Source organism: Flavobacterium niveum (assembly GCF_055231775.1).
Map to the genome: position 1 here is coordinate 1 of NZ_JBUYSX010000008.1, position 173,115 is coordinate 173,115.

Sequence of the window (173,115 nt, forward strand, 5' to 3'; positions counted from 1 at the left end):
CGTACAAGTTACGTTGGCATCGCCTGTCTGTGCCCATACATAAACCGTACGGGTCTGCGTAAGTATATCACCCGGGAATAACTGGATGCCTAAACCGCCTGTAGCAGTGCGGTAAACCGCCCCGGTAATTGGCTCAAGTGTATAGCTGCTACACTCTGTTACATCTGCTATTTCAGGAGCTGTAGGCTGTGGGAATACGGTAACAGTAAAGCTGTCTTCGTCTGTACAGGTGTTAGGAGCCGATCCGTTTACAGCATACACATATATAGTTTGCGTAGTTGTAATAGCAGTACCTTCTGCAAGTACAGTTCCTGTTCCGCCGGGACCGGTATAATAACTACCTTCTGTAAGAGCAGGAAGGATATATGAACTATCACTACAAATATATGCATCGGCAGGGGCTGTAACTTCAGGTTGTGGTGTAACCACAATCATAAAGCTGGTAGTACCATAACAGTCTTCGTCAGCATTATTGGTAACACGCACGTAAACCATACCTCCCGGTGTAGTATAAATACTTGGGTTGTTAATCTCATTCTCATTAGCATCAGCATCAGCCGAAGTAGTATAATAAGTAACCGTAAAATCATTCGGGTCAGAAAGCGCAAGCGCCGGACCATCCTGTACGGTAAGGTCAAATGTTTCTACGTTGTTATGGTCTATATCACAGGCGTAAAAATTAGAAAGCGCCGGTGGCTGCGGTGCAGGGTTTGCATGCAGTACAAAACTTCTCCTTATTTTACATCCTGTTTCATAATCTTCAATAACAGCCCATATCTCCTGCCCGTCTACACCTTGATATGAAGCGGGAGGATATATAAAAGGGAAACCTTCAATAGCATCGGCTTCACTTTCAAAATATGTAATAGGGAATAAACTGGCATCCTGCCCGTTTAATATAATTGCATCGTTTTGGGTAAGGTCAAAAGTATAAGGTGGTGCCCCTACACCACATATGGTAATATCCTCAGGGTCTGAAGTAGGAAATTCACCAGGACCCGAAACAACAACACTGTCAGTAATAGCACTGGAGCCACAAGCAGGGTTTGTAATGCTTACCGAATATGTCCCCGGCTCACTAATGGTTAAAGAAGTGCCGTTAGCATTCGGTATAGGCGTAGGGCCATTGTACCACTGTATAGTAGTAAGGTTACCATTATACGTGCCCTGCGGGGTGAATACCGCAGTTAAGTTAGCCGTAGTATCGGGACAAAGGATAAAATCCTCACCTATTGTAAGCGGACAAAGGATAGCACAGGTAGTAGAACCTGCGCCGTTTTGGCCTGAATTGGTCTGGGTAAGGCTTATCTGCCCGGCACTACCGTTAAAGTTGGTTATAAGTACTACATAGTACATACCCGACTGGGCGTTAGGTATATTAATCTGCTCAGTAGCCGAACCCGAATAACTACAATCTACCTCTGTAGTTGAGTTAAGGTTAGTAGGGCCGAAAACAGGTGGCGGACCAACAAACGGACCCCAGCAGATAAAATCCACGTCTATAGGGTTACCATTTGTACTTACCTGGTTAAGGTTAAACACAAGGTTACCAGACACATCTATCTGCATGTAAAACCACGATGGGTTTGGCTGAGTAAATAAACAACCGTAGTTCTGGGCATCGGTTGGGTCAATAGCAGTGCCGGTAGCACTGGGAAATGTGAGTGTGGTACCTCCCGCACAAAACGGATCCATTTCCGAAGCATCACTTCCCTGGCCAAAAACATTAAATGTCAGCAGGCTAAGAAAGCATAATAAGTAGTATTTATTCATTTTCAGAGAATGATTTTTGAAACGCGAAAATTACAATAAAATGAACTTTACACAACATAAAATTCACATTTTTTATGTTAACATTTCAAATAACGTATACCCTACCCGATTTTGTGAAAAAATTCTTTTTTAACACTTTTTCATTGAAATTAAACTATACATGCAGCATTCGCCAAATTTTAAAAAAATACATAAAGAAGTGTCAGCAGCAAAAAACAGCTGTTACAAGGGTGTTTCAACAAGGCATTTAAACAGTAGGTTAACAATAAAAGTTTTCTAACTATCTTTGCACACTATTTATATACGCTAATACACTTTGTAATGACTCATAACGACGATTTTCGCGACGACCTTGGCGAGAACCATATAGCAACCAGCGCAGAAACCCCTATAAGGGAAGATGCCTTTCAACTATCTGACGAAGAAAAGATTGCACTGATAAAAAAAGACGTAGAAAGCATACTGAACACCCTGGGTATGGACCTTACAGACGACAGCCTGAAGGGTACGCCAAACCGCGTGGCAAAAATGTTTGTAAAAGAGATTTTCGGCGGGCTTAACCCGAATAAAAAACCGGGCTCTTCTACGTTTGAAAACAAATACAAATACGGCGAAATGCTGGTAGAAAAAAACATCACTGTATATTCTACCTGCGAACACCACCTTTTACCTATTGTGGGGCGTGCACATGTTGCTTATATTAGCAACGGCTCTGTAATAGGCCTTAGCAAAATGAACCGTATTGTAGATTTCTACGCCAAGCGTCCGCAGGTGCAGGAGCGCCTTACCATGCAGATAGTACAGGAAATGCAGCGCGTACTGGGCACGCAAGACGTAGCCTGCGTGATTGATGCCAAGCACCTGTGTGTAAATTCACGCGGTATACGCGATATTGAAAGCAGTACCGTAACCAGCGAATTTGGCGGTAAATTTAAAGACGAACATGTACGCAGGGAATTCCTGGATTACATAAAACTTGACACCCAGTTTTAAAAAAACTTAAATCATAAATATGCAGCTTTACCTTAACCAGCAACTAAAGATATACAACTCGCTTTCGGGCGATAAAGAGGTGTTTGCCCCTATTACAGAGGGAAATGTAGGCATGTATGTGTGCGGCCCCACTGTATACAGCAACGTGCACCTGGGCAACTGCCGCACCTTTATATCTTTTGACCTGGTGAACCGTTACCTGAAGCATCTTGGGTACAAGGTAAGGTATGTGCGTAATATTACCGACGTAGGCCACATAGAAGATGATGCCGACGAAGGTGAAGATAAAATTGCAAAAAAAGCAAGGCTGGAAAAGCTGGAGCCAATGGAAATTGTACAGCAGTATTCGGTAGATTTTCACCAGATACTTGAGTTGTTCAATAACATGCCGCCCAGCATAGAGCCTACCGCTACCGGACATATTATAGAACAGATAGAAACCATTAAGGAGATTATAGCCAATGGTTTTGCTTACGAAAGCAATGGTTCGGTGTATTTTGATGTGGTGAAGTTTAACGAAAGTCATAATTATGGCAAGCTTAGCGGACGCAACCTGGACGACATGCTGGCCAACAGCCGTGAACTTGCCGGACAGGACGAGAAGCGTAATTCTGCTGACTTCGCGCTGTGGAAACGTGCAGAGCCGGAACATATAATGCGCTGGCCTTCGCCATGGGGCGACGGTTTCCCGGGGTGGCACCTGGAATGTACTGCTATGAGCACCAAGTACCTTGGCAACCATTTTGACATTCATGGCGGTGGTATGGACCTTAAGTTCCCGCACCACGAATGTGAAATTGCACAAAATGAAGCCGCAACAGGCCACAGCCCGGTAAACTACTGGATGCATGCCAACATGCTTACGCTTAACGGCAAAAAGATGTCGAAATCTACCGGAAACAACATACTGCCGCGTGAGATATTTACCGGTAATAACCCGTTCCTGAGCAAGGCATTTTCGCCATCGGTGGCACGTTTCTTTATGCTGCAGGCGCACTACCGCAGTGTACTTGATTTTAGCGACGAGGCCATCACCGCATCCGAAAAAGGCTACAACAAGTTGATGGAAGCATTTGCCACACTGGAAGAAATAACCCCGGCTACAACTTCTACCCTTGATATAGCTGTATGGAAACAGCAGTGCTACGACGCCATGAACGACGACTTTAACAGCCCTATACTGATAGCACACCTGTTTGAAGCCGTAAAATATGCCAACCTGCTCAAAGAAAATAAAGAAACACTGACGCAAGCCGACCTTGACTGCCTGAAAAAGACACTGAGCAGCTTTACGTTTGATGTGCTTGGCCTTAAAGACGAAAAAGGACAGGACGGCAGCAACGACAAGCTGGAAGGCGTGGTAAACATGCTGATAGAGATGCGTAAGGAAGCCCGTGCCAATAAAAACTTTGCCCTTAGTGACGAAATACGCAACAAGCTGGCAAGCTTAGGCATAGAGCTCAAGGATACCCGCGAGGGCACTACCTTCAGCGTAAACTAAACCGGGCATGAAGGCAGGGCAGCTACTCACATTACCGTTCGTGTTCCTGATACGGGTATACCAAACGGTGCTTTCTCCCCTGCTGCCATCGGCATGCCGCTATACCCCTACCTGCTCACAATACACCATTGAAGCCCTGAAAACACACGGGCTGTTTTACGGCGGATGGCTGGGTATAAAACGTATAGTAAGCTGTAATCCCTGGGGCGGGCGTGGCTACGACCCTGTGCCCGAAAAAAAATGCGCGCATAAACATTAATTAACAGTTTTTACTGTAACAAATCTTACTTTTACAGGACAAACAGTTTAAAACTAAAAACACAATACAGATATACATGATACACAGCCTTAGCATTACATGGAACAGCGCCGAAGGTGTAGATATTGGGCCATTAAAACTGCGTTTTTACAGCTTAATGTTCATAGTAGCCTTTGTACTGGGCTGGTACATCATGAAAAAGATATACGACCGCGAAGGAGAATCAACCGATAAGCTGGACAAGCTGTTTATCTATACCGTAGTGGCCACGCTACTGGGTGCAAGGCTTGGGCAAGTATTTTTCTACGACTGGGATTATTTCAGGGATCATCCGGCAGAAATACTGCTTCCGTTTAAATTTGGAGGCCCGAACGGTACTGAGTTTACAGGCTTTGCAGGCCTTGCCAGTCACGGTGCCGCTATAGCCATTATACTTTCGTGTATTTGGTACAGCAAAAAAATAATCCACAGGCCGGTGCTTTGGGTACTGGACCGTGTAGTAATACCCGTAACCAGCGGCGGTATATTTGTAAGGCTTGGTAACTTTTTCAATAGTGAAATTTTGGGTGACCCTACCTCACCTACCCTGGCTACCGCGGTACGTTTTATACGTGGCGAAGATGACCTGAGGGCCGGAAAAGCAATGGAAATTACCGGTGCTAAAACACCCGATGAAGCCTACACACTTATAGCACACGACCCGCGCTTTGCCGATACGCTTGCCAAAATACCGTTTCGTCATCCGGCGCAGTTGTATGAAGCATTTTTATACATATTTGTATTTGCCCTGTTGTTCTACATGTACTGGAAAACACCTGCACGTAAGTACAGGGGGCTTCTTTTCGGCGTATTCATGGTACTGCTTTGGACAGTGCGCTTTGTGGTAGAATTTGTAAAACAGAGCCAGGGTGGCTTTGAGGGCGAAAACCCTATACTTTCTACAGGGCAGTGGCTCAGCATACCGTTTATACTGGTAGGTATCTACCTTATCTTTACCGCAAAAAACAGGACTGAAACCTTATAATATAAACCGCCCGAGTGGCGGTTTCTTTTTAGGCATTGTTATTGCATACTTTTTGGCAGCAGGCAGCGTTGTATATGCACTTGCAAAAGCTGAAAATTTAGATGATTTTGTGTAATTTTGTTCAAATTTCTATTACTTTGAAGAAAGCCTTTCTTGTTACTATACTACTCGCCTTGTGGTGCCTGCCGGGTTATGCCCAGCCGAAACCTGTACAGAAAAGCAAGGTTATCATAGAAAATGCCGATTATACCGACCGCAACCAAACCGAGATACCCGGTGCAGTGGTGCTTACCGGCCACGTAAGGCTGAAGCACGAAGGTGTAACTATACTATCTAACAAAGCCTATTACTTTGAAGCCGAAAACTACGCCAAGCTGTTTGGCGATGTGGTAATGAACCAGGGCGATACACTTTTCCTGAACAGTAAATATGCCGAATATAACGGGGAACGAAAGTTTGCCTTTGCCAGTGGCGATGTAAGCATGAAATCGCCCGATACACGTTTGGTTACCGATACCATTTACCTTGACCGAAACATCCAACAGGCATACTACCGTACTCCCGGTACCATAACCAGTGGCGAAAACGTGCTGAAAAGCAAGTCGGGGCGTTACTACATCCCTCAGAAGAAATACCAGTTCACCACTGCTGTAACGCTTACCAACCCGAAATATGTAATGAAGTCGAACCACCTGGATTATTACAGCAGTCCGGGCCATGCGTATGTGTTCGGCCCATCGACCATAACCGGGAAGGATAACTTCATCTATACCGAAAAAGGCTTTTACGACACTAAGAAAGACCGGGCCAAGTTGCTCACCAATTCCTATATAACCTACGGTACCCAGCTCATTAAGGGCGACAGTATTTATTACGACCGTAAGCGCGAGTTTTCATCGGTAACCAATAACGTTAGGGTACGCGATTCCGTAAACAATTATGTAATACGGGGCCACTATGGCGAGGTGTATAAAAACAAAGACTCACTGTTTGTAACCAAACATGCAGAAGCCGTTACCCTTGTAGAAAAAGATTCGGTATATATGCATGCCAAGCGTATGCTGGTAACCGGTAAGGAAGGCGCCCGAATAATACGCGGCTTTAACGATGCCCGTTTCTACAAAATAGATATGAGCGGCAAGTGCGATTCTATACATTCAGACGAGGCAAAGGGGCTTACACAGCTTATAAAGCGTCCGGTGGTATGGAACGGCGACAGCCAGGTTACGGGTGATATTATCCACCTTATATCTGACAATAAAACCGAGCAACTCGACAGTATTAAGGTGCTAAACAATGCCTTTATAGTACAGCTCGATACCGTATGGAGCTTTGCCCACCGCGACAAGCCCCGGTATAACCAGGTAAAGGGTGTAAACCTCTACGGACGTTTTTGCGACAACAAGCTCTACGAAATAGACCTGGTTAAGAACACCGAGAAAATCTACTATATGTACGATAGTGATAACTCGCTCATTGGTATAGATAAAGGCGTAAGCAGTAAAATACACTTGGAAATTGAAGACAACCAGATTGTTTCGGTTACCTCTATAATAAAACCCGACAGCGAGAGTTACCCTGAAGACCAGTTCCCTGAAAACGCCCGTAAGTTGCGTGGTTTCGAATGGCGGGGCGATGAACGGATACGGACAAAAGATGACATTTTCCCCGAGGAGGAAAAGAAGCTCCACGAAGAAATACTGAAGAAAACCGGAAAGCTGAAACAAAAGGAAGACAAGCCTCTGGAACCCCTTAAAGAAACCCTGAACTGGGATAAGGAGCATCCTAAACCGAAACCTGAAGGCACAGAACCGGCAACACCTGCTACTACAGCCCCGGCAAAAACTCCGGCTCCGGCAGCTAAAACCCCACCGGTAAAAGCCCCGGTTAATAAAGACAAAAAAGCAAAATCTTAATAGCACAGCATAACGATGCTCAACGATTTTTATAAATACCAGACGCAGACTACGCAGCACCCGCTTGGCCTCGCCATTTCGCACGCCAAAGGGAGCTATATATATGATGTGGACAACAAGCCCTACCTCGACTTTGTGGCGGGGGTATCGGCAGCGAGCCTGGGGCACCAGCACCCGAGGGTAACACAGGCCATTAAGGACCAGCTGGACAAGTACTCGCATGTTATGGTGTATGGCGAATATGCCCAGCACCCGGCTGTGGAGTTTTGCAGGCTATTGGCACAGCACCTGCCTGAAAAACTAAACAACACCTACCTGCTGAACAGCGGTACCGAAGCTACCGAAGGCGCACTGAAACTGGCACGCCGCGTTACAGGCCGCAGCCAGCTGATATCGTGCTTTAATGCCTACCACGGCAATACCATGGGCTCTATGAGCGTTATGGGTTTTGAAGAGCGTAAGCAGGTCTTCCGCCCACTGATACCCGATGTGGATTTTATTACCTATAATAATGAGGCCGACCTTGAGAAGATAACCACCAGGACAGCCGGAATTATACTGGAAACCATACAGGGCGGTGCCGGTTTTGTGGAACCTTATAATGATTTCCTTAAAAAAGTACGCCAACGTTGCGACGAAGTGGGCGCACTGATGATACTGGACGAAATACAGCCGGGCTTTGGCCGTACAGGCAAATTGTTCGGATTCCAGAACTACGATGTGGTACCCGATGTTATTGTGATGGGCAAAGGCATGGGTGGTGGTATGCCTGTTGGGGCTTTTACCGCATCATCTGAAATGATGGATTTACTAAGCCACGATCCCAAATTGGGTCACATAACAACCTTTGGGGGGCACCCGGTAATAGCTGCTGCCTGCCTTGCAACACTACAGGAAATCGTAGAGACTGACATTATGGCACAGGCATTGGAAAAAGAAAAATTATTCCGTAGCCTGCTGGTGCACCCACTGATTACTGAAGTGCGTGGCCAAGGCCTGATGCTCGCTGCCATGACCGAAAACGATGATATTACTAATAAAGTGATACTTCGATGCCACGACAGGGGCCTTATTTTGTTCTGGCTGCTATTTGAAGGAAAAGCCATACGCATTACTCCTCCCCTTACAATTTCGGATGATGAAATTCGCGAAGGGGTTGGCATTATTCTTGAAGTAATGGATGAAGTGATGCAAGAGTTGGATAACGGCCAATAATCGGTTGGCAATTAAATTATTCAACATTTTGTTAATTAATTTGTTTAAAAGATATTTAAAGAATTTCTGATTAGGGTGAAGATTTTGTAACTTTAAGAAGGATATTTAAACCGTAGGAGTATGAATTTGAGCCACGAGGAAGAAGATCGCAGTTTATCCTTATCAAAGTTCGAATCGATGTTGAAGACCAACAAAGTATTCTTCTTTGACTCTGAAGAGTTTGAGGACATTATCCTCCACTATCTCGACAGCGGAAAAATAAATTTAGCTAAGAAGGCCTTAAAATTAGGTCTGGAACAACATCCCAGGTCAACAGGCTTAAAATTAGTACAAGTAGAGATTTTAGTTTTTGACGATAAACTGGAGCAGGCCGAACGTTTACTTAACGAACTTTATGCCATAGAGCCTACTAACGAGGAAATCTATATCCAGAAAGCCAACATTTACAGCAAACGCGACCAGCATGATAAGGCTGTTGAATACCTGAAGATAGCCTTGCAATATACCGACGATTATGCCGATGTATATTCGCTGCTGGGCATGGAATACCTGTTTATGGACAACCTGGAACTGGCACGGGAAAACTTTATCAAGTGCCTTGAGGAAGACCTTGAAGACCATTCGGCACTATATAATGTAGTGTACTGTTTTGACTTTTTGGACCAAAACCTTGAAGCCATTGATTTCCTGAACAGTTTTATAGACAAGCAGCCGTATAGTGAGGTAGCCTGGCACCAACTTGGCCGCCAGTACTATGCCATTAAAAAATATGAAGATGCCCTTAGGGCTTTTGAATATGCCACGCTTATAGACGAGGTATTTCTGGGTGCTTTCCTTGAAAAGGCCAAGACCCTTGAAAAACTGAAGCGCTATGAAGAAGCCATAGAATGCTATAACACTACTATGGAGCTTGATGACCCTACGTCATTTGCACTGCTGCGTGTAGGCAAGTGTTACGAAAGGCTTGGCAACAAGGAAAAGGCGCTAAAGTATTACCTGAAAACGGTACACGAAGACCCGCTTCTGGACAAGGCATGGATAGCCATAACCGACTTTTACATCCGCCAGAAGAATTACCAGAAGGCGCTGTATTACGTAAACAAGGCCATTGGTATAGACAATGAAAACAAGGTATACTGGAAACGCTATGCTACCATAAACACAGCCCTTAAATTTTATGAGGAAGCTGAAGAAGGTTATCGTAAAGCTGTGGAATTTGGTGATTATCATCTTGATACCTGGTTGTTTTGGATAGATACGCTACACAGCCTTGGCGAAAACGACAGTGCCATAGAAACGCTGAACCAGGCCGCAGAGTACCATGCTGACGAGTATGAAATAGAATACCGTCTTGCCGGGTTGTACCTGCAGCAGAGCCAGACCGATAAAGGTATTTACCACCTTAACAACGGCCTGAAACTGAACTACCGCCACCACACCCTGCTGGAAGAATATTTCCCTGATGTGTTTTACTTACCGGTAGTACAGGAAGAAATGAAAAAGTACCGTAAACACTAAGTACACAAATAATTAGTATATTTACCCTGCCCTTTAAGGCAGGGTTTTTATTTGTCATGAAATATTTGTTAGCCATAGTATTATTCATCAGTTATTCTTGTTTTGCACAGCAAAGCAAGAAAAATGTGCTTCCTATGCAGCCAATAATATGCTATGCAACGCCACCAACCGACTGCCCATACCCTGTTCGCGATCTTAGCGCACCCGATGCTATATACTACCCTGCTGAAGTAAAAACTATGGCTGTAAGTAAGGGTGGCATAAAGCGCTTTATGGATTTTATGAAAACAAATATGAATGCCCAAAACTTAGGATTACCGAAAGGGAAATACAGGGTATTTTATTCTTTTATTATAGAAAAAGATGGAAGCTTAAGTTCTGTAAAAATCATAAAAACTCCACACAAAGCCTTAGGTGAGATGATAACCAGAGCAATAGCAAAAGCACCTAAATGGACTCCGGCAACAAATAAAAAGGATGAGCCTGTACGGTTATTATATTCACTACCCTATAGTTTTGAAGTAAAGTAGTAGGTGTTTTTTTGTGATATTAGTATCGTGTTATTCCTATAGCAATGTATACCAACATTAAGTTTACAAATAAATTTTATATTTACCCTGCCCTACTGAGCAGGTCTTATTATGAGGTATCTTATAGTCATATTATTTATCAGCTTTTCATGTTCTGGGCAGGATATAAAAAAAGAAACCGGCACACCCCCTGTTTGTGAATTTTCTGATTTGGCTGCCGCACCATATCAACAGGATCCGGATGGTGTATATAATCCTGCCGGGTTGCTTTTTAAGCCTGAATATCCATATGGTTATCTCCAGTTAATATATTATGTTAAGAAAAACTTTAATTACAGTAATCTTACTGACCCAAGCGCGTTTATCAAGCCACAGCGTGTATATGTAAGCTTTATAATAGAAAAAGACGGTTCATTAAGCAACCATAAATTACTACGCGATACCGGTTTGGGTATTGGCCCCGAAGTAGAACGTGTCCTAAAATTAAATACTGTAAAATGGGAACCCGGAAAACTAAGCGAAACAGTTCCTGTAAGAAGCAGCTTCTATATAGGCATAACTATAAATCCTGAAAAAAAACAGATTTCCGCTATTGATCCCAATGGCAGTAATAAGAATGAAAATAAGCCTTTAAATGCCGGAGAGCTTGAGAAAATGCCTGAATACCCGGGCGGAATAGCAAAATTTGTCAAAAAGGTAAAATCTAAAATTAATTATGACAACCTCCCTGAAAAATATGCACAAAATAGCGTAAGTATACATTGTTCTTTCGTTATAGAAAAAGATGGTGCATTAACAAACATCACCTTTGATAATCGTTATAGCATTCTGCCAACGAACATAATTAGTAAAATTGAAAGTGAAATAGAAAATGCCATTAAATCAGTTAAAAACAAATGGATTGCAGGAGAACAAAATGGCTTGCCGGTAAGGGCGGCTTATACTATCCTGATTACAACTGGCAGAAAAAAGTAAGCTTTGACCATTACTTAAGGAATAACTACCCTACAGGCTACAACACAAATATTGTTAGTATATAAAAGACAGTACATGCAAAATGAAAAAATACCCGAAACCTTAATTTAACAAATAAGTTTTATATTTACCCTGCCCTACTAAGCAGGGTTTATTTTTTAAACAGTTTCATAATCGTGAAAGAAAGAATCTTTGGCCTTGTGGGCCGTAACATCAGCTACTCCTTCTCTGCCGGATACTTTAAAAAGAAGTTTGAAAAGCTAAAGCTTGAAAGCGTTAACTACCGCAATTTTGATATTGACGAAATTGATGAATTACCTCACATTATTAAAAACACCAAGGGGCTAAAAGGGCTTAACGTTACCATTCCGTATAAGGAGGAAGTGCTGCCGTTACTGGATAAACTTTCTAAAAATGCTAAGATTATAGGTGCGGTTAATACCGTTGCCATATCTAAAAAAGGAAAGCTTAAAGGCTACAATACCGATTACTTCGGGTTTAAAAAATCACTGAAGCCGTTACTTAAAAAACACCATGAAAAAGCCCTGATACTGGGTACCGGCGGTGCTGCAAAGGCTGTCGCGTTTGCATTGCGCAAGCTGAAGATAGAATACGACTTTGTATCACGCAGCGGTAATGAGGAGCTATTTGGCTATGCCGACCTTACGAAAGATATTTTCGGCGAATACCACATTATCATTAATACCACACCTGTAGGAACTTTCCCGAATGTGGATGAATGCCCTGAACTGGACTATTCGCTGTTCACCAAGAAGCATATTGCGTATGATTTGGTCTACAACCCCGAGGAAACAAAGTTCCTGCGCCTTGCCAAAGAAAACGGTGCCAAAACCATTAACGGGTACAAAATGCTTGTATATCAGGCAGAACGCGCCTGGAAAATATGGAACCGTTAAACCACTTTAACCATTTTGTAAATATTGTTATAAAATTGGTTCATTATTCAGAAAAATTATCTGTATAAGATGTTTTTCTTTGAATTTTAAAGAGTCTTTAGTATCTTTCGGCAATAAAGCTAACCCCTTAAGCATTAAAAAAATGTTAGAAGAAAAGAATGACAACCTGCATGATGCAGATGGAACCCCGATTACAGGCGCCGGAGATACTTTTGAAAACGGCTACATTCCTGAAAATAAAGCTCTAAGTAATGAGGAACTTCCGGAAGATGCGGAAGACCTTAAAGAGCAACTTCACGAAACCGAAGGACAGCTTCCTTTTGCCCCTGCCGAAGTAACAGGAGCAGAACCGGAAGAAACAACTGAACCTGAAGCAGAAGCACCTGCGGAAACTACCGAGCCTGAACCGGCTGAAGTTACCGAGCCGGCTGCTGAAGCAGAAGAAGTTGCCACTGAAGTTACCGAGACAACTGAAGTAACTGAAGCTACTGAGGAACCTGTAAGCGCGGAAGCGGAACATCATGAAGAGGACCATGCTGAGGAGGTGCCTGATTACAGCGGGCTTTCTATGGAGCAGCTTACTGCCGAACTGGAAAAGCTTACATCAGGCGAAAGCGCTTTGTCTGTAAAAAACCGTGTGGAGGAAATCCGTCGCGAGTTTTACAACAAGTACAATCATTTTATAGAAGAAAAAAGGGAAGAGTATACCAACGATAATGGTGGTGATGCTTCAGGATTTGAATACCATTTCCCGCTAAAAAATACGTTTGACAGCCTTTATAATAAGTACAGGGATCAGAAAAATGCCCACTTTAAAAAGGTACAGAACGACCAGAAAGCCAACCTTGACAACAGGCTTGCCATTATAGAAGAACTTAAGGTATTGGCAGACAACGGCAGTAACCTGAAAGATTCTATAAAGCAGGTTAATGAGCTTAGGGAGCGCTGGAAAAATGCTGGCCCCATACCAAGGGATAAGTACAACCACGTATTTAATAACTTCCATTTCCACATAGAGCGTTTTTATGACCAGCTACACCTGGACCGTGAGGCGCGCGACCTTGACTTTAAGCACAACCTGGACCAGAAGCTTAAAATTATAGCACGTGCTGAGGAACTGGCTAATGATACCGACGTAAGCAAGGCGTTCCGTGAGTTGCAGGCACTGCACAAAATATGGAAAGAGGAAATAGGCCCGGTATCGCGTGAGCACCGTGAAGAAATATGGAACCGCTTTAGCGAACTTACCAAACAGATACACGAAAAACGCGAAGCCCTTGTAAGCCGCATCCGCGAAACGGAAAACGAAAACCTGAAACGCAAACAGGAAATTATAGCCGGTATTGAGGCGGTTGCTGCCGAAAAGGTAACAGCACACAATGCATGGCAGGGTCTTATAGACCGCGTTGAGGCACTTAGGGAAGAATTCTTTAAGGCCGGTAAGGTGCCACAAGAGGTTAATGAGGAAGTTTGGGCCGCATTTAAAGATGCCGTAAGGAACTTTAACGGCGTGAAGAACTCTTTCTATAAAGACATTAAGAAAGACCAGCAGACCAACCTGAACCGTAAACTGGCACTGGTAGAAAAAGCAAATGAGCTGAAAGAAAGCGAAGACTTTGCTACTACTACTGCGGTAATGAAACAGATTCAGGAGGAATGGAAAACCATTGGCCATGTTCCGCGTAAATACAGCGATGCTGTGTGGAAAGACTTTAAGGCCGCTTGTAACCATTATTTCGATAGGCTGCATGCACACCGCAATGAGGCTAACAAAGATGAACTGGACGCCTTTGAAAAGAAAAAGGAATACCTGGAAAACCTTAAAACCTTTGAGCTTACCGGTAGCCACAAGGAAGACCTTGATGCTATAAAACAGCACATAGAAAACTGGAAAACGCTGGGCCGTGTACCGCAGGCACGCAGGCACATTGAGGGCAAATTCAACAAGATACTTGATGCTTTGTTTGACAAGCTGAGCCTGAGCAAGAAAGAAAGCGAAATGGTTCGTTTCAGCAACAGGCTGGAACAGCTCTCTGAAGGTGACAACAACACCCGCAGGCTGGAAAACGAGCAGATTTTCATTATGCGCAAGATTGAGGAAGTACAGTCTGAAATCTTCCAGCTGGAAAACAACATACAGTTTATAAGTAATGCCAAGGCCGATAACCCTTTTGTAAAAGAAGTTTACAAGAGCATAGAACGCCATAAGGAAGAGCTTAAAACTTGGAAAGACAAGCTGAAACAAATACGCACCCTTACTTCTCAACAGCAGCAGCAAGGAGAGCAAGAATAAAAAAATAACCCCGCTATGGCGGGGTTATTTTTTTTTAAGATATATTAGGAAATCATGTTTTTAGCCAACTGGTAGAGGGATACTGTAATAGCAGCAATAACATTAGCCACTATATAAAATATAAAGCCAACAGCCATATAGGGCAACCCGCACCTTACTTCATCTTCCCCGTATTCCGGGTAGAAAAAGTTTGGGAACACGAATATGTTAGCCAATACAATTACCAGCAAAGCGATATGTTTACCAAAGGGTATTTTCTTCAGGTCGAAGCCAACACACAACAGCAGCAATAGCAGTACTTCGGCAATTATAATGGTCAGCGGTGTCAAGATTATTTATGGTCAAATGTTACAGGTACTTTTACTGATGTGATTTGCGGTTCCTTAACCGACTTTTTCTCATAACGGGGCGTTACGGTATAGTCGGTGTATTTCTCGTCCTTGTATTTAATATGTTCAATTATAGTCGAAATTTTTACATTGACATCTATGGGTTGTACAAGGTTGTCATTGGCCAGCGCCATATAATAAGTCCCTTGCAGCATTTTCGCATCAATAAAGCGCTTATAAGCCGCTATGCCTTTACCATTATCAAAAGGCTTGCACTCCTTCCCTTCCATAAACAGCTTTTTATTAGCTTCGTTTGTCAGGGCATATTCCACATCCTCGCCGTTTACAGGCAGCACCAGGTTGGTCACCGCACCGGCAGCCACACCGCCCAGCGGCGATGTAAAATACGTAGTAGCCGTTTGCACCGCGCCTACAATCATTTTACGGTTCTGCTTCCAGAACTCATTACTCTCCTCGCCTACACCTACCCAGTACGCCCAGGCAACCACTTTTTTAGTCTCGTCTTTGGAAACAGTATTTTCAGGCAACGTAAAGGCAACAAACGAACGCGTATCGCCCAGGTTAGTAGCCTTAGCCCCTACACGCTGGCTTTTGTCCAGTATCATTTCTTCATAACGGGTTTCCGATGCTATGGTACGGTGGGTTTTCTGCACACGTACCGAATCATAGCCGGTTAGCACCTCTTTTGTAACCGAAGTCCAAACCGTGTCCTGCGTTGTAGCCCATTTTATGGCCGTATTAAAATTGCGGGTATCACTACCGGCGGGTATACGGGTTATGGTAACGTTACAGGTACGTTTGCCGCGCGCGGTATTATTAAACCTAAATACATAAACCGATTTATCTATTACGGTAAATTCTTTTTTTTCTTCCTTGATGTTTTGGCCTTTGTATTTCAGCACATCGGGGTATTGCAACACGCTCACTTCCGCCAATGAAGCGCCATCAGCCTTTAGCGTAAGGATAACACGGTCGCCGGCAGCAAAGCCGTACATCACCTCTTCAGTTTTATTTCCCTCAAGCTTTATCTGGAGTTCTGCTACTGTAATCTTTTGCCCGTAACAAAGGCTGCCCACAAAAAGGCATAGTACTAATAACTTTTTCATCTATAATTACAGCTTTTTAGCTTCGTTCCAAAATACATCCATCTCCGCAAGGGTCATATCGGCAAGCGATTTACCCATTTCGGCAGCCTTGCCTTCAAGATATGTAAAACGCTTTATAAATTTTTTGTTGGTGCGTTCTAAGGCATCCTCAGGGTTTATTTTCAAAAACCGTGCATAATTTATCAGCGAGAATAAAACATCACCAAATTCGCCTTCTATTTTATCCTGGTCGCCATGTACAACTTCCTCATGGAATTCGGCAATCTCCTCCTGCACCTTTTCCCAAACCTGTCCCGGTTCTTCCCAATCGAAACCTACACCACGTGCCTTATCCTGTATGCGGCTTGCCTTAACCAATGCAGGCAGGCTCTTTGGCACACCTTCCAGCACCGATTTTTTGCCTTCTTTCAGCTTCAGCTTTTCCCAGTTTTGTTTTACTTGTTCTTCATCTTCCACTACCACATCACCATAAATATGCGGGTGGCGGTGTATCAGCTTATCGCAAATACTGTTAGCCACATCAGCAATGTCGAAATCACCGGTTTCACTGCCTATTTTAGCGTAGAAAACAATGTGCAGCAGTATATCGCCCAACTCCTTTTTTATCTCCTGAAGGTCATTGTCCAGGATAGCATCGCCCAGCTCATAGGTCTCTTCTATGGTAAGGTGGCGAAGGCTTTGCAGAGTCTGCTTTTTATCCCATGGGCATTTTTCGCGCAGGTCATCCATAATGTCGAGCAGGCGATTAAAAGCGTCAAGTTGTTGCTGGCGTGTATTCATGGCTGAAAATTTGGTGTAAAAATAAAAAAATCCTGCTGCATTTTACCGCAACAGGACTTTTGTATAAACTAAGATTGTAAATTATTCTTATTCTTCAGCTTTAACTTCCTCAGCCGTAGCTTCAGTTGTCTCAGTAGCTTCAGCAGCAGGTGCATCTTTGCTTACAAGGCCTTTAGCCTGTAGCATGTTGTACCAGTTAAGTATCTTTTTAATGTCTGAAGCATATACCCTGTCTTCATCAAACTCAGGAAGTGCTTCCCTGAAGTAAGTTTCAAGCTTGGCATTATCCTCTTTGTGAGAAAGTGCCGGGCCGTTATCCTCTTTCTCGGCAATGCTGCGGAATACCTCGCTAAGGCGGATTTCGCCGTCATAGGTATATACCGATATTTCCGAAAGCAGGCTTACGTTACTCCTAAGGCCCACCGTTACTTTTTTTCCGTCTATAAGTGATTCTGCCACAAAACCGGTACGGGTTTGCAGTTTCAGTTCATAAAGCCCCGGTTTACCCGAAATGGCCAATATTTTTTCTATACTCATTATGCAGTGTTTTTCTCAGTCTTAAAAATTTAAGGGACGCAAATATCTAATGTTTGCCCTTAAAAACAAAAATTATCTGCCTTTTTTGGCAATAAATTTCATTTTATAATCAGGCCTTGTTTTGCCCTCCATAATGTTCTGGAGCTTTTTATTTATTAAACGCTTTTTTAGCGGAGATAGTCTGTCCGTAAATAAAATTCCTTCAATATGGTCGTACTCATGCTGTATAACCCTGGCTATCAAACCATCGTAAACATCAGTATGCTTATTAAAATCCTCATCGTAATATTCTATGGTTATCCTTTCGTGGCGGTATACATCCTCGCGCACTTCGGGTATACTAAGGCAGCCTTCATTAAAGCCCCACTCCTCACCGTCTTCCTTAACGATAACCGGATTAATAAGCGCCTTTTTAAAGGTAGAAAGCTGTTGTTGTTCCTCTTTGCTCAGGTCTTCGTCTTCGCCGAAAGGGGTAGTATCAATAACAAAAAGCCTTATAGCAAGGCCTATTTGCGGTGCGGCAAGCCCTACGCCGTGTGCATTGTACATGGTTTCGAACATATCGGCTATAAGCTGCTTCAGGTTCGGGTAATCCTGTGGGATGTTTTCGCCCTTTTTGCGCAATACCGGGTCGCCGTAAGCTATAATAGGTAGTACCATAATCGTGTGTGTTAAAACCGTGCCTGCGCACAGCCTCGTTAAGCCGCAAAAATAGGAAATAATTACAATATTACCGAAGTTACTGCAAATGCTAAATTTTTGTGAGAATTCACGGCAATAATACCCCGTCGAATTTTGCATTGCGTACCTTTGCCCCCACACCGATATGATACAACGCGTACGCCTTTTTACCGAAAACGCCAATTTTACCCGGGCATTTATTGTTACGGCAGCAGCGGTATTACCGGTACTTATATTAAAACAATTTGACCTTTTTGAAGCGGGTTTTACCATAGCACTCGGGGCATTCCTCACCTACCCGTCTGATATCCCGAGCAACTGGCAGCAGCGGGTTAAAGGGCTTTTTACGGCAGCCGTAATCATATCGGGCAGCACGCTTATGGTAAACCTGCTGCACCCGTTACCGTGGCTTTTTTACCCAATAATCACGGCGCTTATCTTTTTCCTGTCCATGATTTCGGTATACGGACAAAGGGCTACAATGGTGTCGTTTTCGGGCTTGCTGGCCATTGCATTAGGCACCGGGCATATACAGACCGGTACCGAAGTTTTTATCTATGCAGGCGAAGTATTTGCCGGTTCGCTTTTCTACATAGTACTATCGCTTGCTTTTAATTACCTGAATCCGCACCGTTATAGCGAATTACAGATAGCCGACTGTCTGAAGTTTACCGCCAAGTACATGAAGCTTCGCGGCGACCTTTGGGATGCTAATGCCGACAGGGAGACCATTATCAGCAAGCAGCTGCACCTGCAGGTAGACATAAACACCACCCACGACAACCTGCGTGAAATATTGATACGCAGCCACGGCACTGCCGGTACTAACAGCAAAAACCGCCGTATGCTGATGGTTTTCATTTCGCTGATGGAAATTTTAGAGTTGGGGCTTTCTACCCCGTTTGACCACAGTAAGATGTTCGAGAAGTTTGGCAAAAGCTCTAAAGTGCTTTACATATACCAGAAACTGGCGTATGATATGGGTGCCACATTGAAGAAACTTGGCAAAAACCTGGAAAACCATAAGCAGTATGTACCCAAGCACAACCTGACACAAAACCTGGAAGCGCTGGAAAAAGCCATAGCCGAATACGAAGCTTCCGCAGGCAAGGAAGGTGATGCCGAAGGGCTATGGATGTTGCTGAACGTGCTGCACTACGCCGAAAAGCAGATTGAAAAAATAAAATTCATAGAACGGGTATTTGTACAAAACCTTTCTTTTAAGGAAATGCCTGAACACCGCAGGCGTGATTTGGAAAAATTCCTCACACCTGAAAATTACCTGCTGGGCACACTTAAAGAAAACCTTACATTCAGTAGTACTATTTTCAGGCACTCACTGCGGCTTACGCTCACCATAGCCATAGGGTTTATTATAGGCAACATCTTCCCGTTCCAGAATATTTACTGGATATTGCTTACCATAGTGGTAATTATGCGCCCCGGTTACGGCCTTACCAAACAGCGTTCGTACCAGCGTATAGCGGGCACAGTGGCAGGTGGTGTAGTGGCGTTTGCCCTACTGCATTTTATCCATAATCCGGAAATCATCGGTACGCTGTCCATCATCTGTATGCTGCTGGGCTTTACGTTTACGGCGATTAACTATAGTGTAGGAGCTACTTTTGTAACCATTTATGTAATACTATTGTATTCGCTGCTTACGCCAAATATAAACGACGTAATACAATACCGTTTTATAGATACTGCCGTGGGTGCAGTACTGGCGTTTATAGCCAATTATTTCTTTTGGCCTTCGTGGGAGTTTATAACCCTGCCGAAATATATTAAGAGCGCTATTGAAGCCAACCGCGATTACCTTACCGAAATATCACGCTACTACAACAACAAAGGCGAAGTGACCACAGGTTATCGCCTGGCGCGTAAAAATGCATTCGTTGCGCTTGGTAACCTGATGCAAAGCTACCAGCGTATGGCACAGGAGCCTAAAAGCAAACAAAAACAGCAGCAACAGGTATATAAAATTGCCGTGCTGAACCATACCATGCTGTCATCTTTGGCGTCTATGGGTACGTATATACAATCGCACCACACCACTTCGGCAAGTGAGGCTTTTAATACCGTGGTGGCTACCGTTATAAAAAACCTGGAGCATGCCATAGCCCTAATGGATATGGAAGACCGTGCCGAAGCAGCCCTGCTGCAAGACAATGAGGAACTGGCCATGCGTTTTACTGAGCTTAAAAACATACGCGCACGCGAACTGAAGGAACTCGAACTTACCGACGAGCAGGAATTCCGGCTACGTATGGAAGAAGCCCAACTGGTTATAGAGCAGTTGGTTTGGCTGAACAGCCTTAGCGAGCGTATTGTAAAAGCCGTTAAAAAGCTGGAAACGGTGAAATAGCTTACTGTTTTTTTATAATCTTGCCATAAAGCACACTACTGTTAACCTCAGCCTTTACATAATACACAGCATCAGGAAATGACGTCAGGTCAATGTTATACGTGTCGTTTTTATCCTCAAAATACATCAGTAGCTTACCGGTTGCATCAAAAATCCCAAGGCTGTTAGCCCGTTCATTGTTACTTATGGTTACAGTAGTTTTTCCCGTGGTAGGATTTGGTGCGCAGATGAGTTTAAGCCCTGTATTTACTACCCGTTGTTCTATAATATTGTTTTGCTGTAAATTATCTGACTTACAATCTGTAACCTGAGACATTTGCAGTATAACACGGAGTAGTAATTCGTTCAGTGTTTCTACTTTATATGAGTCTGTAGAAGGCTCTATATGGTTGTTGCCTATACCGCTATGGTTAGTAAGGAACAGGTAGGTACCATTTGTTTGCAACGCCATGGCACGCATTAAATATTCAGTACTCTTATCAATACCACTGGCCGCTACAGGGATTATCCTGATACCTTTTTTGGCAGCCCTTGCGGCAAGTTTCTGTAACTTTTCTATGTTATCACCTTCACTATGCGGCGGGGCATCAAGCACAACAAAAAGCAGGCGTGCGCGGGCATCATCACTCCACCCCAGCGTATCTATTGATTTTTCAAATGCCTCGGTAGCTGCTTCCGGATAATCGCCTCCTCCTCTTGCATTCTGCTGCTTTATAAATGAAACAACATCGGGTATGGCAGGTGTCAGGTCAAAAGCCTTCAATAAATATTCATCAGCCTTATCACGGTAAAAAACACTCCCCATACGTAAATCAATATTTTTAAGGGAATCTTTGCTGCGTTTCAAAACATCATAAAGTTCTGCCTGGAGATAACTGATTTCATCTCCCATAGAACCTGTAGCATCTATCATAAAGGCAATATCAATTTTGTTAGGTGTATTGCACGGCAGGTTAGTCACATAGGTATTAATTCCTTTGTGAAATTCTTTAGGGTTATTGATTATTGTAGTCCCGTTACCATCAGTAATCTGCAATTCGTCATCAACCGATTCATTCTCATAAGCATCAGGCCTGTACCATAATTCTGCCTTTCCTGTATTATCGGTCCGGGCAGACCAAAGTTTTACGCCTTCAACATTTGTCAAATTTACTTCCTTGTTTACAACCGGATAGCCATCTTTTGTAACCAGCGAAACCGAATACCTTAACGTAGGGGATATTTGCCACTCTTTACGCCATTGTGCCAACTGGTCTTTGGTAAGGTCTTCCCAATAATCCCATTTACTGAAATCATTCACCTCCCCGGCAGTAAGCTGCCCCGGCTTTATTCCTTCCTCTTTTCTTTTATAATATTTTAGGTCATCAGCTCCCATTTTAGAAGGCACAGCTACGTCTCCTGTAGCAGGTGAAGGGCTTGCCTCGGCTGATTTTGAAGTAACTATGGCAGCCGCAGTAGCCAACTTTGGCCGGGTTCTGTCCACTTCAACTCCCGATGCTACACCCCGTATGCTTACACTTTCTTTTTTCATTGTTCCATAGCCCACAACTACAACCTCACTAAGTTCAGTAGCACTTGGGTGAAGGCTAAAATTCATTACGGTGTGTGTAATTTTTATTTCCATGGTTTGATACCCTACAAACGAAGCCACCAATACATCTCCTACTTTTGCATCAATACCATAATATCCGTCAATATCTGTTATAGTTGTTTTGGTAGTACCTTTAATTGAAATCAATACACCGGGTAAGGATAAACCGTTCTCATCCAGCACCTGCCCTATCACACTATTCTTATAGTGGTTTGAACCTTTAGCATGAGCATTTTTAGTAATTTTTTCCCGTTCTTTTGCAGCAATCGTTTCCTTGGTGTCAAATGATAAATCTACATTTTTTACTTTCGAAACTGCTGCCACTATATCTAACTTCCCCTGAAAACGTACCCTGAGCCTGTTGCCTTTTTGCCCGAGTATTTCAAAACGCCCATACGCATCAGTATACGTATAAAAGCTATTACTCAGGTTAGCTACTTCGGCTTTTGCCACAGGCTTACCTTTTTCATCATGCACAGTGCCTTTTATAACCGGCACCTGTTTACCTGTAGCGGTAGAAATAAAGCTAACCAGCAATAATAACGTTACAAAAAAATTACGGAGGTTGGTATATCTGCTCATAGTTATATCTGTTTATATTACTATAGAGGAGTAAAACGATAAAAAGGTTGGGAACAATACAAAAAAAGGAGGCTAAATAGCCTCCTTCTATAATTTAAAACCAGTTACTGGTTTATTTTCAAAGCCTTATCAGACTGTTCACGCACGGTGGCTAACAGTTGCGGGTTATCGTTAAGCGACTGCCCATAAGACGGTATCATGGCTTTAAGTTTAGCCTGCCATTCCGCGCTTTTCACCTGTGGGAAACAGCGCTCCATAACATCGAGCATTACGGTAACGGCTGTACTGGCACCCGGTGAAGCACCCAATAGCACTGCAAGCGAACCATCGGCACTGTTTATAACTTCGGTACCAAACTCAAGTTTGCCACCTGCTTTTTCATCTTTTTTAATAACCTGTACACGCTGGCCTGCGATTTCCAGTTTCCAGTCTTCCATTTTCGCCTCAGGAAGGTATTCTTTAAGCGCTTCAAGCCTGTCTTCCGGGCTTTGAGTTACCTGTTGTATAAGGTATTTTGTAAGCGGAAGGTTGTGGTAGCCCGCTGCAAGCATAGGCTTTATGTTACCCAGGTTTATAGAAGTAAACAGGTCGGCATACGAACCCTGTTTCAGGAACTTGGTACTGAACCCAGCATAAGGGCCAAACAGCAGTTCCTTTTTACCATTAATCATACGGGTATCTACGTGGGGAACCGACATAGGCGGCGCCCCTACCGAAGCCTTACCGTATACTTTGGCATTATGTTTTTGTATCAGTTCTTCATTTACGCATTTCAGCCACTGCCCGCTTACCGGGAAACCGCCGTAGCCTTTGCCTTCCGGTATGTTTGCTTTTTCAAGCAGGTGTAGCGAACCACCGCCTGCGCCTATAAACACAAACTTTGTTGCAGCCGATGTTTTATTGCCTGTGGCTACATCTTTAACTTTTATCTTCCAGCCGGTGCCGTTTCGTTTAATGTCTTTTACCTGCTTGCCGTAGTAGATGTTTACGCCCTGCTGGCTGCCCAGCCATGCAAAAAGGTTACGTGTAAGTTCGCCGAAGTTTACGTCGGTACCAATTTTCATGTTGGTAGCGGCTACAACCTCATCGGCTTTACGGCCTTCCATAACCAACGGAATCCACTGCTTCAGGGTTTCGGCATCTTCGGTATACTCCATAGCACTGAACAACGGGAATTTGCTCAGGGCTTCGTGCCTTTTCTTAAGGTAGGTTACGTTTTCGGCTCCCCACACAAAACTAAGGTGCGGTATGGGCCTTATAAAATTTTCGGGATTGTTAAGCAGGCCTTTCTGTACAAGGTACGTCCAGAATTGCTTCGACTGCTCAAACCATTCGGCAATACGTACTGCCTTTATGGTTTCTATGGTTCCGTCGTTAAGTTCGGGGGTGTAGTTAAGCTCGCAAAAAGCTGAGTGGCCTGTACCTGCATTGTTCCAGGCATCGCTGCTTTCGGCGGCAGCCACATCCAGTTTTTCATAAATATTGATTGTTACTTCAGGCATTAATTCCTTTAAAAACACACCTAAAGTTGCGCTCATAATACCGGCGCCTATAAGAACCACTTCGGGTTCTTGTTGCTTATCAGTTGACATCAGCTATTTTTTGAAAACACAAATTTACTCCGAAAACATCAAAGAATTATTATAAAAGCACGGCTTATATTAAGAAAAATATATTTTTAACAAAATTCAAAAAATTACAACTATTTTTTTTGAGATAAATAATCCTGAAGCAAAATCGTTGCGGAAATTTCATCAATAAGCCCTTTATCCTGTCTTTGTTTCTTTTTCAGGCCTCCAGCAAGCATCGCATTAAATGCTAATTTGCTTGTAAAGCGTTCGTCTACCCTTACTATTTCGATTTCAGGGAACTGCCCTGCAAAACCGGTGACGAATTTCTCAATCATATCCGCACTTTCAGATGGCAGGCCGTTCATTTGCTTAGGCTCCCCTACCACTACCGTGGCTACACTCTCTTTTTTAAAGTAGTCGGTAAGGAAAGGGAACAGCTTAGGCGTTTCTACCGTGGTAAGCCCCGAAGCTATAAGCTGTAATTCGTCGGTAACGGCTATACCCGTCCTTTTTGCACCGTAATCTATGGCAAGTATGCGTGGCATGTACTATAGTTTAAAGGTGTAAAGATACGGCTTTTACCAGCCGGTAGCGTATTTCTTTAAATCCTGCTGAAGTCTTCAATGGTTTTTTTAGCGTATTCGCGCGCCGTGGCCATAACAATCCTTTTGGCGCCTGTATTTTTCTCCAGCCCGTTTTCTTTTATAAACCTTTGCGATGCCGCCTGTAAATGGTTTTGCAGTTCGCTTATAAAAGCCTCAAGCTTAGCTCCCCCGGCCGATACGTAAAGGCTTCCGCTGAATTTTTTATGAAATGACCGGTTTACTTCAGCACACGCTTTTTCAAGTTCTTGTTTTAACAGATCAATATTAAAGCTCATGTTGTAGATGGACGTTAATTTCGGAATGTCAAAATAAACACACAATACTCCGTTGAACATTACAATATTTAACAGTAAAATAATAAAATTTTTCGTACCTGCTATTTTTATAGCAGCCTGCCGTAGTCGTCGAGGCATTTTTTGGCATGGTCACGGGCTATTTTCCTGATGCGTTTTAGCGCTTCCGTATTGCCTGTCAGCTTATTCTTATCTATGAATAACTGTTCGGCTTTTTCAAAATTGGTCTTAATCATGTCCAAAAATGTTTCCAGCCTTCCTGCGCCGTTGTAGTACTCAGTTTTATAGAGCACTGAGAGCTGTGTGATAACATCCCTGCAGGCGCAATCAAAATCTTTTTCCAGTGCATTATAATCCATAACAAATTGATTTTAGTAAGAATACAGATACTAAATTATAAGTTTTTTTAGGGCAAATCTTATAAAGAAATGCTAAGGTTGTTATAACATTTGCTAAAAAAGAAAGGGCTGCCCTTACCGGACAGCCCTAATCTCTTGGGGTATATTAAGCTTTATAGCAACCGTTTAGAATATAATACGCTTACTTACTTTACCATTTACAGTATCTACCTCTACTATAAGTACCTGCTGCTCTGCAGTAAGGGTGCTTATTTTCAGTTGGGTATTGTTGATATTGTTTTGGCTGTAAAGCTTGCGGCCACGGATGTCGTAGATGGCTACATTGTTCATCGTAACATTTACGCTGTTAATACCTATTACTTTACCTTCGGTATAAACAATCACTTTGGCAGCATCTACAACAGGGTTATCTGTACCAAGCGCCTGTGTGGTGTAAATTACATCAAAACGCTCTTCAAACGTACCTGCTTCGGTAGTAAAGGTATAATCATACTGCGTAAGGTCGCGTACTATACCTTCTGCGTTATCCCTAAGGTAAATTTTCTGTCCGTCTGCAAACAGGCCGTCCACATGGTCAAGGTTTACGGTAAAGGTACCTGCATTTGGCGCTGTAAAGCCCATAGGTACTACATCGCTTACTTCAAAGCCCGGCCTTGCCTGTATGGCAAGCGGTGTTGTTTCGGCTACTGAGTAGAATGCTACAGCATTGCCGTCTGCAAAGTTCTTAGCGTCAAAACCGTAATCAAGGCTCAGGGTAGCATCTTCAAAATAACCTACCATGGTTTGGCTTGCGGTACCGTTTTCGGCAACCATGTTCAGCCAAAGGCGTGAAGCAGTGATTGGCGCCGACTTAAAGAAGCCTTGTGAAACACCTGTTGATGGTGTACGCATGCTGTTTGTAAACGTAAGCTGAGGGTTAGTTAGCCCCGCTTTTGTTTTCACAATAAAGCCCTGTCCTTGCGAAAGTATCCAATTAAGGCTGTTACCTGTATAGAAATCAGACTGTTCAGATCCGCCACCTTCGGCAGGGTTTACTACATAACCTCCAAGGTTAATGGTAGCATAAGACGAGCTAGCGCTGTTGTTACGCTTCCTCCACAGGTAGATACCCGATGCAATGTCTATAACATTGCCATTGTTTTGTGTACCCGCTGTTACAGGGTCGGTATCGCCGTTAAAGAACTCGTTGATGTTTATTGGCGACGGGTAAGGGTTACCTACAGCGGTAAACCTTCCACCTTCTGTATTTAGCGGATAAGTTATGGTACCGTTGTTTGGCTTACCGGTAAACGAACCGTTAAAAATGTAGTTGTCAGTTCCTGCAATATACTCGGCCGGTGTAGTAACAAGGTCATTAGTAGTACCGGTTACGTCAGCGCTAAGTACATTCGGCATACGGATAAGGTAACCTTTTGCTGCTGTAAATACAGTAGTCGGGGCTACCGGAGAGTAGGCATCAAGGCCATCTACATGCAGGTACTCATAGTAACGGTTACTTGCCGTGGCCGGAGAGAACTGGCCTACAGTCCATACATCTACAGGAGAAGACCACATGGTGTAATCTAACCTGTATAGCGGGTTGCTCTTTTTGTTGATTGTAATGTTACCATTGTTAGCGTTGGCTACAGTCGCTTCACCTTGCAGTAGTGCAGCATTGTCCTGTACGGTTAGTGTACCGGCTGCGTTAACACTAAGGATATTATCTACATTAAGGGTAGCGCCAGAGTTTACAGTAAGTGTAGCACTTGCAGCTACGGTAAGGTTGTGTGCATTAGCTATACCTGTTGTAATTACAGGATCGTTAGCAGCATCAACAATAGTAACATCACTGCTGCCAAACGGCACAATGTTACCACACCAGTTACCGGCTTCGTTCCAGTTTGTACTTACAGCACCTGTCCACTCAAAGCAGCCTGAAGATACAGTAATGTTACGTGTTTCGGTTACCGGATTGTAAGTAGCATCACCTGCATTTGACGCGGTAATGGTAGCTGTGCCCGGGCCTACAATGGTTATTATACCGGCAGCATCAATAGTTACTACTGATTCATCTGAACTTGACCAGTTAACCGGAAGGCCGGCTGTGTTGCTTACTTCAAACAGGAACGGAGCCTCGCCTAATACTTTAACCGGTAGCGGGTCCGGGTCGAAAGTAAGTATCTGGTCCAGTTTGTTCACAGTATACACAAGGGTTTCGGTATCGGTGCCGTAGAAGCTTGATGCCGAAAGTATAATGTTATAAGTACCTGCCGGTGTAGTACCGTCAAATGTTATAAGGCCTGTGTTATCTACCGTAGCACCTATAGGAAGTGAAGTAACAGAAAGGTTTATTTGCGGTGTACCGGTAGCGGTTATCTGGTAGGTATCTGTGGCACCTATAGATGAACTATCGGTAAGTGCACTGGTAATTACAGGAAGTGCCGGTGCAGCAGAAACTGTACCTTTTATAGCAAGGCCATAGTTACCTGTCGATGCCGAGTAATAACCCCATCCGCCGGTAGAAGTATTTCCGCTGGCATAATACCTGAAGGTTACAGTAGTACCCGCAGGTATGTTTTGCAGGGCAGCTACACCACTAACATCTACAGAAAGTGTGGCAAATTCTCCTGTAGTAGTAACTACAGGGTTTCCTATAAATGTAAAGTTAGTACCGTCTGTACTGTATGCATAACGGTGTGTAACAGAATTACCAAAAGAAGCCGTTCCCCTGAATGACGCATCTATTGATGTTAATGATGCTACGTAGTTAGGGTCTGCTGATATTTGAAACTGGAAATAATCAGTATTCGTAAGAGCTACACCATTATTCTGGAAGCCTACTGTCCTGAATGAGTTGGCTCCGGCAGAAGCAGCTGCACCTGCACCACGCGAAAGTGTAAGTGAAGAGTCAAGATTGCTGTTCTGTATTTCAGCGGTAGAAGTAGCCAACTGTGCTTCACCTGTAAAATCCCATGCAAGGATATTAGCCACAGTGGTTGAAGCCATAACGCTAAGCCAGCCATCAGTAAGTGATGTAAAGTTGTAGTTACCAGCCGAACCACCTTGTATAGTAATAGGATACACACCTATTGGCGATGCTGTAACAGCCGTAGTAGCCGTTTCAGGCGCTGTAAAGTTAAACGCTGTAGCAGCGGTTTCACCATTTACCATTCCGTTATAGGTTATGGTTAGTGACGGGTTAACCGCTCCCTGTACTTTAGAAAGGTTATTAGCCGTAGCAGTAATATCTTTTTTGTTTACAGTACCTGTCAATGGAGTTTCAGGTTGTGTAAGCGTATAGTTAGCTGCACTGGTACCGGTAAGCACTATAGTTACCGGTTTTTCAGTACCTGCATTTGCAGTATCAAAAGTACCGCTTACGGCGTTTACTGTATCACCTTCAAGCACACCGCTAAGTACGGCACCTGTTACCTGTGCAGTAGCAGTACCGTCGTATATTTTAGTAGTTACAGCTGCATTGGTTACATCAACGGTAAGCGTAGCAGCTGTAATGTTAGCCGGATACGTTTGTACAGTAATGCTGTAATTACCTGCATCGGCACCTGCTAATGTAAATGTAGCCGATACCGGTTTGTTATTAGCTACAGCAGGGTTGTTAAATGTACCGCTTACTGTAGTTTCGGCAACGGTTACGTCGTCAGGGCTGATGATGTCTGTAGTAACAACGTAAGCATTTTGTACTGTAGTAGCTATGTTACCGTCATATACTTTAGAAACTGCTTCGGCAGCTATGGTAACTGCTTTCCTTGTAATGTCTGCATTAAGGCCTGTAGGCTGGGTGATGGTATAATTAGCACTATCGGCACCACTTAGGGTAATGGCCGCAGTAACCTCTATATCGTTAGCCACATCAGGAGATGCAAAAGTACCTATACCGTTATAAGTAACAGTATCATCTGTAACTATACCGGCAAGTGTACCGGTTACAGTGGCAGCAGTTGTACCGTCATATACCTTATTTTGTGCAGCAGCACTGTTCAGGGTAAGTGTGGCAGGTGTAATGTTACCTGAAAGTGTTTCTACAGGCTGAACAAGGTTATAGTTACCTGAAGCCGTACCCGAAAGCACAAAATCAGATACTGAAATGCCTGTACCTACAGTTTCCTGTGCGAATACCGCTGATACAGCCTGTACATCAGCTTCATCGCCGGTAACAACATCGTTAAGCGCTACCCCGCTTACTACAGCAGCGGTAGTGTTGTTATATACTTTATCTGCTACAACGGCAGCAGTAATATCGGCAGTAATATCTTTTTTGGTGATAGCAGCCGTAAGGCCTGCAGGCTGTGTAAATGTATAGTTTGCCGCATCGGCTCCGCCCAATACAAGGTTAGCCGTTACAGGCTTACCAATACCTACATTATAGTCATCAAATGTACCGCCACCGGTTACGGTAACATCGTCACCGTCGGCAATACCGGTAACACCGGTAACAGTTATCTGGGCATCTGTAGTGCGGTCGTATACTTTATCTGAAGCTGTAGCTGTTACAGTAATTCCTGCAGCTGTAATATCTGCCGAAAGCCCTGTAGGCTGCGCTACGGTATAGTTAGCAGCATCGTCACCGCTTAGTATAACAGCAGCTGTAACCTCAATATTTTGGGCAACATCCGGGCTTGCAAAAGCCCCTGTGCCCACCAAAGCAACAACATCGGTACCAATTACACCATCCAAAATACCTGTAATGGCAGCAACAGTATTTGCGTTATAAACTTTATCCTGTGCTGTAGCATTATTTACAGTAAGTTGTAGCGGGGTTATAGTACCGGTGATATCTCCCGGTTGTTCCAATACATAATTAGCAGCATCGTCACCGCTTAGTGCAAATACCGTGGTAACCGTTTTGTTTACGCCTGCATTTTTGTCTTCAAATGTACCAGTACCACTTGTAGTTACCACATCTGTACCTACAATACCTGTAAGGGTACCACTAACCTGGGCAGTAGTAGTACCGTCATAGGTTTTGGTAATTGCAGCTGCATCGTTTATGGTAAGTGTTTTAGGGTTAACCACAAGCTGTTGCTGTACCGCCTGTGCAGGGTTGTACTGGCTGTTGCCTGATTGGCTTGCAGTAATGGTTACGATACCTGCACCGGTTATGGTTACAGTATCACCTGAAACTGTTGCTATACTCTCATCAGAACTTGTATAGGTTATTTCAAGGCCCGACGTAGATGATGCATTAAGTGTAAAAGGCGCATCACCATACGTTACCGCACTAAGCGGGTCAAAGGTAATAGTCTGAAATTCCAGGCCGGTATCGTTTATATTACCCGTAAGGCCTGTAGGCTGTACCACTGTATAGTTCGCAGCATCGGCGCCATCAAGGGTATAGCCCGATACAATCACCGGTATATTGGTTGAAGGGCCGGTGCCTGTAAATGCAGCTTCAGCAGCCGAACTGTTTACAGTAACCACATCACCGTCTATAATACCTACAAGGCTTGGCGTACCTCCTATCGAAGCAACCGTATTGCCGTCGAAGTTTTTGTCATTGATAAATATACCTGTAATGGTAAGTTGTTTCTGTAATATTTCGGCAGTAAGGCCTGCAGGCTCTTGTGGATATACAAGCGTATAATTTGTATTATCTACACCATAGCCGCTTATAATGCTTACTTGTTGTGTACCGGCATCGGCAGAAACAAAGGCTGCAACAGGGCCGCCTGTTATATTAACTGTATCACCATCAAGAATACCTGATAATGTTGGTGCAACAGTAACTGTTACATCAGTAGTGCCGTCGTATATTTTATCATCGGCATCACCACCGGTTAGGGTAAGTGACTTGGCCGTACGAGTATATACAAGCGTTTGTGCAGTACCAAACCCACCACCGGCATTAGAAGCGCTGATGGCAATATTATAAGTACCCGCAGCAAGGCTTTCATCTATAGTAATAAGTCCCGAAGTTGCTGTCAGTACCATACCGGCAGGTAGTGCGCCGCTATTATAGGTAGCATTATAGCTGTTAGGAGTATTTGAAGCTGTGATTTGGTAAGTGTCTGTACTTCCGTATACCGAAGTATCGGTTAATGCACTGGTAATAGCCGGTGGCGGTACAGCCACACCTGTTCCTGAAACATTCAGGGTACGGTTAGTTACCGTAGCACCATTGGTTTCTTTGCTTACTACTACCTGTCCTGAAAGTGCACCTGAAGTTGTAGGGGCAAACTTTATATAGATGGTTTTGGTAGCTGTATTGTTTGCAAATGAAATACTGCTTGTATAGGTTCCGTTTGAAGTTTCACAAACTACCCAGTTTGTAGGGGCCTGTACTTTTATATTACTGCCTGAAATAGCACTTGGCTGTAATACGAATGACGAAGCAGCACTTGTGGCTGCCACGTTAGTGTTAGGAAAGCTTAGGGAAGTTATTGTTGCGTTATTGGAATTGGTAATGTTACCAATACCGGTAATAGTACCCGTTACAGTAAGAGCATTAATAGCAGTATAACCTGTACCGGCAGGAGTATTTCCATTGTTACATGCCGCCCTTATAACATTAACTCTTGCATTACCACCACTGGCAATGGTTTGACTTGTAGATATTGAAGGTACCGTAAAGGCGCTGCCGCTACTGGCTCCGCAACTACTGGATTTTGCACCACAAACTGTATTACCGTTTACAGTAGAAGCTCCGTTAACAAGTTGCCAGTTAACCTGGTTATAACCTTGCTCACTTCTTGAAGCTGAACCGGATACACCTGCTATAGTAACAGTAAAACCTGCAAGCGGTGCATATTGAGTAAAAAATGCCGTAGAACCATTTGCTGAAGTAGAGCAGGAACTCGGGATGTTAGTCGTAACAGTAATACCTGAGGCATTAGTACTGCTTTCTCCATTAGTACCCCGCGTTACGCTAAAGGTAACCTGCCCCCACGAGACAGTAGCCGTCAAAAAAAGCGCAAGCATTACTATGCCCCGCAACTTTTGGTGTAGAGTTTTTTTCATTGAAAGGTTTAAAAAAATTAAGTTCTGATTTCTGGTATTGAGTAACATGCAAATATTACAATCGTGTGTTACCTGGATGTAGCAACGCTGTAAAAACTTAATTACCATTATGTTAACATGTAAACAAAATGAAAAACCCTCCGTGCAAATCGGAGGGTAAAATCAGGAATAACTTAACATCTATTCAGATATTAACTTTATAAAAAAGTGCAAAATCTGCTGAAGTCCTTTAAAAGCGGGGCTTTTCGCGTTAATATTATCTTAACAAAGAGAAATGCGCCCTGAATTCTTTTATACTGCCGTCTGATGAACGGTAATTTACAGTAAACCAATAATCTGTAGCAGGTAACGGGTATCCGTTAAGGGTACCGTCCCATCCTCGGCCTGTAGGGAATATCGATGTAATCAGCTTTCCATAGCGGTCAAAAATATGGATATAAGAGTTTGACTGGCCCGATAACCCCGGTATGTTCCAGGTATCGTGCTTGCCATCATTATTTGGAGAGAAGAAACGTGGGTAATCCAATGCAAAAACAGTAATGTCTATACTGCCGCAACCGTTAACATCATTCACGGTAATAATGTGTTCGCCGGAGCTTACACCCGTAAATATTGGCGATTCCTGGAATGCACCACCATCAAGGCTAAACACATAGTCACCCGACCCTCCTACTACATTAACTGTTATAATTTGGTTCCTATGGAAATCCTGGCCCACCTCAGCCGTAGCAAGCGGCATAGACGATATACCCACAACAGCCTGTGCTGTAGCCGAACATCCGCTAACAATATTAGTAGCAGTAACGGTATAGATACCCGGTTCCATAACACTGATACTTGCCGTAGTATTAGCTAATGCAGTACCGTCTTTATCCCAAACAAAAGTATAATCGGCATTGCTAAGGCCACTATCCAGCGTTTTAGGAGCCAAAATGAGGTGGTTTATCCTGTCCTCACAAAGGTAAACATCGCGCAGGCGTGGATTAGGTAACGGATATACAGTTATAGTTTTTTGTGCAAAATCTGTACAAACTGTACCTACAGTGTAGTAAACGATTACAGTACCTGCATGTACCGGAGTTACAAGGCCGGTAGCATCTACAGTAGCTATAGCAGTATTAGAAACACTCCACACTCCACCGGTTACTGTATTGGCAAGCTGCAAAGTATCGTCTATACACACACCATTATTGCCGGTAATGGTACCAGGTGCAGGTGCAGGTGTTGGCGCAGCATTAACCACAACCGGAAGCGACACATTGGTACAACCGGCATCATTCATTACGGTTACGGTATATGTCCCTTGTGCAAGGCCTGTAAACACAGGTACCGGCTGGTAAGCGCCACCCGCACTGTAGGTGTACCCTGCCCCTACCGGGCTGGTCACTACAATTTTACCCGAAGGCACATCGCAGGTAGGCTGTGTAACTGTAAGCTGTGGTACAGCAGGCGTTGCAGGTGCATTCTTGATAAAGAAAGTTGTTGATACTGAAACGCACCCATCTGCATTTCTCACTTTTATGTTATGGTAACCCGGTGTAAGGATACCGAAGTTAACCGAAGTTTGGTAAGTACCGTTATCTACGCTATACTCTAACCCTGCCCCTACAGGCGATGTAACTACTATGCTGCCCGTGGCAGTAGTACAATCAGGATGTGTGATATTGATAAGCGGTGCCGTAGGTGTAGCAGGTGCAGCATTTATGGTTACTATGGCAGATACTGCCGTACATCCTGCTGCATTCTTTACCGTTACAGTATAAGTGTTTGCAGTAAGCGAAGCGAATGTTGGCGAATTTTGGTAAGCACCGCCGTTAAGGCTGTACTGATAGCCGGAACCTATTGGTGTAGTAACGGTTATACTTCCGGTAGCTACACTACAGGTAGGCTGTGTTACTGCAAGCACAGGTACGGTCGGTGGTGTAGGTACATTATTAATAACAATACCTGCAACTGCGGTACAGCCGGCATTGTTCTTTACTGTTACGGTATGGCTTCCTGAACCTACCGGTGCAAAAACCGTCGAACTTTGGTAAGGCCCTCCGTCAAGACTGTATTGGTATGTCGAGCCGGTTGGCGAAACCACCGTTACAGTACCGTCAGCAGTTATACAGTTAGGCTGTGTGGCACTAAGCTGTGGTGTAGCAGGCCCCGCAGGTGCAGCATTTATGGTTACACTTGAAGATATTGCCGTACATCCGACTGCATTCTTTACTGTAACAGTATACGTATTAGGCGACAATGGGCTAAATACAGGTGAATTTTGGAATGGACTGTTATTAATACTGTACTGGTACCCCGCTCCCGTAGGCGAAGTTACAGTAATACTTCCCGGAGTGTTACAATCAGGTTGGACAACGCTAAGCTGTGGTACTGCCGGCGGTGTAGGTATGGCATTTACTGTTATGCTTGCGCTTGATGTACAGTTTGCAGCATTTATTACCGTAATGGTATGACTTCCCGGAGATACCGGTTCGAATAGCGCCGAAGCCTGGTAAGGGTTTCCGTCTATACTATATTGATAACCTGCTCCTGTTGGCGAAACAACTGTAATACTGCCTGTTGTAGTAGTACATCCGGGATGTACAACACTAAACTGAGGGGCAGCTGGTGTTGCCGGGGCAGCGTTAATAGTAACACTTGATGACACCTCCGTACATCCTGCCGCATTTTGTACGGTTACGGTATAGGTACCGGCAGCAACTGTAAATACAGGCGACGTTTGGTACGGCCCATTATTTACTTTATACTGGTAGCCTGTGCCTACAGGCGAAGTAACAGTTATAGTACCCGTTGCAGTGGTACAATCAGGCTGCGCAAGGCTAAGCTGTGGCACAGCAGGTGCGGTTGGCACTGCATTTATAGTAACACTTGACGAGATCGATATACATCCTGCTGCATTTTGCACGGTTACAGTATAGGTACCGGTAGCAACTGTAAACACAGGCGACGTTTGGTACGGCTCGTTATTTACTTTATACTGGTAGCCTGTGCCCGTAGGTGACGTTACAGTTATAGTGCCTGTTGCTGTGGTACAGTCAGGCTGTGTAAGGCTAAGCTGCGGCACAGCCGGAGTAGCAGGTGCAGCATTGATAGTTACGCTTGATGACACCGCTGTACAGCCGTCTGCGTTTTGCACCGTTACAGTGTACGTACCGGCAGGAACTGTAAACACAGGCGAACTTTGGTAAGGCTCGTTATTTACTTTGTACTGGTAGCCCGTGCCTACGGGCGAAGTAACAGTTATAGTACCCGTTGCTGTAGTACAATCCGGCTGTGTAAGGCTAAGCTGCGGCACGGCCGGAGTAGCAGGAGCAGCATTGATAGTTACGCTTGATGACACCGCTGTACAGCCGTCTGCGTTTTGCACCGTTACAGTGTACGTACCGGCAGGAACTGTAAACACAGGCGAACTTTGGTAAGGCTCATTATTTACTTTGTACTGGTAGCCTGTGCCTACAGGCGAAGTAACAGTTATAGTACCCGTTGCTGTGGTACAATCAGGCTGTGTAAGGGCAAGTTGCGGCACAGCCGGGGTAACAGGTGCAGCATTGATAGTTACACTTGGTGATACCGCTGTACAACCTCCATTTTGTACTGTTACTGTATACGTACCGGCAGGAAGCGTAAATACAGGCGAACTTTGGTAAGGCTCGTTATTTACTTTATATTGGTAAGCCGCACCTGTAGGAGAAGTAACAGTTATACTTCCCATTGATGTGGTACAGTCAGGCTGTACGATATTCAATACCGGTGTAGGCAGTGTTGACGTAAAAGGGTTTATGGTTATTGTAGGACCATCTGTAAAACAGCCCGAGGCATCGTGTGCAGCAATAATGTGCGTACCCGGAGAAAGCCCCGGAAATACAGGCGACGCCTGTGGGGTACCTCCGTTATCTGTATAGGTATAACCCGCACCTAACGGACTGGTTACGGTAATCGTACCTGTTGTAGCAACACAATCAGGCTGGACAACATCAACTGTTGGGGCATCAGGGCCTGCAGGTGGGCTATTCACTACAATATCCTGGCTTACAGTAGTACAGCCGTCAGCATTTTTCACAGTTATGTGGTGTATGCCTGTACCTACTCCTGTGAAAGTAAGCGTAGATACATAAGCTCCTCCATCTAAGCTATAGGTATATGCCCCTATGGGAGATACTACCGTAATTGTACCGGTAAGTACCACACAGGTAGGTTGTATTATTGTAACTACAGGTTGCGCAGGTGCATCAGTATACGGTAGTACTGTAAAGTTATAAGCTACCGTAGTACACCCTGAAGCGTTTTTGGCAATTATAGTATGGCTGCCTTCAGGAAGGCCGGTAAATGTGGTTGTGCTTACAAAAGTACCTCCGTCCATGCTATATGTTATGCCTGCGCCTATAGGGCTGGTTACTGTAAACTGCCCGTCGGCAGTACAGGTAGCATTGGTTACTGTACCCGCAGGTGCCGCAAGAGTACCGCCTACCGTAAGCATTGCAGCATCAGTAAAAATTTCACATGTAACCGAAGTTATATAACAATAGTATTGGCTGTGATTTAAAGCTGCTGTAGCATTAGTTATGGTAAGCTGTGCTGTAGTAGCACCACTAAACGTAGCATTGTTAGTAACATTTACCCATGTACCCGATGCATCAAGCGTGCGCCACTGGTAGCTGAATCCTGTGCCGGTAACGGCAGTGGTAAACACCGCATTGGCACCTTCACACACGGTTACATCCTGCGGTTGTGTAATATCAGGGATGGCGCCTGTAGACGGGTCGGCTGTGTGCATGCCCAGGTCTGTACATGACTCTGATGTAGACATGTTCCAGTCGTTGGTAGAAAATATAAGGTTTGGCGCTACAGCATTGGGCTTACGTATCATGGTATACCCTACACCCAGCGAACTCGGCACCTGTACTTCATCAATTTGTACACCAAGCTTCCATAACTTAAATTCGTCATTGGCATTTATACCCTGCCCCATGTTAGCATCAGGAGTAATATTACATGGCGGCCCGCTATTGCCGCTGCTGTTTACGAGATACGTTTCATGTGGGCCTATTGAACCCGGTAAAATTAATGTATAGCCTCCTGTGGGTGAACCGTCTCCGACAGTGCCATAGCGTTCCAGTACGTATTCATTGTTAAACGTAACTGTATTTACTGCCGAAGGGTTGTATAATTCTATTGCACCGGGGCTGCCACTTGAGGCATCATGCAGTTCGGATATATAAATTTCCTGGCTGCCGCAAACCGACAACACAGGGGTAAACGAGCCTTCAACATTGGTAGGACACCCACCGGCTGTTATTATTATTTCATCGCCTGCTGCTGCATTATCGGGTACAAAAACAATAAGGGTTGTATCATCCACTATAGTGTAAGTAGCTGTAACGCCACCAACAGTAACGCCTGTAGTAGCACTAAAGCCGGTACCTGTAAATGTAATGCCCGTATTTGCAGGGCCGCTGGTTGGCGTAAATCCGCTTATAACGGCACCGTTACAGTTTGAAGATACGCTGCCATATAGTGTAAAGTCGTCAAGGCGTATATTCCCACCACCGGCGTTAGAAACGGTTAAAACTACGGAGACAGTCCCGGTAAGGCCGGTTACAGGGGTACTTACAGGAGTATTGCCTAATGCCGCACCTGTAGTAGTTACCGAACCGCTGCCTACTGTAGTGCCATTGATTGACATGGACCAGTTTTGCGGCCCCGAACTACTACGCCTGCTCCAAAAGTCGAAAGCAGTAATTGTAGCTGCATAGCCTGAGGCGACATTAAATGTTAAGGTTAAGGTAGAACTACCCGCCGGGGTACTTACCATTATGGCCTGGCCGGTGGCTCCGGTGTTGCTTGTCCAGTTGCCTATACTGTTCGTCCAGGATGAGGTGTTAAGGTTTGCATTTAGTATGGATGGCGCCACATTATAAGGATATGCGCTTATGGTTGTGGTACCAAATTCGTGCTTGTAAATCTGCCCTTGGGATAGTGCGCAGATAAAGAAAAACAACAGGAATAAATAAGTTTTGATAGCAGTTTTTTGTCTAATGTTCATCTTTCATTTACGATCGGAGTTAGCAGGCCGAAGTTATAAGTTATTGCAATATAGCACATTTACTAAACATTAAATAATAATTTCGCATTTGTGAATATATTGTTAAAAACAAAAAGCCGGAGCCATACCCTACGTACAGCCCCGGCTTTTTTATGCTTTGTGCGGGGGTTATTTTACTTCCCTGTTTACATACACCCATCCGGTGCGTGTACCTGAGGCAGTTTCCACCATATAGAAATAAGTACCTGTAGGCAGCTCATCTCCATTATCGGTTTGGCCGTTCCACTGGTTTGTATAATTATTCCTGTGGTATACTTCAAGGCCGTAACGGTTTACTATGGTAAGTTTCCTTACATCTAAACCTGTAAGGTCGAAGTTGTCATTCATCTGGTCGTTGTTTGGCGAAATTCCCCTTGGTATATCGCAGAACACACCGTCAACAGTAAATATGTAGCTGTCTGAACAGCCTCCCGCAGTAGTTACGGTAAGTTCAAACTGTAGCGGGAATGCATCTGTATCAATATTGTTGTCGGCTACATATTCTGTTACATTGAACGTAGTATCATCACCCAATACAGCATTTTCACCCAATACTTTCCATTCATATGTAACATCAGCAGGATTAAATGAAGCATTGGCAGCAATACCTTCAAGCAGGTATTCCCTACCGTTTATAGTGGCAGTACAACCCTGCGTACCGGCAAGTTCAGGCTCGCCACCGGCAACTGTACTTATAGTGAATACCGGTGAAACCGATGTACAACCGTCGGCATTCTGAACGGTAACAGTATAATTTCCTGTAGCAAGGCCTGTAAAAATCGGGCTGACCTGGAAAGCGCCACCGTTTACACTGTACTGGTAACCTGTACCTACGGGAGCCGTAACAGTAAGTGTACCGTCTGGGTTGCTGCAACTTGGATGTATAAGCATAGCTGTAGCCGTTGCAGGAGCCACCGGCGCAGTACCTATAATAAAGGTTTGCGATAGTGAAGTACAACCAGCCGCATTTTGCACAGTGATTATATATAAATCGGCAGGAAGGCTGTCAAATAAAACACCGGTTTGGAACGGACTGCCATTAATACTGTACTGGTAACCTGCCCCTACCGGCGCAGTTACCGTTATACTACCTGTAGCTGTGAAACAATCAGGTTGCGCCACTATAGCTGTAGCGGCAGCAGGGCCGGCCGGGGCTGCGTTTATAACAAATGCAGCCGATGTTGAAGTACAACCGCCTGTTGTCTGCACAGTAACTATATAGCTATCAGCAGGAAGGTTAGCAAATACAGGGCTGCTTTGGAAAGCGCCACCATTTATGCTGTATTGATATTCAGCTCCAAGAGGCGATGTAACAGTAAGTGTACCTGAAGGAACAGTACAATCAGGCTGGGTAAGCGCAGCTATAGCGGGCGCCGGGCCTGTTGTTGCAGGGTTGATTACATAAGCCGAAGAAACCGATGTACAACCGGCTGTGTTTTGCACGGTTACTACATAGCTGTCCGGGGTAAGGTTAGTAAATATCGGGCTGCCCTGGAAAGGGCCGCCGTTTATACTGTACTGGTATTCGGTTCCAAGTGGGGCATCCACTGTAAGTGTTCCTGTAGCTGAGTTACAATCAGGTTGGGTAAGTGTAGCTGTGGCAGGATCAGGCGCGCCTGTAGCAGGATTAATAACAAAAGCTAAAGAAACAGATGTACACCCTGCCGTGTTTTGCACGGTTACTATATAACTGTCGGCAGGAAGGTTAGCAAATACCGGGCTGCTTTGGAAAGGGCCACCGTTTATGCTGTATTGATATTCTGCACCTAATGGCAAAGTCACCGTAAGCGTACCTGTAGGAGTTGTACAGTCCGGCTGGATAAGCGCAACCTCAGCAATTACCGGGGTTACAGGAGCAGGTGATATTACAAATGCCGTAGAAACCGAATTACAACCTGCTGTATTTTGGACAGTTACTACGTAGCTATCGGCAGGAAGGTTAGGGAATATAGGGCTGCTTTGGAAAGGACCGCCGTTTATGCTGTATTGGTATTCAGTTCCAAGCGGAGCAGTTACCGTAAGCGTACCTGTAGCAATAAAACAGTCGGGCTGTATAAGCGCAGCCGTGGCAGGCGCAGGTGCACCGGGAGCCGGTGATATTACAAATGCTGCAGAAACCGATTCACATCCTGCTGTGTTCTGTACAGTTACCACATAGCTGTCAGCAGGAAGGTTAGCAAATACAGGGCTGCTTTGTAGCGGGCCTCCATTAAGGCTGTATTGGTATTCTGCGCCAAGTGGGGCAGTTACTGTAAGTGTACCCGTAGCAGTAGTACAGTCAGGCTGTATAAGTGCAGCTGTAGCAATTGCCGGAGTTGTAGGAGCCGGTGATATTACAAATACTGTAGAGGTAGAAGTACATCCTGCTGTATTTTGTACTGTTACTACATAGTTACCGGCAGGCAAATCCGTGAATACAGGGTTGCTTTGCAGCGGGCCTCCATTTAGGCTATACTGGTATTCTGCACCAATTGGGGCAGTTACCGTAAGTGTACCTGTAGCAGTGGTACAGTTTGGCTGCACAAGTAATGCTGTGGCAACAGCAGGTGCTGTAGGTACAGGGGCAATAGTTACGGGTGTTAGCACCAATATACATCCCTCAGCATTCTGTACTGAAACAGTGTGGTCACCTACGGCTACACCGGTAAATGTAGCACTGGTTTGATAAGAACCTCCGTCAAGGCTGTAGGTAAGCCCCGTACCTGAAACCGGATTAATCGTGATACTTCCGGTTGGTGTGGCACAGGTAGGATTTGTAACTACAAAAGTAGCCTGTGGTACAGGATTTACAGTTAATTGTACAGCATTAGTTATTAAGGTACAATCAGGCGTTGTTATTATACAATAATATTGTGTATTGTTTACCGCTGCCGAAACAGCAACAGTAAGTGTAGCTGAAGTACCATTCGTTGCATTCACCCAGGCACCGGAAGCATTAAGGGTTTTCCACTGATATGTAGCTGCAATGTTAACACTCAGGCCGGTAGTAAATGTTACCGTACCTGCATTGGCGCATACAGTAGCGTCTACAGGCTGTAAAGATATTGTAGGAAGAACAGCTACCGGATCGGCAGTGTGGTTGCCAAGGTCAGCACAGCTTTGCGTACCGAAAAAGTTCCAGTCGTTATCGCTATAAGCTGTAGTTGGTGCCACGGCATCAGGTTTACGGATTACCGTGTAACCTGTTTCACCCGGTGCGTGTGCTATGTCTATAATGGCACCATTCTTTTTTAGTTTAAATTCGTCATCGGCATTAATCCCTGCACCAAGCTGGGCAACCGTTACAACGGTACAACCACCTGAAGAGTTGTCTCCGGTAAGTACCAGGTATGTTGATTCCGGGCCTATTGAACCCGGTAGGGTAAGCGTATAACTCGGCGTAGCATCGCCAACAGAACCATAACGCTCTAACACATATTCACCATTAAAGGTAAGGGTATTAGTAGGTGAAGGGTTGTACAGTTCTATTACACCATAGCTGCCCGGTACGTGGTCATAAAGTTCTGAAATGTACAATTCAGGCTCTGCTGATGTACAGCTTGATGCCATACCTACAAAACCTGTAGCTGTAGCCATACAACCATTGGTAATTACAGATATGCTGCCCGTAACATTTCCGTTAGGTACGGTTGCCACAATCTGCGTATCTGAAACTACGGTGTAAACGGCATCTACACCGTTAAATTTTACCGATGAAGTACCCGTACCCAGGCTAAAACCAACCCCGGTTAGGGTTACGTTTGTACCGGCGGGTCCGGTTGCAGGGTTAAAGATGTACACAAAAGTGTTAGTACAGGCAGACTGCGAATAGCCTTTTGTTGCCCATAAAACACAGAAAGCCAGAAGGCTTAGCCTACATAAGGCTGTGAATAAGCGAGACTTATTGGTCATGTTTTTACGTGATAAAAATGCCCCGCAAGGTAATAAATATTAAATAATATAACTTTTTCCCTAAGTTTATTAAATAGTTAACGCAAGAAAATATTCATAAAAATGATTTTGACCTTTATATTAGTATATAAGGCTGCATTATGGCAACAAAAAAGGCCGCCTTTTGGCAGCCTTAATTATCTTTGAAACAATACTAATTATTGCTCAAGTTGCTTTTGGGCCCTCTTCTCTTTTACCAGCTCTACGGTAGCACCGCCTACCCAGTAAAATACGAAACTTACCAGGAACATCATAAGCCAAAAACCTATGGTGGCAATGGTAAGGAAAAGAAGGAAACCTAAGTACTCTTGAAATTCAAACATGTTTTCCGGAAATTTTGAATTATGCCCCAAATATAAGCCAATAGATTTGTTAAAACAACTAAATCATTGAGAAAAGTCCACTAAAAATTAATCCCGAAATCATTTTCTTAAAGAATCTTTATTGCGTAATTTTGGCTGGCTTTTCTACCGCCTGCACAGCTTCAGGCAATTAAACGGCCATTAACCTAAATTTTATAAACAACCATAAACATTTTTAAAATGGAATACAGGATTGAAAAAGACACTATGGGCGAAGTGAAGGTGCCTGCAGACAAGTACTGGGGTGCACAAACTGAGCGTTCGCGTAACAACTTTAAGATAGGCCCTTCAGGCTCTATGCCGAAGGAAATCATTGAAGGTTTTGCCTACCTTAAAAAAGCTGCTGCTTATGCGAACCACGACCTTGGTGTACTTAGCGCAGAAAAACGCGATGCCATAGGCCAGGTTTGCGACGAAATTCTTGAAGGCAAGCTTGAAGGCGAATTTCCGCTTGTAATATGGCAAACCGGATCAGGCACTCAGAGTAACATGAACCTGAATGAGGTAATAGCCAACAGGGCACAGGTTCTTGCAGGTGGCAAAATAGGCGAAGGTGAACCGGTACTTAAAGCCAATGACGACGTAAACAAGTCGCAATCCAGCAACGATACCTACCCTACCGGCATGCATATTGCCGCATATAAAGCTGTAGTGGAAGTTACGCTTCCGGGTGTAGAAAAACTACGTGATACACTTAAAGCGAAATCTGCCGAGTACATGAATGTGGTTAAGATAGGCCGTACGCACCTTATGGATGCTACTCCCCTAACCCTTGGCCAGGAGCTTAGCGGTTACGTAGCCCAGCTTACTTATGGTATCAAAGCCGTTAAAAACACGCTTGAGCACCTTGGCGAGCTTGCCCTTGGCGGTACTGCCGTAGGTACAGGACTTAACACCCCTGAAGGTTACGACGTTAAAGTAGCCGAATACATAGCCAAATTCACAGGCCACCCGTTTGTAACGGCTCCTAACAAGTTTGAAGCTCTTGCCAGCCATGATGCCCTTGTGGAAACCCACGGCGCACTAAAACAACTTGCCGTTTCGCTTAATAAAATAGCTAACGACATCCGTATGCTGGCTTCAGGCCCACGTTCGGGTATTGGTGAAATACTTATCCCTGAAAACGAGCCGGGTTCATCTATCATGCCGGGCAAAGTTAACCCTACACAGTGTGAGGCGCTTACCATGGTGTGTGCACAGGTTATGGGTAACGACGTGGCTATTACAATAGGCGGTACACAAGGCCACTACGAACTTAACGTATTCAAGCCGCTTATGGCTGCCAACTTCCTGCAGTCAGCACGCTTATTAGGTGATGCATGTGTATCGTTTGACGAGCACTGTGCACAGGGCATTGAGCCAAACTACACCCGTATTAAGGAGCTTGTAGACAACTCACTGATGCTGGTTACGGCACTAAACACCAAAATAGGCTACTACAAAGCAGCTGAAATTGCACAAACCGCGCACAAAAACGGTACTACACTTAAAGACGAAGCTGTTCGCCTTGGTTATGTAACCCCTGAAGATTTTGATGCATGGGTGAAACCGGAAGACATGGTGGGTTCTCTTAAATAGTAAATCCTCATTTATCATACAAAAGCAGCTCTATTCGGGCTGCTTTTTTTGTTAAGGGTAATTTAAACCGTTTACAATCAAAACGTTTTATAGGTAATTTTAGGCAAATTGATTCCCCATGAAAGACATTGCCCGCCGTTTCCCTGAAAACCCGATATTGATACCTAACGATATTAAACCCAGTAATTACGGGCTTAAAGTTATCTGCCTATTAAATCCAGGAGTGTTTACGTTTGACGGAAAAACATGGCTGCTGATACGCGTTGCGGAAAACGTAGCCCCGAAAGACGGTATGATTTCATTTCCGGTATTGGATGAATCAGGAAACATAGACGTTCTCGATGTATCGGAAGATGATACAGGCCTGGACGCATCTGACCCGCGGGTGATGAATTACAAAGGGCAGGACTACCTCACTACCCTATCGCATTTACGGTTGGTATGTAGCTATGACGGTATACATTTCAATGAACCCGACAACATAAAAACCATACTCACAGGGAATGGTAAAGCAGAAAGTTTCGGCATAGAAGACTGCAGGGTTTCTAAAGTTGAGGATGCCTATTACCTCACCTACACTGCGGTATCGGCAAGTGGTGTGGGTGTTGGGCTACGTACAACCAAAGACTGGATAAATTTTGAGGCGTTCGGGATGATATTCCCACCGCATAATAAAGACTGTGCTGTTTTCGAGGAAAAAATAAACGGAAAATTTTACGCCCTGCACAGACCGAGTAGCATACAATTGGGAGGTAATTACATCTGGATTGCAGAATCACCCGATGGCATACACTGGGGTAACCATCAATGCATAGTAAAAACAAGGAAAAACCATTGGGACAGTACCCGTGTGGGTGCCGGTGCTGCCCCCATAAAAACCGACAAAGGCTGGCTGGAAATTTATCATGGTGCCAACGAAAACAACCTCTACTGCCTGGGTGCTTTCCTTATGGAATTGGACAATCCATATAAAGTGATTTCAAGGACTACCTTACCTATTATGGTTCCTACAGAAGAATATGAGTTGACCGGATTTTTCGGGCAGGTGGTATTTACAAATGGACATATTGTAAATGGCGATGAGCTTACCATTTATTACGGCGCCGCCGATGAGTTTGTTTGCGGTGCTAAGTTTTCTATAGAGGAAATTTTGGGTTTATTGGAATAGTTTTAGCCACGAATTACACAAATTTTCACCAATTTGATTTGTGCAAATTTGTGTAATTCGTGGCTATAACCGTTATATCAACAATTAATACTCAAAAGTACCGTATTCGCTTGTAATAGTTAACTTCTTAGTTTCAGAGGCTTGTACCCTACCTACAATCTGCGCATCAATATTAAACGATTTACTTATCGTAATAATATCTTCGGCTATAGCATGTGGTACATAAAGCTCCATACGGTGGCCGCTGTTAAACACCTGGTACATTTCTTTCCAGTCGGTGCCGCTTTGCTCCTGTATCAGCTTAAACAGTGGCGGAACCGGGAACAGGTTGTCTTTAATCACGTGTACGTTATCTACAAAGTGCAGCACCTTAGTCTGGGCACCACCGCTGCAATGTACCATACCGTGAATATCTTCCGGTGTATATTTCTCAAGGATTTTCTTAATCACAGGTGCATAGGTACGCGTAGGCGAAAGTACCAGCTTACCTGCATCAATAGGGCTGTCCTGCACAGCATCCGTTAACTTTACATTGCCTGAATATACCAGTTCATTTGGCACAGCAGCATCAAAGCTTTCAGGGTATTTTTCGGCAAGGTATTTATTAAACACATCATGGCGCGCCGAAGTAAGGCCATTACTGCCCATACCGCCGTTATACTCTTTTTCATAAGTAGCCTGCCCGTAAGACGCAAGGCCTACAATAACGTCGCCTGCCTGTATGTTGGCATTATCTATAACATTGCTGTGTTTTATGCGTGCCGTAACGGTACTGTCTACAATAATAGTACGTACCAGGTCGCCTACATCGGCAGTTTCACCACCGGTAGAATGTATGGTAACACCAAAGTTTTTCAGTTCCTCAATAAGCTCTTCCGTACCATTTATAATGGCAGAAATCACTTCACCCGGAACAAGGTTTTTGTTGCGTCCTATAGTTGAAGAAAGCATTATATTATCTACGGCACCTACACACAGCAGGTCGTCTATATTCATGATAAGCGCATCCTGGGCAATGCCTTTCCATACGCTGATGTCTCCGGTTTCTTTCCAGTACATGTACGCCAAAGACGATTTTGTACCAGCGCCGTCAGCATGCATAATCAGGCAGTAATCTTCATCTCCGGTAAGGTAATCGGGTACAATTTTGCAGAAAGCCTTAGGGAACAGGCCTTTGTCTATATTCTTAATTGCGTTGTGTACATCCTCTTTAGAGGCCGAAACACCACGCTGGCTGTATCGTTTGCTGGTATCAGAGCTCATTATGCGCAGTTTGTGTTGTTGGTGCAAAGATAGTTTTTAATTACACAATTTGAAAATTAGCGAATTTGAAAATTCGGCTATGTGCAATGAATTAATTAATACAATCAAAAGATTTCGGAATAGCTTAAAATGCTTAGCTTTACTTATAATCAATTAACAATCATAAGAAGCACAAATTATGCCCAAGAGCGATATGACAAGAGAATCATTATTACTGGAACTATATAAAGAGCAATGCAACATGATAAGGCATCACGAAACTCAACGCTCTTCGGTTGTAAATTTTATTTTGCTGATAGGTGGCGTTATTATAGGCTTAATAACTACAGACAAAACTCTTGATGATTCAGATTCAAACCTCGTTAATGTCTTAATTTGTATGGGGCTCTTTGGATTTTTATTTGCAATGGCGACATCATTAAGATATTACAGGAATAAAATGAGAAGTATATTTTATCTCAAAGAACTGGACAAAACCATTGTTGATGAAAATCATTCGGTAGTATCAATAAAAGAAAAAGCAGACAATGAAACAACTAATTCTCATAAGGTACTTACATTCTTTTTTGAAGACAACAGTAGCAAGCGCTTTATAATTAACGTACATTTCTTATGGCCTTTATTGCCACTTGTATTAGTAGTTATAGGAATAATGCTACATTGCAAGTAAAAAATCATAGACCCATAATATCCATCATGCAGTCCTACAACACCAAAGAGTGGTTTTCATTTATATTCCGTTTTCATAAGGGTGACACCTTCATGAAACTGTTACCGTTAATGCTGGCTATTGCAGCATACTCCGCCGGTATAGCGTGGCTGGAAACCAGCTACTGGAAACTATCAGAGACCAGCCATGTAAAAAACATTACCATAATACACAGCCTTGTAGGTTTTGTAATATCCATGCTGCTCGTGTTCCGTACTAATACTGCTTACGACCGCTGGTGGGAAGGCCGCCGTATGTGGGGTGCTTTGGTAAACAACTCGCGCAACCTTGCCATAAAAATCACCGTAATGGTACAGGGAACTGAAGACAAGGAACTATTTCGCAGGCTGATTCCGGCGTTTAGCAACGTATTGGCACAACACCTGCGCAATGAAGACATAAGCCATGAGCTATTTGACGATGCCACACTAAAAGCCGACCACTACAAGCACAAGCCAAACCAGATTGTAAAAACCATCATGGATAAAGTGAACCAACTCTATACCGAAGGTAAAATAACCGGCGACCAACTGATTGTTCTTAATGCCGAAATACAAAGCCTGCTAGATATTTGCGGTGCCTGCGAACGCATAAAAAATACACCTATCCCTTACTCGTACAGTGCGTTTATAAAGAAGTTTATCTTCTTTTATGTGATGTCACTGCCGTTTGGATATGTGTTCCAGTTGGGGTATTATGTAATCCCTGTAGTAGTGTTCGTATTTTATGTATTGGCTTCGCTAGAACTTATTGCGGAAGAAATAGAGGATCCGTTCGGTAAAGACCAAAACGACCTTCCGCTGGATCGTATGGCTGAAAATATCCGTAAAAATGTAGAAGAACTGATATATTAAAGATTATTTTTCAGGGACTTAACATCAATACTGAATTATTTTCAGTAACTTACCCGAAATGTTTTAGGATTATGGACACACAAAAGAAAATTACCGTTGCAAATGACAACATGAACAACAATGCCCACTACGACGCTAACGGAAAAATAACCCGCACAGATGACCGCGACCGCAAAAGCCCGGACAACGACTGGAATGCCGAAGGCAGCCGCACTGGCCGTAATAAATAAGCGTTATTTATTGCCCCCGTACAAGTTAGCCAGTGAATAGAACAACGGTTCCCAGTTGGCATTGCCTGTATCTTTACCCAGCCTCACTATAATCACATTATTTTTAGGCGACACGTATACAAACTGCCCTAAGATACCTGTTGCGGTATAGTTTCCGCCTTTCTCCAGCCACCACTGGTATTTGTAGTATGGCACGCCACCCTCCAGCGTATCGGGTGTTGTACATGCTTCTACCCATTCTTTGCTTATCACTTGTTTGCCATTCCAGTTGCCTTTATTCAGGAACAGCCTGCCGATTTTGGCAAAATCTCTTGCACGTGCATTCACACAGCAAAATGTTTTTTCAAGCCCGTCTTTTTTACGGTCAAGGCTCCATGTGGCATCATACTCCATACCAAGTGGCTTCCACAGCTTCTCTTCAAGGTATTCGGTAATCTTTTTACCTTTCAGTGCACGCTCAAGTATAAGTCCCAGTATCTGGGTATCGCCGCTGCTGTAGCTAAAGTTTGTACCCGGTTTATTCTGGAGTTTCCGTTTATAGATGGCTTTGCGCAAATCTCGCCCGTAATAATAGGTAGCGGCATCGCCAAAAGGGTTAATGTAACTTTCGTTAAACTCTATACCGCTTGTCATTTGCAGTACATTCTTGATACTAAGGTTATCCATACCCTTGCCCGAAAACTCTGGTATATAATTAATTACAGGCTCCTCTACCGAACGGATAAGCCCGTCGTCTATAGCACAGCCTATAAGTATTGAAGTGATGGACTTGGCCATAGAAAATGACGCTACAACCGATTCTTCCGTATAACCGTTATAATACTTTTCGCAAAGCAGGCTGTCGTTCTTTATGATAAGGAAAGCTACCGTTTTGTTCTTTTTAAGATATTCGTCAAAATCATACTGCTTATCGCCAAAGGTAATCTGTCTTGGTGCCCTTGGCTTATTAGGCGTTGTAAAGGTAAATTTTACCGAATCGTTCTTTGCTGTACGGCTCGGGAACACCTTATAATCAGTAATGTTGGCAAAATTATAATATACAAACCTGCCCAGTTTACACGATGATACAAAGCCGCAAACAGCAAGCAGCACTACTATTGAAAATACTTTAGAAAATTTCATATATTAGAAAATACAGGGAAACATGAAGCCTACAGGACAGCTCCTTATAATTAAAAGGCTAAAATAGCGTTATAATTGTATGCTTGCCGAAGTTTTTGGCAAAATTTTTGTTCCTTTGTTTTAGACAGATTTTAACCGTACCATGAAAAAAATTATTTTAAGTACATTATTGGTCGCTATCACTGCCGTAGCCTCTGCCCAAACCGATACCGGGGCAAAGGGTTCGCTGCATATACCCCGTGCTACCAATAACAATACTACGGTTAAGCCTTCTACAACTACCATGAGCCCATCTACCAGCCTTCTCGATATGAAGCCGGATGAAAAGCCCCAACATTACCCGAAATTTACCATAGGCGAAAAAAAGCCCGATTTCAGTATGTACCAGGATACGGAATTTGTAAACCGTACTAAAGAGTTTTCCGATCGTACTACTGTAAGGCCACAGGGCGACGCCACACCGGAGTTTAAGGGTAACCAGGATTTTGGCGAAGTACGCACCAAATCAGGATATGTAGATATAATGGCCGCCGATTTTGGTGCAGAAGACGGTGACCGTGTACGTGTACTGGTAAACGGGCAGGTAGCCATACCCGAGTTTACCCTGTACAACACCTACAAACCTTTACGCATACCCCTACAGGAAGGCTTTAACAACATAGAATTTGAGGCCATGAACCAGGGCACCCAGGGGCCTAACACAGCTTTATTCCTTGTATATGACAATGCTGGCACCCTGCTTATGAAAGGCGAATGGGGCCTATGCACCGGATTTAAAGGCCGTGTGATGGTTATTAAAGAATCTGACCAATAATAAAAATGCGATATAAAAAAGTAAAGCCCCTCAATGAGGGGCTTTACTTTTTTATATCGCTAATGCTTAGTCGTTCATGCTTAGCAGGAACTCGGCATTGTTGCGGGTTTTCTTAAAGCGGTCGTTAATGAAATCCATAGCCTCTACCGGGTTCATGTCGGCAAGGTACTTACGCATAATCCACATGCGTTGTATGGTTTTTTCATCAAGAAGCAGGTCATCGCGGCGTGTGCTCGATGAAGTAAGGTCGATAGCAGGGAAAATACGCCTGTTAGCAATCTTACGGTCAAGCTGAAGCTCCATGTTACCGGTACCTTTAAATTCTTCAAAGATAACCTCGTCCATTTTAGAGCCGGTATCGGTAAGCGCTGTAGCAATAATACTAAGCGAACCACCATTCTCTATATTACGCGCAGCACCGAAGAAACGTTTCGGTTTTTGTAGTGCATTGGCATCTACACCACCACTCAGTACCTTACCCGATGCAGGCTGCACCGTGTTGTAAGCCCTGGCAAGGCGGGTTATTGAGTCTAATAGTATCACCACATCGTGGCCACACTCTACAAGGCGTTTAGATTTTTCAAGGACTATATTAGCCACTTTTACGTGACGCTCTGCAGGCTCATCAAAGGTAGAGGCAATAACCTCAGCCTTAACGCTGCGTTGCATATCGGTAACCTCTTCAGGCCTTTCGTCTATAAGCAGTACTATAAGGTATACCTCAGGATGGTTAGCCGCAATAGAGTTGGCAATATCCTTAAGCAACATAGTCTTACCCGTTTTTGGCTGGGCTACAATCATACCCCTCTGCCCTTTTCCTATTGGCGAAAACAGGTCGATAATACGGGTAGATATGGTGCTTTGCCTGTCGGCAAGGTTAAATTTCTCGTTAGGGAAAAGCGGTGTAAGGTGTTCAAACGATACGCGGTCGCGTACTACCTGTGGGTCGTGTCCGTTTATTTTCAGTACACGTACCAGCGGGAAATATTTTTCACCTTCCTTAGGCGGGCGTACCACACCTTTTACAGTGTCACCGGTTTTAAGCCCGAAAAGGCGTATTTGTGAGTTTGATAAATATATATCGTCAGGCGAAGCAAGATAGTTATAGTCAGACGAACGCAGGAAACCATAGCCATCAGGCATCATTTCCAGTACTCCTTCGCTTTCTATAATACCGTCAAACTCATAATCGGCCTCGCGATAATTTGGCTCTTTCTGTATTTTTGGTTCCCTCGCTTCTTTCTGCACCGGCTCCTTAGCAGCAGCAGGCTGTATTGCAGCCCCACTTTTAACTGCTTCGCCCCCTTGCTCTGCAGCAAGCTCAGCCATGCGTTTTTTATAACTCGGGTGATTCGGGTTGTTAGCATTAGCACGTTCTATCTGTGCGCGGCGTTCTTCATCGGTCATAGGCGGGCGAACCGGCTTCTGGCCATTGTCCTTGCCGTTTTGTACCGGGCCTTTTTGCTGTAGCGGCTTATTGTTACGGTTATCCTTCTGTAAATTTTTATCAGCAGGCTTAATTAGTAAACCGGATGTTTCAGCAGTGGCAGCAGTAGTTTCTTGTGGAGTTGTTTCTTTCTCTTCTTTTGGGGCAAAAAGAGTTTCCTGGGCAGCTTCTTCTACTTTTTTAGTAATACGCGGCTTTTTAGCTTTAGGTTCCTCCTCAGCCGCAGGGGTTTCGACTACAGGAGTTTCTTCTGCTACCGGGGCAGGCGCTTCAGCAGTTTCGGCAGCATCAGCGTTTTTGCTTATGCGTGCCCTTTTTTGCTTAGGGGCAGCAGCATCTTCGGCAGCGGGCGCTGCTTCTTCAAACAGGGGCTGTACCTGTGCCGGGTTTGCTGCCTGATGGTCGAGGATCTTATAAATAAGCTCGTCCTTTTTTAACCCCCTGAATTTACTGATATTGGCTTTTTTGGCTATATCCTGTAGTTCAGGAAGCTTCATTTCTTTTAATTCAGAAATATCAAACATGTATACTTTATAGTTAATTTAGGCAATTACAAAAAATGCGGATATGTAAGTGGATTTTTTTCTGACACCCATACTTTCGCAGTATGAGCAACTTGCAGTTTAGTACTGCAATAATACAAATTAATTTTTATCATACAATAGTATTTTATAAAAAGAAAACATATTTTTGTGCTGCAATTAAATCAAGGAATGATACAACGCATACAGAGCATTTACCTAATCATAGCAATACTTGCCAGCGGTATACTGCCCATTTTTTTGCCCCTGTACACATTAAGTACAGACGAGGATCCTACTTACTTTAACAAGAATATAGCATATGTATTTTTGTTTGTGGCAAGCGCCACGCTATCGGTAGTTAGTCTCTTTAGTTATAAGAAACGTAAAAACCAGTTTGTTATTGGCAGGCTGAACATAATATTAAATTTTATTTTACTTGGTTTATTTATATACAGGTTGCTAAACTTATCCGGAGACGCCGAGGTGTCTGAGAAGGGTATTGGGATCTATCTTCCTCTTGTTTCTATCGTTTTTTTAAGCCTTGCAAATAAGGCTATAAAGAAGGACGAGGATCTTGTAAAATCTGCAGACCGTTTGAGGTAAACCTTTTAACTTAGTTTATTAGTGCGTAAAGAATCCGGGGTATCCCGGATTTTTTTATGGCCTTAAAAAAGAGAAACGCCCCGGGGATTAATCTTCTCCAACCACCTGTTTCCCCGGAGCGTTTCTGCAAAAACCAATCAAAACCAATTATGATAAAAACTTTTACTTCCTTAAACCTGTACGGGTTATTACCCGATTACAGTACAAATGTACAACGCTGAAACAGCCCGAGGGTGTTTTTTAGGCAGACGGATAGTTACTGTAGACCAATGCCGTTTATCTTTATGCAAAGTGGAAAAGCAGGTAGGACTAATACTGAATATTAAGCCATTGAACAGACAAAAAACGGCTACACAACAGCTACTCTCTCAGTTCAATTTGGTATAAAACAAAAAATGCCCTGCATTTGGGTTACAGGGCATTTTTAAAACCAATCAAAAACCAATTATGAAAAAAAACTTTTACTTCTTAAACCTTATCGGGCTGCAACCCGATTGTGATACAAATGTACAACCGCAGAACAGCTTACGGGTACTTTTTAGGTGAATACCCACTTTTGTATCGGTGAACGGAAGTTATCTTCAGGTGGTTATACTAAAACTACAGACTGCTCAGGTTCAACGCCCTGCATTAATTTATCTAGACTATTAAGCGTTACCTGTGCTATCTGCGAAAGCGCCTCATCTGTAAAAAAAGCCTGGTGTGCCGTAACCAGTACATTCGGGAAACTCATAAGCCGCTGTATATTATCGTCATCAATAATATTTTCAGACAGGTCGCGGAAAAACAGTTTCTCCTCCTGCTCGTACACATCTATACCCAGTGCACCTACCTGCCTGCTTTTAAGCGCTTCAATAATATCTGTGGTACAAATAAGCCCTCCCCTGCTCGTATTTATAATCACCACGCCTTTTTTCATTTGCGCAAGCGAATCTTTATTCACCAGGTAATGATTTTCCGGCACAAGCGGACAGTGTAATGACAGTATATCGGCCACCGGCAGTACATCCTCTAACTGTTTATATACTACACTAGCTTGTTGCAGTTCGGCATCAGGGTAAATATCATAGGCCACCACTGTACAACCAAAGCCCAGCATTATTTTACAGAATGCCTTGCCTATTTTACCCGTACCTATAACCCCTACCGTTTTGCCATACAGGTTAAAACCAAGTAGGCCATTCAGCGAAAAATTCTGCTCGCGTACGCGGTTATAGGCTTTATGGGTTTTGCGGTTAAGGGTAAGCAGCATGGCTACAGTATGCTCCGCCACAGCCTCAGGCGAATAGGCCGGTACACGGCATACCCGCATACTATGAGCCTTAGCCGCATCCAGGTCTACATTGTTAAAACCGGCACAGCGCAAGGCAATTATCTTTACCCCGCGGGCAGCAAGCGTTGCTATTACTGACGCAGTAAGCTTGTCGTTTACAAAAGCGCAAACAGCCACGGCATCTTCCACCACATTGGCTATATGCGGGCCAAGGTGGGTTTCATAATATTCTATTTCAAGGCCGGGGATGTTATTATAGCGGTCAAAAAACAGCCTGTCGTAAGGCTTTGCTGAGAAGAAAACCATTTTCATAAAGATGATTATTAATTGTTTGTATACAAATTTATACTTATTTTACGCAACCAATTATGATGTTTATCATCTAATCAACAAACCAATTACTGATATCCAAATGATTAAGAAAATCACCCTACTCTTACTAACAGCCTGCCTTGTGGTGTCTTGTGGCCTGGACTATGACGGAGACACTAAAATCCTCTACAAAGGTACAGTGACCGATGATTTAGGCACTCCGCTTTCGGGAATACCGGTATACGTAATTATGTATAACAGCAGCCTGTCTGAAACAATAGCTTATGGCTATACTGATGCTAAAGGCAACTTCCGCATTGCTGCGCCAAGGGCAAAAAACGGCATCCCGAAAATTTATATTAATAAAACTGATTACATAGTTAATGGTGTAAACACAGCATTTTCTGATGTTGAGTATCATAATATCAATCAGGAGGCACTTAATGATTACACACTTAACCTGGGTACTACCGCGCTATGCCCCAAAACCAACACTGCTAAAATAACCCTAAACTTTAGCTTTGGACAAATAGTGAAAACAAGCATGACGGGTATAGTAGCCCGAAACAGTATAGACCTTGATTTTCCTGTAAATAATTTTTACAATAATTATGACGAACTGCCTTATAGTGAGTATTACAATGACGCAAACATGATTTTCTATGTAAAAAAGAACCAGATACTTACACTGCGTTATATGAAAAACGACGAAACTATATACGAGCAGCTTGTAACAATGGGAGAACAAGACGTAACCATAACCATACCATAATGAAAAAAATTATTACCACAATAATCCTCCTATGCAGCATAACTTTAAGCGCACAGGAGGAACAGGATTCTACAAAGACATTTCTACCCCGCGAGTATTTTAAAATATACTATTGCGCCCCCGTGGGTATAGGCAATAATGTATTGGCAAAAGCCCATCATGGCGATTTTGGTTTTGGCCTTGCATTTACAATTTTACAATACCATAATTTCCAGCTGAACGGCGGCATGAGGTTTCTCCAATATAAAACTTCAGACCCGGCTTTTGCCACAACTGCAAGCAACACAAAGCTTACCGGGTTTTACGGCGAAATACTGTTTAAACAGCCCATTTCAAAAAAGTTTATCTTAAACCACCAGGTTTTTGTATCGAGCCTGGACCTGAATGTAGGTGGTTCGGCATTTTCGATTAAGAAAAGTAAGGGCCGGCAATCTGGCCATACACTGGGCGGTGGTGTAGATGTTGATTTTGTGCTGCAAGAGCACGTCAAGATATTTGTTGGCGCCACCTACAGCATGTCTTACCTGGATGCTAAAACCGCACCCGAACTGGACAAATTTTACAACCGCCTGGGGCAGCTGAATATAATGGCAGGTGTAAGGTTTTAACCTATACCCGCTTCCCTATTTCTATCACCTCAAGGTTTTGTATTTTATCGCCGTCTATTTCAAAGCGCAGCATGGTACGCACCTGGTGGAAACCGTGTGTGCCTGCCGCTCCGGGATTCATGTGGATAAGCCCCAGCTTAGGATCGGCCATTACTTTCAGTATGTGCGAGTGCCCGCAGATAAAAATCTTTGGCGGATTTAACTGTATTTCACTACGAATAGCCGGGTTATACTTACCGGGATAGCCACCTATATGGGTAATCCACACATCTACCCCCTCGCACATAAAACGGTTATGCAACGGAAATTCAAGGCGTGCCTGTGCATCGTCTATATTACCATACACCGCCCTTAGGGGCTTTTCCTTTTTTATAGTGTCAGTCACCGAGAGGTCGCCTATATCACCGGCATGCCATACCTCATCGGCCTGGCGTATGTATTTCATTATGGTAGCATCTATATGGCTGTGGGTATCAGAAAGCAAGAGTATCTTGATCAAAGCAGTTGTTTTTATCATTCAAAAGTACGCATCAAACCCTACATACCCAAATACTAAATATCACAGAAAAGCCGTACTTTTACAAATAATAACTGGCCTAAGCCAACTTATTTTACCATGCAAAAAAAACCACAATTGCGCACCGTTACCGTTACGCGCTATATAACCCCACTACGGGAAGGCGGCTCACTCCCTGCCCTTGCCGAAGCAGATGACGAATTTAAATACGTACTGAAATTTAAAGGTGCTGGCCACGGCACCAAGGCACTTATTGCTGAACTGTTGGGTGGCGAAATAGCCCGCACACTTGGCCTGCCCGTACCTGAACTGGTATTTGCCAATCTTGATGAGGCTTTTGGGCGTACTGAAGCAGACGAAGAAATACAGGACCTGCTACAATTCAGCCAGGGGCTTAACCTTGCCCTGCACTTCCTTAGCGGCGCTATTAATTATGACCCGGTTGTAACTACGGTAGACGAAAAACTGGCTTCGCAAATTGTGTGGCTGGATGCTTATATAACTAACGTAGACCGCACCTTCCGTAACACCAATATGCTGATGTGGCATAAGGAACTGTGGCTGATAGACCACGGCGCTGCGTTTTACTTCCACCATTCGTTCAGCGACCCGCAGGGCCATGCCGTAGTGCCCTTTTCATTGATAAAAGACCATGTACTGCTGCCTCAGGCTTCTAAACTGGAAGAGGTGGATGCCGAATTTAAAGCTATACTTAGCGAAGACACTTTACACGGCATTGTAAACCTGCTGCCTGATGAATGGCTGCAATGGGAAGGTAGCGACCTGTCTCCATCTGAAATTCGGGAGGTATACGCACAGTTCCTGCTGGTTCGCTTACAAAATTCTGACATATTTATAAAACAAGCTACCCATGCAAGACAGGCACTTATATGAATATGCAGTAATTCGCGTGGTACCCAGGGTAGAACGCGAAGAGTTTGTAAATGTAGGCGTAATACTGTTTAGCAAACGCAAAAAGTTTATTAAGGTACTGCACCACTTACATGCCGATAAGGTATTGGCTATGTGCAGCACATCAGACGTGGAACAGATACAGAAAAACCTGGATTCGTTTGAGCGGATAGCACACGGCAGCCGTAACGGCGGCCCTATAGCCCAAATGGAAATAGCCGAACGTTTCCGGTGGCTTACCGCAGTGCGCAGCTCGGTGATACAGACATCGCGCCCACACCCCGGCCTGTGCCCTGACCCTGAAACGAAGGTACAGCAACTTTTTGAGGAACTGGTGTTATAACCTTAGATTCGCTCAGGTAAAAATATTTACCCTGATTTATATGCAAAAAAAATACCGCTTATTCAGCGGTATTTTTTTATTTATGATTTGGCATTTGCCTTAGCACTAAGCTCCTGCGATATGGCCGAGCGTTCAAATTTTATTTTGCCCGCCATGGTTTCGATTACCATAGTGGTTTCGCTAAGTTCGGCAAGCCTGCCATGGATGCCGCTTTTTGTAACGATTTTATCGCCTACTTTAAGGGCACTGTCAAATTCTTTTTCCTGTTTAATTTTTTTCTGTTGCGGCCTTAGCATAAAGAAGTAAAAAACTACTACTACAAGCAGCAACGGTAAAAACGACTGTAATTGTCCCATTGGTTATAATATATTAATGTGCGGCAGGCACTGCGCCTATACCTTTGTTTTCTATGTTTGCTTTAAACGAAACTATTTCAGTACCTGCTTCGGTATTAAGGGTAAGGGTTACCTTTTTAGTAACTTCACCACTTTTTCCGGCAGAGTCAAACACTACGTGTACTTCTCCCGTTTTACCCGGCTCTACAGGCTCTTTGGTATAATCAGGCACAGTACAGCCACAGCTGGCCTTTGCATTGGTAATAATAAGGTCAGACGTACCTGTATTGGTATACTTAAAAGTGTGTTCTACCTTATCCCCCTGCTGGATGGTACCAAAATCGTGCTCAGGGTTTTCAAATTTTATGGTAGCAAGCTTACCGCCGTCAATATGGGCAAGCTCCGCTTTTTTTGCAGTAGCATCGTCTATGGTAAGTGCCTGGTCTTTTTTGCATGAAACCAGTGCTACAGATGCCACAGCAAGCATGGCCAGTGATTTCTTTAACATAACATATAGTGTATTAAGATGGTTTTACATCAATCCCCTGCCGGTTTTTACCATTTTGTTTGCAGCCTGGTAATCCTTAACAAGGTTATCTAAAATTCCGTTGATAAATATACTGCTTTTTGGTGTACTGTACTCCTTGGCTATTTCCAGGTATTCATTAATGGTAACTTTTACCGGTATAGACGGAAACTTCAGGAACTCGCAAATCGCCATTTTAAGTATGATAGAGTCAATTTCGGCAATACGCTCTGCATCCCAGTTTGGCGTTTTGTCCATAAACTCTTTAGCCAGCTCATTATTATTTAGCACCACCTTACGGAACAGGTCGCGTACAAAATCCTTATCATCAAGGTCTTTGTACAGTTTTGGTACATAATAGGCATCACGGCCTTGTGGCGCTATAGCCCTAAGCTGCTTGCTGATTATGGTGTTTACCACCGGTATATCATCTACCCAGGTAAGCTTATAATCTTCCAGGTATTCGTATAGCTTATCGTTTGGTGCGATTACTTCTTCAAACAGGGTAGCTATAAACTCGCGATCTTCTTCAAAATTGTTTTCACGGGTTTCCATGTACTTTTGGTACAGCGCGCTTTCCTTTACTGCATCAAGCAGTATCAGTATATAATCGTCGTTAAGCTTCCAGTTATTTATTTTACGGTCTTCAAGCGCTATACCCAGCGGATTACTTTCTTCAAGCAATTTCAAAACAGCGTTATTCACAAACTTACGGTTTGCATTACGCTCCTCGGCAGTAACAAGGTGCTTTTTGCTTATTTTTTCAAGGTAATCTTCCTCTGCATTCTTCAGTTCCACAAGTGCCGAAACCATAATGAGGTACAGGTCGCGGATGTTGTCAATGCTTTGGAACAAAAATTTCTCTTCTTTGTCCAGGCTATCTGAACCATTTTGGAGCATAGCATAAATGCTCTGCATTACTTTAACACGAATATGTCTCCTGTTTAACATCCGGATATAAGAACTTTAAATTATTACGGGGCGAAAGTTTCCTTTTCGCCCCGCAAAATTAAGAATAATATTTTTTTAAGCTAATTATTTGGCTTTTTCTTTTTTACGCTCGTCAATACGCCTTTGGGCAATGTTCATAGCCGCCTGGTGCGTAGTAATGTTATCAGCCTCAGCTTCGTGGAAAATTTCCAGTGTAGTATTGTAGATGTTCTCAGTCCTGCGAAGGGCTTCTTCTTTGCCATAACCGGCTATCTCGCCATATACATTAATAATACCACCGGCGTTTATAAGGAAATCCGGGGCGTAAGCTATACCACGCTCTTTAAGTATATTACCGTGAATGGTTTCTACCGCAAGCTGGTTGTTAGCAGCACCGGCAATCACCTTGGCATTGATTTTATTTACGGTATCGTCATTAATAGTAGCTCCCAGTGCACATGGCGCATAGATGTCTACATCGGCGCTGTAAAGGTCGGCACCTGTAAATACTACAGCACCGTATTTTGCAGCTACGGCATTAACGCGGTCTTCATTTATATCAGTTATCTGTAGCAGTGCGCCTTCTTTAGCAAGGTAGCTTATAAGCGTTTCACCTACGTGGCCTGTACCTTGTACAAGCACTTTTTTACCGGCAAGGTTATCAGTACCAAACTGGTATTTAGCGGCGGCTTTCATACCCATGTATACGCCATAAGCGGTAACAGGGCTTGGATTACCCGAACCTCCCCTGCTTTCCGAAATACCGGTAACATAAGGGGTAACATCGCGGATAAGGTCCATATCGGGGGTTGTAGAACCTACGTCTTCAGCAGTAATATACTTACCGCTAAGCGAGTGTACAAACTGGCCGAAACGGGTAATAAGCTCAGGAGTTTTATCGGCTGCGGCGTTACCTATAATAACCGCCTTACCACCACCCAGGTTTAAGCCCGAAATAGCTGATTTATACGTCATTCCCCTCGAAAGCCTTAAAACGTCATTAAGGGCTTCCCACTCGTTGGCATACTTCCACATACGGGTACCGCCCAAAGCCGGACCCAAAACCGTGTTATGTATACCAATTATTGCTTTTAAACCAGTATCTTTGTCACGGCAGAAAACTACCTGCTCATGATCATTAAAAGACTGTTGACCGAACACAGGGTCAACCTTGGTAAGCTCATTGGCCTTAACAACTTCTGCTATCATAATAATTCGTTTTAAACTTGAAATAATTTCAAAAAGCTGACACAAATTTAAACATTTTACATTAGAAAAGCGTTTTAAAGTTCATTTTTTAGGATATTTACAAAAACAATAGCTTTTTTAAACAGTTCCAAAAAATTGTTTTTGAAGATAATTTAACACACCCGTTACGGTTAATTTACCGTAGCAAAATACATCATGAAAGAATTACAATATTTAAACAAATATTTCATAAAATATAAATTTCAATTTCTTCTCGGAATTGTCATTACCATAGCAGCACAAATACTATCGCAGTTTACCCCGGTTTATGTGGGCGATGCTGTTGCCGCTGTAGAAAAGTACACAAAAGGGCAGGCTACATCCGAAACCGTACAGGCAGAACTGCTCCATGCCATACTTGTTATTGTAGGCACTACATTACTAGCAGGGTTGCTAACATTTTTTATGAGACAAACCCTAATAGTAATGTCTCGCCATATAGAGTTTGACCTGAAAAACGAGGTATTCAAACAGTACGAAAACTTGTCGCAAAGTTTCTATAAAAAGAACCGCACTGGCGACCTTATGAATCGCATTACCGAAGACGTAAATAAGGTAAGGCAGTACGTAGGCCCCGCCATAATGTATTCACTAAACACCATTATAGGGTTTATAGTAATCCTTACGCAGATGACAAGGATATCGCCGCAACTTACCTTATACACCATACTACCCCTGCCCCTATTGGCCTATAGTATATTCTGGGTAAGTCGCGAAATTAACAGGCGCAGTGCCCGTACACAGCAAAACCTTTCACAACTGGCTACCAACTCACAGGAAATATTTTCGGGTATACGGGTTATAAAAGCCTACGCACTGGAAGACCAGCGCGAAGAAAGCTTTAAAGGACTTTCACGCGAAAGCAAAAAACTAAACATGAACCTTGCATGGGTAAATGCTATGTTTGGGCCGTTGATGATACTACTTATAGGTATAAGCAACCTTGTAGTGATAATGGTAGGTGGCATGATGTACGTACGCGGCAGCATAGACAACATAGGTACCATAGCCGAATTTATACTTTACATCAACAAACTTACCTGGCCGGTAGCTTCACTCGGGTGGATATCGAGCATGATACAGGAAGCTGAGGTTTCGCAGGTACGCATTAATGAGTTCCTGAAAGTGAAGCCCGAAATTGAGAACAGTAACCGCGACCACTCCTATATTAAAGGAGATATACGTTTCGAAAACGTTAGCTTCACTTATGAAGATACCAACATACAAGCACTTAAAGACGTAAGCTTTACCCTGAACAAAGGCGAAACACTTGCCATCCTTGGGCGTACGGGTAGTGGTAAGAGTACGTTACTATCGCTCATCAGCAGGTTGTACGATGCCGATGGCGGGCATATAGCCGTAGACGGTCAGGATATAAAATCACTTAACCTCTACGACCTTAGGGATGCTATAGGCTTTGTACCACAGGATGCCTTTTTGTTTAGCGACAGTATAAAGAACAACATTAAATTTGGCAAAGAAGACGCTACCGATGCCGAAATAGAAAACGTAGCACGCAAGGCCGCAGTACACCATAATATAGAAGGCTTTACCCATAAGTATGATACCATACTGGGCGAAAGGGGGCTTACGCTTTCGGGCGGGCAAAAGCAGCGTGTATCTATAGCGCGCGCCATGATTAAGGATGCACCTATATTATTGCTTGACGATTGCCTTTCGGCGGTAGATACCGAAACCGAAGAAACCATACTGAATAACCTTAAGGATTTTTGTAAAGACAAGACCACAATTATTGTAAGCCACAGGGTTTCATCAGCTAAAAATGCTGATAAAATAATCATTTTGGAGGATGGAAAAGTAGCCGAACAAGGCACTCACAATCAATTAATAAACCACAACGGATATTACAAGGAATTGTACCTGCTGCAATTATCAGAAAAAGAATTACAATAATTGTTGCTTTATTAAGATTTTTTTTAGATTTTTGGTATCAGCATAAACCACATAAAACGGACAGAGGATTATGAGAGAACATGACATGCTGGAAAAGGAGGAGATTTTTTCAAAAGTGCTTAGAGCCGGCAGAAGGACGTATTTCTTCGATGTAAGGGCTACCAAGGCTGAAGATTACTACATCACCATTACCGAAAGCAAAAAGTTTACCGAAGAAGACGGTTCATTCCACTTCAAAAAGCACAAAATTTATCTTTATAAGGAAGATTTCGGCGCTTTTAAGGAAATCCTTGACGAGATGACTAACTTTGTACTGAACAACAAGGGCGAAGAAGTTATTTCTGAAAGGCACCAAAAAGATTTCAGGAAATTCTTTTCTGAAAGGACTGAAGAAGAAACAGAGCCAGCTTTGGTTTCTGAAAGTTTTACCGACATTAGTTTTGATGACATATAATAAATAGCCCTTTTTTTACAAAGGGCTATTTATTTTACTTCACTTTCCCCTGCCTTAGCCCATGATGATGTACACGGCTGTGCGCAGGCATATTTATCATTATACCTACTATACTTATAAGTACTAAAAGTACCATAAGCAGGAATAACAAGGCACCATTAAAGGTACCAGCACCGGGAAAAGATGTTACGGTAAAAAATGATGCCAGTAGTAACGATACCACTGATACCAAAAGGCTTAAGACTTTCACGGCTGTAATTTTTCATAATTGATTAAGTAATCCGGGTAGAGGATTGCCGAAACAGCTTCCGTAAAGGCTTGCCTTGCCTACAGGCAAAACATAATTGGGTAGAAAATTACCGGATACACATAACCGGCTCTGTATAAAGGTAATAAAAAATAATCATTCCCTTGTTAAAAGAACATCTTTTATATATTAAGAACGGTTTTTATAAACCGTAACCAGCTCAAAGACTTTAGTAAAATAATCTTCCATACACGCCAAGTCGGTCTTTGCTTCTTTGGTCTGTTTTATTTTGCCTTTTTCTACAAGATGGCTCTCGGCTAACAACTTTTTCTTGCCGTTATTAAAGCTGATTAAAGAAAGGGTTACGCGATATTTACCTTGGTATTGTTCAATCTCAAAATTGAAATTATACCCTCCCGAAAGCACTTTAGATGTACCCGGACATACCCTGCTAAGCCCCGTCCCGGTACCTTTATAAAGGTTTCCTTTTGCAGAGGTAACTTTCAGCCTGGAATTACGGGTTATAAGCGCCGCTGCATTGGGCTCTTTAGATATATAGACGTTTTCCCAAACCAACCTGTCTTTCAGCAGCGAAAAACCTGTGGCCTGGCTATAGGCAGCTACTGTTATAAATAACAGTAAAAAGGTAACTACGATTTTTTTCATAGCGTTTATTTAATTCTGGGTAATCAAAGATATAAATTAAACGGCAGCAATTAATATACCCTACTTAATTTACTTACAAATTGTGTATTAATCCTGTATCTATAAATGTATGTTTCCATATTTCAAGCTTTTGCTCAAAGCGCATGGTAGCATTTGCGCCGCTGGGCGACGGCAGTGTATAATACTGTAGGCCGGGCTTCTTCCCTACAAACTTATCATAATATTTCTCCGCATTTTTACTGGAAAACAGCACATGGCGTATCTGCGGATGAGCGGTATAAAAAGCGTCAAAATCATTTGGCACCTCATTTTTGATATTGCTATCCAGGCTGCCTTCGCGCTCACAATACGCCAGCACATCCCATAGGGCAATACCATGATTTTTTAAGAAAGAAACCTTGCCGTCATAATCGTGTGATAGTGTTTCGTTAAACACAGCGTATATCAACCTCCAGAACTGGTTACCCCTATTACCATAATATTCCTGCAACTGTAATGATTTTTCACCGGGCATGGTACCCAATATAAGTACAGTACTACCATGTGAAACTATAGGAGGAAATGCTTTTTTCATAAATAAATTTTAAGGCTTTACCCTTGCTGTAAGTATTGTATGTCACTGACAGTTAAACTATTGTTACAGCATTTTGTTTTAAGAATTTGTTGGCACACAGCCCTTTGTACAATAGCTAATTTTGATTGTATTCAACAAACAAAAATAATTTTTTACGCAATTAATCAAAAAAATAAAATTATGAAAACTGTAACAAAAGCACCTTCAAAAAGTAAAAGCACTACCGCTTCAAGGACAACAGCTGCTTCAGCTGCAAGGGGAAAAGTAAAGGCAAAATCTACCGCCGCCGACGGGCTTAAAGAACTGTTTACAGACTGCCTTAAAGACATTTACTGGGCAGAGAAAGCATTACTAAAAGCATTGCCAAAAATGGCAAAGAACGCCACCACACAGAACCTTATTAACGGCCTGGATGAACATACCGCACAAACCGAAGAACATGTAGCAAGGCTTGAACAGGTGTTTGAAATGATAGGCAAACGTGCCGTGGGCAAAAAATGTGAAGCTATGGACGGCCTTATCCGCGAAGGTCAGGACATACTGGAAAGCACCGAGCCGGGTCCGGTACGCGATGCCGGTATTATAGCTGCTTCGCAAAAAATTGAACATTACGAAATCGCCACTTACGGTACGCTATGCGCCTTTGCTAAAACACTGGGTATGGAAGATGCCGCAGCCATATTGCACCAAACTCTTGAGGAAGAAAAGCAGGCTGATATGACATTGACAGAAGCAGCATACAGCTCTATAAACTTTGACGCTGCAGATGCAGATGATAGTGAGGAGTAAGACAGCAGCGTCTGAACAGGATGGGGTTTATAATAAACCCCATTTTTTTTGGCTTAACATAACCGCTCTTTCCATAGTCCAATGATTTGACCTATCTTTATTGTTCTTTTTAAAATCATCTTGCATGATAATTGAATTTTAGCCGAGTATGTTTGTTGCATTTATAATCATAATAGTTGTTTTTACCTGCTATATAATATATAACAGGATACAGGACTTAAAACTCCTTAAAACCGTCACACAAACACACAGGGGTACAAAATCAGAAAGAAGCCTTGTGTTGGCACTATTAAAAGCAGGAATCCCGGCAGAAACTATCTACCACGATTTATATTTGAAAAAACATAACGGTACCTATTCTCAAATCGATTTGGTTATAGCAACGAAGGCTGGCTTAATTGTTTTTGAAGTAAAGGATTATGGCGGCTGGATTTTTGGAAAAGCCCACAATTCCGAATGGATGCAGATATTGGCTTACGGAAGATTGAAACATAATTTCTATAACCCTATCATGCAGAACTCCAGCCATATCCTTAATCTCCGGAAATCGTGCGAACAGTTTAAATATATACCTATTTATTCGGTTATAGTATTCTATGGCAATAGTATTTTCAAAGATATTAGCGGCATACCTAAACAAACTTATATTATTAAGCCAAAGTACATAGCCGAAGTTGTTAATGAAATTCTATATGAAAATAAACCCGCAATGTACACAAGCAAACGTGAGGTTGTAAGTGTATTAAAAAAAGCGGTGCAAAATGGTGAAAGCATCGATATTCAAATTGAGCATGTTAAAAATATCAGGGATATGCTAAACAGGCGTCAGTCATATTATTGAAAACTTTCATTAACTCCTTAATTCCGTATCTTTGTAAAAAAGCTTAGAGAATGAAATTTCAGGTAGTTTCAGAATATAAACCTATGGGCGACCAACCCGGTGCCATAAAGCAACTTGCAGAAGGCATACAAAACGGCGAGCGCTACCAGACCCTGCTTGGGGTTACAGGTTCGGGTAAGACATTTACAGTAGCCAATGTGGTGCAGGAAGTACAAAAACCCACGCTTGTACTCGCCCACAACAAAACCCTTGCAGCACAGCTGTACAGCGAGTTCAAGCAGTTTTTCCCGAACAATGCGGTGGAGTACTTTGTATCGTACTACGACTACTACCAGCCCGAAGCCTACATACCCGTAACAGGTACCTACATAGAAAAAGACCTTTCCATAAACGAGGAGCTGGAAAAAATGCGTCTCAGTACCACCTCTTCCCTGCTTTCAGGCCGTAGGGATATACTTGTAGTAGCATCGGTATCGTGCCTTTACGGTATCGGTAACCCGGTGGAGTTCCAAAAGAATGTAGTATCACTGCAAAACGGGCAGGTTATAAGCCGCACCAAACTTTTGCACCGTTTGGTTCAAAGCCTTTATGCCCGTACGGAAGCCGATTTCACCCCCGGAACCTTCCGCATTAAGGGTGATACGGTAGAGGTTTTCCCGAGCTATGGTGATGAACCGTTCCGCATACATTTCTTTGGCGATGAAATTGAAGAGATTGAAGCCTTTGATAAAGTAACCTCACGGGTTATTGAAAAATACGACAGGCTGAATATATATCCCGCCAATATGTTTGTTACCAGCCCCGATGTGCTGCAAGGTGCAATTTGGGACATACAACAGGACTTGGTGAAGCAAGTCGACTTTTTTAAAGAAACCGGCAAACACCTTGAAGCCAAACGACTTGAGGAGCGTACCAACTTCGACCTGGAAATGATACGTGAACTGGGTTACTGCTCAGGTATTGAAAACTACTCGCGCTACCTTGACCGCAGGCAACCGGGTACAAGGCCATTCTGCCTGCTGGATTATTTCCCTGAAGATTACCTTATGGTGATAGACGAAAGCCACGTTACCGTAAGCCAGGTACACGCCATGTACGGTGGCGACCGCAGCCGTAAGGAAAACCTTGTGGAATATGGTTTCCGCCTGCCTGCCGCTATGGACAACAGGCCGTTAAAGTTTGAGGAATTTGAAGCCCTGCAAAACCAGGTGGTATATGTAAGCGCCACCCCTGCCGACTACGAAATGCAGAAAAGCGGCGGTGTGTATACCGAACAGGTGATACGCCCTACCGGCCTACTTGACCCTGTTATAGAAATCCGCCCGAGCCTTAACCAGATAGACGACCTTATTGAGGAGATACAACAGCGTGTAGAGGTAGACGAACGTGTGTTGGTTACCACCCTTACCAAACGTATGGCTGAAGAACTTGCCAAATACCTGACTAAAGTTTCTATCCGTTGCCGTTATATACACAGTGAGGTAGATACGTTGGAACGCGTAGAAATTATGCAGGATTTACGTAAAGGGCTGTTTGATGTATTGATTGGCGTGAACCTGCTCCGTGAAGGTCTCGACTTACCCGAAGTGTCACTTGTAGCGATACTGGATGCCGATAAAGAAGGCTTTTTGCGCAGTACACGTTCGCTGGTGCAGACGGTGGGCCGCGCGGCGCGTAACGTTAACGGTAAAGCGATAATGTATGCAGATAAGATCACCGACAGTATGCAGCGCACTATAGACGAAACCAGTTACCGCCGTGAAAAGCAGATGAACTTCAACAAAGCGAATGGCATAACGCCGAAAGGGCTTAACAAGAAGATAGAAAGCGCATTGGTTAAAAGCCCAATTTCGTCGTTCCATTACGATAATTCGCCTAAGATTGCGGCTGAACCCGATACGGCATATATGGCTAAGGGCGATATTGAGAAACTTATCCGCGAAAAGCGTAAATCTATGGAAAAAGCCGCTAAGGAGCTTGACTTCATGCAGGCTGCCAAACTGAGGGATGAAATAAAGGTGCTTCAGGAGAGGATATAAAGCCTATGTTTCCAAAAATCTAAAAGTCTAGTAGTCTAAAAATCCAATAATCTAATAATGAAAGTAACTCCCGAACATAACGAACGCATAGCAAAAATGACCTTTGCATCGGTATATCCGCACTACATTGTAAAAGTGGAAAAGAAAGGCCGCACCAAGGAGGAACTGTTACGGGTTATTGAATGGCTGACGGGTTTTGACGAAAAAAAGCTTCAAAGCCTGATTGATGACAAAGTAACCTTTGAAACCTTTTTTGATAAGGCTACGTTAAATCCCAATGCTGGGCTTATAAAAGGTGTGATTTGCGGATACCGAATTGAGGAAATAGAAAATGAACTCACCCGCAACGTACGCTATCTGGATAAACTGGTAGACGAACTGGCTAAGGGTAAGGCAATGGAAAAAATATTGCGATAACCTCTCTTTAATATAAAAAAAGGCTTCCTATACGGAAGCCTTTTTCGATGTATTATGAATTACAACACGATGTTGCCTTTATTTCTTATAAGCATTACTTCAACTATTTTAGAAGCAGTAGCATCACTTACACTTAATGATTTTGCCACCACCTCAATAATCGTTTCCTCGTCTTTAGAAATAGAGCCGTCTGCAAGTACTAATTCTACAGCCATTGCAAATACGGTTTCTTTATCTTCGCTTTTAACAGAACTACCTGCAGCTTCAACAATACCAGCTCCACCAATTTTATTCTTTGCATCGATAATAGATCCGAAGAAATTACTCAAATTCACTCCATTAAATTTAGTCTTGAAAGCCAGCATCCTTGCCAGTGAATCAATTTCGGTATCATCCATGTCGCCATCTGCAAACATACATGCTAATAAAATAGCTACCCAAGCCTCATGTTCATTAGGCGAATACACAAAAGTAGCATCATTTTTTTTCGAAAAAAGATCGAATAGTCCCATAATTTGATTGTTTGATTATTAAAAATTTTGATGCAATATAGCCTTTATGGTGTAACCTCCAAAAGAAACGACAGAATTGTTTTCAACAGAATTTCTATTTGAAATTAATAACTCAAATAAAAAAGTTAACTTTGCGTGCTTTTAAAAAACAGAGACCAAATGCGTATATCTTACAATTGGCTGAAACAATTCATTAAACTCGACTGGACATCTGAAGAGACCTCTGCTCTCCTTACCGACCTTGGACTTGAAGTAGAAGGTGTTGACAAATACGAATCACTTAAGGGTGGCCTTGAAGGCGTGGTTATAGGCCACGTGCTTACCTGTGTGCCCCACCCTAATGCCGACCGCCTGCGTGTTACCACCGTAGACCTGGGCGAAGGCAATGCCCCCGTACAAATAGTATGTGGCGCGCCAAACGTGGCTGCCGGGCAAAAAGTGGCCGTGGCTACCATTGGCACTAACCTATATGACAAAGAAGGCAATGCCTTCCAGATAAAAAAAGGAAAAATACGCGGCGAAGAGAGCCACGGCATGATTTGCGCCGAAGATGAGCTGGGCCTTGGCGAAAGCCATGACGGCATCATGATACTGGCCGATGATATTGCTCCGGGTACTCCCGCTGCTAAGATATTCAACATAGTAACCGACGAGGTTTTTGAAATAGGCCTTACCCCTAACCGCGCCGATGCCATGAGCCACCTGGGTGTGGCACGTGACCTGAAAGCAGGTCTTTCACAAAAGAACGTACATACCGAACTGATAACACCATCAGTAAGTAACTTCAGGGTAGACAAACGTACCCTGAAAATGGACATCCGTGTGGAAGACAACAAGCGTGCACCGCGTTACTGCGGGGTTACCATTTCGGGCGTTACGGTAAAGCCGTCTCCGGCATGGCTGCAAAACAGGCTTAAGGCTATCGGCCTTACTCCTAAAAACAATATTGTAGACGTAACAAACTACGTATTGCACGAACTTGGCCAACCGTTACACGCTTTTGATGCTGCCAAAATAAAAGGCAACAAGGTGATTGTAAAAACTGCCGAAGCCGGTACAAAATTTGTCACCCTTGACGATGTAGAGCGTACACTGCATGAGGAAGACCTTATGATTTGCGATGAAAAAGGCCCTATGTGTATTGCCGGTGTTATGGGTGGAAAAGACTCAGGTGTTACCGACAGCACTTCAACCATATTCCTGGAAAGTGCCTACTTTAACCCGGTTTCTATCCGTAAGAGTGCCAAACGCCACGGTATAAGCAGCGATGCATCGTTCCGTTTTGAAAGGGGTATCGACCCGAACATTACGCAATACGCACTGAAACGCGCTGCCCTGTTAATCCAGGAAACTGCCGGTGGAGAAATCACTTCGGATATTGAAGACCAATATCCTAAAAAGATAGAAGACCATTCGGTTTTCCTGAGCTTTGATAACGTAAACCGTATCATCGGGCAGGAAATTTCGAAGGAAACCATAAAGAAAATACTGGTATCGCTGGATATAAAAATCAGTAACATGTCTGAAAAAGGGCTTGGGCTGGTTATCCCGGTGTACCGCGTGGATGTGGAACGTGAAATTGACGTTATAGAGGAAATCCTTAGGATATACGGCTATAACAATATCGGCTTTACGCAAAAGCTGAACGCATCTATATCTAACTCTTCGCGCACGGAAGACTACAAGCTGCAAAACATTGTAGCAAACCAGCTTACGTCGCTTGGATTTAATGAAATGATGGCGAACAGCCTTACCACTCCTGAGTACATTTCGCTTAGCGAAAAACTAAAGGAAGACCATAACGTAACCATGCTGAACCCACTGAGCAGCGACCTTTCTGTAATGAGGCAGTCTCTGTTGTTCAGCGCGCTTGAAGCGGTATCGTTTAACATCAACCGCCGCCGTGCCGACCTTAAGTTCTTTGAATTCGGTAAAAGTTACCACAAAGTAGCCGGCAGCTATAATGAGAACAAGCACCTTACACTTACAGTAACCGGTAACCGTTTGGCTGAAAGCTGGACACAGGCACAAAAAGGTGCTGATTTCTTCCTGTTTAAAGGATATGTTACACAGATACTTTCAAGGCTGGGGCTTAATAAGCTTCAAAGCCAGCCGCTGAGCAACGATGTATTTGCAGAAGGTATGGCGTTTTCTGTCGGGGCCGAAACTATAGTAGAATTTGGTACCATCAAAAAGAATGTACTAAAGCATTTTGATATAAAACAAGAGGTACTGTTTGCCGACTTCAACTGGGCTGCTGTTACCAAGATTGTTTCGGGTAAAATTAAGTTTACTGAAATATCGAAGTTCCCTGAAGTACGCCGCGACCTTGCCCTACTGGTAGATGCCGCTGTAAGCTTTGAGCAGATTTACAAAACGGCTGTACTTACTGAAAAGTCGTTACTGAAAGACGTAAGCCTGTTTGACGTATACGAAGGCAAGAACCTGCCTGAAGGTAAAAAATCATACGCAGTAAGCTTTGTACTCCAAGACAGCGACAAAACCCTTACTGACGAACAGATTGATAAAATTATGGGTAAAATAAGGCAAAACCTAGAAAAGGAAACCGGAGCCCAACTGCGATAAACTCCGAAAAAGAGGATAATAAAGGCCATCTGCTACTAAAGCAGGTGGTTTTTTATTTTAAGAGAATTTACTTCGGCAAAAAGGCGCTGTTGATTACCTTTGCAAAAATACCTTTTGTAACCATGACTAAATTCTTTAAAATAGTAGCCACCCTTGAGGGGCTTTCACTTTTGTTCCTTTTTTTGGTTGCCATGCCAATGAAATATATCTACCACGATTTAACCCTCCTTAAACCTGCGGGTATGACCCACGGCATACTTTTTATAGCCTACATTATATTGGCTTATATGCTTAAGGAGGAACAAAACTGGAGTTTTAAAAAATTCTTCATCGTAGCCATAGCCTCGGTTATACCTTTCGGTACTTTTTACATAGAGTGGAAATACCTGAAAGCCCCACAAAGCTAAATGAACCTGTACAACTGGGCATATCACCTGTTCCGGGAACTGCACCTGGGCCATACGACAGCGCTGTATGCTAACTTGGGCGTAAACCTGCTATGCATAGCGTTAATTTCGTTTGTGCTGTATTACATAGCGCGCCGTACATTAAAAACCATTGCGATAGTAATTGCCCGGCGCAGCAGCAGTACCTTTGATGATTTCCTGGTGCTGAACGGCGTACCCAAACACATAGCCTGGTTAGTACCGCTACTGTTGGTATACAATACTGTGCCCATAGCGCTGGAAAAATTTGTATACTGGGAGTTTATATTCGGTAAGGGGTTTACCATAGTGGCATTACTACTTACCCTGCGTATTATAGGCAGCATTATGCGGTCGGTACGCGATTACCTGAAACAACAACCCGGTTATAACGATAAGCCCATAGACAGTTACATACAGGTGGTAATGATACTGCTGTGGCTGTTTGCTTCAGTAACTATTGTACTTATTCTGTTCAATGTACGGGTAGGTGCGCTGCTGGGTACATTGGGTACCATATCGGCAGTGATTATACTGATATTCAAGGACACCCTACTGGGCTTTGTAGCCAGCATACAGATTTCGGTGAACGACATTGTACGTATAGGCGACTGGATAACCTTTGAGAAGTTTGGCGCCGACGGTTACGTTACCGAGATAAACCTTGCCACGGTACGTGTACAAAATTTTGACAATACCTTTACCACAGTACCTACATACAGCCTTATTTCCGATTCGTTTAAGAACTGGCGCGGCATGCTGAACTCGGGGGGAAGGCGCATAAAACGCCACATACTGATTAAAGCCAATAGCGTGAAGTTTCTGGGTGACGAGGAAATACTGGCATTGGAAAAAATACAACTGGTTACAGCCTACCTGGTACAGCGCAAAGCCGACATAGACCGCTACAATACCGAGAATAACGTAGACAAATCACTGGCTATAAATGGGCGTAACCTTACTAACCTGGGTGTGTTCCGAAAGTATATAAACAGTTATATAGAAAGGCATTCCGGCGTAAATAAAGACCTTACCATAATGTGCCGCCACCTGCAACCCACCGAAAAAGGTATACCACTGGAAATTTACCTGTTTACCAGCGATAAAAAGTGGCTGAACCACGAGTACATTATGGCTGATATTTTTGACCACGTAATTGCTGCCGTACCTTACTTTGGATTGGAAGTGTTTGAACTGCCCTCACAGGGTAGCCAGCCGGGCGAATATTAAACCGAAAATAGCCGTACCTTTGTACTGTTATCCCGCAATAAATGAAACTCGCTATAAAAAATATGGTTTGCCCACGCTGTATCACCGCTGTAGAAGGGGTGCTTACAGGTGTGGGATTGCAACCTGAAAATGTGCAGCTGGGTGAAGCTACAACAGGTGTTGAACCCAGTAATAAACAGTTGGCTCAACTAAAACTGAAATTACAGGAGCAGGGTTTCGAACTTCTGGAAGATAATAAGCTACAGCTGGTAGACAGGATTAAATCAATCATAATTAGCCAAATCCACCATTCTGAAGAAAACAGTGTGGTATTCTCTGAATTACTGGCTATGGAACTGCACCGTGATTATTCCGGCCTGAGTAAATTATTTTCAGCCACCGAAGGCATTACCATAGAGCAGTACATCATTTTACAAAAGACCGAAAAGGTAAAGGAACTACTGCAATACAACGAGCTTACCCTTAGCGAAATTGCCGACAGGCTGGGTTATAGTAGCGTGGCGCACCTTTCTGCTCAATTCCGTAAGACTACGGGCATTACCCCAACTGGTTTCCGTAAAGATGGCACTACCCTACGCCAGCCGCTTGATGCACTTTCCCGAAATCTGTAAACCCTTTCCAAAATCGTATAACAACGACCTTTACTTTACATCGTACTTTTGTAAAGTAAATAACACGTTATGGCTACTATCCTAAAAAAAACATACCCGGTACTTAATATGAGTTGCGCTTCGTGTGCTGCAAGCAGCCAGGATGTGCTGGCTATGCAACCCGGTGTGGTAAGCGCCAATGTGAACTATGCAAATGGAAACGGTACGATAGAATTTGATTCAAACCAAACCAATCCGCAAGCACTGAAATCGGCATTGCAAGCCGTGGGTTTCAACCTGATGATTGATGAAAGCGATACCGCAGCCGACAGCCTTGCCGAGTTACAACGCGAACATTATCAAAAACTCAAAAAAAGGACAATATGGTCGGTAGTATTATCCATTCCTTTGATATTATTGGGTATGGTACCTGCGCTTATGGAACAACCATGGGTACCTTATGTAATGTGGATTTTGGCCACGCCTGTTGTGCTGTACTTTGGGCAGCAGTTTTTTACAGGAGCCTATAAGCAGGCCAAACACCGTTCGGCCAATATGGATACGCTGGTAGCACTCAGTACCGGTGTGGCCTACCTGTTTAGTGTTTTTAATACGTTATTCCCTGAATTTTGGCACAAAAGAGGATTGCACGCCCATGTATATTTTGAGGCCGCTGCGGTTGTCATAGCATTTATCCTCTTAGGAAAACTGTTGGAAGACAGGGCTAAGGCAAAAACTTCATCTGCCATAAAAAGCCTCATGGGGCTGCAACCCAAAACCGTTACCGTAGTACACCACGACGGCCAGCAGATGGAAATGCCTGTAAGCAGCATACAACAGGGCACCGTATTACTTGTAAAACCCGGTGAAAAAATAGCCGTAGACGGCACCGTAACCACCGGCAGCAGCTATGTGGATGAAAGCATGATAAGCGGTGAACCCCTGGCCGTAGAAAAGCTGAAGGATAGCAAAGTCTTTGCCGGTACACTAAACCAAAAAGGCAGCTTCCAATTCAGGGCCGATAAGGTGGGCAGTGATACGCTTTTGGCGCAAATCATTAAAATGGTAGAAGACGCCCAGGGCAGCCGTGCCCCGGTACAAAACCTTGTAGATAAGATAGCGGGTATTTTTGTCCCCGTGGTGATAGGTATTGCTATACTTACGTTTGTTGTGTGGGTTATTTTCGGCAGCGAAAACGACTTTACGCAGGGGCTTATGGCTATGGTTACCGTACTGGTCATTGCCTGCCCATGTGCGCTGGGGCTTGCCACGCCCACTGCCATTATGGTGGGCGTAGGCCGCGGGGCATCGCTGGGTATATTGGTTAAGGATGCCGACAGCCTTGAACGTGCCGGAAAGGTAAACGCCGTAGTGCTCGACAAAACCGGTACACTGACCGAAGGAAAACCTAAGGTAACGGCTGCCAAATGGTTCACCCAGGACAAAACTGCTAAGAGCGTGTTATACAGTATTGAAAAGGCTGCATCGCATCCATTGGCGGAAGCCGTAGTACTTAATCTTGAAGGTGAAAAGTTTATTGATGGCATCACTATTGAAAATAGTGCAGGTAAGGGTATTGAAGCCATATTTGAAGGTAAAAAATATTGGGTAGGCAATAAAGTATTACTCTCTGAAAAAGGAGTAATAATGAGTGAAGATGCCGAAAACTGGACAACAGCCCAACTGGAAAAAGCCCAAACACTGGTTTTCTTCGCGAATGAAACCCAACTGCTGGCTGCCTTTGCGATAGCCGATGCGCTGAAACCAACTTCCGTTGAAGCGGTGAAACAATTACAGGCTGAAGGCATAACAGTTTATATGCTGACAGGCGATAATGAGGCTACTGCCAAAGCCATTGCACAATCCGTTGACATAAGTCATTACAAGGCAAATACACTACCACAGGATAAGCTGGCTTTTGTAAAAGAGTTACAGCAACAGGGTAAAGTAGTAGCCATGGCAGGCGACGGTATTAACGACAGTGCTGCCCTCGCCCAAGCCGATGTAAGCATTGCCATGGGACGTGGCAGTGATATAGCAATGGACGTAGCCAAGATGACGATTATCTCCGGGGATTTACTAAAGCTTCCGCAGGCGATACACCTGTCACGTAAGACTATGGCTACCGTAAAGCAAAACCTGTTTTGGGCATTTATTTATAATGTGATAGGCATACCGGTGGCTGCCGGGGTGTTATACCCGTTAAATGGCTTTCTGCTCAGCCCAATGATAGCCGGTGCTGCTATGGCACTGAGCAGTGTGAGTGTGGTAAGCAACAGTTTATTATTAAAAATCAAAAAGATATAGATATGGAAAAGCAAATGCAATTTAAGACGAGCATCAACTGTGGTGGCTGTGTAGCAAAAGTAACACCGCTACTAAACGGAACTGAGGGTATTGAAAACTGGAAAGTAGATACAGACAACCCGGATAAGGTGCTTACTGTAACCACCACCCTGCCCGAAGAAACAGTAATAGAAACTGTGAAGAAAGCAGGTTTTAAAATAGAACCGTTGGTGTAAACACTTCTCTTCTATAAAGAAGGATATAAAAAAGCCGCATCCATATACTGAATGCGGCTATATACTATCTTACAGATACTGTAAACTATTCCTCCTCTGCCGTATGCGATTTCGCATAGGTGCGCCATTTATCTATACAGTCTACCATATCCTGCGGGATTTCGCTGTCAAAACGCATAAACTCTTTAGTTACAGGATGCTCAAAACCTAGGGTTTTGGCATGCAGTGCCTGGCGTGGTAGTGTCTTAAAACAGTTGTCTATAAACTGTTTGTACTTGGTAAAAGTGGTACCCTTCAGTATAATATCACCGCCGTAGCGTGCATCATTAAACAGTGTGTGGCCTATGTATTTCATGTGTACGCGTATCTGGTGGGTGCGACCGGTTTCCAGCCTGCAGCTTACCAACGTTACATAACCCAGGCGCTCTAAAACCTTATAATGCGTCACCGCGTGCTTGCCTTGGCTTCCATCTGGATATACGGCCATTTGCATACGGTCTTTAGGGTGGCGGTCTATATTACCTTCTATTGTGCCTTCATCTTCCACAACATTACCCCAAACAAGCGCAATATATTCGCGCTCACTGGTTTTATCGGCAAACTGTTTGGTAAGGTGCGTCATAGCCTGTTCGGTTTTGGCAATCACCAAAAGGCCCGAAGTATCTTTATCTATACGGTGTACCAACCCCGGGCGCTCACTGCTGTTCATGGGCAGGTTCTCAAAATGGTAGGCCAGCGCATTAACCAGCGTACCGCTGTAATTACCATGCCCCGGATGCACCACCATGCCCGGCTCCTTATTTACAATAAGCAGCTGGTCGTCTTCATACACTATGTTCAGCGGAATGTTTTCAGGCTCCAGCAGGTATTCATACGGAGGGTGCTCCATAAGTACGCGCACCACATCGTTAGATTTTACCTTGGCATTGCTTTTCACGGCAACATCATTAATATAAATATTACCGGCTTCGGCAGCCTTCTGTATTTTGTTGCGGGTAGCATTCTCTACCAGGTTCATCAGGAACTTGTCTACCCTAAGCGGCTGCTGGCCTTTACCGGCCTCAAACCGGAAATGCTCATACAGGTCTTCATTTTCAGCGTCGATATCTGCAATCGGCTTAGTACTCATTAATCTTGCCCCCCCTCATCTTCGTTATTTTCACTTGGCGTTTCTACGGCCGTACTGTCTACATAGCTCACTTTACCGTCGCCCAGTACAAAATCAATTTTACTTGCCTTAAGCACCTTATCGCCCGGTTTTAGTTTTTTACCATTAATTTTCACTTCCAAAACCACGTCTTTGGCAATATCCGGCACGTAGGTTTTAGTACCTTCTTCAAGGCCAACGGCTTTTAGCATCGGTACGGCCTGGCGGTATGTTTTCTGTATAATATCAGGCAGGGCTATGGTACCGTAGCCACCTGCATTTACCTTAACGTATATCTTGCGGTTGTGCTTTACCCCTACCTGTGGCAGCGGATCCTGCTCGGTAATGGTATACGGCGGGAACGCCGGGTTAAAGTCAACCGTATCAAGCACTATGGCTTCAAGGTCCAGTTCGTCAAGCCTCTCCTGTGCACTTTCTACAGTAGTTTTCTTCAGGTCGGGAACCAGGATTTTTTCATCGTGATTGGTAAAAAAATCAAGCCATTGCAGCAGTAAAAATATTACAACAACTACAATAACAAGGGCTATACCCACCTGCTTAAAAAATACGGGGCTTTTCAGGAAATTCTTTAAACTCATGAATTGTTAGGTTTCTGCAAAGATATAAATAATAACGTAGCTGCCACAGTGCTGTACAAATACCATTTTTAGCGGATAACAACAAGGCTGCCGTATATTATAACCTAAACCCAATATAAATAGTATGTACAGGATATGTTATTAGGTAAATAATGATATTTTTGTGTAGGCTTAACCGTTTTCGCGGCGGCCTGAATTAACCGATTGATTAAAAAAATGAATGTAGCAGTAGTAATGGGCGGGTATTCAGATGAGTCTGTAATCTCTGTCCGCAGCGGCCAGCTTATCCTTGCCAACCTGGACCGTAATAAATATACACCTTTTGAAGTACACATTTTACCCGAAGGCTGGGATGTACTGATTGAAGGCAGCAAATACGCAATCAACAAAGCCGATTTCAGTTTTGAGAAAGACGGCACCAAAATAGCATTTGATGTAGTGATAAATACCATACACGGCACTCCGGGCGAAGACGGCCAGATGCAGGCCTACTGGCAGCTGCTGGGCATACCGTATACCGGCTGCGGGTTTTACCAGAGCGCACTTACCTTTAATAAAAGGGACACGCTGAGTGTGCTGAATAAATTTGGCATACCACGTGCCAAGAGCATTTACCTGAGCCAGGGCGATGCCGTAACCGCGCATGATATAGTGGACACCCTTGGCCTTCCGTTTATGGTAAAACCAAACCAAAGCGGCAGCAGCCTGGGCATCAGCAAAGTAAATAGTATTGATGAATTTGACAAGGCACTGGAATTTGCCTTTGCAGAAGACACCGATATACTGATTGAGAGCTTCCTGAAAGGTATGGAAGTATCGGTTGGGGTGCTTAACTACCAGGAGGAAACCACGGTTTTGGGCATTACCGAAATTGTGTCGCACAATGATTTCTTTGATTACGAAGCCAAATACCAGGGCAAAAGTGACGAAATAACCCCTGCCCGCCTTGATGAGGCAACCGAGCAAAAAGTGCGCGAAATATCCATAAAGGCTTATGAAGCACTGGGAATGAGTGGATTTACCCGTTCGGAATTTATAATCGTGGATGGCGAACCGCATTTCATTGAAATGAATACCAATCCGGGGCTATCGCCTGCCAGTATATTCCCGCAGCAGGCAGCAGTAGCCGGCGTGGCCATGGGCGACCTGTTTGATAACGAAATAAAACTGGCACTGGAACGGAAAGTGCTTTTTAAGAAATAGTTATTGGTTGTCAGTTGTTGGTTGTTGGCAGAACAGCACCAACCTGAAACCTTAAACTTTAAACAAAAAAGAAATGAAAGTAGCCGTATTTCCGGGATCGTTTGACCCTATTACACTCGGGCATTATGATATTATAAAACGTGGCAGCACACTGTTCGATAAAATCATTATTGCCATAGGGGTTAATGCCGAAAAAAAATACATGTTCCCGCTGGAGGAGCGCAAACGATTTATTGAAGAGGCATTTAAAGACGAACCTAATATAGAGGTGATTACCTACGAAGGCCTTACCATAGACCTGTGCAAAAAAGTAGGTGCCAAATTCATTTTAAGGGGATTACGCAACCCGGCCGACTTCGAGTTTGAAAAGGCCATTGCCCACACCAACCGCCAGTTGAGCAAGATAGAAACCGTATTCCTGCTTACTGCTGCAAAAACCTCATATATAAGCTCCAGCATAGTACGCGATGTACTGCGCCATGGGGGCGATTACACCAAACTGGTACCGGATTCGGTGCGCGTGAAATAAGAAAGGAACTACATTTAATGAATAAGATACTGGTATGGCTGCTGTTTCCGGCGGCCTTATTTGCTCAGAACAAGCCTATGTATACTACGCCTTACGAAAAAGGGAACGGCAACCAAACCGCTACCTACAAGGAAACTATAGCGTACTACGAAGCGCTGGATAAGGGTTTTGAAACCATACAGATACTGCCTGCCGGTGAAGACGATAACGGCCTGCCCATACATATAGTAACCTACAGCGCCGATAAAAACTTCAACCTTGCCGAAGCACGAAAAAACAAAGCGGTACTGCTTATAAACAATGGCATACACCCCGGCGAACCCGATGGTATAGATGCCACGATGATGCTGTACCGCGACCTGGCAACAGGCAAAATACAGGCGCCTGAAAATACCATAATTGTAGCCATACCGGTGTACAACGTATCGGGTATGCTGAACCGTGGCAGCTATAGCCGTGCCAACCAGAACGGCCCGGAGAGCTATGGTTTCAGGGGGAATGTGCGCAACTACGACCTGAACCGCGACTTTGTGAAATGCGACACCAAAAATGCACTGAGCTTTGCAGGGATATTCCACAAGGTAAAGCCCGATGTATTTATAGACAATCACGTGAGCAACGGCGCCGACTACCAGTACACCCTTACCTACATAGCCACGCAACACCAAAAACTGGGCGGGCCATTAGGGCAATATTTTAAAACAAACATGATGCCTGCAATACTGGATGCGCTGAAGGCAAAAAATATAGACGCTACCCCTTATGTAAACGTACACGACGAGTTGCCCGAAAAAGGCTTTACCCAGTTTATGGACTACCCTCGCTACTCTACCGGCTATGCCAGCATGTTTGACGTACCGGGTTCCATGCCCGAGACACACATGCTGAAGCCTTACGCAGACCGCGTAAGGGTAACCTACGAGTACATGCTGGAAACCCTGAACTACCTGGATAAAAACCACACTGCCATAAAAGAAATGCGCCAGGCCAACCGTGACAATTTTATGCCGGGCCAAAAGTATACACTACTTTGGCAGACCGACAGTTCAGCAGTATCGCTGCTGCCATTTAAGGGCTATGAAGGCAGCTACAAGACCAGCGAGGTTACCGGGCAGTCGAGATTGTACTACGACCGCACCAAGCCTTTCAGCAAGCTGATAAAGTACTACCGCGAATACTCACCGGTTACCGAGGTTACCATACCGAAAGCCTACATTATACCAAAAGGCTGGTGGAATGTGGCAGACCTACTAAAGCTGAACAACATACAAATACAGGAGCTGAAGCAGGACACGTTGATTGAGGTAGAAAGCTACCGCATCGTTAATTACAAAACCTCAGGACAGCCTTATGAGGGGCATTACCCGCACAGCAATACCGAAGTAGCAATAAAAACCCAGAAAATAACCTTCAAAAAAGGGGATTATTTAATCGACTCCCAGCAGGCAGGTGTAAAATACCTGTTGGAAATGCTGGAACCACAGGGGGTCGACTCATTTTTTACCTGGAATTTTTTTGACGCCATTTTGCAGCAAAAGGAGTATTATTCAGCCTATGTATTTGAAGACACCGCCGCAAAACTGCTAAAAACCAACCCTAAGCTTAAGGCGGAATTTGACACCAAAAAGCTGAACGACAAGGTTTTTGCATGGAACCCTGAAGCACAACTCGACTGGATATATACCCACAGCGAGTATTATGAGAAAACACATAACGAATACCCGGTATACAGGATTGTGAAGTAGGTTCATTTTTAGCCCTGCAATATTCTGTAAACCGGGTACGTTAAAAGCCAACAAACACACCAAATGAAAAACCTCCGACTCTATCCCCGCCTGTTTGCGTTTATTGCACTTGGGTTTGTAATTGCCACTATTGTAGGTGCCGTAAGCCATGAAATGGGGCACATTGCTGTAGCCCGAAGCCTTGGTTACTCCACTACCCTTCATTACGCTTCAATGAGCCACAATATGGAAGATAAAATGGATTCGCTTGGCACATATTACGATGAACATCATGATAAAATAATTGCGCGCGGCAATTCACCTGAAAAAACATTCTTCAAAGAAAAATACGACCATTTAGGTTTTGAAGACCACCTGATACGTTGGGGCGGGCCTTTACAAACCATGATTACCGGTACTATAGGATTGGCAGTTTTATGGTTCAGGCGAAAAAAAATTGCCGCTGTAGGCATGAAAGCAGTTGACTGGCTTTGGATTATCCTTGCTTTCTTTTGGTCAAGACAACTGGCTAACCTTTTAATTGTACTGTTTTTTTACTTAAGACGCGGTAAATATACCAGTCACGGAGATGAATCAATAATAAGCCTCTATTATCATTGGCCTTTTATCACCCTGAATGCAATAACAGGTATATTAGCAGCAGCCATACTAACGTATGTTGTATTTTACATCATTCCGAAACAACAACGCCTTACCTTTGTGGCAGCCGGTGCAGCGGGCAGTGTTTTGGGCTGGATCGTATGGATGCACTGGATAGGGCCGGTGGTGTTGCCGTGATGAGCTTAGCGGTCAGCTGTCAGCTTTCAGCGATTAGCTTTCAGCCATCAGCTCCAACAACCAATAACCATCACCCAAAAAACATTATATTTGCAGCCGCACTAACACAAACCCATGTTTAAGAAAATCCTGAGTTATTTTATTCCTGTAAACCTTCTCAGGAAAGATTCGGAAGTAAGCCAGCGCCTGGAAGTTACCCTTAACTACGGCAAACTGGTACTAGACAGCAAAAACACCAATTACTCTTACGGCAGCCTGCAACGCATATTGCGCAAAGGGCTTCACTACATCGGTTTTGAGCGTATACGCCGGTTCAGTAACGTGCTGGTGCTGGGTGTGGCAGGCGGTAGTGTTATAAAAACATTATCGGACGACATCGGTTACAAAGGGAAAATTACCGGCGTGGAAATCGACCCGAAGGTAATTGAGTTGGCCAACACCTATTTTGGGCTGGCTGATATTCCGAACTGCACTATTGTCATAGATGATGCCTTTGAATTTGTACTGAAAACCAAAGACCGCTATGACCTAATCATTATCGACATCTTTAAAGATACAGTGATGCCAAACTTCCTGTTTGAGGAGTTTTTTATTAACCGTATTAACCTGTTGCTCAATGTAAACGGCTTCATCCTGTTCAATACTATGACGCTCACGCAGAAGGATAAAGACCGTAACCTGGCGTACCGCGAAAAATTCAGTAAGGATTATTCGGTACGCATGTACCCGAAGGTAGAAGACCACAATGAGCTGTTCACCATAAAAAAGCTGAAGTGATTTTAACAAAAAATCACACTATGTTGAATCGTTCTAAAGAATAACCTCCCGTTAACCGTTACGAAACAAATTAACGGGTTTTTAACAAAAACCTTCATCTTTTAGCCACAGTGCCATAAATAATCGTTAACCGCACGCCGATAGTTTTGCAATCGGACAATTAACTAACTTAACGTTTATGACACAACTAAAGGCTGCATCATTCCTGATGCTTGCGGGGCTTGCTATATCTGTAGCTTCCTGCGGTGACGACGATTCACCAAAAGTAAACAAGTCAATCGACTTTACTTCAAAATCGGTAGAACCTGCATTGGTGTATGCCATGCCGGGCTTCGAAAGCATTGAAATTGTGCCGCTTCTAAGCAGTACAGACGTACTTACACAATCCCCAAGCTTTGTGTACGGCCCTCAGCCCGATGGTGCAGGTTTCATGAAAAACCCTGACGGCGAAGGGTACATCATGATTACCAACCACGAAATCATCCAGTCGGTATCACGTGTATACCTGGACAAAACTCTTAAACCGGTAAAAGGTGAATACATTGTAGACGCGGTAGGCGGTATGACCCGTTTGTGTTCTGCAACCCTTGCCACACCGGACATCCACGGCTTTGGCCCGATGTTCCTTACAGCAGGTGAAAGCGGCGAAGAAAGTATGGTACACGGCATAGACCCACTGGGACTTAGCAGTGACAAAAGCCGTAACGACAGGGTACTTCCTGCCCTTGGTAAAGCCAGTATGGAAAATGCAGTTCCGCTACCTAAAGGTATTTACAACGGAAAAACTGTAATTTTCATTGGCGAAGACCAGTCGTACACAACAGCACACAACAGTGCCGGCCAACTTATCATGTACATGAGCGAAACCCTTGGCGACCTTACTAACGGTAAACTGTACGCCCTGAAAAGGACAGACGGCAACCAGGTAGAGACCGATATGACCATTGGCGGTAACTACGACGTGCAGTTTGTAGAAATACCTAATGCTAAAAACATTACCGGTGCACAAATAAACACAACAGTTAACAGCCTTGGTGCTATCCGTTTTTCAAGAGTGGAAGACGTAGATTACCGTAAAGGCAGCAAGGCTAACAACAGGGAGATATTCTTTACTGCAACAGGCCAGGCCTCATCTAACCAACCTGTGGCTGGCTACACTATGTGGGGCCGTGTGTACCACCTTACCCTTAACCCGAACAACCCACTACAAGGTACTCTTGAGGTTATTGCAGAAGGCGACAGCACACCGGGCCAGGGGCTTATTAATCCGGACAACCTTTGTGTAACCGAAAACTTTGTGTACATACAGGAAGACGGTGACAGCTACTATACCGCTGCAACCCACGATTCATACATCTGGCAATATAAAATAAGCAACAAGCAGCTTAAGCCATGGCTTACCATGAACCATAAGCGTAATGATGCTAACTGGGTAGCCAAATACAACCAAACCGGCGAAACCCGTTTCGGGTGCTGGGAGTATGGCGCTATGGAAGATATATCAGACATTATAGGTGTACCGAATACGTTCCTTGTAAACATACACCCGCACACCTGGCAGAAGGATAGTTTTGGCAATGCAGACGGCAGCGGCACTACTACCAACAAAGAAGGCAGCCAGACTGTGATTATCCGCAATGTGGAGAAATAGTAGTTCAGAAATAAATTTTTTAGCAAAGCAGGCAACCCTTTTTAAGGGTTGTTTGCATTTTTATACAGCATGAAACTATATAAGATTATTTTCACAACACTACTTTCAACAATCTGTTTATCAGGATGTAAAAAAGAAACATATAAAGCTACACTTAAACAGGATATTTTAGCAGCCTGCGACAGCCTGCACGCACACGGCAATGGCTTTTTAAAAGCCACCGAAGCAGGTGAAAGCATCGCTATATTGAAAGATAAGCTCGCCAAAGAACGCCTGCTGTACAAGAAAATAGAATGGGCTGTGGAATACTTTTTACCCGAACAGGCACGCTTTATGAACGGCCCGGCCCTGCCTGAACTGGAGCTGGAAGAAAACAGGGAATTCCCGCCGCACGGTTTCCAGGTGATGGAAGAAGCCCTGTTTGGCGAATACAACCCGGATTCAAAAAAGAACCTTATCCGCGAAATTAAATCCATACAGTCCAACGCATTAGTTGCTAAAAAACACTTTGAAGCCCTGCCCTTTTCAGACGACCAGGTTATGGATGCTACCCGCCTGCAGGTGTACCGCATTTTAGCACTGGGTATTACCGGAAGCGATTGCCCGCTGGCACTGACATCAATACCTGAAGCACAGGCTTCTTTAGAAGAAACGGCGAATGTAGCCCGTTTTATTTTTAGCAATAAGCAAACGAACAACACTAAAGAGCTTCACCAGAAAATCAACGATGCGATAGGTTTTTGCAAAGTAAATTATAACTTCCAAAACTTTGACAGGTCGTATTTTATAGCACATTACCTAAACCCAATAAGTAAGTTACTTTACACCTGCCAAAAAGAGAATAACATACCGAATGTAGCACGCAATCGCGCCCTGAAAGCCGATGCCGCATACCTCTTTGCCGAAAATGCTTTTGATGTGGATGCATTCATCCCTGCACCGGAATATGCCTTTAGCAAAGACAAAGCCGAGCTTGGCAAAATGCTGTTTTACGACACGAAGCTCTCAGGTGATAACAGCCGTAGCTGTTCAAGTTGCCACAAGCCGGAACTTGCCTTTACCGACGGGCTTGCAGTAAATACTTCGCTTACCGGCAGCAACCTGAAGCGTAACACCCCTACCCTTACCTATGCAGCATTGCAGCACGGGCAGTTTTGGGACATGCGCCAGCCCGACCTGGAAAAACAAAGCACCGACGTAATGGAGAACCGCGACGAGATGCACGGCAGTATGGACAATATTATTACAGTGGCCACAACCGACGCAACGTATAAAGGTTTATTCAAAAAGGCATTTGGCACTGAAAAGCCCGAGGGCTGGCAGGTACAAAGTGCACTGGCAAGCTATGTGCGTACGTTTATTAAGTTCAACTCGCGGTTTGACCAATATATGCGTGGTAATGAAAAAGCCATGACAGCTGAAGAACTTCGTGGTATGAACCTGTTTATGGGCTCTGCGAAATGCGCTACCTGTCACTTTGTACCGTTATTTAACGGTACCGTACCGCCAAATTTCAGCAAGACCGAACACGAGGTATTAGGCACCCCACAAACAGCAGGCAGTAAAACACGCAGCGACGATACCGGCCGCTATATCCAAAACCAGATGCCGCAACTTGTAGGCGCGTTTAAAACCCCTACCCTGCGCAATGTAGCCCTTACTGCACCTTATATGCACAACGGCGTTTACAAAACGCTGGACGAGGTTATGGATTTTTACAATCGTGGCGGCGGAGTTGGCATGGGCATAAACGTCGAAAACCAGACGCTTCCCACGAAACCCCTGAACCTGAATCCGGCACAAATAAAGGCTCTGACTGCATTTATGAAGACACTTTCCGATGAATAACCAATAAAAATCAGCAAAAGGATAATTACGATTTTACAACCCTACATCGTTGTAAAATTTTGACATGAAAATTTTTTTAAACAAAAATTTGATAATTAAATAATTTTTGTTCTATATTTGATAAGTGTAAAAATAACATTTATTAAACAAACCAAACTTTTAATTTTCATGATTAAAACTTTACGCTCATCAGGGGTTGCCGCTATTGCAGTAGCAGCAGCCCTACTGGGCGCAGGTTCTGTACGGGCACAAACCTATACCTGGACAGGAGCTGCGAACAACCAGTTCTACAACACTTCAAACTGGACAAGTACAGATGGCTTTGTAGCATTTGACAACTCGTCTTTTAAAGTGGTTGTAACCAACGCTACGGGGACATCCCCGCAAGTAGACCAGTTTACCGACTGGCAACCGGGTATTTATAACAACCTGGGTGGCAGCATTACCTTTAACGCCGATTACAACGTATACTACAACGACTGGCTGAACGGTACTGTAACGGTAAACACCGGCGCTTTCTTTACCTGCCGTAACATTATACGTGTAGGCCGCGAAGGAAGCGGCACGGTAAACCTTAACGGCGGTACCATGCGCAGCCTGCACGAAACTAACTGGCAGGGTATTTTTATCGGGGTGCTTACCAATGGTAACGGCACCGTGAATGTAAACAACGGCGGCGTTATAAGCGGCGGCTACCAGGTAGAAGTTGGCACACGCGACTTTTACCCTACCGGTGTACTTAACGTAAACGAAGGCGGTACAAGCGAAGCCTACTGGACAACAGTTGTAGGCCCTAACGGCACCATCAACGTAAACGGGGGTACCGTAAACTGTGGCCAGGTACTACTGGTAGGCGACCTGTATGTAGACAATGCAGGGAATACCGGCACTGTAGGCAGTGTAGTAGGCCAGGTTTATGTAAACTCGGGTACACTTACCGTAAACCACCTAAATCTTGATGCTCCTTACATAGGAATGAATCCTAACAGCAAAGTAGTTGTAGATAACGGCACCTTCAGGGTAAGGCGCACGGGTGTTGACTTTAGCGAAACGCTAAACGGTTTTATCACCGGGGGGCAACTACAAGCCGCTGAAGGCAAAACACTGGTAGTAGCCTATGACGGTACCGAATTTACTACTGTAACCGCAACAACTAATGCTACTGTGGCTGGTGTAAACAAGAAGGAAATTACCCTGTACCCTAACCCTGCCACTGACAGGCTGAATGTAACAGGTAATGGCCTTAGCTCAAAAGCTGAAATCAGTATTGCATCGGTTACAGGAGAAACAGTGCTACATCAGGCTGTAAGCAGCATGGATAATGCGGTAGACATCAGCAGGCTTGCAACAGGCATGTACATTGCTACCATAACTGCCGACAACAGCAGCTACATTACCAAATTCATCAAAAAGTAGAATAAGTAAATTTCGTTACATATTTAGGTTAGTCAAAAAAAGAAGGGCTGTCCATAATGGACAGCCCTTTTTGTATGTATTCAAATGCTGTTAAGCAATAATTTATTAGCTAAGTGCAGCTTGTACCTGGTCTGCAGCTTCCTGGAACAGGGTAGCAGAAAGGATAGGCATACCAGAGTTATCTATAAGCTCTTTTGCAAGCTCGGCATTAGTACCTTGCAGACGCACAATGATAGGCACTTTAATATCGTCACCCATGTTTTGGTAAGCATCTACAACACCTTGTGCAACACGGTCGCAACGAACGATACCACCAAAGATGTTGATAAGGATCGCTTTTACGTTCGGGTCACGAAGAATAATACGGAAAGCAGTTTCCACACGCTTAGCATCGGCAGTACCACCTACGTCAAGGAAGTTAGCCGGCTCAAAGCCTGCATATTTAATAAGGTCCATAGTAGCCATAGCAAGACCTGCACCGTTTACCATACAGCCTACAGTACCGTCAAGGTCTACATAGTTAAGGCCTGCTTCTTTAGCTTCAACTTCGATTGGGTTCTCCTCACGAACGTCGCGCATGTCTTCATATTTCTTCTGGCGGTAAAGGGCGTTGTCATCAAGCACCACTTTAGCATCTACAGCAAGGATTTTGTTGTCTGAAGTTTTAAGTACCGGGTTGATTTCAAACATTGAAGCATCACTGTCTGTATACGCTTTGTAAAGCGCAGCAACAAACGCTACCATTTCTTTGAAAGCATTGCCGCTAAGGCCAAGGTTAAAAGCAATCCTCCTGGCCTGGAAGCCCTGTAGGCCTACAGCCGGGTCTACCTCTTCTGTAAAGATAGCATCGGGAGTGTGCTCTGCAACTTCTTCGATATCCATACCACCTTCGGTAGAATACATAATCATGTTACGTCCTTTTGCTCTGTTAAGCAGCACAGACATATAAAATTCTGAAGTTTCACTCTCACCAGGGTAGTATACATCTTCAGCAACAAGTACTTTGTGTACCTTTTTTCCGGTTGGGGGAGTTTGAGGCGTAATAAGGTCCATGCCTATTATTTGTCCTGCAATCTCTTCTACCTGCTCAAGGTTTTTAGCAAGTTTTACACCACCGCCTTTACCGCGGCCACCTGCGTGTATTTGTGCTTTAATAACGTACCAGCCTGTACCGGTCTGTGCAGTAAGCTCTTTAGCAGCAGCTACAGCCTCTGTAGCATTGTTTGCCACTATACCGCGTTGCACACGTACACCGTGGCTTGCCAGTATTTCTTTTCCCTGATATTCGTGTAAATTCATGATATATGCGTTTATCGTATTAAAAGTGCAACAAAAATAATAAATACAATCAAACTACCGAAGGTATTTTAAACTTTTTCCTGCCAAAAAGCCTTTGTAATTTTAACATTACGTTAAGCAAGCTTCAACGCAACCTTTTGACACCTTATTCATCTAATTAACAAATAACATTAACATTTAATTCGGCATTATTTAATATTTTTATAGTAAATATGCATATCAGAACCATTGTATAAACCACAAAAATTGCTTTTATGAAAAGTTTTACCAGAATCTGCTGTGCTATCATCGTTATTTTGATAGTAGGTTGCGGCAAAGACGAAGATGACAGTCCCCTGCTAATTTCAGACAAGGGATAGATTGAACTACAACTGCACCCCACCAGTTGGCAAGAAAATTAAAACAGGAAAAACTTACTATATTACAGCCCCATTAGGGGCTGTTTTTATTATAATTCACCAGGTAGTAGTAATAATGTTCTTTCAGATAATAAAATAACACCACATAAAACCATACAAGATGCAACCCACTCCCCCGCAGGAACCACTTTATTCCATACCCCTACGCTACCGCAGAATGGAAAATCTGCATATTGTTTTCTGGCTGCTTAAAGACCTGTGCTGGGTAATGCTGTGGAAACCCCTCGGCCTTATCATGATAGTGCCCACCATAGCCGCTGCACTTATCATCACCTGGCAAACCCGACATATACTGAGCGAACTACTGCATAACATTGCTGTGGCCTTTTGGATTATAGCAAACTCATACTGGATGATTACCGAGTTTTTCAGCAACGACGACAACCTACGATACTATGCCGTAATCCCATTTTCGCTGGGTATTGTGGTCATTGCATATTACTACATCGGCGTTATCTTTAACCGCATTAAAGACAGGGGCATTGCCAAACGTTAACAATTGCCCGTATCCACCCCATATTTAACACAGAAAATAAAAAATCATAAATAATTATGCGTGCATAATTTTATTATCCTAATTTTAAGGCTGAATAATTTTTTTTTCATAATTTGCAGTAGATAATACTGACAACTACAAACTTATATGAAAGCAGTAACACGCCTGTTTGACTTTCCATATTACCAACTTGAAAAATACAACCTTAGCGAAGCGCTTGTAACCAAGTACAACGATAAATGGGTAGCCACATCTACACAGGAATATATAGATAAAGCCAATGCCTTTAGCCGCGGGCTGCTGCGCATGGGCATAAAAAAAGACGATAAAATCGCTGTGATATCGCACAACAACCGCACCGAGTGGAATATAGCCGATATAGGCATACTGCAAACCGGCGCACAAAACGTACCGGTATACCCTACCATTTCTGAAGAGGACTTTGAATACATACTGAACCATTCGGGTGCGCAGTACTGTATTGTTTCGAATGAGGATTTGTTCCAAAAAATCAGTTCGGTTAAAAGCAAAGTGCCGTCGCTTAAGGAAATATATTCTTTTGAGTCTGTAAACGGATGCAAAAACTGGGAAGAAATACTGGAACTGGGTAAAGACACAGCTAACCAGGGCGAGGTAGATGCCATAAAAGATACCATTACTACCGAAGACCTGGCTACCATAATATACACTTCGGGTACTACCGGCAGGCCAAAGGGTGTAATGCTTTCGCACAAAAACATTGTAAGCAATGTACTGATGAGCGAAGAGCGCGTACCGTTTGAAAAAGGCAAAAGCCGTTCGCTGAGCTTCCTGCCTGTATGCCACATTTATGAACGTATGATACTGTACATCTACCAGTACGTAGGTGTATCCATATACTTTGCCGAAAGCATAGAAAAAGTAAGTGCCAACATAAAAGAAGCCCAACCCGATGTAATTACAGCGGTACCAAGGCTACTTGAAAAAGTATACGATGCCATTATAGCCAAAGGCAGCGAACTTACCGGCATTAAGCGCAAACTGTTCTTCTGGGCAGTAGACGTTGGCCATGAGTATGAACCGTATGGCGCTAACGGCCCTTGGTACGGGTTTAAGCTATGGCTGGCCCGCAAGCTTATTTTCAGTAAATGGAAAGCAGGGCTTGGCGGCCGCCTGGGCCTTATGGTAAGTGGTAGTGCTGCCATACAACCGAGGTTGGCACGCGTATTTGCTGCGGCGGAAATCCCTGTTATGGAGGGCTATGGCCTTACCGAGACTTCGCCGGTAATTGCCGTAAACGATATGCGTAACCGTGGCTTTAAGATAGGCACCGTAGGCAAGCCGCTGAAAGGCGTAGAGGTAAAAATAGCCGAAGATGGCGAAATCCTTACCAAAAGCGATAGCGTAATGATGGGCTACTATAACGATCCTGAAAAAACTGCCGAGGCTATAACCAATGGTTATTTCCATACGGGGGATATAGGTGAAGTGGACAAAGACGGCTTCCTGAAGATAACCGACCGTAAGAAGGAGATGTTTAAAACTTCAGGTGGTAAGTACGTAGCACCACAGATGCTGGAAAACGCCCTGAAACAAAGCCGCTTTATAGAGCAGGTTATGGTGATAGGTGAAGGCGAGAAAATGCCTGCTGCCTTTATACAGCCTGACTTTGCATTTGTAAAGCAATGGGCTTCGCGCAAAGGGCTGTCATTAAACAGCAACGAGGATATAGCCAACAGCAAGGAGGTACACGAGCGCCTGCAGGAAGAAATAGAGGGTATCAACAAAAAGTTCGGGCACTGGGAACAGGTAAAGAGGTTTGAGATTACCCCTGAGTTATGGAGCGTGGAAGGCGGTGAAATGACCCCTACCCTGAAACTGAAACGAAAGCAGATAAAAGAAAAGTACAAAGCCTTGTATGATAAGATATACGGCGGGGACAGATAGGTTCTTTAGATTGTTGGATTTTTAGACAGTCAGAATTTTAGATATTGAAACAGCCTTCGGGCTGTTTTTTTATATTTGGTTAAACAACCTATACATATGTATACCAAAATATTTACCCGGTTTAAAATATTTGTTGCTGTTTGCTGTACTATGGCTTTAGCAGGCTTTACAATAGCCCAAAGTGATATTGACAGTAACATTATCTCCTACACCGCCAACCCAAAAACCGAAAACATCAGCCTATATTACAAAAACAATTCAGGTAAGCGTATTGGCACCTTGGGTAACCTTAAAAAGCATGTTGGCACACAGGGTAAAACTTTACTTTTCGGGATGAACGGCGGTATGTTTATGGAGGATTTCACTCCCGTGGGGCTGTACGTAGAAAATGGTAAAACCATTCGGGAACTGAACACCCGCAGTGCCGGGGGCAACTTCTACATGAAGCCGAACGGGGTGTTTTATATTTCCAAAAACGGTAAGGCTGCCGTATGCAAAACAGAAGACTTCCACTCCTCGCCTGCTGCACAATACGCCACACAAAGCGGCCCAATGCTGGTTATAGATGGCGAAATACATCCTGATTTTAAGGTAGGCTCAGCCAACCTCAACATACGAAACGGCGTGGGTATATTGCCCGACGGCAAAGTGCTATTTGCTATGAGTAAAAAAGAAGTCAATTTTTATGATTTTGCACGCTTCTTTAAAGACAAAGGGTGTAAAAACGCATTGTATCTGGATGGTTTTGTATCGCGTGCTTATGCACCGTCCAAAAACTGGCAGCAAACCGACGGGAATTTCGGGGTGATGATAGGTGTAACTAAAAAATAACTACCATAAAACTAAGCCACTACTGTTTTGTTGCGTAACTTTACAGGACAACTAAACATCCACCACCATGAACCAGCAGGAAATAATACGGGCCGTAACCTGGAAAGACCTCCGCAACCTCAGCGTAAAAGAAATGCTCATAGAAAACAACCTTACCATACCATGGTTCCTTGTTTCGGTTGCACTGGCGTGGAAAGGCTATTACCTTTTGGCACTGCCATTTTCGGGGTTCTTTTTCCTTACCGGGCTAAGGCAGGTACACAACGGTTTCCACAACTCGCTTGGTACCAATAAATTCCTTACCTGGCTGTCGCTGTACCTTAACAGCATACTGATGATGGTAAGCATACACGCTGTAAAGTTTAACCACATACGCCACCACAAATATTGCCTGGGCGATGAAGACTACGAAGGAAAATCAGCCGGGATGAGTTGGTACGGCGCCATATTCTATGGCCCTGTACACATGTTCCTTATCCATAAAATCACCTGGCAGCTGGGCAATAAAAACTACAGGCGCAACATGTTTCTGGAACTGGCATCAGCAGCAATATTTGCCGGTATAGCCTTTGGTTTCCAGATACACTGGCTTATGTACCACATTATTGTAATGATAGTGGGCGAATTCCTTATGGCATTCTTTGCCGTGTGGACGGTACACCACGACACACATGACAACCCCGACTTTGCACGTACGCAGCGCGGCTGGTGGAAGAACAAACTTACGTTCAGTATGTTTTACCACCTGGAACACCACCTGTTCCCCGCTGTGCCTACCATAAAACTACCCGAACTGGCACGCCGCATAGATGAAGCCCTTCCGGAAATAGAAAAGAAAAATACGTTTTAACGTATGAAAGCATTTGGTGTTTTATCCATATTATTATTTTACTCTATTTCTGTTTTTTCACAAGAGAGTGCAGATACTAACTGGGTGTATATAGACAGCGTAAGATATGATTTAAGCAAAATGTTTATCAACCCCAAAAATGTAAAGCATATTTATGCCGAACAGCATCCTGACGATACAATCTACACAACACACAAGCCTGGCAAGCGGTATTTAGAACGTAAAAAGAAAAGCCGTATCGTTTCATTATCCTCTATGATTAATGGAGTGAGGAACAACAATAAGATTCCTGATGATGAAAGGATATCGGTTGTAGTAGACGGGGTGTTGTTGGTTAATACTGAAGACTATTATATTGAAGAAAGCTACATTAAAGGAGTAACATTTATTATTAATAATCCTGAGCAACGCGGCGACCATATGTACCGCCCGCCAAGTATTATTATCAAAACCAAAAAAAGAAAAAGACAAACTTAAGTAGCATCCTATTTACTATTGCACAGCATAATAAAAACAGTATATTAGCAGGTATAAAAACCATCTGATATGCACAAAAAACTACTTGCACTACTGCTGTTTGTAACAGCAGTTTCTTTTGCCCAAACCACCATTCAAGGCACCCTTAAAGACATTAATACCAATGAGCCGGTAGAGCTGGCCACCATTTCGGCAGACGGTACTAATATTGTTACCGTAAGCAACAGCGAAGGGGTTTTCCGTATTACCGTTCCGCAAAACGTAACCCAGGTTACCATAAGCCACCTCTCCTATCGCGACTTTATCATTAAAAAAGAACAGTTTGGCCAGGAAGATATTTTCCTGGAGCCATCGGGCATTGAGTTGGAAGAAATATTTGTTAGTAACCTCACCCCCCAGCAAATACTGAAACAGGTTATTGATAAAACCAAGAAACGCCTCGAAAAGTCAATACTACTTAATACCTACTACCGCGAGTTTATAAAAGTAGACGGTACATATACCAAGTTTTCGGATGGCTTACTGGACTTTAACGTAAAAAACAAATCAGGGAAGTCTGATGTATATGTAAAGCAAAGCCGTGCCGTACGCCTTGCCGATGCCAAAAGTAACAACCCCGAAAGCGCCAATGCTATAGACGCACTATCGTTGTTTGATGTAGACGAATCTGTATCAGACGGGTACAACCTGAAAATGGCAAAAAGGCTTTTAGGTAGTGAAGCTTACAATTTTGAGGTAAAAACACGCACCGGTAAAGATGGCAAAAGCATCAATATTATAAGGATTACCCCAAAGCCTGAATTAGCAGGCCTTTTATCTGAAGGTACTGTAATATATGACCCCGCTACCGAACTGATACTGGATGTGGATGTAAAAACAGCCGAATCGCATAAAAAATATGCCAAAGAAATAAACATCAAACTCTTCAGCCTGAAGTTTATCATATACAACCAAGAGAAGAAAACCACCTTTAAGCTCGATGGTGACAAATACATCATGACGTATAACAGGCACCTGTTTGATGTAAAAATAACGTTCCGTGATTACATAGACAACACCTTCCTGTTTATGAGCGACAACCTGATAATGGACTATAAGGAAGGCGAATTTGATTTTGACCGCAGCAAGCGCTTTAAAGAAAAAAGCCTGTTTAAGGCGGGTACACACTACACCGAAGAATTTTGGAAAACCGCGAATGCCATACCGCTGACCACAGAAGAAGAATCGGTAATTAAAAAACTGGAAACCGTAAAATAACATAAAGAATCACCCCAAGCGGGTGATTTTTCTTTTACTGACAAATCTAAAAAAATCCTTATATTTACTAAGGCATGCATAGCATTATACATAATTTTAAGCCGATAATTTTTAAGGACAGATAAAAATATTTTTAATTTAATATGCGTGCATAATATTTTTTTGTATATTTGAAACACAAGTTCTATGAAAGATAAAACTATTGACTATATACTGAGGGCTACCTGGCAGGCAGTATCGCGCATGTATAACGAAGAAGCGTCTAAGTACGGCGCTACCATGTCGGTAGGTTTTGCGCTGTTGAGCATCGACAAGGAAAACGGTATACCCAGCACCGCCCTGGGTCCGCAAATGGGCATGGAGCCTACAAGCCTCACCCGCACCCTGAAAAGCATGGAAGACAAGGGCCTGATAGTACGCAAGAAGAACCCGGTAGACGGGCGCGGCGTACTGATTCACCTTACCAAGCTGGGCAAGGAAAAACGCGACCTGAGTAAAGATGTGGTGCTTACTTTTAACGATGTGATAAAGCAGCACATACCACAGGAAAAGCTGGACGCCTTTATGGAGGTAGCCGAAAAAATAAACGAACTGATAGCCGAAAGACAGGTTTTTACCCCTGACGACAAAAAGTAGCCTGGCAACTACCACAACAATAAACTATAAACAAACTTCGAACAAATAAAGAATGAAACGCACTATTAAAAAGGCAGCCGTTATAGGCTCCGGCGTTATGGGCAGCGCCATTGCAGCCCATTTTGCCAATATAGGTGTAGAAGTACTGCTACTGGACATCCCGCCGAGAGAACTTACCGAAGCAGAACAGAAAAAAGGCCTTAGCCTTACCGATAAGGCCGTAAGGAACCGTATAGTGAACGACCATTTGGCCAATTCACTAAAGAGCAAGCCCTCTCCTATTTACCACCAGAAATTTGCCAGCCGCATCTCTACCGGAAATACCGAAGATGATATGCACAAACTTGCCGAAGTAGACTGGATCATTGAGGTAGTGGTAGAAAGGCTGGACATTAAACAAAAGGTATTTGAACAAGTAGAAAAATACCGTAAACCCGGTACCCTGATTACCTCTAATACATCGGGTATCCCTATACAATTTATGAGCGAGGGGCACAGCGAGGATTTCCAGAAACACTTCTGCGGTACGCACTTCTTTAACCCTCCGCGTTACCTTAAATTATTCGAAATCATTCCCGGCCCTAAAACCGACCTTGAGGTACTTGCGTTCCTGAACAATTACGGTGAACAGTACCTTGGTAAAACATCGGTAGTGGCAAAAGACACTCCTGCTTTCATCGGTAACCGTATAGGTATCTACGGCATCATGAGCCTGTTCCACCAGGTGAAGGAGTTGGGACTTACCATAGAGGAAGTAGACAAGCTTACCGGCCCTGTTATAGGCAGGCCGAAGTCAGCAACCTTCCGTACCGTAGACGTGGTGGGGCTTGATACCCTGGTGCACGTAGCCAACGGTTTATACGAAAATTGCCCTAACGACGAGCAGCACGAACTGTTTAAGCTACCGGGCTTCATCAATACCATGATGGAAAACAAATGGCTGGGCAGCAAAAGCGGACAGGGTTTCTACAAAAAAGTAGACAAAGACATCCTGGCACTCGATCTTGATACGCTGGAATACCGTGCGCAGAAAAAAGCATCTTTCGTAACACTTGAGCTTACCAAAACCATAGATAAGCCTATCAACCGCTTTAAAGTGCTGGTTGGCGGAAAAGACAAAGCAGGCGAGTTTTACCGTAAAAACTTCGCAGGAACGTTTGCTTATGTAAGTCACCGCGTACCTGAAATCACAGACGACCTGTATAAGATAGACGACGCCATGAAAGCCGGTTTTGGCTGGGAAAACGGCCCGTTTGAAATATGGGATGCCGTAGGTGTAGAAAAAGGCATTGAGCTTATTAAAGCCGAAGGCCTTGAAGTGGCTGCATGGGTTAATGATATGCTAGCTACCGGTATTACCAGCTTCTATACCATTAAAGAAGGCGCTACGTACTATTACGACATTGCATCTAAGTCGCACAAAAAAGTGCCGGGTCAGGATGCGTTTATCATACTGAACAACATTCGCGAAAGCAAAAAAATATGGAGCAACAGCGAGGCCATTATCCAGGATCTGGGCGATGGTATCATTAACCTGGAGTTCCAGAGCAAGATGAATACTATAGGCGGCGGGGTGCTTCAGGGCATTAACAAAGCCATAGACCTTGCCGAAAAAGAATACAACGGCCTTGTAATAGGCAATCAGGCGGCCAACTTCTCTGTGGGTGCTAACCTAGGCATGATCTTTATGATGGCCGTAGAGCAGGAATACGATGAGCTGAATATGGCAATCAAAATGTTCCAGGACACCATGATGCGCGTACGTTACTCATCTATACCCGTGGTGGTTGCCCCTCACGGCATGACCCTTGGTGGCGGTTGCGAAATGAGCATGCATGCCGATAAGGTTGTGGCTGCCGCCGAAACCTACATTGGCCTTGTGGAATTTGGCGTAGGCGTTATTCCGGGCGGTGGCGGCTCTAAAGAAATGGCGCTTCGTGCGTCTGATCTTTGGCACAAAGACGACGTAGAACTGAACGTACTGCGTGAATACTTCCTTACCATTGGTACCGCTAAAGTGTCGACTTCGGCTTACGAGGCGTTTGACCTGGGTATCCTTCAGAAAGGCAAAGACGTAGTGGTAGTTAACAAAGACCGCCAGATAGCCGAAGCCAAGAAACATGCCAAGCTAATCGCCGAAGCGGGTTACACTGCCCCTATTCGCCGTAAGGATGTAAAAGTACTGGGCAAACAGGCACTGGGTATGTTCCTTGTGGGTACAGACAGTATGGCTGCCGGTAACTACATAAGCGAGCACGACAAAAAGATTGCCAATAAACTTGCCTACGTTATGGCGGGTGGTGATTTAAGTGAGGCAACTTTGGTTACAGAGCAATACTTACTTGATATAGAGCGTGAAGCGTTCCTTTCACTTTGTGGTGAACGCAAGACTTTGGAGCGTATTCAGTTCATGCTGACTAAAGGAAAGCCGCTGAGAAATTAGTATCAAGAATTAAGTATTAAGTACAAAGACCAAACACCAACAGATGCACCAGTTTGAAAAATTGAAAATTTGGCAGAAGTCAATGGATATAGCAGAAAAGATATACAAGATTTCAGCGGAGCTCCCAAATGATAAGCGCTACAATCTGATTTCTCAGATAAAACGATGTGCTGTATCTATACCTTCAAACATAGCCGAAGGTTCAGGAAGAAATTCAAAAAAGGAATTTGCTCAGTTTCTGGGCATTGCAAACGGTTCGTCTTTTGAACTTATTACACAATTGATGCTACTAAAAAGATTAAATATCATACAAGAAGATAAGATACAGTATTTGATTAATGAACTTGTAGAAGTATGTAATATGAACTTTGCTTTACAGCGAAGCCTCATTCAATCTTCTGCCCAATCTTAATACTTAATTCTTGATACTTAATACAAAATAGAAATGAAAACAGCATATATAGTAAAAGCATACAGAACCGCCGTGGGCAAAGCGCCAAAGGGTGTGTTCCGCTTTAAAAGGCCCGACGAACTGGCCGCCGAAACCATACAGCACATTATGAAAGAGCTACCTGATTTCGACAAAAGCCGTATAGACGACGTGATTGTGGGCAATGCCATGCCCGAGGCCGAACAGGGGCTAAACTTTGGGCGTTTTATATCGCTTATAGGTTTAGATACTGTTGATGTACCGGGAGTTACTGTAAACCGTTACTGTGCTTCGGGGCTGGAAACCATAGCTATGGCTACCGCCAAAATCCAGACAGGACAGGCAGAATGCATCATAGCCGGTGGTGCCGAAAGTATGAGCTACATCCCTATGGGTGGTTACAAGCCCGTACCGGATTACAGCATTGCAAAACAAGGCCATGAAGACTACTACTGGGGTATGGGGCTCACTGCCGAAGCTGTTGCTAAACAGTTTGGCGTAAGCCGTGAAGACCAGGATATTTTCGGGTACCAGTCGCACCAAAAAGCGCTTAAAGCCCAGGCAGAAGGCAAATTTGACAAGCAGATAGTGCCCATTACCGTAGAGCAGGTTTATGTAGATGCTAACGGTAAAAAAGCAACCAAATCATATACCGTAACCAAAGACGAAGGCCCACGTGCCGATACATCTGTAGAAGCATTGGGCAAGCTAAAGCCGGTTTTTGCAGCAGATGGCAGCGTTACGGCGGGTACGTCTTCTCAAATGAGTGATGGTGCTGCCTTTGTAATGATTATGAGCGAAGACATGGTTAAAGAACTGAACCTGGAGCCTATAGCCCGCCTGGTAAGCTATGCAGCGGCCGGTGTGGAACCAAGGATAATGGGTATTGGCCCTGTAAAGGCTATTCCGAAAGCCGTAAAACTTGCCGGTCTTACCCAGAACGACATTGAACTAATCGAACTTAATGAAGCATTTGCTGCTCAATCACTTGCCGTTATCCGTGAGCTTGGACTTAACCCTGATATCATCAATGTAAACGGCGGTGCCATTGCGTTAGGTCACCCACTGGGTTGTACCGGTGCGAAACTTTCTGTCCAGTTGTTTGATGAGGCAAAACGCCGTGGTAATAAATATGGTATGGTAACCATGTGTGTGGGTACCGGGCAGGGCGCTGCGGGGGTGTTTGAAATCTTTTAAGAAAGACATTTAGATGATAGATGTAAGATAATAGACCTGCCAATGAGTGAGTTTAGACGGCATAACTTCAAGAAAATGAAGATTTGGCAGTTAGGTATGGAGATAGCAAAAACTATACTAAACCTAACAGATACGTTTCCATCACATGAGAAGTTTGGGCTTAAGAGTCAGATGGACAGATGTTCTATATCAATACCATCAAATATAGCTGAAGGTTCCAGCAGAACAAACAAATCATTCAGGCATTTTATCGACATAGCCTTAGGGTCGTCTTTTGAATTGCAAACTCAATTATTATTAGCTTGTCACAGACAATACATTTCAGAAGAAGTAACAACAGACATTGAAAATAAAATAGAAGAATTTCAACGGATGACGATGAGTTTCCAAAATACTCTTGGTACCGAGTAAGGGTCTATCATCTATCATCTATTATCTCAAAATCTATGGAAACAACAGAAAAACAACTGGCTCGCGGCGGACAGTTCCTTGTAAAGGAAACAGCTAGCGAAGATATATTTACTCCGGGGGATTTTTCGGAGGAACAATTAATGATGCGCGACTCGGTTAAGGAGTTCATAGACCGCGAAATATGGCCGAATAAAGACCGTTTCGAAAAGAAGGATTATGCCTTTACAGAAGAAACAATGCGTAAAGCCGGGGAACTTGGTTTCCTTGGTGTAGCCGTGCCTGAAGCGTATGGCGGACTGGGTATGGGCTTTGTGAGCACCATGCTTACCTGCGACTATATTAGTGGTGCAACGGGTTCATTTTCAACGGCTTTTGGCGCACACACCGGTATTGGCACCATGCCGATAACCCTGTACGGTACTGAAGAACAAAAACTTAAATACGTACCGAAACTTGCCAGTGGTGAGTGGTTTGGCTCCTACTGCCTTACCGAACCGGGTGCGGGTTCTGATGCTAACTCGGGTAAAACCAAGGCTGTACTGAGTGCCGATGGTACACATTACCTGATTACAGGCCAGAAAATGTGGATTTCAAACGCCGGTTTCTGCAATGTAATGATTGTCTTTGCCCGCATTGAAGATGATAAAAACATAACAGGCTTCATTGTAGAATATGACCCTGCAAACGGCATTGTACTGGGCGAGGAAGAACATAAACTGGGCATCCGCGCCTCCTCTACCCGACAGGTGTTCTTTAACGAAACCAAGGTTCCGGTGGAGAATATGCTGAGTGAGCGTGGCAACGGTTTTAAGATAGCCATGAACGCCCTGAACGTAGGCCGCATTAAACTTGCAGCCGCCTGCCTTGATGCACAGCGTCGTACGATTTCGGGTGCGGTTAAGTACGCTAACGAGCGTGTACAGTTTAAGACTCCGATAGCCAACTTTGGAGCCATCCGTGCCAAGATAGCTGAAATGGCAGCGAGCTGTTATGCCGGTGAAAGTGCCGCATACCGTGCCGCAAAAAACATTGAAGACCGTATTGAAGCCCGTGTAGCCAATGGCGAGAGCCACCAGGATGCCGAGCTGAAAGGCGTTGAGGAATTTGCCATAGAGTGCTCTATCCTTAAAGTAGCGGTAAGCGAAGATGTGCAGAACTGTACTGACGAAGGCATCCAGATATTTGGCGGTATGGGCTTTAGTGAAGACACCCCTATGGAAAGCGCCTGGAGGGATGCACGTATAGCCCGTATCTATGAGGGAACTAACGAAATAAACCGTATGCTTTGCGTGGGCATGCTGATTAAAAAAGCCATGAAAGGCCACGTTGATTTGCTTGGCCCCGCAATGAAAGTTGCCGAGGAACTAATGGGCATTCCGTCTTTCGATACGCCTGATTACAGCGAGCTTTTTGCCGAAGAGAAGGAAATCATTGGCAAACTGAAAAAAGCCTTTTTGATGGTAGCCGGAAGCGCTGTACAAAAGTACGGCCCTGCGCTTGACGAGCACCAGCAGCTACTTATGGCGGCTTCGGACATACTGATAGAAATTTACCTTGCGGAATCGGCCGTGCTAAGGACAGAGAAACTGGCCAAAGCCAAAGGTGCTGACAACGTTAAGGAACAGATAGCCATGGCACAACTGTACCTGTATCATGCGGTAGATCTGGTAAACACCAAAGGTAAGGAGGGCATCGCATCGTTTGCCGAAGGCGACGAACAACGCATGATGCTGATGGGACTTAAGCGTTTTACAAAATACACTAACCTGCCGAATGTGGTAGCGCTTCGTGAAACCATCGCTGCTAAAATTATAGCCGAGAACTCTTATCCATTTTAGATATATTCTGTTTTTAAGTTGATCAGAAAAGCCGTCCGGTACTATTGGGCGGCTTTTCTTTTTATGCCCGCATACTATTTAACAGGAAATTGCGTTGTAATACTATCACCTTAAGAAACCTACCACCCAATAATATAAACTATCATAACTTGGGTAAGCCGCTTCGGATTTTCCGGGCGGTTTTTTTTATATCCGGCTGATATACTATTTACTACAGTCACAACGTTTGTTAAAAAGCTAAAAACCATAAACCTTTTATACCATGAAATTAAAATCCACTTTTACTATTGTTTTCCTATTAGTTTTTGCAACCATGTTTGCCCAGCAGGAATCACCTAAAATTTCAGCAAACGGCGTAGGCACCGTAAGCGTGTTCCCTAACGCAGCACAAATAACACTCTACCTGAAATTTGTAAAACCCACCCTTAAAGAAGCTATTACCGAAAACAAGGCTGCTACCAAAAGCGCCCTTGCTGTAGTGCGCAAATATTCGCAGGACACCACCGCTATTAAGGTGAGCCTTATTGCCACCGATAAGCTGATGAGCTGGAATGAAAAGCTTAAGAAGGATGTGTTTGTAGGCTTCCAGTCGGGGCAGCGTATTATTTTTACACTGAATAACCTGGATGATATGCAGGATTTTACCGAAGCCATCATCAAGACGCGTATTTACGAGATAGAACGTGTATCGTATTTCCATACCGAAGCGGCTGCATATATAAAACAGGCACAGGAAAAAGCCGTAGCCGATGCTATGGACACTACAAAAAGGCTGGCCAAAGCCGCAGGCGTTACGACCGGCATTATACTGGAAATGAGGACTGAGAGCAGCCCGGAAAACGGCAGCCGTGTACGCAATAATTCGTCGAGGATACAAACCTTCAGCAAGGGTATAGAAGTTGCAGATGGGGTGAGTTCCAGCGGGGAACTGCTTACCTTCAGCGCTACCGTAAGCATGGAAACAGCCATAAAGTATTGAAAATAATATGCAGAATGGTATCTACTGGTAAGGCACCACAGTTGGCTTCCCTATCTGGAAATCAGGCAGTGTAATGTCGCTGTTTTGTATGGCATTGGTTTTAAAAATATTGTAGCCGCTATCCGGAATATTAGGGTAATAGGCCAATGACAGTTGAAAACTGTTGAATATCAAATAGTCATTATACAATAACACCCCAAGGCCTATCTTACTATACAATGGGCCGTCGTATAGTTTGTTGCCTTCGGTAGATATCATACCCAGCGTAACATTCATAAATGGGTTGATACGGAAGCCTCCTACATTCCATGGCGAAAAGGCCTGTGTTTGCAGGGTAAGCAGGGCTTTTTTCGTCCCTTTTAGCGTACGGCTGTTAAAACCGGCAATACCATCCCTTTCGTTTATGTTCAGCTGGTCGGTATAAATACCCATGCGGTTATCGCCCAGTACAATAACCGGACGTATAAAATGGCGCAATCGCCATGCGCCTATATTGCGGATGTTGGTAAAATACAAGGCATCTATACGCATGGTGGTTTGCTGTGTAAGATCCCGGTAAAAGAAGGAACCTAACTCTATATTGGTACTTAAAAAGCCCCAGGGATAATAGTTACCAAAGGCATAACGTGCCCCCAAATACAGGCGATGCTGGTTATTCTTATCCTGCACACCAAAGGTGGCCGAATACACCTTACCTATGGGGATATCCTCTACAATGTCGTAGTTAAATAAAAATTTATCCTGCACGTACTTACGCGAAGTAATACCCACACTGGCCATATACAACCGTTCGCTTGAGTAATAACCTACCGAATCGTACTCTATAGTGGGGACTTCGCTGTACTTACGGCGATAAAAACGTGTAGTGGCCACAAAACGGGTGGTACGGTCTTCTTCACTGTCGCCCTTAAACACCGGGGTGGCAAAACCCGCCCAATAGTCCTGTGCCCGTGATTTAAAGTTTTGCCAGTTCCACTCCTGCTGGGCATTGGGTAGGGTGTCTTGCTCAAAACGGCTTTCATAATAGGCACCGCCGGCCCACTTTGTAAAGGCACTAAAAAAGGTACGTTCTAATCCTACGCTTTTCAGCCAGTTGTCGTTCTTCCAAATCTGGTAAGCCACACTGGCATTTATGTAGCTTGTTTTTATATTGGGAACAGTGTACCTTGCCAGGTAGGCTGTTTGTCCACTGCTGAAACGCTTGTCAAAGTCGTTTTCAAACTGGTGGCCCAGCCCCAGGAAGTTACGTTCGGTAACCTGAAACGAAGTAGACGACGTAGAAGCCGAACCGTTAGGTATAAGGCTCCAGGAATCAAGCACACGGATAAAAACGTCTACCGAGTCGGTTGTCGTGGCTATGGGCTGTGGCCTTATAACAACACGGCGAATGTAGCGCTGAGAACGCAATAAACGTTCGCTATCGTTTATAAGGAGCGAATCCAGCGGTTCGTTCTTTTTAAACAGTAACAGGTTCCTTATGGCGTATTCCTTGGTTTTAAGGTGTACCCGGTTACCCAGCTTTTCAATACCGTTATCGGGCTGTCGGGTAGTGTCGTTAATAGAATACCCGAACGGGTCGAGCGTTTGTATGATGATGCGCCGTACAATTTTGCCTTCATATCGTTCAAAAGACACCTGCATTTCGGGTGCTTTTTCTCGTTCTGTGCGACGCGAACGCGATGCTTTTTTTTCTTTAACAGGCCTGAAGACAAGTTTGTGCAGTGCCTTAGTAACCTTTTTTTTCTTGCTGTATTCCTGAATCCGTTTATACATTTGGTCGTTCTTTTCTTTTACGGTATCGCGGGCAGGCGGGTTAACCTGTGCATACAGCGGAGTTGCTGCAAAAAACAGCACAACAGCCATAACCCGTAAAAAGAACTTTTTCTGCATGTATAAATTTTCTGACGCGTAAATTAAGCCAATAAAACCTAAATAAAAACCCAATATTATGTTGAGGGTTGTTAATTATGTTAGCCTTCAGCAACCAGCTTTCAGCCATCAGCCAAAATCGCTATAGTTATGCCATTTCTTAGATGGCTGATGGCTGAAAGCTAATGCCTAATTATCTGAAATACTTTGTAACAAAAACCCTGCCCGTTCGTCTAACGGGTATAAAATCAATAAAACGGACATCTTGCAAACAATACTTAGCATTAGCGGGCTGCACAAAAGGTTTGGCAAAGTGCATGCCGTAAACAACGTTTCGTTTACCATACAAAAAGGGAATGTATACGGCATACTGGGCCCTAACGGCAGCGGAAAAAGTACCACACTGGGCATAATACTGAATGTGGTAAATAAAACAGAGGGTACCTACAGCTGGTTTGGCGGCACTACCGAAACCCACGAGGCCCTGAAAAAGGTAGGCGCTATTATAGAGCGCCCTAACTTTTACCCGTATATGACGGCTTATGACAACCTGAAGTTGGTGTGTAAAATTAAGGGTATCGCCTACTCTAAAATACAGGAAAAGCTGGAACTGGTGGGGCTTTGGGAACGTAAGGACAGTAAGTTTAAAACCTTTTCTCTGGGTATGAAGCAGCGTCTAGCCATTGCCAGCGCAGTACTAAATGACCCGGAAATACTGATACTGGACGAACCTACAAATGGCCTTGACCCACAGGGTATACGCCAGATACGCGACCTGATACGTGATATTGCTGCTACAGGTACAACTATACTGCTGGCCAGCCACCTGCTGGATGAAGTGGAAAAAGTGTGCAGCCATGTAGTTGTTTTACGAAAAGGAGTGATATTGTATACCGGCACCGTACAGGGTATGGTGAGTAATGAAGGATTTTTTGAAATAGCTGCCGAAGACAATACAAAACTATTAGGACTAATACAGGGCCATCCGGCAGTAGAAAAGGCTGAATTGGCAGAAGGCAAGGTTACAGCATACCTGAGGCAACAGCTTGAAGCTGCCGAACTGAACAAATACCTGTTTACAAACGGAGTAGTACTGTGCCACCTGGTAAAACGTACGCACAGCCTTGAGGAACAATTCCTGAAACTAACCGGTAAAACAAACTAACACCATGAAACGATTACTTAGCATAGAATTACAGAAATTATGGCTGAACCGCAGCAGCCGGGTACTTATAATATCATACTTTATTATATTGTCTTTTATAGCCTGTATGGCATCTATAGAGTTTACGCTGTTCGGGCACAAAATAAGGCTTGCAGAACAGGGTATTTTTAACTTCCCGTTTATATGGCATTTTAACAGCTATGTGGCGGTATTGCTTAAAGGCTTCCTGGGTATAGTTATAGTATCTATGATGGCTAATGAATATACCTATGGCACCCTGAAACAAAACCTTATAGACGGCCTTAGTAAAAAAGAATTTATTGCGTCTAAGCTACTTACCGTATTATTATTTGCCGTAGCCTCAACTGCTTTTCTGTTTATAATGACACTTATACTGGGTTATAGCTTTTCATCATACACAGAATTATCTATAGTGTTTAGCGACCTGCAGTTTATTGTAGCGTACTTTTTTAACCTGCTTGGCTTTTTCTCATTGTGCCTTTTTGCAGGTATATTAATAAGGCGTTCGGCTTTTGCACTGGGGTTTGTAATTATGCTGTTTATAGTTGAAGTAATAGCCTTTTTACTGCTGCGTTTCCAAATTATAAAAGACGAAAAAATAGCCTCAAATATATTTAAGTTCTTCCCTATGGAATCATTCAGCAGCCTGCTGGTACACCCCGGTGAAAGGTTTAATGCCATACGCACTATCAACACCATTGCCGGAGGAAATAATACAGAAATTGATTATACCATACAGTGGTATACATATGCTATAGCCATAACATGGACAGTTATTTTCATGTACCTCTCTTACCGTACCCTTAAAAAACGGGATTTATAATCTTTTTTCAAAATATAATTCAAAGGCTCCTTTACGGGAGCTTTTCACATTTATAACCTTAACTTACAGCACAATAAAAATAATTGTATACATTTACACTTATAACCAATACACTCATGCTGCGACTATACTTTACGTTGATGGCACTGGCTTGCCTTTGTCCTGACGCCTCTGCACAGAACGATTGTACAGATGCAGTAATGCTTTGCGATGCTTCTTCCTATGGTAGGATACGTTACAATAATGGGTTTGGGATACAGGAAATAAACCCGGGAAATGTATGCAACGGAGCCGAAGCAAACAGTGTATGGTTTAAATTCATAATAAGCACAGGAGGTACGCTCCAAATTTTTGTTCACCCGCTTGATAATGAACCTGTAGATTATAACTTCTGGCTGTTTGGCCCTAACGCTACATGCAATAATCTGGGTAGCGCCATACGGTGCTCATCTACAGAGAAGCGGTCGGCAATAGCAGGCAGCGAAAATATTACCGGTACTTATCCCGGCGAAGACGATACTTCTGAAAGTACTGGTGAGGGAAACGGCTTTGTAAAACAATTAAATGTAAATGCAGGCGATTCTTATTACCTCCTTGTAGACCAGTCGCCGCAATCTGAAGGTTTTGTGTTGAGTTTTTACCCAACCACTGCAAGCTTTATCCAAGGACCTGTATTCCCAAACACCACCATAAGTGGTGGCTATGTTCAGGAACGCTGCGATGACGATGGCGTAAACGACCTCTCGGCACTGTTTGACCTTACGGTGTATGAAGCTTTAATATTTGCCGGGCAGCCTATGACTACTATAAGCTACCACAATGGGTATTCCAATGCCTTATTAGGTATCAACCCTATAAGTAATCCAACTGCTTACTACAACCCACCAATTGCTTATGACCCCATATACATGCGCCTGGAAAACACCCTGACAGGATGCATAAGTGTAGGTTCCCAGTTACTTATCATTACCAATACTGTAGTAGCCGGGCAACCTGAAAACCTTATGATGTGTGATGAAAGTGGTGATGGTATGGAGATTTTTGACCTTTCACAAAATAATGCTTTGGTACAAAATGGTACTACCCAACCCGTAAGTTACCATGCTACCGAACAGGACGCACGCGATAATATAAACCCGCTGCCCATGCTATACCAGAATACAACCCCTGCGCAAACCATATGGGCACGGCTAAGCGGCACAGAGGTATGCTATATGTATGACGTAAAACCTTTTACCATAGCACTTACCCCCATGCCACCGCTGGAATATACCCTGGATATAAACGACCTGCATCAGGGCATGGCAAGCGTTACCATCCGTGCCGAAAATATTGAAGAATTTGAGTTTTCGCTGGATGGTATTAATTATACCCATGCCCCAACACTAAGCGGGTTAGAGCAGGGTGAACACACGCTGTATATACGCCCCGCAGGTGGTTGTGACCCTGTAATTACCGATACGTTTTTTATATTGGATTTCCCTAAGTTCTTTACCCCGAATGCCGATGGTAATAACGACCTGTGGCGTATACCTTACACTACACTACGCCCAGGTGTTACCATAACAATTTTTGACCGTTTTGGTAACCTCATCGACCGTTTTGGAGGCATGTCTTCCGGGTGGGATGGCACATTGCGTGGTACTCCCCTACCTGCTACCGACTATTGGTTTGTAGCAACCCTTGAAAATGGCCGTACAGCAAAAGGACATTTTTCGCTCCTGCGCTAAACCTTTAACATATTCCCGTAGCCAAATTCGGTTTAATTCGCCGTACATTTGCCTTTACCATGAAAATAAACACATTACACACTATAATCACTGCATTTTTGCTGGCGGGCTTACCGGCTGCCGCCCAAAATATTGTTGTAGACAATACTTACACGGCGCAACAGCTTGTAGATGCCCTTACGGCCAATTCCTGTGCGCAGATAAGCAACGTATCAGTAAACGGTGCACCGGGTTCATCGCCCAGCTATGGGTATTTTAACGCAGGTCCTTCGTCATTCCCTTTTGGGGCAGGTATAGTACTCAGCTCAGGGTTTGCATCTTCTGCCGCAGGGCCTAATGACGATGACCTTAGTGATGGTGCCGATACATGGGGAGGCGATAACGACCTGGAAAACGCAATCAATACCACGAATTCATTTAATGCTACAGTATTGGAATTTGACTTTGTGCCAATAACAAACAACATTAGTTTCGATTATATTTTTGCTTCGGAAGAATACCTGCAAAACCCTCCGCCAAACTGGTGTGATTATAGTGATGGATTTGCTTTCCTTATAAAACCGGCAGGTTCTGCAGCCCCGTATCAAAACCTTGCTGTAATTCCCGGCACCGATACCCCTGTAAAAGTAACATCGGTACGTGGTGTGGGCGGATGCCCGTCTGCTAATGAAGAATATTTCGGCAGTTATAACAGTGTTACAAGCCCTGTTAACTTTAACGGGCAAACAGTAATACTTACGGCATCGTCTCAGGTAGTGGCCGGCACTACCTATCATATAAAACTTGTAATTGCCGACCAGGGCGATACCCAGTTTGACTCGGCTATTTTTCTTGGCGCAGGTACCTTTGCCGCTATTACCGACCTGGGTGCTGACAGGCTAACGGCTAACGGTAACCCTCTGTGTAACGGCGAAAGCCTTCAGCTTGATGCTACTACACCTAATGCTGTTGCCTACCAGTGGTATAAAGACGGGGTAATTTTGCCCGGGGAAACCAATGTACTATATACTGCTACCCAGCCCGGCGAATATAGTGCAGAAATTCAGCTTACCGGCACCTGCACCAGCCATGGCGAAATTACGCTGGAATATTCGGCCCCAATAAGTACAGCCCCAAATACGTACTATCAGTGCGACGATAATAGTGACGGGCTTACAGCCTACTACCTGCCGCAGGTTTCAGCAAAAATTGAGGCAGACAACACTGGGCTTAGTGTACTCTCGTACCACAGCAACCTGGCAGATGCCGATGCAAATTTAAACGCCATACCTGCTACTAACGATACTCCATTTTACAATACTGTAGCAGACCAAACCATATATGCCCGCGTAAGGAATGAATATAGCTGTATAGCCAGCATGCCTGTAGTACTTTCTATACCTGCTTTTGTAACGCTGCCGGTAGCACCCACCGGGCTTTGTGACGATGACGGAACCGACGATGGCTATACCACGTTTGACCTTAACAGCATATCGGCAACCATACGCGGCAGTTACCCCGTGGGCACCACATTGTCATTCTTTACTTCTGAAGCAGCTGCAATAGCAAACATAAGCCCGTTAGGAAGTACTTTTACCAATACCTTAAAGAACAACCAAATGCTTTACGGCCGCCTGGCTAATGCTCAGGGTTGCGGTGCTGTTGTACAGGTGCCACTGGTAGTATACAGCTTTGGGTCTGCCATATTACCGGAATCGGCTATATTGTGCGACAACCATCCGCTAACGCTCAATGCCGGTGCGGGTTATGCATCGTACAGCTGGGACACCACGCCTGCCCAAACCGGCCAAACCCTTAGCGTAACCGACCCGGGCGACTATACTGTAACTTTTATAACCACCGAGGGGTGCCAGGGCAGTAAAACCTTCACCGCAGTACAGTCGGGTGCGGCGACAGATGTTACGTATGAAGTAAACGACTTCCGGGGCAGCCGAAACAGCCTAACCATTACGGCAGGCGGCTACGGTACGTATGAATATTCGCTTGACGGTGAAAACTGGCAGGATAGTAATGTATTTGATAATCTGGAAGCCGGGCATTATACGTTTTACATACGCGATATAAACGGATGCAGCCCCGTATACCGCGAATCGCTGTATATACTGGACTACCCTAAATACTTCACCCCAAATGCAGACGGCACGCAGGACACCTGGCGTATACGCTACCTGAATACCAGGCCGGGTGTATCGGTAAATATATTTGACCGCTTTGGTAAACTGATAACCAATGTTAGCTATCGTTCCGATGGCTGGGATGGTACACTAAACGGCAGGCCGCTGCCCGCTACCGACTACTGGTTTGTAATAAGCCTTGAAAACGGCGATACGGTAAAAGGGCATTTTGCATTGATACGATAGTTATCCTACTTATCAATAAATGAGATAATACCAATCACTTTTTTGAGATTCTTCCACTCCGCTGCGCTCCGGTCAGAGTGGAAACAACAAATGATAAGTAATTGTAAGATAAACGTTAAAATAAGCGTTTTTTAGATAAAAATATAACAGGTAGGTTATCTTTGCCGCTACAATGGACAAACGTAGATTACACCACTATTTTACCGCATTAATATTACTTGTAAGCATTTCGGCTTCAGCCCAATACATACAGGTAGATGACAGCTATACAGGAACGCAGCTTATAAAGAATGTATTGGTACAAAGCCAGTGCATAACAGTAAGCAGCGTATCGGTTTCCGGTGGTTTCTTTAATGATGGTACCCACAGCTACGGCTACTTTAACAGTAACGGCAGTATTTTCCCGTTACAGGAAGGTGTAATCCTCAGTACCGGCCGTGCTATTAAGGCCATTGGCCCCAATACTACCCTGCAGGATGACGGCGGTGGCCTCAACTGGGGCGGCGATACCGATTTGCAACAATCATTAGACATAAACAACTCGGTAAATGCTACCGTGCTGGAGTTTGACTTTATTCCATTGGCAAACAACATACACTTCAGCTACCTGCTGGCCAGCGAAGAATACCATGATACAGCCCCTTGTACCTATTCAGACGGTTTTGCCTTTTTGCTAAAAGAAGCAGGCAGTACAGCACCGTACCAAAACCTGGCTGTTATTCCCGGCACTGATATTCCTGTTAAGGTAACATCGGTACACCCTGCCATACCGGGTGCCTGCCCCGCCCAAAACGCTGAGTATTTTGATGCCTTCAACGGTACAAACTACCCTACCAATTTTAACGGCCAAACCAAAGTAATGGATGCCACGGCTACCGTAGTACCCGGCACCCAATATCACATAAAACTGGTAATAGCTGATGAAGGTAACTACCGATACGACTCTGCCATATTTTTAGGCGGCGGCAGTTTTAACTCACAGGCCGATTTAGGTCCGGACAGGCTTTTTGCTACCAACAACCCTTTGTGTAATGGCGAGGCTTTTGTAATAGATGGTACTACACCAAGTGCCATAGGCTACCAGTGGTACAAAGATGGTGCTGCGCTTAGTGGAGAAACAGCGGCAACCTATACGGCTACCGCAACAGGAGACTACAAAGTAGAAATAAGCTTTACACCCAGTTGTGCCATAGACGGCGAAATACGGCTGGAATACAGTGCCCCGCTCAGCCTGGGCAGCTATACCCTGCTGCAATGCGACGACAATACCGACGGGCTTACGGCTTATAACCTGGAACAGGCAGGCCAGGTAGCGGTTAATGGCAATACCAACTATCAGGCTGTAGGGTATTTCCTTTCGCAAAATGATGCCGACAACAATACAAACCCAATAGCTAATCCTACCAGCTTTTACAATACCGTGCCGAACCAGCCGGTGTATGTACGTGTACAAGACCAATTCGGTTGCCACGGCGTAGCTGTAGTAACGCTGGATACATCTAATAATACCCTGACAGCCCCGGCCCCTATGGAAGCCTGTGATACTAATGAAGACGGTTTTTATACCTTCGACCTTACATCACAAAACAGTGCGATACTAAGTGGCTTGCCAACAGGCGTACAGCTGAAGTACTATCCGTCATATAATGATGCCCTTGTATTCAGCAATCCTATTACCACACCCGAAGCTTATACCAATACCACACCTAATACCCAAACCGTATATGCCCGCCTTACGCAGGTTAACGACTGCTACGGCATGGTACCGGTACAACTTATAGTATATACCTTTGGCAGTGCCATAGCCGATGACGAAGTAGCCCTTTGCCAGGGAAGTGATGTAACCCTGGATGCCGGAAGCGGGTTTACAGCCTACCTTTGGGACACTACCCCGGCGCAAACAACACAATCTATTACTACTGATACAGCAGGCACATATAAAGTTACCATAACCAGCATACACGGATGTGTGGGTACCAAAACGTTTTACGTAAACGAATCGGGGGCAGCAACAGCCATAAACCTTGAGGTGAATGATTTTAACGGAGGTGGCTATAACAGTATTACTGTACTGGCGCAGGGTCCCGGTGATTACCTATATTCTATAGACGGGCTGCAATGGCAAAGCAGTAATGTGTTTACCGGGCTGGAAAGTGGCGAGTATACCCTGTTTGTAAAAGACGATAACGGCTGTGGCATAAAATCAAAAACCGTTTTTGTGCTGGACTATCCTAACTACTTTACCCCTAACGGTGATAACGTACACGATACCTGGTACATCCGCCACCTGAATACCCGCCCCGGCGTAAGGGTGAAGATATTTGACCGCTACGGTAAGCTGATATATGGTTTTTTTGGCAATTCTACAGGCTGGGACGGCACACTTAACGGGCGTCCGCTACCGGCATCTGACTACTGGTTTACCATAACTTTAGAGAACGGCAGGGTTGTACGCGGGCATTTTGCATTGATGCGATAAGGCATTTCCTAATAATTTAACCCTTAGGGAGCATGAATTTAACATTTACGAAAACGTTTTTTGTTAAATTTTTAACTTTAACAATCAAAATACTGACACTTTTGTAAAATTTTGATTGTTAATGCAGTACAATTTCACACACCTAACAGGAAAAGGATTACACTATAAGAAAACCTTATAGCAATATTGTTTTTTTCAGGCTTCAGCCTCTTTACTATTATTCTTAGAGTAAGTAATTTAGCACTTACAAATGCCCCAAGAAAATGATTAAAATAGTACTCCCCCTTGCTATTGTGTGTTTGCTGTGCAGTTGTACCGCTGATGACACCACAACAACTACTGATGCTAAGATGTCTTACTACCAGTTTTCTGATGAAGACATGCTTAAACTGATCCCTTCAATTTATTACAGCCCCGGTGAAACCGTTACTTATGTTAACGAAGAATCGGACGTATTGCAATTTGAAGTAAGGCTTAATGAGGTTGTAACACGCTCTGCAGCCGAAAGCACTGATGCCCAACCCGGTATTAACTTTACGTATGACGAGCAGTATATAGAGCTGCGTTCTACCAAGTTTAGTAAAAACGAATATTTAGGCGAATCATCTTTCTTTATAAAACAGAGAAGATGGCCGAAATCATTTGTTGGCTCTAACAGGGAACCATCTGAAAGTTCTGATTTTGCCGTATCGCTAGGCTTGAAACCATTCTCAGACAAAATAGCAGAAACCACTATAGACCTTTCACGCAAGGAATACTCACTGGACGCTTTAGGTACTACCTGTAATGGTGTAATAGCTGTAGCCATACCTGATAATACCGCACAAACTACCCAAAGCGTATTACCTACGCTGAAGTATGTGTATTTTATGGAAGGTAAAGGCATTTTAGGCTTTGACGATGCCAGGGGCCATAAATGGCGCAGGCGATAAAAAACAAACAAATACAAACCATAAACAAAGCGCCTGTACAGAATATTCTGTACGGGCGCTGTTATTTTATATATGGGCCGATTACTATTTTACCGGCGCCGTATTATCAGCCGGGGTAAAATCCATAAAGATGCCACCGTTTAGCTCTATAGAAGTTATTTTCTTTTTGGCAGTAACAGTTACGTTGGCTTTAGCATTACCGCTTTCCCATACAGAAGGCGTAAAATGCGTTTTCTGTTTAGAACCGTCCTCCAGTGTCGCCACTACGTCAAACGGCACTGCAAAGCCTCCTATGTTCTCTATACTGATGGTTACACCATCGGATTTGGCCGTAGCAGCAGTAACTTTCAGGTCGATATAATTGTTGCTGAAAAACCAGTTGTTCCAAAACCAGTTAAGGTTTTTACCCGAACCGGTGTTCATACTGTAAAAGAAATCCCATGGTATAGGGTGCTTTCCGTTCCAATTGTCCATGTATTGGTGCAATGCTTTTTTAAACAGTGCATTACCCAGGTAATCTTTCAGTGCTAAGTATGCCAACGATGGCTTTACGTAGGAGTTATTTCCATATCCCATACCACTCAGCTGGCTGCTCATGGTTATTACCGGCTGGTCCTGCTCTGCGGCTGTGCTGCTTATCCAGCGCTTTACCCTGAAGTTCTGGTAAAACTTTGTCGCCTCTTCCTCTCCGTTCTCGTCAATCCCTATCAGGTATTCCAGCGTGGTAGCCCACCCCTCATCCATATACGCATAACGTGTTTCGTTTATGCCCATAAAAAACGGGAAGTATGTATGGGCTATTTCGTGGTCGGCAGTAAGGCGCGCGTCCTTCAAATCGTTCGGTATACTGCTGTCGTTAATCATCATAGGGTATTCCATATCGGCAAAGCCCTGTATGGCCGTCATTACCGGATAAGGATATTCTACACCCGGCCAGTTATCGGTATACCATTTCAGACTGTAGCGCATCCATCCCGCATATTGCTCAAAATCCTTGGCACCGTTGTTATACGCAGCCTGCACACTGGCTCGTTTTGTTTTTAATTGCACACTGGCAGCATCCCAAACGTAATGGTTGCTCATAGCAAAGCAGAAATCGGTAATATGGCTGGCTTTAAACTTCCAGGTATTCCATTCGGCCTGCTTTGTTACCTTACCCGATTTCATTTCCGCTTCGGTAGCCACATGCACAATTTTATCTTCTTTAAGCGACTTTTTAAAACGCTTCAGGTACTCGGGCTGCAACACATCTTCCGGATTCAGGAAATCGCCTGTAGCCCAAACCACATAATTTTTGCGCGCCGATATCTCGAAGTTGTAATCGTTGAAGTCGTTATAAAACTCTTGCCCGTCGGTATGCGGCAGTACATCCCAACCGTTGTAATCGTCATACACCGACACACGCGGGAACGAGTAGGCCACGTAAAACGTTTCGGGGTCTATCTGCCCTTCCCTGCCGCTTTCCTTAGATAGTGGGTATTCCCAAGATATGGTAATATCAGCAACCGACTTGGCCGCAAGTATTTTGTTCAGCCGTATACCGCCTACAGTACCCCAGCTTTCACTTTTAACTTCTACTTTCTCCCCATCAACAGATAGTGCCGTAATCTTAAGGCCACTGGTAAGGAAATCATCTCCCACATAACCGCTACGGGGCGCATTGGGCTTGTGTATGTTGTTTACAAAACGGATGATAAGCCCACGCATTTCATCGGGGCTGTTGTTTGTGTAGGCTATGGTTTCTGTACCGCTTACAATTTTGGTCTGGTCGTCTACCTGCACCTTAACGTTGTATATACCTTTGTTTTGCCAGTAGTTAGGGCCCGGTGCTCCGGTAGTACTGCGGGTGCCGCTTTCGTAAGCATCTTTAATGTTACGCGGCATGTACAGTTCCTGCGCCTGCAGCTGGAACGCCATACCGGCAAGGGCTATACCGAAAAATATTTTTTTCATAGTGATGTTGTGTTTTGGGCAAAAATAGGGGAAAACAATGATTCTGTATAACATAATTTTAGAGCCAATATTTATTAGCGGTTTACAATATCCCTTGCATCGCTCATGTAAATCGTATCAGTACCGGAACGCATTACAAGCACGGTACCATACTCTGCCGGTAGCCCTACATCTTCCGCTTGTTTCCATTCGCCTAAACCGGCAACAGTAACCCTCTCCCCTTCTTCAAGTATGCCTTCTTTATAGCGTATACTTTTATTAAAACCTAAAAAGCTTACACTTTCATGGCCGCGATCATTAAGATAAGTTTCTAACTGAGGGGTAGCGTCGTTAAAAGTACCGGAACTGTAATCCCTGTCCTGCACAATATAACTTTCAAGATTGGCATGCTTTATCAGTGCATAATGGTTGCCATCCTGTAGTACTACTGTACCGGTAATTTCTTCTTCTACAAGAGTATTCCAGCTATTGCTTTTGCCCCCCGAACTTTCTTCGATATGCACATAATAATGGCAGCATTCCCTACCGGATAAAGGTGCTTCAAGGGTTTCATCTACATAAATTATCGTGCCGGTAATCCTTCCCCGTTCTCCTTCTTTAAAATTAGCAATGCGTGTTACAGCACTTTTTTTAAGGTTACGCTTTACAACCGCTTTTTTGCTAAAATAAGAGGTAACACCAATTATAATCAGGGCAATTGCTGCAAACAGCATCGGGACAACATAATTTTCCATAACAAAGTAGTTGGTTAAAGTATGCTAAGATAAATATTTTGCCATATCATCATCGTATCCCCAAACAAAAAACTCCCGCCAATGGCGGGAGTCCTATATCTGAAAGCTGGCAGCTAATCGCTAAAAGCTTAATTAAGCAATTTTAAAACGCTTACGGTCGTTCTCGTTAAGGTAGATTTTACGCAGGCGCAGGCTCTTAGGCGTTACCTCTACGTACTCATCTTTCTGGATGTATTCCAGTGCCTCTTCAAGAGAGAATTTAATAGCAGGGATAATCCTTGCTTTATCATCTGCTCCTGACGAACGAACGTTAGTAAGTTTTTTGGTTTTGGTTACGTTAACAACCATATCATCGCCACGGCTGTTTTCACCGATAACCTGGCCTTCGTAGATATCCTCATTAGGATCTACAAAGAATTTACCACGGTCTTGTAGCTTATCTATAGAGTAAGGGATAGCCTTACCGTTTTCCATAGATATAAGCGATCCGCTAAGACGTCCCGGTATTTCACCTTTAAACGGTTGGTACTCCAGGAAGCGGTGTGCCATAATAGCCTCACCCGCAGTAGCAGTAAGCAGCTGGTTCCTAAGGCCGATGATACCGCGCGAAGGGATGTTAAACTGTATAATCATACGCTCGCCTTTTGGCTCCATGCTAAGCATTTCACCTTTACGAAGCGTTACAAATTCTACAGCACGGCCACTTAGGTTTTCAGGAAGGTCGATAGTAAGCTCTTCGATAGGCTCGCACTTAACACCGTCAATTTCCTTGATGATAACCTGCGGCTGGCCAATCTGAAGCTCGTAACCTTCACGGCGCATTGTTTCTATAAGTACAGACAAGTGTAGTACGCCACGGCCAAATACCATGAACTTATCAGCACTGTCAGTTTCGTTTACACGTAGGGCAAGGTTCTTTTCAAGCTCTTTGTTCAACCTGTCTTTAATGTGGCGAGAGGTAACAAATTTACCTTCTTTACCAAAGAAAGGAGAGTCGTTAATAGTGAAAAGCATGCTCATTGTAGGCTCATCAATAGCAATTGTAGCAAGCGCTTCAGGGTTTTCGAAGTCGGCAACAGTATCACCAATTTCAAAACCTTCAAGGCCTACAATAGCACAGATATCACCTGCCTGAACTTCTTCAGTTTTCCTGCGGCCGATGCCTTCAAAAACGTGAAGTTCTTTTATTTTAGACTTTATTATTTTACCGTCGCGTTTTACAAGGCTTATGTTCTGGCCTTCTTTAAGCGTACCGCGTTGTAGGCGGCCTATGGCGATACGGCCTGTAAAGCTGCTGAAGTCAAGAGACGTAATAAGCAACTGAGGCGTACCTTCAGATACTTTTGGCTCAGGTATGTGTGCCAGTACCATATCCAGTAGCGGCTCTATGTTTTCAGTTTTGTTTTTCCAGTCTTCACTCATCCAGTTCTGCTTAGCCGAACCGTATACTGTAGGGAAATCAAGCTGCCACTCCTCTGCACCAAGCTCAAACATAAGGTCGAATACTTTTTCGTGTACTTCTTCCGGAGTACAGTTTTCCTTATCTACCTTGTTTATAACCACACAAGGCTTAAGGCCAAGTGCAATTGCTTTTTGTAGTACAAAACGGGTTTGTGGCATTGGGCCTTCAAAAGCATCCACAAGCAGTAGTACACCGTCGGCCATGTTTAGTACACGCTCTACCTCGCCACCAAAGTCGGCGTGGCCCGGGGTATCTATAATGTTGATTTTTGTGCCCTTGTAGGTTACCGATACGTTTTTAGACGTAATGGTAATACCGCGTTCGCGCTCCAGGTCGTTGTTATCCAGGATAAGGTCGCCGGTGTTCTCGTTGTCACGGAACAGTTGGCAGTGGTACATAATTTTGTCTACCAGGGTAGTCTTACCGTGGTCAACGTGGGCAATAATTGCAATGTTTCTGATAGCAGCCATCTTCCTTTTTTTTGAAGCTGCAAAGGTACATATTATTTTGACAAAAAAAACATTAGTTATGAGTGAGTTAGCTTTGACAGCAAAAATTTTACGGCTACATAACATCCAAACAGATATATTTAACGTATATCCATATAACGAGGCCTTACTACTTCCTCCCCACAACAAAGCTTCTCACTGAAACATTTGTAAAATATTTAAGAATTGTTTAACTGATTCAACAGTTTTATTAAACTAAATTTGTTCAGCCTTTTACCCCAAAAGAATGAACAATATCAAAAACACCTTTACTATTAAAGACCTTGAAAACCTTAGTGGTATTAAGGCACACACCATACGTATGTGGGAAAAGCGCTATGAAGTACTTAAACCTATGCGAACAGACACTAACACCAGGGTATACGATGCCAAGAGCCTGCAAAAGCTTTTAAACATCAATACACTGAATACCTTTGGCTACAAGATAAGCAATATTGCAAAGCTGCCCGAGGAGCGTATACCACAAATAGTAAAGGAAATTTTAGCCGGTAAAACACTGAATAACCATGTGCTGCGTAACTTCAAGCTGGCCATGATGAATTTTGATGCCCGCCTGTTCCTGGAAACATACAACAACCTCTTAGCCACAAAAACCTTCAGGGAAATATTTTATGATTGCTTTTTGCCTCTGCTTGAAGAAATAGGCAACCTTTGGCAAACCGGCACCATAACACCCGCACACGAGCACTTTATAAGCAACCTGGTAAAACAGAAGATAATGACAAACACCGAGCCGTTGCAAATAAACATACCCAAACACACCGAACGCACATTTATACTATACTTACCGGAAGGTGAAATACACGAAATAGGCCTGATGCTTATTAACTATGAATTACTACTGAACGGGTATCATACAATTTATCTTGGCGAAAGTGTACCTATGGCCGACCTTGTCGAGATACAGCATCGTTTTGAAAATGTAACTTTTGTAACATATACTACTGTACAGCCTGTCTATGAAGAAATTCATAAATACGTTCGCGAAATGAGGGATCAGGTGCTTAGAGGGGATAATAATACATCACTTGTAATATGTGGACGTGGCGGCAGCTTTATAAATCCGGCCGAACTTAACGATAATATTAAATTATATAGGTCTGCAAAGGATTATGTTGAAACTATTCAGTAAAGTTTGAGATTAATTTAACAAGAAAACAAGAATTGTTGAACCATATAAAGGGTAACTTATACACATGCAACGAGATATAAAAATAATCGGCTCAGGCTTTTCGTCATTGGCGGCTGCCTGCTACCTTGCCAAAGCCGGGCATGCCGTTACCATTTACGAGAAAAACGCCACTGTAGGCGGCCGTGCCCGCAGGCTGGTTAAAGACGGTTTTACCTTTGATATGGGGCCTACCTGGTACTGGATGCCCGATGTATTTGAACGCTTTTTTGCAGACTTTGGCAAACAGCCATCTGATTATTATACTTTAGAAAAATTATCTCCGGCTTATAGGGTATATTTCGCAGAAAATGATTTTGTAGACATAGCGGATAATCTTAATGATATAGCCGCAACTTTTGAAACCATAGAGCCAGGCAGTGCGAAACAACTGCTGGAATTTATGGATGAAGCCCGCAGCAACTACGATATTGCCATAAAAAACCTTGTGTACCGCCCTGGCGAATCGCCGCTGGAACTGGTTACCACACAAACCATAACCCGCCTGTCGCAATTTATAGGCAACATATCCCGCGACATACGTAAGCGATTTAAGAATCCGAAGCTTGTACAGATACTGGAGTTCCCGGTATTATTCCTCGGTGCAAAACCCAGCGACACCCCCTCGTTTTACAGCTTTATGAATTTTGCCGACTTCGGGTTGGGTACGTGGCATCCTAAAAATGGTATGTACAGCGTGATTGAGGGCATTACAAAGCTGGCTACCGAGCTTGGCGTAACTATAGTTACCAATGCCCCTGTAGATAAAATAGGTGTAGAAAGCGGTGAAGCCACTTATATTAAGATAAACGGTACACAGCACACTGCCGATAACATAATATGCGGTGCGGACTACCACCACGGCGAAAGCCTGCTGGAACCGCAATACCGTAAATACAGTGAAAAATACTGGGACAGCCGCACTTTTGCCCCCTCTTCCCTACTGTTTTATGTAGGTTTCAACAAAAAGGTGGAAAATGTGCTGCACCACACACTGTTTTTTGATACGGACTTTGACATACATGCCAAAGATATATACGACAGTCCCCGCTGGCCCGATGAACCGTTGTTTTATGCTAGTTTCCCCTCTAAAACAGACGCGAGCACTGCCCCCGAAACACATGAAGCGGGGACTTTCCTTATTCCACTGGCACCGGGTATAGAAGATACACCAGAGCTAAGGCAAAAGTATTTTGACATTATCATAAACCGTCTTGAAAAGCTTACCGGGCAATATATAAAGGATAGCATCCTTTTTGCCGAAAGCTATTGCCTTAACGATTTTATAAACGACTACAATTCGTATAAAGGCAACGCCTACGGGCTGGCCAATACATTGTGGCAAACTGCATTCCTGCGTCCCAAGCTCAGGAGTCCCAAGGTAAGCAACCTGTATTTTACAGGCCAGCTTACCGTACCGGGGCCGGGTGTACCGCCTGCACTGATTTCGGGCAAGCTGGTAGCCGGACTCGTAGAAAAACAAATTACTAAACACTCAACAGAAACCTCTCCCGTATGAAAAGTATATTCGACAACGTATCATTTGCCTGTGCACGGCTTGTAACCCGGGCGTACAGCACTTCGTTTTCTACGGCGGTAAAAATGCTTGCCCCTTCCATAAGGCAGGATATATACAATATTTACGGGTTTGTGCGCCTGGCCGATGAAATTGTAGACAGCTTCCACGATTATAATAAAGAAACACTCTTTAACCGTTTTGAGCAAGACCTTGAAAATGCACTGGGTGAAGGCATAAGCCTGAACCCGGTACTGAATGGTTTTCAGCATACGGTTATCAAATATGATATACCGCGCCACCTGATTGACGCCTTTATGAAAAGCATGAAACAGGATTTGGTAAAAAAAGACTACACCTCTTTTGCCGAATACAACGAATACATATACGGCAGTGCCGATGTGGTGGGGCTAATGTGCCTGAAGGTTTTTGTAAACCGAAACGATGCCCGCTATGAGGCCTTGAAACCAAGCGCCATGAGGTTAGGTTCAGCTTTCCAAAAAGTAAACTTTCTGCGCGACCTCAAGGCCGATACCGAGGAGCTGGACAGGAGTTACTTTCCATCGCTTAACCTTAACGATATGACCGATGCTACAAAAAAGGCCATCATAGACGAAATTGAAGCTGACCTTGCAGCAGGTTATGCCGGTATAGTGCAGTTGCCCAAAGAAGCACGTTTTGGCGTCTACACAGCCTATGTATACTATAAAAAGCTGCTCACCAAGCTGAAGAATACTCCGCCTCTGGAAATAAAAAGCCGTCGCATCCGCGTACCCGACTACCAAAAAATAACGCTGCTGGCACGCTGCTACGTTAATTACAGGCTAAACATACTTTAAAACACGCTTATGGCTATCTGGATATACATACTGGTCTTTTTCCTCACCTTCGGTATTATGGAATTTATGGCGTGGTTTACCCATAAGTACGTTATGCACGGTTTTTTATGGAGCCTGCATAAAGACCACCACCACAAGGACCACGAGTCATGGTTTGAACGGAATGATACGTTTTTCATTTTCTATGCTCTGATAAGCATCGGCTTCTTCTTGCTTTGGCAAAACCATATATTAGAAATCGGCCTTGCTATTGGGTTGGGAATTTTTGCATATGGGTTTGCATACTTTATGGTACATGACATCTTCATCCACCAGCGGTTTAAAATATTCCGCAATGCCGAAAGCCGTTATGGAAAGGCGGTGCGCCGCGCCCATAAAATGCACCACAAACACCTGGGCAAAGAACATGGTGAATGTTTCGGGATGCTGTTATTCCCGTACAAATACTGGCGGGATGCCAAGGGTAAGTAAGGATAAATTTATTATCTTTGGTTAAATGAACTTCTTAGAAAATCATATAACAGGCATTACTGAACTTTGTAAAAACCACAAGGTAAAGTCGCTATATGCTTTTGGTTCTGTCCTTACCAGTGAATTTAATGATCAAAGTGATATTGATTTTGTTGTAGATTTTCAGCAACAGGATGTTTTAGATTACGGAGATAATTATTATGACTTAAAATTTTCATTAGAAGAAATTTTAAAACGCCCTATTGACCTTCTTGAAGAAATAGCAATTAAGAATCCTTATTTCAGGAAAAAACTTGAAAGCCAGCGCCAATTGATTTATGGATAACAATATAAAAACTTGGCTATTTGACATTTATAATTCGATACTTGAAACTGAAACCTATTTTACAGAAATTCCATATGATTTTAATTTTTATCAGAGGGACATACGTACAAAACGTGCAGTAGAAAGAAATCTCGAAATTATTGGCGAGGCTATGAGCCGTATCTTAAAAGAAGATAATACCATAGCAATTTCTAACACCCGAAAAATTGTAGATGTAAGGAACAGGATTATACACGGTTATGATTCCGTTTCAGACGAAACAATTTGGGGTATTTTAATGAAACAGATCCCTGTTTTAAAAGATGAAGTAAAAAAACTGCTTGAATTATAACTTCCCTCTCTTTAATTCATGACGCTTTGGTATACTATTGTTCCCGTTTAAATACTGGCGGGATGCCAAGGGTAAATAAGGATAAATTTATTATCTTTGGTTAAATTCGAATGAAGATGGATCTACAAACGCGAAAGATATTATTTGTTCAGGAATTCCTTAACATAAACAACGAGGAGACTGTTTCATTTTTTGAAACCTTGCTAAAAGAGGAAAAGAATACCGGGCACATCCACCCTATGACTGTTGAAGAGTTGCGCAGAAGGATTCAACTGTCGCGCGAAGATGCCCAAGCAGGAAGGCTTACAGAAACAAAAGATCTTTTAGCTGAAATCAAGGAATGGCGTTAAAAACATATTGGACTGACTTTGCGAAAGCCCAATTGAAAACAATTTTCGATTACCATAATTTTAATGTTTCGCTAAGCGTTGCACAAAAACTGGCAGAGGGAATTGTAAAAGAATCGGAAAAAATAGCATTAGCTCCTGACGCGTTCCAAATTGAAGATTTATTGTCTGATTTTCCGGATGAATATCGTTACAGGCTATATAAAAATTATAAAATAATTTTCTTGGTAACCGAAAAGCAAATAGAAATCCACGATGTTTTTGATACCCGCCAAAATCCGGTTAAGATAAAACGTGAAAAATAATAACGGCTGCTTTTTGGCAGCCGTTATTATTTATCCAAGCTCCACTCCCCTGTAGCTGTTTATCTTATCCAGGTGTAGTATTGTTTTGGTTTGTTCATCATTTTCAGCATACATCATTTCGAATTTTGCACCGTACACCACCTCGTCAAAAGTATAACTAGTACTAATGGCTACAGTGTTGCTGTACAGGTCGTCAAAGGCTTTAATATACACGATAAATTCCCCTTCTATCAGCTTAAAATCCTCATCAGAAAAACCGTAAAGCGGGCTGTTTTCATCTATAGGATGCACCAGTGTCCAACTTAGTGACAGCGAACTGATACGCACCATTTCCAGCGGCAGTTGGTAGAACTTGTTTACCGGTATGCCGTTTTCCTCCAGCACTATACCCAGGGTTACACGGGCTTCGGCTTCAAGCAGATTGGTGTTTTTATGCGGAGCCATGCGTATGGTGAGTGCCTTTCCTCCTTTATAGGGCGATATTAATGCATTATTAGAAAATATAAGGTGTGCCTTTGGCCTGCTGAAACGCCCGTAAAACAAGCCTGTGGCTATAGCAAAACTGAGTAGCCCCGTAAGCGCCTCTGTAGCGGCAAGTGCACTGGTAACCACCCCTGACGGACTTATGTGCCCGTACCCCACCGTGGTAAACGTCTGTGCGCTGAAAAAATAGGCCTTGCCAAACTTTACCCATTCCGAACCTGTATCGCCTATACCGTTCAGGTTTTCTACCCCAATGATGTAGTAAAGCGATGCAAATATGAAGTTGATTACCGTGTAAAACAGGAAGATTATTAGTAAAAACTTCCAGCCGCGCATACTTACCAGCGTATGGAACCAGCTTACCCTACTAAATATGGCAAGCCCGCGCTTTTCTATATTGGCTGATCCGTCTTTGTTTATAAAACGCCCGCCATAGCTGCCTGCACTGGTACCAAAACCTGTAGTGCTGCTGGCCTGGGCATTTTTATTGATGTTTTTAAATAATTCCATATAAAGTTTTTGGTGCGATAAAAATAGCGAAATAACAGCTTACAAAACAACAACCCCCACAGCATAGCTGCAGGGGTTGCATAAAGATATAAAAGATACAAGCTTTACTTGCTAAGATACATTTTACGGCGGCTGTACAGCTCGTAGAACTGGTCGTCCTTAAGGTCGTCTATAAACAGGATGCTTTCACCTGTAGATTTCATTTCAGGCCCCAGTTTTTTGTTCACCTTAGGGAACTTGTTAAATGAGAACACCGGTTGTTTTATAGCAAAACCTTTCAGTTGCGGGTTAAAGATAAAGTCTTTTATCTTCTTCTCACCCAGCATTACTTTGGTAGCGTAGTTTACATACGGCTCACCATACGCTTTCGCAATGAACGGCACAGTACGGCTCGCCCTTGGGTTGGCCTCGATAATGTAAACCGTATCGTCTTTAATGGCAAACTGTATGTTGATAAGGCCTACCGTTTTCAGCGCAAGCGCTATCTTTTTGGTATGGTCTTTTATCTGTTGCATTACAAACTCGCCCAGGTTAAACGGTGGCAGTGTAGCATTGCTATCACCACTGTGTACACCACACGGCTCTATGTGCTCCATGATACCGATGATGTAAACATCTTCACCGTCGCATATAGCATCGGCTTCCGCCTCTATGGCACCGTCAAGGTAGTGGTCAAGCAGTAGTTTGTTACCCGGTATGCTCTTAAGCAGGTCGATAACGTGCTCTTCAAGCTCCTGCTTGTTGATCACGATTTTCATACCCTGCCCGCCCAATACATAACTTGGCCTTACCAGTAGCGGAAAGTCAAGGGTTTCCGCAAGCTGGCTGGCTTCATCAGCGCTTTCTGCAATACCGAATTTAGGGAATGGTATGCCCAGGTCGGTAAGCAGGTCTGAGAAACGCCCGCGGTCTTCGGCAAGGTCCAGCGCATCAAAGCTGGTACCTATGATTTTTATGCCGTAACGGTCAAGTTTCTCCGCAAGCTTAAGAGCCGTCTGGCCACCAAGCTGTACGATTACACCTTCAGGCTTCTCGTGGCGGATGATATCGTATATATGCTCCCAGAATACCGGCTCGAAGTACAGCTTGTTAGCCGTATCAAAGTCAGTTGAAACCGTTTCAGGGTTACAGTTTATCATTATCGTTTCGTAACCGCACTCAGCAGCGGCAAGTACACCGTGCACGCAAGAGTAGTCAAATTCTATACCCTGCCCTATACGGTTTGGCCCTGAGCCAAGTACAATTACTTTCTTCTTATCGCTTACAATACTTTCGTTGTGAACGTATTTGGTACCGTCAGCTTTTTCTATCTCAGCCTCAAATGTTGAGTAGTAGTACGGGGTTTTAGCAGTAAACTCAGCCGCGCAGGTATCTACCAGCTTATACACACGTTTTACGCCAACTTCCTCACGCTTGTTGTACACATCACTTTCTTTACAGCTAAGCATGTGGGCTATCTGCCTGTCGGCAAAGCCTTTCTGTTTGGCCTCAAGAAGTAAATCTTTCGGAAGTGTTTCTATAGTATAGTTAGAAATCTCTTTTTCAAGCAGGTATAGCTCCTCATATTGCTTCAGGAACCACATGTCTATCTGCGTGATTTCGTGGATGCGGCTAAGTGGTATACCCATTTGTATCGCATCATAAATTACGAATACACGGTCCCAGCTTGCATGGGTAAGCTTATCAATAATCTGGTCGTAGTTAGTATACCCTTTACCGTCGGCGCCAAGCCCGTTACGCTTTATTTCAAGCGACTGGGTAGCTTTGTGCAGCGCTTCCTGGAATGAGCGGCCTATACCCATAACCTCACCTACTGATTTCATCTGCAGGCCAAGGGTACGGTCAGCGCCTTCAAACTTGTCAAAGTTCCAGCGCGGTATTTTCACGATTACATAGTCAAGCGTAGGCTCGAACAGCGCCGAAGTTGACTTAGTAATCTGGTTTTGAAGCTCGTCAAGGTGGTAACCCAGTGCCAGCTTAGCAGCGATTTTTGCAATCGGGTAACCGGTAGCTTTAGAGGCCAGTGCCGATGAGCGCGATACCCTCGGGTTGATTTCTATCGCTACAATATCTTCTTTCTCGTCAGGGCTTACGGCAAACTGTACGTTACATCCACCGGCAAAGTTACCGATGCTGCGCATCATAAGTATAGCCATATCCCTCATTTTCTGGAAGGTAGTATCGCTCAGCGTCATGGCCGGCGCTACAGTGATACTGTCACCTGTGTGGATACCCATTGGGTCCATGTTCTCGATAGAACAGATAATCACTACGTTATCGTTCTTATCGCGAAGCAGCTCCAGCTCGTATTCTTTCCAGCCGAAAAGCGCTTTATCTATCAGTACTTCGTGTATAGGCGAAGCCTCAAGGCCGCGCGTAAGCAGCTCATCAAAATCTTCTTTTTTGTGTACAAAAGCTGCCCCTGTACCACCCAGCGTAAACGAAGGGCGTATTACCAGCGGGAAGCCAAATTCCTGCGCAATCTCTTTACCTTTAAGGAAAGAGTTGGCCGTTTTGGCAGGTGCGGCAGGTATACCTATCCTTTCAAGCAATTGCTTAAACTGCTCGCGGTCTTCGGTAACGTTAATGGCATTTACATCAACCCCTATAAGGCGCACATTAAAATCGGCCCATATGCCCTTTTCCTCTGCTTCAAGGCACAGGTTAAGCGCTGTTTGTCCGCCCATAGTAGGCAGTACGGCATCGATATTCGGGTGTGCTTTTAAAATCTCTATGATCGACTTGGTAGTAAGCGGCTTCAGGTAGATATGATCGGCCATAGAAGGGTCGGTCATAATGGTTGCCGGGTTAGAGTTGATAAGGATAACTTCTATTCCTTCTTCCTTAAGCGAGCGCGCCGACTGCGAACCAGAGTAGTCAAACTCACAGGCCTGGCCGATGATGATAGGCCCCGAGCCGATAATCAGTACAGATTTAATGGAATTGTCTTTTGGCATTGTATTGTTGTAGTGTTGTGTTTAGTATAAGCCCTTCGGCCATGCAAAATTACGCAATAATTCAATTTAATTTTCCGGCTGACGTTACTTGTTTATCAACAGTGTTTTAAGGCTGTATAGTTTCGTCAGGGTATAAAAAAAGGCGTTACCAAAAATAAGTAACACCTTTATGTATGTTTTATACAAACATTATTTTTTGTGACGTGGGTCGCTAGAAACAGTTAGTTTATGACGGCCTTTAGCCCTTCTGCGAGCAAGCACTTTCCTACCGTTGGCAGATGCCATTCTTTCCATAAAACCGTGCTTGTTTCTTCTTTTTCTCTGTGATGGTTGAAAAGTTCTCTTACTCATTGCTTTGTATCTTTAAATCTTTATGAAATATCTTATTCTGGACTCCGGAATGCTTTTTCCAAAAACCGAGTGCAAATATACAAAGGTTTTTTTTTCTCACAAGTGCTTTTATAAAAATTATTTAATTCCAAAAATTGTTACCTTTGCCACCGCAAATTTATACTATAATATATGTTCAATAAAAACATAAAGCTGGTTATTGCCGGCCTTATCCTTGCAACAGCCGTATGGCAGTTTACCGAGAACAATATTGGCAACGGTATTTTCCTTATCCTTATAGCGGCGCTGGTTGTTGTAACCTATTTCCGCAACGAGGTAATTATTATGGCGTTCTTCAAATTAAGGAAACAGGACCTTGAGGGTGCCGACAAAATACTTGACAAAATAAAAGACCCGCACGGCGCACTGGTACGCAAGCAGGAGGGCTACTATAACTACCTTAAAGGCATTATTACCAGCCAGACCAACCTTAACACTGCCGAGAAATACCTGCGTAAGGCAATAGAACTTGGCCTTAACATGGATCAGGATCTTGCTATGGCAAAGCTGCAGCTTGCCGGTATATCGTTTACCAAAAACAAAAAGATGGAAGCCGAGAAGCTATTGGGCGAAGCTAAAAAACTGGACAAGCAGGGCATGCTGAAAGACCAGATAGCCATGATGAAGGCTAACATGAAAAAAGCCCCGGCACAGCAAATGAGGAGATATTAATTTCCATACACATACAATATTAACCGCCTTCGGGCGGTTTTTTATTAATAAAAAGTGTTTACCCAATTCTAATCTTATGAAACTATATACCATAACTTCCTTATTAATTTTTCTATTTTGCAATACTCCCGATACAGAATCAAATCAGGACAGGCCTTCAGGGCGGTTTATCTTAAAAGGTTCAGAGTGCGCGGGTTTTACTTTTGTTGATACTAAAACCGTATTGTGGACAAACGAAATGTTTTGCAACGACCCTGATACACTCCGCATACAATGGATAAACACCACAACATTTACCACAAAAAACATAAAGCCACACAATCCGGACTGCCCACCCGGTGTAAGCCTGTATGAAATAGTTTCATACAAAGGGAAAAAACTTATTCTTAAAGAAATATGGATGGGATGGGGTGACCACGCTCCTGAAATAACCGAGTTTACACAGGCAAATAATTAAAACAGAATAATATCTGTTTAGGGATAAGTTTAACAAAGCTTTCAATGATATCCTTAGTTATACACGAATCCATATTATTTAAATTTTAAATACAACCCCGTTTAACCTCAACAAATAAAGCTTTTATTTAATCATATTTTCACTACAAAATCCGCGCACAAGAAGATTTTGTAGTGAAAATTACCTTTCAAGGACATTTTGCAGCGTTAATACAACTCAGCAAACACGGCGTTTTCTTCAGCATACACTATAAAATACCACACAAACCTGACAAAATGTTAAAAACAGGTTAATGTGTTAAAATTAATTTTCTTAAACGTTTTCAACGGTTTTTAGTATGCCAACATACAAATGTTAACTTTTTGTCAGGCTTTGGCTTCAAACACCTAAAAAAGCGCAACAAACGTGTTCATTGCCAACATCTTAAAATTCGCAAAAGTGATAACACCCTCATAATCAGTGTTGGTTTTGCGTAACTTTACTATACCCCAAAGAATAAACACAAAAAAGATGAAAGGTTTAGTAAAACATATTATCCTGCTACTGCTTCCACTGATGGCCGCCGCACAGGTGGACAGCACTTATTTTTCTAATGCCGTACGCATAAAATTCAAAAAATACCAGGCCAGCGCCGAAGAAGCCTACCGTAGCGGCGATGTAAATAGAGGTGATTACCTGTTTGACTCGCTGGTGCAAAACAGGCTAAGGGCTACCACATTTGATAACTTCACCCTTAAAAAAGCAAACGGCGGCAAAATAGAGCTGTCTAAAATTAAAAAGCCTATAGTGCTTATTACCTTTTCATCAAGCATGGTTACCGGCCTTGGCGAGATTCCTGCCATAAACCGCCTGGCGCAAAAATACCGTAAAGATGTGCAATATGTGGTGCTGTTTTGGGACCGCAGGCACAACATGAAAAAGATTGCATCCAAATTTAATAGTAGTGTAATTGTGTGCTATGCGCACGAATCGTACCGTAATGACGCCTCTATTGTAGCTACAATGAAGCACAGGCTGGGTTTCATTGCATCATACTACCTCGACGAAAACCGTAAGGTGGTAGACATAAAACGCTGCTTTGTAAATGCCCCCTTAAAGAAAAACCAGTACCAGCGCGGCTACGCCATGTACTACAACAATTACCTGAAGCAGCTTCATGCATTGCTCATGAACTTCGAACTTAAAAAAGAAATGCTGGCCGTAAAATAGCTGGCATTCTTTTTGCAAATTACAGTTCAAACCTGTAACCATGAAATGCTTTACATTAGCGTTATTGTTTCTGCCTATTTTATCTTTTGGCCAAAAAGCAACTTATACCCCACCAAAACCCGGTTATAAAATTGACGGTAAAGAAGTACTGTATAATGGCTACATTATAAGCCGTACCGGGGCGAAAGCCTATACAGATAAACGGGAATATGCTGGGTTTTGCTTCGGTTTTAAAAGCTCGTTTCCTGTTGTTAATGAAACCGATAGCCTTGTCAGCGTAGCTTATGGCGATAATAACGAGGTGCTTTATTATGTAAATAAAAAGAGTATCGGTAGGGAAACTGATATTCCTTTAGATAATTACGACCTCAACGAGCGGTATGCTTATAATGAAGCATGGCGTAATGAAGACGTTTCTTCTGCCGAGGGCTGTGGTGAAAGCAACGAAACTCCGGCTGAGGAAGATGGTCTTACTACTGATGACTACCCGGATGTAGTAGTTACATTACTAACCGAAAAAGAATTCCTGAAAGCCAAAACCTCTGCTGTAACTAATTATCTTACAGTCGATAAAACAATCAAAAAAGTTGGTAAAACCATAACCATTGGCGGGCAAAAGTTTATGGATGGTTTAGGCGATGGCGGTCAACCCAACGTGTATACTTATGTAGGCGATTATAAAGCCTTAAATGCCTCATTGCTGCAATATATGTGTTCTGCCTGCGAAGAATACAGTTATGAGCTGGTTGATAAGCGTACCGGTAAGCAAATAACCTCGTTTACAAACGTACCCGTATTTTCTAAAAACTATGGATATGTAATGGATTTGGGCCAACTGTTCAGTAGCAGCCCTACCATACTTTCTTACTATAAATGGAAAGATATTAACAAAACTGAAGTACCGTCTACCTATAAAGAGTTTGGCAACTGGTCGCCCGTAGGCCAAGGTTTCTGGGGTAATGATAATTGCTTCTACACGCCTGTAGTACCTACAATAGTTATAGACAACCATAATGCTGACGAAGCAAAACGTACTGCTGCACGCTATAATTTCAGGTATGTAAAAATTACTATAAAAGGTCCTTCACAAAAACAGGAAAATTAATTGAAAATACTATGTAGATAGCATCCCTACAGAATTTTTCAATCTTTAAATTATTGAATCTTTCAATCAGAAATCACACCAGCAAATTCAGCAAATACGGCTGGTTGTTCAGGTAATCTACAAAAAAGCCACGCTCTTTCATATTGGCCATAAGCTGCTCAAATTCATGGGCGTGTTTCAGCTCTATGCCCACTACAGCAGTACCTTTCTCCTTGCTGTTCTTTTTGGTGTATTCAAAATGGGTAATGTCATCGGTAGGCCCCAGTACATTCATTACAAATTCGCGCAGGGCACCCGGCCTTTGCGGGAATTTCACCAGGAAATAATGCTTAAGCCCTGCATACAGCAGCGCACGCTCCTTTATTTCCTCCATACGGGTAATATCGTTATTGCTGCCTGATATAACACACACCACATTTTTACCCTCAATTTCTTTGGCATAATAGCCCAGCGCCGCTACCGATAAGGCTCCGGCAGGTTCTACCACTATGGCATCTTTATTATACAGGCTGAGGATAACCTGGCATATACGGCCTTCGTCTACCGTATGCATATCGTGCAGGGTTTGCCTGCAAATATCAAAGGTATACTCGCCTACGCGTTGTACCGCAGCGCCATCAACAAACTTATTGATACGTTCCAGTAAAACAGTTTCGCCTTTTTCAAGGGCTTTTTTCATGCTGGGTGCGCCTGCAGGCTCCACCCCTATTATTTTGGTTTCAGGCGAAAGCTGCTTTAAAACACTGCTCAGCCCAGAAGCCAATCCTCCCCCACCTATCGGCACAAAAACGTAATCGATTTTTTCGGGAAGCTGTTCCAAAAGTTCCAAACCAATGGTAGCCTGCCCTTCTATAATATACGGGTCATCAAACGGATGGATAAAAACAGCCCCACGCGATGCACAAAAATCGAGTGCAGCGTCTTTGGCTTCGTCAAACGTATCGCCTGCCAAAACCACATTTACATACTCCCCGCCAAACATGTGTACCTGATCGAGCTTTTGGCCCGGTGTAGGTGTCGGCATAAAAATAGTACCATGTACCTGCATTTTATTGCACGCAAAAGCCACACCCTGCGCATGGTTTCCCGCACTGGCACATACTACGCCTTTAGCCAGTTCATCAGGGCTAAGAGTAGCCATTTTGTTATAGGCCCCACGCAACTTATACGAACGCACCGGTTGTAAATCCTCACGCTTAAAGTAAATATTGGCACCGTAAATTTCGCTTGCGGTACGGTTAAGGGTAAGTGGCGTACGGCTCACTACGCCATTAAGGCGCTGTGCAGCCTGCTGTACATTTTCTATCGTTGGGAAATAAGTAGTATGGGTGTTCATGGTGTTTTGCTCCTGCCAAGTTTTAGCAACCTTGTAGGTATGGTATAAATTAAACCTACAAGGTCTTGAAGACCTTGCAGGTTGTGAATTAAGTATGCAAAAAGCTTCGCTGTCGCCGGGCGACTTAGTTGTTCTCCGGCCTTAAGCTGCGTACAGTTTTACCCGCCTGCCACATTTCGCTGTTGCGAAGTTCAGAAAGCTCCTCTTCCAGCTTCACGCGGTAATCCGGCTTACTGTTGCTTGATATAGAGTAACCTGCCTCTTTACCGGTTTCAACGCTTTCGTACAGCTCTTCAAATACCGGCTTGGTAGCATCGCGGAATTTCTTCCACCAGTCAAGCGCACCACGCTGTGCAGTTGTAGAACAGTTGGCATACATCCAGTCCATACCGTTTTCAGCTACCAGCGGCATAAGCGACTGTGTAAGTTCCTCAACGGTTTCGTTAAACGCCTCACTCGGAGTGTGGCCTTTACCGCGAAGTACTTCGTACTGTGCAGCGAAGATACCCTGAATGGCTCCCATAAGTGTACCACGCTCTCCTGTAAGGTCGCTGAATACCTCACGTTGGAAATCTGTTTCAAACAGGTAGCCCGAACCAATGGCGATACCTAATGATACCACACGCTCCCAGGCCTTGCCCGTTGCATCCTGGAAGATAGCGAAGCTACTGTTTAGTCCGCGGTTTTGCAGGAACATACGGCGTAGTGATGTACCAGAACCTTTAGGTGCTACAAGGAATACGTCCACATTTTCTGGCGGGACAATGCCAGTCTGCTCGTTAAAGGTAACACCAAAACCATGCGAGAAATACAGCGCTTTACCGGCAGTAAGGTTCTCTTTTACCTTAGGCCATACTTCTATCTGGGCGGCATCACTAAGCAGGTAGCAAATTATAGTACCTTTTTCAAGGGCTTCTTCAATATCAAAAAGGCTTTCACCCGGTACAAAGCCATCGGCAACAGCCTTATCCCATGAAGCCGAATTCTGACGTTGGCCCACAATAACGCTGATACCGTTATCGCGTAGGTTAAGCGCCTGGCCCGGGCCTTGTACGCCGTAGCCTATTACTGCTACTACTTCATCTTTTAATACCTGTTGTGCTTTTTGTAACGGGAATTCGTCGCGGGTTACCACGTTTTCTTCAACCCCGCCAAAATTTAATTTTGCCATTTTTTCTGTTTGTTTTTTATTTAAGTTTCTTAGCTACTGAGTGGCTGAGCTTCTTAGCCGGCTACACTCAGTCATAATTATTTTGATTTTTTAGATTGTTCAGTTTCAACGGCTCTTTATTTTTTAGCCATCTGAGTGGCAACTTTAAACCTGAAACCTTAAACTAAAGTTCCTACATCGTGAACACTCCATCCCTTTTATCAAGGAATTCGTTTTCAACAGCCGGTTCGCTAGGTTGTTCTGCTTCAAATTCGAGTGTCGCGTTGTGTATGCCCTCACTGGCTTTAATGATTGCTACACGTGCGCTACGAACAAACTCTATAAGCCCCCACGGTTGCAGGGCTTCCGCCAATGCATCAATCTCCTCTCGGTGACCAGTGGTTTCAAACACCGTATAGTCGTTACGTATCACTACCGTGTTGGCGCCGTATTGACGCAAAAGGCGCTCTACCTTTACCTGCTCGGCAATAACATTGGTTGGTACCTTGTACATGGCCATTTCCTGCCAAACGATTTCATCATCGGTATTGTAAAACACCTTCAGTACCTCGACCTGTTTTTCAAGCTGGCGGGCTACCTTTTGCACCACGTCTTCCGACTCTTCTATGACAATGGTAAAACGGCTTATGCCCTTTACCTCGGTCGGACCTACGTTAATGCTTTCTATATTGATTTTCCTGCGCGAAAAAACAATCGCTATGCGGGTCATAAGTCCCACATGGTTTTCGGTATAAACCGTTATGGTATACTCCTGTTTCATTGTTATTTGTTTCAGGTTTCAAGTTTAAAGTTTCAGGTTCTGAACGTTAAAAACAACCTGAAACCTTAAACCTGAAACAAAAATTTTACATTTCATCCCGTCCTAATACAATTTCGCTTACGCTTTTGCCTTGCGGTACCATAGGGAATACGTTGTTTTCCTTACCGGTCATTACCTCAAGCAGGTAGCTACCATCGTGTTGCAGCATGGTTTGGATTGCATCCTTAAGGTTTTCGCGCTGGTTAACGCTTTGCCCCGGAATGCCGTATGCCTTGGCAAGCTGTACAAAATCCGGACTTTGTATATCTACAAACGAATAACGTTTTTGGTGGAACAACTGCTGCCATTGGCGCACCATCCCTAAAAAGGCATTGTTCAGTATCAGTATTTTTACATTGGGTTGGAACTGCATAATGGTACCCAACTCCTGCAACGTCATCTGGAAACCACCATCACCAATAATAGCCACCGTAGTACGGGTAGGGTCGCCATAGGCAGCACCTATAGCCGCCGGAAGCGCAAACCCCATAGTACCAAGGCCACCGCTGGTAATGTTACTCTTGGTCTGCGTATATTCGGCATAACGGCACGCCACCATCTGGTGCTGGCCTACATCGGTAACGATAATCGCATCGCCATTTGTAAGCTCATTCAGCAGGCGGATAACCTCGCCCATGGTAAGCACCTCATCGGTTGGATGTACTTCAGGTGTTATTACTTTTTCCTGCTCACGTGCCTGGCAGTCGATAAATTTTTGATGCCAGTCGGTATGTTTACGTTCCTGTATTGCTGCGGTAAGTAATGGCAGGGTTTCTTTACAATCGCCCCATACCGGTACATCGGCTTTTACGTTTTTGTCAATTTCAGCCGGGTCAATATCCAGGTGGATTACCTTGGCCTGTTTGGCATACATATCCAGCCTGCCGGTAACACGGTCATCAAAACGCATGCCTATGGCAATGAGTACATCGCATTCGTTAGTAAGCTTGTTCGGGCCATAATTACCATGCATGCCCACCATACCCACACCCAACGGATGGTCAGTCTGGATGGCGCTCATGCCCATAATGGTCCACGCGGCGGGTATACCCGATTTTTCTATGAATGCCTTAAACTCAGCTTCGGCCTTGCCTAAGATTATCCCCTGCCCGAATACAATAAACGGACGCTCGGCCTTGTTTATCAGTTCGGCAGCCTGCTGTATATATTCTGGCCTTACAATAGGCTTCGGCCTGTAGCTGCGTATAAAATTGCATTTTTCATAGCCTTTAAAAGCTATCTTTTGCAACTGCGCATTTTTGGTAATATCTATCAATACAGGACCCGGCCTGCCCGAACCCGCTATGTAAAAGGCTTTCGCCAATACAGCCGGAAGTTCTTCGGCATCGGTCACCTGATAATTCCATTTGGTTACAGGAGTTGTTATGTTTATCACATCCGTCTCCTGGAAGGCATCGGTACCCAAAAGGTGTGCAAACACCTGCCCGGTGATGGCTACCACCGGCGTGCTGTCTATCATGGCATCGGCAAGGCCGGTAACCAGGTTGGTAGCACCAGGGCCACTGGTGGCAAATACTACCCCCGTTTTCCCCGAAGCACGTGCAAACCCCTGCGCGGCGTGTATACCGCCCTGCTCATGGCGCACCAGTATGTGTTTCAGCTTATCGGCGTAGTCATACAACTCGTCATAAATGGGCATTATGGCCCCACCGGGATAACCGAAAATGGTGGTTACCCCCTCGGCAAGTAATGCTTCCAGCACCACCTGCCCCCCGCTGTGGGTTTTGGGTTCGTCTGCTACTGCGGGTGCAGCGGCAGTTTTTTCTATGATTTTTTCCATAACCGTTTATTTCTCCTAAAACCCGGATTAATCAATTGTTATTAAATCCAGCTTTCGTTTTTTATCTGTTATCTTAACCACCTCATGGTCACCTGTTTTTTTGTTGTAGCTGTACTTTGCCACCCTGTTGTGTTCATCTGTCTTAAACGTTAAACGCAATCCAAGCTCTTTTATGTACAGATATTCCCAGTCGTTTATCAGGTCTATGTTCAGTTTGGCATCGGGAAACCGTTTCAGTATAGCGCCAATTTCCATACCCGTATGCAGTCCGCCTACTTCTATATCCGGTGAGATAACTGTCAGGCCGGTTATCCTTTTTACATCGGCATACAAATCGGGTACAATCAAAAAATACTGTAACTCCTCCTGAAACCACACCTCGTACCCCACTTCGTCTGAATCATCACCATAGGTGTACTTAGGCACCCGTTTTAGTTCCAAGGCAGCTTCATAAGGGCTGTACACATCAACAATATTCCTTAAAACCATACCTTTAGCCAAACTACCGGCAAACTTTATAGGACACATACGCATAGCGGCCTCATCATAGTAAAAGGTTTTTACCAGCTTTTGTCCCCGTATTTCATAGATGCCACTATCAGCATCATAATTACCATACAGCTTTGACAATTCGTCTTCGCCGTCGGTAGTTTCTACACCTCCGTACGAAAAATCAGACTGCATTAGCGTAAACCGTTTACCGTCTGTCACAATTTGTGTTTTAACCGAAGAAAAACTGTCTGCTGTTATATCTTCGCTATCGCCCACCGGATACGTCCAGGAATGTATATATTCGTCTTTTGAAAAACCGGTACAAGAACCGTTAACAAGATCTACAATATAAAATTCGGTGCTTTCCACTTCATGGCCGTTACCATTGGCCCAGTATCCTCCTTCAAAAAACGCATAGTTCCTGTCGTCTGAATATCCGGCGAAACTTGCACGCGCACGCCAGTCGGTTCCAAAAGGCGTTGCATATACCTTCCAGTCTTTACCTTTCCGATATCCAATTGCACTACAAATCACACCATCTGCCAAGCAGTTATCAGTATAAAACAGGTTGGCATCTATAACCAAATCTGCATTACGCTGAAGCTCTTCAAGCTCGCTATTTACCATTGGCACAACCGGCATGGCTTCAAAATCGTAGATATAGCGGTTTTGTGCCTGTATAAGCAGGCTAAACAAGAATGCTATGTATACAATCTTTTTCAATCTCTATCTTTTTAAACTTATAAAGAATAAAAATGCCTGTGCACCCCGCACCTAAAACTCATCCGTTACACAGCCTTCAGCAGCTGATGAAACCGTACGGGCATATTTGTATAATAATCCGCTTTTTACTTTCAGTTCCGGTTGTTGCCATGCGGCTCTGCGCTTGGCCAACTCCTCCTCACTGACCAGCAGGTTCAGCGTGTTGTTTACAGCATCTATCTCTATAAGGTCGTCATTTTCCACAAGGGCAATGGTACCGCCTTCGTAAGATTCGGGGGTAATGTGCCCCACCACAAAACCGTGCGTACCACCACTAAAGCGCCCATCCGTTATCAGGGCTACGCTTTTGCCAAGTCCGGCACCAATAAGCGCACTGGTAGGCTTCAACATTTCGGGCATGCCCGGCGCACCTTTAGGGCCTTCGTTCTTTATCACTATCACGTCGCCATGCTGCACTGTACCGTTGGCAATACCTTCAATAAGGTGCTTTTCCCCGTCGAATACACGGGCGGGGCCTTTAAAGCGCTCCCCCTCCTTACCGGTTATCTTGGCAACGCTGCCGCCTGTGGCAAGGTTACCATACAGTATGCGCAGGTGGCCGTCAGGTTTAATCGGGTCGGCAAGCGGACGGATTATCTTTTGGGTTTCAAATTCAAGTGAAGGGATATCAGCCAGGTTTTCGGCTATGGTTTTACCGGTAACGGTAAGGCAGTCGCCGTGCAGTAACCCTTGTTCCAACAGGTATTTCATTACAAGCGGAATACCACCTATGTTGTGCAGATCCTGCCACAGGTATTTACCGCTTGGCTTAAAGTCGGCCAAAACCGGCGTGGTGTCGCTCATCTTCTGGAAATCGTCCTGCGTAACCGATACGCCTACGCTTTTGCCCATTGCTATTAAGTGCAATACCGCATTGGTACTGCCACCCAGTATCACGATAAGACGCATGGCATTTTCAAATGCCTTACGTGTCATGATATCAGCAGGCTTTATATCTCTTTCAAGGAGCACTTTCAGGTATTTACCGGCATCCAGGCATTCCTGTTTCTTTTCAGGGCTTAGCGCCGGATTACTCGACGAATACGGCAAACTCATGCCCAACGCTTCTATAGCTGAAGCCATAGTATTTGCCGTGTACATACCGCCACAGGCACCCGCACCGGGACACGCATTGCGTATCACTCCTTTAAAGTCTTCATCGTTCATGGTACCGGCTATCTTTTGGCCCAATGCCTCAAAGGCCGAAACTATATTCAGGTCTTGCCCTTTGTAACAGCCGGGGGCTATGGTGCCACCGTACACCATTATAGAGGGGCGATTCAGCCTGCCCATAGCCATAATGCAGCCGGGCATGTTTTTATCGCAGCCTGGTATGGTAATCAACCCATCATAATACTGCCCTCCGGAAATTGCCTCTATACTGTCGGCTATCACATCGCGGCTTACAAGGCTGTAGCGCATACCATCGGTACCGTTGCTCATACCGTCACTTACGCCTATGGTATTAAAAATAAGTCCGGCCAACCCTTCATTCCAGGTACCCTCTTTTACCAGTTTGGCAAGGTCGTTAAGGTGCATGTTACAGGTATTTCCGTCAAAGCCCATACTGGCTATGCCCACCTGTGCCTTATCCATATCGTCATCGGTAAATCCTATACCGTACAGCATGGCTTTGGCAGCCGGCTGTGTATCGTCCTGCGTAAAAATACGCGAGTATTTATTTAACCCCATTTGTTTCAAGTTTCAGGTTTAAGGTTCAAAGTTACTTACTCTGCCCCAAAAACCGGATTTTATCTGTTCCGTTTTAAAGTTGCTTACTCTAACCCGAAAACTACGTTTAGTTTGTTTGTGTTTGTCTGTTTTATGCTTCGGCTTCAAGCTGAAGGCTTCCTCTCTCCTGTTTGAAATCTTCAAGCCCTTTATCGAAAACAAGGTTCTGGTAGGCTTTCTGGATAATACTGCACAGGCTGTCGTCCCAGTTTTTGGTAAACGGCACATCGTCCAGTGATTCAAGGGCCAACACTTCGGCAGCCGTACCACAAAAGAACGCTGCATCGGCACCACGCATTTCATCAGGGGTAAAGAATTTTTCCTCTACCGGAATATCCAGCTCACGGCAAATGTCAATCACCGTAGCCCTGGTAATCCCCGGAAGGATGCTGCCCTTAGCGGGTGTGTACAGTACGCCGTCTTTTTCAAAGAACACATTGGCGCCGCTGCTTTCGGCTACAAAGCCATTGGCATCCAGTACCAAAGCCTCGTCATAACCGGCATCTTTGGCTTCCTGGCAGGCAAGTATAGAATTTACGTAATGCCCGCTTACCTTGGCCTCCACTTTAAATGCCTGTGGGTTTGGCCTCTGGAAACTGCTGGTTTTTATACGCATCTTGTTTGCCATATAGCCATTGGTCCACTCCCAGGCTTCAATGGCAAGGAAACTGTGCTGGCCTTTGCTCAGTCCCATATTTGGCGAGCAGAACACTATAGGGCGAATGTAGGCATTGATAAAACCGTTGCGCTTCAGCACCTCATAGGTAAGTGCTGTAAGCTGCTCTGTAGTATAATTAAACGGAATATACATCAGTTCGGCACTGCGGCGCAGGCGGTCATAATGTTCTTCTGCCTTAAATATTTTGGTACCGTTTTCGGTTTCGTAGGACTTAATCCCCTCAAAAACCGCGTACCCATAGTGAAGTGACTGTCCGTAAAGGTTTGTGGTAGCCTCGGCGGCCTTCACAAATTCCCCGTTGTAATAAATAATGGTTTTGTCTGTAAAATACATATCTGTTTGCTACTGTTTGTTCCGTTCAATGACAAAAAAAGCCGTTCCTTTATGAGGGAACGGCTTGTAATATGGCTATATCAATTCAAGGCAGGATCCCTCAGGCTCTGTTGCTAATGACAACAATGCTGAGAATGTTAACTGCTATGATGATGTTTGTATTCATTAAATCTTTGTTCGTTATAGCGAAGTTATAAATTAATATTAAACAACAAAACATTTAACTGATAATTATCACACAAAAAACGATTCTATAACATATTTTAATCAATAAAAAAGCTAAAAAATTACACACTTAATAATTTTAAATTACTTTACAACAAAATACAGCAACGTTCTGTTAAAAAAACAATGTTGATTTTGGGTTATGATAAAAATTTGTTTTGAAAAAGATACTGAGTTACTGAGATGCTTAGATACTTAGTTTTAAGCGGTGAGTACCACTACCCTTCCATCAATAAGGACATCGGTAAAGCCAAATTCTTTGGCTACCCAACCAAACGATGCATCGCTGTAGAGGAACACGTGCGTAGGGTCGGTTTTGTAAAACCAGGTGCCAAAATCACGGTTAGGGTCAAAGCGATCGGTCATTATATAGAGCTTACCTCCCTGTTTCAGCAGTTTCCGAAGTTGGGCAAACTCAGTATGCGGGTCTTTAAAGTGCTCGGCGGTTTCGCTACAGGCAATATAGTCGTACTGTTTTTCTAAAACTTCAGGATAATTATGGAAATACAGGTCGTACTGCTGTATGTTGTACCCATTATCGGTAAGCACCTTAAGTATGGGCGAACCCGTACCGGAACCAAAATCCAGCCCCTCATGCTGCGTACCGAAATCAGCCAGGAGGCGGTTGGTTACCGGGCTGGTAAAGTTTTGGTACCGCACATCCTCAGGGTCGTTATTGTGGTTAAGATAGTGTTTTTGCTCTGCCTCAGGCGACAGGTAATCTTTCGGGTGCAGGAAAACAGAAAGACAAAGGGAGCAGTGTAAAAACTCCCTTTGCCCCTGTATATAATATGTTTGGGAACTGCCGCTGCACAGCGGGCATTTCAAATCGCCCATATATTAAGGATTCGTTGACCAAATGCTGCTTTCTTTTATAAACACACGCTTGTTGAGCTTCAGTTGTGCCACAATCAGCTCCGCGAAGTCTTCGGCCTGCATTACCTTTTCAGGGTTGCCATCGGTAAGGTTAAGGTCTTTTGCCATATCGGTAGCAATGGTACTCGGAGCCAGCGCTGTAACACGGATGTTGTGCTTACGCACTTCCTGCATTAGCGACTCGGTAAGGCCCATTACGGCAAACTTACTCGCACTGTACGCACTGGTAACAGCAGCACCTTTAAGGCCTGCAGTAGATGATATGTTTACAATATCGCCGCTTTGCTGCTCTATCATACCCGGTAATACGGCACGTGTAGCATAATATGTACCGAACAGGTTTACTTTAATAATGTGTTCAAACTCCTCCGGGCTAAGCTCCAGGAACTTCCCGAACTTACCCACACCGGCATTGTTAATCAGTATATCTATCTGTCCAAATTCAGCTACTGCCTTTTCTATCGCCGCAGTAATCGAAACAATTTCAGCCACATCGGCAGTAAGCGCCAGGGCTTTTACACCTTTGGCTTCTACCTCTTTGGCTACTGCTTCTACGTCGGCAGCCGTACGGGCTATAAGCACTACGTTAGCGCCTTCTTCGGCAAGTGCCAGTGCTACGGCTTTACCAATTCCTTTTCCTGCACCGGTAATCAGCGCATTCTTTCCTTTTAAACTTTGCATTGTGTTATGATAGGTTATTATTGTTTATTGTCGCTATTTGCCGCTATCGGCAAAAAACCGGAAAAATCAGCATCACTTTTCTTTAAAAACTTGCCGATAACGGCAAGAATACGAAATTTTAAATCCTGATGCCTGGCGGCAGCATGTCCTTATAGCCCGGGTTCTTTTTAAAGAAAGCCACCACTTTAGGGTGTATCGGCATTACACGCAAGCGTTTTTCTTCGGCCGTTTCCAGTATCTGCTTCAGCATATCGTTGATAATGGTATCATCTTCGGCACCTTCGGGCTGATAGATTTTGGTTAAAAACAGCTTGCGTTCCTGTACGCTGTATTCTATGGCGTAAATATTTCCGTTTACTTCGGCTTCAAACTGGCGGGTAAATGCGTTGTCTTTAACTTCCATGGCTAATTGTTGAATTGCATTGGTACTTCTATTATCAGTATTTTAGATGGCGCTTTAGTGGTAATTGTTATGGTCTCAAACTCCACAGCGCCGTAAGCATCGCGTGCGTTTACTTCCTGTCCGTCGATTTCCAGCTGCCCTTCAAGCAGGAATAAGTATATACCGTTCCCCTCCAGGTTCAGCGGATAGCCTATGGTTTGGCCTGCGTCAAACACCCCAAGGTACAGCCATGCCTGCTGGTAAATCCACAGGGCATTGCCATCATTTTTATCATGGGGAGAAACCACATTCACCAGTGCGTTCCTGTTTTCTTCGGGGTTAAAACCTTTCTGGTCGTAGCGTGGGGCTACATCCTGCAATTCCGGGAAAATCCACAATTGTAATGTTTTGGCCTGCTCGGTTTGGCTGGCATTCATTTCACTGTGGTAAATGCCCGTACCGGCACTCATAACCTGCACTTCACCAAAGCGTACAGTAGCCTCATTGCCCATGCTGTCGCGGTGTGTAAGGCCGCCTTCCATAGGTATGGTAATAATCTCCATATTATCGTGCGGATGCGTGCCAAAACCCGTCCCGCCCGCTATGGTATCGTCATTCAGTACGCGCAGCATGCCGAATTGTACCATTTCGGGATTGTAATAATTGCCAAACGAAAACGAAAAATTGGCCTGGAGCCAGCCGTGGTTGGCCGTACCCCTCTGGTTCTTAGGGAAAAGTCGTGTCCTCATAGAAAAATTACCGATAAATTAAATTTGGCCACGGTTGCTTTGGCGCAAAAACTTTAATTTTATACAAATTTCGGAATAAATTTTGATAATAGCCCGTAAACCGGCGTTAAAACTCAATATGGAGAAAATACCCGTATACTTTATGCCCGGGCTGGCCGCCAGCCCTACTATATTTGAGAATATAAAGCTGCCCGAAGACCGGTATGAATGCCACTACCTGGAATGGCTGTTGCCCGAAACGGTAAACGAACCGATAGCCCACTATGCCAATCGCATTTGTGAAGGTATAAAACACGAAAACCCGGTGCTGATAGGTGTATCTTTTGGTGGTGTACTGGTACAGGAAATGGCAAAGATTGTAAAGGCGCGTAAGGTTATTATCATATCGAGTGTGCGGTGCAACGGAGAGTTCCCTAAGCGGATGCGTTTTGCAAAACGTACGCGTGCCTACCGTCTTTTCCCTACGCGGCTGATGCAGGAAATAGGCTGGCTGGCACAGATGTTTGTAGGCAATAATGCAGTAACAAGGCGGCTGAACCTGTACGACAAATTTATGTCGGTACGGGATAAGAAATACCTGGATTGGGCGTTTAAAACGATAATAAACTGGGATTGTACCGAACCGAATATGGAGGTAATACACATACACGGCGATGCCGACGAGGTATTCCCACCGAAGTATTTAAGGAGTTTTATCCCTGTAAAAGACGGCACCCACGTAATGGTGCTTACCAAAGGCAAATGGCTTACGGAACATTTACCGGAACTGATAGAAAATTAAGGATTATTAATTGTCAATTATGAAAGATTATAAACTTTTCGATTGACTAACTAAAAATATGAGTGAAGCTTCTCCCTCTCCTTCGGAGAGGGCCGGGGTGAGGAAAAAAAAGACTGAATTATGGAATGGATTAAAAACACAGGCATTGCGGCATCATTAGTGCTGCTGGGCGGGGTAGCGGTAAACACTACCTATAACAAGAAACAGGATAGCGTAAGCACTATTATAGAAAACAAGCGTGCTTTCCCAAGCCAGATTGATTTTGCGGGAGAGCAGGCACCACTAAATGTAAGCGATGTTAAGGAACGGCTGGACAGGGAACTACTGGTTAATGCCAACCTTGATGCTACTACCCTGCTGATTATAAAACGTGCCAACAGGGTGTTCCCGGTTATAGAACCGATACTGAAACAATACGGTGTACCCGATGATTTTAAATACCTGGCTGTAATAGAGAGCGGACTGGTGAATGCGGTTTCGCCTGCGGGTGCACGCGGTGTATGGCAGTTTATGCCCGAGACCGGCAAACAGTACGGCCTTGAGGTAAATGAACTGGTAGACGAACGCTACCACCTGGTTAAGAGTACCGAAGCAGCCTGTAAGTACCTGCTTTGGGCCAAATCGAAATTCGGGTCGTGGACACTGGCCGCAGCTTCGTACAATGCAGGTGTGGCAGGAGTTAACAAACAAATGACCTTTCAGGGTGTAGACAGCTATTACGACCTGATGCTGAACGACGAAACCAGCCGCTATGTATTCCGTATACTGGCGCTTAAAGAGATAATGCAACACCCGGCACAGTACGGCTTTAGCCTTACCCCTGCAGAACTATACACACTTATCCCTACAAAACAGGTACCGGTAACGGCTTCTGTAACCGACCTTTCCGCTTGGGCAAAGGAACAGGGTGTTAATTATAAAATACTGAAAATACACAACCCATGGCTACGCGACCGCAAGCTTGATGTAGCCGCAGGTAAACAATACACACTGGAAATCCCGCTTTCGGGCTACTAAAAATACCGTGTATTTTATGCAACCGACACAACGTGGAATGCACAATATTAAAACACCTTTTCTGTAAATATTTACAGAAAAGGTGTAGTTTTACAACCAACGAATCACAATTATTAACCAATGAAAAAAATCATTTTTACTGCGGCAATACTTGCCGTTACGTGTTTTAGTGCCAATGCCCAAAAAATAAAACTTGGGGTAAAAGCAGGGCTTAACATTTCTCAGTTTACAGGCGATGTTTTAGAAAACAACTTTACACCGGGAGTAAATGCAGGATTTGTAGCCGAATTTAAACTTACCAATTGGTTTTCGCTCCAGCCGGAATTACTATATAACCGCCAGGGAAACAAAACCATTATTAATGACTATGTAGGCACGGAAGTTTCTCACGAAAAATACTTTGATAAGCTTGATTATATTTCATTACCCATACTGGCAAAGTTTTATATCTATAAGGGACTAAGTATTGAAGCAGGCCCACAAATAGCATATCTTACAGGAGCAAAAAGAAAAGTGGAATATAATGGATATTATGGTGACGGATCATTAGAAGCACCCGTAAATTCTGAGTTTGAAAAAGCAGACCTTGGGCTTGTTAGCGGGCTTGCTTACGACTTAGAAATGGGATTGTTTTTCCAGGCCCGTTATATAAGCGGTGTTTCAAACATTACCACCATACCCGATACCACTCTTAAAAACCAGACGATAGCATTTTCTGCAGGGTATAAATTCTAAGGAATATATCAATAAACAAAAAACTCAGGCATTGCCTGAGTTTTTTTATGCTAATACCGGTTCGTTTACAAAATCAAAACGCACCAGTCCGTCTTCGTCTATTTTGGTAAGGGTAACCTCGTGCAGGGTATTTACCAGCTCAGGGTTCCATGGCGCTTTTACCTTCACATAGTTTTCGGTAAAGCCATGTATATACCCCTCCTTGTTTTCACCTTCAAACAGTACCGTACGGCTTGTACCCAATTGGCTTTCGTAAAACGCACGGCGTTTCTTTACCGAAAGCCCACGAAGCATCTTACTGCGTTTGGCACGTACGTTAGCAGGTACAGCACCCGGCATTTCCGCAGCAGGCGTATTATCGCGCTCGCTGTAGGTAAACACATGCAGGTAGCTTATTTCAAGTTCGTTCAGGAAGTTGTAGGTTTCCAGGAAATGCTCGTCGGTTTCCCCCGGGAAACCCACAATAACATCTACACCTATACAGGCATGCGGCATTACCTCACGGATTTTGGCAACACGTTCGGTATATACGTTACGCAGATAGCGGCGGCGCATCAGTTTCAGGATGTCATCACTGCCACTTTGCAACGGTATGTGGAAATGCGGCACAAACGTACGGCTTTGGCTTACAAACTCTATGGTTTCATTGCGTAGCAGGTTGGGTTCAATAGACGAGATACGCAGGCGCTCTATACCTTCTACCTTATCCAGTTCCTGAACCAGTTCGTAGAATGTATGCTCGTGCTTTTTATTACCAAACTCACCTTTACCATAGTCGCCTATGTTTACGCCGGTAAGTACAATTTCCTTAATATTCTGGGCAGAGATTTCCGCAGCGTTTTTCAGTACATTTTCTAACGTGTCACTACGCGAAATACCACGTGCCAGCGGAATGGTACAGTACGTACACTTGTAGTCGCAACCGTCCTGCACCTTCAGGAACGCACGGGTACGGTCGCCTATAGAGTAGCTACCAACATAAAAATCAGCTTCAGATATTTCGCACGAGTGCACCTCGCCCATATCGTTTTTGCTCAGGTCGTTTATGTAGTCGGTAATTTTAAATTTCTCGGTAGCGCCAAGCACCAGGTCCACGCCGTCTACTTCGGCAAGTTCCTCAGGCTTCAGCTGAGCGTAGCAGCCTACGGCAGCAACAAAAGCTTTATCGTTGGTCTTCAGGGCTTTCTTTACAATCTGCTTAAACTGTTTATCAGCATTTTCAGTAACCGAACACGTGTTGATAACATAAATATCGGCAGGATCTTCAAAATCCACCCTGTCAAAACCATCATCAGCAAAACTGCGGGCAATGGTACTGGTTTCAGAGAAATTCAGTTTGCACCCCAGCGTATAAAAAGCGACTTTTTTCCTGTTTTCCATGATCATAGAGCCTAAAGCCTTATAAATAAGGGCGCAAAGTTACAAACAAAAGTTGAGTTATGAAACACATTCCTGTCATTGCGAGGAACGAAGCAATCCCATCATTATGAACGACTTAAATTTAATTTCCTTATAAGATTGCTTCGTTCCTCGCAATGACTGCCCTAAATAGGACTTAGATGTCCGGTTTCTTCCACAAACTGTTACATTAAAACAATTACTACATTGTTATATTATCCAAAAGCTTCTGTTTCCAGGCTTGCATCTTTGTTCTCCAGCACCGAAGCCTCTTTATTCAGGAACTCATCTACATTTCGGGCGCATTCACGGCCTTCGCTAATGGCCCACACCACAAGGCTCTGTCCACGGCGCATATCACCACAGGCAAAGATTTTATTGTGGGTAGTTTTATAAGTAATATCATCTGCCGAAACATTTCCTTTAGCATCTTTCGCTAAATGATAACGGTCAATAAGCAGCTGTTCAGGTTTAGCAAAGCCAATGGCTATCAATGCCAAATCACACGGTAGTATACGTTCTGATCCCGGGTTCTCTACCGAACGCAAACGGCGGCCGTCTTCAGTAAATTCCCAATGCAGGTCGGCCACCTTAATCCCTGTAAGGTTACCATTTTCATCGCCGATAAATTCTTTTGTAGCGGTTGCAAACAAGCGTTCGCATCCCTCCTCCTGCGAAGAAGATGTTCTATACACATCCGGGTAATCAGGCCACGGGGTGTAGGGCGGGCGCTCGGTTCCCAACTGGTGCATGAGTGCCAACTGCGTAACGCTTTTGGCGCCCTGGCGGATGCTGGTGCCAATACAGTCGCTGCCCGTATCGCCACTGCCTATGATGATTACGTTTTTATCTTTCGCAATGATTTCAAAATCAACAATATTGCTTTCTATCCCGGCTCCTGCCAACGGGTCTTTACCTGCTACACGCTTGTTTTGCTGTTTCAGGTATTCCATGGCATAGTGTACGCCATTCAGTTCCCTGCCCGGGATTTCCACGTTACGCGGCACCATAGCTCCTCCTGCCAACACCACAGCATCATACTCATGCAGTATATCCGACAGGAACACATTTACCCCTACATTAGCATGGTACTGAAATTGCACCCCGCTCTGCTCCATAAGGGTAATGCGGCGGTCTATCACATTCTTTTCCAGCTTAAAATCGGGGATGCCGTAACGCAATAATCCTCCCGCAGCATCGTCTTTTTCAAATACGGTAACGCTATGCCCTACGGCATTCAGCTGGTCAGCAACTGCCAATCCCGCTGGACCACTACCCACTATGGCAACACGCTTACCGCTTCGTCCTTCCGGCAAATACGGTTTTACAAAGCCTTTTTCAAAAGCAATTTCTATAATATGCTTTTCTATGGCTTCGATAGCCACCGCCGGGCGGTTGATGTTCAGCACACAAGACGACTCACACGGGGCCGGGCAAATCCTCCCCGTAAATTCCGGGAAGTTATTGGTACTGCTAAGTATTTCGTATGCTTCCTCCCATTTTTCGTAGAATACCGCATCGTTAAACTCCGGTATTACGTTACCCAGCGGGCAGCCGCTGTGGCAAAACGGTACCCCGCAATCCATACACCTGGCCGACTGCTGGTGCAGTTTTTCATCGGTATAGGGCTTGGCAAATTCTTTATAGTGTTTGATGCGCTGCTCCACAGGTTCGCCCTGCGGCAGTTCGCGCTCGTATAGTTTAAATCCTATTATTTTTTCCTGCTTCATTTTCTTGTCAATTTAGCGGCCAACCTGCAAGGTTTTTCCAACCTTGTAGGTTTTATTTCTACCCTCGTATTGATTTTAACACCTACAAGGTCTTTGAGACCATGCAGGAGCCGAATCCTACTTTGCCTTTGCTGCTTCAGCCTGCTTTTGTAGCGCCCTTTTGTACTCTTTAGGGAACACCTTCACAAAGCTGCCTATCTGGTTGTCAAAGTCCTTCAGTATAAAGTTGGCCGTAGCGCTGTTCGTATACTCATAGTGTTTTTGCAGCAGGCCAAACAGTTCTTCCCTGTCGGCATCGTTGCATTGTTCCAGGTCTATCATTTCGGGGTTGCAACGTTCAGCAAAGTCTTTATGGATATCATAGATATACGCAATACCGCCACTCATACCCGCCCCGAAGTTGCGGCCTATTTTGCCCAGCACCACTACGCGCCCGCCGGTCATGTACTCACAACCATGGTCGCCAATACCTTCTACAACCACCGTAGCACCTGAGTTTCGCACCGCAAAACGCTCACCGGCACGGCCATAAATGTAGGCCTCGCCACTGGTGGCACCATACAGCACCACGTTACCCGCAACGCTGTTAAATTCCGGTTTAAAGCCCGCATCGGCAGGCGGACAAATAATCAGCTTACCTCCACTAAGCCCCTTGCCTACGTAGTCGTTAGAGTCGCCTTCAATGCGCAGGGTAAGCCCCTTGGCAGCAAACGCCCCAAAACTCTGTCCTGCCGCACCGTAAAATTTAAAACTTATCGTATCATCAGGCAGGCCTGCACTTTTGTAGACTTTGGTAATCTCGTTGCTCAGCAGTGTACCCACCGCACGGTTTATGTTGCGTATCGGGAACTCTGCCTCCACCCTTTCGCCATTGGCAAGGGCAGGCTGTGCTTTTTCAAGCATTTGCCAGTCGAGTATACCGTCAAGCCCGTGGTCTTGCTCCTCGGTTTTGTACAGGCTTACATTATCAGGGTTTGGTTCTTTATACAGTACCCTGCTCAGGTCAATATTTTTATATTTCCAATATTCAATATCATCACGCTGTTTCAGGTTATCAACCTGGCCTATCATTTCGTCAACCGTACGGAAACCCAGCTCGGCCATGATTTCGCGTAATTCTTCGGTAATGAATTTAAACAGGTTTACCACGTGGTCTACCTCACCGCTAAAGCGCTGGCGCAGTTCCTTATCCTGCGTGGCAACCCCTACCGGGCAGCTGTTCAGGTGGCACTTGCGCATCAGTATGCAGCCCTCTACCACAAGGGCGGCAGTGGCTACACCCCATTCTTCGGCACCAAGCAGCGCTGCTATGGCTATATCGCGGCCGGTTTTCATCTGGCCATCGGCCTGGACGGTTACACGCGGACGCAGTTTATTCTTAATCAGGGTCTGGTGGGTCTCGGCAAGGCCAAGTTCCCACGGAAGCCCTGCATGCTTAATCGAACTTATAGGCGAAGCGCCCGTACCACCATCAAAGCCTGACACCAGCACCACATCGGCCTTGGCTTTGGTAACGCCCGAAGCTATGGTACCCACACCAGCCTTGCTCACCAGCTTTACGCTGATACGGGCAGCACGGTTGGCATTCTTCAGGTCGAAAATAAGCTGTGCCAAATCCTCTATCGAATAAATATCGTGGTGCGGCGGCGGCGATATAAGCCCAACCCCCGGCGTAGCGTGGCGTGTACGGCCTATCCAGTCGTCTACCTTTTCGCCCGGAAGCTGTCCACCTTCGCCCGGTTTGGCTCCCTGCGCCATTTTTATCTGTAGCTCATCGGCTTCGGTAAGGTAACGGCTGGTAACGCCAAAGCGCCCGCTGGCTACCTGTTTTATAGATGAACGCATGCTTGCACCATCGGTAAGCGGTTCGTAACGGGCTTCGTCTTCCCCGCCTTCCCCGGTATTGCTGCGCGCGCCCAGCTTGTTCATGGCTAAAGCCAAAGTAGTATGGGCTTCCCACGAAATAGAGCCGAAACTCATGGCTCCCGTAGAGAAACGCTTATAAATATTCTCAGCCGGTTCTACCTCATCAATAGAAATCGATTTGCGTTGCTTATTGAATTCCAACAGGCTACGGAGCGTACAGGCTTTTTCGCCCTGCTCGTTTACCAGTCGGCTGTATTTTTTAAACAGGTCGTAATTATCGGTACGTGTACTCAGTTGCAGCAGGTGTATGGTCTGCGGGTTAAACAGGTGGAATTCGCCCTTGCGTTTCCATTGCAGTTCACCCCCTACCGGAAGCCTGTCGCTTGGTATCTGTTTATTACTGAATGCAAAGCGGTGTTTTATCAGGGCTTCTTCGGCAATATCGTCGAGTTTCAAACCTTCAATATTACTTACCGAACCCGTAAAATACGTATCTACAACCTGCCTATTGATGCCCAGTATCTCAAATATCTGTGCACCCTGGTAGCTCTGGAACGTAGAAATACCCATTTTAGAGAAGACTTTTAAAAGTCCGCCCTTCATGGCTTCGATATAATTGTCTTTCAGCTCTTCAAAATTCAGGTTGGTATCAATAAGCCCCTGTTCTGCCCGGTCGCGAATCGTAGCAAACGCCATGTACGGATTGATGCCCGTAGCGCCATACGCAATAAGGCAGGCTGCATGGTGTACTTCCCAAACGTCGCCCGCTTCGGCAATAAGGCCCACCTCACCCCTTATGCCCTTGCGGATAAGGTGGTGGTGTACTGCGGCTACCAACAGCAGCGAAGGTATGGGCGCATGGCGCGAATCAATGGCCCTGTCCTGAAGGATGAGCATACGGTACCCGTCTTCTACGGCATCTACAGCGTAGCGGCACACACGGTCGAGCGCTTTTTTAAGCGCATCAGCGCTGCCATCGGCACGGAAATAGCCTTGTATGGTCTTACTCTGAAACGTACCCGTATCTATGCTTCGGATTTTCTCCAGATAATGGTTGTCCAGTATCGGGTGGCGTAGTATAATACTGTGTGCCGCCAATGGGTCTTCGGCTAAAATATTACCGTTAGTCCCTGCAAAGCTCGCCAATGACATCACCAGTTTTTCACGGATTGGGTCAATCGGCGGATTGGTTACCTGTGCAAAAAGCTGCTTAAAATAGTTGGCCAAATGCTGCGGCTCCTTACTTAAAACAGCCAACGGTGTATCGGTACCCATAGAGCCTACCGGTTCCTTGCCCGTAAGCGCCATAGGCATAATGATATCCTCAATGGCCTCGGTAGTATAACCAAAGGTCTTTTGGTACTTAAATACCTGGTGGTGTGCCAGAGGCGTAAAGGTAATACGCGGCTCAGGCACCTTGCCCATAGTTATCTTATATTTTTCAAGCCATTCGCCATACGGCTGGCGGCTGCATATTTCTTTTTTAAGGTTATCGTTGGTTATCAGTTCGCCTTTTTCAAGGTCAACAACCAACATTTTGCCCGGGCGTAAGCGGCCTTTTTTCACCACTTGGCTGGCATGCAGGCCCAGCACTCCGGTTTCAGATGCCAGTATCATACGGCCGTCTTTGGTTATACTGTAGCGTATCGGCCTAAGCCCATTACGGTCGAGCGTGGCACCAATCATTTTACCGTCACTGAAACATACAGCAGCAGGGCCGTCCCACGGCTCCATAAGGCAGGAATGGTATTCGTAGAATGCTTTCTGTACCGGATCCAGCGCTTCGTTTTCATCCCAGGCTTCGGGAATCAGCATCATTAATACATGTGGCAACGAACGCCCGCTAAGCATCAGCATCTCTACCATATTGTCAAGGCTGGCAGAGTCCGATTGCTTACCCGGAACGAGTGGTAACAACATATTGATTTCTTCCTGCGTAAAATGTGGCGAAGCAAAGTTCTTCTCATTGGTACGCAGCCAGTTCAGGTTGCCCTGAAGTGTGTTGATTTCGCCATTGTGTGCTATGTAGCGGAACGGCTGTGCCAATGCCCATGACGGGAACGTATTGGTAGCAAAACGCGAGTGTACCAATGCATAAGCACTGGTCATGCGCTTGCTTTGTAAATCAGGGAAATAATGGCGCACCTGCTCACTGGTCAGCTGCCCCTTATATACAATAGTCTGCGACGAAAGCGAGGCAATGTAATAACCCGTTTCGTTTTTGCGGATGATGCTGTTTATGGTATGCGATGCATAGTTGCGTAGCACGAACAATTTGCGTTCAAAAGCAATATCCTCTGTAATATGCTCCGGACGCATGATGAACACCTGTTCTATTTCGGGCTCCACGCTCAGTGCCGTATCGCCTATCCCATGGCGGTTTACGGGTACCTTGCGGTAGCCTAAAATATCAAGCCCCAGTTGTTCGGCAGTTTCGGCGAAAATCTCTTTGCAGTCTTCCACTAATCCCTTTGGGAAGAATACCATACCTACGCCGTACTGCCCTGCTTCGGGCAATTTAATACCCAATTGTACACACTCACTTACCAAAAATGCATGCGGCACCTGGAACGATATGCCTGCACCGTCGCCCGTGTTGTTTTCACAGCCGCAGGCGCCGCGGTGCTCCAGGTTTTCCAGTATGGTAAGCGCATCCGATATGTGCTGATGGCTCTTGCGGCCCTTAATACTGGCCACAAAACCGATACCGCAGGCATCGTGCTCATGCCGCGGGTCGTAGAGCCCTTCGTGCCCTTTCTCCATTAAAATATCCATGTCTCCTGTTTGTTACGTAAAATCCGTTTATCTTTATGCCCGCGGGGTACAAGGGCTATAAAGAAAACGGGCGGTTAAATTATGAAAATTTTACACAATAACTGTTAAAACAAAATAGTTTAACCAACGCTTAAGCACCTTTCGCCTCACAAAACGCAGTAAATTTTATTCTGCGATAAAGAAAATTTAATAATAAAATCACAAATAGCACCTAATCGTTACATTATTAAATATTGATGGGTAATTTTTTGAAATATCTATATATCGGGGCAATTTTGTTAATTGTCATTTCATGTTCCGACAAGGCTGATAAAAGCCATGACAACCAGGTCTTCCGTTACAACGAAAATGCTGCCGTAAATTCGCTCGACCCGGCTTTTGCCAAAATACGCCCCAGCATCTGGGTATGCAACCAGCTTTTTAATGGCCTGGTACAGCTGGACGACAGCCTGCACATAAAACCCGATATTGCCAAATCATGGGATATTTCACCCGACGGAAAGACGTATACGTTTACTTTAAGAAAGGATGTATGCTTCCACAAAAATGCAGTTTTTGGCAAAGACAGTACGCGAACCGTTACAGCACACGACTTTAACTACAGCCTGAACCGCCTGCGCGATGAAAAAGTAGCCTCACCCGGCGGCTGGATTTTGCAAAGTGTAGAATCATTCAGCGCGGTAAACGATTCGGTATTCCAAATAAAACTGAACAAAACCTTCCCGGCCTTCCTGGGGCTGCTTACCATGAAGTATGCTTCGGTAGTGCCGCATGAGGCATTTGAAAAACAAGGGTATGATTTCCGTTCGAATCCCATTGGTACAGGGCCGTTCCAATTTAAAATCTGGGAAGAAAATGTGAAATTGGTACTGCGTAAAAACCCTTTATACTACGAGCGTGACGAAAAAGGCGTACAACTCCCCTATATGGAAGCGGTAGCTATTACCTTTCTGCCGGATAAACAAAGTGGCTTTTTACAATTTGTGCAGGGTAAGCTGGATTTTGTTTCGGGGCTTGACCCAAGTTATAAGGATGAGATACTGACCCCTAAGGGTGAACTGCAGCCGAAATATAAGGACAAGGTAACCATGATTACCGGCCCTTACCTGAATACCGAGTATATGGGCTTTAGGATGGATGGCGATAATGCTGCACTGAAGGATAAAAGGTTACGACAGGCACTGAACTACGGTTTCGACAAGGACAAGATGATTAAATACCTGCGCAATGGTATGGGTACGGGCGCTACACACGGTATTATCCCGACGGGGCTGGGTGGGCATGGTGCTAAAGGTTACGAATACAACCCGCAAAAAGCCCGTGAACTGGTGGCCGCATATAAAAAAGCTACGGGCGACAATAACCCAAAAATACAGATGAGTACCACCGCCAGCTATGTAGACCTTGCCGAATATGCCCAGCGCGAATGGCAGAAAATAGGCCTGAACGTGGAGGTGGACGTTAACCCACCTACTACGCTTACGCAAAGCATTGCTACAGGTAAAGCGCCTTTCTTTAAGGCGACATGGATAGCCGACTACCCCGATGCCGAAAACTACCTGAGCCTGTTTTACAGCAAAAACTTTGCGCCGGGCGGGCCGAACTATACGCATTTTAACAACCCGAAATTCGACGCGCTGTACGAAGCCGCATTCCTGGAAACGGATGATACCAAACGTTTCCAACTCTACCGCCAAATGGATGAAATGGTGATGGAGGAAGCGCCGGTAATACCTCTGTTTTATGACAAGGCATCGCGCTTTACGCAAAAGAATGTTTCAGGTTTGGGCATTAACCCGCTAAATTTATTGGTATTGAAACGGGTGAGGAAAAATTAAGATTTTTTGTCCCACCCGTAGAGACGTTGCACTGCAACGTCTCGCATAAAACATAAAAAAATCAAAACAGGAGACGTTGTAATGCAACGCTTCATATAAAAATATACACAATCAAACAGGAGACGTTGCAATGCAACGTCTCTACCGAACCAACCAACATAATTGTCATGGATAAATTCCAAAACAAATACCGTATACCATCGGCACGCAGGCCCGGATGGGATTACAGTAATAACGCCGCTTATTTTATTACTATATGTACTGCTGCAAGGGAGCATTTTTTCGGCTCTATTACCGATGGCGAAATGAACCTTAGCGAAATAGGAAAAATAGCCTTCGAATTTTTACAGCAAATCCCTTCACATTTTTCTTTTGCAGAAATAGATTCTTTTGTGGTAATGCCAAATCATGTGCACATGATTTTGATAATCAATCATTCTGCCGTAGAGACGTTGCACTGCAACGTCTCGGAATCCGATAAACCACACATAAAAGAAGGTATGTTGCAGTGTAATATTTCCAGCCTCAATGAAGAGACGTTGTATTTCGTTCTCAATGAGGAGACGTTGCAGTGCAATATTTCCAGCCTCAATGAGAAGACGTTGCAGTGCAACGTCTCTACGGATAACGGGTTTATGGCAGAAATATCACCAAAAGCCGGGTCTGTACCTGTAATAATTCGTTCGTATAAATCTGCTGTTACTAAAGAAACTAAAAAGTTTAATACAGATTTCTGTTGGCAAACGCGATTCCATGACCATATTATACGTAGTGAAGCATCTTATAAAAAGATTAAGCAATACATTAATGACAACCCGGCAATGTGGGATAACGATATGTTTAATTCCTAAATCTTTCCCAAATCAGGGTGTTACTTGCCGTGGTAATGGGTAATTTTGAAACCCGATTAAGATTTGGTGTATGAAAATACTGATAGTAGAAGACGAACCCGGGCTTAGGGAAGTTATCAGGGAATCACTCGAAAAAGAAAAATACCTTGTGGAAACGGCAGCCGATTTTAATGCGGCGCTCGGCAAGATAGGCGTATACGATTACGACTGCATCCTGGTAGATATAATGCTGCCCGGCGGCAGTGGCCTGGAACTGGTACGCGAACTGAAATCCCTGCAAAAGCAGGAGGCCGTTATTATTATCTCTGCCAAAGATTCCGTTGACGATAAAGTAGCAGGACTGGATCTTGGTGCCGATGATTACCTTGCCAAACCCTTCCACCTTGCCGAACTGCATGCACGGGTAAAATCGGCCATACGCAGGCGCAACCAGAACGGCAGCAATAAAATCACTGTAGGAAATATTGGACTTTTTCCCGAAGAACGTACCGTTTCGGTAAACGGGCAGCCGCTTACGCTAAACCGCAAGGAGTTTGACCTGCTGTATTACTTCATGATAAACCCAAACCGGCTGATTAGCAAAACTGCGCTGGCTGAATCGGTTTGGGGTGATTTCATCGACCAGGCAGACAACCTTGATTTTGTATATTCACAGATAAAAAACCTCCGCAAAAAACTAAAGGATGCCGGTGCAGGTGCCGACATACAGGCTGTATACGGCATGGGGTATAAAATGATAACCGCCGAATAAAACAGGATATGGGTAAAAAGGGCATATCGTTACAAAACTACACACTGCGCTACCTTGTGGCGGCACTGCTGCTTGTTATAGCGGTATGGGCGGGCTTGTTCTATGCATTGATACTGGAGGAAGTGTACGACAACATAGACGACGGCCTTAAAAACTCCAAGATACTTATCGTAAGGGAAACCTATGCACATCCTGAGTTATTGCACACACCTGAATTTGGTATTAACCAATATAAGATAGAGCCGTTACCAAAAGGCAGTTACGATTTCTCAGATACGTTTGTAAGCACGTTCGAGTTTATGGAATATGACGACGACGACGAACCCGTACGCCTGCTGAAAACCGTATTTAACGATGCGCAGGGCAACCCGCACCGCCTTACCATTCGTGCCAGTATGGTAGAGGAAGACGAACTGCTGGAAGACCTTCTCACTGCACTGATAGCCCTGTATGCCATGCTGGTTATAAGCATAGCCCTGCTGAACCGCGTAATACTAAAACGTGCCTGGGCGCCTTTTTACAGCATGATGCAAAAGCTGAAACTGTACAGGCCGGGCAGCGGGAAAACCTTTGAAGGTACCGAATCTCCTGTGGCGGAATTCAGGGTACTGGCAGATGAGCTGGCCGACCTGCTGCAACGCAACGAAGCCACCTACGCCAGCCAAAAACAGTTTATAGAAAACGCCAGCCACGAACTGCAAACACCATTGGCAATCAGCATTAATAAGCTGGAACTTTTTGCCGATAATGCATCGCTTAGTGAAGACCAGCTTAACGAAATAAGCCGTATTAGCGATACCCTGAACCGTCTGGTACGCCTGAACAAATCGCTGCTGATGCTGAGCAAGATAGAAAACCGCCAGTATACCGATAGTGAGGACGTTGATTTTAGTGAGTTGGCCATCACCCTGGCTGAGGATTATGAAGACCTGGCTGCTTATAAAAACGTCACCATAAGCACCGAAACTGTAATCCCGCTGCATTATACCATGAACCGGGGGCTGGCTGTGGTATTGGTCTCAAACCTTATAAAAAATGCTTTGGTACACAACCACAAAAACGGGGTTGTGCACATCAAAACAGGCCACAATAATTTGAGTATTGAAAATTCAGGCAGCAACTATGCGCTGGACAGTGAACGGATTTTCAATCGCTTTTACAGGGATATGTCCAATGAAAACTCTACCGGGTTGGGATTGTCATTGGTACAGTCTATAGCAGGGTTGTATAATATCGACATACACTACAATTTCACGGGAAATCATGTCTTTACATTAAATTTCCCAAAATAACGGTATTCCCAATTGTTTCCAGTATCGGGGCGTAATCTTGTACTATAATTTAAAAACAAAGATTATGAAAACGACATCACTGTTACTCAAAGGCCTGTTAACTACAACACTCATCTTTACGCTTACTGCCTGCAATGCCCAAAAGAGGAACATTACCGTAAAAGAGCTTCCGGCTACTGCACAGGCGTTTATAAGAAAGCATTTCCCTAACCAGGCTACATCGTATATTATTGAAGACAAAGAGCTCACCCATACCGAATATGAAGTACATTTTACGGGTGGTGCAGAGGTAGAGTTTGACGGTAAAGGCAACTGGAAGGAAGTGGATATGAACCGTAACCTGATGCCTGTAGGTGTTTTACCTAAAAATATTGCCACTTATATTGCACAAAACTACAAAGGCCGGCAAACTGAAAAAATAGAACGTAAGCGCTACGGCTATAAGGTTGAGTTTACCAGCGACCTGGAACTGGAATTTGACGCCAACGGTAATTTTTTAAAGATTGATGATTAACGTAGAGACGTTGCAGTGCAACGTCTTAAACCTACAGAACAGGAGACGTTGCAGTGCAACGTCTCTACAAAACATTCACATGATTTTTATAACATTGATTTAATTTTTGTAGCTTTAAGCAAAATTGCAAGAATCAACCTTTTAAAAATCAATGCTATGAAAAAAATTATTGCTTTTGCGGCAGGGCTATGCCTGTGCCTTACTTCGTGTGCTACAGACAGTAGCACCATGAGTTTCTCCGGAGACACTGCTATGGGTGGCGACTCTTACACCGAGCTGGAGGAAAATCCTTTTATTAATGTAACCGATGAACCGGTATCTACATTCTCCATTGATGCTGACGGTGCCTCTTATGCCAATTGCAGGCGTTTTATTGGCGCGGAAAACACAAAGCCGCCCAAAGGTGCCATACGCACCGAAGAGTTTATCAACTACTTTAACCTGGATTATGCCAATGATGCTACAGGCGCACCGGTAACGGTTAACGGCGAGGTAAGCCCGTGCCCGTGGGCTACAGGGCACAAGCTGGTGCGCATAGGGCTTAAAGGCAAGCACATACCCGATGCGCAATTGCCTGTCTGTAATTTCGTTTTCCTTATAGATGTATCGGGTTCTATGGGGAGTGATGACAAGCTGGCTTTGCTTAAAAACGGGTTTAAGCTGTTTACAGACCAGCTTGGCCCGAATGACAGGGTGGCTATTGTTACCTATGCAGGTGCAGCCGGTGTACTACTGCCATCTACACCGGGTAGTGATAAACAAACAATCAAACAGGCTATAAACCAGCTTGGTTCAGGAGGCAGTACGGCAGGTGCTGAAGGTATAATTACGGCGTATGAAATAGCCCAGCAAAACTTTATACAAGGCGGCAACAACCGTATTGTAATGGGTACCGACGGCGATTTTAACGTAGGTATAAGCGATAAGGATTCACTGATTGAGCTTATTACTACCAAACGTGATATGGGTATTTTCCTTACCGTGCTGGGCGTAGGGCGTGGCAACCTTAACGATGCCGCACTGGAACAGATAGCCAACAAAGGTAACGGTACTTACGAATATATAGATACTATAGAACAGCTTAACAAGGTGTTTATTTATGAGTACAATAAATTTTTCACTGTAGCCAAGGACGTAAAAGTACAGGTAAACTTTAACCCTGCCAATGTGGAATCGTACAGGCTGATAGGCTACGAAAACAGGGTACTGAACAATGATGAATTTGAGGACGATACTGCCGATGCAGGCGAAATAGGTGCCGACCAAAACATTACTGCATTGTACGAAATAATACCTACGTCAAATGTCTACTTTAAGGATGTGCCTACTTTTACCATAGATTTCAGGTACAAGCTACCCGATTCGGAGGTGAGTACGCCGCTGCAACTTGAAATTTTCGACCAGGGTTACAGCTTTACACAATCGTCTAAGCACATGAAGTTTACAGCTGCCGTAGCGTCTTTTGCCATGCAGCTTGCCGATTCCGGTTATAAAGGCACAGCCAGTTACAATTCGGTACTGGGCTGGATAAACGATGCAAGCCTGCCCGATGAACACGGATTTATACAAGAACTGAAAACCTTGGTAGAAAAAGCGAACGGGCTTTAATCACTCTTTATCTAATAAAACAAAAGGCATATCCTTACCGGGTATGCCTTTTGTCTTTATCGTTTGGTGCGCTTTTGGCGGCGGTAGTCCCATGGTGGTGTGGGGTCGTTATCTGCCCACAGGCCAAGGTGTTGTTCGCGTGCTTTCTGCTCGTATGTGTCAAGCTGGGCATTGTCGCTATATTGCTTATAATGCCATGCAAAACCTGCCTTAACCAGCTCTTCGTTTACATTGGTACCGTCATCTGTAGTAATCTTACCTACAATGCGGCCATAGCGGTCACGCCCGGTATTTACCACGGTAACCGTTTTACCAAAACAAAGGTCAGATGCAAATTGTTTTGCCTTCATGCCAAACGCCTGCTTCTTTTCGGGGCAGTCTATCTCAGCAAGGCGCACACGCTCAGGTATACTGTCGTACAATACCTCAAAAGTATCGCCATCCTTAATCCCGATAACCTTACCGGTAAAGGTGCTAAGCTCACGCAGCTCTTTAGGCTGCTTTGCCTTACGGGTTGTTTGTTGCCTGCGTTCTTTACGCTGGGGTTCGCTACGCTCGTCATTTTTTTGGCTTAGCCTGCCCAGGTTAAATACCAGCAGTATAATCGCAATGGCTATGGTAACCAGCCCAAGGCCGGTTTTCTTATTCTTTTGCCTTGTCATATTACAGTTTGCGCAGCATTTCGGTTTGTGCGTATACTTCGCGCAGTATGGCGGCATCCTCTTCGGTAAAGGTTACATGGCGGCGTGCCATAACCTCCTCTGCCGTCTGGAATGCTTTCTCAAGCTGGTACGTTACCATACCCGAAGCGCCACCCCAAGAGTAGCTCGGGATAAAATTACGCGGGTAGCCCCCACCAAAAATATTGGCACATACCCCTACTACCGTACCGGTATTAAACATGGTGTTGATACCGCTCTTGCTGTGGTCGCCCATAAAAAGGCCGCAAAACTGCAGGCCGGTTTTTACAAAACCATTCTTCTCGTAATCCCAAAGCTTTACTTCGTCGTAGTTATTTTTCAGGTTAGAATTGTTGGTATCGGCACCCAGGTTGCACCACTCGCCCAATACGGAGTTGCCCAAAAAGCCGTCGTGCCCCTTGTTGCTGTAACCAAACATAACCGAATTGCTCACCTCTCCCCCTACGCGGCACTCAGGTCCTACGGTGGTAGCGCCATATATTTTGGCACCCATTTTTACCACAGCGCCTTCGCACAGTGCAAATGGCCCACGGATGATGGAGCCTTCCATAATCTCGGTATTCTTTCCTATATATATAGGCCCGGTAGAAGCGTTAAGGGTTACGTATTCCAACTTGGCACCTTCCTCAATAAAAATATTGTGGGGTGCTATGGTGTTTACGCTGGCAGGTATGTCCTGCGACTCACGTCCATCGGTAAGCAGTTCGAAATCTTCACGCAGGGCGGCATCGTTCTTTTTAAAGATGTCCCATACGTGCTCTATTTTCAGTACCTCGTCATTAAATTCTATAATATCATAACTGTCAAAATCTACCTGCTCCTGGGTATCGTTAGTATAAAACGCCACCACTTCATCTTCACAGAAAATAGCCTGGTTCGGCTCCAGCGAGCGTACCATTTCGGCGAGTATTTCGTTGGGCAGATAAGCACTGTTTATCAGCACGTTTTCCTCCATTTCCACCATAGGGTATTTTTCGCCAAGGTATTCCTCGGTAACGGTGGTAGTGGTATAGCCCAGGCAGCGCTCCCATTTTTCGCGAATGGTAAGTATACCAATGCGTATATCGGCTACGGGGCGGGTAAAGGTAAACGGCAATAGGGCATTTCGCACGGGGCCATCAAAAAGTATGTAGTTCATTTGAGTATGAAAGTTGCAAGTTATAAAGTCCAAAGTTAGGAAAAAGCTACTTAGCTTCTGAGCCACTTAGCTACTTAGTTAAAAAAAGCTCCTTAGCTTCTGAGCCACTTAGCTACTAAGCCGCTTAAAAACTCAGCAGCTAAGTAGCTAAGCGGCTCAGAAGCTCTAAAAAGAAAAAGCCTCCCGTAAACGGAAGGCTTCTCTATATCTGAAATAGCTAAAATTACTTTTGGAATTTAGCGTATTTGTTTTTGAATTTGTCGATACGACCGGCAGTGTCAATAAGTTTAGACTTACCAGTGTAGAAAGGGTGTGAAGTGCGAGAGATCTCCATTTTCACAACCGGGTACTCAACACCTTCGTATACAATTGTTTCTTTAGTTTCAGCAGTAGATTTAGTGATAAAAACATCCTCGTTAGACATGTCTTTAAAAGCAACTAACCTATAAGACTCAGGGTGAACACCTTTTTTCATCTTTTTGTTTTTTATTTCGCTGCCCTTATTTTGCGGCTTCCTGTTACAGAAGGTATAAACTCAGGTACAGCTTTGTTTATATTAATTTCAATTCAGGCTGCAAAAGTACAATTATTTTTGAAAAATCAAACTATCTTATATATTTTTTACCGAGTGTAACATAAGGGGTAAAGTTACGACATATACAGGCATAAATTGTATATTTGTCAAACCAAAAACAAAACGCTTACACCATGAATGAAGCAGTAAAGAAAAACGGTATAACCTTTGGCCTTGTTATAGGAGGGCTTTCGGTGGTTTTAATTACTTTAATGTATGTTATAGACCTGAAACTGTTTGTAAACATGTGGATTGGTATCCTTATGTTTTTTGTAAACCTTGCCATAGGCATATATGCCATAGCCAAAGTAAAAAAAGCACAGGGCGGGTATGCTTCATTTAAAGAAGCTTTTACTACTTACTTTTTAGTAATGCTTATTGGCGCAGGTGTATACTCTATATATACCTTTTTAATATTTAATGTTATAGACCCTGATATAAAACCGGTTGTAACAGAACATGTAGTAGAAACAACTGCTAAAATGATGCAGGGCATGGGCGCCAAATCTGCCGATATTAAAAAAACACTTGAAGAAATACGCAAAGCCGACAGCTATAGCATAGCAGCACTGGCAAAATCATATGTATGGGGGCTTGTAATAAACATTATAATAGGCCTTATTGTAGGTGCTGTAATGAAAAGGCAGGATCCTTTTGAGGGTATGAAGCCGGAAACCCCGGAAAATATAGGCGGAGAATAATATAAATGGACATATCTGTAATAATCCCCCTTCTTAACGAAGAAGAATCGCTTGGCGAACTACACAGCTGGATAGCACGCGTAATGGTGCAACACAATTTCAGCTACGAAATATTTTTTATAGACGACGGCAGTACCGACAACTCGTGGGGTGTGGTAAAAAGCCTCTCTGAAAAAGACCCGAATGTAAAAGGCATACGTTTTTTCCGTAACTACGGTAAAAGCCAGGCTTTACATGCGGGTTTTGGCCGTGCACAGGGCGATGTGGTAATAACCATGGATGCCGACCTGCAGGACAGCCCCGACGAAATTCCCGGATTATATGAAATGGTTACCGGTGGCGGCTACGACCTGGTAAGCGGCTGGAAGAAAAAACGCTATGACTCTGTTGTGGCAAAAAACCTTCCGAGTAAATTATTTAACTGGGCGGCAAGGCGCACATCGGGCGTACACCTTAACGACTTTAATTGCGGGCTTAAAGCCTACAAAAATATAGTGGTAAAGAACGTGGAGGTTTCGGGCGAAATGCACCGTTACATCCCTGTATTGGCCAAAAATGCAGGCTTTGCCAAAATAGGCGAAAAAATTGTTATCCACCAGGCGCGCAAGTACGGCTCGTCTAAATTCGGCATGAACCGTTTTGTAAACGGCTTCCTGGACCTTATAACCATTTGGTTCATTTCTAAATTTGGTAAACGCCCTATGCACCTTTTTGGCGCCATGGGTGTGGTAATGTTCCTTATAGGGCTGTTTTCGGCACTGTACATAGGCTTCCTGAAGCTGTACAAACTGTACAACCACGAAAAAACCATACTGGTTACAGAAAACCCTTGGTTTTACATAGCCCTTACCACCATGATAATAGGCACACAACTGTTTTTGGCAGGTTTCCTCGGCGAAATAATTCTTCGTACAAAAAACAACGAAGAACGCTATAAAATCAGCGAAACTTTATAATTTTAGTATCTGATCAACGCGTTATAAAAAACAAGACAATTATGGAAATCGAACAAGCTTTACTGGATAAGGTAAACGTGTGGCTTACACCGGCCTTTGACAGCGAAACACAAGCCGCCATCAGGCAGTTGATGGAAACGTCGCCCAAGGAACTGGAAGACGCTTTTTACCGCAACCTTGAATTTGGCACCGGTGGTATGAGGGGCGTTATGGGCGCCGGTACTAACCGCATTAACAAATACACCCTGGGCAAGGCTACACAGGGGCTTTCTGATTACCTAAAAACATCGTTCCCCGGCCAGGAACTAAAAGTGGCTATTGCTTACGACTGCCGTAACAACAGCGATACCCTTGCAAAAGTAGTAGCCGATGTGTTTTCGGCTAACGGTATTAAAGTATACCTTTTCTCTGAACTACGCCCTACGCCTGAACTTTCATTTACCGTAAGGCACCTGGGCTGCCAGGCAGGTATAGTACTTACAGCATCGCACAACCCGCCGGAATATAACGGCTATAAAGTATACTGGCAAGATGGCGGCCAGCTGGTTCCGCCACAGGATAAAGAAGTAATACAGGTTATAGAAGCACTGGAATACAGCGCCATAAACTTTGACGCTAAACCTGAACTTATAGAATACATAGGCGAAGAAATAGACAAGGAGTTTATAAAGATGGCTATAAACAATGCCTCTTTTAACACTACTCCCGAAGCCAAGCAAAACCTTAAAATAGTATACACTCCCCTGCACGGTACATCGGTAAAACTGATACCGGACCTGCTGGAAAACGCAGGCTACAGCAGCGTAACTATAGTAGCCGAGCAGGCTGTACCAAACGGTAACTTCCCTACGGTAAAATCGCCAAACCCGGAAGAGCCGGAAGCATTGAAAATGGCTGTAGAGCTGGCCGACCAGCTTAACGCCGACATAGTTATAGGTACTGACCCTGATGCCGACCGCCTTGGCGTGGCCGTGCGCAACGGTAACGGTATTATGACTCTGCTGAACGGTAACCAGACCATGATACTGATGACGGAGTTCCTGCTAAGCGAATGGGAGAAAAAAGGTAAGCTTGACGGCACACAATTCATTGGCTCTACCATAGTGTCTACACCTATGATGCACGAACTGGCCAGCGCTTACGGGCTGGAGTGCAAAGTGGGCCTTACCGGCTTTAAATGGATTGCCAAAATGATTGTAGATTTCCCTGAACAGGAATTTATAGGCGGTGGCGAAGAGAGCTTCGGTTATATGGTGGGCGACAGCGTACGCGATAAAGATGCTGTGACCTCTACCCTATTGCTTTGCGAAATTGCTGCCCAGGCTAAGGCCAATGCCAGCTCACTGTACCAGGAACTGCTTAAGCTGTATGTAAAATACGGTTTCTATAAAGAATACCTTATTTCGCTTACCAAAAAAGGCCGTGACGGTGCTGCCGAAATAAAACAGATGATGATAGACATGCGCGAAAACCCACGCAAAGAAATTAACGGGCAACGCGTAATTATGGTAGAAGACTACCAGGCATCTACTGCCAAAAACATACTGGACGGCAGCGAAGAATCCCTTACGCTACCTAAGAGCGATGTACTTATCTATTACCTTGAAGACGGTACCAAGATATGCGCACGCCCAAGCGGTACGGAACCTAAGATTAAATTTTATTTCAGCGTAAACGATACGCTGGATGACGTGAAAAACTTTAAGCGTGTAGAAGAAGCGCTTGACCAGAAAATCAAGAATATTGTAGAGGAACTTGACCTCAAATAATTAGATGAGTGATTATAAAAAGATTGCGCGCTTAGCACTGCCTTATAAAAAATATATTGGCCTCAATGTATTTTTTAACGTGCTAAGCGCGTTTTTTAGCACCATTTCGCTAATAGCGGTTATACCGGTGCTAAAAGTTATTTTCCAGGACACAAAACCTGTAGTTAACAAACCGCACTATACCGGTTTTTCAGATCTTAAGGATTATTTAGAAGACCTTCTGAATTACACCCTTAATATCCACATTCAGCAGGATGGCATCTTCACTGTACTGATGTATATTATCACGGTGATTATTGTAATATTCATGCTGAAAAACCTGACCACCTACCTGGCAGTTTATTTTGTGACGTACCTTCGGAATGGGCTTATTAAAGACATTCGCGAAAAAATGTATGATAAGGTACTGAGGCTTCCTGCTTCATACTATTCAGACACTACAAAGGGCGATACTATTTCACGCCTTACTACAGACGTAAATGAGATAAGTAACTCTATGCAAAACATTCTGGAAATGGTTGTAAAAGAACCGTTAACCATATTGTTTACACTGGGTGCCATGATGGCCCTGAGCCTTAAGCTAACCATGTTTGTATTTGTGTTTATCCCTATTGCAGGATTTTTGGTTTCAAAAGTAGGTAAGAGCCTGAAAAAGAAGTCACTTCTACTGCAGCAGGAACAAGGACAGGTACTATCGGTGCTTGAAGAAACATTGGGCGGCCTTAAGATTATTAAGTCATTTACAGCCGAGGCTATTTTTGGCAAAAAGTTCAATGCCACCAGCGACAAGCTTTTTGAACACAGTAATACTGTAGCTAACAGGCAAAACCTGGCTTCACCAATGAGTGAATTCCTTGGTATATTAATCATATCAGTACTACTGGTGTATGGTGGCTACCTTGTTTTTGAAGATAAAACCATGGAAGCCGGTTTCTTTTTAGGTTACATCCTTATGGCTTATAATATCCTTACACCTGCAAAGGATATTTCTAAAGCAAGCTACGGATTAAAACGCGGTACAGCTTCAGCAGAGCGTATTGTACAAATACTGGAAGCCCCTGTAGCCATAGAAGATAAAACAGATGCCATAGAGAAAAACGACTTTATTACAGGCATCACTATTGAAAATATTACCTTCAGCTATACCGGCGAGAAAAACGTGCTTACTGATTTTTCATTAACGGTGCCTAAAGGACAAACCGTAGCACTTGTTGGGCAATCGGGTTCAGGTAAAAGTACAATAGCCAGTCTGCTTACCCGTTTTTACGACGTAAACGACGGCGCTATAAAAATAGACGGACTGGATATACGCGACCTGAAACTGCAATCGCTACGCGGCCTTACCGGACTTGTAACTCAGGACAGTATTTTGTTTAACGACACCGTAAGAAACAACCTTTTAGTAGGTAAACCCGATGCTACAGACAATGAGCTTACAGAGGCTCTTAAAGTAGCAAATGCCTACGAATTTGTACAAGGGCTGGAAAAAGGCATTGATACCAATATAGGTGACGGTGGCGGTAAACTATCGGGTGGGCAAAAGCAGCGTATCAGCATAGCACGTGCGGTACTGAAAAACCCTCCGATTATGATACTGGACGAAGCCACATCGGCCCTTGATACCGAAAGTGAAAAACTGGTACAACAGGCGCTGGACAACATGATGCAAAACCGCACATCGGTAGTTATTGCCCACAGGCTTAGCACCATCCAAAAAGCGGATAAAATTGTTGTGATGAAGCACGGCCGTATTGTAGAGCAGGGCACACACGACGAGCTTATAGCGCACGACGGCACCTATAAGAAACTGGTGATGATGCAGTCTTTTGAATAAAGGTTATTCGGTGATTTGGTTATACGGTTATTCGTAAAACCTGTACCTAAAATATATGTATAGCCGCATTATTGCGGCTATATTTTTACCCAACAGAACCACAAACCATGAACAATAAACTATAAACCTGAAAGCATGATTAAAGCCATAATATACGACCTTGATAATACCATTTTCCCGGTGCCTGCCATTGGCGACAAGCTCTTTGGCCCGCTATTTAACCTTATAGAAAGCACCGGACAGCATACCGAAAACATGGACGCTATACGTTACGCGATTATGCGTACGCCGTTCCGCCTGGTAGCAGCGCGCAATAACTTCAGCGACGAACTTACACAAAAGGGCATCGAGCTACAGGAAACCCTGTTTTACGATGAACCGATAGATGCCTTTGAGGATTATCCGCTTACGCATGATATCCCCGGCGAACGTTTTTTAGTCACTACAGGTTTCGCCAAAATGCAGAACAGCAAAATTGATGCACTGGGCATCCGCAATGAATTTAAGGAAGTACATGTGGTAAACCCGGTGCTTACGAGTAAAAAGGAAGTTTTTGCGGATATATTAGAACGTTTTGGTTACACTGCTAATGAAGTATTGGTTATAGGCGACGACCCCGAGAGTGAAATTGCCGCGGCAAAGGCTTTGGGCGTAAAAACTGTATTGTATGATCCGCAGGATAAATTCAGTGCCGCTGAGGCTGATTACAAAATAAGCCATTACAGCCTGCTGAAAGCGATTGTTACGGATTTATAACAAAAATATAAACTGTACCATACCAAATTAATGTAACTTTAAAGTTACTTTACGGCACCAAACCTGATATTGCTATGTACGTTTCTAACCCGAACATTACCCTGCCCGACCCCGATACGGTGGTATGGAAGTATATGGACCTTTCTAAATTCCTGGATCTGCTGATGTGCGGGCAACTGTTTATGGCACGTTCCGACAAGTTTGAAGACCAGTATGAAGGTACCTTCAGCGAACCTACTTTTGAGGAAATGAAGCGCCTTTCAGAAAACGAACCGGGCTTCCTTGACCGTTATAAAAACCTGCGTAAGAGTATAGCGGTAAGCAGTTGGCACATTAACGAATATGAAAGCTATGCCATGTGGCAAATTTTCACCAAAAACAGTGAAGGCCTTGCCATACAAAGCACCATAGGCCGTATACAGCAAGCGCTACAGCCCGAAGTTCGTTACGAGCAGCATCTGGGCGATGTGAAGTACATTGACTATAAAACGGAATTTATCCCGTTTGACAATGAGTTTTTCCCATTCCTTTTTAAGCGGAAAAGCTTCCAGTACGAACGTGAGGTGCGCATTGTTACCAACGCGGCCAAATATGACCTTGTCCTAAACGAAGGCCTTAAAATAGACGTGGATATCAACCAGCTCATAGAGCGTGTGTACATCCATCCGAAATCTGAAAACTGGTACAAAAAACTGGTATTCGAACTGATGAGCCGCCTCGGTTTTGAACTCCTCATCGAAAAATCAGACCTGGAAAGTGATATTTTTATATAAAAGTAACTCAGAATCTCAGAAACTATTCAAAAGTTACTGGAATAGCCTGGGTGCTTGTCACAGTACCATCGCCAAAAGTAACTGAAACGGTAAACACATAAGTCCCCGTTTGTGTAGGCGCTACAGTAGGCTTTATAGCATAATAATGCATGTAATATTGCTCTCCACTTGTAGGATATACTTTACTGAGCAAAATATTCTCAATTACCTGCACTAAATCTCCCGTAGTTGACCTATCAATGCTAACTACGCCGGTATCAATCTTTTTCAGGTAATGTTTTGATTTAAAAATCGCCGCTAGGTCAGCCCCCGCAGGATACGTACTGGTGTAATCACGATCTGCAATTACACTCACTTGTTTTACTTCAGGTTCAAATATTTCTATTGGTTCACAAGACATAGCGTATGCAGAAGTGCCTAATGACAAGGGTTTAAGTGCGCTAATTAAATTTACATCTGCATCCGGGAAATCCAGCGCAAGGGTAAAATCTTCAAAAGGTATAGTGTCCTGTTCCGTTAAATCGGTATCATCATATACGGCAACCGTTAAATCACCCGGCATTGCCGAAAAGCGGTTAATATCTTCACAACATCCTTCAAGCAATACGGGCAAAACAATAAATGCAAGCGCTAAAAACAGTTTCTTTTTCATGGTTAGGTTTTTCAAAAAGATACTGTTATAGCACAAAGGTTGCGTACGGCCAATAAAAAAGCCACTACATAGTGGCTAATATTCTTAATAGATTTTGATAAGGTCCCCAGCAGAAGTGAAGGTGGCCGTTAAGTCTACCCCATCTTTGGTCAGTACCAGTTTATATTCGCCATCATCGGCCTTATAAGCCTCTTTTATGGTATAATTGCCGTACTGTTTCTTTATCTTCTCTAAAGCTTCCGCAGAAACTTCAGATACTTTTATCTTCTTGTATTGTTTCTCCTGGATAATAATCTTACCAATTATATAGCTATGTGCAGATACACTTTGGCTTGCAAACGAGAATAATATTGCAGAAATAATGAGGAACTTTTTCATAAGGATAGTGTTTATTGATATAAAAGTAGTGAACACTTCTTATGAAATATGTTTAAGATATATTAAAGTTTTTGAAAATTAATGCTGCGAAAAGACTTCATAAAGCAATGTACCAAGCAATAAAATGAGTAAAATAGCCAGTATACCTAAAATAATTACCGCCCATTTAAGGATTTTAAGGATCTTTTTCAGGGTTTGATGTGTTTCATCAGTAGTCTTTTCCAGCAGGTTAAGGCTTGCAGCAGTAACCACAAAAAAATCATCAACCCAGCCAATTACGGGAATATCCGGTATAATATCTACCGGGCTTACAGCATAAACTACACTCAAAATAGCTAATGCAGATGCCCAGGCCGTCTTATTCTTACTATTTGTTTCCATAATCCTTTATTGAGAGGTTAGTTTGTAGTAAATATAAGCAAAAATCCTACCGAACAGCATCATA

General features: G+C 44.0%; 146 protein-coding genes and 1 pseudogene. 89 read left to right on the forward strand and 58 right to left on the reverse strand.

Going from position 1 to position 173,115, the window contains the following annotated elements:
* Positions 1-1,773 (reverse strand): annotated as a pseudogene (locus tag ACZIX4_RS18365) (hypothetical protein); the annotation flags it as partial.
* A gap of 321 nt (positions 1,774-2,094) precedes the next feature.
* Between ACZIX4_RS18365 and folE the strand changes: the two are divergent.
* The 11 genes from folE (at position 2,095) to ACZIX4_RS18420 (ending at position 14,914) form a co-directional block, all read left to right on the forward strand.
* The gene (gene folE, locus ACZIX4_RS18370; RefSeq protein WP_463337109.1) at positions 2,095-2,766 is read left to right on the forward strand and encodes a GTP cyclohydrolase I FolE; all 672 of its coding nucleotides are present in this window, start codon (positions 2,095-2,097) and stop codon (positions 2,764-2,766) included.
* 19 nt (positions 2,767-2,785) lie between these two features.
* Positions 2,786-4,267 carry a cysteine--tRNA ligase gene (gene cysS, locus ACZIX4_RS18375; protein ID WP_463337110.1) on the forward strand — a complete coding sequence of 494 codons (1,482 nt, stop codon included), beginning with the start codon at positions 2,786-2,788 and terminating at the stop codon, positions 4,265-4,267.
* A 7-nt stretch (positions 4,268-4,274) separates the two neighbouring features.
* Positions 4,275-4,526, forward strand: coding sequence for a membrane protein insertion efficiency factor YidD (yidD, locus tag ACZIX4_RS18380; RefSeq protein WP_463337111.1), 252 nt, complete (start codon positions 4,275-4,277; stop codon positions 4,524-4,526).
* Between the two features lie 76 nt (positions 4,527-4,602).
* Positions 4,603-5,550: a prolipoprotein diacylglyceryl transferase gene (gene lgt / locus ACZIX4_RS18385; RefSeq protein ID WP_463337112.1), complete on the forward strand. Its 948-nt coding sequence runs from the start codon at positions 4,603-4,605 to the stop codon at positions 5,548-5,550.
* 137 nt (positions 5,551-5,687) lie between these two features.
* Positions 5,688-7,466, forward strand: a complete 1,779-nt coding sequence (locus ACZIX4_RS18390; RefSeq protein WP_463337113.1) for an OstA-like protein — start codon at positions 5,688-5,690, stop codon at positions 7,464-7,466.
* A gap of 15 nt (positions 7,467-7,481) precedes the next feature.
* On the forward strand, positions 7,482-8,681 hold the full coding sequence (locus ACZIX4_RS18395) for an aspartate aminotransferase family protein (RefSeq protein ID WP_463337114.1): 1,200 nt from the start codon (positions 7,482-7,484) through the stop codon (positions 8,679-8,681).
* Between the two features lie 120 nt (positions 8,682-8,801).
* Positions 8,802-10,199, forward strand: a complete 1,398-nt coding sequence (locus tag ACZIX4_RS18400) for a tetratricopeptide repeat protein (RefSeq protein WP_463337115.1) — start codon at positions 8,802-8,804, stop codon at positions 10,197-10,199.
* Between the two features lie 56 nt (positions 10,200-10,255).
* Positions 10,256-10,729 (forward strand): energy transducer TonB, encoded by a 474-nt coding sequence (locus ACZIX4_RS18405; protein WP_463337116.1) that lies wholly within the window; start codon positions 10,256-10,258, stop codon positions 10,727-10,729.
* A gap of 111 nt (positions 10,730-10,840) precedes the next feature.
* Positions 10,841-11,704, forward strand: coding sequence for an energy transducer TonB (locus ACZIX4_RS18410; protein WP_463337117.1), 864 nt, complete (start codon positions 10,841-10,843; stop codon positions 11,702-11,704).
* Between the two features lie 176 nt (positions 11,705-11,880).
* The gene (locus ACZIX4_RS18415) at positions 11,881-12,621 is read left to right on the forward strand and encodes a shikimate dehydrogenase family protein (protein WP_463337118.1); all 741 of its coding nucleotides are present in this window, start codon (positions 11,881-11,883) and stop codon (positions 12,619-12,621) included.
* Positions 12,622-12,763: 142 nt separating this feature from the next.
* Entirely contained in the window at positions 12,764-14,914 is a 2,151-nt protein-coding gene (locus ACZIX4_RS18420) for a DUF349 domain-containing protein (protein WP_463337119.1), read from the forward strand.
* 44 nt (positions 14,915-14,958) lie between these two features.
* Here the strand turns inward: ACZIX4_RS18420 and ACZIX4_RS18425 are convergent, their stop codons facing one another.
* The 5 genes from ACZIX4_RS18425 to def all read right to left on the reverse strand — a co-directional run bounded on the left by ACZIX4_RS18425 (position 14,959) and on the right by def (position 18,347).
* Entirely contained in the window at positions 14,959-15,243 is a 285-nt protein-coding gene (locus ACZIX4_RS18425; protein WP_463337120.1) for a hypothetical protein, read from the reverse strand.
* A gap of 2 nt (positions 15,244-15,245) precedes the next feature.
* Positions 15,246-16,370, reverse strand: a complete 1,125-nt coding sequence (locus tag ACZIX4_RS18430; protein ID WP_463337121.1) for a hypothetical protein — start codon at positions 16,368-16,370, stop codon at positions 15,246-15,248.
* A gap of 6 nt (positions 16,371-16,376) precedes the next feature.
* Positions 16,377-17,150 (reverse strand): nucleoside triphosphate pyrophosphohydrolase, encoded by a 774-nt coding sequence (gene mazG, locus ACZIX4_RS18435; protein ID WP_463337122.1) that lies wholly within the window; start codon positions 17,148-17,150, stop codon positions 16,377-16,379.
* Positions 17,151-17,237: 87 nt separating this feature from the next.
* Positions 17,238-17,687 (reverse strand): DUF5606 family protein, encoded by a 450-nt coding sequence (locus tag ACZIX4_RS18440; protein WP_463337123.1) that lies wholly within the window; start codon positions 17,685-17,687, stop codon positions 17,238-17,240.
* A 72-nt stretch (positions 17,688-17,759) separates the two neighbouring features.
* The gene (gene def / locus ACZIX4_RS18445; protein ID WP_463337124.1) at positions 17,760-18,347 is read right to left on the reverse strand and encodes a peptide deformylase; all 588 of its coding nucleotides are present in this window, start codon (positions 18,345-18,347) and stop codon (positions 17,760-17,762) included.
* A gap of 166 nt (positions 18,348-18,513) precedes the next feature.
* Here def and ACZIX4_RS18450 point away from each other — a divergent pair, with 166 nt between their 5' ends.
* Positions 18,514-20,736 (forward strand): FUSC family protein, encoded by a 2,223-nt coding sequence (locus ACZIX4_RS18450; RefSeq protein ID WP_463337125.1) that lies wholly within the window; start codon positions 18,514-18,516, stop codon positions 20,734-20,736.
* Position 20,737: 1 nt separating this feature from the next.
* Here the strand turns inward: ACZIX4_RS18450 and ACZIX4_RS18455 are convergent, their stop codons facing one another.
* From ACZIX4_RS18455 to ACZIX4_RS18495, 9 genes are all read right to left on the reverse strand, one after another.
* Positions 20,738-22,909 carry a carboxypeptidase-like regulatory domain-containing protein gene (locus tag ACZIX4_RS18455; protein ID WP_463337126.1) on the reverse strand — a complete coding sequence of 724 codons (2,172 nt, stop codon included), beginning with the start codon at positions 22,907-22,909 and terminating at the stop codon, positions 20,738-20,740.
* 104 nt (positions 22,910-23,013) lie between these two features.
* Positions 23,014-24,501, reverse strand: coding sequence for a malate:quinone oxidoreductase (locus ACZIX4_RS18460; protein ID WP_463337127.1), 1,488 nt, complete (start codon positions 24,499-24,501; stop codon positions 23,014-23,016).
* Between the two features lie 110 nt (positions 24,502-24,611).
* Complete coding sequence (gene ruvX / locus ACZIX4_RS18465; RefSeq protein ID WP_463337128.1) at positions 24,612-25,025, reverse strand: Holliday junction resolvase RuvX; 414 nt, start codon at positions 25,023-25,025, stop codon at positions 24,612-24,614.
* 56 nt (positions 25,026-25,081) lie between these two features.
* Positions 25,082-25,360 carry a hypothetical protein gene (locus ACZIX4_RS18470; RefSeq protein WP_463337129.1) on the reverse strand — a complete coding sequence of 93 codons (279 nt, stop codon included), beginning with the start codon at positions 25,358-25,360 and terminating at the stop codon, positions 25,082-25,084.
* A 107-nt stretch (positions 25,361-25,467) separates the two neighbouring features.
* Positions 25,468-25,737 carry a hypothetical protein gene (locus tag ACZIX4_RS18475; RefSeq protein ID WP_463337130.1) on the reverse strand — a complete coding sequence of 90 codons (270 nt, stop codon included), beginning with the start codon at positions 25,735-25,737 and terminating at the stop codon, positions 25,468-25,470.
* Between the two features lie 165 nt (positions 25,738-25,902).
* Positions 25,903-32,691, reverse strand: coding sequence for a beta strand repeat-containing protein (locus tag ACZIX4_RS18480; RefSeq protein WP_463337131.1), 6,789 nt, complete (start codon positions 32,689-32,691; stop codon positions 25,903-25,905).
* Positions 32,692-32,947: 256 nt separating this feature from the next.
* The gene (locus ACZIX4_RS18485) at positions 32,948-38,737 is read right to left on the reverse strand and encodes a T9SS type B sorting domain-containing protein (RefSeq protein ID WP_463337132.1); all 5,790 of its coding nucleotides are present in this window, start codon (positions 38,735-38,737) and stop codon (positions 32,948-32,950) included.
* Between the two features lie 168 nt (positions 38,738-38,905).
* Positions 38,906-42,667, reverse strand: a complete 3,762-nt coding sequence (locus ACZIX4_RS18490) for a T9SS type B sorting domain-containing protein (protein ID WP_463337133.1) — start codon at positions 42,665-42,667, stop codon at positions 38,906-38,908.
* A gap of 197 nt (positions 42,668-42,864) precedes the next feature.
* Positions 42,865-43,029 carry a hypothetical protein gene (locus tag ACZIX4_RS18495; protein WP_411409918.1) on the reverse strand — a complete coding sequence of 55 codons (165 nt, stop codon included), beginning with the start codon at positions 43,027-43,029 and terminating at the stop codon, positions 42,865-42,867.
* A gap of 219 nt (positions 43,030-43,248) precedes the next feature.
* Between ACZIX4_RS18495 and fumC the strand changes: the two genes are divergently transcribed.
* Both fumC and ACZIX4_RS18505 read left to right on the forward strand, forming a co-directional pair.
* Positions 43,249-44,646 (forward strand): class II fumarate hydratase, encoded by a 1,398-nt coding sequence (gene fumC, locus ACZIX4_RS18500; RefSeq protein WP_463337134.1) that lies wholly within the window; start codon positions 43,249-43,251, stop codon positions 44,644-44,646.
* A gap of 118 nt (positions 44,647-44,764) precedes the next feature.
* Complete coding sequence (locus tag ACZIX4_RS18505) at positions 44,765-45,814, forward strand: glycoside hydrolase family 130 protein (RefSeq protein WP_463337135.1); 1,050 nt, start codon at positions 44,765-44,767, stop codon at positions 45,812-45,814.
* 84 nt (positions 45,815-45,898) lie between these two features.
* Here ACZIX4_RS18505 and ACZIX4_RS18510 read toward each other — a convergent pair whose 3' ends face one another.
* On the reverse strand, positions 45,899-47,077 hold the full coding sequence (locus tag ACZIX4_RS18510; RefSeq protein WP_463337136.1) for an AIR synthase related protein: 1,179 nt from the start codon (positions 47,075-47,077) through the stop codon (positions 45,899-45,901).
* A 193-nt stretch (positions 47,078-47,270) separates the two neighbouring features.
* On the opposite strand from ACZIX4_RS18510, the gene ACZIX4_RS18515 reads away from it, so the two are divergent.
* From ACZIX4_RS18515 to ACZIX4_RS18525, 3 genes are all read left to right on the forward strand, one after another.
* Entirely contained in the window at positions 47,271-47,747 is a 477-nt protein-coding gene (locus ACZIX4_RS18515) for a hypothetical protein (protein ID WP_463337137.1), read from the forward strand.
* A gap of 26 nt (positions 47,748-47,773) precedes the next feature.
* Entirely contained in the window at positions 47,774-48,640 is an 867-nt protein-coding gene (locus ACZIX4_RS18520; RefSeq protein ID WP_463337138.1) for a bestrophin family protein, read from the forward strand.
* A gap of 71 nt (positions 48,641-48,711) precedes the next feature.
* Positions 48,712-48,870 (forward strand): hypothetical protein, encoded by a 159-nt coding sequence (locus tag ACZIX4_RS18525; RefSeq protein ID WP_463337139.1) that lies wholly within the window; start codon positions 48,712-48,714, stop codon positions 48,868-48,870.
* A 3-nt stretch (positions 48,871-48,873) separates the two neighbouring features.
* On the opposite strand, the gene ACZIX4_RS18530 is transcribed toward ACZIX4_RS18525, so the two are convergent.
* Positions 48,874-49,992: a serine hydrolase domain-containing protein gene (locus tag ACZIX4_RS18530; RefSeq protein WP_463337140.1), complete on the reverse strand. Its 1,119-nt coding sequence runs from the start codon at positions 49,990-49,992 to the stop codon at positions 48,874-48,876.
* 142 nt (positions 49,993-50,134) lie between these two features.
* On the opposite strand from ACZIX4_RS18530, the gene ACZIX4_RS18535 reads away from it, so the two are divergent.
* Positions 50,135-50,806 (forward strand): hypothetical protein, encoded by a 672-nt coding sequence (locus ACZIX4_RS18535; RefSeq protein ID WP_463337141.1) that lies wholly within the window; start codon positions 50,135-50,137, stop codon positions 50,804-50,806.
* Between the two features lie 66 nt (positions 50,807-50,872).
* On the opposite strand, the gene rho is transcribed toward ACZIX4_RS18535, so the two are convergent.
* On the reverse strand, positions 50,873-52,777 hold the full coding sequence (rho, locus tag ACZIX4_RS18540; RefSeq protein WP_463337142.1) for a transcription termination factor Rho: 1,905 nt from the start codon (positions 52,775-52,777) through the stop codon (positions 50,873-50,875).
* A gap of 189 nt (positions 52,778-52,966) precedes the next feature.
* Here rho and ACZIX4_RS18545 point away from each other — a divergent pair, with 189 nt between their 5' ends.
* The gene (locus ACZIX4_RS18545; RefSeq protein ID WP_463337143.1) at positions 52,967-53,380 is read left to right on the forward strand and encodes a DUF4293 domain-containing protein; all 414 of its coding nucleotides are present in this window, start codon (positions 52,967-52,969) and stop codon (positions 53,378-53,380) included.
* Positions 53,381-53,969: 589 nt separating this feature from the next.
* On the opposite strand, the gene ACZIX4_RS18550 is transcribed toward ACZIX4_RS18545, so the two are convergent.
* Positions 53,970-54,965 (reverse strand): 2-hydroxyacid dehydrogenase, encoded by a 996-nt coding sequence (locus tag ACZIX4_RS18550; RefSeq protein WP_463337144.1) that lies wholly within the window; start codon positions 54,963-54,965, stop codon positions 53,970-53,972.
* Between the two features lie 100 nt (positions 54,966-55,065).
* Between ACZIX4_RS18550 and ACZIX4_RS18555 the strand changes: the two genes are divergently transcribed.
* Positions 55,066-55,737, forward strand: a complete 672-nt coding sequence (locus ACZIX4_RS18555; protein WP_463337145.1) for a peptidase associated/transthyretin-like domain-containing protein — start codon at positions 55,066-55,068, stop codon at positions 55,735-55,737.
* On the forward strand, positions 55,737-56,345 hold the full coding sequence (locus ACZIX4_RS18560; RefSeq protein WP_463337146.1) for a hypothetical protein: 609 nt from the start codon (positions 55,737-55,739) through the stop codon (positions 56,343-56,345). The genes ACZIX4_RS18555 and ACZIX4_RS18560 overlap by 1 nt, the downstream gene beginning before the upstream one ends.
* A gap of 1 nt (position 56,346) precedes the next feature.
* On the opposite strand, the gene ACZIX4_RS18565 is transcribed toward ACZIX4_RS18560, so the two are convergent.
* Complete coding sequence (locus ACZIX4_RS18565; protein WP_463337147.1) at positions 56,347-56,844, reverse strand: metallophosphoesterase family protein; 498 nt, start codon at positions 56,842-56,844, stop codon at positions 56,347-56,349.
* Between the two features lie 117 nt (positions 56,845-56,961).
* Between ACZIX4_RS18565 and ACZIX4_RS18570 the strand changes: the two genes are divergently transcribed.
* Positions 56,962-57,756: a HipA family kinase gene (locus ACZIX4_RS18570; RefSeq protein ID WP_463337148.1), complete on the forward strand. Its 795-nt coding sequence runs from the start codon at positions 56,962-56,964 to the stop codon at positions 57,754-57,756.
* A complete protein-coding gene (locus ACZIX4_RS18575) occupies positions 57,734-58,117 on the forward strand; it encodes a DUF3037 domain-containing protein (RefSeq protein WP_463337149.1) in 384 nt (127 codons plus the stop codon). Before ACZIX4_RS18570 ends, ACZIX4_RS18575 begins: the two co-directional genes overlap by 23 nt.
* Positions 58,118-58,197: 80 nt before the next feature.
* Here the strand turns inward: ACZIX4_RS18575 and yajC are convergent, their stop codons facing one another.
* The 4 genes from yajC to ACZIX4_RS18595 form a co-directional block, all read right to left on the reverse strand.
* Positions 58,198-58,473, reverse strand: coding sequence for a preprotein translocase subunit YajC (yajC, locus tag ACZIX4_RS18580; RefSeq protein WP_463337150.1), 276 nt, complete (start codon positions 58,471-58,473; stop codon positions 58,198-58,200).
* A gap of 13 nt (positions 58,474-58,486) precedes the next feature.
* Positions 58,487-58,960, reverse strand: a complete 474-nt coding sequence (locus ACZIX4_RS18585; protein WP_463337151.1) for a DUF1573 domain-containing protein — start codon at positions 58,958-58,960, stop codon at positions 58,487-58,489.
* 24 nt (positions 58,961-58,984) lie between these two features.
* The gene (gene nusB / locus ACZIX4_RS18590; RefSeq protein ID WP_463337152.1) at positions 58,985-59,896 is read right to left on the reverse strand and encodes a transcription antitermination factor NusB; all 912 of its coding nucleotides are present in this window, start codon (positions 59,894-59,896) and stop codon (positions 58,985-58,987) included.
* Between the two features lie 117 nt (positions 59,897-60,013).
* A complete protein-coding gene (locus ACZIX4_RS18595) occupies positions 60,014-61,117 on the reverse strand; it encodes a Glu/Leu/Phe/Val family dehydrogenase (RefSeq protein ID WP_463337153.1) in 1,104 nt (367 codons plus the stop codon).
* Positions 61,118-61,312: 195 nt separating this feature from the next.
* Between ACZIX4_RS18595 and ACZIX4_RS18600 the strand changes: the two genes are divergently transcribed.
* Together ACZIX4_RS18600 and ACZIX4_RS18605 are read left to right on the forward strand one after the other, a co-directional pair.
* Positions 61,313-63,070, forward strand: a complete 1,758-nt coding sequence (locus ACZIX4_RS18600) for an ABC transporter ATP-binding protein (protein WP_463337154.1) — start codon at positions 61,313-61,315, stop codon at positions 63,068-63,070.
* A gap of 70 nt (positions 63,071-63,140) precedes the next feature.
* Complete coding sequence (locus tag ACZIX4_RS18605) at positions 63,141-63,524, forward strand: PUR family DNA/RNA-binding protein (protein WP_463337155.1); 384 nt, start codon at positions 63,141-63,143, stop codon at positions 63,522-63,524.
* Between the two features lie 34 nt (positions 63,525-63,558).
* On the opposite strand, the gene ACZIX4_RS18610 is transcribed toward ACZIX4_RS18605, so the two are convergent.
* From ACZIX4_RS18610 to ACZIX4_RS18620, 3 genes are all read right to left on the reverse strand, one after another.
* Entirely contained in the window at positions 63,559-63,774 is a 216-nt protein-coding gene (locus ACZIX4_RS18610; RefSeq protein WP_463337156.1) for a hypothetical protein, read from the reverse strand.
* Positions 63,775-63,960: 186 nt separating this feature from the next.
* Positions 63,961-64,437: a hypothetical protein gene (locus ACZIX4_RS18615; RefSeq protein WP_463337157.1), complete on the reverse strand. Its 477-nt coding sequence runs from the start codon at positions 64,435-64,437 to the stop codon at positions 63,961-63,963.
* Positions 64,438-64,510: 73 nt separating this feature from the next.
* Positions 64,511-65,011 carry a DNA-deoxyinosine glycosylase gene (locus ACZIX4_RS18620; protein WP_463337158.1) on the reverse strand — a complete coding sequence of 167 codons (501 nt, stop codon included), beginning with the start codon at positions 65,009-65,011 and terminating at the stop codon, positions 64,511-64,513.
* A 180-nt stretch (positions 65,012-65,191) separates the two neighbouring features.
* Here ACZIX4_RS18620 and ACZIX4_RS18625 point away from each other — a divergent pair, with 180 nt between their 5' ends.
* From ACZIX4_RS18625 to ACZIX4_RS18640, 4 genes are all read left to right on the forward strand, one after another.
* Positions 65,192-65,800 (forward strand): YciE/YciF ferroxidase family protein, encoded by a 609-nt coding sequence (locus tag ACZIX4_RS18625; RefSeq protein ID WP_463337159.1) that lies wholly within the window; start codon positions 65,192-65,194, stop codon positions 65,798-65,800.
* 148 nt (positions 65,801-65,948) lie between these two features.
* A complete protein-coding gene (locus tag ACZIX4_RS18630; protein WP_463337160.1) occupies positions 65,949-66,641 on the forward strand; it encodes a nuclease-related domain-containing protein in 693 nt (230 codons plus the stop codon).
* Between the two features lie 50 nt (positions 66,642-66,691).
* On the forward strand, positions 66,692-68,680 hold the full coding sequence (gene uvrB / locus ACZIX4_RS18635) for an excinuclease ABC subunit UvrB (RefSeq protein ID WP_463337161.1): 1,989 nt from the start codon (positions 66,692-66,694) through the stop codon (positions 68,678-68,680).
* Positions 68,681-68,737: 57 nt separating this feature from the next.
* Complete coding sequence (locus ACZIX4_RS18640) at positions 68,738-69,097, forward strand: DUF2200 domain-containing protein (RefSeq protein WP_463337162.1); 360 nt, start codon at positions 68,738-68,740, stop codon at positions 69,095-69,097.
* Positions 69,098-69,156: 59 nt separating this feature from the next.
* Here ACZIX4_RS18640 and ACZIX4_RS18645 read toward each other — a convergent pair whose 3' ends face one another.
* A complete protein-coding gene (locus tag ACZIX4_RS18645) occupies positions 69,157-69,609 on the reverse strand; it encodes a tellurite resistance TerB family protein (protein WP_463337163.1) in 453 nt (150 codons plus the stop codon).
* A 159-nt stretch (positions 69,610-69,768) separates the two neighbouring features.
* Here ACZIX4_RS18645 and pheT point away from each other — a divergent pair, with 159 nt between their 5' ends.
* From pheT to ACZIX4_RS18675, 6 genes are all read left to right on the forward strand, one after another.
* A complete protein-coding gene (gene pheT / locus ACZIX4_RS18650; protein WP_463337164.1) occupies positions 69,769-72,195 on the forward strand; it encodes a phenylalanine--tRNA ligase subunit beta in 2,427 nt (808 codons plus the stop codon).
* 122 nt (positions 72,196-72,317) lie between these two features.
* Positions 72,318-72,602 (forward strand): DUF3817 domain-containing protein, encoded by a 285-nt coding sequence (locus tag ACZIX4_RS18655; protein WP_463337165.1) that lies wholly within the window; start codon positions 72,318-72,320, stop codon positions 72,600-72,602.
* Positions 72,603-73,850 carry a mechanosensitive ion channel family protein gene (locus ACZIX4_RS18660; RefSeq protein WP_463337166.1) on the forward strand — a complete coding sequence of 416 codons (1,248 nt, stop codon included), beginning with the start codon at positions 72,603-72,605 and terminating at the stop codon, positions 73,848-73,850.
* A gap of 41 nt (positions 73,851-73,891) precedes the next feature.
* Positions 73,892-74,461 carry a helix-turn-helix domain-containing protein gene (locus tag ACZIX4_RS18665; protein ID WP_463337167.1) on the forward strand — a complete coding sequence of 190 codons (570 nt, stop codon included), beginning with the start codon at positions 73,892-73,894 and terminating at the stop codon, positions 74,459-74,461.
* A gap of 69 nt (positions 74,462-74,530) precedes the next feature.
* A complete protein-coding gene (locus ACZIX4_RS18670; RefSeq protein ID WP_463337168.1) occupies positions 74,531-76,747 on the forward strand; it encodes a heavy metal translocating P-type ATPase in 2,217 nt (738 codons plus the stop codon).
* 2 nt (positions 76,748-76,749) lie between these two features.
* Complete coding sequence (locus tag ACZIX4_RS18675; protein WP_463337169.1) at positions 76,750-76,962, forward strand: heavy-metal-associated domain-containing protein; 213 nt, start codon at positions 76,750-76,752, stop codon at positions 76,960-76,962.
* An 85-nt stretch (positions 76,963-77,047) separates the two neighbouring features.
* Here the strand turns inward: ACZIX4_RS18675 and ACZIX4_RS18680 are convergent, their stop codons facing one another.
* Together ACZIX4_RS18680 and ACZIX4_RS18685 are read right to left on the reverse strand one after the other, a co-directional pair.
* The gene (locus tag ACZIX4_RS18680) at positions 77,048-78,091 is read right to left on the reverse strand and encodes an RluA family pseudouridine synthase (RefSeq protein ID WP_463337170.1); all 1,044 of its coding nucleotides are present in this window, start codon (positions 78,089-78,091) and stop codon (positions 77,048-77,050) included.
* A complete protein-coding gene (locus ACZIX4_RS18685; RefSeq protein WP_463337171.1) occupies positions 78,091-78,708 on the reverse strand; it encodes a PASTA domain-containing protein in 618 nt (205 codons plus the stop codon). Before ACZIX4_RS18685 ends, ACZIX4_RS18680 begins: the two co-directional genes overlap by 1 nt.
* Before the next feature lie 216 nt (positions 78,709-78,924).
* On the opposite strand from ACZIX4_RS18685, the gene ACZIX4_RS18690 reads away from it, so the two are divergent.
* The 8 genes from ACZIX4_RS18690 (at position 78,925) to ACZIX4_RS18725 (ending at position 88,654) form a co-directional block, all read left to right on the forward strand.
* Positions 78,925-79,911 carry a D-alanine--D-alanine ligase gene (locus tag ACZIX4_RS18690; protein ID WP_463337172.1) on the forward strand — a complete coding sequence of 329 codons (987 nt, stop codon included), beginning with the start codon at positions 78,925-78,927 and terminating at the stop codon, positions 79,909-79,911.
* A gap of 73 nt (positions 79,912-79,984) precedes the next feature.
* On the forward strand, positions 79,985-80,440 hold the full coding sequence (gene coaD, locus ACZIX4_RS18695) for a pantetheine-phosphate adenylyltransferase (RefSeq protein ID WP_463337173.1): 456 nt from the start codon (positions 79,985-79,987) through the stop codon (positions 80,438-80,440).
* Positions 80,441-80,457: 17 nt separating this feature from the next.
* Positions 80,458-82,185 (forward strand): M14 family metallopeptidase, encoded by a 1,728-nt coding sequence (locus ACZIX4_RS18700; protein ID WP_463337174.1) that lies wholly within the window; start codon positions 80,458-80,460, stop codon positions 82,183-82,185.
* Between the two features lie 63 nt (positions 82,186-82,248).
* A complete protein-coding gene (locus ACZIX4_RS18705; protein WP_463337175.1) occupies positions 82,249-82,962 on the forward strand; it encodes a hypothetical protein in 714 nt (237 codons plus the stop codon).
* Positions 82,963-83,076: 114 nt separating this feature from the next.
* Entirely contained in the window at positions 83,077-83,739 is a 663-nt protein-coding gene (locus tag ACZIX4_RS18710) for a spermidine synthase (protein ID WP_463337176.1), read from the forward strand.
* 178 nt (positions 83,740-83,917) lie between these two features.
* Entirely contained in the window at positions 83,918-85,390 is a 1,473-nt protein-coding gene (locus ACZIX4_RS18715; RefSeq protein ID WP_463337177.1) for an alkaline phosphatase PhoX, read from the forward strand.
* Positions 85,391-85,459: 69 nt separating this feature from the next.
* Positions 85,460-87,238 carry a cytochrome-c peroxidase gene (locus ACZIX4_RS18720; RefSeq protein ID WP_463337178.1) on the forward strand — a complete coding sequence of 593 codons (1,779 nt, stop codon included), beginning with the start codon at positions 85,460-85,462 and terminating at the stop codon, positions 87,236-87,238.
* A gap of 168 nt (positions 87,239-87,406) precedes the next feature.
* The gene (locus ACZIX4_RS18725) at positions 87,407-88,654 is read left to right on the forward strand and encodes a T9SS type A sorting domain-containing protein (RefSeq protein WP_463337179.1); all 1,248 of its coding nucleotides are present in this window, start codon (positions 87,407-87,409) and stop codon (positions 88,652-88,654) included.
* A 105-nt stretch (positions 88,655-88,759) separates the two neighbouring features.
* Here ACZIX4_RS18725 and sucC read toward each other — a convergent pair whose 3' ends face one another.
* Positions 88,760-89,953, reverse strand: a complete 1,194-nt coding sequence (gene sucC, locus ACZIX4_RS18730) for an ADP-forming succinate--CoA ligase subunit beta (protein ID WP_463337180.1) — start codon at positions 89,951-89,953, stop codon at positions 88,760-88,762.
* Between the two features lie 519 nt (positions 89,954-90,472).
* Here sucC and ACZIX4_RS18735 point away from each other — a divergent pair.
* The 13 genes from ACZIX4_RS18735 (at position 90,473) to ACZIX4_RS18795 (ending at position 104,143) form a co-directional block, all read left to right on the forward strand.
* The gene (locus tag ACZIX4_RS18735; protein WP_463337181.1) at positions 90,473-90,868 is read left to right on the forward strand and encodes a hypothetical protein; all 396 of its coding nucleotides are present in this window, start codon (positions 90,473-90,475) and stop codon (positions 90,866-90,868) included.
* A gap of 147 nt (positions 90,869-91,015) precedes the next feature.
* Positions 91,016-92,794 (forward strand): AMP-dependent synthetase/ligase, encoded by a 1,779-nt coding sequence (locus tag ACZIX4_RS18740; RefSeq protein ID WP_463337182.1) that lies wholly within the window; start codon positions 91,016-91,018, stop codon positions 92,792-92,794.
* Positions 92,795-92,890: 96 nt separating this feature from the next.
* On the forward strand, positions 92,891-93,625 hold the full coding sequence (locus tag ACZIX4_RS18745; RefSeq protein ID WP_463337183.1) for a phosphodiester glycosidase family protein: 735 nt from the start codon (positions 92,891-92,893) through the stop codon (positions 93,623-93,625).
* Between the two features lie 67 nt (positions 93,626-93,692).
* Positions 93,693-94,475, forward strand: coding sequence for a fatty acid desaturase family protein (locus tag ACZIX4_RS18750; protein WP_463337184.1), 783 nt, complete (start codon positions 93,693-93,695; stop codon positions 94,473-94,475).
* A 3-nt stretch (positions 94,476-94,478) separates the two neighbouring features.
* A complete protein-coding gene (locus ACZIX4_RS18755; protein WP_463337185.1) occupies positions 94,479-94,952 on the forward strand; it encodes a hypothetical protein in 474 nt (157 codons plus the stop codon).
* Positions 94,953-95,021: 69 nt separating this feature from the next.
* Positions 95,022-96,209: a carboxypeptidase-like regulatory domain-containing protein gene (locus ACZIX4_RS18760; RefSeq protein WP_463337186.1), complete on the forward strand. Its 1,188-nt coding sequence runs from the start codon at positions 95,022-95,024 to the stop codon at positions 96,207-96,209.
* A 186-nt stretch (positions 96,210-96,395) separates the two neighbouring features.
* Positions 96,396-96,845 (forward strand): MarR family winged helix-turn-helix transcriptional regulator, encoded by a 450-nt coding sequence (locus tag ACZIX4_RS18765; protein WP_463337187.1) that lies wholly within the window; start codon positions 96,396-96,398, stop codon positions 96,843-96,845.
* Positions 96,846-96,897: 52 nt separating this feature from the next.
* Positions 96,898-99,288, forward strand: coding sequence for a 3-hydroxyacyl-CoA dehydrogenase/enoyl-CoA hydratase family protein (locus ACZIX4_RS18770; RefSeq protein ID WP_463337188.1), 2,391 nt, complete (start codon positions 96,898-96,900; stop codon positions 99,286-99,288).
* A gap of 43 nt (positions 99,289-99,331) precedes the next feature.
* The gene (locus ACZIX4_RS18775) at positions 99,332-99,700 is read left to right on the forward strand and encodes a four helix bundle protein (RefSeq protein ID WP_463337189.1); all 369 of its coding nucleotides are present in this window, start codon (positions 99,332-99,334) and stop codon (positions 99,698-99,700) included.
* Positions 99,701-99,733: 33 nt separating this feature from the next.
* A complete protein-coding gene (locus ACZIX4_RS18780) occupies positions 99,734-100,915 on the forward strand; it encodes an acetyl-CoA C-acyltransferase (RefSeq protein ID WP_463337190.1) in 1,182 nt (393 codons plus the stop codon).
* Positions 100,916-100,957: 42 nt separating this feature from the next.
* Entirely contained in the window at positions 100,958-101,326 is a 369-nt protein-coding gene (locus ACZIX4_RS18785) for a four helix bundle protein (protein WP_463337191.1), read from the forward strand.
* 35 nt (positions 101,327-101,361) lie between these two features.
* Positions 101,362-103,164 carry an acyl-CoA dehydrogenase family protein gene (locus ACZIX4_RS18790; protein WP_463337192.1) on the forward strand — a complete coding sequence of 601 codons (1,803 nt, stop codon included), beginning with the start codon at positions 101,362-101,364 and terminating at the stop codon, positions 103,162-103,164.
* Positions 103,165-103,426: 262 nt separating this feature from the next.
* Positions 103,427-104,143: an SIMPL domain-containing protein gene (locus ACZIX4_RS18795; RefSeq protein WP_463337193.1), complete on the forward strand. Its 717-nt coding sequence runs from the start codon at positions 103,427-103,429 to the stop codon at positions 104,141-104,143.
* 21 nt (positions 104,144-104,164) lie between these two features.
* On the opposite strand, the gene ACZIX4_RS18800 is transcribed toward ACZIX4_RS18795, so the two are convergent.
* Positions 104,165-106,033 carry a hypothetical protein gene (locus ACZIX4_RS18800; RefSeq protein WP_463337194.1) on the reverse strand — a complete coding sequence of 623 codons (1,869 nt, stop codon included), beginning with the start codon at positions 106,031-106,033 and terminating at the stop codon, positions 104,165-104,167.
* 244 nt (positions 106,034-106,277) lie between these two features.
* On the opposite strand from ACZIX4_RS18800, the gene ACZIX4_RS18805 reads away from it, so the two are divergent.
* The 6 genes from ACZIX4_RS18805 (at position 106,278) to ACZIX4_RS18830 (ending at position 115,522) form a co-directional block, all read left to right on the forward strand.
* Positions 106,278-107,177, forward strand: a complete 900-nt coding sequence (locus ACZIX4_RS18805) for an ABC transporter ATP-binding protein (RefSeq protein ID WP_463337195.1) — start codon at positions 106,278-106,280, stop codon at positions 107,175-107,177.
* A 4-nt stretch (positions 107,178-107,181) separates the two neighbouring features.
* Positions 107,182-108,021, forward strand: a complete 840-nt coding sequence (locus tag ACZIX4_RS18810) for an ABC transporter permease (RefSeq protein ID WP_463337196.1) — start codon at positions 107,182-107,184, stop codon at positions 108,019-108,021.
* Between the two features lie 116 nt (positions 108,022-108,137).
* Entirely contained in the window at positions 108,138-109,751 is a 1,614-nt protein-coding gene (locus ACZIX4_RS18815) for a T9SS type B sorting domain-containing protein (protein ID WP_463337197.1), read from the forward strand.
* Positions 109,752-109,810: 59 nt separating this feature from the next.
* The gene (locus ACZIX4_RS18820) at positions 109,811-112,111 is read left to right on the forward strand and encodes a choice-of-anchor L domain-containing protein (RefSeq protein WP_463337198.1); all 2,301 of its coding nucleotides are present in this window, start codon (positions 109,811-109,813) and stop codon (positions 112,109-112,111) included.
* Positions 112,112-112,283: 172 nt separating this feature from the next.
* Positions 112,284-114,590 carry a choice-of-anchor L domain-containing protein gene (locus ACZIX4_RS18825; protein WP_463337199.1) on the forward strand — a complete coding sequence of 769 codons (2,307 nt, stop codon included), beginning with the start codon at positions 112,284-112,286 and terminating at the stop codon, positions 114,588-114,590.
* A 263-nt stretch (positions 114,591-114,853) separates the two neighbouring features.
* A complete protein-coding gene (locus tag ACZIX4_RS18830; protein ID WP_463337200.1) occupies positions 114,854-115,522 on the forward strand; it encodes a hypothetical protein in 669 nt (222 codons plus the stop codon).
* Between the two features lie 84 nt (positions 115,523-115,606).
* On the opposite strand, the gene ACZIX4_RS18835 is transcribed toward ACZIX4_RS18830, so the two are convergent.
* The 3 genes from ACZIX4_RS18835 to typA all read right to left on the reverse strand — a co-directional run bounded on the left by ACZIX4_RS18835 (position 115,607) and on the right by typA (position 120,141).
* Positions 115,607-117,475 carry a M1 family metallopeptidase gene (locus ACZIX4_RS18835; protein ID WP_463337201.1) on the reverse strand — a complete coding sequence of 623 codons (1,869 nt, stop codon included), beginning with the start codon at positions 117,473-117,475 and terminating at the stop codon, positions 115,607-115,609.
* Between the two features lie 74 nt (positions 117,476-117,549).
* Positions 117,550-118,209 carry a hypothetical protein gene (locus ACZIX4_RS18840; RefSeq protein ID WP_463337202.1) on the reverse strand — a complete coding sequence of 220 codons (660 nt, stop codon included), beginning with the start codon at positions 118,207-118,209 and terminating at the stop codon, positions 117,550-117,552.
* Between the two features lie 132 nt (positions 118,210-118,341).
* Positions 118,342-120,141, reverse strand: coding sequence for a translational GTPase TypA (gene typA / locus ACZIX4_RS18845; protein WP_463337203.1), 1,800 nt, complete (start codon positions 120,139-120,141; stop codon positions 118,342-118,344).
* Between the two features lie 265 nt (positions 120,142-120,406).
* Here typA and ACZIX4_RS18850 point away from each other — a divergent pair, with 265 nt between their 5' ends.
* From ACZIX4_RS18850 to ACZIX4_RS18885, 8 genes are all read left to right on the forward strand, one after another.
* Positions 120,407-121,312, forward strand: a complete 906-nt coding sequence (locus tag ACZIX4_RS18850) for a MerR family transcriptional regulator (RefSeq protein WP_463337204.1) — start codon at positions 120,407-120,409, stop codon at positions 121,310-121,312.
* A gap of 64 nt (positions 121,313-121,376) precedes the next feature.
* The gene (locus tag ACZIX4_RS18855) at positions 121,377-122,867 is read left to right on the forward strand and encodes a phytoene desaturase family protein (protein WP_463337205.1); all 1,491 of its coding nucleotides are present in this window, start codon (positions 121,377-121,379) and stop codon (positions 122,865-122,867) included.
* Positions 122,864-123,703: a phytoene/squalene synthase family protein gene (locus ACZIX4_RS18860; RefSeq protein ID WP_463337206.1), complete on the forward strand. Its 840-nt coding sequence runs from the start codon at positions 122,864-122,866 to the stop codon at positions 123,701-123,703. Before ACZIX4_RS18855 ends, ACZIX4_RS18860 begins: the two co-directional genes overlap by 4 nt.
* Before the next feature lie 9 nt (positions 123,704-123,712).
* On the forward strand, positions 123,713-124,174 hold the full coding sequence (locus tag ACZIX4_RS18865) for a sterol desaturase family protein (protein ID WP_463337207.1): 462 nt from the start codon (positions 123,713-123,715) through the stop codon (positions 124,172-124,174).
* A gap of 25 nt (positions 124,175-124,199) precedes the next feature.
* Complete coding sequence (locus ACZIX4_RS18870) at positions 124,200-124,499, forward strand: nucleotidyltransferase family protein (protein WP_463337208.1); 300 nt, start codon at positions 124,200-124,202, stop codon at positions 124,497-124,499.
* On the forward strand, positions 124,492-124,830 hold the full coding sequence (locus ACZIX4_RS18875) for a HepT-like ribonuclease domain-containing protein (RefSeq protein WP_463337209.1): 339 nt from the start codon (positions 124,492-124,494) through the stop codon (positions 124,828-124,830). The genes ACZIX4_RS18870 and ACZIX4_RS18875 overlap by 8 nt, the downstream gene beginning before the upstream one ends.
* A gap of 116 nt (positions 124,831-124,946) precedes the next feature.
* Positions 124,947-125,180 carry a hypothetical protein gene (locus tag ACZIX4_RS18880; RefSeq protein WP_463337210.1) on the forward strand — a complete coding sequence of 78 codons (234 nt, stop codon included), beginning with the start codon at positions 124,947-124,949 and terminating at the stop codon, positions 125,178-125,180.
* On the forward strand, positions 125,171-125,482 hold the full coding sequence (locus tag ACZIX4_RS18885) for a type II toxin-antitoxin system RelE/ParE family toxin (protein ID WP_463337211.1): 312 nt from the start codon (positions 125,171-125,173) through the stop codon (positions 125,480-125,482). The genes ACZIX4_RS18880 and ACZIX4_RS18885 overlap by 10 nt, the downstream gene beginning before the upstream one ends.
* Before the next feature lie 30 nt (positions 125,483-125,512).
* On the opposite strand, the gene ACZIX4_RS18890 is transcribed toward ACZIX4_RS18885, so the two are convergent.
* From ACZIX4_RS18890 to rpmH, 3 genes are all read right to left on the reverse strand, one after another.
* Entirely contained in the window at positions 125,513-126,475 is a 963-nt protein-coding gene (locus ACZIX4_RS18890) for an ion channel (protein ID WP_463337212.1), read from the reverse strand.
* Between the two features lie 104 nt (positions 126,476-126,579).
* The gene (gene carB, locus ACZIX4_RS18895) at positions 126,580-129,432 is read right to left on the reverse strand and encodes a carbamoyl-phosphate synthase large subunit (RefSeq protein ID WP_463337213.1); all 2,853 of its coding nucleotides are present in this window, start codon (positions 129,430-129,432) and stop codon (positions 126,580-126,582) included.
* A 189-nt stretch (positions 129,433-129,621) separates the two neighbouring features.
* Positions 129,622-129,783 carry a 50S ribosomal protein L34 gene (gene rpmH / locus ACZIX4_RS18900; protein ID WP_322624401.1) on the reverse strand — a complete coding sequence of 54 codons (162 nt, stop codon included), beginning with the start codon at positions 129,781-129,783 and terminating at the stop codon, positions 129,622-129,624.
* A gap of 171 nt (positions 129,784-129,954) precedes the next feature.
* On the opposite strand from rpmH, the gene ACZIX4_RS18905 reads away from it, so the two are divergent.
* The 4 genes from ACZIX4_RS18905 (at position 129,955) to ACZIX4_RS18920 (ending at position 133,265) form a co-directional block, all read left to right on the forward strand.
* On the forward strand, positions 129,955-130,494 hold the full coding sequence (locus ACZIX4_RS18905) for a DUF2892 domain-containing protein (protein ID WP_463337214.1): 540 nt from the start codon (positions 129,955-129,957) through the stop codon (positions 130,492-130,494).
* Positions 130,495-130,570: 76 nt separating this feature from the next.
* Positions 130,571-130,951: a hypothetical protein gene (locus tag ACZIX4_RS18910; protein WP_463337215.1), complete on the forward strand. Its 381-nt coding sequence runs from the start codon at positions 130,571-130,573 to the stop codon at positions 130,949-130,951.
* A 510-nt stretch (positions 130,952-131,461) separates the two neighbouring features.
* Positions 131,462-132,160, forward strand: coding sequence for a hypothetical protein (locus ACZIX4_RS18915; RefSeq protein WP_463337216.1), 699 nt, complete (start codon positions 131,462-131,464; stop codon positions 132,158-132,160).
* A gap of 40 nt (positions 132,161-132,200) precedes the next feature.
* Positions 132,201-133,265: a hypothetical protein gene (locus ACZIX4_RS18920; RefSeq protein ID WP_463337217.1), complete on the forward strand. Its 1,065-nt coding sequence runs from the start codon at positions 132,201-132,203 to the stop codon at positions 133,263-133,265.
* Positions 133,266-133,338: 73 nt separating this feature from the next.
* Here ACZIX4_RS18920 and ilvA read toward each other — a convergent pair whose 3' ends face one another.
* The 11 genes from ilvA to ACZIX4_RS18975 form a co-directional block, all read right to left on the reverse strand.
* The gene (ilvA, locus tag ACZIX4_RS18925; protein WP_463337218.1) at positions 133,339-134,601 is read right to left on the reverse strand and encodes a threonine ammonia-lyase IlvA; all 1,263 of its coding nucleotides are present in this window, start codon (positions 134,599-134,601) and stop codon (positions 133,339-133,341) included.
* A 124-nt stretch (positions 134,602-134,725) separates the two neighbouring features.
* Positions 134,726-135,772, reverse strand: a complete 1,047-nt coding sequence (gene ilvC / locus ACZIX4_RS18930) for a ketol-acid reductoisomerase (RefSeq protein ID WP_463337219.1) — start codon at positions 135,770-135,772, stop codon at positions 134,726-134,728.
* A gap of 172 nt (positions 135,773-135,944) precedes the next feature.
* Positions 135,945-136,532, reverse strand: coding sequence for an acetolactate synthase small subunit (gene ilvN, locus ACZIX4_RS18935; RefSeq protein ID WP_463337220.1), 588 nt, complete (start codon positions 136,530-136,532; stop codon positions 135,945-135,947).
* Positions 136,533-136,617: 85 nt separating this feature from the next.
* Positions 136,618-138,372, reverse strand: a complete 1,755-nt coding sequence (ilvB, locus tag ACZIX4_RS18940) for a biosynthetic-type acetolactate synthase large subunit (RefSeq protein ID WP_463337221.1) — start codon at positions 138,370-138,372, stop codon at positions 136,618-136,620.
* A 27-nt stretch (positions 138,373-138,399) separates the two neighbouring features.
* Entirely contained in the window at positions 138,400-139,587 is a 1,188-nt protein-coding gene (locus ACZIX4_RS18945; RefSeq protein WP_463337222.1) for a hypothetical protein, read from the reverse strand.
* A gap of 51 nt (positions 139,588-139,638) precedes the next feature.
* The gene (gene ilvD / locus ACZIX4_RS18950; protein ID WP_463337223.1) at positions 139,639-141,318 is read right to left on the reverse strand and encodes a dihydroxy-acid dehydratase; all 1,680 of its coding nucleotides are present in this window, start codon (positions 141,316-141,318) and stop codon (positions 139,639-139,641) included.
* A gap of 130 nt (positions 141,319-141,448) precedes the next feature.
* On the reverse strand, positions 141,449-142,369 hold the full coding sequence (locus tag ACZIX4_RS18955) for a branched-chain amino acid transaminase (protein ID WP_463337224.1): 921 nt from the start codon (positions 142,367-142,369) through the stop codon (positions 141,449-141,451).
* A 426-nt stretch (positions 142,370-142,795) separates the two neighbouring features.
* Positions 142,796-143,431 (reverse strand): class I SAM-dependent methyltransferase, encoded by a 636-nt coding sequence (locus ACZIX4_RS18960; RefSeq protein ID WP_463337225.1) that lies wholly within the window; start codon positions 143,429-143,431, stop codon positions 142,796-142,798.
* A 3-nt stretch (positions 143,432-143,434) separates the two neighbouring features.
* Positions 143,435-144,151 (reverse strand): 3-ketoacyl-ACP reductase, encoded by a 717-nt coding sequence (locus tag ACZIX4_RS18965; RefSeq protein ID WP_463337226.1) that lies wholly within the window; start codon positions 144,149-144,151, stop codon positions 143,435-143,437.
* Between the two features lie 118 nt (positions 144,152-144,269).
* Positions 144,270-144,554, reverse strand: a complete 285-nt coding sequence (locus tag ACZIX4_RS18970; RefSeq protein ID WP_463337227.1) for a GNAT family N-acetyltransferase — start codon at positions 144,552-144,554, stop codon at positions 144,270-144,272.
* A 2-nt stretch (positions 144,555-144,556) separates the two neighbouring features.
* The gene (locus tag ACZIX4_RS18975; RefSeq protein WP_463337228.1) at positions 144,557-145,282 is read right to left on the reverse strand and encodes a pirin family protein; all 726 of its coding nucleotides are present in this window, start codon (positions 145,280-145,282) and stop codon (positions 144,557-144,559) included.
* A gap of 118 nt (positions 145,283-145,400) precedes the next feature.
* On the opposite strand from ACZIX4_RS18975, the gene ACZIX4_RS18980 reads away from it, so the two are divergent.
* From ACZIX4_RS18980 to ACZIX4_RS18990, 3 genes are all read left to right on the forward strand, one after another.
* On the forward strand, positions 145,401-146,063 hold the full coding sequence (locus tag ACZIX4_RS18980) for an alpha/beta hydrolase (protein ID WP_463337229.1): 663 nt from the start codon (positions 145,401-145,403) through the stop codon (positions 146,061-146,063).
* Positions 146,064-146,183: 120 nt separating this feature from the next.
* Positions 146,184-147,080, forward strand: coding sequence for a lytic transglycosylase domain-containing protein (locus ACZIX4_RS18985; RefSeq protein WP_463337230.1), 897 nt, complete (start codon positions 146,184-146,186; stop codon positions 147,078-147,080).
* 120 nt (positions 147,081-147,200) lie between these two features.
* A complete protein-coding gene (locus ACZIX4_RS18990; protein WP_463337231.1) occupies positions 147,201-147,815 on the forward strand; it encodes a porin family protein in 615 nt (204 codons plus the stop codon).
* A gap of 45 nt (positions 147,816-147,860) precedes the next feature.
* On the opposite strand, the gene mtaB is transcribed toward ACZIX4_RS18990, so the two are convergent.
* The 3 genes from mtaB to gltB all read right to left on the reverse strand — a co-directional run bounded on the left by mtaB (position 147,861) and on the right by gltB (position 155,584).
* Positions 147,861-149,195 carry a tRNA (N(6)-L-threonylcarbamoyladenosine(37)-C(2))-methylthiotransferase MtaB gene (gene mtaB / locus ACZIX4_RS18995; protein WP_463337232.1) on the reverse strand — a complete coding sequence of 445 codons (1,335 nt, stop codon included), beginning with the start codon at positions 149,193-149,195 and terminating at the stop codon, positions 147,861-147,863.
* Between the two features lie 233 nt (positions 149,196-149,428).
* Positions 149,429-150,943 (reverse strand): glutamate synthase subunit beta, encoded by a 1,515-nt coding sequence (locus tag ACZIX4_RS19000; protein ID WP_463337233.1) that lies wholly within the window; start codon positions 150,941-150,943, stop codon positions 149,429-149,431.
* Between the two features lie 117 nt (positions 150,944-151,060).
* On the reverse strand, positions 151,061-155,584 hold the full coding sequence (gene gltB / locus ACZIX4_RS19005) for a glutamate synthase large subunit (RefSeq protein ID WP_463337234.1): 4,524 nt from the start codon (positions 155,582-155,584) through the stop codon (positions 151,061-151,063).
* Positions 155,585-155,820: 236 nt separating this feature from the next.
* Here gltB and ACZIX4_RS19010 point away from each other — a divergent pair, with 236 nt between their 5' ends.
* From ACZIX4_RS19010 to ACZIX4_RS19035, 6 genes are all read left to right on the forward strand, one after another.
* Positions 155,821-157,422: an ABC transporter substrate-binding protein gene (locus ACZIX4_RS19010; protein ID WP_463337235.1), complete on the forward strand. Its 1,602-nt coding sequence runs from the start codon at positions 155,821-155,823 to the stop codon at positions 157,420-157,422.
* A gap of 167 nt (positions 157,423-157,589) precedes the next feature.
* Positions 157,590-158,273: a transposase gene (locus tag ACZIX4_RS19015; RefSeq protein WP_463337236.1), complete on the forward strand. Its 684-nt coding sequence runs from the start codon at positions 157,590-157,592 to the stop codon at positions 158,271-158,273.
* Between the two features lie 70 nt (positions 158,274-158,343).
* Complete coding sequence (locus ACZIX4_RS19020) at positions 158,344-159,024, forward strand: response regulator transcription factor (protein ID WP_463337237.1); 681 nt, start codon at positions 158,344-158,346, stop codon at positions 159,022-159,024.
* Between the two features lie 8 nt (positions 159,025-159,032).
* Complete coding sequence (locus ACZIX4_RS19025; protein ID WP_463337238.1) at positions 159,033-160,316, forward strand: sensor histidine kinase; 1,284 nt, start codon at positions 159,033-159,035, stop codon at positions 160,314-160,316.
* A gap of 64 nt (positions 160,317-160,380) precedes the next feature.
* Entirely contained in the window at positions 160,381-160,830 is a 450-nt protein-coding gene (locus tag ACZIX4_RS19030) for a PepSY-like domain-containing protein (RefSeq protein WP_463337239.1), read from the forward strand.
* Positions 160,831-160,986: 156 nt separating this feature from the next.
* Positions 160,987-162,438, forward strand: a complete 1,452-nt coding sequence (locus tag ACZIX4_RS19035; RefSeq protein WP_463337240.1) for a vWA domain-containing protein — start codon at positions 160,987-160,989, stop codon at positions 162,436-162,438.
* A gap of 56 nt (positions 162,439-162,494) precedes the next feature.
* On the opposite strand, the gene ACZIX4_RS19040 is transcribed toward ACZIX4_RS19035, so the two are convergent.
* The 3 genes from ACZIX4_RS19040 to ACZIX4_RS19050 form a co-directional block, all read right to left on the reverse strand.
* Positions 162,495-163,100 (reverse strand): thermonuclease family protein, encoded by a 606-nt coding sequence (locus tag ACZIX4_RS19040; RefSeq protein WP_463337241.1) that lies wholly within the window; start codon positions 163,098-163,100, stop codon positions 162,495-162,497.
* A gap of 1 nt (position 163,101) precedes the next feature.
* On the reverse strand, positions 163,102-164,277 hold the full coding sequence (locus tag ACZIX4_RS19045; RefSeq protein WP_463337242.1) for a GlmU family protein: 1,176 nt from the start codon (positions 164,275-164,277) through the stop codon (positions 163,102-163,104).
* Positions 164,278-164,500: 223 nt separating this feature from the next.
* The gene (locus ACZIX4_RS19050; protein WP_463337243.1) at positions 164,501-164,752 is read right to left on the reverse strand and encodes a type B 50S ribosomal protein L31; all 252 of its coding nucleotides are present in this window, start codon (positions 164,750-164,752) and stop codon (positions 164,501-164,503) included.
* Positions 164,753-164,985: 233 nt separating this feature from the next.
* Here ACZIX4_RS19050 and ACZIX4_RS19055 point away from each other — a divergent pair, with 233 nt between their 5' ends.
* The 6 genes from ACZIX4_RS19055 to ACZIX4_RS19080 all read left to right on the forward strand — a co-directional run bounded on the left by ACZIX4_RS19055 (position 164,986) and on the right by ACZIX4_RS19080 (position 171,640).
* A complete protein-coding gene (locus ACZIX4_RS19055) occupies positions 164,986-165,552 on the forward strand; it encodes a DUF4199 domain-containing protein (RefSeq protein ID WP_463337244.1) in 567 nt (188 codons plus the stop codon).
* A 5-nt stretch (positions 165,553-165,557) separates the two neighbouring features.
* Entirely contained in the window at positions 165,558-166,508 is a 951-nt protein-coding gene (locus ACZIX4_RS19060) for a glycosyltransferase family 2 protein (RefSeq protein WP_463337245.1), read from the forward strand.
* A gap of 41 nt (positions 166,509-166,549) precedes the next feature.
* Positions 166,550-168,277 carry a phospho-sugar mutase gene (locus ACZIX4_RS19065; protein ID WP_463337246.1) on the forward strand — a complete coding sequence of 576 codons (1,728 nt, stop codon included), beginning with the start codon at positions 166,550-166,552 and terminating at the stop codon, positions 168,275-168,277.
* A 4-nt stretch (positions 168,278-168,281) separates the two neighbouring features.
* Positions 168,282-170,111, forward strand: coding sequence for an ABC transporter ATP-binding protein (locus ACZIX4_RS19070; protein WP_463337247.1), 1,830 nt, complete (start codon positions 168,282-168,284; stop codon positions 170,109-170,111).
* A gap of 135 nt (positions 170,112-170,246) precedes the next feature.
* Positions 170,247-170,867, forward strand: coding sequence for an HAD family hydrolase (locus ACZIX4_RS19075; RefSeq protein WP_463337248.1), 621 nt, complete (start codon positions 170,247-170,249; stop codon positions 170,865-170,867).
* A 74-nt stretch (positions 170,868-170,941) separates the two neighbouring features.
* A complete protein-coding gene (locus ACZIX4_RS19080; protein WP_463337249.1) occupies positions 170,942-171,640 on the forward strand; it encodes a hypothetical protein in 699 nt (232 codons plus the stop codon).
* Between the two features lie 22 nt (positions 171,641-171,662).
* On the opposite strand, the gene ACZIX4_RS19085 is transcribed toward ACZIX4_RS19080, so the two are convergent.
* From ACZIX4_RS19085 to ACZIX4_RS19095, 3 genes are all read right to left on the reverse strand, one after another.
* The gene (locus ACZIX4_RS19085) at positions 171,663-172,292 is read right to left on the reverse strand and encodes a hypothetical protein (protein ID WP_463337250.1); all 630 of its coding nucleotides are present in this window, start codon (positions 172,290-172,292) and stop codon (positions 171,663-171,665) included.
* Between the two features lie 84 nt (positions 172,293-172,376).
* A complete protein-coding gene (locus ACZIX4_RS19090) occupies positions 172,377-172,670 on the reverse strand; it encodes a hypothetical protein (protein ID WP_463337251.1) in 294 nt (97 codons plus the stop codon).
* A gap of 78 nt (positions 172,671-172,748) precedes the next feature.
* Complete coding sequence (locus tag ACZIX4_RS19095) at positions 172,749-173,051, reverse strand: YkvA family protein (RefSeq protein ID WP_463337252.1); 303 nt, start codon at positions 173,049-173,051, stop codon at positions 172,749-172,751.
* Between the last annotated feature and the right edge of the window lie 64 nt (positions 173,052-173,115).

Coding starts and splice junctions, on each gene's coding strand:
- ACZIX4_RS18855 (WP_463337205.1), top strand. CDS start 121,377: ATGCAACGAGATATAAAAATAATCGGCTCAGGCTTTTCGTCATTGGCG.
- ACZIX4_RS18700 (WP_463337174.1), top strand. CDS start 80,458: ATGAATAAGATACTGGTATGGCTGCTGTTTCCGGCGGCCTTATTTGCT.
- ACZIX4_RS19090 (WP_463337251.1), bottom strand. CDS start 172,670: ATGAAAAAGTTCCTCATTATTTCTGCAATATTATTCTCGTTTGCAAGC.
- ACZIX4_RS18455 (WP_463337126.1), bottom strand. CDS start 22,909: ATGAGCAGATATACCAACCTCCGTAATTTTTTTGTAACGTTATTATTG.
- ACZIX4_RS19060 (WP_463337245.1), top strand. CDS start 165,558: ATGGACATATCTGTAATAATCCCCCTTCTTAACGAAGAAGAATCGCTT.
- ACZIX4_RS18545 (WP_463337143.1), top strand. CDS start 52,967: ATGATACAACGCATACAGAGCATTTACCTAATCATAGCAATACTTGCC.
- ACZIX4_RS18790 (WP_463337192.1), top strand. CDS start 101,362: ATGGAAACAACAGAAAAACAACTGGCTCGCGGCGGACAGTTCCTTGTA.
- ACZIX4_RS18860 (WP_463337206.1), top strand. CDS start 122,864: ATGAAAAGTATATTCGACAACGTATCATTTGCCTGTGCACGGCTTGTA.
- ACZIX4_RS18400 (WP_463337115.1), top strand. CDS start 8,802: ATGAATTTGAGCCACGAGGAAGAAGATCGCAGTTTATCCTTATCAAAG.
- ACZIX4_RS18820 (WP_463337198.1), top strand. CDS start 109,811: ATGAAAATAAACACATTACACACTATAATCACTGCATTTTTGCTGGCG.
- ACZIX4_RS18550 (WP_463337144.1), bottom strand. CDS start 54,965: ATGAAAATGGTTTTCTTCTCAGCAAAGCCTTACGACAGGCTGTTTTTT.
- ACZIX4_RS19050 (WP_463337243.1), bottom strand. CDS start 164,752: ATGAAAAAAGGTGTTCACCCTGAGTCTTATAGGTTAGTTGCTTTTAAA.
- ACZIX4_RS18525 (WP_463337139.1), top strand. CDS start 48,712: ATGGACACACAAAAGAAAATTACCGTTGCAAATGACAACATGAACAAC.
- ACZIX4_RS18630 (WP_463337160.1), top strand. CDS start 65,949: ATGTTTGTTGCATTTATAATCATAATAGTTGTTTTTACCTGCTATATA.
- ilvN (WP_463337220.1), bottom strand. CDS start 136,532: ATGAAACAGGAGTATACCATAACGGTTTATACCGAAAACCATGTGGGA.
- ACZIX4_RS18985 (WP_463337230.1), top strand. CDS start 146,184: ATGGAATGGATTAAAAACACAGGCATTGCGGCATCATTAGTGCTGCTG.
- ACZIX4_RS18450 (WP_463337125.1), top strand. CDS start 18,514: ATGATACAACGCGTACGCCTTTTTACCGAAAACGCCAATTTTACCCGG.
- mazG (WP_463337122.1), bottom strand. CDS start 17,150: ATGAATACACGCCAGCAACAACTTGACGCTTTTAATCGCCTGCTCGAC.
- ACZIX4_RS18510 (WP_463337136.1), bottom strand. CDS start 47,077: ATGAGCTCTGATACCAGCAAACGATACAGCCAGCGTGGTGTTTCGGCC.
- ACZIX4_RS18720 (WP_463337178.1), top strand. CDS start 85,460: ATGAAACTATATAAGATTATTTTCACAACACTACTTTCAACAATCTGT.
- ACZIX4_RS18960 (WP_463337225.1), bottom strand. CDS start 143,431: ATGGGCGATTTGAAATGCCCGCTGTGCAGCGGCAGTTCCCAAACATAT.
- ACZIX4_RS18715 (WP_463337177.1), top strand. CDS start 83,918: ATGACACAACTAAAGGCTGCATCATTCCTGATGCTTGCGGGGCTTGCT.
- def (WP_463337124.1), bottom strand. CDS start 18,347: ATGGTACTACCTATTATAGCTTACGGCGACCCGGTATTGCGCAAAAAG.
- ACZIX4_RS18575 (WP_463337149.1), top strand. CDS start 57,734: ATGCAAGACAGGCACTTATATGAATATGCAGTAATTCGCGTGGTACCC.
- ACZIX4_RS19040 (WP_463337241.1), bottom strand. CDS start 163,100: ATGACAAGGCAAAAGAATAAGAAAACCGGCCTTGGGCTGGTTACCATA.
- ACZIX4_RS18770 (WP_463337188.1), top strand. CDS start 96,898: ATGAAACGCACTATTAAAAAGGCAGCCGTTATAGGCTCCGGCGTTATG.
- ACZIX4_RS18615 (WP_463337157.1), bottom strand. CDS start 64,437: ATGAAAAAAATCGTAGTTACCTTTTTACTGTTATTTATAACAGTAGCT.
- ACZIX4_RS18970 (WP_463337227.1), bottom strand. CDS start 144,554: ATGGAAGTTAAAGACAACGCATTTACCCGCCAGTTTGAAGCCGAAGTA.
- ACZIX4_RS18920 (WP_463337217.1), top strand. CDS start 132,201: ATGAAATGCTTTACATTAGCGTTATTGTTTCTGCCTATTTTATCTTTT.
- rpmH (WP_322624401.1), bottom strand. CDS start 129,783: ATGAGTAAGAGAACTTTTCAACCATCACAGAGAAAAAGAAGAAACAAG.
- ACZIX4_RS18665 (WP_463337167.1), top strand. CDS start 73,892: ATGAAACTCGCTATAAAAAATATGGTTTGCCCACGCTGTATCACCGCT.
- ACZIX4_RS18690 (WP_463337172.1), top strand. CDS start 78,925: ATGAATGTAGCAGTAGTAATGGGCGGGTATTCAGATGAGTCTGTAATC.
- rho (WP_463337142.1), bottom strand. CDS start 52,777: ATGTTTGATATTTCTGAATTAAAAGAAATGAAGCTTCCTGAACTACAG.
- ACZIX4_RS18815 (WP_463337197.1), top strand. CDS start 108,138: ATGCTGCGACTATACTTTACGTTGATGGCACTGGCTTGCCTTTGTCCT.
- ACZIX4_RS18675 (WP_463337169.1), top strand. CDS start 76,750: ATGGAAAAGCAAATGCAATTTAAGACGAGCATCAACTGTGGTGGCTGT.
- ACZIX4_RS18475 (WP_463337130.1), bottom strand. CDS start 25,737: ATGGATTATAATGCACTGGAAAAAGATTTTGATTGCGCCTGCAGGGAT.
- ACZIX4_RS18660 (WP_463337166.1), top strand. CDS start 72,603: ATGAACCTGTACAACTGGGCATATCACCTGTTCCGGGAACTGCACCTG.
- yidD (WP_463337111.1), top strand. CDS start 4,275: ATGAAGGCAGGGCAGCTACTCACATTACCGTTCGTGTTCCTGATACGG.
- ACZIX4_RS18480 (WP_463337131.1), bottom strand. CDS start 32,691: ATGAAAAAAACTCTACACCAAAAGTTGCGGGGCATAGTAATGCTTGCG.
- carB (WP_463337213.1), bottom strand. CDS start 129,432: ATGCCAAAAGACAATTCCATTAAATCTGTACTGATTATCGGCTCGGGG.
- ACZIX4_RS18420 (WP_463337119.1), top strand. CDS start 12,764: ATGTTAGAAGAAAAGAATGACAACCTGCATGATGCAGATGGAACCCCG.
- uvrB (WP_463337161.1), top strand. CDS start 66,692: ATGAAATTTCAGGTAGTTTCAGAATATAAACCTATGGGCGACCAACCC.
- ACZIX4_RS19025 (WP_463337238.1), top strand. CDS start 159,033: ATGGGTAAAAAGGGCATATCGTTACAAAACTACACACTGCGCTACCTT.
- ACZIX4_RS18810 (WP_463337196.1), top strand. CDS start 107,182: ATGAAACGATTACTTAGCATAGAATTACAGAAATTATGGCTGAACCGC.
- ACZIX4_RS18765 (WP_463337187.1), top strand. CDS start 96,396: ATGAAAGATAAAACTATTGACTATATACTGAGGGCTACCTGGCAGGCA.
- gltB (WP_463337234.1), bottom strand. CDS start 155,584: ATGGATATTTTAATGGAGAAAGGGCACGAAGGGCTCTACGACCCGCGG.
- ACZIX4_RS18620 (WP_463337158.1), bottom strand. CDS start 65,011: ATGAAAAAAGCATTTCCTCCTATAGTTTCACATGGTAGTACTGTACTT.
- ACZIX4_RS18980 (WP_463337229.1), top strand. CDS start 145,401: ATGGAGAAAATACCCGTATACTTTATGCCCGGGCTGGCCGCCAGCCCT.
- ACZIX4_RS18470 (WP_463337129.1), bottom strand. CDS start 25,360: ATGAGCTTTAATATTGATCTGTTAAAACAAGAACTTGAAAAAGCGTGT.
- ACZIX4_RS18515 (WP_463337137.1), top strand. CDS start 47,271: ATGACAAGAGAATCATTATTACTGGAACTATATAAAGAGCAATGCAAC.
- ACZIX4_RS19055 (WP_463337244.1), top strand. CDS start 164,986: ATGAATGAAGCAGTAAAGAAAAACGGTATAACCTTTGGCCTTGTTATA.
- ACZIX4_RS18625 (WP_463337159.1), top strand. CDS start 65,192: ATGAAAACTGTAACAAAAGCACCTTCAAAAAGTAAAAGCACTACCGCT.
- fumC (WP_463337134.1), top strand. CDS start 43,249: ATGGAATACAGGATTGAAAAAGACACTATGGGCGAAGTGAAGGTGCCT.
- lgt (WP_463337112.1), top strand. CDS start 4,603: ATGATACACAGCCTTAGCATTACATGGAACAGCGCCGAAGGTGTAGAT.
- ACZIX4_RS19075 (WP_463337248.1), top strand. CDS start 170,247: ATGATTAAAGCCATAATATACGACCTTGATAATACCATTTTCCCGGTG.
- ACZIX4_RS18670 (WP_463337168.1), top strand. CDS start 74,531: ATGGCTACTATCCTAAAAAAAACATACCCGGTACTTAATATGAGTTGC.
- ACZIX4_RS18555 (WP_463337145.1), top strand. CDS start 55,066: ATGATTAAGAAAATCACCCTACTCTTACTAACAGCCTGCCTTGTGGTG.
- ruvX (WP_463337128.1), bottom strand. CDS start 25,025: ATGCCACGCATACTTGCCATAGATTACGGTGCAAAAAGGACGGGTATA.
- ACZIX4_RS18905 (WP_463337214.1), top strand. CDS start 129,955: ATGTTCAATAAAAACATAAAGCTGGTTATTGCCGGCCTTATCCTTGCA.
- ACZIX4_RS18835 (WP_463337201.1), bottom strand. CDS start 117,475: ATGAAAAAAATATTTTTCGGTATAGCCCTTGCCGGTATGGCGTTCCAG.
- ACZIX4_RS18890 (WP_463337212.1), bottom strand. CDS start 126,475: ATGGAATTATTTAAAAACATCAATAAAAATGCCCAGGCCAGCAGCACT.
- ACZIX4_RS19035 (WP_463337240.1), top strand. CDS start 160,987: ATGAAAAAAATTATTGCTTTTGCGGCAGGGCTATGCCTGTGCCTTACT.
- ACZIX4_RS18850 (WP_463337204.1), top strand. CDS start 120,407: ATGAACAATATCAAAAACACCTTTACTATTAAAGACCTTGAAAACCTT.
- yajC (WP_463337150.1), bottom strand. CDS start 58,473: ATGGGACAATTACAGTCGTTTTTACCGTTGCTGCTTGTAGTAGTAGTT.
- ACZIX4_RS18885 (WP_463337211.1), top strand. CDS start 125,171: ATGGCGTTAAAAACATATTGGACTGACTTTGCGAAAGCCCAATTGAAA.
- folE (WP_463337109.1), top strand. CDS start 2,095: ATGACTCATAACGACGATTTTCGCGACGACCTTGGCGAGAACCATATA.
- ACZIX4_RS18520 (WP_463337138.1), top strand. CDS start 47,774: ATGCAGTCCTACAACACCAAAGAGTGGTTTTCATTTATATTCCGTTTT.
- ACZIX4_RS19095 (WP_463337252.1), bottom strand. CDS start 173,051: ATGGAAACAAATAGTAAGAATAAGACGGCCTGGGCATCTGCATTAGCT.
- ACZIX4_RS18915 (WP_463337216.1), top strand. CDS start 131,462: ATGAAAGGTTTAGTAAAACATATTATCCTGCTACTGCTTCCACTGATG.
- ACZIX4_RS19000 (WP_463337233.1), bottom strand. CDS start 150,943: ATGAAGCAGGAAAAAATAATAGGATTTAAACTATACGAGCGCGAACTG.
- ACZIX4_RS18870 (WP_463337208.1), top strand. CDS start 124,200: ATGAACTTCTTAGAAAATCATATAACAGGCATTACTGAACTTTGTAAA.
- ACZIX4_RS18785 (WP_463337191.1), top strand. CDS start 100,958: ATGAGTGAGTTTAGACGGCATAACTTCAAGAAAATGAAGATTTGGCAG.
- ACZIX4_RS18645 (WP_463337163.1), bottom strand. CDS start 69,609: ATGGGACTATTCGATCTTTTTTCGAAAAAAAATGATGCTACTTTTGTG.
- ACZIX4_RS18440 (WP_463337123.1), bottom strand. CDS start 17,687: ATGAGTATAGAAAAAATATTGGCCATTTCGGGTAAACCGGGGCTTTAT.
- ACZIX4_RS18505 (WP_463337135.1), top strand. CDS start 44,765: ATGAAAGACATTGCCCGCCGTTTCCCTGAAAACCCGATATTGATACCT.
- ACZIX4_RS19085 (WP_463337250.1), bottom strand. CDS start 172,292: ATGAAAAAGAAACTGTTTTTAGCGCTTGCATTTATTGTTTTGCCCGTA.
- ACZIX4_RS18830 (WP_463337200.1), top strand. CDS start 114,854: ATGATTAAAATAGTACTCCCCCTTGCTATTGTGTGTTTGCTGTGCAGT.
- ACZIX4_RS18740 (WP_463337182.1), top strand. CDS start 91,016: ATGAAAGCAGTAACACGCCTGTTTGACTTTCCATATTACCAACTTGAA.
- ACZIX4_RS18725 (WP_463337179.1), top strand. CDS start 87,407: ATGATTAAAACTTTACGCTCATCAGGGGTTGCCGCTATTGCAGTAGCA.
- ACZIX4_RS18775 (WP_463337189.1), top strand. CDS start 99,332: ATGCACCAGTTTGAAAAATTGAAAATTTGGCAGAAGTCAATGGATATA.
- ilvD (WP_463337223.1), bottom strand. CDS start 141,318: ATGGGGTTAAATAAATACTCGCGTATTTTTACGCAGGACGATACACAG.
- ACZIX4_RS18840 (WP_463337202.1), bottom strand. CDS start 118,209: ATGGAAAATTATGTTGTCCCGATGCTGTTTGCAGCAATTGCCCTGATT.
- ACZIX4_RS18735 (WP_463337181.1), top strand. CDS start 90,473: ATGCAACCCACTCCCCCGCAGGAACCACTTTATTCCATACCCCTACGC.
- ACZIX4_RS19070 (WP_463337247.1), top strand. CDS start 168,282: ATGAGTGATTATAAAAAGATTGCGCGCTTAGCACTGCCTTATAAAAAA.
- ACZIX4_RS18605 (WP_463337155.1), top strand. CDS start 63,141: ATGAGAGAACATGACATGCTGGAAAAGGAGGAGATTTTTTCAAAAGTG.
- ACZIX4_RS18750 (WP_463337184.1), top strand. CDS start 93,693: ATGAACCAGCAGGAAATAATACGGGCCGTAACCTGGAAAGACCTCCGC.
- pheT (WP_463337164.1), top strand. CDS start 69,769: ATGCGTATATCTTACAATTGGCTGAAACAATTCATTAAACTCGACTGG.
- cysS (WP_463337110.1), top strand. CDS start 2,786: ATGCAGCTTTACCTTAACCAGCAACTAAAGATATACAACTCGCTTTCG.
- ACZIX4_RS18490 (WP_463337133.1), bottom strand. CDS start 42,667: ATGACCAATAAGTCTCGCTTATTCACAGCCTTATGTAGGCTAAGCCTT.
- ACZIX4_RS18795 (WP_463337193.1), top strand. CDS start 103,427: ATGAAATTAAAATCCACTTTTACTATTGTTTTCCTATTAGTTTTTGCA.
- ilvA (WP_463337218.1), bottom strand. CDS start 134,601: ATGAACACCCATACTACTTATTTCCCAACGATAGAAAATGTACAGCAG.
- ACZIX4_RS18910 (WP_463337215.1), top strand. CDS start 130,571: ATGAAACTATATACCATAACTTCCTTATTAATTTTTCTATTTTGCAAT.
- ACZIX4_RS18495 (WP_411409918.1), bottom strand. CDS start 43,029: ATGTTTGAATTTCAAGAGTACTTAGGTTTCCTTCTTTTCCTTACCATT.
- mtaB (WP_463337232.1), bottom strand. CDS start 149,195: ATGGAAAACAGGAAAAAAGTCGCTTTTTATACGCTGGGGTGCAAACTG.
- ACZIX4_RS18430 (WP_463337121.1), bottom strand. CDS start 16,370: ATGAAAAAGTTATTAGTACTATGCCTTTTTGTGGGCAGCCTTTGTTAC.
- ACZIX4_RS18685 (WP_463337171.1), bottom strand. CDS start 78,708: ATGAGTTTAAAGAATTTCCTGAAAAGCCCCGTATTTTTTAAGCAGGTG.
- ACZIX4_RS18710 (WP_463337176.1), top strand. CDS start 83,077: ATGTTTAAGAAAATCCTGAGTTATTTTATTCCTGTAAACCTTCTCAGG.
- ACZIX4_RS18600 (WP_463337154.1), top strand. CDS start 61,313: ATGAAAGAATTACAATATTTAAACAAATATTTCATAAAATATAAATTT.
- ACZIX4_RS19030 (WP_463337239.1), top strand. CDS start 160,381: ATGAAAACGACATCACTGTTACTCAAAGGCCTGTTAACTACAACACTC.
- ACZIX4_RS18405 (WP_463337116.1), top strand. CDS start 10,256: ATGAAATATTTGTTAGCCATAGTATTATTCATCAGTTATTCTTGTTTT.
- ACZIX4_RS19045 (WP_463337242.1), bottom strand. CDS start 164,277: ATGAACTACATACTTTTTGATGGCCCCGTGCGAAATGCCCTATTGCCG.
- ACZIX4_RS18395 (WP_463337114.1), top strand. CDS start 7,482: ATGCTCAACGATTTTTATAAATACCAGACGCAGACTACGCAGCACCCG.
- ACZIX4_RS18760 (WP_463337186.1), top strand. CDS start 95,022: ATGCACAAAAAACTACTTGCACTACTGCTGTTTGTAACAGCAGTTTCT.
- ACZIX4_RS18800 (WP_463337194.1), bottom strand. CDS start 106,033: ATGCAGAAAAAGTTCTTTTTACGGGTTATGGCTGTTGTGCTGTTTTTT.
- ACZIX4_RS18955 (WP_463337224.1), bottom strand. CDS start 142,369: ATGTATTTTACAGACAAAACCATTATTTATTACAACGGGGAATTTGTG.
- ACZIX4_RS18990 (WP_463337231.1), top strand. CDS start 147,201: ATGAAAAAAATCATTTTTACTGCGGCAATACTTGCCGTTACGTGTTTT.
- ilvC (WP_463337219.1), bottom strand. CDS start 135,772: ATGGCAAAATTAAATTTTGGCGGGGTTGAAGAAAACGTGGTAACCCGC.
- ACZIX4_RS19080 (WP_463337249.1), top strand. CDS start 170,942: ATGTACGTTTCTAACCCGAACATTACCCTGCCCGACCCCGATACGGTG.
- ACZIX4_RS19015 (WP_463337236.1), top strand. CDS start 157,590: ATGGATAAATTCCAAAACAAATACCGTATACCATCGGCACGCAGGCCC.
- ACZIX4_RS18975 (WP_463337228.1), bottom strand. CDS start 145,282: ATGAGGACACGACTTTTCCCTAAGAACCAGAGGGGTACGGCCAACCAC.
- ACZIX4_RS19010 (WP_463337235.1), top strand. CDS start 155,821: ATGGGTAATTTTTTGAAATATCTATATATCGGGGCAATTTTGTTAATT.
- ACZIX4_RS18530 (WP_463337140.1), bottom strand. CDS start 49,992: ATGAAATTTTCTAAAGTATTTTCAATAGTAGTGCTGCTTGCTGTTTGC.
- ACZIX4_RS18865 (WP_463337207.1), top strand. CDS start 123,713: ATGGCTATCTGGATATACATACTGGTCTTTTTCCTCACCTTCGGTATT.
- ACZIX4_RS18705 (WP_463337175.1), top strand. CDS start 82,249: ATGAAAAACCTCCGACTCTATCCCCGCCTGTTTGCGTTTATTGCACTT.
- ACZIX4_RS18410 (WP_463337117.1), top strand. CDS start 10,841: ATGAGGTATCTTATAGTCATATTATTTATCAGCTTTTCATGTTCTGGG.
- ACZIX4_RS18485 (WP_463337132.1), bottom strand. CDS start 38,737: ATGAACATTAGACAAAAAACTGCTATCAAAACTTATTTATTCCTGTTG.
- ACZIX4_RS18875 (WP_463337209.1), top strand. CDS start 124,492: ATGGATAACAATATAAAAACTTGGCTATTTGACATTTATAATTCGATA.
- ACZIX4_RS18560 (WP_463337146.1), top strand. CDS start 55,737: ATGAAAAAAATTATTACCACAATAATCCTCCTATGCAGCATAACTTTA.
- typA (WP_463337203.1), bottom strand. CDS start 120,141: ATGGCTGCTATCAGAAACATTGCAATTATTGCCCACGTTGACCACGGT.
- ACZIX4_RS18460 (WP_463337127.1), bottom strand. CDS start 24,501: ATGTCAACTGATAAGCAACAAGAACCCGAAGTGGTTCTTATAGGCGCC.
- ACZIX4_RS18595 (WP_463337153.1), bottom strand. CDS start 61,117: ATGATAGCAGAAGTTGTTAAGGCCAATGAGCTTACCAAGGTTGACCCT.
- ACZIX4_RS18745 (WP_463337183.1), top strand. CDS start 92,891: ATGTATACCAAAATATTTACCCGGTTTAAAATATTTGTTGCTGTTTGC.
- ACZIX4_RS18825 (WP_463337199.1), top strand. CDS start 112,284: ATGGACAAACGTAGATTACACCACTATTTTACCGCATTAATATTACTT.
- ACZIX4_RS18880 (WP_463337210.1), top strand. CDS start 124,947: ATGGATCTACAAACGCGAAAGATATTATTTGTTCAGGAATTCCTTAAC.
- ilvB (WP_463337221.1), bottom strand. CDS start 138,372: ATGGAAAAAATCATAGAAAAAACTGCCGCTGCACCCGCAGTAGCAGAC.
- nusB (WP_463337152.1), bottom strand. CDS start 59,896: ATGCAGAGCATTTATGCTATGCTCCAAAATGGTTCAGATAGCCTGGAC.
- ACZIX4_RS18680 (WP_463337170.1), bottom strand. CDS start 78,091: ATGAGTACTAAGCCGATTGCAGATATCGACGCTGAAAATGAAGACCTG.
- ACZIX4_RS18585 (WP_463337151.1), bottom strand. CDS start 58,960: ATGTTAAAGAAATCACTGGCCATGCTTGCTGTGGCATCTGTAGCACTG.
- ACZIX4_RS18780 (WP_463337190.1), top strand. CDS start 99,734: ATGAAAACAGCATATATAGTAAAAGCATACAGAACCGCCGTGGGCAAA.
- ACZIX4_RS18965 (WP_463337226.1), bottom strand. CDS start 144,151: ATGCAAAGTTTAAAAGGAAAGAATGCGCTGATTACCGGTGCAGGAAAA.
- ACZIX4_RS18570 (WP_463337148.1), top strand. CDS start 56,962: ATGCAAAAAAAACCACAATTGCGCACCGTTACCGTTACGCGCTATATA.
- ACZIX4_RS18655 (WP_463337165.1), top strand. CDS start 72,318: ATGACTAAATTCTTTAAAATAGTAGCCACCCTTGAGGGGCTTTCACTT.
- ACZIX4_RS19020 (WP_463337237.1), top strand. CDS start 158,344: ATGAAAATACTGATAGTAGAAGACGAACCCGGGCTTAGGGAAGTTATC.
- ACZIX4_RS18755 (WP_463337185.1), top strand. CDS start 94,479: ATGAAAGCATTTGGTGTTTTATCCATATTATTATTTTACTCTATTTCT.
- ACZIX4_RS18535 (WP_463337141.1), top strand. CDS start 50,135: ATGAAAAAAATTATTTTAAGTACATTATTGGTCGCTATCACTGCCGTA.
- ACZIX4_RS18640 (WP_463337162.1), top strand. CDS start 68,738: ATGAAAGTAACTCCCGAACATAACGAACGCATAGCAAAAATGACCTTT.
- ACZIX4_RS19065 (WP_463337246.1), top strand. CDS start 166,550: ATGGAAATCGAACAAGCTTTACTGGATAAGGTAAACGTGTGGCTTACA.
- sucC (WP_463337180.1), bottom strand. CDS start 89,953: ATGAATTTACACGAATATCAGGGAAAAGAAATACTGGCAAGCCACGGT.
- coaD (WP_463337173.1), top strand. CDS start 79,985: ATGAAAGTAGCCGTATTTCCGGGATCGTTTGACCCTATTACACTCGGG.